At 42.4% G+C, this 230,134-nt stretch carries 217 protein-coding genes, 13 tRNA genes, 5 rRNA genes, 5 pseudogenes and 1 riboswitch (1 of these 241 only partly in view); of the genes and pseudogenes, 146 read left to right on the forward strand and 94 right to left on the reverse strand.

From position 1 onward, the window contains the following. Positions 1 to 248 precede the first annotated feature (248 nt). Positions 249 to 1,613 carry an oxygen-independent coproporphyrinogen III oxidase gene (gene hemN, locus AC5EUN_RS01095; protein ID WP_094148682.1) on the forward strand — a complete coding sequence of 455 codons (1,365 nt, stop codon included), beginning with the start codon at positions 249 to 251 and terminating at the stop codon, positions 1,611 to 1,613. Between the two features lie 60 nt (positions 1,614 to 1,673). Here the strand turns inward: hemN and ribA are convergent, their stop codons facing one another. Then, positions 1,674 to 2,276, reverse strand: coding sequence for a GTP cyclohydrolase II (gene ribA, locus AC5EUN_RS01100; protein WP_058870370.1), 603 nt, complete (start codon positions 2,274 to 2,276; stop codon positions 1,674 to 1,676). Positions 2,277 to 2,581: 305 nt separating this feature from the next. Here ribA and dxs point away from each other — a divergent pair, with 305 nt between their 5' ends. The 8 genes from dxs to AC5EUN_RS01140 all read left to right on the forward strand — a co-directional run bounded on the left by dxs (position 2,582) and on the right by AC5EUN_RS01140 (position 11,749). Beyond that, on the forward strand, positions 2,582 to 4,483 hold the full coding sequence (gene dxs / locus AC5EUN_RS01105) for a 1-deoxy-D-xylulose-5-phosphate synthase (protein WP_094148661.1): 1,902 nt from the start codon (positions 2,582 to 2,584) through the stop codon (positions 4,481 to 4,483). Between the two features lie 116 nt (positions 4,484 to 4,599). Next, the gene (locus AC5EUN_RS01110) at positions 4,600 to 5,430 is read left to right on the forward strand and encodes an inositol monophosphatase family protein (RefSeq protein WP_094148660.1); all 831 of its coding nucleotides are present in this window, start codon (positions 4,600 to 4,602) and stop codon (positions 5,428 to 5,430) included. A 741-nt stretch (positions 5,431 to 6,171) separates the two neighbouring features. Continuing rightward, the gene (locus AC5EUN_RS01115; RefSeq protein WP_493352155.1) at positions 6,172 to 8,124 is read left to right on the forward strand and encodes a DEAD/DEAH box helicase; all 1,953 of its coding nucleotides are present in this window, start codon (positions 6,172 to 6,174) and stop codon (positions 8,122 to 8,124) included. A 401-nt stretch (positions 8,125 to 8,525) separates the two neighbouring features. Then, positions 8,526 to 9,344: an ABC transporter ATP-binding protein gene (locus AC5EUN_RS01120; protein WP_004691369.1), complete on the forward strand. Its 819-nt coding sequence runs from the start codon at positions 8,526 to 8,528 to the stop codon at positions 9,342 to 9,344. Then, entirely contained in the window at positions 9,341 to 10,120 is a 780-nt protein-coding gene (gene mlaE, locus AC5EUN_RS01125) for a lipid asymmetry maintenance ABC transporter permease subunit MlaE (protein ID WP_004691368.1), read from the forward strand. Before AC5EUN_RS01120 ends, mlaE begins: the two co-directional genes overlap by 4 nt. Continuing rightward, positions 10,120 to 10,794 (forward strand): outer membrane lipid asymmetry maintenance protein MlaD, encoded by a 675-nt coding sequence (gene mlaD, locus AC5EUN_RS01130; RefSeq protein WP_004691366.1) that lies wholly within the window; start codon positions 10,120 to 10,122, stop codon positions 10,792 to 10,794. The genes mlaE and mlaD overlap by 1 nt, the downstream gene beginning before the upstream one ends. Positions 10,795 to 10,814: 20 nt before the next feature. Further along, on the forward strand, positions 10,815 to 11,450 hold the full coding sequence (locus AC5EUN_RS01135; protein ID WP_087527364.1) for an MlaC/ttg2D family ABC transporter substrate-binding protein: 636 nt from the start codon (positions 10,815 to 10,817) through the stop codon (positions 11,448 to 11,450). An 11-nt stretch (positions 11,451 to 11,461) separates the two neighbouring features. Beyond that, a complete protein-coding gene (locus tag AC5EUN_RS01140; protein ID WP_004691363.1) occupies positions 11,462 to 11,749 on the forward strand; it encodes an STAS domain-containing protein in 288 nt (95 codons plus the stop codon). 82 nt (positions 11,750 to 11,831) lie between these two features. On the opposite strand, the gene AC5EUN_RS01145 is transcribed toward AC5EUN_RS01140, so the two are convergent. Then, on the reverse strand, positions 11,832 to 12,845 hold the full coding sequence (locus tag AC5EUN_RS01145) for a CorA family divalent cation transporter (RefSeq protein ID WP_004691361.1): 1,014 nt from the start codon (positions 12,843 to 12,845) through the stop codon (positions 11,832 to 11,834). Between the two features lie 152 nt (positions 12,846 to 12,997). On the opposite strand from AC5EUN_RS01145, the gene AC5EUN_RS01150 reads away from it, so the two are divergent. Next, positions 12,998 to 13,597 carry an LOG family protein gene (locus AC5EUN_RS01150; protein ID WP_094148658.1) on the forward strand — a complete coding sequence of 200 codons (600 nt, stop codon included), beginning with the start codon at positions 12,998 to 13,000 and terminating at the stop codon, positions 13,595 to 13,597. Next, on the forward strand, positions 13,594 to 13,998 hold the full coding sequence (locus AC5EUN_RS01155; RefSeq protein WP_094148657.1) for an NUDIX hydrolase: 405 nt from the start codon (positions 13,594 to 13,596) through the stop codon (positions 13,996 to 13,998). The genes AC5EUN_RS01150 and AC5EUN_RS01155 overlap by 4 nt, the downstream gene beginning before the upstream one ends. Here the strand turns inward: AC5EUN_RS01155 and AC5EUN_RS01160 are convergent, their stop codons facing one another. Then, positions 13,999 to 14,646: a ComF family protein gene (locus AC5EUN_RS01160; RefSeq protein WP_094148656.1), complete on the reverse strand. Its 648-nt coding sequence runs from the start codon at positions 14,644 to 14,646 to the stop codon at positions 13,999 to 14,001. Continuing rightward, positions 14,633 to 16,678 (reverse strand): ATP-dependent DNA helicase RecG, encoded by a 2,046-nt coding sequence (gene recG, locus AC5EUN_RS01165; protein WP_131230677.1) that lies wholly within the window; start codon positions 16,676 to 16,678, stop codon positions 14,633 to 14,635. The genes AC5EUN_RS01160 and recG overlap by 14 nt, the downstream gene beginning before the upstream one ends. A gap of 33 nt (positions 16,679 to 16,711) precedes the next feature. Between recG and AC5EUN_RS01170 the strand changes: the two genes are divergently transcribed. The 3 genes from AC5EUN_RS01170 (at position 16,712) to AC5EUN_RS01180 (ending at position 18,514) form a co-directional block, all read left to right on the forward strand. Beyond that, the gene (locus AC5EUN_RS01170) at positions 16,712 to 17,527 is read left to right on the forward strand and encodes an NAD-dependent epimerase/dehydratase family protein (protein WP_094148654.1); all 816 of its coding nucleotides are present in this window, start codon (positions 16,712 to 16,714) and stop codon (positions 17,525 to 17,527) included. Positions 17,528 to 17,718: 191 nt separating this feature from the next. Further along, on the forward strand, positions 17,719 to 17,952 hold the full coding sequence (locus tag AC5EUN_RS01175) for a DUF6500 family protein (protein WP_029575124.1): 234 nt from the start codon (positions 17,719 to 17,721) through the stop codon (positions 17,950 to 17,952). 184 nt (positions 17,953 to 18,136) lie between these two features. After that, complete coding sequence (locus AC5EUN_RS01180; RefSeq protein ID WP_029575123.1) at positions 18,137 to 18,514, forward strand: hypothetical protein; 378 nt, start codon at positions 18,137 to 18,139, stop codon at positions 18,512 to 18,514. Between the two features lie 112 nt (positions 18,515 to 18,626). On the opposite strand, the gene plsB is transcribed toward AC5EUN_RS01180, so the two are convergent. Beyond that, positions 18,627 to 21,200 carry a glycerol-3-phosphate 1-O-acyltransferase PlsB gene (gene plsB, locus AC5EUN_RS01185; RefSeq protein WP_131230676.1) on the reverse strand — a complete coding sequence of 858 codons (2,574 nt, stop codon included), beginning with the start codon at positions 21,198 to 21,200 and terminating at the stop codon, positions 18,627 to 18,629. Positions 21,201 to 21,492: 292 nt separating this feature from the next. On the opposite strand from plsB, the gene AC5EUN_RS01190 reads away from it, so the two are divergent. Both AC5EUN_RS01190 and AC5EUN_RS01195 read left to right on the forward strand, forming a co-directional pair. Next, positions 21,493 to 22,365 (forward strand): acyl-CoA thioesterase, encoded by an 873-nt coding sequence (locus AC5EUN_RS01190; protein ID WP_131230674.1) that lies wholly within the window; start codon positions 21,493 to 21,495, stop codon positions 22,363 to 22,365. A gap of 230 nt (positions 22,366 to 22,595) precedes the next feature. After that, entirely contained in the window at positions 22,596 to 23,855 is a 1,260-nt protein-coding gene (locus AC5EUN_RS01195) for a dicarboxylate/amino acid:cation symporter (protein WP_131230672.1), read from the forward strand. A 55-nt stretch (positions 23,856 to 23,910) separates the two neighbouring features. Here AC5EUN_RS01195 and AC5EUN_RS01200 read toward each other — a convergent pair whose 3' ends face one another. The 6 genes from AC5EUN_RS01200 to AC5EUN_RS01225 form a co-directional block, all read right to left on the reverse strand. Beyond that, on the reverse strand, positions 23,911 to 24,855 hold the full coding sequence (locus AC5EUN_RS01200) for a metal-dependent hydrolase (protein ID WP_160362142.1): 945 nt from the start codon (positions 24,853 to 24,855) through the stop codon (positions 23,911 to 23,913). Positions 24,856 to 24,995: 140 nt separating this feature from the next. Continuing rightward, positions 24,996 to 25,856: a ribosome biogenesis GTP-binding protein YihA/YsxC gene (gene yihA, locus AC5EUN_RS01205; protein ID WP_010327597.1), complete on the reverse strand. Its 861-nt coding sequence runs from the start codon at positions 25,854 to 25,856 to the stop codon at positions 24,996 to 24,998. 103 nt (positions 25,857 to 25,959) lie between these two features. Then, positions 25,960 to 26,409 (reverse strand): RrF2 family transcriptional regulator, encoded by a 450-nt coding sequence (locus AC5EUN_RS01210; RefSeq protein ID WP_004977913.1) that lies wholly within the window; start codon positions 26,407 to 26,409, stop codon positions 25,960 to 25,962. Between the two features lie 89 nt (positions 26,410 to 26,498). Continuing rightward, positions 26,499 to 27,707: an NO-inducible flavohemoprotein gene (hmpA, locus tag AC5EUN_RS01215; RefSeq protein ID WP_131230668.1), complete on the reverse strand. Its 1,209-nt coding sequence runs from the start codon at positions 27,705 to 27,707 to the stop codon at positions 26,499 to 26,501. A 150-nt stretch (positions 27,708 to 27,857) separates the two neighbouring features. Beyond that, positions 27,858 to 29,441 carry a helicase HerA-like domain-containing protein gene (locus tag AC5EUN_RS01220; protein WP_131230666.1) on the reverse strand — a complete coding sequence of 528 codons (1,584 nt, stop codon included), beginning with the start codon at positions 29,439 to 29,441 and terminating at the stop codon, positions 27,858 to 27,860. A gap of 8 nt (positions 29,442 to 29,449) precedes the next feature. Beyond that, positions 29,450 to 30,658, reverse strand: a complete 1,209-nt coding sequence (locus AC5EUN_RS01225; RefSeq protein WP_159152627.1) for a PLP-dependent transferase — start codon at positions 30,656 to 30,658, stop codon at positions 29,450 to 29,452. A 161-nt stretch (positions 30,659 to 30,819) separates the two neighbouring features. Between AC5EUN_RS01225 and AC5EUN_RS01230 the strand changes: the two genes are divergently transcribed. From AC5EUN_RS01230 to AC5EUN_RS01380, 31 genes and pseudogenes are all read left to right on the forward strand, one after another. Continuing rightward, positions 30,820 to 31,557, forward strand: a complete 738-nt coding sequence (locus AC5EUN_RS01230; RefSeq protein WP_131230662.1) for a type 1 glutamine amidotransferase — start codon at positions 30,820 to 30,822, stop codon at positions 31,555 to 31,557. Between the two features lie 264 nt (positions 31,558 to 31,821). Beyond that, on the forward strand, positions 31,822 to 32,133 hold the full coding sequence (rpsJ, locus tag AC5EUN_RS01235; protein ID WP_000070912.1) for a 30S ribosomal protein S10: 312 nt from the start codon (positions 31,822 to 31,824) through the stop codon (positions 32,131 to 32,133). Between the two features lie 60 nt (positions 32,134 to 32,193). Then, positions 32,194 to 32,832 carry a 50S ribosomal protein L3 gene (gene rplC / locus AC5EUN_RS01240; RefSeq protein ID WP_004691328.1) on the forward strand — a complete coding sequence of 213 codons (639 nt, stop codon included), beginning with the start codon at positions 32,194 to 32,196 and terminating at the stop codon, positions 32,830 to 32,832. 11 nt (positions 32,833 to 32,843) lie between these two features. Then, positions 32,844 to 33,446, forward strand: a complete 603-nt coding sequence (gene rplD, locus AC5EUN_RS01245) for a 50S ribosomal protein L4 (protein WP_004691326.1) — start codon at positions 32,844 to 32,846, stop codon at positions 33,444 to 33,446. Further along, positions 33,443 to 33,763, forward strand: a complete 321-nt coding sequence (rplW, locus tag AC5EUN_RS01250) for a 50S ribosomal protein L23 (RefSeq protein ID WP_004691323.1) — start codon at positions 33,443 to 33,445, stop codon at positions 33,761 to 33,763. The genes rplD and rplW overlap by 4 nt, the downstream gene beginning before the upstream one ends. A gap of 11 nt (positions 33,764 to 33,774) precedes the next feature. Further along, a complete protein-coding gene (gene rplB / locus AC5EUN_RS01255; protein ID WP_004691322.1) occupies positions 33,775 to 34,599 on the forward strand; it encodes a 50S ribosomal protein L2 in 825 nt (274 codons plus the stop codon). Between the two features lie 19 nt (positions 34,600 to 34,618). Continuing rightward, entirely contained in the window at positions 34,619 to 34,894 is a 276-nt protein-coding gene (gene rpsS, locus AC5EUN_RS01260; RefSeq protein WP_004281508.1) for a 30S ribosomal protein S19, read from the forward strand. 9 nt (positions 34,895 to 34,903) lie between these two features. After that, positions 34,904 to 35,233 (forward strand): 50S ribosomal protein L22, encoded by a 330-nt coding sequence (gene rplV / locus AC5EUN_RS01265; protein ID WP_004691320.1) that lies wholly within the window; start codon positions 34,904 to 34,906, stop codon positions 35,231 to 35,233. A 1-nt stretch (position 35,234) separates the two neighbouring features. Further along, positions 35,235 to 36,051: pseudogene (gene rpsC, locus AC5EUN_RS01270) on the forward strand (30S ribosomal protein S3). Then, positions 35,991 to 36,404, forward strand: coding sequence for a 50S ribosomal protein L16 (gene rplP, locus AC5EUN_RS01275; protein ID WP_004691317.1), 414 nt, complete (start codon positions 35,991 to 35,993; stop codon positions 36,402 to 36,404). Before rpsC ends, rplP begins: the two are co-directional and overlap by 61 nt. After that, complete coding sequence (gene rpmC / locus AC5EUN_RS01280; RefSeq protein ID WP_004650482.1) at positions 36,404 to 36,601, forward strand: 50S ribosomal protein L29; 198 nt, start codon at positions 36,404 to 36,406, stop codon at positions 36,599 to 36,601. Before rplP ends, rpmC begins: the two co-directional genes overlap by 1 nt. After that, a complete protein-coding gene (rpsQ, locus tag AC5EUN_RS01285; protein ID WP_004691314.1) occupies positions 36,598 to 36,855 on the forward strand; it encodes a 30S ribosomal protein S17 in 258 nt (85 codons plus the stop codon). Before rpmC ends, rpsQ begins: the two co-directional genes overlap by 4 nt. Positions 36,856 to 36,947: 92 nt before the next feature. Continuing rightward, positions 36,948 to 37,316, forward strand: coding sequence for a 50S ribosomal protein L14 (rplN, locus tag AC5EUN_RS01290; protein ID WP_004657680.1), 369 nt, complete (start codon positions 36,948 to 36,950; stop codon positions 37,314 to 37,316). Positions 37,317 to 37,325: 9 nt separating this feature from the next. Further along, positions 37,326 to 37,643 (forward strand): 50S ribosomal protein L24, encoded by a 318-nt coding sequence (gene rplX, locus AC5EUN_RS01295; RefSeq protein WP_004691313.1) that lies wholly within the window; start codon positions 37,326 to 37,328, stop codon positions 37,641 to 37,643. Between the two features lie 15 nt (positions 37,644 to 37,658). Next, positions 37,659 to 38,195 carry a 50S ribosomal protein L5 gene (gene rplE, locus AC5EUN_RS01300; RefSeq protein ID WP_004691311.1) on the forward strand — a complete coding sequence of 179 codons (537 nt, stop codon included), beginning with the start codon at positions 37,659 to 37,661 and terminating at the stop codon, positions 38,193 to 38,195. Positions 38,196 to 38,204: 9 nt separating this feature from the next. Next, positions 38,205 to 38,510, forward strand: coding sequence for a 30S ribosomal protein S14 (gene rpsN, locus AC5EUN_RS01305; RefSeq protein WP_004691309.1), 306 nt, complete (start codon positions 38,205 to 38,207; stop codon positions 38,508 to 38,510). Positions 38,511 to 38,522: 12 nt separating this feature from the next. Continuing rightward, positions 38,523 to 38,918 (forward strand): 30S ribosomal protein S8, encoded by a 396-nt coding sequence (gene rpsH / locus AC5EUN_RS01310; RefSeq protein ID WP_004691308.1) that lies wholly within the window; start codon positions 38,523 to 38,525, stop codon positions 38,916 to 38,918. A 13-nt stretch (positions 38,919 to 38,931) separates the two neighbouring features. Continuing rightward, positions 38,932 to 39,465: a 50S ribosomal protein L6 gene (gene rplF / locus AC5EUN_RS01315; RefSeq protein WP_004691306.1), complete on the forward strand. Its 534-nt coding sequence runs from the start codon at positions 38,932 to 38,934 to the stop codon at positions 39,463 to 39,465. A gap of 14 nt (positions 39,466 to 39,479) precedes the next feature. Then, the gene (gene rplR / locus AC5EUN_RS01320; RefSeq protein ID WP_004650473.1) at positions 39,480 to 39,830 is read left to right on the forward strand and encodes a 50S ribosomal protein L18; all 351 of its coding nucleotides are present in this window, start codon (positions 39,480 to 39,482) and stop codon (positions 39,828 to 39,830) included. 2 nt (positions 39,831 to 39,832) lie between these two features. After that, positions 39,833 to 40,330, forward strand: a complete 498-nt coding sequence (gene rpsE, locus AC5EUN_RS01325) for a 30S ribosomal protein S5 (protein WP_004691304.1) — start codon at positions 39,833 to 39,835, stop codon at positions 40,328 to 40,330. 6 nt (positions 40,331 to 40,336) lie between these two features. Next, positions 40,337 to 40,513, forward strand: coding sequence for a 50S ribosomal protein L30 (gene rpmD, locus AC5EUN_RS01330; RefSeq protein ID WP_004691302.1), 177 nt, complete (start codon positions 40,337 to 40,339; stop codon positions 40,511 to 40,513). 3 nt (positions 40,514 to 40,516) lie between these two features. Continuing rightward, complete coding sequence (rplO, locus tag AC5EUN_RS01335; RefSeq protein ID WP_004691300.1) at positions 40,517 to 40,957, forward strand: 50S ribosomal protein L15; 441 nt, start codon at positions 40,517 to 40,519, stop codon at positions 40,955 to 40,957. A gap of 45 nt (positions 40,958 to 41,002) precedes the next feature. Further along, complete coding sequence (gene secY, locus AC5EUN_RS01340; protein WP_171054269.1) at positions 41,003 to 42,322, forward strand: preprotein translocase subunit SecY; 1,320 nt, start codon at positions 41,003 to 41,005, stop codon at positions 42,320 to 42,322. A 19-nt stretch (positions 42,323 to 42,341) separates the two neighbouring features. After that, complete coding sequence (gene rpmJ, locus AC5EUN_RS01345) at positions 42,342 to 42,458, forward strand: 50S ribosomal protein L36 (protein WP_000867907.1); 117 nt, start codon at positions 42,342 to 42,344, stop codon at positions 42,456 to 42,458. Between the two features lie 107 nt (positions 42,459 to 42,565). Beyond that, on the forward strand, positions 42,566 to 42,922 hold the full coding sequence (gene rpsM / locus AC5EUN_RS01350) for a 30S ribosomal protein S13 (protein WP_004691296.1): 357 nt from the start codon (positions 42,566 to 42,568) through the stop codon (positions 42,920 to 42,922). A gap of 19 nt (positions 42,923 to 42,941) precedes the next feature. After that, positions 42,942 to 43,328 carry a 30S ribosomal protein S11 gene (gene rpsK / locus AC5EUN_RS01355; RefSeq protein ID WP_001040166.1) on the forward strand — a complete coding sequence of 129 codons (387 nt, stop codon included), beginning with the start codon at positions 42,942 to 42,944 and terminating at the stop codon, positions 43,326 to 43,328. A 12-nt stretch (positions 43,329 to 43,340) separates the two neighbouring features. Then, positions 43,341 to 43,967 carry a 30S ribosomal protein S4 gene (rpsD, locus tag AC5EUN_RS01360; RefSeq protein ID WP_004691294.1) on the forward strand — a complete coding sequence of 209 codons (627 nt, stop codon included), beginning with the start codon at positions 43,341 to 43,343 and terminating at the stop codon, positions 43,965 to 43,967. Between the two features lie 16 nt (positions 43,968 to 43,983). Continuing rightward, positions 43,984 to 44,991: a DNA-directed RNA polymerase subunit alpha gene (locus AC5EUN_RS01365; protein WP_004691292.1), complete on the forward strand. Its 1,008-nt coding sequence runs from the start codon at positions 43,984 to 43,986 to the stop codon at positions 44,989 to 44,991. An 18-nt stretch (positions 44,992 to 45,009) separates the two neighbouring features. Beyond that, positions 45,010 to 45,375 carry a 50S ribosomal protein L17 gene (gene rplQ / locus AC5EUN_RS01370; RefSeq protein ID WP_004691290.1) on the forward strand — a complete coding sequence of 122 codons (366 nt, stop codon included), beginning with the start codon at positions 45,010 to 45,012 and terminating at the stop codon, positions 45,373 to 45,375. A gap of 195 nt (positions 45,376 to 45,570) precedes the next feature. Beyond that, the gene (locus AC5EUN_RS01375; RefSeq protein WP_159151613.1) at positions 45,571 to 47,061 is read left to right on the forward strand and encodes a flavin-containing monooxygenase; all 1,491 of its coding nucleotides are present in this window, start codon (positions 45,571 to 45,573) and stop codon (positions 47,059 to 47,061) included. A 138-nt stretch (positions 47,062 to 47,199) separates the two neighbouring features. Further along, entirely contained in the window at positions 47,200 to 47,991 is a 792-nt protein-coding gene (locus AC5EUN_RS01380) for an alpha/beta fold hydrolase (protein ID WP_078426171.1), read from the forward strand. A 35-nt stretch (positions 47,992 to 48,026) separates the two neighbouring features. Here the strand turns inward: AC5EUN_RS01380 and AC5EUN_RS01385 are convergent, their stop codons facing one another. Continuing rightward, complete coding sequence (locus AC5EUN_RS01385; protein WP_159151614.1) at positions 48,027 to 49,199, reverse strand: acyl-CoA dehydrogenase family protein; 1,173 nt, start codon at positions 49,197 to 49,199, stop codon at positions 48,027 to 48,029. 192 nt (positions 49,200 to 49,391) lie between these two features. Between AC5EUN_RS01385 and AC5EUN_RS01390 the strand changes: the two genes are divergently transcribed. The 6 genes and pseudogenes from AC5EUN_RS01390 to AC5EUN_RS01415 all read left to right on the forward strand — a co-directional run. Further along, a complete protein-coding gene (locus AC5EUN_RS01390) occupies positions 49,392 to 49,649 on the forward strand; it encodes an FAD assembly factor SdhE (protein WP_004977895.1) in 258 nt (85 codons plus the stop codon). Between the two features lie 5 nt (positions 49,650 to 49,654). Continuing rightward, positions 49,655 to 50,041: a protein YgfX gene (locus tag AC5EUN_RS01395; protein ID WP_114836536.1), complete on the forward strand. Its 387-nt coding sequence runs from the start codon at positions 49,655 to 49,657 to the stop codon at positions 50,039 to 50,041. Positions 50,042 to 50,561: 520 nt separating this feature from the next. Then, entirely contained in the window at positions 50,562 to 51,599 is a 1,038-nt protein-coding gene (locus AC5EUN_RS01400; protein ID WP_131230657.1) for a hypothetical protein, read from the forward strand. 71 nt (positions 51,600 to 51,670) lie between these two features. Next, positions 51,671 to 52,243 carry a rhombosortase gene (gene rrtA / locus AC5EUN_RS01405; protein ID WP_159151615.1) on the forward strand — a complete coding sequence of 191 codons (573 nt, stop codon included), beginning with the start codon at positions 51,671 to 51,673 and terminating at the stop codon, positions 52,241 to 52,243. Positions 52,244 to 52,425: 182 nt separating this feature from the next. After that, positions 52,426 to 54,028: pseudogene (locus AC5EUN_RS01410) on the forward strand (TRAP transporter large permease subunit); the annotation flags it as partial. Between the two features lie 140 nt (positions 54,029 to 54,168). Next, a pseudogene (locus tag AC5EUN_RS01415) lies at positions 54,169 to 54,708 on the forward strand (TRAP transporter large permease subunit); the annotation flags it as partial. Positions 54,709 to 55,114: 406 nt separating this feature from the next. Here the strand turns inward: AC5EUN_RS01415 and AC5EUN_RS01420 are convergent. Genes AC5EUN_RS01420 through rnr form a run of 5 tightly spaced genes read right to left on the reverse strand, consistent with a single transcriptional unit; the run spans position 55,115 to position 61,285 of the window. Then, positions 55,115 to 55,534: a hypothetical protein gene (locus tag AC5EUN_RS01420; RefSeq protein ID WP_131230652.1), complete on the reverse strand. Its 420-nt coding sequence runs from the start codon at positions 55,532 to 55,534 to the stop codon at positions 55,115 to 55,117. A gap of 12 nt (positions 55,535 to 55,546) precedes the next feature. Continuing rightward, positions 55,547 to 55,759, reverse strand: coding sequence for a YheV family putative zinc ribbon protein (locus tag AC5EUN_RS01425; RefSeq protein ID WP_171503108.1), 213 nt, complete (start codon positions 55,757 to 55,759; stop codon positions 55,547 to 55,549). A 52-nt stretch (positions 55,760 to 55,811) separates the two neighbouring features. Next, positions 55,812 to 57,854, reverse strand: coding sequence for a M3 family metallopeptidase (locus tag AC5EUN_RS01430; protein ID WP_171503109.1), 2,043 nt, complete (start codon positions 57,852 to 57,854; stop codon positions 55,812 to 55,814). 52 nt (positions 57,855 to 57,906) lie between these two features. Beyond that, a complete protein-coding gene (locus tag AC5EUN_RS01435) occupies positions 57,907 to 58,788 on the reverse strand; it encodes a VanW family protein (protein ID WP_159151617.1) in 882 nt (293 codons plus the stop codon). Positions 58,789 to 58,846: 58 nt separating this feature from the next. Next, positions 58,847 to 61,285 (reverse strand): ribonuclease R, encoded by a 2,439-nt coding sequence (rnr, locus tag AC5EUN_RS01440; RefSeq protein WP_216070741.1) that lies wholly within the window; start codon positions 61,283 to 61,285, stop codon positions 58,847 to 58,849. Positions 61,286 to 61,549: 264 nt separating this feature from the next. Here rnr and AC5EUN_RS01445 point away from each other — a divergent pair. The 6 genes from AC5EUN_RS01445 to AC5EUN_RS01470 all read left to right on the forward strand — a co-directional run bounded on the left by AC5EUN_RS01445 (position 61,550) and on the right by AC5EUN_RS01470 (position 63,661). Next, a tRNA-Ser gene (locus AC5EUN_RS01445) sits at positions 61,550 to 61,639 on the forward strand. 14 nt (positions 61,640 to 61,653) lie between these two features. Beyond that, positions 61,654 to 61,730, forward strand: a tRNA-Arg gene (locus tag AC5EUN_RS01450). A 48-nt stretch (positions 61,731 to 61,778) separates the two neighbouring features. Next, positions 61,779 to 61,855: transfer RNA gene (locus AC5EUN_RS01455), tRNA-Arg, on the forward strand. Between the two features lie 274 nt (positions 61,856 to 62,129). Then, positions 62,130 to 62,206 (forward strand) — tRNA-Arg (locus AC5EUN_RS01460). A 270-nt stretch (positions 62,207 to 62,476) separates the two neighbouring features. Continuing rightward, positions 62,477 to 62,974 (forward strand): YcxB family protein, encoded by a 498-nt coding sequence (locus AC5EUN_RS01465; protein WP_004691260.1) that lies wholly within the window; start codon positions 62,477 to 62,479, stop codon positions 62,972 to 62,974. 42 nt (positions 62,975 to 63,016) lie between these two features. Then, positions 63,017 to 63,661 (forward strand): fumarylacetoacetate hydrolase family protein, encoded by a 645-nt coding sequence (locus AC5EUN_RS01470; RefSeq protein ID WP_131230646.1) that lies wholly within the window; start codon positions 63,017 to 63,019, stop codon positions 63,659 to 63,661. A gap of 58 nt (positions 63,662 to 63,719) precedes the next feature. On the opposite strand, the gene AC5EUN_RS01475 is transcribed toward AC5EUN_RS01470, so the two are convergent. Beyond that, positions 63,720 to 64,526: an AraC family transcriptional regulator gene (locus AC5EUN_RS01475; protein WP_131230644.1), complete on the reverse strand. Its 807-nt coding sequence runs from the start codon at positions 64,524 to 64,526 to the stop codon at positions 63,720 to 63,722. A gap of 104 nt (positions 64,527 to 64,630) precedes the next feature. Here AC5EUN_RS01475 and AC5EUN_RS01480 point away from each other — a divergent pair, with 104 nt between their 5' ends. Further along, the gene (locus AC5EUN_RS01480; protein ID WP_493352156.1) at positions 64,631 to 65,566 is read left to right on the forward strand and encodes a DMT family transporter; all 936 of its coding nucleotides are present in this window, start codon (positions 64,631 to 64,633) and stop codon (positions 65,564 to 65,566) included. Positions 65,567 to 65,677: 111 nt separating this feature from the next. Here AC5EUN_RS01480 and AC5EUN_RS01485 read toward each other — a convergent pair whose 3' ends face one another. Beyond that, positions 65,678 to 66,928, reverse strand: coding sequence for a YihY family inner membrane protein (locus AC5EUN_RS01485; protein WP_131230640.1), 1,251 nt, complete (start codon positions 66,926 to 66,928; stop codon positions 65,678 to 65,680). 115 nt (positions 66,929 to 67,043) lie between these two features. Here AC5EUN_RS01485 and wrbA point away from each other — a divergent pair, with 115 nt between their 5' ends. Next, positions 67,044 to 67,637: an NAD(P)H:quinone oxidoreductase gene (gene wrbA, locus AC5EUN_RS01490; protein ID WP_125274120.1), complete on the forward strand. Its 594-nt coding sequence runs from the start codon at positions 67,044 to 67,046 to the stop codon at positions 67,635 to 67,637. Between the two features lie 43 nt (positions 67,638 to 67,680). Here the strand turns inward: wrbA and AC5EUN_RS01495 are convergent, their stop codons facing one another. From AC5EUN_RS01495 to AC5EUN_RS01520, 6 genes are all read right to left on the reverse strand, one after another. Continuing rightward, positions 67,681 to 68,055 carry a hypothetical protein gene (locus AC5EUN_RS01495; RefSeq protein ID WP_004691247.1) on the reverse strand — a complete coding sequence of 125 codons (375 nt, stop codon included), beginning with the start codon at positions 68,053 to 68,055 and terminating at the stop codon, positions 67,681 to 67,683. 211 nt (positions 68,056 to 68,266) lie between these two features. Further along, a complete protein-coding gene (locus AC5EUN_RS01500; protein ID WP_227518538.1) occupies positions 68,267 to 68,668 on the reverse strand; it encodes a GGDEF domain-containing protein in 402 nt (133 codons plus the stop codon). Positions 68,669 to 68,824: 156 nt separating this feature from the next. Beyond that, positions 68,825 to 69,319 (reverse strand): GAF domain-containing protein, encoded by a 495-nt coding sequence (locus AC5EUN_RS01505; RefSeq protein ID WP_227518665.1) that lies wholly within the window; start codon positions 69,317 to 69,319, stop codon positions 68,825 to 68,827. A 276-nt stretch (positions 69,320 to 69,595) separates the two neighbouring features. Beyond that, complete coding sequence (locus tag AC5EUN_RS01510; protein WP_004691243.1) at positions 69,596 to 70,171, reverse strand: xanthine phosphoribosyltransferase; 576 nt, start codon at positions 70,169 to 70,171, stop codon at positions 69,596 to 69,598. 90 nt (positions 70,172 to 70,261) lie between these two features. Beyond that, positions 70,262 to 70,972: a DUF3108 domain-containing protein gene (locus tag AC5EUN_RS01515; protein ID WP_078389870.1), complete on the reverse strand. Its 711-nt coding sequence runs from the start codon at positions 70,970 to 70,972 to the stop codon at positions 70,262 to 70,264. A gap of 155 nt (positions 70,973 to 71,127) precedes the next feature. Continuing rightward, on the reverse strand, positions 71,128 to 71,805 hold the full coding sequence (locus tag AC5EUN_RS01520) for a hypothetical protein (protein ID WP_125274119.1): 678 nt from the start codon (positions 71,803 to 71,805) through the stop codon (positions 71,128 to 71,130). 260 nt (positions 71,806 to 72,065) lie between these two features. On the opposite strand from AC5EUN_RS01520, the gene AC5EUN_RS01525 reads away from it, so the two are divergent. Continuing rightward, positions 72,066 to 72,923 (forward strand): energy transducer TonB, encoded by an 858-nt coding sequence (locus AC5EUN_RS01525; RefSeq protein ID WP_062032467.1) that lies wholly within the window; start codon positions 72,066 to 72,068, stop codon positions 72,921 to 72,923. 45 nt (positions 72,924 to 72,968) lie between these two features. Here AC5EUN_RS01525 and AC5EUN_RS01530 read toward each other — a convergent pair whose 3' ends face one another. From AC5EUN_RS01530 to miaB, 4 genes are all read right to left on the reverse strand, one after another. Then, positions 72,969 to 73,379, reverse strand: a complete 411-nt coding sequence (locus tag AC5EUN_RS01530) for a hypothetical protein (RefSeq protein WP_125274118.1) — start codon at positions 73,377 to 73,379, stop codon at positions 72,969 to 72,971. A 101-nt stretch (positions 73,380 to 73,480) separates the two neighbouring features. Then, positions 73,481 to 73,960 carry an rRNA maturation RNase YbeY gene (gene ybeY, locus AC5EUN_RS01535; RefSeq protein ID WP_078389867.1) on the reverse strand — a complete coding sequence of 160 codons (480 nt, stop codon included), beginning with the start codon at positions 73,958 to 73,960 and terminating at the stop codon, positions 73,481 to 73,483. Positions 73,961 to 74,017: 57 nt separating this feature from the next. Continuing rightward, positions 74,018 to 75,094 carry a PhoH family protein gene (locus AC5EUN_RS01540; protein WP_004977846.1) on the reverse strand — a complete coding sequence of 359 codons (1,077 nt, stop codon included), beginning with the start codon at positions 75,092 to 75,094 and terminating at the stop codon, positions 74,018 to 74,020. A gap of 38 nt (positions 75,095 to 75,132) precedes the next feature. Continuing rightward, complete coding sequence (gene miaB, locus AC5EUN_RS01545; protein ID WP_078389866.1) at positions 75,133 to 76,590, reverse strand: tRNA (N6-isopentenyl adenosine(37)-C2)-methylthiotransferase MiaB; 1,458 nt, start codon at positions 76,588 to 76,590, stop codon at positions 75,133 to 75,135. Positions 76,591 to 76,900: 310 nt separating this feature from the next. On the opposite strand from miaB, the gene AC5EUN_RS01550 reads away from it, so the two are divergent. The 5 genes from AC5EUN_RS01550 to AC5EUN_RS01570 all read left to right on the forward strand — a co-directional run bounded on the left by AC5EUN_RS01550 (position 76,901) and on the right by AC5EUN_RS01570 (position 81,503). Next, on the forward strand, positions 76,901 to 78,868 hold the full coding sequence (locus AC5EUN_RS01550; protein ID WP_131230638.1) for a lytic transglycosylase domain-containing protein: 1,968 nt from the start codon (positions 76,901 to 76,903) through the stop codon (positions 78,866 to 78,868). Positions 78,869 to 78,886: 18 nt separating this feature from the next. Then, entirely contained in the window at positions 78,887 to 79,549 is a 663-nt protein-coding gene (locus tag AC5EUN_RS01555; RefSeq protein WP_131230636.1) for a ribonuclease T2 family protein, read from the forward strand. Between the two features lie 169 nt (positions 79,550 to 79,718). Beyond that, positions 79,719 to 80,705: a malate dehydrogenase gene (locus AC5EUN_RS01560; RefSeq protein ID WP_004691225.1), complete on the forward strand. Its 987-nt coding sequence runs from the start codon at positions 79,719 to 79,721 to the stop codon at positions 80,703 to 80,705. A 174-nt stretch (positions 80,706 to 80,879) separates the two neighbouring features. Next, entirely contained in the window at positions 80,880 to 81,140 is a 261-nt protein-coding gene (locus AC5EUN_RS01565; protein ID WP_004691222.1) for a DUF2789 family protein, read from the forward strand. Between the two features lie 105 nt (positions 81,141 to 81,245). Next, positions 81,246 to 81,503 (forward strand): DUF2789 family protein, encoded by a 258-nt coding sequence (locus AC5EUN_RS01570; protein WP_004691219.1) that lies wholly within the window; start codon positions 81,246 to 81,248, stop codon positions 81,501 to 81,503. 85 nt (positions 81,504 to 81,588) lie between these two features. Here AC5EUN_RS01570 and AC5EUN_RS01575 read toward each other — a convergent pair whose 3' ends face one another. Together AC5EUN_RS01575 and AC5EUN_RS01580 are read right to left on the reverse strand one after the other, a co-directional pair. Next, entirely contained in the window at positions 81,589 to 82,116 is a 528-nt protein-coding gene (locus AC5EUN_RS01575) for a hypothetical protein (protein ID WP_131230633.1), read from the reverse strand. A gap of 72 nt (positions 82,117 to 82,188) precedes the next feature. Then, complete coding sequence (locus AC5EUN_RS01580) at positions 82,189 to 82,791, reverse strand: 2OG-Fe(II) oxygenase (RefSeq protein WP_131230631.1); 603 nt, start codon at positions 82,789 to 82,791, stop codon at positions 82,189 to 82,191. 115 nt (positions 82,792 to 82,906) lie between these two features. Here AC5EUN_RS01580 and AC5EUN_RS01585 point away from each other — a divergent pair, with 115 nt between their 5' ends. The 8 genes from AC5EUN_RS01585 to rrf all read left to right on the forward strand — a co-directional run bounded on the left by AC5EUN_RS01585 (position 82,907) and on the right by rrf (position 91,636). Beyond that, positions 82,907 to 83,764 (forward strand): 23S rRNA (adenine(2030)-N(6))-methyltransferase RlmJ, encoded by an 858-nt coding sequence (locus AC5EUN_RS01585; RefSeq protein ID WP_004691214.1) that lies wholly within the window; start codon positions 82,907 to 82,909, stop codon positions 83,762 to 83,764. Positions 83,765 to 83,807: 43 nt separating this feature from the next. Beyond that, positions 83,808 to 84,638 (forward strand): CDP-diacylglycerol--serine O-phosphatidyltransferase, encoded by an 831-nt coding sequence (pssA, locus tag AC5EUN_RS01590; protein ID WP_004977822.1) that lies wholly within the window; start codon positions 83,808 to 83,810, stop codon positions 84,636 to 84,638. Between the two features lie 27 nt (positions 84,639 to 84,665). Beyond that, on the forward strand, positions 84,666 to 85,739 hold the full coding sequence (locus AC5EUN_RS01595; RefSeq protein ID WP_131230629.1) for a DUF6670 family protein: 1,074 nt from the start codon (positions 84,666 to 84,668) through the stop codon (positions 85,737 to 85,739). A 436-nt stretch (positions 85,740 to 86,175) separates the two neighbouring features. Beyond that, positions 86,176 to 87,713, forward strand: a 16S ribosomal RNA gene (locus tag AC5EUN_RS01600). Positions 87,714 to 87,774: 61 nt separating this feature from the next. Beyond that, positions 87,775 to 87,851 (forward strand) — tRNA-Ile (locus AC5EUN_RS01605). 67 nt (positions 87,852 to 87,918) lie between these two features. Beyond that, positions 87,919 to 87,994 (forward strand) — tRNA-Ala (locus tag AC5EUN_RS01610). A 395-nt stretch (positions 87,995 to 88,389) separates the two neighbouring features. Then, positions 88,390 to 91,283: ribosomal RNA gene (locus tag AC5EUN_RS01615) — 23S ribosomal RNA — on the forward strand. 238 nt (positions 91,284 to 91,521) lie between these two features. Then, a 5S ribosomal RNA gene (gene rrf / locus AC5EUN_RS01620) occupies positions 91,522 to 91,636 on the forward strand. The 16S, 23S and 5S rRNA genes sit together here with 2 tRNA genes alongside, the layout of an rRNA operon. Positions 91,637 to 92,264: 628 nt before the next feature. Here rrf and AC5EUN_RS01625 read toward each other — a convergent pair. The 3 genes from AC5EUN_RS01625 to AC5EUN_RS01635 form a co-directional block, all read right to left on the reverse strand. Beyond that, positions 92,265 to 93,641 (reverse strand): dihydrolipoyl dehydrogenase, encoded by a 1,377-nt coding sequence (locus AC5EUN_RS01625; protein ID WP_171503115.1) that lies wholly within the window; start codon positions 93,639 to 93,641, stop codon positions 92,265 to 92,267. 208 nt (positions 93,642 to 93,849) lie between these two features. After that, a complete protein-coding gene (locus AC5EUN_RS01630) occupies positions 93,850 to 94,275 on the reverse strand; it encodes a protein tyrosine phosphatase family protein (protein WP_062031268.1) in 426 nt (141 codons plus the stop codon). Continuing rightward, entirely contained in the window at positions 94,268 to 94,603 is a 336-nt protein-coding gene (locus AC5EUN_RS01635) for a protein tyrosine phosphatase family protein (protein WP_131230625.1), read from the reverse strand. The genes AC5EUN_RS01630 and AC5EUN_RS01635 overlap by 8 nt, the downstream gene beginning before the upstream one ends. Before the next feature lie 124 nt (positions 94,604 to 94,727). Here AC5EUN_RS01635 and AC5EUN_RS01640 point away from each other — a divergent pair, with 124 nt between their 5' ends. The 3 genes from AC5EUN_RS01640 to AC5EUN_RS01650 are packed head-to-tail and all read left to right on the forward strand — an operon-like array spanning position 94,728 to position 96,499. Then, the gene (locus AC5EUN_RS01640; RefSeq protein ID WP_010327559.1) at positions 94,728 to 95,624 is read left to right on the forward strand and encodes an alpha/beta hydrolase; all 897 of its coding nucleotides are present in this window, start codon (positions 94,728 to 94,730) and stop codon (positions 95,622 to 95,624) included. After that, positions 95,625 to 96,059, forward strand: a complete 435-nt coding sequence (gene trxC / locus AC5EUN_RS01645; RefSeq protein WP_131230623.1) for a thioredoxin TrxC — start codon at positions 95,625 to 95,627, stop codon at positions 96,057 to 96,059. It abuts the gene before it with no gap. 17 nt (positions 96,060 to 96,076) lie between these two features. After that, positions 96,077 to 96,499 (forward strand): acyl-CoA thioesterase, encoded by a 423-nt coding sequence (locus tag AC5EUN_RS01650; RefSeq protein WP_004697616.1) that lies wholly within the window; start codon positions 96,077 to 96,079, stop codon positions 96,497 to 96,499. 74 nt (positions 96,500 to 96,573) lie between these two features. Here the strand turns inward: AC5EUN_RS01650 and AC5EUN_RS01655 are convergent, their stop codons facing one another. The 3 genes from AC5EUN_RS01655 to AC5EUN_RS01665 form a co-directional block, all read right to left on the reverse strand. After that, the gene (locus AC5EUN_RS01655; RefSeq protein ID WP_159151797.1) at positions 96,574 to 97,071 is read right to left on the reverse strand and encodes a nuclear transport factor 2 family protein; all 498 of its coding nucleotides are present in this window, start codon (positions 97,069 to 97,071) and stop codon (positions 96,574 to 96,576) included. A gap of 137 nt (positions 97,072 to 97,208) precedes the next feature. After that, positions 97,209 to 97,709 (reverse strand): DUF4442 domain-containing protein, encoded by a 501-nt coding sequence (locus AC5EUN_RS01660; protein WP_131230619.1) that lies wholly within the window; start codon positions 97,707 to 97,709, stop codon positions 97,209 to 97,211. 28 nt (positions 97,710 to 97,737) lie between these two features. Further along, entirely contained in the window at positions 97,738 to 98,226 is a 489-nt protein-coding gene (locus AC5EUN_RS01665) for a YajQ family cyclic di-GMP-binding protein (protein ID WP_004697619.1), read from the reverse strand. Between the two features lie 91 nt (positions 98,227 to 98,317). Between AC5EUN_RS01665 and AC5EUN_RS01670 the strand changes: the two genes are divergently transcribed. After that, complete coding sequence (locus tag AC5EUN_RS01670) at positions 98,318 to 98,632, forward strand: rhodanese-like domain-containing protein (protein WP_004983438.1); 315 nt, start codon at positions 98,318 to 98,320, stop codon at positions 98,630 to 98,632. Between the two features lie 101 nt (positions 98,633 to 98,733). On the opposite strand, the gene mnmC is transcribed toward AC5EUN_RS01670, so the two are convergent. The 4 genes from mnmC to AC5EUN_RS01690 are packed head-to-tail and all read right to left on the reverse strand — an operon-like array spanning position 98,734 to position 102,132. Further along, complete coding sequence (gene mnmC, locus AC5EUN_RS01675; RefSeq protein WP_394854089.1) at positions 98,734 to 100,647, reverse strand: bifunctional tRNA (5-methylaminomethyl-2-thiouridine)(34)-methyltransferase MnmC2/FAD-dependent 5-carboxymethylaminomethyl-2-thiouridine(34) oxidoreductase MnmC1; 1,914 nt, start codon at positions 100,645 to 100,647, stop codon at positions 98,734 to 98,736. 30 nt (positions 100,648 to 100,677) lie between these two features. After that, positions 100,678 to 101,181 (reverse strand): SH3 domain-containing protein, encoded by a 504-nt coding sequence (locus AC5EUN_RS01680; protein ID WP_131230615.1) that lies wholly within the window; start codon positions 101,179 to 101,181, stop codon positions 100,678 to 100,680. Between the two features lie 4 nt (positions 101,182 to 101,185). Next, positions 101,186 to 101,488, reverse strand: coding sequence for a YciI family protein (locus AC5EUN_RS01685; RefSeq protein WP_004697623.1), 303 nt, complete (start codon positions 101,486 to 101,488; stop codon positions 101,186 to 101,188). A 29-nt stretch (positions 101,489 to 101,517) separates the two neighbouring features. Next, complete coding sequence (locus AC5EUN_RS01690; protein WP_078390224.1) at positions 101,518 to 102,132, reverse strand: septation protein IspZ; 615 nt, start codon at positions 102,130 to 102,132, stop codon at positions 101,518 to 101,520. A gap of 44 nt (positions 102,133 to 102,176) precedes the next feature. On the opposite strand from AC5EUN_RS01690, the gene AC5EUN_RS01695 reads away from it, so the two are divergent. Further along, on the forward strand, positions 102,177 to 103,028 hold the full coding sequence (locus AC5EUN_RS01695) for a PHP domain-containing protein (RefSeq protein WP_131230613.1): 852 nt from the start codon (positions 102,177 to 102,179) through the stop codon (positions 103,026 to 103,028). A 67-nt stretch (positions 103,029 to 103,095) separates the two neighbouring features. Here AC5EUN_RS01695 and AC5EUN_RS01700 read toward each other — a convergent pair whose 3' ends face one another. Beyond that, complete coding sequence (locus tag AC5EUN_RS01700; protein ID WP_004697627.1) at positions 103,096 to 104,007, reverse strand: bestrophin family protein; 912 nt, start codon at positions 104,005 to 104,007, stop codon at positions 103,096 to 103,098. 75 nt (positions 104,008 to 104,082) lie between these two features. Continuing rightward, positions 104,083 to 104,775: a RadC family protein gene (radC, locus tag AC5EUN_RS01705; protein ID WP_004697628.1), complete on the reverse strand. Its 693-nt coding sequence runs from the start codon at positions 104,773 to 104,775 to the stop codon at positions 104,083 to 104,085. 111 nt (positions 104,776 to 104,886) lie between these two features. On the opposite strand from radC, the gene coaBC reads away from it, so the two are divergent. Together coaBC and AC5EUN_RS01715 are read left to right on the forward strand one after the other, a co-directional pair. Further along, complete coding sequence (coaBC, locus tag AC5EUN_RS01710) at positions 104,887 to 106,161, forward strand: bifunctional phosphopantothenoylcysteine decarboxylase/phosphopantothenate--cysteine ligase CoaBC (protein ID WP_094148278.1); 1,275 nt, start codon at positions 104,887 to 104,889, stop codon at positions 106,159 to 106,161. A gap of 77 nt (positions 106,162 to 106,238) precedes the next feature. Further along, a complete protein-coding gene (locus AC5EUN_RS01715; RefSeq protein ID WP_004983466.1) occupies positions 106,239 to 106,628 on the forward strand; it encodes a cytochrome b562 in 390 nt (129 codons plus the stop codon). A gap of 60 nt (positions 106,629 to 106,688) precedes the next feature. Here the strand turns inward: AC5EUN_RS01715 and secB are convergent, their stop codons facing one another. The 4 genes from secB to rsgA form a co-directional block, all read right to left on the reverse strand. Next, on the reverse strand, positions 106,689 to 107,138 hold the full coding sequence (secB, locus tag AC5EUN_RS01720) for a protein-export chaperone SecB (protein WP_004697631.1): 450 nt from the start codon (positions 107,136 to 107,138) through the stop codon (positions 106,689 to 106,691). A gap of 27 nt (positions 107,139 to 107,165) precedes the next feature. After that, positions 107,166 to 107,420 carry a glutaredoxin 3 gene (grxC, locus tag AC5EUN_RS01725; protein WP_004697632.1) on the reverse strand — a complete coding sequence of 85 codons (255 nt, stop codon included), beginning with the start codon at positions 107,418 to 107,420 and terminating at the stop codon, positions 107,166 to 107,168. 19 nt (positions 107,421 to 107,439) lie between these two features. Beyond that, positions 107,440 to 107,847, reverse strand: a complete 408-nt coding sequence (locus tag AC5EUN_RS01730; protein WP_004697633.1) for a rhodanese-like domain-containing protein — start codon at positions 107,845 to 107,847, stop codon at positions 107,440 to 107,442. A gap of 97 nt (positions 107,848 to 107,944) precedes the next feature. Next, positions 107,945 to 109,003, reverse strand: a complete 1,059-nt coding sequence (gene rsgA, locus AC5EUN_RS01735) for a ribosome small subunit-dependent GTPase A (protein WP_131230609.1) — start codon at positions 109,001 to 109,003, stop codon at positions 107,945 to 107,947. 124 nt (positions 109,004 to 109,127) lie between these two features. Between rsgA and orn the strand changes: the two genes are divergently transcribed. The 4 genes from orn (at position 109,128) to AC5EUN_RS01755 (ending at position 112,698) form a co-directional block, all read left to right on the forward strand. Beyond that, a complete protein-coding gene (gene orn / locus AC5EUN_RS01740) occupies positions 109,128 to 109,682 on the forward strand; it encodes an oligoribonuclease (RefSeq protein WP_125274032.1) in 555 nt (184 codons plus the stop codon). Between the two features lie 158 nt (positions 109,683 to 109,840). Continuing rightward, entirely contained in the window at positions 109,841 to 110,575 is a 735-nt protein-coding gene (locus tag AC5EUN_RS01745; protein ID WP_004697636.1) for a Bax inhibitor-1/YccA family protein, read from the forward strand. Between the two features lie 144 nt (positions 110,576 to 110,719). Then, on the forward strand, positions 110,720 to 111,523 hold the full coding sequence (locus tag AC5EUN_RS01750; RefSeq protein ID WP_004697637.1) for an enoyl-ACP reductase FabI: 804 nt from the start codon (positions 110,720 to 110,722) through the stop codon (positions 111,521 to 111,523). Positions 111,524 to 111,669: 146 nt separating this feature from the next. Further along, on the forward strand, positions 111,670 to 112,698 hold the full coding sequence (locus AC5EUN_RS01755) for an IS701 family transposase (protein WP_007116247.1): 1,029 nt from the start codon (positions 111,670 to 111,672) through the stop codon (positions 112,696 to 112,698). Positions 112,699 to 112,721: 23 nt separating this feature from the next. Here the strand turns inward: AC5EUN_RS01755 and AC5EUN_RS01760 are convergent, their stop codons facing one another. The 8 genes from AC5EUN_RS01760 to AC5EUN_RS01795 all read right to left on the reverse strand — a co-directional run bounded on the left by AC5EUN_RS01760 (position 112,722) and on the right by AC5EUN_RS01795 (position 123,293). After that, positions 112,722 to 112,985: a hypothetical protein gene (locus tag AC5EUN_RS01760; protein ID WP_078390218.1), complete on the reverse strand. Its 264-nt coding sequence runs from the start codon at positions 112,983 to 112,985 to the stop codon at positions 112,722 to 112,724. Between the two features lie 594 nt (positions 112,986 to 113,579). After that, entirely contained in the window at positions 113,580 to 114,995 is a 1,416-nt protein-coding gene (locus tag AC5EUN_RS01765; RefSeq protein ID WP_078388514.1) for an efflux transporter outer membrane subunit, read from the reverse strand. A gap of 9 nt (positions 114,996 to 115,004) precedes the next feature. Continuing rightward, the gene (locus tag AC5EUN_RS01770) at positions 115,005 to 116,996 is read right to left on the reverse strand and encodes a MacB family efflux pump subunit (protein WP_078388513.1); all 1,992 of its coding nucleotides are present in this window, start codon (positions 116,994 to 116,996) and stop codon (positions 115,005 to 115,007) included. Between the two features lie 2 nt (positions 116,997 to 116,998). Next, positions 116,999 to 118,333: a MacA family efflux pump subunit gene (locus tag AC5EUN_RS01775; RefSeq protein WP_130235267.1), complete on the reverse strand. Its 1,335-nt coding sequence runs from the start codon at positions 118,331 to 118,333 to the stop codon at positions 116,999 to 117,001. Positions 118,334 to 118,448: 115 nt separating this feature from the next. Continuing rightward, positions 118,449 to 119,438: a DNA polymerase III subunit delta gene (gene holA, locus AC5EUN_RS01780; protein ID WP_078388511.1), complete on the reverse strand. Its 990-nt coding sequence runs from the start codon at positions 119,436 to 119,438 to the stop codon at positions 118,449 to 118,451. 12 nt (positions 119,439 to 119,450) lie between these two features. Then, positions 119,451 to 119,960, reverse strand: coding sequence for an LPS-assembly lipoprotein LptE (locus AC5EUN_RS01785; RefSeq protein ID WP_130235268.1), 510 nt, complete (start codon positions 119,958 to 119,960; stop codon positions 119,451 to 119,453). Between the two features lie 178 nt (positions 119,961 to 120,138). Beyond that, positions 120,139 to 122,760, reverse strand: a complete 2,622-nt coding sequence (leuS, locus tag AC5EUN_RS01790) for a leucine--tRNA ligase (RefSeq protein ID WP_130235269.1) — start codon at positions 122,758 to 122,760, stop codon at positions 120,139 to 120,141. 149 nt (positions 122,761 to 122,909) lie between these two features. Further along, complete coding sequence (locus AC5EUN_RS01795) at positions 122,910 to 123,293, reverse strand: DUF4124 domain-containing protein (protein WP_130235270.1); 384 nt, start codon at positions 123,291 to 123,293, stop codon at positions 122,910 to 122,912. A gap of 769 nt (positions 123,294 to 124,062) precedes the next feature. Between AC5EUN_RS01795 and AC5EUN_RS01800 the strand changes: the two genes are divergently transcribed. The 21 genes from AC5EUN_RS01800 to der all read left to right on the forward strand — a co-directional run bounded on the left by AC5EUN_RS01800 (position 124,063) and on the right by der (position 145,190). Continuing rightward, complete coding sequence (locus tag AC5EUN_RS01800) at positions 124,063 to 125,790, forward strand: acetolactate synthase 3 large subunit (protein ID WP_010327538.1); 1,728 nt, start codon at positions 124,063 to 124,065, stop codon at positions 125,788 to 125,790. Continuing rightward, positions 125,787 to 126,278 (forward strand): acetolactate synthase small subunit, encoded by a 492-nt coding sequence (gene ilvN / locus AC5EUN_RS01805; RefSeq protein ID WP_004697653.1) that lies wholly within the window; start codon positions 125,787 to 125,789, stop codon positions 126,276 to 126,278. The genes AC5EUN_RS01800 and ilvN overlap by 4 nt, the downstream gene beginning before the upstream one ends. A 105-nt stretch (positions 126,279 to 126,383) precedes the next feature. Then, on the forward strand, positions 126,384 to 127,400 hold the full coding sequence (gene ilvC, locus AC5EUN_RS01810) for a ketol-acid reductoisomerase (RefSeq protein WP_004983494.1): 1,017 nt from the start codon (positions 126,384 to 126,386) through the stop codon (positions 127,398 to 127,400). A gap of 1,015 nt (positions 127,401 to 128,415) precedes the next feature. Next, on the forward strand, positions 128,416 to 128,928 hold the full coding sequence (locus AC5EUN_RS01815; protein WP_130235271.1) for a hypothetical protein: 513 nt from the start codon (positions 128,416 to 128,418) through the stop codon (positions 128,926 to 128,928). A 72-nt stretch (positions 128,929 to 129,000) separates the two neighbouring features. Continuing rightward, the gene (locus tag AC5EUN_RS01820) at positions 129,001 to 129,705 is read left to right on the forward strand and encodes a fimbrial biogenesis chaperone (RefSeq protein ID WP_130235272.1); all 705 of its coding nucleotides are present in this window, start codon (positions 129,001 to 129,003) and stop codon (positions 129,703 to 129,705) included. Between the two features lie 20 nt (positions 129,706 to 129,725). After that, entirely contained in the window at positions 129,726 to 132,029 is a 2,304-nt protein-coding gene (locus tag AC5EUN_RS01825; RefSeq protein ID WP_131230607.1) for a fimbria/pilus outer membrane usher protein, read from the forward strand. A 13-nt stretch (positions 132,030 to 132,042) separates the two neighbouring features. Continuing rightward, positions 132,043 to 132,459, forward strand: coding sequence for a hypothetical protein (locus AC5EUN_RS01830; protein ID WP_004983505.1), 417 nt, complete (start codon positions 132,043 to 132,045; stop codon positions 132,457 to 132,459). A 164-nt stretch (positions 132,460 to 132,623) separates the two neighbouring features. After that, complete coding sequence (locus AC5EUN_RS01835; RefSeq protein ID WP_039889777.1) at positions 132,624 to 133,019, forward strand: transposase family protein; 396 nt, start codon at positions 132,624 to 132,626, stop codon at positions 133,017 to 133,019. Next, positions 132,967 to 133,437: a transposase gene (locus AC5EUN_RS01840; RefSeq protein ID WP_213075192.1), complete on the forward strand. Its 471-nt coding sequence runs from the start codon at positions 132,967 to 132,969 to the stop codon at positions 133,435 to 133,437. The genes AC5EUN_RS01835 and AC5EUN_RS01840 overlap by 53 nt, the downstream gene beginning before the upstream one ends. Positions 133,438 to 133,518: 81 nt before the next feature. Beyond that, entirely contained in the window at positions 133,519 to 134,799 is a 1,281-nt protein-coding gene (locus AC5EUN_RS01845; RefSeq protein WP_130235011.1) for a glycosyltransferase family 4 protein, read from the forward strand. Between the two features lie 192 nt (positions 134,800 to 134,991). Then, entirely contained in the window at positions 134,992 to 135,543 is a 552-nt protein-coding gene (locus AC5EUN_RS01850) for a phosphatase PAP2 family protein (RefSeq protein ID WP_130235010.1), read from the forward strand. A gap of 90 nt (positions 135,544 to 135,633) precedes the next feature. Continuing rightward, the gene (iscX, locus tag AC5EUN_RS01855) at positions 135,634 to 135,834 is read left to right on the forward strand and encodes a Fe-S cluster assembly protein IscX (protein ID WP_004697668.1); all 201 of its coding nucleotides are present in this window, start codon (positions 135,634 to 135,636) and stop codon (positions 135,832 to 135,834) included. Positions 135,835 to 135,944: 110 nt separating this feature from the next. Then, complete coding sequence (gene ndk, locus AC5EUN_RS01860) at positions 135,945 to 136,376, forward strand: nucleoside-diphosphate kinase (RefSeq protein ID WP_004983508.1); 432 nt, start codon at positions 135,945 to 135,947, stop codon at positions 136,374 to 136,376. 122 nt (positions 136,377 to 136,498) lie between these two features. Beyond that, entirely contained in the window at positions 136,499 to 137,734 is a 1,236-nt protein-coding gene (gene rlmN / locus AC5EUN_RS01865; RefSeq protein ID WP_130235009.1) for a dual-specificity RNA methyltransferase RlmN, read from the forward strand. Between the two features lie 16 nt (positions 137,735 to 137,750). Continuing rightward, positions 137,751 to 138,551, forward strand: coding sequence for a type IV pilus biogenesis/stability protein PilW (gene pilW, locus AC5EUN_RS01870; RefSeq protein ID WP_004697674.1), 801 nt, complete (start codon positions 137,751 to 137,753; stop codon positions 138,549 to 138,551). Continuing rightward, complete coding sequence (locus AC5EUN_RS01875) at positions 138,542 to 139,318, forward strand: helix-turn-helix domain-containing protein (protein ID WP_130235008.1); 777 nt, start codon at positions 138,542 to 138,544, stop codon at positions 139,316 to 139,318. The genes pilW and AC5EUN_RS01875 overlap by 10 nt, the downstream gene beginning before the upstream one ends. A gap of 18 nt (positions 139,319 to 139,336) precedes the next feature. After that, entirely contained in the window at positions 139,337 to 140,452 is a 1,116-nt protein-coding gene (ispG, locus tag AC5EUN_RS01880) for a flavodoxin-dependent (E)-4-hydroxy-3-methylbut-2-enyl-diphosphate synthase (protein WP_130235007.1), read from the forward strand. Then, entirely contained in the window at positions 140,449 to 141,744 is a 1,296-nt protein-coding gene (hisS, locus tag AC5EUN_RS01885) for a histidine--tRNA ligase (protein WP_062031308.1), read from the forward strand. The genes ispG and hisS overlap by 4 nt, the downstream gene beginning before the upstream one ends. A 27-nt stretch (positions 141,745 to 141,771) precedes the next feature. Then, positions 141,772 to 142,470: a YfgM family protein gene (locus tag AC5EUN_RS01890; RefSeq protein ID WP_493352157.1), complete on the forward strand. Its 699-nt coding sequence runs from the start codon at positions 141,772 to 141,774 to the stop codon at positions 142,468 to 142,470. Further along, positions 142,467 to 143,612 carry an outer membrane protein assembly factor BamB gene (gene bamB, locus AC5EUN_RS01895; RefSeq protein WP_130235006.1) on the forward strand — a complete coding sequence of 382 codons (1,146 nt, stop codon included), beginning with the start codon at positions 142,467 to 142,469 and terminating at the stop codon, positions 143,610 to 143,612. The genes AC5EUN_RS01890 and bamB overlap by 4 nt, the downstream gene beginning before the upstream one ends. A 168-nt stretch (positions 143,613 to 143,780) precedes the next feature. Beyond that, complete coding sequence (gene der, locus AC5EUN_RS01900) at positions 143,781 to 145,190, forward strand: ribosome biogenesis GTPase Der (protein ID WP_004697684.1); 1,410 nt, start codon at positions 143,781 to 143,783, stop codon at positions 145,188 to 145,190. 57 nt (positions 145,191 to 145,247) lie between these two features. On the opposite strand, the gene AC5EUN_RS01905 is transcribed toward der, so the two are convergent. Beyond that, positions 145,248 to 146,528, reverse strand: a complete 1,281-nt coding sequence (locus tag AC5EUN_RS01905; RefSeq protein WP_130235004.1) for a transposase — start codon at positions 146,526 to 146,528, stop codon at positions 145,248 to 145,250. A 157-nt stretch (positions 146,529 to 146,685) separates the two neighbouring features. Beyond that, positions 146,686 to 147,099, reverse strand: coding sequence for an IS200/IS605 family transposase (gene tnpA / locus AC5EUN_RS01910; RefSeq protein WP_005402021.1), 414 nt, complete (start codon positions 147,097 to 147,099; stop codon positions 146,686 to 146,688). 20 nt (positions 147,100 to 147,119) lie between these two features. Between tnpA and AC5EUN_RS01915 the strand changes: the two genes are divergently transcribed. Both AC5EUN_RS01915 and AC5EUN_RS01920 read left to right on the forward strand, forming a co-directional pair. After that, a complete protein-coding gene (locus AC5EUN_RS01915; RefSeq protein WP_058951462.1) occupies positions 147,120 to 148,178 on the forward strand; it encodes an RNA-guided endonuclease InsQ/TnpB family protein in 1,059 nt (352 codons plus the stop codon). 46 nt (positions 148,179 to 148,224) lie between these two features. Next, positions 148,225 to 148,899, forward strand: a complete 675-nt coding sequence (locus AC5EUN_RS01920) for a 4'-phosphopantetheinyl transferase family protein (protein WP_201706775.1) — start codon at positions 148,225 to 148,227, stop codon at positions 148,897 to 148,899. Positions 148,900 to 148,931: 32 nt separating this feature from the next. Here the strand turns inward: AC5EUN_RS01920 and secF are convergent, their stop codons facing one another. From secF to queA, 7 genes are all read right to left on the reverse strand, one after another. After that, positions 148,932 to 149,906: a protein translocase subunit SecF gene (secF, locus tag AC5EUN_RS01925; RefSeq protein ID WP_005401700.1), complete on the reverse strand. Its 975-nt coding sequence runs from the start codon at positions 149,904 to 149,906 to the stop codon at positions 148,932 to 148,934. A gap of 8 nt (positions 149,907 to 149,914) precedes the next feature. Beyond that, the gene (gene secD, locus AC5EUN_RS01930; protein ID WP_201706774.1) at positions 149,915 to 151,816 is read right to left on the reverse strand and encodes a protein translocase subunit SecD; all 1,902 of its coding nucleotides are present in this window, start codon (positions 151,814 to 151,816) and stop codon (positions 149,915 to 149,917) included. A 55-nt stretch (positions 151,817 to 151,871) separates the two neighbouring features. After that, on the reverse strand, positions 151,872 to 152,201 hold the full coding sequence (gene yajC / locus AC5EUN_RS01935; protein WP_004697692.1) for a preprotein translocase subunit YajC: 330 nt from the start codon (positions 152,199 to 152,201) through the stop codon (positions 151,872 to 151,874). Between the two features lie 104 nt (positions 152,202 to 152,305). Further along, complete coding sequence (gene tgt, locus AC5EUN_RS01940) at positions 152,306 to 153,436, reverse strand: tRNA guanosine(34) transglycosylase Tgt (protein ID WP_004697695.1); 1,131 nt, start codon at positions 153,434 to 153,436, stop codon at positions 152,306 to 152,308. Between the two features lie 315 nt (positions 153,437 to 153,751). Further along, on the reverse strand, positions 153,752 to 154,321 hold the full coding sequence (locus tag AC5EUN_RS01945) for a LemA family protein (protein ID WP_130235002.1): 570 nt from the start codon (positions 154,319 to 154,321) through the stop codon (positions 153,752 to 153,754). Between the two features lie 25 nt (positions 154,322 to 154,346). Further along, positions 154,347 to 155,375, reverse strand: coding sequence for a hypothetical protein (locus AC5EUN_RS01950; protein WP_125280198.1), 1,029 nt, complete (start codon positions 155,373 to 155,375; stop codon positions 154,347 to 154,349). Between the two features lie 9 nt (positions 155,376 to 155,384). Next, positions 155,385 to 156,425, reverse strand: a complete 1,041-nt coding sequence (queA, locus tag AC5EUN_RS01955) for a tRNA preQ1(34) S-adenosylmethionine ribosyltransferase-isomerase QueA (protein ID WP_125280197.1) — start codon at positions 156,423 to 156,425, stop codon at positions 155,385 to 155,387. Between the two features lie 184 nt (positions 156,426 to 156,609). On the opposite strand from queA, the gene AC5EUN_RS01960 reads away from it, so the two are divergent. From AC5EUN_RS01960 to AC5EUN_RS01975, 4 genes are all read left to right on the forward strand, one after another. Further along, positions 156,610 to 156,696: transfer RNA gene (locus tag AC5EUN_RS01960), tRNA-Leu, on the forward strand. A gap of 358 nt (positions 156,697 to 157,054) precedes the next feature. Further along, the gene (locus AC5EUN_RS01965) at positions 157,055 to 158,323 is read left to right on the forward strand and encodes a sensor histidine kinase (protein WP_130235001.1); all 1,269 of its coding nucleotides are present in this window, start codon (positions 157,055 to 157,057) and stop codon (positions 158,321 to 158,323) included. An 81-nt stretch (positions 158,324 to 158,404) separates the two neighbouring features. Then, entirely contained in the window at positions 158,405 to 161,149 is a 2,745-nt protein-coding gene (gene glnE, locus AC5EUN_RS01970; RefSeq protein WP_130235000.1) for a bifunctional [glutamate--ammonia ligase]-adenylyl-L-tyrosine phosphorylase/[glutamate--ammonia-ligase] adenylyltransferase, read from the forward strand. Positions 161,150 to 161,182: 33 nt separating this feature from the next. Further along, positions 161,183 to 162,109 (forward strand): branched-chain amino acid transaminase, encoded by a 927-nt coding sequence (locus AC5EUN_RS01975; RefSeq protein ID WP_004983545.1) that lies wholly within the window; start codon positions 161,183 to 161,185, stop codon positions 162,107 to 162,109. Positions 162,110 to 162,160: 51 nt separating this feature from the next. Here AC5EUN_RS01975 and AC5EUN_RS01980 read toward each other — a convergent pair whose 3' ends face one another. Beyond that, positions 162,161 to 163,330 carry a nucleotide sugar dehydrogenase gene (locus tag AC5EUN_RS01980; RefSeq protein WP_130234999.1) on the reverse strand — a complete coding sequence of 390 codons (1,170 nt, stop codon included), beginning with the start codon at positions 163,328 to 163,330 and terminating at the stop codon, positions 162,161 to 162,163. A 174-nt stretch (positions 163,331 to 163,504) separates the two neighbouring features. On the opposite strand from AC5EUN_RS01980, the gene AC5EUN_RS01985 reads away from it, so the two are divergent. Genes AC5EUN_RS01985 through AC5EUN_RS02000 form a run of 4 tightly spaced genes read left to right on the forward strand, consistent with a single transcriptional unit; the run spans position 163,505 to position 167,033 of the window. After that, entirely contained in the window at positions 163,505 to 164,275 is a 771-nt protein-coding gene (locus AC5EUN_RS01985; protein ID WP_130234998.1) for a glycosyltransferase, read from the forward strand. Between the two features lie 35 nt (positions 164,276 to 164,310). Beyond that, entirely contained in the window at positions 164,311 to 165,294 is a 984-nt protein-coding gene (locus AC5EUN_RS01990) for a Stealth CR1 domain-containing protein (RefSeq protein ID WP_130234997.1), read from the forward strand. Positions 165,295 to 165,308: 14 nt separating this feature from the next. Beyond that, positions 165,309 to 166,067: a glycosyltransferase family 25 protein gene (locus tag AC5EUN_RS01995; protein ID WP_004697713.1), complete on the forward strand. Its 759-nt coding sequence runs from the start codon at positions 165,309 to 165,311 to the stop codon at positions 166,065 to 166,067. A 54-nt stretch (positions 166,068 to 166,121) separates the two neighbouring features. Beyond that, positions 166,122 to 167,033, forward strand: a complete 912-nt coding sequence (locus AC5EUN_RS02000) for a glycosyltransferase family 32 protein (RefSeq protein WP_131230602.1) — start codon at positions 166,122 to 166,124, stop codon at positions 167,031 to 167,033. Between the two features lie 3 nt (positions 167,034 to 167,036). On the opposite strand, the gene AC5EUN_RS02005 is transcribed toward AC5EUN_RS02000, so the two are convergent. The 3 genes from AC5EUN_RS02005 to AC5EUN_RS02015 all read right to left on the reverse strand — a co-directional run bounded on the left by AC5EUN_RS02005 (position 167,037) and on the right by AC5EUN_RS02015 (position 170,956). Then, complete coding sequence (locus AC5EUN_RS02005; protein WP_131230600.1) at positions 167,037 to 168,965, reverse strand: acyltransferase family protein; 1,929 nt, start codon at positions 168,963 to 168,965, stop codon at positions 167,037 to 167,039. A 74-nt stretch (positions 168,966 to 169,039) separates the two neighbouring features. Further along, the gene (locus AC5EUN_RS02010) at positions 169,040 to 169,987 is read right to left on the reverse strand and encodes a WaaZ-like lipopolysaccharide core biosynthesis protein (RefSeq protein WP_004697717.1); all 948 of its coding nucleotides are present in this window, start codon (positions 169,985 to 169,987) and stop codon (positions 169,040 to 169,042) included. A 60-nt stretch (positions 169,988 to 170,047) separates the two neighbouring features. After that, positions 170,048 to 170,956 (reverse strand): glycosyltransferase family protein, encoded by a 909-nt coding sequence (locus tag AC5EUN_RS02015; RefSeq protein WP_004697719.1) that lies wholly within the window; start codon positions 170,954 to 170,956, stop codon positions 170,048 to 170,050. A gap of 159 nt (positions 170,957 to 171,115) precedes the next feature. Here AC5EUN_RS02015 and AC5EUN_RS02020 point away from each other — a divergent pair, with 159 nt between their 5' ends. Next, on the forward strand, positions 171,116 to 171,931 hold the full coding sequence (locus AC5EUN_RS02020; protein ID WP_125280189.1) for a glycosyltransferase family 25 protein: 816 nt from the start codon (positions 171,116 to 171,118) through the stop codon (positions 171,929 to 171,931). A gap of 76 nt (positions 171,932 to 172,007) precedes the next feature. On the opposite strand, the pseudogene AC5EUN_RS02025 reads toward AC5EUN_RS02020, so the two are convergent. The 5 genes and pseudogenes from AC5EUN_RS02025 to AC5EUN_RS02045 all read right to left on the reverse strand — a co-directional run bounded on the left by AC5EUN_RS02025 (position 172,008) and on the right by AC5EUN_RS02045 (position 177,173). Beyond that, positions 172,008 to 172,889: pseudogene (locus AC5EUN_RS02025) on the reverse strand (lysophospholipid acyltransferase family protein). 5 nt (positions 172,890 to 172,894) lie between these two features. Beyond that, positions 172,895 to 173,116, reverse strand: coding sequence for a hypothetical protein (locus AC5EUN_RS02030; protein ID WP_125281242.1), 222 nt, complete (start codon positions 173,114 to 173,116; stop codon positions 172,895 to 172,897). Between the two features lie 152 nt (positions 173,117 to 173,268). Beyond that, positions 173,269 to 174,153, reverse strand: coding sequence for a lysophospholipid acyltransferase family protein (locus AC5EUN_RS02035; RefSeq protein WP_131230597.1), 885 nt, complete (start codon positions 174,151 to 174,153; stop codon positions 173,269 to 173,271). Positions 174,154 to 174,472: 319 nt separating this feature from the next. Continuing rightward, complete coding sequence (gene aspS, locus AC5EUN_RS02040; protein WP_131230595.1) at positions 174,473 to 176,257, reverse strand: aspartate--tRNA ligase; 1,785 nt, start codon at positions 176,255 to 176,257, stop codon at positions 174,473 to 174,475. Between the two features lie 151 nt (positions 176,258 to 176,408). Then, positions 176,409 to 177,173, reverse strand: a complete 765-nt coding sequence (locus AC5EUN_RS02045; RefSeq protein ID WP_131230593.1) for a DUF4184 family protein — start codon at positions 177,171 to 177,173, stop codon at positions 176,409 to 176,411. Positions 177,174 to 177,311: 138 nt separating this feature from the next. On the opposite strand from AC5EUN_RS02045, the gene znuD reads away from it, so the two are divergent. Both znuD and AC5EUN_RS02055 read left to right on the forward strand, forming a co-directional pair. Beyond that, positions 177,312 to 179,345, forward strand: a complete 2,034-nt coding sequence (znuD, locus tag AC5EUN_RS02050; RefSeq protein ID WP_130234992.1) for a zinc piracy TonB-dependent receptor ZnuD — start codon at positions 177,312 to 177,314, stop codon at positions 179,343 to 179,345. A 167-nt stretch (positions 179,346 to 179,512) separates the two neighbouring features. Next, a complete protein-coding gene (locus AC5EUN_RS02055; RefSeq protein ID WP_130234991.1) occupies positions 179,513 to 180,976 on the forward strand; it encodes a phospholipase D family protein in 1,464 nt (487 codons plus the stop codon). A gap of 118 nt (positions 180,977 to 181,094) precedes the next feature. Here AC5EUN_RS02055 and AC5EUN_RS02060 read toward each other — a convergent pair whose 3' ends face one another. After that, entirely contained in the window at positions 181,095 to 181,547 is a 453-nt protein-coding gene (locus AC5EUN_RS02060) for a hypothetical protein (protein WP_130234990.1), read from the reverse strand. Positions 181,548 to 181,743: 196 nt separating this feature from the next. Here AC5EUN_RS02060 and AC5EUN_RS02065 point away from each other — a divergent pair, with 196 nt between their 5' ends. Next, on the forward strand, positions 181,744 to 182,196 hold the full coding sequence (locus AC5EUN_RS02065; RefSeq protein WP_130235012.1) for an RcnB family protein: 453 nt from the start codon (positions 181,744 to 181,746) through the stop codon (positions 182,194 to 182,196). Positions 182,197 to 182,266: 70 nt separating this feature from the next. Here AC5EUN_RS02065 and AC5EUN_RS02070 read toward each other — a convergent pair whose 3' ends face one another. From AC5EUN_RS02070 to AC5EUN_RS02085, 4 genes are all read right to left on the reverse strand, one after another. Further along, the gene (locus AC5EUN_RS02070; RefSeq protein ID WP_130234989.1) at positions 182,267 to 182,764 is read right to left on the reverse strand and encodes a phosphate-starvation-inducible protein PsiE; all 498 of its coding nucleotides are present in this window, start codon (positions 182,762 to 182,764) and stop codon (positions 182,267 to 182,269) included. 139 nt (positions 182,765 to 182,903) lie between these two features. After that, positions 182,904 to 184,685 (reverse strand): acyl-CoA dehydrogenase C-terminal domain-containing protein, encoded by a 1,782-nt coding sequence (locus AC5EUN_RS02075; protein ID WP_130234988.1) that lies wholly within the window; start codon positions 184,683 to 184,685, stop codon positions 182,904 to 182,906. A 197-nt stretch (positions 184,686 to 184,882) separates the two neighbouring features. Beyond that, positions 184,883 to 186,685: an acyl-CoA dehydrogenase C-terminal domain-containing protein gene (locus AC5EUN_RS02080; RefSeq protein WP_130234987.1), complete on the reverse strand. Its 1,803-nt coding sequence runs from the start codon at positions 186,683 to 186,685 to the stop codon at positions 184,883 to 184,885. A gap of 304 nt (positions 186,686 to 186,989) precedes the next feature. Further along, a complete protein-coding gene (locus AC5EUN_RS02085) occupies positions 186,990 to 187,607 on the reverse strand; it encodes a hypothetical protein (RefSeq protein WP_130234986.1) in 618 nt (205 codons plus the stop codon). 137 nt (positions 187,608 to 187,744) lie between these two features. Between AC5EUN_RS02085 and baeS the strand changes: the two genes are divergently transcribed. From baeS to AC5EUN_RS02100, 3 genes are all read left to right on the forward strand, one after another. Further along, positions 187,745 to 189,397, forward strand: a complete 1,653-nt coding sequence (gene baeS, locus AC5EUN_RS02090) for a sensor histidine kinase efflux regulator BaeS (protein WP_004697753.1) — start codon at positions 187,745 to 187,747, stop codon at positions 189,395 to 189,397. Positions 189,398 to 189,416: 19 nt separating this feature from the next. After that, positions 189,417 to 190,103: a response regulator gene (locus AC5EUN_RS02095; protein WP_130234985.1), complete on the forward strand. Its 687-nt coding sequence runs from the start codon at positions 189,417 to 189,419 to the stop codon at positions 190,101 to 190,103. Positions 190,104 to 190,315: 212 nt separating this feature from the next. Further along, entirely contained in the window at positions 190,316 to 191,671 is a 1,356-nt protein-coding gene (locus AC5EUN_RS02100) for an amino acid permease (protein WP_130234984.1), read from the forward strand. An 898-nt stretch (positions 191,672 to 192,569) separates the two neighbouring features. Here AC5EUN_RS02100 and AC5EUN_RS02105 read toward each other — a convergent pair. The 7 genes and pseudogenes from AC5EUN_RS02105 to AC5EUN_RS02135 form a co-directional block, all read right to left on the reverse strand. Then, positions 192,570 to 192,941 carry an MmcQ/YjbR family DNA-binding protein gene (locus AC5EUN_RS02105; RefSeq protein ID WP_130235108.1) on the reverse strand — a complete coding sequence of 124 codons (372 nt, stop codon included), beginning with the start codon at positions 192,939 to 192,941 and terminating at the stop codon, positions 192,570 to 192,572. Positions 192,942 to 193,010: 69 nt separating this feature from the next. Then, the gene (locus tag AC5EUN_RS02110; RefSeq protein ID WP_130235109.1) at positions 193,011 to 194,456 is read right to left on the reverse strand and encodes a protein adenylyltransferase SelO; all 1,446 of its coding nucleotides are present in this window, start codon (positions 194,454 to 194,456) and stop codon (positions 193,011 to 193,013) included. A 78-nt stretch (positions 194,457 to 194,534) separates the two neighbouring features. Continuing rightward, positions 194,535 to 194,850: pseudogene (locus AC5EUN_RS02115) on the reverse strand (DHCW motif cupin fold protein). A 119-nt stretch (positions 194,851 to 194,969) separates the two neighbouring features. Further along, the gene (locus AC5EUN_RS02120; RefSeq protein WP_010327490.1) at positions 194,970 to 196,136 is read right to left on the reverse strand and encodes an acyl-CoA desaturase; all 1,167 of its coding nucleotides are present in this window, start codon (positions 196,134 to 196,136) and stop codon (positions 194,970 to 194,972) included. Positions 196,137 to 196,413: 277 nt separating this feature from the next. Continuing rightward, positions 196,414 to 197,136, reverse strand: coding sequence for a glycerophosphodiester phosphodiesterase (locus AC5EUN_RS02125; protein ID WP_010327489.1), 723 nt, complete (start codon positions 197,134 to 197,136; stop codon positions 196,414 to 196,416). A 306-nt stretch (positions 197,137 to 197,442) separates the two neighbouring features. Further along, positions 197,443 to 198,021, reverse strand: a complete 579-nt coding sequence (locus AC5EUN_RS02130; RefSeq protein ID WP_010327488.1) for a cob(I)yrinic acid a,c-diamide adenosyltransferase — start codon at positions 198,019 to 198,021, stop codon at positions 197,443 to 197,445. A 100-nt stretch (positions 198,022 to 198,121) separates the two neighbouring features. Then, complete coding sequence (locus AC5EUN_RS02135; protein ID WP_029575107.1) at positions 198,122 to 199,957, reverse strand: TonB-dependent receptor plug domain-containing protein; 1,836 nt, start codon at positions 199,955 to 199,957, stop codon at positions 198,122 to 198,124. 35 nt (positions 199,958 to 199,992) lie between these two features. Then, positions 199,993 to 200,199, reverse strand: a riboswitch (cobalamin riboswitch). Positions 200,200 to 200,342: 143 nt separating this feature from the next. Here AC5EUN_RS02135 and AC5EUN_RS02140 point away from each other — a divergent pair. The 4 genes from AC5EUN_RS02140 to AC5EUN_RS02155 all read left to right on the forward strand — a co-directional run bounded on the left by AC5EUN_RS02140 (position 200,343) and on the right by AC5EUN_RS02155 (position 204,379). Beyond that, complete coding sequence (locus tag AC5EUN_RS02140; RefSeq protein ID WP_010327486.1) at positions 200,343 to 200,984, forward strand: phosphoribosylanthranilate isomerase; 642 nt, start codon at positions 200,343 to 200,345, stop codon at positions 200,982 to 200,984. Next, positions 200,968 to 202,197, forward strand: a complete 1,230-nt coding sequence (gene trpB, locus AC5EUN_RS02145) for a tryptophan synthase subunit beta (RefSeq protein ID WP_010327485.1) — start codon at positions 200,968 to 200,970, stop codon at positions 202,195 to 202,197. Before AC5EUN_RS02140 ends, trpB begins: the two co-directional genes overlap by 17 nt. 514 nt (positions 202,198 to 202,711) lie before the next feature. Then, positions 202,712 to 203,224, forward strand: a complete 513-nt coding sequence (locus AC5EUN_RS02150; RefSeq protein WP_010327484.1) for a DUF1543 domain-containing protein — start codon at positions 202,712 to 202,714, stop codon at positions 203,222 to 203,224. A 162-nt stretch (positions 203,225 to 203,386) separates the two neighbouring features. After that, positions 203,387 to 204,379, forward strand: coding sequence for a DUF2804 domain-containing protein (locus AC5EUN_RS02155; RefSeq protein ID WP_010327483.1), 993 nt, complete (start codon positions 203,387 to 203,389; stop codon positions 204,377 to 204,379). Positions 204,380 to 204,427: 48 nt separating this feature from the next. On the opposite strand, the gene AC5EUN_RS02160 is transcribed toward AC5EUN_RS02155, so the two are convergent. Both AC5EUN_RS02160 and AC5EUN_RS02165 read right to left on the reverse strand, forming a co-directional pair. Continuing rightward, positions 204,428 to 206,260 (reverse strand): DUF3413 domain-containing protein, encoded by a 1,833-nt coding sequence (locus AC5EUN_RS02160; RefSeq protein ID WP_029575106.1) that lies wholly within the window; start codon positions 206,258 to 206,260, stop codon positions 204,428 to 204,430. Positions 206,261 to 206,373: 113 nt separating this feature from the next. Then, on the reverse strand, positions 206,374 to 207,249 hold the full coding sequence (locus tag AC5EUN_RS02165; RefSeq protein WP_010327481.1) for a metal-dependent hydrolase: 876 nt from the start codon (positions 207,247 to 207,249) through the stop codon (positions 206,374 to 206,376). Between the two features lie 135 nt (positions 207,250 to 207,384). Here AC5EUN_RS02165 and AC5EUN_RS02170 point away from each other — a divergent pair, with 135 nt between their 5' ends. Then, positions 207,385 to 208,407: an AraC family transcriptional regulator gene (locus tag AC5EUN_RS02170; RefSeq protein WP_010327480.1), complete on the forward strand. Its 1,023-nt coding sequence runs from the start codon at positions 207,385 to 207,387 to the stop codon at positions 208,405 to 208,407. A gap of 52 nt (positions 208,408 to 208,459) precedes the next feature. Here AC5EUN_RS02170 and AC5EUN_RS02175 read toward each other — a convergent pair whose 3' ends face one another. After that, positions 208,460 to 209,791: a Na+/H+ antiporter NhaC family protein gene (locus tag AC5EUN_RS02175; protein WP_010327479.1), complete on the reverse strand. Its 1,332-nt coding sequence runs from the start codon at positions 209,789 to 209,791 to the stop codon at positions 208,460 to 208,462. A 372-nt stretch (positions 209,792 to 210,163) separates the two neighbouring features. On the opposite strand from AC5EUN_RS02175, the gene trpA reads away from it, so the two are divergent. Genes trpA through AC5EUN_RS02195 form a run of 4 tightly spaced genes read left to right on the forward strand, consistent with a single transcriptional unit; the run spans position 210,164 to position 214,144 of the window. Next, positions 210,164 to 210,967 carry a tryptophan synthase subunit alpha gene (trpA, locus tag AC5EUN_RS02180; RefSeq protein WP_004983629.1) on the forward strand — a complete coding sequence of 268 codons (804 nt, stop codon included), beginning with the start codon at positions 210,164 to 210,166 and terminating at the stop codon, positions 210,965 to 210,967. After that, positions 210,964 to 211,860, forward strand: a complete 897-nt coding sequence (accD, locus tag AC5EUN_RS02185) for an acetyl-CoA carboxylase, carboxyltransferase subunit beta (protein WP_004697788.1) — start codon at positions 210,964 to 210,966, stop codon at positions 211,858 to 211,860. The genes trpA and accD overlap by 4 nt, the downstream gene beginning before the upstream one ends. Next, on the forward strand, positions 211,857 to 213,140 hold the full coding sequence (gene folC, locus AC5EUN_RS02190) for a bifunctional tetrahydrofolate synthase/dihydrofolate synthase (protein ID WP_010327478.1): 1,284 nt from the start codon (positions 211,857 to 211,859) through the stop codon (positions 213,138 to 213,140). Before accD ends, folC begins: the two co-directional genes overlap by 4 nt. Further along, a complete protein-coding gene (locus AC5EUN_RS02195) occupies positions 213,131 to 214,144 on the forward strand; it encodes an SPOR domain-containing protein (RefSeq protein ID WP_372239167.1) in 1,014 nt (337 codons plus the stop codon). The genes folC and AC5EUN_RS02195 overlap by 10 nt, the downstream gene beginning before the upstream one ends. A gap of 26 nt (positions 214,145 to 214,170) precedes the next feature. On the opposite strand, the gene AC5EUN_RS02200 is transcribed toward AC5EUN_RS02195, so the two are convergent. The 3 genes from AC5EUN_RS02200 to AC5EUN_RS02210 all read right to left on the reverse strand — a co-directional run bounded on the left by AC5EUN_RS02200 (position 214,171) and on the right by AC5EUN_RS02210 (position 216,518). Next, a complete protein-coding gene (locus tag AC5EUN_RS02200) occupies positions 214,171 to 214,746 on the reverse strand; it encodes a dual specificity protein phosphatase family protein (RefSeq protein WP_010327476.1) in 576 nt (191 codons plus the stop codon). Next, a complete protein-coding gene (locus AC5EUN_RS02205) occupies positions 214,743 to 215,567 on the reverse strand; it encodes an MBL fold metallo-hydrolase (protein WP_010327475.1) in 825 nt (274 codons plus the stop codon). The genes AC5EUN_RS02200 and AC5EUN_RS02205 overlap by 4 nt, the downstream gene beginning before the upstream one ends. A gap of 309 nt (positions 215,568 to 215,876) precedes the next feature. Beyond that, the gene (locus AC5EUN_RS02210) at positions 215,877 to 216,518 is read right to left on the reverse strand and encodes a peroxiredoxin (protein ID WP_010327474.1); all 642 of its coding nucleotides are present in this window, start codon (positions 216,516 to 216,518) and stop codon (positions 215,877 to 215,879) included. Between the two features lie 343 nt (positions 216,519 to 216,861). Here AC5EUN_RS02210 and AC5EUN_RS02215 point away from each other — a divergent pair, with 343 nt between their 5' ends. From AC5EUN_RS02215 to AC5EUN_RS02255, 9 genes are all read left to right on the forward strand, one after another. Continuing rightward, on the forward strand, positions 216,862 to 217,287 hold the full coding sequence (locus AC5EUN_RS02215; protein WP_010327473.1) for a hypothetical protein: 426 nt from the start codon (positions 216,862 to 216,864) through the stop codon (positions 217,285 to 217,287). A 214-nt stretch (positions 217,288 to 217,501) separates the two neighbouring features. After that, the gene (gene secA / locus AC5EUN_RS02220) at positions 217,502 to 220,225 is read left to right on the forward strand and encodes a preprotein translocase subunit SecA (protein WP_010327472.1); all 2,724 of its coding nucleotides are present in this window, start codon (positions 217,502 to 217,504) and stop codon (positions 220,223 to 220,225) included. A 192-nt stretch (positions 220,226 to 220,417) separates the two neighbouring features. Continuing rightward, on the forward strand, positions 220,418 to 220,765 hold the full coding sequence (locus AC5EUN_RS02225) for a hypothetical protein (protein WP_010327471.1): 348 nt from the start codon (positions 220,418 to 220,420) through the stop codon (positions 220,763 to 220,765). A 157-nt stretch (positions 220,766 to 220,922) separates the two neighbouring features. Continuing rightward, on the forward strand, positions 220,923 to 222,143 hold the full coding sequence (argJ, locus tag AC5EUN_RS02230; RefSeq protein ID WP_010327470.1) for a bifunctional glutamate N-acetyltransferase/amino-acid acetyltransferase ArgJ: 1,221 nt from the start codon (positions 220,923 to 220,925) through the stop codon (positions 222,141 to 222,143). A 143-nt stretch (positions 222,144 to 222,286) separates the two neighbouring features. After that, positions 222,287 to 223,354 (forward strand): quinolinate synthase NadA, encoded by a 1,068-nt coding sequence (gene nadA / locus AC5EUN_RS02235; protein WP_010327469.1) that lies wholly within the window; start codon positions 222,287 to 222,289, stop codon positions 223,352 to 223,354. Positions 223,355 to 223,507: 153 nt separating this feature from the next. Next, a tRNA-Pro gene (locus tag AC5EUN_RS02240) sits at positions 223,508 to 223,584 on the forward strand. Positions 223,585 to 223,630: 46 nt separating this feature from the next. Next, positions 223,631 to 223,707, forward strand: a tRNA-Arg gene (locus tag AC5EUN_RS02245). 35 nt (positions 223,708 to 223,742) lie between these two features. Then, a tRNA-His gene (locus AC5EUN_RS02250) sits at positions 223,743 to 223,818 on the forward strand. An 18-nt stretch (positions 223,819 to 223,836) separates the two neighbouring features. Then, positions 223,837 to 223,913: transfer RNA gene (locus AC5EUN_RS02255), tRNA-Pro, on the forward strand. Positions 223,914 to 224,028: 115 nt separating this feature from the next. Here AC5EUN_RS02255 and yfiB read toward each other — a convergent pair. The 3 genes from yfiB to yfiR are packed head-to-tail and all read right to left on the reverse strand — an operon-like array spanning position 224,029 to position 226,245. Beyond that, positions 224,029 to 224,508 (reverse strand): outer membrane lipoprotein YfiB, encoded by a 480-nt coding sequence (gene yfiB / locus AC5EUN_RS02260; RefSeq protein WP_010327468.1) that lies wholly within the window; start codon positions 224,506 to 224,508, stop codon positions 224,029 to 224,031. Further along, positions 224,502 to 225,740, reverse strand: coding sequence for a diguanylate cyclase DgcN/YfiN (dgcN, locus tag AC5EUN_RS02265; protein ID WP_063454543.1), 1,239 nt, complete (start codon positions 225,738 to 225,740; stop codon positions 224,502 to 224,504). Before dgcN ends, yfiB begins: the two co-directional genes overlap by 7 nt. A 4-nt stretch (positions 225,741 to 225,744) precedes the next feature. Then, the gene (gene yfiR / locus AC5EUN_RS02270; RefSeq protein ID WP_010327466.1) at positions 225,745 to 226,245 is read right to left on the reverse strand and encodes a regulatory sequestration protein YfiR; all 501 of its coding nucleotides are present in this window, start codon (positions 226,243 to 226,245) and stop codon (positions 225,745 to 225,747) included. Between the two features lie 506 nt (positions 226,246 to 226,751). Here yfiR and AC5EUN_RS02275 point away from each other — a divergent pair. The 4 genes from AC5EUN_RS02275 to AC5EUN_RS02290 all read left to right on the forward strand — a co-directional run. Further along, a 16S ribosomal RNA gene (locus AC5EUN_RS02275) occupies positions 226,752 to 228,289 on the forward strand. 61 nt (positions 228,290 to 228,350) lie between these two features. Then, positions 228,351 to 228,427 (forward strand) — tRNA-Ile (locus tag AC5EUN_RS02280). Between the two features lie 67 nt (positions 228,428 to 228,494). Next, positions 228,495 to 228,570 (forward strand) — tRNA-Ala (locus AC5EUN_RS02285). Between the two features lie 349 nt (positions 228,571 to 228,919). Next, positions 228,920 to 230,134: ribosomal RNA gene (locus tag AC5EUN_RS02290) — 23S ribosomal RNA — on the forward strand (it continues 1,679 nt past the right edge of the window).

Below are 230,134 nucleotides of genomic sequence, written 5' to 3' on the forward strand. Positions count from 1 at the left end.
GATGAAAACTGCCTACATCAAAACATAAAACAGCAAAAAGATTAAGAATATTTTCCGAAGAGTCCTACAGCAGCATTCGATGTTGTGAGACAATTCAAAAATGAAATGCTGCTATGTGCAAAATAACCTGACCAATTCGCTAGGTTGAATTCTGATCCTAAGCTCAGCAGAATAACCACAGTACAGACCCGAGTTTGGCGATGCAGAATAGGCTGCATTTTCTGAATGTGGAAGAGCTGATGGTAAATATGCGCGATTCATTGATTCAAAAATACAATGTTCCTGGTCCACGTTATACCAGTTACCCAACGGTGCCGTATTGGGAAGAGCCACAGTTTTCTTTAGAGCAATGGAAACAGACGCTGAAAACATCGTTTGCTGAATCGAATTCGACTGAAGGCATAAGTTTGTATATTCATCTGCCTTTTTGTGAAAGTCTCTGTACTTTTTGTGGCTGTCACAAACGCGTGACCAAAAAGCATGAGATGGAGCAGCCTTATATTCAGGCGGTTTTAAAAGAGTGGTCTCTTTATTGTGACTTGCTTGAAGAAAAACCCCGCATTAAAGAAATTCATTTGGGTGGCGGAACGCCGACTTTCTTTTCTCCAGCGCATTTAACTCAACTGATTGAAAGTATCCTTGCGCAAGCAGAGATTGCCGAGCAGTATGAGTTTAGCTTTGAAGGGCATCCGAACAATACCACACGGGAGCATTTGCAAGCCTTGTATGACTTGGGCTTTCGCCGTGTCAGTTATGGGGTGCAGGATTATAATGAAACCGTACAAAAAGCCATTCATCGGATACAGCCTTTTGAACATGTCGAGCAAGTGACGCAGTGGGCGCGTGAAATAGGCTATAGCTCAATTTCACATGATTTGGTCTTTGGTCTGCCTTTTCAAAACCTAGATGATGTGCTCAACACCATTGATCAAACCAATCGTTTACGTCCAGACCGTTTGGCATTTTATAGTTATGCGCATGTGCCATGGATCAAAGGCAATGGGCAACGTGGTTTTAAAGACCATGATGTGCCGAAAGATGAAGTAAAACGCCAGTGCTATGAAGAAGGGAAGAATAAATTACTGGCACAGGGTTATCATGAAATTGGTATGGATCATTTTGCTTTAGAAAATGATGCGATGTATCAATCATTTCAGGCAGGCACTTTGCATCGCAATTTTATGGGCTACACCGCATCAAAAACCCAAGTGATGATAGGTTTAGGTATTTCATCCATCAGCGACAGCTGGTATAGCTTTGCGCAAAATGAAAAGAAACTCGAAGATTATTATGCGCGACTCGAAAACAATGAACTTCCTGTCTATCGTGGGCATATTTTAAGTGCTGAAGATCTGATGATTCGTCGTCACATTTTAAATTTGATGTGTAGCTTTCAGACGTCGTGGGCAGAATCAGATATGCAATTTCCTGAATTGGCTGAGGTCTTGGGACAACTGGAAGAAATGCGGGACGATGGTTTATTAGAGATTGGGCCACAGAGTTTACGAGTGACTGAGCAGGGTAAAGCCTTTGTGCGCAATATTTGTATGGCGTTCGATTTACATTTAAAACGCCGTCGACCCGAGAGTCGTATTTTCTCAATGACCATCTAATGTCATTAAAGCGCTCTAAGCCGGCCTTTTTCAAGCAGGCTTAGAGTATGTTTTCAAATTTTAAAAATCATCTTTCTTGTACAAGTGTGCCATGCGTTCATGCTTGGTTTTTAAATATTCTTCATTGAAAGGATTTAAACCGACCGTCAAAGGCACACGATCTACCACATTGATCCCTTGCTCTTGCAATGCTGCAATCTTCAATGGATTGTTAGTAATCAAACGGACTTGTTGAATATTGAGATGATCCAACATAATGCTGACCATGTCATAACGACGTGCATCGGCAGGGAGATTGAGCATTAGGTTGGCATCAACTGTGTCATGCCCTTGATCTTGTAGCGCATAAGCACGAATTTTATTGGTCAGCCCAATGCCACGACCTTCCTGACGCAAATACAGAATCACGCCTTGCCCAGCTTCATTGATCAGTTTTTGTGTGGCTTGCAATTGTGGACCACAGTCACACTTCAGTGACGCAAAGGCATCGCCCGTGAGACATTCAGAATGAACACGGACTAAAACGGGTTCTGTGATCGGCTGATCCAAACCTTTTGAGAGTGCAACATGTTCTTCACCGGTCTTAGGATCTTGAAATACGGTGATGTTAAATTCACCAAAAGCAGTCGGTAAACGGGATGTGGCAACAAATTCAATAGGCACAGCTAAACCTGTAAATAGTTCAGAAATTGGCTAAAGTATAGCGTAATGCATCGACATTGGTAGAATTGCATCCATGAATTTATGCAGAAGATTTTCTTTTTTGTATAAAGCGAACGATAATAGTTGATAAATAGTAAGATTATTCAGGATAATCACCTGCACTAAACGAACACCCAGTGAGAGCACTGCTCAAAACTGCATCGCTAGAAATATGGCTGATTGAAGGTGATAGCATTCGACGATATGATCGAATTACCCATTTGACCTAGCTAGATTTGCCAGGCTTTAGAAGGCTTTGCCATATTATGTTGTATACAGAAATACCAGCTCATCGCCCTGTAACACCGTTGTTGGATACGATTGATCATCCTCAACAACTTCGCTTGCTTGAGCAAAGTCAATTAGCACAAGTGGCAGACGAGCTACGTCAATTTATTCTGTATGCCGCAGGACAAAGTGGGGGACACTTTGGTGCAAACCTCGGTGTAGTCGAGCTCACCGTGGCATTACATTATTGCTTCAACACGCCGAATGACCGCTTAATTTGGGATGTCGGTCATCAAGCTTATCCGCATAAAGCCTTGACGGGCCGCCGTGAACAGCTCACGACTATTCGTGCTAAAGATGGTTTGGCTGCCTTTCCTGCGCGTGATGAATCGGTATTTGATACCTTTGGAGTCGGACATTCTTCGACTGCGATTTCAGCAGGTCTAGGTATGGCGCTGGCACGTCGTTATCAAAACAATCCATGTGAAGTGGTCGCGATTATTGGTGATGGGGCGATGACAGCGGGTATGGCCTTTGAAGCTATGAACGATGCAGTCGCGCATGATGCGGACCTGATGGTGGTGCTGAATGACAACGATATGTCGATTTCATGCAGCACAGGTGGTTTTGCTAAACATTTGGCTTCGATTTGGGAAAGTGGTCAGTCCATTAATATTTCAGCGGATGGCGAAGCTTATGTGCAGCCACATCCTGAATGGACCTATAACTCACGCTTACACAGTGCAGCGACAGATGCGGCTGACAACGTATTCAAAGCGATTGGTTTTGATTACTTTGGGCCTTTTGATGGGCACGATGTTGAACAGCTGACACAAGTCTTTACCGCATTAAAAAAACGTAAAGGGCCACGTTTAATTCATGTCTATACCAAAAAAGGCAAAGGCTTTGCACCTGCTGAAGCTGACCAAATCAAATATCACGCGATTACAAAAATAAATGCCAAGTCTGCGCCACAAACAGCGCCCAAATATTCAGATGTCTTTGGTCAATGGTTATGTGATGAAGCCGCACAAGATGAGCGCTTACTGGCGATTACCCCTGCCATGTGCGAAGGCTCAGGTATGGTGGGTTTTGCCAAACAGTATCCACAACGCTTTTTTGATGTCGCGATTGCAGAACAGCATGCTGTAACTTTGGCGGCGGGTATGGCATGTGAAGGCTTAAAACCTGTGGTGGCCATTTACTCGACTTTCTTGCAACGTGGCTATGATCAATTGATTCATGATGTGGCCCTGCAAAACCTAGATGTTACCTTTGGTATCGACCGTGCAGGCTTAGTGGGTGAAGATGGCCCGACTCATGCTGGAGCCTATGACTATGCCTTTATGCGCACAGTACCGAATTTGGTGATTATGGCGCCAAAAGACGAAAATGAATGTCGTCAAATGTTGCATACTGCTTATTTATACAATGGCCCTGCCGCAGTGCGTTACCCGCGTGGCAATGGTTTGGGTGTTGAGATTCAACAACAGATGACCCCGATGGAAATTGGTCAGGCTGAAATTGTAGCGAGCTTTAATGATACCCAAGACGACGTTATTAGCATTCTTGCCTTTGGTAGTCGGGTTCAGGCCGCAGTAGAGGCAGCACAGAAATTGGCTGAGCAAGATTTAGCGGTTCGTGTGGTGAATATGCGCTTTGTTAAACCGCTTGATGAAAAGATGATAACGACTTTAGCACCATCAACGGCTTTATTTGTTACGGTTGAAGAACACGCGGTGATGGCGGGTGCGGGCAGTGCAGTCAATGAATATTTGGCACAGGCTCAAATCGTGAAACCGATGTTAAATCTTGGTTTAGCGGATACATTCATGCATCAAGCGACTCATGCGCAAATGTTGCATCAGGCAGGATTAGATGCAGAAGGCATTGAAAGCTCGGTGCGCCAAGCATGGTCAAAACTTGTACATATGGTTTAAGCACCGTTTTTAAATTTTAGAAACATTTTTTCCCTAAAAGCCCCGATCTTTGATAAGATGCGCGGGCTTTTATGCATTATTCTTTATCAATATCTTCAAATTGTAGTGGGTGTTCAATGGAACCTATGGTGGTGATGGCTGCGCGTGCGGCTCAATTAGTCGGTCAAGAGCTTTTAAAAGCGCATCAAAATCGTCATAAGCTCGATCTACAAGTCGAAGAAAAAGGAATTGATGGTCCTGTAACGCGTGTAGACCGTTATTTGGAACAATTGGCTATCGATACCCTACGTAAAAGCTATAAAAATCACAGCTTCCTTGGTGAAGAGTTTGGTTTTCAAGAAGGTAAAGGTCACGACGCAGATTGGTGTTGGATCATCGACCCACTTGATGGCACGCTAAACTTCATTAACGGTGTTCCTCACTTCTGTATCTCTATTGCAGTTCAACATAAAGGCATTACTCAACACGGCGTGATTTACGACCCTGTGAAAGATGAGTTGTTCTCTGCAAGTCGTGGTCGTGGTGCCATGATGAACCAACGCCGTATTCGTGTAAATGTGAAAGACAGCCTTGAAAATACATTCATGTCTGTGGGTCATGCTTACCGTGCAAAACGTAATGGTGAAATGATTTCTTATGCAAAAAATCATTTTGATTCATTGTTAAATGTGACTGAAGCTGGCGCGCAATACCGTCGTACAGGTTCTGCAGCATTAGATTTGGCATATGTTGCAGCAGGTCGTTTCGATGCGTACTTCGAACTTGGCTTAAAGCCTTGGGATATCGCAGCTGGTGAGTTGATCGTGAAAGAAGCGGGCGGTACAGTGGTTGATGCACGTGGTGGTAGCGAATCTATGGAAAATGGCCAAGTACTGGCATGTTCTATGAAAATGTTGAAACCTCTGATGAAAGCAGTTGTCCCTGCTTGGGGTGAAGCGGCTAAGTAATAGCATGCAGATCGTGTTTTAAGACATTGGAAAAGCCCTCAGAAGAGGGCTTTTCTTTGATATGGATGAAAAAATAAAGGCCTTTGTGGGGATTTACTTTATGGCTTTAACCACTATTAGATGACAAATCATGGGCAGTATCAGATTCTGATCAGCGTTTAATCAAGATTACGCTATAAATAAAGCAGCTTAGAATCAACCAACAGCACCTATTAAGTTTGCTCTTTAAGGCAGCATTACAGACCTGTGTTACCTTGCTGCATCGTGATAGTACTAGAATAAGCGTTCGCGCAATGAATTGCAGCTCATACGAGTCAAGTTGAGGAAAGAGCAAAGAATACTATTCAAAATTTTTCTAGATGGTCAAAAAAATTAAAGTGAAAACCTGCATTTATTCAATCTTTGAGGAAAATATTGTATCAATTTCACGAAAAGAGGTGACTTTTAAAAATATCCTGCTATACTCCGCCCACGCACTAAATTTCGTTCATTACCTGAACATTCTCTTCTATCATTGTGTATGCGCGTCCGGTCCAAAGAGAGGACATTATTTCGCGCCCCACCCAATCGCTTAAGCGATTCCTTCAGGTTGCGGCTGTAATCAAATGTGCGTTATACGCATCGTCGTTCTCGGATCGCCGCTGATTCTATATTTTCAGCGATTATTGCTGTGCCGCTTTTTGCCGATGTCCATCAGACCATATATTTAATGGAGCACCCATTTTTCGGGTGAAATACTCTATGAGCAAAACTTTTGCTGATTTTCCTTTACATGAATCGTTACAACAAGCTTTACAAAGCTTAGGTTTTACTTCTCCTACGCCTGTACAGGAACAATCGATTCCTGCAGCTTTGGAAGGTAAAGACCTTTTAGTATCTAGCCAAACAGGTTCAGGTAAAACTGCAGCGTTCTTACTTCCAACGTTAAACGCACTTGCAGCCCAAGAGACTTTCGTTCCGTTCAAAGAACGTATGAAAGCAATTACTCAACCAAATATTTTGGTTCTTTGCCCAACTCGTGAGTTAGCGCAGCAAGTAAGCCAAGACGCGATTGGTTTTGTCCGTCACATGAAAGGTGCACGTATTGCAGCGATCATGGGTGGTATGCCGTTTGGTAAGCAAATCCAACAGTTAAAAGGTGCGCAAGTTGTTGTTGCAACACCAGGTCGTTTACTTGACCTTGTAAACCGTCGTCAAATTAAATTAGACCAAGTTGATGCACTTATTGTTGACGAAGCAGACCGTATGCTAGATCTAGGTTTCTCTGAAGACTTAGAAGCAATTAGCGATCTTGCTGCAAACCGTAAGCAGACGTTAATGTTCTCTGCAACATTTGCTGGTCGTATCATTACTCTTGCTGAACGCATGATGAATGATCCACAACGTATTGCAATCGAAACTGGTCACTCTACGAATACTGACATCACTCAGACTTTACACTGGACTGATGGCTTTGAGCACAAGAAAAAATTACTAACGCATTGGTTAAGTGCTGAAGACTTAGATCAAGCTGTTGTATTTGCTTCTACTCAAGAAGACACCGATATGTTGGCTGAAGAACTTGCTGAAGCAGGTTTATCAGTTGTAGCACTTCACGGTGCTATGCCACAAACTGTGCGTAACCGTCGTTTACGTAGCATCCGTGAAGGTCGTGCAAAAATTTTAGTTGCAACTGACGTTGCTGCACGTGGTCTTGATGTACCAACTATTTCACACGTAATCAACTTCGGTCTTCCAATGAAGAACGAAGACTATGTACACCGTATTGGTCGTACAGGTCGTGCGGGTCGTACTGGTAAAGCAATCACTTTAGCAACTTACCGTGAACGCGGTAAAATCCGTGCTTTAGAAGATTTCTTAGACGCGCGTTTGAATGTATCTGAAATTGAAGGCCTTGAGCCATCTCCACCTCCTGCACGCGGTAGTCGTGATGGCGGCGGTCGTGGTCGTGATGGTCGTGGTCGTGATGGCGGCGGTCGTGGTCGCGGTGGTTTCGGTGGTCGCGATGGCGGCGGTCGTGCTCGTTTCGAAGGTGAGTCTAACTTTAAACGTCGTGAAGGTGGTGATGACCGTCCACGTCGTAGCTACGATGACAAACCTCGTGGTGATCGTCCATCATTTGGTGGTGAAGATCGTCCACGTCGTGAATTTAATAATGATCGTCCACGTCGTGAAGGCGGTTTCGGTGATCGTCCGCAACGTTCTTTTGATGACCGTCCAAAACGTGATTTTGGTGATCGTCCAGCGCCACGTCGTGAAGGCGGTTTCGGTGATCGTTCGCAACGTTCTTTTGATGATCGTCCAAAGCGTGAATTCAACTCTGATCGTCCACGTCGCGAAGGCAGTTTCAACGATAAGCCACGTTTTGACTCGAATGATGACAACCGCGGTAACCGTGTAGATTACAAACCACGTCGTGAAGGTTCTTTTGGTGACCGTCCAAAACGTGATTTTGGTGATCGTCCAGCGCCACGTCGTGAAAGTGGTTTTGGCGACCGTCCACAACGTTCTTTTGGTGATGACCGTCCAAAACGTACTTTCGGTGGTGAAGACCGTCCTAAGCGTACTTTTGGTGGCGAAGACCGTCCTAAGCGTACTTTTGGTGGCGAAGACCGTCCGAAGCGTGAATTTAATTCAGATCGTCCACGTACTGAAGGTGGTTTTGACCGCCCACGTCGTAAGTTTAACGACTAAGTCTGAATGAATAAAAAAACCAGTGGAAACACTGGTTTTTTTTGTCTGAGGCTGTAAAAAAATAAATTAAAATGTATACTGAGTCATATTTTAATTGTATTGATAATAATGATGCACAATAATGGGGTTGAATCAATCGCCACACTCTCTGACATGAAAGAGGTCAATATGGCACATTATCTCGGACTCTTTTTGCTGATTTGCAACATTCTTTTCTTTGTCTATAGTCGTTATGGATGAAGCAATTCATCTTATGTAGCTTGTTTTCGCAGTTCAAATAAATATAAATACAACCAACTGAAATCAATTCGTGCACAAAATTAGACACGGAATACGCTAACATATCGTTTTTTAATCCTTTATAGTATGCATGCTGAAAAAATGCAGGAAAACGCACAGCTATGAATAATCAAGCGCCTCTGACTGCTCAAGCCCTCATTGAGGTCAAAGACCTGAGCTTTAAGCGAGGGGAACGTGTCATTTATGATCAGGTCAATTTAAAAATTCGACAGGGTCAAATTACGGGCATTATGGGACCATCGGGTACAGGTAAAACCACTTTACTGCGTTTAATTGGCGGCCAATTGACCCCTGACCAAGGTGAAGTACTTTTTGATGGGCAAAATATTGCGAAAATGTCACGCAAAGAGTTATTCGCTGCGCGTGCGCGTATGGGCATGCTTTTTCAAAGTGGCGCATTGTTTACCGATATGTCGGTATATGAAAATGTGGCCTTTCCGATAAGAGCACATACCAAGTTGCCTGAGCATTTACTGTCAGAAATTATATCTTTAAAACTAGAGTCTGTCGGTTTACGTGGCGCAGAACAGATGATGCCTTCTGAGCTCTCAGGCGGGATGAACCGTCGTGTGGCTTTGGCACGTGCAATTGCACTGGATCCTGAGCTGATCATGTACGATGAGCCATTTGCAGGGCAAGATCCAATTGTGAAGGGTGTACTCACACGTCTGATTCGATCATTGCGAGAAGCTCTTGATTTAACAACAATTATTGTCTCGCATGACGTGGCTGAAACCTTATCGATCGCAGACTATATCTATGTTGTTGCTGAAGGTAAGGTGCAAGGTGAAGGCACGCCTGAACAGTTACAGGCGAATGCCTCTCCGTTTGTTAAACAGTTTTTAACAGGTGCGGTTGAAGGGCCTGTCGATTATCAATTTAGCCATAAGGCATATCTAAATACTGAGGTGCAAGCATGAATGCGATAGCACTCTTAGGTCGACGCGTGATTGAACGGGTTCGCGGCATTGGTGTTGCCAGCCTGATGTTATTACAAATTTTATTTTCGATGCCCACTGCTTTAGGTGTTCGGTTATTTGTTTATCAAATGTACCGTGTTGGGGTGTTATCACTGCTCATTATTGTGGTGTCAGGGCTATTTATTGGTGCGGTACTCGGGCTACAGATGTATAGCATCTTGGTGACCTTTGGTAGTGAAGCGATGCTAGGTACAGCGGTTGCTTTGACCTTACTTCGTGAGTTAGCACCTGTGGTTGCAGCATTGCTGTTTGCAGGTCGTGCGGGCTCTGCATTGACGGCTGAGATTGGCTTAATGAAAGCCACAGAGCAGCTGTCCAGTATGGAAATGATCGGTGTTGATCCACTTAAACGTGTAATTTCACCGCGACTTTGGGCCGGTATTTTTAGTTTGCCGATGTTGTCTGTCATCTTCGCTGCGGTGGGGATTATGGGCGGTAAAATGGTGGGTGTAGACTTCTTGGGTGCAGATGAAGGCTCTTACTGGAGTGGCATTCAAAGTAGCGTAGAGTTCTATAAAGATGTCCTGAATGGCACCATCATTAAAAGTTTTGTTTTTGCTTTAATTTGTACATGGATTGCGGTGTATCAAGGCTATGCCTGTGAACCGACATCTGAAGGTATTGCGACATCAACCACACGCACTGTGGTGTATTCATCGCTCTGTGTTTTAGGTTTTGATTTTGTGTTGACTGCGGTCATGTTTGGAGGTGTTTAATGAAATCACGTGCAAGTGAGCTGGCAGTCGGCATATTTGTCATTTTATTCGGTATCGCTTTGTTTTTTATTGCGATGCGAGTGAGTGGCTTGGTGGGATCAAATCTCAGTGATCGCTATGAAATGAGTGCAACTTTCGATAACGTAAATGGTTTAAAACCACGTGCGAAAGTGACGATGAGTGGGGTAAAAATTGGTCAAGTTGATCAAATAAGCTTAGACCCTGTGACACGTTTAGCGACCGTTTCTTTTTCTTTGGATGGTAAATTAACGACCTTTAATGCAGCACAACTCAAAGAAGTTGAAAAGAATGCACTTGAAGAGCTTCGTTACAGTAGCGACTATACCGCTGCGGATGCTGCGCAACAAAAAGAAATGGAAAAGCAACTTATTGCGAACATGAAGTCCATCACCAGCATTGATGAAGATGCTTATATTATGGTGGCAACCAATGGTCTGCTAGGGGAGAAGTACTTGAAAATTGTTCCAGGGGGTGGTTTGAACTACGTGAAACGTGGTGAAAGCATTGGCAATACCCAAGGCACAATGGACCTAGAAGACTTAATTACTAAATTTATTACGGGCGGTGCAGGTAAATCGAAAGATGCTTCAGCAACAACTGAGCAACCTGAAACTGCTGAAACAGCAGATGCCAACGTGTCATTTGTTGAATGATTTGAAGAGGACCAATTGTAGTGAATACTTTATTGAAACAAACACTGACAGCTAGCATTTTAACTACAATGTTTGCGGGTACTGCTTTTGCAGCACCAAGTGAAGCACCACCTGCTTTTGTTAAAAAAGTGGCAGATGGTTTGATTGCGCGTTTAAAAGCGGATCATGCCAAACTCCAAAACAACCCAGCTGCGGTGAAAACGATTGTTCGTCAAAACTTAGACCCATATGTGGATTCACAAGCATTTTCACGTATTGTGATGGGGACTTATGCAACCAATCAATACAGTACAGCTGCACAACGCGCGAAGTTTGAAAATAATTTCCGTGAAACACTGATTGAAAATTACGGTTCTGCATTCGCGAAATTCAGCAATCAGACATATACCATCCGTCCGTATAAAGAAACGAACAGCAAAAACCCTGTGGTGACGATCGACTTTAATAACAAAGGCGAAAAAATCCCAGTGTCTTTCCAGTTGGCGGATAAAGGCAACCAATGGAAAATCCGTAATATCAATGTGTCGGGTATCGACCTTGGTTTACAGTTCCGTAATCAGTTCGCGGCAACGGTTAAACGTAATGGTGGCGACCTAGATAAAGCGATTGCAAACTTCCAACCTGATGCAGAAGCAGCGGTTGAAAAGAAAAAATAAGTAGGTGAAAGGTGATTAACTTTAGCAATCAGGAAATGCAGCTTTCAGGTCAGATTACATATGACAATGCTGAAAGCTACTATCAACAAGGTCTGAAGGTGATTCAGTCACAGTCTTATCCTGTGGTGGTGAATTTGGCCCAGCTTGAACATGGTAGTACATTGGCACTGGCAGTTTTGGTGCGTTGGTTGCGTCAAACACCCGATGCACATAGTTTACATTTTAAAGCTGTACCTGAAAAAATGATGAAGGTGATTCAAGCCTGTCATTTACAGGATGACCTCAAGTTAATCCCTTAAATAAAAAAAGCACCTTAGGGTGCTTTTTTTTATATGTTGTGTTTCTTAAATCTATGAGGAAAAACAATGTTTTAACGTGTACTCAAATCCATTTTTTCCAGCGGAAGTAAATGAGCGGACCAATCAGGAACGCCATTAAGATCAGGCTCACCACAATAAAACTGGTGCCGCCTTTGGCAAAAGGCAACACATCGGTGTTCATGCCGTAAATACTGGCAATCAGCATTGGTGGAGCGAGCATACTGGGTAAGATAGAGAAGCGACGAATCGTGTCATTCTGCTCGGTGTTAATGAAGCCTGAGGTGGTATCCAGTAAGAATCGTACTTTTTGGAACAAGAAGGCATCGTGCTCAACTAGTGAGCGAACGTCTTCACTGAGCTCTCGAATGTCTGCATCATAAATATGACTGCCTAAAGCACGCGGGCGTGATAGAAAGGTCAGTACACGACGTAAGTCAATCAAACACAGCTGTGCTTTTCCAAGCATATCTTCCAAGTGGGCCAGACGGGTAATCATGTCATCTAAGTCGAGAATCATCTCGCGGTGACGGTTATTCAGCACTTCTGTGGAATACTTTTCCAAGTCCTTGTGGATATCTTCTAAGATATCCGCAAGCTCGTCCAGCTTAGCCTCGAGTAAACCGAGTAAGATCCACGTTGGATCTTTATAGTCGATTTCATAGTCATTGCGGCGCGCACGCGCACGAAAGGCACGGAACGCTACCAGTTTTTCCCCGCGAAGGGTAAAGAGACGTTCTTTATGTAAAATGAAAGCGACAGTTTGTACCGTGGCAAGGGCACCGCTGCTTTCTTCAGGCTCACCATCGACTTGATAGTTTTTATTTTTCGTTAAAAAATACGTACTGATATGCAAAATACCGTCGTCATCACGGTAGAATCGAGCTGAAGATGAAATGTCTTCGAGTGATTTTAGCGTAGGTAAATTTTGTTCATATGCATCTAAAATCCACTGTTGTTCTTCTTGGGAGGGAGCAATGAGGTCAAGCCAGACCAAATCGGGCTGAAGATCGAAATCGCCATTAATGGTGATGTCTTCTAAGCTACCGCGCTCTGTGGCGTAAAAGGCTTCAAGCATGCCGTCTTTCTCCTTTGCGCAGTAATGGTTGAAGTGGATGGGTGTATTTTAGACAAGGATTGCAATAAAAACACTGATCGAATGGTTAAATTGCTAAAAAATATCCATTCATTTTAGTGAAGTTGCATGACAATTAAATATCAGAGTAAAAAATGACAAATTCAATTGCGATCTTTTGTGGTTCCGCATTAGGTTCAGATCAAATCTTTTCCGAAACAGCACGTCAGGTTGGACACACCATTGCAGAACAAGGCAAAACCTTGGTCTATGGTGGTGGTCGTTCAGGCTTAATGGGTATTGTGGCAGACAGTGCTTTAGAGGCAGGCGGTCAAGTGATTGGCGTGATTCCACATGTGTTGGTGGATCGTGAGTTGGCGCATCAAGGCTTGACTGAGTTACATGTTGTCAAAGACATGCAAGAGCGTAAACTGAAAATGTCAGCCTTGTCGGATGGATTTATTGCAATGCCAGGCGGTGCAGGGACTTTAGAAGAAATCTTTGAACAATGGACGTGGGCGCAGCTCGGCATTCACCTTAAGCCGAATGCCTTTTTAAATGTAAATGGCTTTTATGATGATTTACTTAAATTTCTGAAGATGACCACCAACAAAGGCTTTACCCATGCGCGTTTTACCGACAGCCTGATTGTATCGGATTCGGTGAAAGCCATTTTAAAGCAGATGGATCAGTTCCAAGCGCCTGAACCGAAGTGGGGCATGGTTGATCCTGAGTTGTTGGATGTCAAAGCATGAAGGTGATTACGGTCGCTGCTGCTATTATTGTGAATGAACAGCAGCAGCTTTTATTGGTGCGTAAGCAGAACACCGCGTGTTTTATGCAAGTGGGCGGTAAGCTTGAGCCCAATGAAGCACCTGAGCAAACCATGCTGCGTGAGATTCGGGAGGAAATTGGAAGTGCTGCAACGATTGAACAGTTTGTTGGTCGTTTTGAAACAGCCACCGCCAATGAACCTGATTTTAAATTGGTGAGCTATGTTTACCATGTTCAGCTTCAGCAAGCGCCACAAATTGCGGCTGAAATTGCAGAAATGAAATGGGTCAGTTTGAATGATCAGCAGACTGCACTTGCACCGCTAACCACCGAAGTGGTCATGCCATGGGTACGTGAACATTTGCTGATTGACGTAGTCTAATTATTTTAGTGCATAGGCAATACACGCGGCGCTGACTTTATGACAACCCAATTGTTCAAGCTGTAAAGTCAGTGCCTGAATCGAGCTGCCTGTGGTCACGACATCATCTAATATCAAAACACGCCGGTAGAGTTTTGCGTACTGGCGCTGCTGAGGATCGATTTTAAACTGTTGTTGAATTTGATCTAAGCGTTCTAGTCGACTGAGTCCTTTTTGCGAATGTTGATGCAGTCGTATCACAGGTTGCCAAATGGGAACATTGAACTGCTTGGCTAAGTCTTTGGCGAGGATCATTGATTGGTTATAGCCACGTTCCGCTAAACGCTGGGTCGAAATCGGCATCGGAACAATTGCTTGTACTTTAGGTAAGCGAATTTGCTGAAGAATGCCTGACAGTAGAGGCTGCCAATGCAGTTGTTGTTCATATTTGAACTGCTGAATAAGATGATCTAAAGGATATTGATACTGTCCTGCGACATGAATGCTCAGCTCTTGTTTTTCAACGGTCTGTGGATGCAGTGGAAGTTGTTGCCAGCAGTCCAGACAGACCGAATGCAGATCTGCGCGTACAATGCCACACAACTGACAAGGCTGTGCTTTGTGTAGCAACTGTTTGGCAGTGTGCAGTAAATGACTAAACATAGGCATAGCGTGGTGCTTCAGGTAGCCAGCGTTTCAGTAAGGCTTCAGCGTTTTTAGGATAGTCCTTTAAAATCTGCGCTGCGACAAAATGTGCTTGATTGAGCAAATGATCATCGCGTTCCAGTTTCGCTACACGAAAGCCCATATCGCCTGTTTGTTTGGTACCGAGCAATTCACCGGGACCGCGGATTTCCAAATCTTTTTCGGCAATTAAAAAGCCATCATTGGTTTCACGCATGATGCGTAGGCGTTCTTGTCCATTTTGAGACAGCGGGCTTTTATATAGCAGGGCGCAAAAGCTGGCCTTGGCGCCTCGACCAACACGGCCACGTAATTGGTGTAATTGAGAGAGTCCTAAACGCTCCGCATTTTCAATCACCATGATCGAGGCATTTGGTACATCGACCCCCACTTCAATCACTGTGGTCGCAATCAAGAGCTGTAATTCATTGGCTTTAAACTGTTGCATCACTGCTTGTTTTTCGTCGGCTTTCATTTTGCCATGTACAAGGCCAATGTTGAGCTCTGGGAAGCGTTCTTTAATTTCTAAATAGGTCGCTTCAGCAGCTTGAGCATCTAAGGTTTCAGACTCTTCAACCAAGGTGCAGACCCAGTAAGCTTGTTTACCTTCTAGACAGTTGCTGGCAATACGTTGTAGGACTTCTTCTCGGCGGTCGAGTGGAATGGTCACGGTTTGAATCGGGGTTCGTCCGGGTGGAAGTTCATCGATCACGGACGTGTCCAAGTCTCCATAGGCGGACATGGCTAAAGTCCGTGGAATAGGGGTTGCAGTCATGACCAATTGATGTGGGGTCATATTCTGTGCGCCTTTATTGCGGAGGGCTAAGCGCTGATCGACCCCGAAGCGGTGCTGCTCATCGATAATCACTAACCCGAGTTTGGCAAAGTGGATATTGTCTTGAAACAGGGCGTGTGTACCCACCACCAGATGCGCTGTGCCATCGACAATGGCTTGTTCGGCTGCAGCACGGGCTTTGCCTTTTTGTTTACCTGAAAGCCAAGATACACTGAGTCCCAAAGGCTCAAACCATTTTTTAAAATTGAGATAGTGTTGTTCCGCCAATATTTCAGTCGGTGCCATTAACGCCACTTGCCAACCTTCTTCTAAAGCATGGCAGGCTGCGACTCCAGCGACCAAGGTTTTGCCTGCGCCGACATCGCCTTGAACCAAACGTAACATTGGTTTATTGAGTTTTAAGTCTTGTACTATTTCTTTGGAGACACGCTTTTGTGCATTGGTCATTTCAAAAGGTAGGCTGCTGAGCAGTTGTTTGGCAAACTGACGACTGGCAGAAATACGTGGCGCTTCAATTTGTTGGATATAGGCGCGACGGCTTAATAGACTGACCTGATGCGCAACCAACTCTTCAAAAATCAAACGTTGCTGGGCAGGGTGTGAGCCTTGGCTCAGTTGCAGCATATTGGCATCTACAGGAGGATGATGGATGTAATCCAACGCCTGTTTAAGTGCATAGCCATTGGTAAATTTTGCAGGTAGCAGTTCAGGTAAATCATCACTGTGCTTGGCTAAAGCCTGTTTGATGTATTCACGAAACTTAGGTTGCGTCAGACCTTCTGTGCTGGGGTAAATCGCAGTCAGTTGGGTTTGTGGAAGCGGCGTATGTTCTGTAATGAGCTGAATTTCGGGATGATACATTTCCAAGCCACGTGCACCCACACGGACTTCACCAAAAATACGCAGACGATTACCGATCTTTGCACGATCCGTTAAGCCTTTATAAATATGATAAAAGCGCAAAGTCACTTTGCCAAAGTCGTCTTGCAGTCCAATCGCCATCGATTTACGTTTACCCGGCGGAAAGTCCACGCCTTGAATCGTTCCTTCGAGTAGGTAGCTACGCCCAACCGTTAATTGGTTCATCGGTATGATCGTGCTACGATCTTCATAGTCTCGTGGCAGATGAAACAGCAGATCATCTGTAGTGAAGAGATTCAACTTTTCAAGTAGTGCAGCAGAGGCAGCTCCGACCCCCTGCAACTGATGGACTGCAGCCATGTCCCCTCAACTTTGTCTGTGATTTGGTGCTAAATGCATATTTTATTTATAGGTTATGGTAAAACATCTCAGCGTGTTGCTAAACAGTTATTTCAGCAAGGCCACCAAATTACCACAATTAGCCGAAGTCCGAAATCAGATGATTGGGCTGAGCATTTGATTCAAGATATTCATCAGCTGGATTTGTCTCAAGTCGCACCGATTGATGCGGTATATGTCTTACTCTCGCCTGAGAGCAGTACGGTGGAGGCGTATCAGCGAACTTTTGTAGACTCGATTGCACCCATGCTACATGCCTTAAAAAGTCATCCTTTAAAAAAAGTGATCGTAGTTTCTTCTACACGTGTCTATGGTGAAAGTGCAGGGGAGCGGGTTGATGATGACACTAGTCCCCAACCGAGCGATGTGCAAGGGCAGGTGCTATTGAACATGGAAACTTTGTGGCAACAGGCTTATCCATCTGAATGTGTGATTGTACGTCCAACAGGAATTTATGGGACTTCAGTTGCACGTATGATTAAACTTGCAGAAACCATAAAAACTTATCCCAAACTGCATTGGTCGAACCGAATTCATATTGATGATTTGGTTGCTTTTCTAGCACACTTGCTTCACGTGGAACATACTGAAAAGTCTTACATTTGCAGCAATAGCCAACCATTGCCCTTACATGAAATTATTCAATGGTTTCAACAGCAGTTAGGACTGCCAGTTTTGGTTCTGGAAAGTGCTGTGTCATCAGGCAAACAAATTCATGCTACGCGTATGCAACAGATGAATTTTGAATTACAGCATCCACATTGCTTTGATGATTATTTGGCGTTGTTAGCAGAGCGTGAGTCAAAATAATTTTTTATTTTTACTCATAAAAAATGTGAAGCATCGTTTGGAAAATGGCTGTGGAACGTGAAGAATCATGACAAATCCGTTCCAGTGCGCTTAACCCTAGAACGGCTTTTATTAAGATATTGATGCTTATAGGAAAATTTTAAGAATTTCGTATAAGGTGTATTATGTTAATTTTAGAGAAAGTTAAAAATATGAGAAAAGAGTTAAGAGAAATATTTATTCATGGATGTAATGAGAAAATTGAGAAAAAAGGAGATAGCGTAGGTTTATCTTTCTATGCTTTTTTCAAGAGTAAAAATGATAATCCTGAGCTTTTAATGGAGGCAGCCAATTGGTGGATCATGCAACATAAATTAGATCATTTCGAAAAAGCTGTAAAAATTAAAGCTCTTGTTTTAAGTGAGTCTTCGCCTAACTTAACATAATGGCTGTTATACGAACAGCAAGAAGCCTAGATCCAGATCGTAGTTTTAAAATTTGGATCTATTTTTTCTTCTACTCGTTGTACATACTTTTACTATCGTTATATTAGTAATCAATAAAATCCATTTAAGTACAATAAGTATATGTTTATAATAGGGATAATAAAATTAATATATTGTGATTGATATGTCATTAAGTTCAAAAAAAATAGTCGAGTTTTCTATACTTACTATATTAGGTTTTACACTTTATTTCGGGGTTACCACTTACCATAATTGGAAATACAAACAGGCGTTAAAATCTGGTAATCAAATTCGTGAGTGTGGTGAATTTATTGAAAAAACAGAAATCGTCAAAGAGCGCTTTGGACGATCGGATAGTATTGAACCGATCTATACCTTCAAGAACTCACAAGGCAATTTATTCAGTTTTAGTGGTAGTAAACAAGTCATCAAGCACTTACCTAGACTTAATACATTACAACCACAACAGTCTATTTGCTTCCAATATGCAACGATATCGAAAGATAAAAATGATTTCTTTCCTCTCACCAATCTTTACTAAAAATTAGCTTATTTAACATAAATCTCTTATTCTAAATAGATTTTAATTTTTATTCATAGACTTAAAGCATAGGCACCTACATTTTGTAGATACCTATGCTTTTAAAAAGAAATTACTTCTTCTTACGTTTCAAACGCTTCTTCGCTTGTTCAGCAGCGACTTTGTCTAGCGTGTCTTTCAGTTCTTCATCGCTGAAAGTGGTGATGTGTTGCAACATTTGTAGTGTGACATCATCCAACACCAAGTTGGCATATTGCGCAACGTTTTGGAAGTTCTCATCAAACACAATCGCGTTGTCTGAGTTGGTGCTGATATAACCCTGTTGCGTCAGCACTTTAATAAAGCTTTGGAACAGGGCTTTATCAAAGAATTCAGGTGAATTGAACTCATACAGGACAGATAGACGCTGACCGACCAAATGACTGAGTTCTTCAACCTGACGTGCTGAAATGTTCCCAGAGCCGCGCTGTGTAATCAGCGCAAGCGTCATATAGTAACGTTCGAGACTTTGCATTACTGGCGCTGCCAAGACCACCAATTGGTTATGATCTTCACTGTTTGGAGCAGGAGAAATCAAGTGGCCTTCGGCATCTTCAGAAATCAGTTTGGCTTGAATTAAACCATCTACATAGGCACAGATTTGATCTTTGAGTTCAGCATCTTCCCATTTTAAAAACAGTTCTGCTTTTAAGAATGGATATAGCGTGCGAATTACATTGATTAAATCACTACGACCAATGGTTCCATTATGTTCAACCAAAGCGGCAACAAGAGATGGCAATACAAAGGCATGCAAAATGTTATTACGGAAGTAGGTCAGCAGTACCGCTTGATTGTCCGCAATCGCAATAATGTCACCAAGAACGTGATTGACACGCTTGATCAGTTTTAGCTTTAAACCATAAGCAATGATTTCTTTACCTGATAATGGCGTGACCAAGAGGCGCTCATCATAAGGAAGTGTCGTCAAAAGCTTGCGATAGGTATCGAGCTGTTTAATACAGATTTCTTCATCAAGGGTATGCTTCTCAGTGGCCAACAGAACCAAAGACAAGAGTGAAACAGGATTCACCACAGCCGCACGGTTAATATTTTCTAAAATCGCATGCGCTGAACTGTTGACTGCATCAGAGACTTCTTGCGGAATTGGATCATCATTTTTAGCAATTTGTACATTCTCAGCGCCATGCTTTTTCAGCATGTCATCGAGGAAAACGGGCTCACCAAAGTTGAGATGGACTTTCCCGAAAATACGTTCAATTTTGCGTAAAGTTTGCAGAATCCCAAAGACAGACTCGGCTTCTTTGGGTTTACCGTTCATCTCGCCGACGTAGGTTGCACCTTCCATCAAGCGTTCATAGCCAATATAGGTCGGAACAAAGACTATCGGTTTGGCACGACCACGCAAGTGACTGTGTACCGTCATGGCTAACATACCTGTCTTCGGTGGTAGCAGACGACCTGTACGTGAACGACCACCTTCGATGAAGTATTCTAAAGGCGTGTTACGCGACAAAATGCTGTATAGGTATTCTTTAAAGACCGAAGTGTAGAGCGCGTTACCGCGGAAAGTACGGCGAATAAAGAATGCACCGCCACCACGTAAAATTTGCCCAACAAATGGCATATTCAGGTTATCGCCTGCAGCAATATAAGGCACCATCAAACCACGGTTATACACCACATAAGACAACAGTAAATAGTCGATATGACTACGGTGACATGGGGTATACACAATTTCGTAGTCTTTAGCCAGCTCACGAACCGTATTGAAGTTATGTACTTCAACTCCGTCATAGAGTTGCGTCCATAAACGTGCCAGCGCCATTTCCGCAAAACGGATGGTTGAATGTGAGTAATCCGATACGATTTCATTGACATAACCAATGGCACGACGTTCTGCGTCTAACATGCTAATTTTGCCGCGGATACTTTCACGGCGAATCGCATCTTGTACATCACTGGCTTTAATCAATGAATGCATCACGTTGCGGCGGTCCGAAAGATCGGGACCGAGTACCGCTTCACGGTGTGCATCGAGCTGATTATTTAAGGTGTTTAGAATGTAGGTCGCAGGGGATAAATTCGGATAGGTGGTTTTTGCAAAGTCAACCAAAGCACGTAAAGACTGACTTTCATGAAACTCTAAAAATGACTGACGACCATGTAAACCGATATTCATCAGCTGTTTCACCGTACTTGGAGTTGCCCAAGTGTCGGTAAATAACAATTTAAACCAAGAGTCTTCTTTATCTGGTGAACGTCCCCACAGTACCGTCACAGGTACCAACTCTACGTCTAAATCGGGTTGTTGTTCTAAAGCTTCAACGAGACGTAATAAGCGCGGTGGAAAGGTGTGTGGTGAAGGGTTAAGTAAATTATTTTCATCGTTATGCTGTAAAAAAACGATCGATGCTTTTTCTTGATGTGTCCCCACGACCAAAGGGTCGAGTGCAGGAGCAAGCTTTAAACGACGTGTTTCACCATCCACCAACAACGCATTACTGCGTGAGTGATTTTGAAGCACATAACAGACAATTTTTTTGGGATGGCCTGAAGCTGCTGGGTCAGCATCTGTTGCTGTCGGTTCTGTTGGAACCTCACCCAATACATGTGGGGTTACTATTAGGTCAAGAAGCTTACCTGAAAGCTTTCTATACATTTGACCAAAGCCACTTTTGGACATATACACTCCTGCTTAAATGACCAATCCCGCAGTTTGTCTGAAGGGGTATTTATTTTGCGTAATTGTAAACATAAACCGTATGTCATTTCCTGACAAATTTGTTTTATATGGTGAATTTTATCGTTAAAAATCGTATTTTTAGTCGGAAATAACGAAAAAAACTTATGACAACTCAGTCAAGCAATCTATAGGGTTTTAGTCTGAATTTATGGCAAAATAGAATTTATGCTCTATATATGATATCTGTCACTTTACATAAATATTGGGTATCTCACCATTAAGTAGGTTGTTTATGAATGCTTTAACCCAAGAGTTGGTTGAATTACTGAGCCTCGAAAAAATTGAGGAAAATATCTTTCGTGGACAAAGCCGTAATTTGGTTGGGAAGCGTGTTTTTGGCGGACAAGTCTTAGGTCAGGCCCTACGTGCGGCGTCATATACGACGGATCGTCCAGCTCATTCTTTACATGCATACTTTTTATTTGGTGGCGATGTGAACGCACCGATTATCTATGAAGTTGATCGAATTCGTGATGGTCGTAGTTTTGTCAGTCGCCAAGTGCGCGCTATTCAGCACGGTAAAACCATCTTTATGTGCATGGTGTCTTTTGCTGACAATGAAGAAGGGCTGAATTACCAAATCGGTGAGCCTGAGTATCCAGCACCAGAGTCTTTAAAGTCTGAGGCTGAACTGAAAAAAATGATGGTGGAATTTGTGCCTGAAAATGTGCGTGCAAGTTTCATGCGGGATCGTCATGTGGAAATTCGTCCCATCAATCCACAGAACCCGTATCAACCGCAGCCTGAAGCGCCTGTATATGCGCACTACATTCGCACACATGACCGCATTGCAATAGAAGTGGATGAGATTTCGTTGCATCAAGCAATTGCGGCATTCTATTCAGATTTCACTTTAATGACCACGGCACTGCGCCCGCATGGTTTAAGTTATCTTTCGCCAAGTTTGCAGTGTGCGAGTATCGACCATGCTATGTATTTCCATAAGCCCTTTCGCGTGGATGACTGGATGCTGTATGACATGGACGCCACAGTCAGTGCCAGTTCACGTGGTTTAAACTTTGGACGAATGTGGCAAAACGGTGAGTTGGTGTGTAGTACTACGCAAGAAGGTTTGATTCGGCTCCGTGAAATCGAAGCCCAATAAAGCCTAAGTACAGAAAAAGCTGAGTGATATGACTCAGCTTTTTTTATGACTGATTTTATGACTGAAAGGTGGTCAGAGCTGAGCTAGGCGTTGAGCTTGAATTGTAGTGGTCTCATCTTTTTGGGAGAGGTATATGGGGAAGTGTGCAGTACTTGTGACAAAAAAATGCTCGATTCTCACCTGTTCACATGGCATAGTTTCCCAAAGAAATCTTTGAAAAGCATGAAGCTATGAGCTTAAACACGCAAATTCTAATTGCAGCGATCTTTGGGGTCATCTTCGGATTTATTCTCAATCTTTTCCCGGGTACCGCTTTTTTAGACATGAGTTTGTATGGAATCGGGGTGGTCAGCAGTGTTTTTATTGGTCTGTTAAAAATGCTCTTGATTCCCCTCATTTTTAGCTCAATTGTGGTGGGGGTATCCAACTTACAAGCGGGCGGACAACTCTCCCGTGTTTGGAAAATTACGCTGGCATGTTGTGTCACCACCACGACTTTGGCCTTGATATTGGGTTTAAGCTGCGCGCATTTATTTGAAGTTGGCAAAGGTGTCGATATAGCTATGTTCCAAGACGCCATGGCCTCTCATCAAACTCCAGATACGCTCACGCCATCTTCGTTCTTCACCAACTTTATTCAAAATACGCTGATTAACCCGTTCAAAGCTTTTGCCGAAGGCAATGTTTTAGCGGTGGTGGTTTTTGCTCTGTTCATTGGAGTGGCACTGGTTAAAGGCGGAGAAAAATTCCGTACGGTACGTAAGCTGAGTCAACAGTTCTTTGACATCATGATGTTGATGATTGGTTGGGTGATGAAGCTAGCCCCGCTAGGAATTTTTGCCTTACTTGCTAAGTTGATTGCCACTGAAGACATTTCGGTATTGAGTCGTTTGGCTGAGTTTGCGGCTGTGGTAACGGGCACTACCATTTTTCATGGTCTGGTGGTCTTGCCGCTATTACTGTGGATTTTTGGCAAGATGAATCCGATGACCTTTTTTAAAGGTACACGTGTGGCGTTAATTACGGCTTTTGCCACCAGTTCAAGCTCAGCGACCATGCCTTTATCCCTCAAGTGTGCGCAAGAAAATCTTGGTGTACGTCCGCAAACGGCAGGCTTTGTGATTCCGTTGGGGACGCAGCTCAATATGGATGGTACTGCGCTGTATGAGGCAGCGGCGGCTTTGTTTATTGCCAACTTGATGGGACTAGATTTGACCTTGAGTCAGCAGCTGGTGGTGTGTCTGACGGCAATGATTGCCTCTTTAGGTGCTCCGGGGATTCCGAGTGCGGGCATGGTCACCATGATTATGGTATTGCAGTCTGTCGGGCTTCCTGCTGAAGCAATTGCGATTTTATTGCCGATTGATCGCTTGCTGGATACCGTGCGTACTGTGGTGAATGTACAAGGTGACATGATGATTAGTGTGGTGGTGGATCGACATACCAAGGATCTGGATGCACCTTTGCCCAATTTATCGAATCCGTCTTAAGTTTTGCTCTAAAATAAAAAAAGCAGCCGATTGAGCTGCTTTTTTATTTTAGGATTTAAGCGACTTTGAGCATGGCACGTTTAGCCGCTGGGGATTGGTCTAAGTAGGCAATAGCATCTTCTGTTTTGGCTTCGTGTACAGGGTCATACCATGGTACCAAATAGCCAAATTGCTGTGAGATTAACCAGAGTGGACTTGGTAAAACTTGATGATTCCGTTTAGAAATAGACAGCCACTCACGCCAAATCCAAGGTTTAAACAGACTGGGTTGAATCGACTTAAAACGGTCATCTTGTTTCATAATATGGGCTGCACCATCAACCCATAAACCCAGCACGGCAGCAATCACCACCAGACTCAAATAATAGCGCGCAATATAGCCTCCACCTAAATGTCGGTACAAATCAAATGCGACGGTACGGTGTTCAATTTCTTCTGCGCCGTGCCATTTGATTAAGTCTAGCATCGCAGGGTCAGCGCCCATTTTTTCCCATTCGGTGTTGTCCAGTGCATATTTGCCAAGGACACAGGTCATGTGTTCCACCGTGGCAATAATACCGAGTCGAAACAGATCCCACTGGTGCTCAAGTGCTTTGGGTACAGTGAGATCAAGTGGTTTATCGGCCAGTAATTTTCCAAATAAGAAATTCATCAACTCTAGATTACGGGAGACATCAATCTTTCTTTGGCTGAGATACTCTTTATTGGCTGAGTTGTGTGCCTGCGCATGCATGGCTTCTTGGCGGATAAAGGCTTGTACATCCTGTTTCAGCTTTTCATCGCTAATTTGCGGTAAGACTTTGTTATAGAGGCGGCAGAACCAGAACTCACCTGCGGGCAGAATCATATTAATTTCATTGATGAAATAGCTGGCAAAAGGGTGGTTGGGAATCCAATCAATCGGACTGTCTTGCCACTCAAATTTAACTTTGCGAGGCTTAATTGTGTAGGCAATAGAGGAACGAATTTTGTTTTTTTTCAATCGAGACCATAATTTCATATGCTGACCTATTTTTATATGTGTTGAACTTTTTCACGAGCTGAATAAAGTCAGTATAAAAAAAAGTCCCCGATTGCGATTAGCAATAGGGGACACAGATACAGCAATAGATGATGCTTTTATAGGTTGGCGTTTAAAACTTAAGCCTCAGACTGTGGTTTGGTTTCCACATCGTCTTCAGCGTCAAGATCTATCGCGGCTTCAGGATCTTCATCGAACTCGTCTGCATCCAGCTCATCGGCTGTTGCATCTGGAATACTGCTTAAGTCAAAGTGTTGGGCTTGGTCTAAAGTAAAATTGAGTCGTCCGCCCATCACACTTGCCAGTTCTTCTAGGCCTTGTTTGTTGAGAGAAGAGAACAATTGAATTGAGAAATCCAGTTTCATCTTTTTCAATTGGGCTTTCACTTCTTGCAATGCTTTAGAAGCAGGGCCACGGTTGAGTTTATCGGACTTGGTTAGCAGTACATGCACAAACAATTTACGTGAATACGCCCATTCCAACATCATCACGTCAAAGTGCTGTAGCGGATGACGAATATCCATCAACAAGACTAAGCCTTGTAAGCTTTTACGCTGAATCAGGTAATTTTCTAACTCTTTTTGCCACACGATTTTCATCGCTTCAGGCACGGCTGCATAACCATAACCGGGTAAGTCGACGAGACGTTGATCAGGATTACCCAGACTGAAAAAGTTAATCATCTGCGTACGACCCGGTCTTTTCGAGGCACGAGCCAATTGCTTTTGGTTGGTTAAGGCATTGATCGCACTGGACTTTCCTGCATTTGAACGACCCGCAAAGGCAATTTCATAGCCTGTATCTTCTACACACAGATTGAGCTTCGGGGCACTCATTAAAAACTCTGCTTTACGCAGCCAGTTGAGAGCGCGCACAGCATATTCAGTAACTGCAGAATCTACCTTTTTTTCATAGCTAATTTTTTGCTTTGGGGCAGCAGCAATTTTACTGTTTTTGGATTTTCCTCGGCTGTGGTGCATAACTCAACTTCAATTTATGATCTACAATCAGCCATTATAATGGAAGTCGAGCAGGCAATCGACCTTTGCAGCGTAAAGTCCGTAATCTTGTCTATAAAAGACCTTAATCGGCAAGATTGATCAGGTTAATCGGCGAGTGGGTTGTGAACTTATTTTGAGCTTCAGTGCCCAGTACATCTGCTAAGGTATATTGGTCTAAGCTGTGATAGAACTGATCCAGCGCTTGATCTAAGATCCCTTTCAGTCCGCAATTCGAGCGGAGTACGCAAGGCGGGGTGTTACATTCCACAATGTTCTGATCCGCTTGTAAGACCCGCACAATCTCGCCCAGTCTTAAATGTAGGGTTTCTGGATTGAGTCGAATCCCACCGCCACGACCGCGTGCAGTAATAATCCACTGCTGTTTCGCCATAAAGTGTACGATTTTCATCAAGTGGTTTTCAGACACTTGTAGTGCTTGTGCCAGTTCTGCAATGGTATGTGGTAGCGCTTTCGGCTGTGAAACATACATCAGAATTCGCAAAGCGTAATCGGTAAATTTATTGAGCTGCATGAGGTTACTGATCGTTGATAAGCAAAAAAACAAAGGGCTAGTCTAGCATAACCTGACTAACCCTCTCTATTTTATGCCGATGGCATGGGTTAGTGGTGAACACCACCTGTACCAAAAGCTTCACTGTGAATATTTTCGGCAGGAACACCACGGGCAATTAGGGCTTTTTGTTGTTCAGCCATAAATGGCATTGGGCCGCATAAGTAGTAGTCTGCTTGTACTGGTAGAATCGCGCTATCGATAGTATTCAAATCAAGGCGACCCTTCGCATCATAATCTTGACCCAAAACATCGCTTTGATGTGGGAACTCATATGCAGTAAAGGTGCTTAAGCGTGGGTATTTGGCTTTTAAGTCATGAATATGTTGTTTCATGGCATGCACTTGTTTGCTACGGCAGGCGTGCACAAAAGTCACAGGCTCTGGCATATCCAAAGTCACCAATTGATTCAGCATCGCCACCATTGGCGTGAGGCCTACACCACCACTAATAAAGACATTGCGTTTATTTGGGTCAATCAGGTAGAAGTTACCTGTTGGTGCAGACACTTCAATTTCAGCACCTTCGGCTAAACCATGCAGAGTATTTGACACCCAGCCTCCCGCCAAATCACCTTTTTCATCTTCGCGTTTAACCGAGATACGTAAATAGTCAGCTTGAGGGCTAGTTGAAAGGGTGTATTGGCGAGGTTGTTTTAGACCAAGTTCCTCAACAAATACACGTACTGAAATGTACTGACCTGCTTCATATTTTGGTAAATCACCACCGTCCACAGGGGCAAGATAGAAAGACGTGATTTCATCGCTTTCAACCACTTTCTTCGCGATTTTAAAGTTGCGCCAGCCTAACCAGCTCCCTTTGGTTTGTTGATGTTGCTCATAAATCGCTTTTTCAGTGCTAATGAATAAATCAGCCAATTGACCATACGCCGCAGCCCAAGCATCAATCAATGGATCCTCCATTGAAATACTTAAAACTTCACTAATCGAATGGAGGAGGTTTTCCCCAACAATATTGTAGTCGGGTGCTTGAATATTCAAGCTGACATGTTTGTGGGCAATCAGCTCAACCACAGGGAGTAATACTGAAGGATCTTCAATGTTTTCTGCATAGGCCAACACAGCACCCGCCAAAGCTTGGGCTTGAGCACCACTGCGTTGATGCCCCATATTAAAGGTTTCTTTTAAATTAGGATTGTTGCCTAACATGCGGTTATAAAAATAACCCGTGAGTGCGACACCATTTTCACGAAGGACAGGAACAGTTGCTTTTACAAGGTCAATTTGCTGCGGAGTCATGTTTGATCTCTCTTGGCTATCATTTATAAGATGTATTTAAAATATACCTTTAAAGATGTAATGTAAATACATCTTTTAAAGAAAAGCTTAATTTTTTTATGGAATATAATAATATCCCATAAATTTTGATTTTTAGATTTAAAAAGTAGATCACTTACGCCCAAACAAAGAGCCGAGTAAACCACGGACGATTTTTTGTCCTGTACTGCCCCCAAGGCTACGTGCGGCACTTTTAGCAAAGGTTCCGACCGTGTCTTGAATTAGCTTCTCACGCTGTTTCGCTTCACGTTCAGCTTCTTTCTGCTGTTCTTTTGCGATACGCTCTTGCTCACGTGCTTGTTGCTTAGCCAGTTTTTCAGCTTCTTTGGCCTGCTGTTTTGCGAGCAGCTCCTGTTCTTTGGCTTGTTGTTTCTCTTGCTCTATCTGTACCGCTTGTTGTTGGCGTTCAACCACTTTATTTTGTAGAAGTTCAAAAGCACTTTCACGGTCTAGGCGTTTTTCATAAATGCCTGCCACGATACTTTGTGAAATCAATGCTTGACGTTGCTCTGGGCTAATAGGACTGAAAGACGAGTAGGGTGGCATCACCCATGCACGCTCTACGACTTGCGGCGTGCCTTGTTCATCGAGGCAACTAATCAAAGCTTCACCCACAGCTAGCTCGGTGATGGCTTGCTCAACCTTAAATTCAGGGTTGGCACGGAAGGTGTCTGCAGCTGTTTTAACCGCTTTTTGATCTTTCGGGGTAAAAGCACGTAAGGCATGTTGTACGCGATTGCCGAGCTGTCCTAGGACGCTTTCAGGCAAATCCAGTGGGTTTTGCGTGACAAAGTAAATACCCACCCCTTTGGAGCGGATTAGGCGCACCACTTGTTCAATTTTTTCTTGCAGTGCTGCACTGGCATTATCAAACAGCAAATGTGCTTCATCAAAGAAGAACACCAGCTTGGGCTTGTCCATATCACCAACCTCAGGCAGCTGTTCAAATAACTCTGAAAGCATCCAGAGCAGAAAAGTGGCATAGAGCTTTGGGGTATTCATGAGCTTGTCTGCGGCTAGAATATTGATATAGCCATGACCATTACTGTCGGTCTGAATAAAGTCGAGAATATTTAAGCTGGGCTCCCCGAAAAATTGATCACCGCCTTGATCGGCCAGTGCCAATAAATTCCGTTGAATTGCGCCAAGGCTGGCAGGAGATAGGTTGCCATATTCGGCTTTAAACTCTGCGGCATGTTCACTGACATAACCAATCATGGCTTTTAAGTCTTTAAAGTCGATCAGTAACATGCCTTGATCATCTGCAATACGAAATACCGCAGAAAGTACCCCTTCTTGGGTATCATTCAAATTCAGCATACGTGCCAGCAACAGCGGGCCAATTTCAGTAATCGTGGTACGAATAGGATGACCTTGTTCAGCAAATAAATCCCAAAACATCACGGGTGATGCAGCAAAGGGAATGCTGTCGATGCCTAAACTTTTAATGCGTTCATCAAATTTGGGGTTGGATGCACCTGCCTGCGCTAAGCTGGAAACATCGCCTTTGGCATCGGCTAAAAATACGGGCACCCCGAGTCTGGAAAAACTTTCAGCCAACACCTTCAGGGTTACGGTTTTACCTGTCCCTGTTGCCCCTGCAATTAAGCCATGACGGTTGGCAAACTTCGAGTGTAGAACAACATCTTGTTGGGTATTCGTGGTTTTCTTGGCAATGATGATCGGGGTGCTCATACTTCTTCCTATTCAATTTTTTTGTGATGGTTATTCAGTCGTTTTAGTGCGTTTTCTATATCTTGAATTAAATCGGCAGGATGTTCTAGTCCTATACAAAAGCGAACCAATAAACCTTGTTGTAAATGTGTATGCTCAAGTGCACGCATGTCTTTGAGGTCATACAGCATCACCAAACTCACAGGACCGCCCCAACTAAAGCCGAGTTTGAAGAGCGACAGGGCATCACAAAACTGACGAATATCTTGCAGATCAAATTCGGGCTTGAAAATGACACTGACCAAACCTGCACTGTGTTGATCGACACAAATGTCTTTCCAATATGAATGACCTGCAGCACTCGAGTCAGCAGGGTGTAAGACCTGCACAAATGCCGGTTGTTGTTTTAGCCATGCTAGGAGTTGCAGCGCACTTTCAGACTGTGCGGCATAACGAATGCGCATTGATGCTAGACTGCGTTGGACTTGAGCAACATCATCCCCAGAGACGCTAATGCCTTGAATGGCATGCGTGCGAAAGAGTTGATGATGTAAAGCTCGCTCGCGTGTCACGACTGAGCCCATTAAAATGTCTCCGCCGCCACTTGGGTATTTGGTCAAAGCATGTACCGTCACATCTACACTTAAGTGCGCATCACTAAAATCAAAAGCATTAAAGGCAAGACCTGCGCCCCATGTGTTGTCTAAAGCAGTGAGCACATGATGCGTTTGTGCTTTTTTCACCAGTCCGACCAAATCTGGAAACTCCAGTGTGACTGACCCTGCGGCTTCTAGCCAAATCAGTTTTGATTTTCCCGTCGGTTGGAAAGAAGACACATCAATAGGGTTATAAACACGAACATCAATGCCATAGCGTTTTTCTAGATTACGAAGATGCTCCATGTTTGGCCCGTAAATATTATCTGCCACCCAAACTTCATCACCATGACTTAAAAAACATGAGTTCACTAGGTTGATGGCAGATAAACCACTCGGTGCCAATAAGCAGTAGGTTCCACCCTCAATTTGTGCAATGTTATCGCCCAGTGTAAATGTGCTGGGGGTGCCATGGGTGCCATAACTATAGTCATAGTCATCGGTCCAATGGCGATTAAACAGTGCATCTGTATCTTTAAAAATAATCGTCGATGCACGATACAGGGGAGGTTGGACCGTTGAGATGTACTGAGGAGCTTGTCTTGGTGCATGAACCAATGCGGTTTGCGGTTTTTTTTTCACGAATCGACTCATCATAAAGCGATAAATTGTTTTTAGCTTAAGAGAAAGTTTCTAAATAGGCGAGAAAATTGAACAAATGTGAATAAAGGTAAACAAAATACAAAGTTGGCTTCAATTTTGCTAAATCATCGATAAGGATAGTAAAAAGAAGGCATAAGCGCATGACGTCGCATTTAAAAGTACATTATTTTCAGCATATTGCTGGTGAAGGGTTCGGCAGTTGCTATACGTATTTAAAACAACAGGGTGCAGTAATCAGTGCAACTGAGTTTTTTGCTTTACCTGTGGATCAAGCCTTAGAGATAGAGGCCTTACCGAGTATTGAGGATGTTGACTTACTCATCATTATGGGGGGCACTATGAGTGTGAATGATGAAGTGAATTTTCCATGGTTAAAGATCGAGAAGCGTTGGTTAAGGCGTTACTTGGCCGCAGGAAAACCCGCGATTGGTTTATGCTTAGGTGGGCAATTGATTGCGAATGCTCTCGGTGCTGCGGTCAGTCGCAATGAACAACAGGAGTTGGGTTGGGCGACAGTACGCAAAATCCAGCACGTCCCAACAGAATGCTTTGAATTGCCTGAACAGTTTAATGTGATGCAATGGCATAGCGAGACCTTTGAAATTCCAAAAGGTGCTGTACATTTGGCTGAAAATACAGTCTGTCGCAATCAAATGTACCAAATTGGAAAGAATGTATTGGGTTTTCAATTTCACCCAGAGATCGTGCCAGAAACCTTAGCACTTTTTTTAGAAAATGATGACGAGCTGAATAAGTTTTCGGGGCAATACGTGGCAACTGAAACTGAATTGAAAAAATCGCCAAAATTAAATTTTATTGAGGGAAATCAAATCCTTAATAGCGCAATTGATTATGTGTTGCGGCAAACAGTCTATTGATGATTTTTTAAGCTACTGATAATCCAAACAAATTGAATATATTGTAAAAAATCAAAAATGGATTTGCTTATGCATTAAACAATGGCTATAATGAGCGACCCTTTAATGAAAGGGGGTTAACTGCGAATAAAGTAGTTAACATCGTGACAGTCGTGGCATCGATCATGACCTTAGTGATATTTCACTGCTCTTGACACTTACCTTTTAGTGGGGTGAGATGCGTCAGGAGTGATTCTTTATATATTTGGCTTGGAGTTTACTGGTATGTCTAACCAGAGAATTCGTATCCGTTTGAAGTCTTTTGATCACCGTTTAATTGATCAATCAGCTCAAGAAATCGTAGAAACAGCAAAACGTACTGGCGCACAAGTTTGTGGTCCAATTCCAATGCCTACACGCATTGAACGTTTTAACGTTTTAACATCACCACACGTTAACAAAGATGCGCGTGACCAATACGAGATCCGCACTTATAAACGTTTGATCGACATCGTTCAACCTACAGACAAAACTGTAGATGCATTGATGAAGTTAGATCTTGCAGCTGGTGTTGATGTTCAGATCGCATTGGGTTAAGGCTTTCGGGTTAATTAACGCTCTAAGTTAATTAGGCCGCTTTTTTAGAGGTTTATGCACATGGCTATTGGTTTAGTCGGTCGCAAGTGCGGTATGACACGTATCTTTACAGATGCTGGTGTTTCTGTGCCTGTTACAGTGATTGAGGTTGATCCTAACCGCATCACTCAAATCAAAACGCTTGAAACTGATGGTTATCAAGCGATTCAAATCACTACTGGTGAACGTCGCGAATCTCGCGTAACTAACGCTCAGAAAGGTCACTTCGCGAAAGCGGGTGTTGCTGCTGGTCGTCTAGTTCAAGAATTCCGTGCAACAGAAGCTGATCTTGAAGGTCGTGAAGTTGGTGGAACTATCGGTGTAGACATGTTCACAGTTGGTCAAGTTGTTGACGTAACTGGTCAGTCGAAAGGTAAAGGTTTCCAAGGTGGTGTTAAGCGTTGGAACTTCCGTACGCAAGATGCTACTCACGGTAACTCACTTTCTCACCGTGTTCTGGGTTCTACAGGTCAAAACCAGACTCCTGGTCGCGTATTCAAAGGCAAAAAAATGGCTGGCCATTTAGGTGCTGAACGCGTAACTGTACAGGGTCTAGAAATTGTATCTATCGACGCAGAACGTTCAGTTTTAGTAGTGAAAGGTGCAATTCCTGGCGCTACTGGTGGTGACGTAACTGTTCGTCCTACGATCAAGGCCTGAGGGGAAATAACGTGAATTTAAATACTGTTTCCGGCTCTGCTGTTGAATTATCAGAAGTTGCGTTCGGTCGTGAATTCAATGAAGCTCTTGTACACCAGGTTGTTACAGCTTATTTAGCTGGTGGCCGTCAAGGTTCAAAAGCTCAGAAATCACGTGCAGACGTTTCTGGCGGTGGCAAAAAGCCATTCCGTCAAAAAGGTACTGGTCGCGCTCGTGCTGGTTCTATTCGTAGCCCAATCTGGGTAGGTGGTGGTAAAACTTTTGCTGCTCGCCCACAAGATTGGTCTCAAAAAGTTAACCGCAAAATGTATCGCGGTGCAATGCAATGTATCTTAGCTGAACTTGTTCGCCAAGATCGTCTTGTATTGGTTGAAGAGTTTGCTGTTGCTGCTCCAAAAACTAAAGAGTTGCTTGCAAAACTTAACGACTTGAATGCTACTCGTGCATTGATCGTTACAGAATCTGTAGATGAGAATCTATACCTTGCAGCGCGCAACATTCCACACGTTGATGTGGTTGATGCTGCTGCTATCGATCCTGTTAGCTTGATTGCGTTCGATAAAGTTGTTATGTCTGTAGCTGCTGCTAAGAAAATTGAGGTAGAACTCGGATGAACAACGAACGTATCTATCAAGTCCTACAAGGACCTGTATTCTCAGAAAAAGCACAAGTTTTAGGCGAAACTGCTGGTGTTCAAGTTTTCAAAGTTGCACTTGATGCAAACAAACTTGAAATCAAAAAAGCTGTTGAGCAATTGTTTGGTGTTCAAGTTGTTAAAGTTAACACAACGATCACTAAAGGTAAGACTAAACGCTTTGGTAAAACATTAGGACGTCGTTCTGATGTTAAAAAAGCATACGTCACCCTGAAAGCTGGCCAAGATGTTGAAATGGCTGACTTGGGCGATACCGCTGAAAGCGCAGCGGAATAAGGACGAGAATTATGCCAATTCAAAAATGTAAGCCAACGTCTCCTGGACGTCGCTTTGTAGAGAAAGTCGTTCACGACCATCTTCACAAAGGTGCGCCTTATGCTCCGTTGGTTGAAGCTAAAAAACGTACTGGTGGTCGTAATAACAACGGTCACATCACGACTCGTCACGTTGGTGGCGGTCACAAGCAGCATTACCGTCTAGTTGACTTTAAACGTAACAAAGATGGTATTCCTGCAACTGTAGAGCGTATTGAATACGATCCTAACCGTACAGCACACATTGCACTAGTATTGTATGCTGATGGTGAGCGTCGCTACATCATCGCGCCTAAAGGCCTTCGCGCTGGCGATAAAGTTCAATCTGGTAACGATGCTCCAATTCGTCCAGGTAACTGTTTACCGCTTCGCAACATGCCTATCGGTTCTACTCTTCACAACATCGAACTTAAAATCGGTAAAGGCGCGCAATTAGCTCGTTCTGCTGGTACTTCAGTTCAGTTGTTGGGTCGTGACGGTTCTTACGCTATCGTTCGTTTACGTTCTGGTGAAATGCGTAAAATTCACGTTGAGTGCCGTGCAGTTCTTGGTGAAGTTTCTAACCAAGAAAGCAACCTTCGTTCACTTGGTAAAGCAGGTGCAGCACGCTGGCGTGGCGTTCGTCCTACCGTTCGTGGTATGGCGATGAACCCAGTAGATCACCCGCACGGTGGTGGTGAAGGTCGTAGCAAAGGTATTCAACCTGTAAGCCCATGGGGTCAAAAAGCTAAAGGGTACAAGACACGTACCAATAAGCGTACGACTAAGATGATTATTCGCGACCGTCGCGTTAAGTAACAAGTAAAGGAATCTGACAATGCCTCGTTCTCTGAAAAAAGGCCCATTCGTCGATGCGCACTTGTTCGCTAAGGTTGAAGCGGCTATCGCGGCTAATAACCGTAAGCCGATCAAAACTTGGTCGCGTCGTTCGATGATCCTCCCAGATTTTGTTGGTTTAACAATTTCTGTACATAATGGCCGTAACCATGTTCCAGTGATCGTATCTGAACATATGGTTGGTCACAAACTTGGTGAATTCGCGCCAACTCGTACCTATCGTGGTCACGGTGTTGACAAGAAATCTAAACGTTAAGGTGCTATGATGGAAGTTACTGCTAAATTACGCGGTGCCGCTATCTCGGCACAAAAAACTCGTTTGGTTGCAGACCTAATCCGTGGCAAATCTGTTGCTCACGCGCTTAATATTCTCAACTTCAGCAACAAAAAAGCTGCAGTTTTGGTTAAAAAAGCATTGGAATCTGCAATTGCAAACGCTGAACACAATAACAGTTTAGATGTAGACGACCTTAAGGTTACTACGATTTACGTTGATGAAGGCACTAGCCTTAAGCGTATTATGCCACGTGCTAAAGGCCGTGCAGATCGTATTACTAAGCGTACTTGTCACATTACCGTTAAGGTAGGGGTTTGATATGGGTCAGAAGGTTCATCCAATCGGTATCCGCCTTGGTGTTGTAAAACGTCATAACGCCAACTGGTATGCGAGTCCGAAACAATACGCTGAATACTTGCTTAAAGATCTTCAAGTTCGTGAGTTTTTAACTAAAAAACTTAAGAATGCAATGATCAGCAATATTCTTATCGAACGTCCTACGGGCGCTGCTAAAGTAACTATTAGCACTGCACGTCCTGGTATCGTTATCGGTAAAAAAGGCGAAGACATTGAGAAACTACAGCGTGAACTTACTCAAATTATGGGTATTCCAGCGCAAGTTAGCATCAATGAAATCGATCGCCCAGACTTAGACGCTCGTTTAGTTGCTGAAGCTATCGCTTCTCAATTAGAAAAACGTGTAATGTTCCGTCGTGCTATGAAGCGTGCGGTTCAAAACACAATGCGTGCTGGTGCTAAAGGTATCAAAGTTGAAGTATCAGGCCGTTTAGGTGGTGCTGAGATTGCTCGTACTGAGTGGTATCGTGAAGGTCGCGTACCTTTGCATACACTTCGTGCAGACATCGATTATTCAACTATGCGTGCTGAAACGACTTACGGTACGATTGGTGTTAAAGTTTGGATCTTCCGTGGTGAGATCTTGGGTGGCATGAAACAAGTCATGAACCCAGCTCCAGCTGAAGAACGTCCAGCTAAACGCGGTCGTGGTCGTGGTGAAGGTCAAGAGCGTCGTGGTCGTCGCAATGATCGTTCTGCTGAAAAAGGAGAATAATCCATGTTACAACCTAAACGTACTAAATTCCGTAAAGTGCAGAAAGGCCGTAACACTGGTCTAGCTCACCGCGGTAGCTCGGTATCTTTTGGTACAATCGCACTTAAATCTGTTGAGCGTGGTCAAATGACTGCTCGTCAAATTGAAGCAGCGCGTCGTACAATCAGCCGTCGTATTAAACGTGGTGGTAAGATCTTTATCCGTGTTTTCCCAGACAAGCCAATTACTTCTAAGCCTCTTGAAGTGCGTATGGGTAAAGGTAAAGGTTCTGTGGAATACTGGGTTTGTCAAATCAAACCAGGTAAAGTCTTGTACGAAATTGATGGTGTTAACGAAGAATTGGCTCGCGAAGCATTTACGCTTGCAGCTGCTAAACTTCCGTTTAAAACCACTATCGTGACTCGGACGGTAATGTAATGAAAACTAAAGATCTACGTGAAAAGTCGGTAGAAGAGTTGACAGCTTTGCTTGATGAGCAACAGCTTAACCAATTCCGTCTTCGTATGGCAAAAGCAACTGGTCAATTGGGTAAATCGCACGAAGTTGCACTTACTCGTAAGACAATTGCTCGTATTAAGACACTCCTTACCGAAAAACAGGGGAACGGACAATGAGTGAACAAACAGTTCGCACGTTAACCGGCAAAGTAGTAAGTGACAAAATGGACAAGTCTATTGTTGTACTTATCGAACGCCGCGTTCAACACCCGTTGTATGGCAAATCAATCCGCCGTTCAACTAAATTACATGCTCACGATGAGAACAACACAGCTAAAACTGGCGACGTTGTGACTATCAAAGAAAGCCGCCCAATTTCTAAAACTAAGTCTTGGACTCTAGTTGAAGTTGTTGAAGCTGCTGCTGAGTAATTAGACGTATCTGTTGCATCATCGGTTAATTTCGAGTACTCTTTGAGCCTTTCGAAATTGTGACCGGTGATGCTCGGTTTTGGAGTAGGGCAATGATTCAAACCGAAAGTATGCTAGACGTAGCAGACAATAGTGGTGCTCGCCGCGTACAATGTATTAAAGTACTTGGTGGTTCACACCGTCGTTATGCTTCTGTTGGCGACATTATTAAAGTTACTGTAAAAGAAGCTATTCCACGCGCACGTGTTAAAAAAGGTGACGTGATGAATGCTGTTGTAGTTCGTACAAAATTCGGTATCCGTCGTCCAGACGGTTCAGTGATTCGTTTCGACGATAACGCTGCTGTTATTTTGAACAACAACAAAGCGCCGATTGCAACTCGTATTTTCGGACCAGTGACTCGTGAACTTCGTACTGAACAGTTCATGAAAATTATTTCACTGGCTCCTGAAGTTCTATAAGAGGCAATCATGGCTAAGATTAAAAAAGGCGATCAAGTTATTGTGATCGCAGGTAAAGAAAAAGGCAAACAGGGTACTGTTCTGTCTGTTTCAAATGACCGTGTTATGGTTGAAGGCCTTAACTTGGTTAAGAAGCATCAAAAGCCGAACCGTGCAACAGGTGCTGAAGGCGCTGTAGTTACACAAGAAGCTTCGCTTCATATCTCTAACGTGGCAATTTTTAATGCTACAACCCAAAAGGCTGACCGTGTTGGTTACCAAGTGACTGAAGGCGTGAAAACTCGCGTTTACAAGTCAAATGGTGAATCAGTGGCGGTAGCGAAGTAATAGGTTGAAAAGGCAATGGCCAGACTTAAAACGCGTTACAACGACGAACTTAAGGCTCAATTACAAGAGACTTTAGCCGTTAAAAATGTGATGGATATTCCTCGCATTACTAAAATCACGATCAACATGGGTGTTGGCGCAGCTGCTGCTGACAAAAAACTCCTTGATGGTGCTCTTGCTGATATGCAAGCTATCGCTGGTCAAAAACCAGTTCTTACGTTAGCTCGCAAATCAATCGCTGGTTTCAAAATCCGTGATGGTTGGCCGATTGGTTGTAAAGTTACTTTACGCGGCGAACGTATGTACGAATTCTTAGACCGTCTAATCTCGATTGCGATCCCTCGTATCCGTGACTTCCGTGGTTTCTCTGCGAAATCATTTGACGGTCGCGGCAACTACTCAATGGGTCTTAAGGAACAAATTATGTTCCCTGAAATCGATTTTGATAAGATTGATCGTATTCGTGGTATGGATATTACCATCACTACGACTGCTCGCACCGATGACGAAGGCCGTGCGCTTATGCGTGCATTCGGCTTCCCGTTCAAATAAGAGGTCGATATGGCTAAGAAAAGTATGATTAATCGCGAATTGAAACGCGAAGCTACTGTTGCTAAATACGCTGCAAAACGTGCTGAATTAAAAGCTGTTATTGCAAACGTAAATGCTAGCGACGAAGAGCGTTTCGAAGCGATGATGAAATTCCAAGCATTACCACGTAATGCGTCTCCAGTACGTTTACGTAACCGTTGTGGTTTAACTGGTCGTCCTCATGGTTACTTCCGTAAGTTCGGTTTAAGCCGTAACAAATTACGCGATACAGTAATGCAAGGTGATGTACCGGGCGTTGTTAAGGCAAGCTGGTAAGGAGCACTATAGATGAGTATGCAAGATACCGTTGCCGACATGTTAACTCGTGTTCGTAACGCGCAAATGGCAAAGAAACAAACCGTTTCTATGCCAAACTCTAAGTTGAAGGTTGCTATTGCAAACGTTCTTCAACAAGAAGGTTACATTTCAAACGTAGAAGTTGCTGATGCTGAAGGCAAAGCAACTCTTACTTTGACTTTAAAGTATTTCGAAGGCAAGCCAGTTATCGAAACTGTGAAACGCGTAAGCCGTCCAGGTCTACGTCAGTATCGTGGTAAAGATGCACTTCCGAGCGTTAAGCAAGGTTTAGGTATTGCAATTGTTTCTACAAGCAAAGGCATCATGACTGATCGCGCTGCACGTGCTGCAGGTATCGGTGGTGAAGTTATTGCTTTTGTTTCTTAATAGGTGATTCCTCATGTCTCGTGTGGCTAAAGCCCCAGTAACTGTACCTAACGGTGTAACAGTTACTCAGAACGGCCGGCAGGTCGAAGTGAAAGGTAGCAAAGGTACTTTGTCTTTCACCCTGCATGCGCTGGTCGAGCTTAAACAGGAAGACGGTATTTTAGCGATTGCTCCAAAAGCTGAGTCGAAAGACGCTTGGATGCAAGCTGGTACTGCTCGCGCTGTGCTTAACAACCTTGTAAAAGGTGTGAGCGAAGGCTTCGAACGTAAGTTACAACTTATCGGTGTTGGTTATAAAGCTGCGGTTAAAGGTAACATTGTTAACCTTAACCTTGGTTTCTCTCACCCGATCGACTATACGCTTCCTGAAGGTGTAACTGCTGAAACTCCTACAGCAACTGAAATTGTTCTTAAATCTGCTGATAAAGCACGTTTAGGTCAGGTTGCTGCAGATATCCGTGGTTACCGTCCACCAGAGCCTTATAAAGGTAAAGGTGTTCGTTATTCTGACGAAGTTGTACTTCGTAAAGAAGCTAAGAAGAAATAAGGCGCGAGGTTCTTATGAACGAAAAGAAACAATCCCGTTTGCGTCGTGCGAAAAGCACACGCTTGCACATCCGTGCGTTGGGTGCGACTCGTTTGTGTGTAAACCGCACTCCGCGTCACATCTACGCTCAAGTTATTTCAGCAGATGGTGGCAAAGTTTTAGCGCAAGCTTCAACTTTAGATGCTACTTTACGTGCTGGTACAACTGGTAACGTTGAAGCAGCTACTAAAGTAGGTGCTTTAATCGCAGAACGCGCTAAAGCAGCTGGTGTTACTAAAGTTGCATTTGACCGTTCTGGTTTCAAATATCATGGTCGTATCAAAGCCTTGGCTGATGCTGCTCGTGAAAACGGCTTGGAGTTCTAATCATGGCTAAAGTTGAACAAAACGAAGGTCTTGTTGAAAAGCTGGTTGCCGTTGATCGTGTAGCCAAAGTTGTTAAGGGTGGTCGTATCTTCTCTTTCACAGCATTGACTGTGGTTGGTGATGGTAATGGTCGTGTAGGTTTTGGTCGTGGTAAAGCACGTGAAGTTCCAGCTGCTATTTCTAAAGCACTTGAAGCTGCTCGTCGCAACATGATTACTGTTGACCTTGTTAACGGTACTGTACAGCACCCTATTAACGCGCGTCACGGTGCAAGCCGTGTTTACATGCAGCCTGCTTCTGAAGGTACTGGTGTAATCGCTGGTGGTGCTATGCGTGCAGTTCTAGAAGCTGTAGGCGTACGTAACGTATTAACAAAATGTTATGGTTCTACTAACGCTGCAAACGTAGTAAACGCGACTTTTAACGGTCTGCGTGATATGACTTCTCCTGAGAAGGTTGCTGCGAAACGTGGTCTTACAGTAGAACAAATTCAAGGGTAATCAATCATGAAAACGATTAAAGTTACCCAGACTAAATCTTCTGCGCATCGCTTGAAAAATCACAAGCTTAGCCTACAAGGTTTAGGTCTGCGTCGTATTGGTCATACCGTAGAAGTGCAAGATACGCCTTCTAACCGTGGTATGATCAACCAAGTCTACTATATGGTTAGTGTAGAGGAATAAGCCATGACTCTGCGTTTAAATGAGCTTGCACCTGCTGAAGGTGCAAAACGTGAAAATCGTCGTCTAGGCCGTGGTATCGGTTCTGGCGTTGGTAAGACTGGTGGCCGTGGTGTCAAAGGTCAGAATTCACGTAAGAGCGGTGGTACTCGTCCAGGCTTTGAAGGTGGTCAAACTGCGTTATATCGTCGTTTACCTAAATTCGGTTTCACTAGCCAAATCGCTTTGAAAACTGCTGAAGTACGTTTATCTGAGCTTACTAAAGTGGAAGGCGACATCGTTAGCCTAGAAACTTTAAAAGCTGCAAACGTTGTACGTAAAGATATGTTACGTGCTCGTATCGTACTTTCTGGTGAAATTACTCGTGCATTCACTGTTCAAGGTGTTGCTGTGACTAAAGGCGCTAAAGCTGCTGTTGAAGCTGCTGGCGGTAAAGTCGAGGAGTAATCGCTAGTGTCTATGTCTCCTAGTTCTTCAGGTCATGTCAATATGATGAAAGGCCAGCCATTTCATGTGAAATACCGTGAAATTATTCGCCGCATGATGTTTCTCATCGGTGCATTATTGGTTTTTCGACTAGGAGCACATATTCCAGTACCAGGCATTAATAATGCCGCACTTGAAAATCTTTTTAATGCAAACCAAGGCACGATCCTTGGTTTGTTTAACATGTTTTCGGGTGGTGCATTAGAGCGTATGTCCATTCTTGCTCTTGGGATTATGCCGTACATTTCTGCATCGATTATCGTGCAGTTAATGTCTACAGTTATTCCTTCGCTGGAAGCTTTAAAGAAAGAAGGCGAACAAGGCAAGCGTAAGATTAATCAATATACGCGACAGGGTACATTGTTCCTTGCACTCGTGCAGGCAATTGGGATGTGTGCTGGTCTGATCAGTCAAGGGATTACCTTAACTGCAGGTCTGGCTTTCTACGTACCAGCTGTAACCTCTTTGGTTGCAGGTACAATGTTCTTGATGTGGTTAGGTGAGCAAATTACCGAACGTGGGGTAGGCAATGGTATTTCCATGATCATCTTCGCCGGTATCGTTGCAGGTTTGCCGAATTTAATTCTGCAATCAATATCATCAGTAGATAATGGTCAAACCAGTCTAATCGGCTTGGTAATTTTTGGCGTGTTGTCTCTGGCTGTATTAGCTGCAATTGTGTTTATTGAGAAGGCGCAACGTCGTATTCCAGTAAACTATGCTCAAAAACAACAAGGACGTCGTGTATTTACTGCACAACAGTCGCATTTGCCATTAAAAATTAATATGGCGGGTGTGATCCCAGCGATTTTCGCAAGTTCATTGCTTTTGTTCCCTGCGAGCTTAGGTCAATGGGTGGGTAGTGCAGATCCGAATGCGGGTATTATCAAACGTAGTTTGCAAGATTTGGCATTGGTGCTTTCGCCTGGTCAGCCGTTGTATTTGGTGCTCTTTGGTGCGTTAATTATCTTTTTCTGTTACTTTTATACAGCGCTTGTATTTAGCCCGAAAGAAGTATCGGAAAACTTGAAACGCAGCGGGGCTTATGTACCTGGTATTCGTCCAGGTGAGCAAACTGCTCGTTACTTAGATCATATTCTTAACCGTTTGACATTTATTGGCGCGATTTATATCACCATCATTTGCTTAATGCCGATGATTTTACAAAGCTCATTTGGTATTCCATTCTCTTTAGGTGGTACCTCTTTGCTTATTGTTGTGGTGGTAGTGATGGACTTTATGGCTCAGCTGCAAGCACATCTCACCTCGCATCAGTACGATAATCAAACGTTAATGAGAAAAACGACTGCTCATCCTAAGGGATAAGCGCACTTGAGGTTTCATCATGAAAGTACAAGCTTCTGTAAAGAAAATTTGTGGTAGCTGTAAAGTTATCCGTCGTAATGGGGTTATTCGCGTAATTTGTAGCGCAGAACCTCGTCATAAGCAGCGTCAAGGTTAATCTGATCAAGACCTGTTGATTTCAGTAGGCTAATTAGGTTATTATCCGCCCCTCAAGATTTTTGTGGGGCGGTTGATTGTCTTAACTGCCTTTTTGGAGAAAATTGAATGGCTCGTATTGCCGGTGTAAACATTCCGGATAACAAGCATGCTGTTATCTCTCTAACGTACATCTTTGGTGTAGGTCGCCACACTGCTAAGAATATCTTGGCTGCTGTTGGTATCGCGCCGACTACAAAGATCCGTGAATTAGATGACGCTCAGCTTGATGCGATTCGTGCAGAAGTTGCTAAGGTTCCGACCGAAGGTGATTTACGTCGCGAAATTTCCATGAACATTAAACGTTTAATGGATTTAGGCTGCTACCGCGGTCTTCGTCATCGTCGCAGCTTGCCTGTCCGTGGACAACGCACCAAAACTAACGCACGTACCCGTAAAGGTCCGCGCAAACCTATTAAGAAATAAGATTTCTGGAAGCTAAAAGATGGCTAAAGATACTCGCACACGCAAGAAGGTCACTCGTACCGTCTCTGAAGGTGTTGCACACATTCACGCTTCTTTTAATAACACCATTGTGACTATTACCGATCGTCAAGGTAATGCACTGGCTTGGGCTACCTCTGGTGGACAAGGCTTCCGTGGATCACGTAAATCAACTCCGTTTGCTGCTCAGGTAGCTGCTGAAGTTGCTGGTAAAGCTGCTTTAGACTACGGTTTGAAAAACTTGGACGTCCTTGTAAAAGGTCCTGGTCCTGGTCGTGAATCTGCGGTTCGTGCTTTAGGTGCAGTGGGTTATAAAATTAACAGCATTACCGATGTGACGCCAATCCCGCACAACGGTTGCCGTCCACCTAAAAAACGTCGCGTGTAAGGAGAAACATTCATGGCTCGTTATATTGGTCCAAAATGCAAACTCTCTCGCCGCGAAGGGACAGACCTGCAATTAAAATCTGGCGTTAAACCATTTGACGTCAAAACTAAAAAAGCTGCTAAAGCTCCTGGCCAACATGGCGGAGCGCGTGGTGGCAAACAATCTGAGTACTCACTACAATTACGTGAAAAACAAAAAGTACGTCGTATGTACGGTGTTTTAGAGCGTCAATTTAGTAATTACTATAAAGAAGCTGCTCGTGTGAAAGGCGCAACTGGTGAAAACTTGTTGAAACTGCTTGAAAGCCGTCTTGATAACGTCGTTTATCGCATGGGTTTTGGTTCTACACGTGCAGAAGCTCGTCAGCTTGTATCTCACCGCTCGATCACTTTGAATGGCCGTCGTGTTAACATCGCGTCTATCCAAGTTAAAGCTGGTGATGTAATTGCTGTGCATGAAGGTGCTAAACAACAATTGCGTATCAAAAACGCAGTTGAATTAGCTGCACAACGTGGTATTCCTTCTTGGATGGAAATTGACCATTCTAAGTTGGAAGGTACGTTTAAAGCTGCACCAGATCGTTCAGATTTACCTGCTGAAATCAACGAAAGCTTGATTGTAGAATTGTATTCTAAATAATCCTTGAGGTAGCAATATGACGCGTACTGCAAATGAGTTTCTAACTCCGCAAGCGATCAAGGTCGAAGCGGTTAGCGGGACCTCGGCAAAAGTTATTCTAGAACCCTTAGAGCGTGGCTTTGGTCATACTCTGGGCAATGCTTTACGTCGCATCCTTCTTTCTTCTTTGCCTGGCGCTGCTGTGGTTGAAGTTGAGATTGAAGGTGTCGAGCACGAGTACAGTACTTTGGAAGGCTTGCAGCAGGACATCGTCGAGCTCTTGCTGAACCTAAAAGGATTGTCTATTAAGCTGTTCGATCAAAATGAAGCTTATTTGACATTAGAGAAACAAGGTCCTGGCGACGTAACTGCCGCTGACCTTCGTTTACCTCATAATGTTGAAGTGGTTAACCCTGAACATTTGATCGGTACTTTAAGTGCTTCAGGCTCATTAAAAATGCGCTTGAAAGTTTCTCAAGGTCGTGGTTATGAAACTTCTGACTCGCGTTTCCCAGAAGGCGAAACTCGCCCTGTAGGTCGCTTACAGTTAGATGCTTCTTATAGCCCAATCAAACGTGTGTCTTACACAGTGGAAAACGCTCGTGTAGAACAACGTACAGACCTTGATAAATTGGTCATTGATCTTGAGACCAACGGTACAGTTGATCCTGAAGAAGCGATCCGCAAAGCGGCAACAATCTTGCAACAACAAATTGCAATTTTTGTTGACCTTCAGAAAGATCAAGCTCCTGTTGCTCAAGAACCTCGTGAAGAAGTTGATCCGATTTTGCTTCGTCCAGTAGATGATCTAGAGCTTACTGTTCGTTCTGCTAACTGTTTGAAAGCAGAAAACATTTACTACATTGGTGATCTTGTACAGCGCACTGAGGTTGAGTTACTCAAAACTCCTAACCTTGGTAAAAAATCGCTTACTGAGATCAAAGATGTTCTGGCTTCAAAAGGCTTACAACTCGGCATGCGTTTAGAGAACTGGCCACCAGCTAGTCTCCGTATGGACGATCGTTTCGCCTATCGTAGCCGTTAATTAAGTAGGACTATCACCATGCGTCATCGTAATAGTGGTGTGAAATTAGGCCGTACAAGCAGCCATCGTAAAGCGATGTTTCAAAACATGGCTAACTCTTTGTTTGAGCACGAGTTGATCAAAACAACTGTGCCTAAAGCAAAAGAGTTACGTCGTGTAGCTGAGCCTTTAATCACTTTAGCTAAAAACGATACTGTTGCAAACCGTCGCTTAGCGTTTGCTCGTACTCGTTCAGCAGCAACTGTTGGTAAATTATTTACCGTTCTTGGCCCTCGTTACAAAGAACGTAACGGCGGTTATCTACGTGTTCTTAAAGCGGGCTTCCGTGCAGGTGATGCTGCGCCGATGGCTTACGTTGAACTAGTAGATCGCGAAGTTAAATAATTTCGTAGAACTATTCAGTTGTTCTTAGAAAAAGACCAGTGTTTCACTGGTCTTTTTTTATGGGTTTTTGTTCGACAATCTTTGTATTTTGGCCTGTAGTGACATATTTTACGAAAGATCTGCTTAAACTTGACATTGTGTATTGTCAGTTTTATGGTTTAATAAGAACAGAATATAAGACAGGATAAAAACAACATGGATAAGCACGTCGATCTGCTCATTGTAGGTGCTGGTATTTCAGGCATTGGTCTTGCGGCACATTTAACCAAGCATTGTCCACAACGTTCGTTTGAAATTATTGAACGTCGTGACAGCGTTGGTGGAACATGGGATTTGTTTAAATACCCAGGTATTCGTTCTGATTCAGATATGTCGACCTTTGGTTTTAATTTTAAACCGTGGCAACAAGCCAGCGTTTTGGCAGATGGTTCTTCGATTAAGGGCTATTTGGCGGAAGTCATTGATGAACAGAAACTCAAAGAAAAAATTCATTTTAAGCATCGCGTACTCAGCGCCAATTATGATTCTGCTCAGAAAAAGTGGCAGGTAGTGATTGAGAATGCAAAAGGCAAAAAAGAAAACTGGATTGCAAATTTTGTGTTTGGCTGTACCGGCTATTATAACTACGACCAAGGCTACCAACCTGATTTTCCAAATAAAGAAGTATTTAAAGGCGAGTTTGTAAATCCACAGTTTTGGCCTGAAAAATTAGATTATACAGGTAAAAAAGTCGTCATTATTGGTAGTGGTGCGACAGCGATTACACTGGTGCCAGCAATGGCCAAAGGTGGGGCGGCGCATGTCACTATGCTACAACGCTCTCCAACTTATATTGCTTCGGTGCCATCGATCGATTTTGTATATGACAAAATGCGTAAAGTGTTGCCTGAAGATGTGGCGTATAAACTGACTCGCGCACGTAATATTGGGATGCAACGTGGGATTTATGCACTTGCGCAGAAGCAACCGAAATTACTCCGCCGACTGCTGCTCCAGTCGATTAAGATGCAGCTCAAAGGTAAAGTGGATATGAAACACTTCACCCCAGAATATAATCCTTGGGATCAACGTTTATGTGTGGTGCCAGACGGTGATTTATTTAAAATTCTTCGTTCAGGCCAAGCCAGTGTTGAAACAGATCAGATTGAACGCTTTACTGAAACGGGCCTTCAATTAAAGTCTGGCCAGTATTTAGAGGCCGATATTGTCGTCTCAGCCACAGGTCTAGAAATTCAAATCTTGGGTGGTATACAAGCAACGATTGATGGCAAACCGTTAGATACCTCTAAACATATGTTGTATCAGGGCGTGATGGTGAGTGATGTACCGAATATGGCGATGATTATTGGGTATATTAATGCGTCATGGACTTTGAAAGTGGATATTGCCGCTGAATATATATGTCGCTTACTCAACTATATGGATCAAAAGCAGTGGGCTGAAGTGATCCCGCAAGGGGATGCAACAGAGCTCATGGATGATACGGTCATGGGCAGTTTGAGTTCGGGTTATATTGCACGTGCTGCTAATGTAATGCCAAAACAGGGTAAACATGCACCATGGAAAGTCAGCAATAATTATCTTGCGGATCGTAAGACATTGAAAAGTGCTTCTTTTGAGGATGGAGTACTGAAATTTGCTAAACGTGATGCAGCATTGAACCAGAAACCTAAACTAGTTTCTTAAGCTGTGTAGTGGATTTAAAAGGAGCGTAATGCTCCTTTTTTTAAGGAAATGACTTTAGGGGGTTCTGTTTTTACTTTCTTAAACTGTTGGAGTGTTGGATGATTTTAAAAACTTAAAAGATAATGAATAGGGAATATTTTGAATATCTTAGAACAAAGTTACCAAGTCCCATTTGCATCAAATATGATTCATGCCAAAAAATGGCACACTGATGTAGTAGATCATGCATTAGCTCCGATTATTTTAATGCACGATTCATTAGGTTGTGTGGCTTTGTGGCGGGATTTTCCTGCTCAACTGGCACAAGCGACCGCGCGGGTGGTTTATGCCTATGATCGTTTAGGTTTTGGTTTATCCGATCCGAGTACGCAGCCCTTGGCACATAGTTTTGTCATCACTGAAGCAGAACAAACCTTTAAAGCTGTATTGGATTATTTTTCGATACAGAACTTTATCATCCTAGGGCATAGCGTGGGCGGGGGGATGTCTGTTGCGATTGCTGCGGCGTATCCAGAGCGTTGCCAAGGATTAATTTCAATCTCTGCACAGTATGCGGTTGAAGCACTGACACTAAAGGGGATAAGTGAAGCGAAAGTTGGCTTTCAACAAGCGGGACAAATGGAACGTTTGGAGAAATATCACCCTGAAAAGGCGCAGTGGGTACTTGATGCATGGACTGAAACATGGCTATCGCCCATTTTTCAAGATTGGAATTTGGCCAGAGTGATTGATGGTGTGTGTTGTCCAACGTTGGTTATTCATGGTGAACTGGATGAATATGGCAGTACGGCACAACCTCAGCAGATTTTTGAAGGGGTGTCTGGACAGGCTGAACTGCATATTTTAGAAGGTCTACATCATATGCCACATAAAGAGCAGCCAGAGTTGGTGGTTGCTTTGATTGCGGAGTTTCACCAAGCACATTGTTAAAACTAAAAGCCCATCGAAAGAGGGGCTTTTTGATCTTAGAGTGAACGGGAAATTAACTCTTTCATAATTTCATTGGTTCCTGCATAAATGCGATTGGCACGATTATCTAGATAAGCTCGTGCAATCGGGTATTCCAGCATATAACCATAGCCACCATGCAGTTGTAGACATTCATCGACAACTTTAGAAAACATCTCGGAAATTTTATATTTGGCTGCTGCAGCGGCATCAATCCCGAGACTCTCTTCCAGTTGCAATTGCATACAACGGTCAAGGTAAGCACGGCAAAAATCGATTTCTGTGCGTAACTCTGCCAGTTTAAAGCGAGTATTTTGAAAGCTTGAAATTGTTTTTCCAAAAGCTTTACGCTCTTTGGTGTATTGAACAGTATGCGCAAGTGCTGCTTCTGCACCTGCTTGACAGATAATGGCCACCAACATGCGCTCCCAAGCCAGTTCTTTCATCAGCATCATAAAGCCCATGCCTTCCATACCGAGCAAGTTTTCTTTGGGCACGCGTACATGATCAAAAAACAATTCGCAGGTGTCTTGTCCTTTCATTCCAATTTTATTGAGAGGTTTACCTTTACTGAAGCCTGCACGATCAGCTTCAACGATGATTAAAGAGAGATTGGCTGAACCTTTTTCGTTATTGCCTGTCTTACAGACCACAATCGCCATATCGCAGAGATAGCCATTGGTAATGAAGATTTTAGAGCCATTGATAATGTAGTCATCCCCGTCTAAAACAGCTGTTGTTCGTACCGCTTGCAAGTCTGAGCCTGTGCCAGGTTCAGTCATCGCAATGGCTGTTACGGTTTCACCCGAAGCCATCCGCGTTAACCAATAGTGTTTTTGTGCTTCACTACCAAAGTTATTGATATAGTTCGCGACAATGTCAGAGTGTAGTGAAAACCCTGTCGAGGAATCCATGGCATAGGCTTGTTCCTCAATCAAAATCATACTGTACAAGCGGTCTACACCCGAGCCACCATAAGCCTCAGGCATAGTGGCACACAGTAGTCCCATGGCACCTGCTTTATTCCATAGTTCACGATCGACATGTTGTTGTTGTTCATATTTTTCAATATTCGGAACGACTTCTTTGGCGTAAAACTTTCGAACAGTTTCTCGAAATGCCTCATGTTCAGCATTAAATAAGTTACGCGGCAGCATATTGTGTAACGGGCGAATTGCGCCTGATTGCATGGAAGCTCATCCTGATGTTGTTATTTTGCTAAGAGATTAGTGAAAAGCAGGACATGCGACAATGGACTGAATGCTCAAATCTATTTGATTTTTTGATGAGTTTTGCCAGTTGTTAAAATTACGACATTTAACTAGTGGCGAGGGCGGTGTGATCGGTTAAACTAAGCCGTTTCAATTAATTTGGGGAATGTAATGACTGAAGAAATGAGCCTAGAGGAACGTAAAGTAATCTACCGTGCACGTCGTGGTTTAAAAGAAATTGATGTGTACTTTGACCCTTATGTGAAAAATTATTATCTTCAGGCGGATCCTGCGGAAAAGGCCATGTTTGCGGCCTTGGTTGAACAGGAAGATCCAGATTTGCTGGATTGGTTTATGGAAGTCTCTGAGCCGCCACGCCCTGAAATGAAAACCTTGATTCAAAAATTAAAGCATTATGTACACGGATAAGTGCAATGGAACATCGTCATTTTCAACTTAAACCCAGTCGTTTGGCTTATGTGTTTCAGTTGTCGATTTATGCCGTTCTGATGCTGGTCTTGTATCAGCTACTTCCTTTAGGACTGTGGCTGATCGCTTTGGTAGCAGGCTTTGTGCTGTATTTGTTTTTTCTACGTGGGCCGCAACATTTGCAGCTTCAGCATTTAGACGGCCGTGATTGGTCTTTGTCACTTCAGAAACAAACCAATGTGCAACGAGTACAAATCAGCCATATTGTGGATCATCGTGCTTATATTGTGATTTATTTTCAACACTTTAGAGCAAAACCGATGTTGGTTTGGTGTGATCAGTTACCCATCACGCAGTGGAAAGCCCTGAAAATACTCACTAAAATGCAATAATTGTTGGACAATTTTAACTTTCACGATTTATTTAATTTATTGAAAAATAACAATTATAAATATATATCATCTTAGTTTGTCTGACATATCTGAAGAAACTGATATGCTTTTTAGGATTGTCAGACAACTTTCCTACAGATTTTTGATCTTAAAATGTACATTCAAATCACCAACAGCAAACAAGGAAAATCGTATGATGATCCCAACTTGGATGTTTCTAGTGGTAGCAATTGTGTTAGCGATTGTTATAGGACGATTAGGAACTGTGCTGAAGGAACGATTTGCACCAAACAAAGCCTAGCTAGGCTTCCCAGTTGATAAGTAGCATGTGCCGAACCGTCGCTATGCTACTTTTTTTTGCCTAAAAAAAAGTTGAGGCGTCATTTTAGTCAATTTTCCGCTTTTTATTTCATGGCAGAGTAGTGGTCTGATTTAGAGTAAATACTCTTTTCTTCGGAAAATGCTTCTGCTATGTTTGTCAGCATGGACACATACAATTATACAAATAGAGGACAGGAAAATGTCGCAAGTCCAAAAAATAGGCCAGGGTGTGGCTGTTGTAGCGCTTACGAGTTTATTATTTTCGGGTTGTTCACAAGTGGTTAAAACAGGTGCCAATGTTGCGCTTGGGTTTAGTGAAAAACATATAGTACCGCCTATTTTAGCCATGGAAGACGCTGAGATGGTGTGTAACTCAGGCAATGCTTTGACTCCAGCGATTATGTCGACCAAAGACATGGGGGCAGATCCAACCCGTGTGGCGGTTCTACTTTATTCAGCATCGGGTATTTGTGCGGAAAATCAGGCACTTGAGGCTGAGTTACGTTATTTGCGTGCCTCGAAAGCAGGCAATGTCTCTGAAGCACAGGATGCTCGAATTGAACAAAAGCGTTGGGCGGCGACTGCAGCACAACGCCAATATACTGGTTATCAACTTTTTCAAAACCGCTGGGAAAAGAAATATAAGAAACCATTGGGTGAAGGCTGTCCAAAAATGAACAGCGATTTGGATCAAACTGTGTATCTGCTGGGAATGTTGAGTGGGCTACAAGCCATGACCAATGATATTAACTCTGGTGGCGCAGTCAATGTTCCTAAAGACATTGCCGCTATTGTTGAACGTGGGATGGTATGTCTAGACAATGAAAAGTTTTGGGGTGCGCCGAATGCAACACGTGCGGTGATTTGGACCTTATTGCCAGGTGCGGGTGAAGGTAAACCTGATCCATATCAGACCTTGAAACAATCGATGCAAATTGGGGAGCAAAAAGGGGTTCGTTTATCTCATGCAATGTATGCTATAGCGGCTCAAGCCAGTGGTGACGATGCCAAGATTCGTGATGCATTGAAAAGTTATGCGGCTTCTTATAGTGATGAAAAACAGAGCAATCCACAATTTAAACTGATTGATAGTATGGCCTCGAGTATGGTTCAAGGGATTTCGGATCGTTATTGGACTGAACATACTGGGACACGAACTGGGGATGGTGGTATGGCGCATTTCTGGGATGAAAAAGAAGACCGTTCTGAGCTAGATGAGTTGTTTAGTGAAAGTTAACCAATTTTAAACTGAGCCGAAGGGCAGAAAAAATAACAATAAATAAATGAGCAACACGATAAGGACATGTGATGCATGATCAATTTCTGAATCGAAAAATCATTTTGATTGCGTTTGTCGTGTCGATCTCGGCATGCCTACAGATTTTTAAAGATCAATTTATTTATTGGCGAGTGGATATTTTTCCTGAAATTTGGCGCTTGTGGACAGCGCACTGGGTGCATGTGGGATGGATCCATTTTGCACTCAATATGCTGGCTTTTATGTGTTTGCCTTTTATTTTTCCACGGGCTCGTGTCTGGCATTTTGTGGCGTTATTGCTGATTTTACCGCCGTTGATTAGTCTCAGTTTTTATTATTTTCTGGCGGATATTGAAGCCTATGCAGGGCTGTCTGGTGTGTTGCATGGGATGTTTACTGCCATAGCCATTGTCCATTTGCTATACCGTAAAGAACGGATGTTTGCGAGTTTGGTGTTGTTTCTTATTTTAGGCAAATTGATTTGGGAAAATACCTTTGGCGAGAGTACTACGGCCGAACTGATCGGGAGTCCAGTTTTGGTCGAAGCACATTTATTGGGCGTGATCTGGGGAAGTGTGATTGCAGCTTTGTATTTAATCGGGGTAAATCTATTTGATGAATAGAGGATTGACCTAAATTCTAAAAAGAAAATCCAGATTGTCATATTCAAAAATATAAATTTGATGCAAAGATAAACAAAACAAAAATCTAAAGGCATAGAGAAAGGACAAGCTCGAGCCGACTAAAACGACAGGTTCTACGGTGTATTGCGCTGGACAGAACGGTAATAAAAATAGGAAACAACATGCAGAATCATGGACAGCGCAGATCAGGACTCGATCTGCTGAAGTATATATGGACCGAGTGGATTTCTACTTTTGTCATTCTGATTTTACTGTTACTTACGCTATTAATTGGTACAGGTGAAATGATCCATGGCCAATTGCTACGTATGGGCGAGCGCTTATATGGCAATCCAGCCACAGGTATGCAGTATTCTTTTTTAAGGGCAGAGCCAGCCAAGCCAGAGTGTAATCGTCAGCCGAATGTGGATGCTTTGGTCAAAACCCAAATGCAAGCCAACGCTGCAGATGAGTTCGCCGACTTCTTTGGTACGGCTTCGGAAGCGGATGTGCGTGCGTCCATCTTGGCGGGTGTGCAGCAGTGTGAAGAAAAGTATCAGTTTTATGATAAAGCCATGCAACATATGGAGGCACACCCAAGTATTCGTGCCTATCGTAATTTTGAAACCACTTTTTTTGGTATTTTTAAATTCGGAACAGAAAATCGCGCCATTCTATTAATTTTTATGGTGGTTTTAGCTGCGATTAGCGCGACCTTAAAAATCCATCATATTGGTTTGCGTGGCCCTGCAACCAAGCTGGATTATCGTGTTTATAGTCTCCTGATGACACTGGGTAATGGTTTATTAACTTACTCGAGCATTAGCCAATTTAACTCAGTGAAAGACTCGGGTGTGCCGATGAATGGCGAAACCCAGCTGATTTATTGGCTGTGGATGGTTTTATTTGGCGTACTGACATTGATAAGTGTGTGGCAGCTGTTTAGCCCACCGAAAGAGGCCAAAGCTGGCGGGCGTCTAGGCTTTGCTTTTCTGAGTGTTCCTCTGTATGCCTACATGGCGGTGATTACGGGTGTGGCATTTATCTTCTTCATGGACTATCCCATGGGGCAAGGGATTTACTTGGGACAGTTGGTTGAATTCTCCAGTATTTTCCTGAATTTAGCCCTATTTATTTGGGCGGGTATGTTGTTGAAACAAACCCGTGTCGTGGATCTGTTCTTAAATATTTTGCGTCCATGGAATTTGGCGCCTGAAACTTTAACTTGGTTGATTTTAATCGCTGCGGCTTTACCGACCGCATATACGGGTGCATCAGGGATCTTTGTGATTGCAGCAGGGGCGATTATTTATAAAGAAGTCTGGAATGCAGGTGGACGTCGTCAGTTTGCTTTGGCTGCAACGGCAATGTCAGGTTCGCTGGGTGTAGTTTTGCGTCCATGCTTATTGATTGTAGTAGTGGCATCCTTAAATAAAGAAGTCACGACGGATCTGCTTTATCAATATGGTGTTTATACTTTCCTACTGACATCAACACTGTTTTTAGTGGTTTCACTCTTCTTTGCAGAGAGTAAATTCCGCATCGCGGCACCGAGTTTGGCCGCACCGAAATCAGGGCGTGCTTTCTTAGCAGTTGTGCCTTATATCGTGATTTTTGTCCTCACGTGGATGTTCTATAAATTCTTATTAGACACTGACCTAAATGAATTTACTGCACCCGTGATGATGCCTGTGATTTTATTGATGATCGTGTTGTTTGATAAATTACGTCATCAGCCTGCGCCTTTGCCTGCTGTGGGGCATTGGGATGAGACACTCAGCGCAAATTATAGCTCGGGTGGTGAACCTGCATTGGCTGGGGCTCAAGTTGCCCATGCAGAATACCGTGAAGGGCTACATGGTAATGCCGCAGATGATGGACAAGTGGTGAATCATGGGGTGGTTCAATCTAGTTCCATGGACGTGTTACGCCAAGTCGGTTTTTGGAAGTCGATGCATATCTCGACCAGTGAAACCGTTGGGCACATTGGTGCTTTGGTCATTTTAATGGCACTGTCGGTGAGCGTGGGCGGATTGCTTGAACGTACGGAGGTAATGAGTTTCTTCCCGACTGATATTAGCAGTACGTTTTTGGTCATTACTCTGATTTTGGGATTGATGGTCTTTGTTGGGATGATTATGGATCCGTTTGGCGCCGTGATCTTGATTTCTGCGACGGTTGCACCTGTGGCCTATCAATATGGTATTCATCCTGTCCATTTTTGGATGATCACCTTGATTGGCTTTGAGTTGGGCTATGTGACACCACCTGTGGCCCTTAATCACCTTTTAGCAAGACAATCCATTGGTGATGCCGAGGTAAATGAGGCCGATGAGGAAGTGCGTCATTTATCTTTCTATTATCGTTATGAACGTTGGATTTTACCTTTGATCGTGTTGTTCCCAGCGATGCTGATCATTGCTTATGTTCCATACTTCTTTAAGTTATTTGGCTGGTATCACTAAGTTGTGAACTTGAGTTAGACCATAAATAAGCATCTTCGGATGCTTTTTTTAATGCTTTAGCTTTATTGACGATGCTGGTCAGGAAAATGGTTTCTTTGCAGCGACTACCACTCAAATCAAAACAAAGTACAAGGATATTGCTAAGCGTCCCATCTTAAAAAATCAGCCCGCACTTAAGCTCAATGAAAAGAATCAATCGATCCATAAAGTCCCTCTAAAAGAAACCCTTTGCATGTCTAGGAGGGGGCATAACGAATGCAATGTCATTCATGGAACTAGGTGGGCAAGAATGATGAGTTGTGTAATGGCTTTGCGCTGATTGAATAGGTGGGTGAAGCAGCAGGGCAAAAAAAGACGTTAGCGTATCAGTCGATAAGCTAACGTCTTTAAAAATAACAACCGTATTTTACCGAGCAGCCAATTGGGCTTCTAACAGTTTAATTTGTTCTTCTTTGAGTTTTACCAGCTCATCGGCATCTTTGTGCTGTGCTTGCAAGCTCTTTTCCTGTTCCTTCAACTGGCTTTGAATATCGTCCAGTTTCGCCACTTCTTCTTTGGCAAGTGAGGCATTTTCAGGTACAGGTGCTTTTAAAATATCTTCTTCGACCAATTTAATGGTGTTGTCAGCCATGGCGGTCGAAACTGCTTTTTCAGCTTCTGGAAGCGTCTTCACGGTCGGTTGGATCAACTCCGCTTGGTGCATCGGTGTTATAGGCTCTTGTGCAGCAAACAACCACTGATAAAGTGCGAAAATCGCAATGATTGCGACCAAACCTGCTGTAATACCCCAGAGTAATTTAGGGTTGTTGTGTTGTACGGACGACATTCGATTCAACCTTTATTCTTTGGATTGACGTGGTTTAAATTGAATGACCCCAACCTCGTCAGGGATAGCAGGGATCTGAGGCTTGTCTACATGAGTTGGACGATTCTCAGAATAACCACAGTCGATACATTCAATCCATTCATCGTCATTCGAGGTAAGCATAACAACTCGATCCATCGCCTGACATTTAGGACATTTTGCACCTGCAATGAAACGACGTTTAATAGTCATTAGACTTACCTTCTGAACAATTTAGGCGCCTAGTTTACTCACTTTTTTAGCGGTTCGTCCAACCTTGATGACGAAGTAAAGCATCTATTTTTGGCTCGCGTCCACGGAAATTGATAAATGCATCAAGCGCTGTATCTTTTCCGCCAACTGCTAGAATAAACTGACGAAATTCTTTTCCAGTGACAGTATTAAAAATCCCTTCATTTTCGAAACGATCGAAGGCATCACTGGCCAAAACTTCCGCCCATTTATAAGAATAATAACCTGCTGCATAGCCGCCTGCGAAAATATGACTGAAGCTATGTTGGAAGCGGTTATAAGATGTGGTTTCTAAAACAGCATATTGTGCACGGATCTCATTTAAGGTGGCTTGGATCTGATCTGCTTTCAAAGCAGGGGCTGCTTTATGAATGCTGAGATCGAATAGGGCAAACTCAATTTGACGTAAACTTTGCATGCCAGATTGGAAGAAACGCGCGTCCAGCAAGGCTTTGAGTAGACTTTCTGGTAAGGTTTCTTGGGTGTCAATATGTGCACTGAGCAGGTCTAAGCTTTCAGTATCCCATGCCCAAAATTCCATGAATTGACTTGGCAACTCCACCGCATCCCATGCCACGCCGTGTGTCCCCGCAACTGCAATATTGTCGACTTCTGTCAACATATGATGTAAACCATGTCCAAATTCATGGAACAAGGTGATCACTTCATCATGAGTCAGCAACGCTGCTTGATCCCCCACAGGTGGCGTAAAGTTACACACCATATAGCAAATCGGTTTTTGTAGGCCTTGCGTTGTTTTGGTGCGAGAGCGGAAACCACTCATCCATGCGCCACCACGTTTGCCCTGACGCGCATAGAGGTCAAAGTAGAATCCACCGACCACTGCACCTTGATCTTCTAGTTCAAAATAGCGTGCATCTGAGTGCCAAACTGGGGCTTCACGCTCCACAATTTGAATCCCATAAAGACGATTCACAATGCTAAATAAGCCCTGCAAAATCTTGGGTGCAGGGAAGTAGGGCTTGAGTGCTTCTTGAGATAAATTGAACTGCTGGACTTTCAATTTTTCCGAATAATACGTGCTGTCCCACGGTTTTAAATCCTCAATGCCATCTTCAGCAGCAATAGCTTTCAGCTCCGCCACTTCTTTGAGCGCAGGGGCACGTGAATGTTCAGCTAAATCACGTAAGAATTGATCCACCGTTGCTACATTTGGTGCCATTTTGCTGGCCAATGAAAGCTCGGCGTAGTTGTTGAAACCTAACAGTGCAGCCATTTCCTGACGCAGGCTTAAGATTTCTTCCATCGCCGCGGTGTTATCAAACTCAGCGTGTTCAGACTGATCAGATGCACGTGTGGTATAGGCACGATACAGTTCTTCGCGTAAAGGACGGTTTTCCGCGTAGGTCATAATTGCCAGATACGATGGGAAGTCTAAAGTGGCAACGGGTTGATCAAGTTCGCGCTGCTGACCATATTGTTTTAACAGCTCAATACTGCTTTGTGGTAAGCCTGCCAGTTCGTGTTCCGCTAAAGGTTTGAAATAGGCTTGGGTGGCATCCAGAACATGGTTGGAAAAGTCGGACGATAGTTGTGATAAACGTGCGGAGATTTCTGCATAACGTTTTTTGGCTTCACCTTCTAAAGCCACCCCAGACAGTTTGAAGTCGCGCAGTGCAAGTTTAATCGCACTTTGTTGGGCTTCAGGGAGGTGATCAAATTGCGCAGCATCATGAATGTGTTGATAGGTTTGATACAGCGCTGTGTGTTGACCTAACTCGGTATAGTATTCACTTAAGCTTGGTAATAGTGACTGGTACACCTCACGAGTTTCAGCATTGTTCATGACCGCATTGAGGTGGGACAGCACGCCCCATGCTTCACTCATATTATTTTCTAAATGATCGACTTGTTCTAAGACCGCAAGCTGTCCCTGAATTGATTCAGGGACTTCGCTCAGGTCTTTTAAAAAACTTTGGCCCTGTTGAATTGCCTGTTCGATCTGCTGTTGGAGTTGTACTAAGGTGATTTGATCAAACTGTGGAACAGGCAAGGTTGCTTTTTCTAATGTCATGCGTTTAAGCCAAATTAAATGTTCAGTTATCACTAGATGTAAGGGTGATGCCGTGGGAAATCAAGTTTTAATTGGTTTTGATGTTTTGCGCTGCTTGAAATTCAGCCCATGATGGGTAGTGCTGATCAATGCGTGAGGGCTGATAAAGCACTTTGGCAAAGTTACGGGTCATGCATTCAGTGGCTAAGATTTCACCGCTTTTATATTTTTCTTTGCGGTGTCGCCAAATTTCGTTTTGTCGGTAGTAGTCCGTCCCGATTTTTAGGAAGGCATGCTGTTGTTCAAATACATGGTAGACATAGCCTAAATCGGCGGAGCAACGCAGTTCACCTTCTAAACATTTCTCACTAAACCACAGCCGAATTTGAAAGCTATGCGGGGTGGGGTTGTAAATTTGATAATCAATATAGTTATAAAAAATTGCAGCGCCACTACCAAATGGAAGTACACGACCATGATCTGGAAAAGGGTCAAAGGAGTGCTGTGAACGCTGTACCACTTGCAATGGGCTATGCAAGACAAGCCAGTGAATGAGATTGGCAATTTGGCAAATACCGCCGCCAATACCACCGCGTGCTTGACCAAAGCTGAGTTCCATTCCCTCAACATAGCCTTTTTGAGCTGTTGGTTGTCCTACCAACTGACAAAAAGAAAAAGTCTGTTGTGGGTGGATTAAAATCCCAGAAATACACGGACTGGCAATTTTGAGATTGATGACTTTATTGTGTTGCCAGTGCTGATCGATGTCGCCTAATTTACGAAACAGAACGGACTGATGCTTTTTGACGCGAAAAGCCAAAGGAGCGTTAGAAAATGAATGTGCGTAGTCTTTCCCATCTGTTTTCCATTGCCAATAGCGCATCATACGTCGGCTACGCGTGGCCATGAAGTAAAGCAAGGGATGATATTGGCTGATGGGTTTGCTTAAAAATAAACGCAAAAAATTCATGTTGGCCCTATGAAAAAAGGTGCTAGGACACATTAAGCCCTAGCACCTTTTTCATCATTTACTCAGTTTTCGCTTTTGCGTTTGATTTTTTCTTTTTAAGTTTAGCCTTTTTCTTCACTTTATCTTTAACCTTTGTTTCAGACTTTGATGAAGATTTTTTACCAGGCTTTTTGCTGTAGGAGCTAGGTTGGGATTTATCTTTTTTGCGTCGTATGGGCTGGTCTCCGCTGTTACTGGGAGAGGCGTTTGTCGACTCGCTGAAGACTTCTTCTTTACTTTCGCTTCGTGCTGTTTTGGCTTTACCAACACGGGGTGCTCGACTACGTATGGGCCGACCACCATGTGAGAGTTGCTGCAATAATTCAAAATCAATTTTGCGGTCTTCTAAATTCACTGCTGCAACTTTGATTTTCACTTCATCGCCCAAGCTAAAGCTTTGACCACGTGCTTGCCCAATCAAGCTCTGACTTGGTTGGTCATAGACAAAGTAATCATCGCCCAGTTGGCTGACATGGATCATGCCGTCAACATATAAGTCTTTGAGTGTCACAAACAGACCAAATTCTGCTACTGCAGAAATGGTGCCGACAAACTCTTCACCCAAATGCTGCTGCATATAATGACATTTCAACCATGTGGTGACAGAGCGAGATGCTTCATCTGCACGACGTTCAGTCGCTGAGAAATGTTGACCAGCATCATCTAGCGCAGCCCCTGAAAGAGGTGCCGGTTTATGTTTTAACTTGGCTTTAATGGCACGGTGTAATAACAAGTCTGGGTAACGACGAATTGGAGAAGTGAAGTGCGTATAGGCTTCATATGCCAAACCAAAGTGACCTGCGTTATTCGCGCCGTAGTAGGCTTGCATCATCGAACGTAACAGCACGGCATGGATACTTGGGGCATCAATACGGTCTTTGGTTGCATCAATCACGGCTTGGTAGTCTTTCTGAGTCGGCTGTTCTGGGAACGGTAGACCGAGCAGTTTGACAAAGTCGCGTACTTTTTGAATACGTGAAAACTCAGGTGGTTCATGAATACGGTATAACATTGGCACATCATGTTGTAGCGCATATTCAGCCGCTGCCACGTTTGCCAACAACATACATTCTTCAATCAGTTTATGCGCATCATTACGCGTACGCGGTAAAATTTCCTTAATGCCGCCCAGCTCATCAAAGGTCATGTAAGTTTCAACAGTTTCAAATTCCATGGCATGACGTTCAGCACGTAAACCTTTGAGGACTTGATAGAGTTGGAACAGGGTGTTCAAGGATTTGCGAACATCACGGTCTTCAGGAATGGCACTGCTGTCGCCGTCAAAGTATTGGGCAACATTGGTATAGGTTAAACGTGCTTTTGAGTGCATCACAGATGGGTAGAACTCAAACTTGGTGACCCGACCTGCACGTGACAGGTTTAAATCACAGACCATACATAGACGGTCTACATGCGGATTGAGTGAACATAAGCCATTCGAAAGAGCTTCAGGCAACATCGGTAAAACAAAGTGCGGGAAATACACCGATGTACCCCGTTCTTGAGCTTCATCATCCAGTGGTTTGCCAGAACGGACATAGTGACTCACATCTGCAATCGCCACCACCACACGATAACCGCCACCTGGACGTTTTTCTGCATAGACCGCGTCATCGAAGTCGCGTGCATCTTCACCATCAATAGTGACTAAGGCTAAATCACGTAGGTCAATACGACCTTCACGGTCTTGCGCTGACGGCTCTTTAAAGCTCTCTGCTTCTTTTATGACTTCTTCTGGGAACTCATACGGCAAACCAAACTCTAAAATGGTTTGCGGAATAATAATTTCAGTATCGGCCTTGTCTGCCATCGATTGCACAATATGACCTGTCGCCAACTCATCTTTGGTTGGGTAGTCATCAATTGCGACACGAACCGAATCGCCCACTTTGACTTGTGCGTGTTCGATTAACTCTTTTTCTAAAGTAATCGGTTGGTGCGCATTCGGATTTGCTGGTTGAATAAAGTATTCACCATCATGTATTGATACTTTACCAATGATTTGCTTCACACGATGTTGCACTACCTCGGTAATAAAGCCCCAAGCTTTACCTTTGCGGTCTACTGAGGTTTGACGCACTTTAACACGGTCACCATTAAATACTTGGCGTAGTTCACGTTCAGGCAGAAGTAAGTCTTCATGACCTGCAATATTGGCCGTGCCAAAGCCTTTACTATTGATGTAAACCGTTGCTTCATGTTCAGGTTGCTCTTCGGCAATTTGAAATTTGAAGCCATCTTTCATCAGTTGACCATCACGAACCATCGCAATTAAGCGATGGCTGAGCGCTTCAATGCTTTTTTGGTCTGCAATTTCAAAAATTTCGACCAAGTCCGCATGCGATAAAGCCGTCTTTTTTTCTTCGATGGTTTCTAAAATGAGCGTGCGGCTCGGAATAGGGTTGTCATAACGTTCAGCTTCAGCTTTTGCTTCAGGATCGACCCAATTTTTCATAATGTCTTTGGCTGTATGTCAGTAGATAGGATTAGCATAAGTCATGCGAAGACAGACTGCACGCAAATGATTGCAATATTGTGTTTTATGTCGGCAATTTAGAATATCTGCTGTTTTATTCAACATGCAGATCTAGATAAAAGAATAAATTTAGCTGAATCCGCCCTAAATTGTTTAAAAAGTATTTAATTGAACAGAAATATGCAAAAAATTGAGTGTCTGTGCTTGCAGTGCTAGCATGAAGTTTGTATTATGGCCGCACGTTACGGTGAGATGGGTGAGTGGCTGAAACCACATCCCTGCTAAGGATGCGTACGGGTAACTGTACCGAGGGTTCGAATCCCTCTCTCACCGCCAACTTTACTTATGTCGCGCTCATAGCTCAGCTGGATAGAGCACTTGGCTACGAACTAAGGGGTCGGGAGTTCGAATCTCTCTGAGCGCACCAATAAGTAAACTGTATGTAACGTATCGCCTGAATTGGCACACAAGTAATGCGCTCATAGCTCAGCTGGATAGAGCACTTGGCTACGAACTAAGGGGTCGGGAGTTCGAATCTCTCTGAGCGCACCAACTTGAACAATTAACCGCACATGTTGCGGTTTTTTTGTGTCCGTAAAAATGAAGTGTTTCGCTTGAGAAAGTGATTTATCAAGAAAGATTCGATATAAATAAAGCGCTATTCTTGCGTGATTCCCCAGCTATTTTCATATGCAACGATCAATATGTTGGTTTATGCAGCGTTTTATACCCACTATGCTTAATAACTGGGCAGTTGATCGGCTTTTATGAAAATAAGACTTAACAAAAAATAAGATTCACGTATAATTCACCCCATCAAGACGTCGCGCTCATAGCTCAGCTGGATAGAGCACTTGGCTACGAACTAAGGGGTCGGGAGTTCGAATCTCTCTGAGCGCACCAATTTGATAAATATTGAAAAAACCGCACATGTTGCGGTTTTTTTTGTGCCTGCACTTTCTGTTCAGTAGAAATCCATAGCAGGGATGGATTTTTTGCCGTAGTTATTCAGTTGTTTCTTACATCTTAGTTTTATCATGCGGTTCTGATATCGGTATGGCCTCGGCTTGAGTGGATCGCCGCTAATCAACATCGATCTGCTAAAGTCCTAAAAAAATGACCGATTGTGTTGTAGTATTGAGCACAATATTTTTAGCTATTTGATATGACCCTATGTCAGAGAACAAGCCTGCATTATCGACACGTTATTTCCTCACTTTAGAAGAGTCCCAAGATGGTTTTGCCTTAGCGACCTTTGGTAAAAAGCAAATGACGCGTTTTATCACGCCGTTGATTAGTGTCGGGATTATTGTGTGGGGCTTTATGCTCGGCTTTTCAGGCGTCGGTCGCTACTATGTGGCATTGGGTATATTTTTCTTGGTTTTACAAATTCTCATGCGCTATTGGTTTCTGCCGATGATGTTTAAGCGCCAATTTGTGAAATATCAGTTTGGTAAAAGTGAGCAAGGCATCGATTTATACCAAGATTATGCGGAAATTTATGCCAATGGTCGCAAGCAAGTGGTCCATTATAATGAAGTGCAAAAGTTTGCCAGTGGCAAGTTGACCTATATGCTTGAGCTGAAAAACCGTACTGTGGTGATTGTGCCTAAGCGTGCGTTGGCCGATAGTGCGGATCAAGCAAAATTTGAAAATACTTTCAAAAAATAAACATTTTGCTCCATAACACCATCAACAAATCAGAGGAAGATCATGAGTACACGTCCATCTAAAATTGTCTGTGTCGGTCGTAGTTATGCAGACCATGCCAAAGAATTAGGCAATGCGATTCCTGATCGTCCGGTTTTATTTATTAAACCACCGAGCAGTTTGCTCAGTTTAGATGCGGGCATCTCTTGGAATCCTGCATGGGGCAGCTGCCACTATGAATGTGAACTGGTTTTACGCATTGACCATCGCCTAAGCAAAGCAACCGATCCAGCTCAAGCCCTGCAAGCAGTGGGGGCTGTGACTTTAGGTTTGGACTTAACCTTGCGTGACTTGCAAGATGACTTGAAAACCAAAGGCCAGCCTTGGGAACGTGCTAAAGCCTTTGATGGTTCGTGTGTACTGGCAGACTGGGTTGCTGTTTCCGATGTGGTACAGGACTGGGATGATGTGCATTACAGTTTTCATGTCAATGATGAGCTGCGCCAAGCGGGCAACACTGCACACTTAATTTTTGACATTGGTACCTTGTTGGCCGACATTAGCCAAGTCTTTACTTTGGAAGCAGGCGATGTGGTCATGACAGGCACACCTGCTGGGGTCGCTGCATTACAGGCGGGTGAGCAGTTGAAAATGACCCTAAAAGGCAAAAAACAAGACTATTCTTGGAATACCTTTGTTAAAGCTTAATTTACAGGCTTTCAAACCCCATCATTCAAAAAGATCACTTCGGTGATTTTTTTTAGCGTTATTGGTGGCTATGGTACAGTTTACGGAACTGATCGGGGATATATACCATCCAGCGTTTAAACATATTAATAAAGGCCGATGCATTGGCATAGCCCAAATCCAGCGCGATACTTTCGACCTTTTTTCCCTCTGTCAGCATGCTCATGGCTTTCATGACTTTTAAGCGCTGTCGCCATTCATTCAAGGACATGCCAAGTTCTTTTTGACTATAACGTGCGAGTGTGCGTTCAGTCATATTGTGCTGTACCGCCAGTTGTTGCAAAGAACTGTTGTCCGCAGGGTGCAGATGTAAAAAATCTAAAATACTTTTCAGGGTCGGGTGTTCAGAGTGCGGTAAATAGCTACTGACCAATTCTGCATGGTGTAATTGATCAAGCAAGACATAGAGTAAGCGCATGTGTTCAGGTGCATCATCTGGCAGGCTGTGTTGTCTCAAATGCTTAAATAGTGCCGTGACCAAAGGTGAGCTGAGCATAATACCGGCTTGTTGAGGCAGATGAGTGCATAAGCTTTCATGGATATACAAGGTACCATGCGAAACATCGGTACGATTTAAGCTACTATGGGCTACATTGGGTGGAAGCCAAATGCCATAAGGTGGCGGGGTAAGGTAGTCAATCTGGTTGATATTCACTTCCATCACACCATTAAAGGCGTATACAAATTCGCCCCATGCATGTCCATGCACGGGATAAACCGACTGCGCGGGATCTTCGCGAAAGCTGATCCATAATAATTTATCAATATGATCATTGGTCGGTAATTGTTTGAGTTGCGCGCTCTTTTTTTGTTGTCGTTGGGGCATGGCTGAAATTGCCTGAATAAGAAGATCTCTTGTCTGTTTTAAATTATATGTTTTATTTCAGACAAATCTATAGTGAGCTTTGATCTTTTTCAGTGGAGCAGGTCGTGAGTAGTCGTCAAGCGCTGGACAGTAAAGCTTCAGGGATTATGTTTGGGCTGTGTATTTTGTGGGGATTACAACAAGTGGTGTTAAAGCTTGCTGCCCCCGATATTTCTGCAGTGATGCAAATTGCACTTCGCTCAGGTCTCTCTGCGTTGATGGTTTACCCCATGATCAAGCTAGCAAAGGGCACATCTTTATGGGGGCGAGACTACTTACCCGCAGGAGTTTTAGTCGGGCTTTTATTTGCAGCTGAATTTTTTCTGGTCGCGCAAGCTTTACGTTTTACCTCCGCGGCGCATACCGTGGTTTTGCTGTATACCGCACCTATTTTTGTAGCATTGGGTCTGCACTGGAAATTACCCTCTGAACGTTTATCGCTCATTCAGTGGTTGGGCATTGCATGTGCATTTTTCGGGATTCTGATTGCATTTTTATTTCGTCCTGCATCTTCACAAGCGGCTGCAAGTTCTGCACTTTGGGGTGATGTTTTAGCACTCTTAGCAGGGGTGTTGTGGGCAGCCACGACCATTGCAGTTAGGCTGACGAAACTAGCAGAGGCACCTGCCACCCAAACTTTGTTTTATCAGCTCTTTATCGCATTTTTAGTGTTATTGCCTGTGGCTTTCTTCATGGGACAAGCGACGATTCACTGGTCTGTATTATCTCTTACAAGTTTGCTTTTCCATACCGTTGTCGTGTCATTTGCCAGTTATTTGATTTGGTTTTGGCTGTTGAAAAAATACTTGGCATCCCAGTTGGGGGTCTTTTCTTTTTTGACCCCAATCTTTGGGATGTGTTTTGGTGTGATATTACTCAATGAGCAGCTGGAACTCAACTTTTTGGTGGGAACATGTTTTGTGTTGATGGGGGTGATGGTGGTGAGTTTGCATCACAAAATTAAGCAGTATGTACAGGCCTTTAAAATGGCTTTGCAGTAAATACTGGGTAGGCTCGAATCTATCTCAATTCAGGGTGAAGGTTGAACTTAAATTGATTTGAGTTAGCGGATAAAAAAACGTGTCATAGACACGTTTTTTTTTATAGAAGGCTTAAGATTTATCATCAAAAATTGTAGACAGCGGAATGGCGAGTTTAGCCGCCAAGTAATCATCCGATTCTACTAACGCTGGGCCAATTTTCTGCATCCAGACATCATCAGGATGGACATTACCCAAATCTTTACGCTTTGGTAAAGGGTAAGGAAGTTTGCTGTAAAAACTCCAAAAATCGACTTGAGATAAATTACGTACCAGCACATATTGGTTGTCATCGGTACGTTTGACTAAGTTTTGCTGTTCAAGCATAAACACGTAACTCGGCCAACGCCCCAATTCATCTCGCCCTAATACATCTAAAGCTTCATCATCAGAGACACTGAGTCCTTGCTGTTGCTTTTTATAAAACAGCTCCAGCAAATCTAGTAGCATAATGACAGGGTGTCGTTTTTGCTCTTTATGGGAGGTAAATGCGGTCAGTGCATAACTAATTTCGACCCCAATCAGGACAATATTCCAAGACAGAAAAATCCATAACAGGAAAATTGGAATCGCGGCAAATGCACCATAGATAATTTCATAACTGGTAAAGTTCGACATAACGAAGCCGAATAAGTTTTTTAGGAGTTCAAACACGACGGCACTAAATAAACCTGCAATCAAAGCGGATTTCATTGGGACACTGCGGTTTGGAATGGTCCAATTCAGAATAAAAAAGCCGACGACAGTTAAGCAGAATGAAATTAGCCACAGGACAAATGCGCCATTAAGCTCATAGCCTGCAAAATTATTACTCAGAACGTTGAGGGAAGCCATTGTCGACGAAATAACAAAGGCACTACCAAGTAGAATGGGGCCTAAAGAAATAATGGTCCAATAGCGCATAAAGCCAATAATGCCGCCGCGGGTTTCACGAACGCGCCAAATTCGGTTAAAGACTGTTTCAATACTGGTTAGCATCATGACGGTGGTGACGAATAAAAATAAGATCCCAATAATGGTTAAATTACTGGATTTATCGGTAAACGCATTTAAGGCCTTATCAAAAGCAATCGTGGTTTTCGGTAAAAAATTACTATAGATCAGTTGTTGTAATTGCTGCCGTGCAGGTTCAAGTGCTTTGATTGAGGAAATGATCACCAAAAAAACGGTTAGCATCGGAACGACGGCAAATAAGGTGGTATAGGTCAGTGAACCTGCTTGTTCACGACATCGATCGGCCTCAAAGCGTCGCAGTACAAATAAAACGAACTGAAACCAAGTTTTCTCATAGAAAGGAAGTTTTCTTAAGTACTGTTCTAACATAGGCAAAGTATCTCTTTTGTTTTCTTCATCTTTTCTACATTTTTCACCCTAAGCTTAACCAAAAAATAGGAAAAATACCGTATAGTTTTATTTTTTCTGTTACCGAACTCTATTCATGCAAACCTATGTTTTAGTTTTATATTACAGCAAATACGGCAGTACCCGTGAAATGGCGCATCTGATTGCAAATGGAATTGAAGCCAGTGGTGTTGCAGTTAAAATTCGAACGGTGCCAAATATTGCGGCTGTGGTGAAGGAAGCAGAGCCGAGTATTCCTGCAGAAGGCGATATTTATTGTAGTTTAGCGGACTTGGAAAACTGTGCGGGTTTGGCGCTAGGCTCACCCACTCGCTTTGGTAACATGGCTTCTGAAATGAAATATTTCCTCGATCAAACCACCAGTCTTTGGCTCAATGGAGCTTTGCATGGCAAGCCGGCTTGTGTGTTTACCTCATCAGGTTCGATGCATGGTGGCCAAGAAAGTACTTTATTGACCATGCTGCCACCATTGTTTCATCATGGCATGATGATTTTAGGATTGAACAATGCCATTCCCGCATTGTCACATACTAAAACAGGTGGAACACCTTATGGCGCTAGCCATGTCAGCGGGCCTCGACATGATCAGCGCTTAAGCCAAGATGAAAAAGTGCTGTGCGAAGCTCAAGGTAAGCGTCTTGGGGAAGTTGTGAAGAAACTACAAGCCTAGAATATTTAGACATGAAAAAAGCCCATCAATGATGGGCTTCTTATTATTGGGCTGGCTTCAGATGCTGTTCTTTGAACTTTGTACCGCACTTGAGACATTTATAGTCAAGAAATACATTTTTATCGACAATCACACCCGCTTTTTTACCAAAACGATGTCCTAAAAAACCACCTGTCACACCAATACTGACTGCACCGACAAAAGTGCCAATGGTACCACCCATAATCACCCCAAGAGGTCCAGCCGCTGCACCGATCGCCGCACCAATAGAGGCTCCAGATGCTGCACCACCGACGGTACCAGCAGTTGCACCTGCCGAACTGAGCAATACGCCCCCAATTTTAGTCAGTTGTTGCTCGTGATTGCGTTTTTCAACATCACTAGAGCCACATTTTGGGCAGAGAATTGTATTTTCCATAGTCTATTGGCCTATTGGGATACCAGTGATTGAAGCTGGCAGCCGTTTTACGGTGTGGATGACACGTTGCGCAAAACAACCGTGTTTTGCGCTTGAATTTGAAAGATCTAAACAACTGAATCTAGAGTAAATCTTAGTTGAACTTGCAGCAATAATATTTATTAAACTTGTAATTTTCTTGAGTAGTTTATGCTGTGTTTTTAAATATGGTTTAGTTGGCAAAGTGAATTCGGTTTCTTCCTGCTTGCTTGGCACAGTACAAGGCTTTATCTGCACGTTTAAAGACATCCTCTGCATCTGCGTCATGTTTGCCGACTTCAGCAACCCCTATACTGACTGTGAAACACAGCACTTCTTGCTCATAATGCACTTCCATGGCTTCAATCGTTGAACAAATGCGTTTAAAGACCCGCATGGCTTCATCACCCAAGCAGGCGGGTAAAATAATCGCAAACTCCTCACCACCGATACGGGCTAAAAAGTCTTCGTCACGCAGTACGCTGCGGATTTTTTTGGTCATCTTTTTCAGCACATGGTCACCTGCGGTATGCCCATAACAGTCATTCAGCTGTTTAAAGTGATCAATATCTAAGATACCTATCGTAAATGGCACGCGAGTATGGCTGAAGTGCTACATGGTTTGATTACTTTCTTGCAGAAATACTCGACGATTAAAGGTTGCTGTGAGTTCATCTGTAGATGTTAAGACCGCCATTTCTTGCACTTGTAAATGCAGTTTAATATTTAAAGCTAACCATGTGGCGAGGCCCTATAAAAGAATCGCTTGTTGTAGGGTGTAGTGATATTTACGTTGATCTGCCACATTTAAGGTGCCAATACACACGCCATTGTGAATCATAGGCGCATCCATACAGGTGCCCATGCCATGCTCGGAAAGCATTTTACAATCCAGCTCATCCGACTGAGCGAGGTCATCGCAAATGATCAGTTGAGACTGAGCAAAGACTCGTCCGACAAAAGTCTGCTCAATCGGAATTTTAAAATCCATCAGAATCGCATGATTGCCTGAGATCGAATACAGCTTGAGATATTCTTCAGTATCTTGCAGGGTAATACTGGCCCGATCCGCATCAAACACGTGAGAAATCCAGTAAGCAATGGTATCTAAAACAGCTTGTAAGGAGTCTGCTTTACTCAAGTCGTGAATGAAGTCTACAGGGAGTTGAATGGAGTGTACGCCATCAAATCCAGATAATTGGCTTGGGGTAAATGATCGTTCAGTTAATTGTTTCTTATTTATCATTCAATACGGTATCTCTATAAAATAGTATCCAGTTTAGTCTTTATTGGTTTTGCTCTTAGAAAGTGGACATTACCTTTTAGATTTGATCATGCTATATAAATCGCGTTTCTCCAACTTCAGTGTGTAATTAAATTGAAAAAAAACGATATATTTTTACTTTAAATTAAAAATAACCTACAGCGCAAATGTGGCATTTACATGTGGATGACCCGCGGGTCATCTGAGTGACAAAAAAAGAGCACCTGAAGTGCTCTTTTTTGAAGTTAAACGCCGTGATTAGTCACGAACAAATTCAACAGTACCATTTGCCAAAGACTTTACGCGTGCCAAAGATTCAACGCGGTAGCCTTTTTCAAGCAAAATGTCACGACCAGGTTGGAATGATTTTTCAATCACAATACCGACACCGACAACTTCTGCTTTCGCTTGGTGAATTAGGTCAATCAGCCCCAATGCTGCTTGACCGTTAGCCAAGAAGTCATCAATCACGAGGGCTTTATCTGCTGAGCTGATGTGCTTATTTGAAATTGCAATCGTGCTTTCCGTTTGTTTGGTAAACGAAAAGACTTTTGAGCGGTAAAGGTCATCTTTTAAGGTTAAAGATTGGTATTTACGCGCAAAAATAACGGGCACGCCCAGTTCTAAACCTGCCATGATTGCAGGTGCGATACCTGATGCTTCAATCGTGATGATTTTAGTGATGCCTGCATCTTTAAAACGAGCAGCAAATTCTTTACCGATTAATTGCATCATAACCGGATCGATTTGGTGGTTTAAGAAAGCATCAACTTTCAGAACTTCATCAGATAGAACGATACCTTCGCTTAAGATTTTCTGTTCTAGTGCGTACACGGGAGAATCCTCTAGGGGCAGGTGCTTTTTCAAGCAAAAGCGTATTTTAGGAAGCACCTGAAAAAATGCAAGTAAAATTCGTCAAAATGACTAATTGCTTGCACCTTTATAACCCGTTAATAGCAATCCATAGGATGTTTTCTTATCAACATGGCTGACTTTGACTGGAAGGTAGTCCAATTTAGGTGCTAACCAGAAAATGGTTTCGCGGCCAGGTTTGTCATGTTTCATGACTACTTTAATCGTGTCAAAGGTGCCATAATCGGTTTTGATTGACTCAGAGCCTTGCTTCACAAATTTACGTGCTTCGACTTCTTTGGCATCGGCCAAATAATAAGTCGATTTTAAACCGCCATTTTTGATGTCTTCCCGAAGTTGTAATTCAGCATTCAGTTCATCCAGTACGCCAGCTTTCCAAGCGAAAGAACGCGCTTCTTTGTCTTTCTTGGTGTTGATGGTTTTTGCCGCTGGATTGAAGTTAATACTCATGGTGTTGTTATGCACCAAAATTTTACTGCTACGACTAAAACTGCTGGACTGAATTTGCTTACCGTTGAAACTAAAGCGACTGCTTTCGGTTGCAGAGGCGATACCACCAGCTTTGGCTGCAAAGACATAGTTCCAGTTGTTGCCCGATTTCGATAACGTACGTGACGCTGAGCCCATGTTTTTGCCATTATAGTTAAATTGATAACTGGCTTGGAATGGACTCATGGCAAAGGTTTGACTTGAGAAACCGACAAATAGCAAGGTGCTGACACCTGTTGCCATTGCGACTGTTTTCAACATTGATTTAGCCATAAGAAAAAGTTTCCTATTCAGTTGTAGGCACAAATTTTTTGCATAGAAATATTATGCACGTTGATTATGAAGAAAAAATTCGAAACATAGGGCAAACTGTAGTTTTATGTTTCTTTTACCCACCTTAAGTCACATTTTAGTCGCAGCATCCCGAGTTATTTTTGTCGAATTGGCGAGACCGTGCTTTCGTCTAGATTGGGTTCAATCAAGTCATGGATAGAGGTTTGCGAAAACTTATTAAATAACGCTGTTAAGTTGACATTACCGATCACCACCAATTCTGCTTCACGCAATACGGCATGATTGACATGGACTTTACCTAAAGTATCGATAATGGAACGGTTTTTCCCTAACCAGCGATTCAGATCCAAATGCAGCAGATCATCTTTGACTTTAATCACATTCAGTTTTTCTAAAATCATGCCTAAGGGGTCTTGATTCAGGACTTTTTGATAAAAGAATAGGGCACAGCGCACGCCAATTTTATGAAATACCGTTGGATATTCAGCATCCAGAACACTGGTGTCACTGATTTGCTCAAATACAATCAACTGCGTTTTTTTATTTAACTCCATTTGTGCCAGTTTCAAATCTACCGAAAGCGTGAGTTTGAGCCCGTTATAGTCGAGTGTGGCATATAAGCGTAACCAATCATCATGTAAGTCGGCATGCAGGTCTTTCAACATTCTCACGTTATCGGTCACAAAACGTTGAAAAGTGGCATTTAAAAAGACTTGAGACATTGGAAACTCGCGCTCATCCTCAATAAATCCTTCCGCCTTTTGATAAACTTGGCGTAAACGATTTGAAATGTTGGAAATAAGCGTTTGCATAAGAGGCGTCCTAGCTAATCAACGTGTTTGAGCGATCAGATCTCTGGTCGAAATGTTTAAAAAATACTGTTCATGAACCTTGCAGTTTAGCAAAATTAATTGCACCATTTTCATGATTTTACGAAACAGTGAATCTAAAGGGCACAAGGTCTCATTCTACGCAATAAAATGAAGACTGTGTCTATTTTATACTGCGCGCATGCGCTTTGGGGAACAAGACAAATTGTCGGTTTGGTGTGATGCTTAGAAAAATAAATGTAATGCCTTTGGCTCATGATTGGTGGAAAGACCCAATTTTTACAGCGACCGTCGTACTGGCGGTATTTTTGCATCTCGTGATTTTGACTTTGCAATTTGCGATGCCTCAAGAAAATGATGCGGCAGTGAAAGAAATTGCCGTTACCTTGCGTCCTTCTGATCAAAAAATTGAAAATGCAGATTTTTTAGCGCAAGCCGATCAACAAGGTTCAGGGACCTTTCGTGAATCACATCGCATGTCGAGTGACATGCCTGCACCGATGCTTGAGCAAAGTACAGGTGAGCAGCAGCGCGAGACTTTAGAGCAGATTCAACAAAAACGTGAGCTGAATTTTGAAGAAAAACTGTTGATGACGACTTTAAGCTGGCAAAAACAAGCTGAGGATAATCAGCGCAAAAAAGCCATGGAAGAAATGAACAGTCAGTTTCAAGCCAAAGCAGCAATGGTGGCCAGCCTTGAAGCGCAATATTTACAACGCCAACAAAACTTTAGCCGTCAGCAAAAAATTAAAACAGTCGATGGTATTCAAGCCAAGCAAGATATTTCGGCCGCCTATCTTGAAAAGTTCCGTCAGAAAGTTGAATTTTATGGCAACCGTTACTATCCAGAAGCAGCTAAACAGCAGCGGCTGGCGGGTGAAGTGCGTTTAATGGTGATTCTAAATGCATCAGGAGGCATCCGCGCTATTCGCCTGATTGATAGTTCAGGCCATGAGATGCTTGATGAGGCTGCAAAAGCGTCGGTGCGTAAGGCCGCACCATTCGGTGGATTTGATGCCAAAATGAAGGATATTTCTGAGTTACGCATTGTGCGTACATGGCGTTTTGACCCAGCAGAGGCGGAGTTTGAAGTGCACTGAGCTGTGCACTTTTAAGTATACTCTGATGATTTTGCTTACTTCGATTTATTGGGTTGCGCGGACATAGGCCCCGTCTTGACGTCCACCGATCCAAGTCACAGTTAAATGAGACTCTTCCACATCTAGGCGGCTAGGAAAGATTTCTAAATGCTTGCTATATTTCGGCAATGCCTTTAAACCAATGCAGTTGCCATTTTTCCACCATGTCCCCTCAGCATATTGATCTAAAGAGCCGACAGCTAAGTACCATTTAAATTTACCGTTGGTCTCTAGTAAAAGCTCGGAACCGACCTCCATAACACCCTGCAAATAATAATGTCCAGCCCACGCCTGAGCTGTGTCTTGAAACTTTACTTTCTGACAGGATGTTTGATTTTCATCATTGCTCTTGGCATAAAGTGGCGTGGTGCAGAATAGGGTAATAACGCAGAGTAGTTTTGAAATCGATGTATGCATTTTTATAATCTCTTCATTTATTTTTTCATCTTGCATTATTTTTAACATAAATAAACCCGACACATCGAGATGAATCAGGTGAGTTGTTTCAGATCTAATAGCTATTGTTCTAAATAAGGGTTTTCAAAACCGAGTTTAGCCAAAATTTCAATTTCGATACCTTCCATTTCTTCAGCATCTGCTTCTGACGTTTCATGGTCATAGCCCATGAGGTGCAAAGTGCCATGTACCAACATATGAGTGAAATGCGTCAGTGGCGCTTTGTTTTGTTCTTTCGCTTCCAACAGCACCACAGGAATGCAAATGACTAAATCGCCAATAGGAAATGAGTCAAGAATTTGCGCCATTTCATCGGGCAAGTCACTCGGGAAAGATAACACATTGGTTGATTTATCTTTGCCGCGATATTCCAAATTCAATTTATGACTTTCATCATGGTCGACACAAGCAATGCCAATTTCACAGTTACTCTGTGTGTCAATATGGCGTAAAACAGTTTCTACAACTTTTTTGATATAACCACGTTTCAAGACCAATTCAGGTGCTTGAAAGTCCTGTTGTAGAGAAAGACTCAGTTTCAAAATAGATCCTTAAATAATGACATCTGCGGGCATTTTAAAATGCCCGCAGGCTTTAACTTAATGCTGAGCATCGGCAGCGGCATCATTTTCAGCCACTAAGGCCTCTTGACGCGCTTTGCGTTCAGCACGCGCTTCAGCCGTTAAGCGATGTTGTTCTGCATCCCATCCCTCATAAGCTTCAACAATTTTTTGCACTAATTGGTGGCGTACCACATCACGAGAGTGGAAGCGGGTAATGTGAATTTCTTTGATTTTGTCGATGATGCGTAAAGCATGCGCCAGACCAGATTGCTGACCACGCGGTAAGTCGACCTGTGTGATATCGCCTGTAATCACTGCGCGCGAACCAAAGCCTAAGCGTGTGAGGAACATTTTCATTTGTTCAGGCGTTGTGTTTTGTGCTTCGTCTAAAATCACGAAAGAGTGGTTTAAAGTTCGACCACGCATATAAGCCAGTGGTGCGACTTCAATCACTTGACGTTCAATCAGTTTGGCTACTTTTTCAAAACCAAGCATTTCATACAAGGCATCGTAGAGTGGGCGCAAATAGGGGTCGATTTTTTGGCTTAAATCACCCGGCAGAAAACCAAGTTTTTCACCTGCTTCAACGGCAGGGCGAACCAATAAAATTCGTTGAATTTCATTACGTTCTAGCATGTCAACTGCGGCTGCAACTGCGAGATAGGTTTTACCTGTACCCGCAGGTCCAATACCAAAAGAAATATCGCTTTGTAGAATACGCTGCACATAACGCTTTTGGTTGGCACCGCGTGGATTGATACGACCTTTACGGGTTTGGAGCCACACTTCATCTAAACCAGTGTGCTCTTGTCCGTCGAGGTCTTCTTGCAATTCACGGTCAGTCTGACTGCCTTGAATCATGAGGTGTAAGGTATCGGCACTGATTTGTGCTGTATTTTCTGCTTCTTCATGCAGGCGATGGAGCAGACCTTCTGCTCTCTCAACTGCATCCATTTCACCATCGACATAAAATGCATCACCTCGATGGGAAATAGTGACATCTAAACGCTGTTCGATTTGTTTCAAATGACCGTTATAAGCACCGAGCATGCTCTTTAAACGTTCTATTGAAACCCCAGGAAAAGTTACTGTACGTCGAATCGCTGCAGTCAAGAGAATTCCTTTAAGTAGTCAGAATCTATTCCCTTACATTACGCCACGTCAGGCTCAAGATTCAAGAGTTCACCATAAACAAAATTCAAAGTTTTAATCTCGGTCACTTCGATTTCGGCGAAACGTCCGATCCATGCTGCATCACCAATAAAACTCACATAACGAGTGTTATCCGCCGTACCAATCAGTAAGTTTGAATCTTTGTCTGAAACTTTCTCGACCAAAACACGTTGAATGGTGCCGAGCATGGCATCGGTCTTGTCAATACTCGAGCGTTTGATCCATTTTTGAACTTTACTGAGACGCTCTTTTTTTACCTCTTCAGAGGTAGTGTCTTCAAGATCAGATGCAGGTGTACCTGGACGTTTTGAATAGACAAAACTGTAGGAATGGTCGAAGTCCATATCTTTGATGAATTGATAGGTTTCTTCAAAGTGAGCATCGGTTTCACCCGGGAAGCCAATGATGAAGTCACTGGATAAATGCATATCAGGACGGACTTTACGTAATTTGGCAATTTTGTCGATATACACATCAATGGTGTGGTTACGCTTCATGGCTTGCAATACATCGTTTGAGCCACTTTGTACAGGCAAATGCAGATGCGACACCATTTGCGGTAGGTCACGGTAACATTCAATCAAGTCATCATTAAATTCAAGCGGATGTGAAGTGGTGTAGCGTAAACGCCCAATCCCCGGGATTTCTGCAACAAGACGTAACAAGTCTGCAAAAGTACAGATATTGCCTTCGAACGTTTCACCGCGGTAACCATTCACGTTTTGACCCAATAAAGAAATCTCACGTACGCCTTTTTCGGCTAATGTCGCAATTTCTGCTAAAACATCATCCAATGGGCGAGAAACTTCTTCACCACGGGTGTAGGGCACTACACAGAATGAACAATATTTTGAACAACCTTCCATAATTGAAACAAAAGCCTTGTAACCTTCCACACGCGGTTCAGGTAAAAAGTCGAATTTTTCAATGTCAGGGAAAGAAATATCGACCAATTTGATTTTTTCTTTCTTGGGTTTTTCGATTTGATCAAAGTGCTGATCCAGCATTTGTGGCAAACGGTGCAAGGTTTGCGGGCCAAAAATCATGTCGACATAATTGGCACGTTTTTGAATGTTGTCGCCTTCTTGCGAGGCCACACAACCACCGACACCAATGATGAGATCCGGATTTTTGTCTTTCAGCTTGCGCCAGCGACCCAATTCAGAGAACACTTTTTCTTGGGCTTTTTCACGAATCGAGCAGGTATTCATGAGTAGAATATCGGCTTCTTTCGGGTCTTGGGTCAGCACATAACCGTGCGAGTCGCCAAGTAAGTCTGCCATACGGTGACTGTCATACTCATTCATCTGACACCCTTGCGTTTCGATATACAGTTTTTTAACTGATCCATCGATGGCTGGGGTGTGCTGTGGCTGGGTAACAGTGTTTTCTGAGGCAGCTTGGGCACCATTTGGAATGAAGGTTTGAACCGTCATGTAGGCTCCTAAGGGGGGATAAATCTAGGTTTTTGTGTCTGATCGGTATCTGTGGCGGCGAAAGCAGAGCTTGGCTGGCGACAAAAAAGGGCGATCAAACACCATGTGAAATCTACGAAAGGCGCATATTTTAGCAGGAAATCTGAATAAACTTATAGCTTTAAATCTGAAGCTAAAAAGATTGATTTGTGAAGTGAAAATGCAGGAAAATTAATATTGTCTAATCATAAGGTTACATAAGAGAACAATAGAGTCTGTTATGAGTTATTAAACTAATGAAAATGATGAGACGAGACTAGGCAATCCAAAGATGACTGAAGGCAAACCCATGTTAAAACGATTACAGAATAAATATTATCAAGTGTTTGCGTTGGGTGTGGCTGCCTTGGGTCTATCTGCAGCGACACATGCCGCAGATGAACAATTTAATGATGCCTTGCGTGCAACAAATACAGGTAATGTTGGTTTATTACAGCAATATCAAAGCAGTATGCAGGGTGATGTGCTGGGCTATTATCCTGAATACTGGGTGCTTAACAGTAATTTGGCGTTGCAACCTGCGGCGAATATTGTTGGATTTGCACAGCGCTATCCGCAATCTGCCATGGCTGAGAAGTTAGCAGCAGATTACATCGAAGAAAAAGTCAAAATGGCCGATTTTGCTTCCGCGCAGCCGGTATTGGCCTATGTGTCCAATGCAGATCGCGCAGAAAGCTGCGCCATGGCGCAAGTCCGTGCCAAGTCAGGCGATCCTTTGGTTTTTGCCGAATATAAAGATGTTTGGCTCACCACCAACTCACAACCTGAGTCTTGTACAGGGCTGGGGCGCATGATGTTGTCTAGTCCACTGATGACGGAACAAGACAAACAACAACGTTTATGGGCGCAGCTGCGTGCAGGGCAGTCAGGTCAAGCGGTTGCAACCGCACAAACCATTGGCATGAATCTGTCTTTGGCGCAGCTGAATAGTATTCAAGCCGATCCACTGAACTATCTCTGGTCCGCACCGAAAGCGTCGGCGGCAGATCAAGCATATTTAATTTATGCCATTGGCCGTTTAGCCGACAGTGATCTAAATACTGCACTGGCGTCGGTCAAGCGTGCTGCAGAGGGAACACCAGAGTCGGTGCAAAAAGCGTTGTACCGTGCTGTGGGGTATATCGGTGGCACAACCGTCATGAAAAATAATTTTAATGTCGAAGTGTTGCAAGCTTTCGATCGGAGCTATGGTTTAGCACTGAGTGAAGAAGAAGCTGAAATTTATGCACGCCAAGCCATTCGTTTCGGCGCATGGGAGAGTGTCATTCGTGCCATTGATGGCATGAGTGTGACGCAGAAACAAGAAGATCGCTGGCAGTATTGGTTAGCCCGTGCTTCAGAACAACGTGGTGATGCAAAATCAAAAGCACTGGCGCGCGAGATCTTCAAAAAATTGTCAGTAGGTGACGATTATCATAACTTATTGGCAAAAGATCGTATTGGTCAGCGTTATCAAACGATTCCAGCAAATACCCAACCGAGCAATGCGGATGCGCAGCGTTTGAGTCAAGATATTCACTTTAGCCGCGCTTTTGCACTGCGCAACGTCAATGCGCCAGACAATTATGTCAACCGTGAATGGAATTGGGCAGTTCGACAAGCGTATTTAAAACAAGATGATGGCTTAATTTTGGCTGCTGCCAAACGTGCAACCGAAATGGGATGGTATGACCGCGCGATCTATGCAGCCGATCGAACCGTCAAGCAACATAACTACAGTTATCGTTATGCCATGCCGCATCAAAGCTATGTGGTCAGCCATAGTCGCAATGCAGGCATAGATCCTGCATGGGCGTATGGATTAATGCGCCAAGAAAGCCGATTTGTTACCCATGCTCGCTCGCATGTGGGGGCAGGTGGTTTGATGCAAATCATGCCAGATACGGCAAAACTAGTCGCTAGACAAATGGGTGAAACCTATAATCCTGCTGCACTGAGTGATATGAATACCAATGTTCGTTATGGCACATTCTACTTGTCCATGATTCAAAGCCAATTAAGCAACAGTCCTGTACTTGCCACAGCAGGTTATAACGCAGGGCCAAATCGTGCGCGCCGTTGGCAGCCTGATAATCAGCCGATTGCGGCGGATCAATACACAGAAAGTATTCCTCTGACTGAAACTCGCGATTACGTTAAGCATGTCATGAGTAATGCGACACATTATGGTGTTCTGCTTGGACAGGGCCCACAGTCAATCACCCAGCGCATGCAAAATATTCCATTTAGAAGTCAATAATAAAGGCCTAGGCATTTTATGGTTTTGATGTCATCCCAATCAGTCTTAACGCAAAAGCTTCTGCTGTTGATCAGCAGCGGCATTGCTATGGGGTTTTTTGCGACATCAGCCCATGCAACACCGACCGTGTTTGGCTATGTGATGGAAGTTCAAATGACACCCGCCGTGTGTTTGTTCGATAACCAAGGCTCAAAGAAACGGAAATGTTTGGAAGGCTATTCACTCAATATTACAGGCTTGTACCCTGAAACCACGACACGAGAGTGTCAGACCAAGTCTTCAGCTGTATTGTCTCCGCTTCAAACTAAAGTGGTGGCTAGGGTCATGCCCGATGAGCATGCACGTCGTCAGTTGTGGGCAGAGATTGGGGGGTGTGTGCCGATGAGTGCCAGTCAATATTTCCGTAACGTGATTAATTATGCAGAACGTTTAAAAATCCCCGCAGATTTGACTTCATCTGAAAATAAAACCGCGCAACTGCATAGCTTACGTGGACAGTTCCAACGTTTGAATCCTGGACTGCCTGCAAGCGGGTTACGTTTTAGCTGCCGTACTCACCGTCAAACCAATATTTTGACCGAAGTCAAAGTTTGTTATAAACCCAATGGTCAGTACAAAGGTTGTGCAGAGAATATACAAGAAAACTGCCCAAATTCTTTTGCGATCAAGGGTTCTTACTAATCTCTTTCCCTAAATTAATTTATATTTCCTATCATACTTTTGTTGGAATTCATTCTCTTTTACATGCATCTGCCAAAGTATTGGAGTACAATCTTTGCCGTTTATGATTATTAAGATTAGATAGAACAGCTATTTAATCATATAACGTTCCTCAAATGGAGATAAGTACATGAAGCAACCTGTTCGCGTTGCCGTTACTGGCGCTGCTGGTCAAATCGGTTATAGCCTATTATTCCGTATCGCTAGTGGCGAAATGTTAGGTAAAGACCAACCAGTTATTCTGCAATTGTTAGAAGTTCCTTTTGAGAAAGCTCAAGCTGCGCTTAAAGGCGTAATGATGGAATTAGACGACTGTGCTTTCCCATTATTGGCTGGCATGATCGGTACTGATGATCCAAAAGTTGCATTTAAAGATGCTGACTACGCGTTATTGGTTGGTTCACGTCCACGTGGTCCTGGTATGGAACGTGCTGACTTATTGAAAGTGAACGGTGAAATCTTCATCGGTCAAGGTCAAGCACTAAACGAAGTTGCTAGCCGTGACGTTAAAGTACTTGTTGTAGGTAACCCTGCAAATACAAATGCTTACATCGCAATGAAATCTGCTCCAGATCTTCCAGCGAAAAACTTTACAGCAATGTTACGTCTTGACCACAACCGTGCGTTGACTCAAATTGCTCAAAAAGCGGGTGTTGCTGTAGCAGACATCAAAAACATGACTGTTTGGGGTAACCACTCTCCAACAATGTATGCTGACTACCGTTTTGCAACTGTAAACGGCGAAAGCTTAAAAGACAAAATCAACGATGCTGACTGGAACGCGAATGTATTCCTTCCAACTGTTGGTAAACGTGGTGCTGCGATTATCGAAGCGCGTGGTTTGTCTTCAGCAGCTTCAGCTGCGAACGCTGCGATCGACCATATGCGCGATTGGGCTCTTGGCACAAATGGCGAATGGGTAACGATGGGTATTCCTTCTGACGGTTCTTATGGTATTCCTGAAGGCGTAATGTACGGCGTTCCTGTAACTTGCGAAAATGGCGAATACACACGTGTTGAAGGCTTAGAAATCGATGCGTTCAGCCGTGAGCGTATGGACAAAACTCTTCAAGAACTTGAAGAAGAGCGCGCAGCAATTGCTGACATGCTTAAATAATTAAAAACCGATCGGTTCAAGATCTGTTTTGAAAAAGCACTCCATTTGGGGTGCTTTTTTTATATGGGGCCCGTATTGAACAAAAAATAACATGCTGTGATGTAGATACAACTGAGCATAGATGGGCAAAGGTTTATTCTAAAAGGGCATGATCAGGGCTTGAGGAGAACAATGATGTTTGACCAACAACCGACTTTAGAACTTTTATTTGAACAATTGGGGCTTGATGCGAGTGCAGAAGCAATCGATCAGTTTATTGAAACACACCAACTTACTTCAGACGTTCCATTGCATAAAGCACCCTTTTGGTCAAAAGCACAGCATGACTTCATTATCAGTAATTGGAAAAAAGATGATGAATGGGCAATGGTGGTCGACCTGTTAAATGAACAATTGCATACAGAACATACGCTTTCAGGATCGTGTCATTTATAATCACAAATTGAAACAACAAACCTAGTTTTATGACTAGGTTTTTTTAGAAAATACATATAAGTTAATTTAATAATAATTGACAGTAGTATTGATAAGGAGGCCGAGATGCTCAGTCAACATAAACCATCCTTAGAGCTTTTATTTTCGCAACTGGGACTCGCCAATAGTGCGGCTGCCATCGAATTATATATTCGTACGCATCAACTTCCTGCTCATCAGTCTTTACACGATGCACCGTTTTGGAATTCCGCTCAACGTGCGCTATTAATCAGTCATTTGGTTCAAGATGATGATTGGGCGATTATGGTTGATGAACTTAATCAACAGCTACATCTCGATGCTTATAAACTTCAAACTGCCTAAATTGATTTTATGCCGTTGTCATTTGAATAGTAGAATTGACCCATAAGAAAACGCCTGATTTCAGGCGTTTTTTTATTTGTACATTTTAGTGCAATTTACTTTGCATCAGCTTGATAAACCAATCTTCTTGATGAAGGTCAACAAAAGCGGCATGTTCACGTAGTAAAACGAAATCAAACTCGTTACTTTTCGTATATTTGCCAAGCCAGTGTCGTGCCAATGCCAACTCTTTTCGACTGACCGAGGCATAGGCCAAAAACAGGTAAATATCGCCCTGACCATAGCTGGTCAATGGTTTTAAAATTTGCTGTGTAATCAAAGCAAAGCGATCTTCTTTGGTGATTTCAAAGTACAGCATATAAGCCTTGGCAAGGTGCAAAGACAAATTGAGGTACAAAGACAGAGGCATTTCCTCAAACTCAATTCGACCTTGCTCAAGTAATACCACCGCTTCTTGTAAAAAGTGGACTTGCTCTTGGCGCAGCTGGCTTAGTGTGACTAACTGTAAGCGCAAATCAGCACGCTCAAGGGCTAATTCAGGGCTATTGCCTTGTAGGTAGAGTTGATCTGTTTCACCAATACGCTGAATAATTTGTTGACTGCTGGCACGCATCGGTTACATCCTCATCAATTGATGTTCAGTATATGAGGATACTTCTTACAATTTAAAGTCTTTTTGCTTGAATCACAGGATTGTACTGTCACTCCGTAACCATCCAGTAATCGATAAACGCTGATGTTTAGCTTCTAAGACCTCATGCAGTAAGTCACTTTGAAACAGCGCAATACGATTCGGTTTAGGCTGTAGTACATGCCAAATGTCATTTTTATCTTGCAGATGAAGTTCACCGCCCCAATCGTCTTGCCAATCTTCGTGTAAATAATAGACCGTAGAAATCATGCGGCCATTTTTGCCTTGAGGATTATCACGGTGTAGGGCATAAAACTCGCCAGCGTTATAGCAAGCAAAATGCGCTTCGACGTCTCGAATACCGAGATAAAAGGCACGATTTAGTTCCTGACCCAAACTATAAAGGGCTTGAACATGTTGATTGGAAATAACGAGCTCGGGATTGAGCCATAAAATGTGATCACTACGGATCTTGCTGATGACACCGTTTTGAATAGCGGCTTCACGAAAGCGGTTTAAGTTCGAAGTACATTCTTCAATGAGTTGATGTACATAGTCATTAGAATAGGCGTCATCAATGATGGCAAAACCATGTTGATCTAAATCATCTAGGATTTGATCAACATTCCAAGACTTTGGGAGAAGAACTGCTTCCATTACATTAACCTAAAAAAGACAAAGAAAAGCCACGGTTATTCTAGTGTATGAAAGCAATCTGAACGAAACTATTTTTCATGCTAAAATACTCATTGATTTTAGGAATGATAGAAACATGAATTACCGTCACCACTTCCATGCAGGTAACTTTGCAGATGTCATGAAGCATGTCCTTTTGCTTCAGATTTTGACTCGCCTCAATCAAAAAGATAAACCGTATCGTTATATTGATACGCATGGCGGTGCTGGTAAATATGATTTATCGACTTCAGAAGCACAAAAGTCGGGTGAGTTCTTAAATGGTATTCACCGTTTAGTAAAACTTGATGACTCGATTAAGCGTAATGCGCCTGAAGGTGTTCAGCAGTATTTAAAAATTGTTGAAAAAATGCGTGAAGGTTCAGGTAAGGGCGCTTATCCAGGTTCGCCGTGGTTTGCATTGGAAGGTATGCGCGAAATCGATAAAGCCACCATTTTTGAAATGCAGCGTGATGTATTCCAACAGTTGTATTACAACGTTCGTGACAAACGCGCGGGCTTACATGAGCGCGATGCGTATGAAGGGCTATTTGGCGTTATTCCACCCAAAGAAAAACGCGGTTTGGTGATGATTGATCCACCTTACGAAGTGGAGCGTAAAGATTTCCCTCAATTGGTTGATCTCATAGCGACTGCATATAAAAAATGGCCAACGGGTGTGTTTGCAATTTGGTATCCAATCAAAGACCGTGCCATGATTGATCGTTTTGAAAAGAAAATGATTAAAACCGGTATTCGCCGTCAGTTGATCTGTGAAGTATGTGTTTGGCCAGATGACACTCCAGTGGGCTTAAACGGTTGTGGTCTATTGGTGATTAACCCACCTTGGAAGTTTTCTGAAGATGCAGATGAAGCGCTACAATGGTTATTCCCACATTTGCGTATGAGTGAAAATGGTGGTCATGCTGCTGTTCGTTGGTTAGTTGGCGAATAAAGATAGACTATAAGAGAAAAGGCTACATTAGGATCGACAGAGAATGACAAATATAAATAAACCTGAAAGCGAATCTTCACCCCGCAGTACGCCTACTTTTGATGGGATTACTTTTGAGGTAGAAGAAGAAGAGCACACACAGGAAGGTCAAAAAGTAAAACGTCGAGGTATTTATTTGTGGCCGAACCTGATTACAACGGCAGCGTTGTTGTCAGGCTTTTATTCCATCATTGCCAGTATGAATGGCAACTTCCAGCAAGCGATTTATGCCATTTTCTTGGCAGCGTTGTTGGATGGCTTAGATGGCCGTGTTGCACGAGCCATTGGTGCGCAGAGTGCTTTTGGTGAACAGTATGATTCTTTATCTGATCTATTGGCGTTCGGTGTTGCACCCGCTATTTTGATGTATAGCTGGAGTTTGGATTCGCTCGGTCGCATAGGTTTGGCGTGTTGTTTTGTCTACACTGCCTGTGCTGCGTTCCGTCTAGCTCGTTTTAATGTGCAAATTGGTGTGGTCGATAAGCGTTACTTTATTGGTGTAGCTAGTCCACTTGCTGCCATTATTATTATTTCATTGGTTTGGGTCGGACTCGATTTCCCCGAAATTTTTGATATTCGTGAGCGGGGTATTCAAGCCATCAGTGCAGCAGTGATTGTGTCTGTGGGGCTCCTCATGATTTCGAATATTAAATATTATTCATTTAAAACGGTAGATCGTAAACGAGTACCATTTTTTGTCCTTCCTATCGCGGTCTTTATTTTTGCTGCAATAACTTACAATATTCCTGTCGGTATTTTGGTCATTTCCTTGATTTATGCATTATCTGGCTTTATTACTACGTTTTTAGCACGACGTCAGCACAGCCCATCATGAGTTAATGATATGTAGAAGGAGTATGATATGTGGTTGTTTCAAGATTTTCTCGATCAGTCTAAACAACTTAATCAGGCTCCTTCAGGGTCACTCCCTGCTTATCATCCGCCCAATAAAAAATATAAAATTATTCATCAAGCTTTAACCATTCCCAATCTTCCTGCACCACTGCATTATTTAAATTTTTTGAGCATGATTGGTCAGCCCAATACGCCTATGTTTCGCAATAATAGTGCAATCAGAACTACACCTTTAGATACTGCTACGGTATTGGCCAGCAGTAGCCCACATATGGCTGGGCAACTGAACCGCTATTCAATTTCTGTGGAATGTTCATTTCAAGAAAAAACATTTAAATTTGCCAACAAAGAACAACTCATGGGAGCGTTCCCAAAATTTCAAATTCAAAGAAAAGACACAGAATTGAGTTTTGAGATTGAAATTACAACAACGCCGCTGATTTCACATTTCACCAAATTGCGTTTTGGTCTTGCTGAGCATTGGTCTGTATTGTGTCGATGTCAGGGAGAAGTTAAATATAAAGAACAGTGCTTTGACATTGACCAGTTGGGAGCTTTTGAATACGCGCGCAGTATCGACTTTAGTTATTTACCCTTAGCGTTTTTCACATATCAAGTCATTAATCTAGTAGATCAGCGTCAGTTATTGTTAGAACAAATTCGAGATTCGTTTAATCGAATTGTACAGTCACGTATCTATATACGTGATTTACAAAAACAACAAACCCATATGTTTGATCGGATGGTGCGCTTTCAAGTTCATCGTGTTTATCCTGCTGTGAAAACTCCCAATGGGCAAAAAATGTATTTACCGCGAGAGTTTGAATGGCATTATCAAGATGAGCAGGGACATCACATTCATCTTTACGCTCAAAGTCGTGGTGATTTTAAATTTGGTTTGGCTGCGGGTTATGTAGGTAGCTTTAAATATCAACTCAAAATGGATAATTATGAGGAACAAGGCGAAAGTGGTTATTGTGAATATGTGGATTGTCGTGCATTAAAGTGGCAAGAAAAAAAATCACAAGAAAAAAATCGAAATGAAATTGGAGAAATTGTTCCCTTTTCACTCAAAAAATAAGAAAAAAGCGACATTTTGCCGAATAAGTAAACAGTTGGAGGTTTTTTTATAAATAATTGAGTAAAGGGGGTTGTGTTGGTTTGGAAATACTGTAGAATGCACATCCATCGGTGGTGATATTGATTAAAACTTGTTGAGAAACAAGGATTTAGCCCAAGCGGTAGAATCTGGAAGTCTTGAATAGGTTTAAAAATAATTAACAAAACCAGTTGACTTTCTCTGGAAAGAGAGTAGTATAGCCGACCTAGCTTGCTGATGACGAATCAGCAAGAAGATCATTAAGAGATTATGAAGAACAACTTGTGTGGATTTTTACTGATTGATCGATCGAAAATATTTCATTGATTGAAGGTAAAAATTACTCGAAGTTTATTTGAGAAATATTTGTCAGAAAATTGATGAGCCAAGATTTGTAGCCATAAGCTACTAATGATTTTAACTGAAGAGTTTGATCATGGCTCAGATTGAACGCTGGCGGCAGGCTTAACACATGCAAGTCGAGCGGGGAAGGGTAGCTTGCTACCTGACCTAGCGGCGGACGGGTGAGTAATGCTTAGGAATCTGCCTATTAGTGGGGGACAACATTCCGAAAGGAATGCTAATACCGCATACGCCCTACGGGGGAAAGCAGGGGATCTTCGGACCTTGCGCTAATAGATGAGCCTAAGTCAGATTAGCTAGTTGGTGGGGTAAAGGCCTACCAAGGCGACGATCTGTAGCGGGTCTGAGAGGATGATCCGCCACACTGGGACTGAGACACGGCCCAGACTCCTACGGGAGGCAGCAGTGGGGAATATTGGACAATGGGCGAAAGCCTGATCCAGCCATGCCGCGTGTGTGAAGAAGGCCTTTTGGTTGTAAAGCACTTTAAGCGAGGAGGAGGCTACTTGGATTAATACTCTAGGATAGTGGACGTTACTCGCAGAATAAGCACCGGCTAACTCTGTGCCAGCAGCCGCGGTAATACAGAGGGTGCGAGCGTTAATCGGATTTACTGGGCGTAAAGCGTGCGTAGGCGGCTTTTTAAGTCGGATGTGAAATCCCTGAGCTTAACTTAGGAATTGCATTCGATACTGGGAAGCTAGAGTATGGGAGAGGATGGTAGAATTCCAGGTGTAGCGGTGAAATGCGTAGAGATCTGGAGGAATACCGATGGCGAAGGCAGCCATCTGGCCTAATACTGACGCTGAGGTACGAAAGCATGGGGAGCAAACAGGATTAGATACCCTGGTAGTCCATGCCGTAAACGATGTCTACTAGCCGTTGGGGCCTTTGAGGCTTTAGTGGCGCAGCTAACGCGATAAGTAGACCGCCTGGGGAGTACGGTCGCAAGACTAAAACTCAAATGAATTGACGGGGGCCCGCACAAGCGGTGGAGCATGTGGTTTAATTCGATGCAACGCGAAGAACCTTACCTGGTCTTGACATAGTAAGAACTTTCCAGAGATGGATTGGTGCCTTCGGGAACTTACATACAGGTGCTGCATGGCTGTCGTCAGCTCGTGTCGTGAGATGTTGGGTTAAGTCCCGCAACGAGCGCAACCCTTTTCCTTATTTGCCAGCGGGTTAAGCCGGGAACTTTAAGGATACTGCCAGTGACAAACTGGAGGAAGGCGGGGACGACGTCAAGTCATCATGGCCCTTACGACCAGGGCTACACACGTGCTACAATGGTCGGTACAAAGGGTTGCTACCTAGCGATAGGATGCTAATCTCAAAAAGCCGATCGTAGTCCGGATTGGAGTCTGCAACTCGACTCCATGAAGTCGGAATCGCTAGTAATCGCGGATCAGAATGCCGCGGTGAATACGTTCCCGGGCCTTGTACACACCGCCCGTCACACCATGGGAATTTGTTGCACCAGAAGTAGGTAGTCTAACCGCAAGGAGGACGCTTACCACGGTGTGGCCGATGACTGGGGTGAAGTCGTAACAAGGTAGCCGTAGGGGAACCTGCGGCTGGATCACCTCCTTAACGAAAGATTGACGATTGGTAAGAATCCACAACAAGTTGTTCTTCATGACGATGTATCTGAGGGTCTGTAGCTCAGTTGGTTAGAGCACACGCTTGATAAGCGTGGGGTCACAAGTTCAAGTCTTGTCAGACCCACCAAATCTGACTAACAAGCATTGTTAAATGCTGAATACAGAAAACAGAAACATTGACTTATTGATAAGCTGGGGACTTAGCTTAGTTGGTAGAGCGCCTGCTTTGCACGCAGGAGGTCAGGAGTTCGACTCTCCTAGTCTCCACCATATATTGTTCATCAATATATAAGCTAAGTAGTTAGATTATAGAAATTAGTAAGAAGTAGACATTAGTTTGCATTTTATTAACTTCTGTGATTTATCACAGTTTCCTGACCTGACGAAGGCTGGAAAAATCATTAACAGAATATATTTGAGTTGAAATAATTTGTTCATACTCGTTTTTAAGATTGACATTAACAGTGATTTATTACTGATTGATGAAGATTGAAGAAATGAGTTACTAGCGAAATTAACTGAATCAAGCGTTTTGGTATGTGAATTGAATTGAAGCTGTACAGTGTTTAAGTACACAGAACAACAAACTGTAAGGAAGTGATGAGAAATCATCATAGACTGTCTTAATCCTACTTGTAGGGATTAACGACTGTTTGGGGTTGTATAGTCAAGTAATTAAGTGCATGTGGTGGATGCCTTGGCAGTCAGAGGCGATGAAAGACGTAATAGCCTGCGATAAGCTCCGGGGAGGCGGCAAATATCCTGTGATCCGGAGATTTCTGAATGGGGAAACCCACCTGTCATAAGGCAGGTATCGTATGATGAATACATAGTCATACGAGGCGAACGAGGGGAAGTGAAACATCTCAGTACCCTTAGGAAAAGAAATCAATTGAGATTCCCTCAGTAGCGGCGAGCGAACGGGGAAAAGCCCATTAAGTCATATAAGTTCTAGTGGAATGCTCTGGGAAGTGCAACCATAGTGGGTGATAGTCCTGTACACGAAAGGGCTTATATGATGATGTCGAGTAGGGCGGGGCACGTGAAACCTTGTCTGAATATGGGGGGACCATCCTCCAAGGCTAAATACTCCTGACTGACCGATAGTGAACCAGTACCGTGAGGGAAAGGCGAAAAGAACCCCTGTGAGGGGAGTGAAATAGATCCTGAAACCGCATGCATACAAGCAGTGGGAGCCGACTTGTTCGGTGACTGCGTACCTTTTGTATAATGGGTCAGCGACTTACATTCAGTAGCGAGGTTAACCGAATAGGGGAGCCGTAGAGAAATCGAGTCTTAATAGGGCGTTTAGTTGCTGGGTGTAGACCCGAAACCGGGTGATCTATCCATGAGCAGGTTGAAGGTTGGGTAACACTAACTGGAGGACCGAACCCACTGTCGTTGAAAAGCCAGGGGATGACTTGTGGATAGGGGTGAAAGGCTAATCAAACTCGGTGATAGCTGGTTCTCCCCGAAAGCTATTTAGGTAGCGCCTCGGACGAATACCATTGGGGGTAGAGCACTGTTTCGGCTAGGGGGTCATCCCGACTTACCAAACCGATGCAAACTCCGAATACCAATGAGTACTATCCGGGAGACAGACTGCGGGTGCTAACGTCCGTAGTCAAGAGGAAAACAATCCAGACCGCCAGCTAAGGCCCCAAAATTATAGTTAAGTGGGAAACGATGTGGGAAGGCATAGACAGCTAGGAGGTTGGCTTAGAAGCAGCCACCCTTTAAAGAAAGCGTAATAGCTCACTAGTCGAGTCGGCCTGCGCGGAAGATGTAACGGGGCTAAAACTATATGCCGAAGCTGCGGATTTGCAATTTATTGCAAGTGGTAGGGGAGCGTTCTGTAAGCCGATGAAGGTGTATTGAGAAGTATGCTGGAGGTATCAGAAGTGCGAATGCTGACGTGAGTAACGACAATGCGAGTGAAAAACTCGCACGCTGAAAGACCAAGGGTTCCAGTCCAACGTTAATCGGGGCTGGGTGAGTCGACCCCTAAGGCGAGGCCGAGAGGCGTAGTCGATGGGAAATTGGTTAATATTCCAATACTTCTATGTAATGCGATGAGAGGACGGAGAAGGTTAAGTCAGCCTGGCGTTGGTTGTCCAGGTGGAAGGTTGTAGGCATGTATCTTAGGCAAATCCGGGGTACTCTATGCTGAGAACTGATAGCAAGCTGTACTTGTACAGTGAAGTGGCTGATACCATGCTTCCAGGAAAAGTCTCTAAGCTTCAGTTACATAGGAATCGTACCCGAAACCGACACAGGTGGTCAGGTCGAGTAGACCAAAGCGCTTGAGAGAACTCTGCTGAAGGAACTAGGCAAAATGGTACCGTAACTTCGGGAGAAGGTACGCTGCCGACGGTGATAGGATTTACTCCTTGAGCTATTGGCAGCCACAGAAACCAGGCCCCTGCAACTGTTTATTAAAAACATAGCACTCTGCAAACACGAAAGTGGACGTATAGGGTGTGATGCCTGCCCGGTGCTGGAAGGTTAATTGATGGGGTTAGCGTAAGCGAAGCTCTTGATCGAAGCCCCAGTAAACGGCGGCCGTAACTATAACGGTCCTAAGGTAGCGAAATTCCTTGTCGGGTAAGTTCCGACCTGCACGAATGGCATAATGATGGGGGCGCTGTCTCCAGCAGAGACTCAGTGAAATCGAATTCGCCGTGAAGATGCGGTGTACCCGCGGCTAGACGGAAAGACCCCGTGAACCTTTACTGCAGCTTGACATTGAACTTTGATCTTACTTGTGTAGGATAGGTGGGAGGCTTTGAAACCGAGACGCTAGTTTCGGTGGAGCCAATCTTGAAATACCACCCTGGTAATATTGAGGTTCTAACTCTGCTCCATTATCTGGAGCGAGGACCATGTCTGGTGGGTAGTTTGACTGGGGCGGTCTCCTCCTAAAGAGTAACGGAGGAGTACGAAGGTGCGCTCAGCGTGGTCGGAAATCACGCGTAGAGTATAAAGGCAAAAGCGCGCTTAACTGCGAGACCCACAAGTCGAGCAGGTACGAAAGTAGGTCTTAGTGATCCGGTGGTTCTGTATGGAAGGGCCATCGCTCAACGGATAAAAGGTACTCTGGGGATAACAGGCTGATACCGCCCAAGAGTTCATATCGACGGCGGTGTTTGGCACCTCGATGTCGGCTCATCTCATCCTGGGGCTGAAGCAGGTCCCAAGGGTATGGCTGTTCGCCATTTAAAGAGGTACGCGAGCTGGGTTTAGAACGTCGTGAGACAGTTCGGTCCCTATCTACCGTGGGCGTTGGAAATTTGAGAGGATCTGCTCCTAGTACGAGAGGACCAGAGTGGACGAACCTCTGGTGTACCGGTTGTGACGCCAGTCGCATCGCCGGGTAGCTATGTTCGGAAGGGATAACCGCTGAAAGCATCTAAGCGGGAAGCCTACCTCAAGATAAGATTTCCCTAGGACTTTATGTCCTCTAAAGAGCCGTTGAAGACTACGACGTTGATAGGTTGGATGTGGAAGCATAGTGATATGTGAAGCTGACCAATACTAATTGCTCGTGAGGCTTGACTATACAACACCCAAACAGTTGGTGTTGTGGTTCAAATCACTGCAAACAACTTGATTTAGTTATAAAGCTAGATACATGAGCGAGGAATAAACAAACATTAATTATGTTTGTCCGAGCGCAAGACATAAAGCTATGCTTTATGTTAAAATCAACTCAAGTATACCTGTTAATAACTCATTTGATGAAAGTTAGGCATACACAATGTGTAAATAAGACCCAACGAATAGTCATAAACAGTTGTGCTGGCGACAATAGCAAGAGTGAACCACCTGATCCCTTCCCGAACTCAGAAGTGAAACCTCTTAGCGCTGATGGTAGTGTGGAGTTATCCATGTGAGAGTAAGTCATCGCCAGCTCATTAATTCTAAATCCCCCTAACTTAATAGTTAGGGGGATTTTTTTATGCTGAAATACTAGGGAAGAATAAGAAGACGCGGCTAAAACATAGCCTTTAAAATTTAATAGGGAAAAATAAGAAGAAGTAAACAGATGAAAAGAGCCGAAAATAAGCTATCTATAAGGGTCTAAATGCTAAAAAGCCAGTATTTGCTGGCTTTTATGTCTTATTTACAAGAGATTATAGAGCATCTTTTAAGTTTTCTTGATGTGCTTTAACTTGTTTTGTTGGCATGCTTTCTATAATCTTAATAAATTTATTCTCTAAACAAAAGCAAGAATATGATGGAATTATTTGCCAAGTAAACAATTATTTGAAGAGAATAGCCATTTATGAACCAAAATGGATCAGGAATGACTGACTTATGTATTACAACACATGGTTTATTACGGTTATTAATGTGTTTTAGATCAGTTAAGTTACGCACTAAAATAAGAACTTTACCGCTAATCTAATAAGGTGTGTGTCTTGTAATTAAATCAACGTATGCCGCGAATGATTTATAGTTCACTGCACAGTGTTGATGAAATCGTTTAATTGCACACAGCAAACCTTATTAAAAGAATATGAATCATAAATTTCGCAGCCTACGTATCCAACTGTCGGCGTGCATGCTTTAATGCTGTTCTTAAACCTTCTTCAAGGGTTGGGTGATAAAATGGTTTTTCCAAAATCTCATCGATGGTCAGTTGCTCTGAAATCATCCATGCCAGTAAATGGGCCAAATGTTCAGTAGAGTCTGTGAGTAATTCAGCACCCAGCAACTTTCGGCTGCTTTTATCCACATATACCTCGATGGCCCCATGGTTTTTACCCAGAACTAATGCACGTCCTTGTTTAGAATAAGAGACTTCGCCGATGACAAAATCGATAGGTACACTTTGTAGTTGCTTAAAGTTTTGTCCAACCATTGCCATTTCTGGGCTACTAAACACGATACCTAAAGGCGTTAGGGTTTTACATGATTCTATAGTGGGAAAGTTCAATGCATTTTTGACCGAAACTTTACCTTCGTGTGCGGCTTCATGTTGTAGTGGAGTATCAGTATATGCATCGCCAATGATAAAAATCGGGTAGTCTGCAAGTTGTTTGCTATCAGAATCAACAGGTAAATGTTTTAAGTCTGTGAATGAGGTGTTGATATTTTCGAGTTGAAGAGTATTTAAAAGGCTGCTTCGGCCAGTGGCAACCAGTAAATAATCGACATTGAGTGTTTTAGGTTGACTATTTTCAGTAAAACTAATTTCAACTTGATCATTTGTATAATTAACTTCAGTGGGTAAAACTTCGAATTTGATCTCAAGTTCAGCGCTAATCTCTGTTTGTGCCAACTGTTGCAATTTTGGACTAGTCAGAATCCCGACTTTACGACTACGTGCAAAGACTGTGGTATTGACGCCAAGTCGTTGCATGGCTTGCGCAAGTTCAATCGCGATGACGCCGCTTCCAATAACGGCTAAGGAGTTAGGCAAAGCATCAAGTTCAAAGATTTGATCGGAGGTGATGAGTCGATCACCGAGTTCATTCTTCCATGCTGGGTCAAAGCTAGGTGTGGAGCCTACAGCTAAAATAAAGCTTTTGGCTTGGTAGTGTTGCCCATTAACTTCGACCGTTTTTTCATCGACAAAGCGAGCACGGCCCTGTATTTTATGAGACTCAGGCCAGCTCTCTACGGTTTTAAGGGTACTATGAGTAAAGCGATCACGGAGTTTTTGTACGTGTTGCATTACCTGACTGCGGTCTATTTTTGACTCTACTTGCAATCCGACACGATCCGCATGTTGTATATCGTGCATGCGATTTGCTGTAGAAATCAGGACTTTTGATGGCATACAGCCAACACGTGCACAAGTGGTGTCCCATGGCCCATCATTAATGATTAATAGATTTTGTGTGGACTTCACGGCTTGCTGGTAGGCTGCGATACCCGCAGTTCCAGCCCCAATAATAATCAGATCATACATAAGCAAACGTTTATCTAAGCGAGACATACTCTATAGTTAACATATTCAGGGCTGTAGATGATTATATTTTGTAAAAAACGGCACTAGATGCCGTCTTCACTTTCATTTGACTTATAAGCCAGTGCCAACGCTTACCTCAACGGTAGGATGGACATTCATTGAGCTACATGCTGCCATTAAGGTACAGCAGAGTAAAAGCAGCAACAGTTTATTCATGGAGTAATCCTCGTTGTTTTGCCTGATTGAACAGCAGACTAGAGCGAGCACCACTCTTACAGACCATTAAAATAGGCTTGGGCAATTCATTATAATATTTAGCAAATTCGACCACGTCTGTTTCAGAAATTTTACTGCTGGTAACCGGTTGGTAAATTACGCTGACTTTGGACTGTTCCGCAATATTACGTAGTTGATCAACGCGAACGGTATTACCTTGTTCTTGATCTGGTCGGTTGACAATGACCGACTTAAAACCTTGTTTTATCAACTGTTGAAACTTGTCTTGGGTCATTTCCCCTGAAACGCTGAGCTGCGGGCTGAGTGCTTGACTCAGGTTATTCGTTGCCGCCCACAATGCACTGCTCGTTAAAATCAGAGCAGTGCAGATGACACTTTTAAACAACCGTTTAGTCATCTAACAGGTCCATTTGCTTCGCTAGTTGGTATAAGTTGTTTGAGCGATTGCCTGTACGACAGAACATTAAAACAGGTTTTGGTAGCTCATTGAAATGATTGGCAAAAGTGCGTACATCCATTTCTGTGATTTGCCCTGCAACGACAGGTTGATAGACATAATCGAGCCCTGCAACACGTGCTGCTTCTTCAATTTGAGCGCTGGTCGGTTGTTCTGGGCCACCTTCCATATCTGGGCGGTTATTGATCACAGATTTAAACCCTTTTTCAACCACTTGAACCAAATGTTCTGGGCCAATTTGACCTGTAAAGCCTACATTTTCGCTCATGCTGTCACTCCAAAATTAAACTAATCAAGATATGCTTTATGATAGCATTAAGCTGAAAGTTCAGCCTATGCTGTTGAAATATTTATAAGCGATTACAACCATAAAATAACGCAATGGAGCAGGTATGCACGCCTATACCGTTGAACCGCTATATGTCAAAAGTGGCCAAGAGGTCATTGCTGCGGATTTCTATCGTCCGAAAACCGAAGAAAAACCAGCAGTGATTGTGATGGCCCATGGCTTGGCTGGGCTGCGCCAATTCAAACTGATCCAATTTGCGCAGCGTTTTGCACAAGCGGGTTATGCAGTCGTGTTATTTGACTACCGTTATTGGGGCGGGAGTACGGGGCGCCCAAGAGAGCTGGTGTCGATTAAAAAGCAGCTCGAAGACTGGCGCACCATGATTAACCACCTCAAAGAACGTAAGTCGATCGATAGTCGACGGATCGTGCTGTGGGGGACGGCACTCAGCGGTGGATATGTACTCGATATTGCTGCAGAGTTCAAAAATGTTCAGGCGGTGATGGCGCAAGTGCCTTTTGTCGATGGTGCTGAAAGTGCCAAGCTTTACCCGTTACAGCAACTCCCGAAAGCGTTAAAGCTGTCCAGCCAAGATTATATGGGGGGGAAAGTGGGGATGTCCCCGACCACTTTACCTGTGGTTAATCCACGAGAGTTATGTTTTTTACCGACGCAAGATGCGTATTTGGGTTATCGTTCGATTATTAATCCTGATTATTATTGGAGTGGTGAGATACCTGCCCGATTATTTTTTAATTTAATTCGTTATCGTCCGATTCAAAATGTCAGACAAATTAATATTCCTGTACTTTTCATTGCCGCCAAGCATGATAGTTTAATTCCGATTGAATCCAGTCGTGAAGCAGCTACCAATATTGCCCCTTTTGTTCAATATCATGAATGGGAGATGCAGCATTTTGATATTTATCATGCCAGTTGGTTTGAAAAAGCCATTTCGACCCAATTAGAATTCTTACATCAACATATTGGAGTCAACTAAATGATTATCGTCTGTCCGACCTGTATGGCAAAAAATCGTGTCCCTGAAGAGAAGCTGAATGCTAATCCGAGTTGTGGTCAATGCCACGCAGCGCTTTTACCTGCGGCACCGATTGAATTGAATGAGCAGAATTTTAGCCAGTTCATTAGCCATAGCGATTTGCCTGTATTTATTGATTTATGGGCAGAGTGGTGTGGTCCATGTAAAATGATGGCTCCGCACTTTGCTGAAGTGGCTAAGCAAAATCCGCAGGTTATTTTTGCCAAAATTAATACCGAAGAATCTCCGCGCTTGAGCAGTGCGTTTAACGTACGCAGCATTCCGACCTTAGTTTTAATGAATAAAACCACCGAAATTGCTAGAATAAGCGGTGCGCTTCGTGCGCCACAATTGCAACAATGGTTAGATCAACAGTTGCAAGCCGCCCAGTCATAACGAAAATTGGAGTCAACGTGTCAGAGATTCATGTGAAACCAGAAGGGATGTTGTCTCTTCAGACAATTGCAATGCCAGCCGATACCAACTGGAGTGGAGATGTTTTTGGTGGTTGGATTGTGTCACAAATGGATTTGGCGGGTGCAATTCACGCGGAGCGTTTTAGTAAGGGACGCTGTGCAACGATTTCAATTAATCAGATGACGTTCTTAGTCCCAGTGAAAGTCGGAGATGTCATCAGTTGTTATACCAAACTGTTAAAAGTGGGCAATACGTCTATTCAGATGGAAATTGAAGTGTGGGATAGTCATGACAGTTCACGTCCACCTGTACGTGTGACTGAAGGTGTATTTACCTTTGTTGCGGTTGATGTCAAAGGCAATAAGCGTCAGATTCCAGCGGATGTTAAAGAAAAGTTTCTTGCGAGCCAATCCAACTAAGATTTGAGTCGGTCTGCTAAAAAAGCCAGTGTAATCACTGGCTTTTTTATTGCTATTCCATACAGTCCAGTGGATTAAAACATGGTATTGCGATTGGCGGATTCCGCGGGAATGCTTTGTATTACATCCCAATGTTCTACAATTTTGCCTTGTTCAACGCGGAAAATATCGACAACGGCCTCACCACGATCTTGTGCATTTTGAGTGGAATGTACATGGAGCACCACCAAATCACCTTCGACTACGACACGTTTGATGGTGTTTTTTGCATCTGGATGTTCTTTAAAGTACTGGGTGAAGTAGTTTACAAAAGGTGCTTTGCCGTCTGCCACATAGGGATTATGTTGAATGTATTGTGTACCAATATAGCGGTCAGAATAGGTTTGAACCTGATGTTTGCTAAAAACCCCTTCATAGAAGTCCACTACAATTTTTTTATTTTGTTCGGTCAGGGCAGGGGTCGAATAGTCATTCGGCGTTGTTGAAACCAATGTATTGGCGGGATTGTGCTGTTGGCAGGCCACCAGCCCTAAAGAAAATAAGGCAGTCGCTAAAATTAGTCTTTTTTTCATCAAGTCAGCTCAAATATTCATGTTATGTAGCATGATTTTGAGCTGAGTCGAAGTAAAGATATAGTAAATTTTAGTCGCAGCTTTAGCGTAATGTTGTAAATTTTATACTTACTAAACAGTAAGTTATATTTACATTTTTACTTTTTTAATGATGCTTTGTCGAGCCATGCCCATAACATTTCACATTGAACAGGTGCTTCACCCGATTCATCCATCACTGTCACAGAAACTAAAGTTTCACCTCTGGCGGTGGTTTGCATCAACTGCTGCTGTTCTGGTGTTAAGGTGGCTGTCGCTGTCATGGTACCTTTACTTGGACGTTTAAAGTCAACGTGCATGCTTTTAATCAGAACGATGCAATGATCAGGCACATTCATCCCTGTTACAAAACCTGTTGCCGTTTCAGCAATTAAGGCCATGGCACAGGCATGCAGCTGACCAATATGGTTTTGCATGGCACGGTGATTTTCGATTTTGACTACGACTTCGCTGTGACTGACTTGCAAATAACGAATATTGGCACTGCCGACCATGGGAACTATGCGACCAAAAGCTTGACTCCATAATCGCGTACACAACGCTTTCGGCAAGCGTGACGTGGTTTTTACAAGTTTTGATAAGCGATTGGCCTTTGGCATAGTTACCTCAAATGATCAAACAAGAGTATTAGTCTTTAAAGTTATTGAACTGTAAAGGCAGACCAAATTGTTGTTCTTTTAAAAAGGTCATTACTTGCTGTAATGTATCGCGCTTTTTATCAGTCACACGAATTTTGTCGCCTTGAATTGAAGATTGCACTTTAATGCCGCTTTCTTTAATGGCCTTGTTAATTTTTTTTGCGGTATCTGAGTCAAGTCCGTCTTTTAATTTCACCACTTGAAGTACATTTTTACCTGAAGCAGTCATTTTTTGTGGATCAAGCGCTTGAATATCGACTTTACGCTTAAAGAAATGGTTCTCTAACATGGTATAAACTTGTTCACACTGGAAATCACTTTCAGTTGAGATTTTGATTTCTTTGTTTTTTTCATTGAGTTCAATTGAAACGTCCTGACCACGGAAGTCGAAACGGGTTGCGATTTCCTTTTGGGTGTTCTGAACGGCATGATTTACTTCAAAAATTTCTAATTCTGAAACAATATCAAAAGATGGCATGGATTAAACCTTTACAAATGGAAAGAATATCTGAGATGCTAGGGATGTTTTCTTCATTTGCCAAGTGTTGTTTACATCAAAGGAGTGCGCAATGATCCGTAAACAAGAAATTACAACATTTGAGTTCCCAGAGGATGCGATCATCTGGGATGTACGCGATTCAAGTGCTTATGCTGAAGCACACGTGAAAGGGGCGATTAATCAGCCAATCACAGAACTTTCAGCACAGAGCCTTACTCAAGTGTCGACGGATCAACCGATTTACATTTTATGTGGTGGCGGTAGTAAAGCGCCACGTGCTGCAGAGTTACTCGAAGGTTTTGACAGTGCGCGTGAGTATGTGATTTTAATGGGTGGTACCCGTGCTGCTCGTGATGCTGGTTTAGCCTTAGAACAAAGTAATTAAGCAGAAGCAAAAAAAGCGCCGTCAGGCGCTTTTTTAATGTCTTAGAAATTTACATTTCTCTATTTATAGCTCTATATGCTGTACTTGAGTCATAAGCAGAACTAAGACTGCGCTTTAAAATAAGGCTTTTTGGCTTTGAGCTTTCTATGGAATCGGGTCGGACTGAGCTTTTGTAGCAGTGACTCAGGAACGGGGCAGGCCTCTTTCAGTATCTGCGCCGCTAAAATTTCACTACATAAAGGTGCAAACAAAAAGCCTTTAGAGCCCAAGCCCGCAAAGCTATAAATTTCAGTCTGTTCAGACATTTTTCCAAGGACTGGAAAATAGTCCAAACTTTGCGCACGAACGGATGCACGGCCTTGCCAAGTCCTCACATCAGGAAGCGATTGTGCATAATCTGGAAAGACACTGTGGATAAGCTCGTAGTTATGCACATGGTCTTCAAGCAAAACATCGTTGTCATCCCGATTGGGATAGAAGGATGCACCTAAAATGAACTGTTGAGCATCAAGCTGCATACAGTAGCCGCCATAGCTATAGGCTTGATCGAGGGCCAAAGGTTGTGCAGTATTCTCCACCCAACTGACTTGTCCGCGAATGGGCTTCAGCACAGGGTACTGCTCAAAGAAAGCAGCCGTGTGGCGTGCACAACAGACAATCACGTGATCAAACTGACCGAGAGATTGGGTTTGCTCATTGAAAAGTTCATTGTGCTCTGGATGGATTTGAGTAATGTTGGCTTGTACGAACTGAATGAGCGGATGCGCTAAGATTTGATCTTTGAGTTGATGTGGTGAGACAGCGCCAGCTTCAGTTAGATTCAGACTTGGATATTCAGTAATTAACGCAGAATCAGCAGCGGTTTCGGCTGTCATAAGACCTGCAGGATATTGTTGTTCGAGATCGAGTAAGTCTTCGGCTTTTTTCAGCGCCAGTTGATGTACTTGAATGGGGCGAAAAGCCTGAAACTTGGGATAGTGCTGTAAAGCATGTTGCCAAGCTAAAGTCATTAAATGTTCATGACTTTGTTCAATCGGACAAAGTTTTGGGTTGAGTAAGGCGAGCGGATTGCCTGAACCTCCTGCAAGTGGCTCAGATTGGTCGTAGAGCGTGACTTGGTGTCCGCGCTCAGCAAAGGCCCATGCGCTAGTTAAACCTGCAATCCCTGCGCCAATGATAGCAATTTGGCGTTGCTTAAAAGCGTGTAGTACTTGATCAGGTTGATTTTGATTCAAAATTGATTTGGTATCGACAGCGTTTGATATGTTTTTAGGCTCAGCAGCTAACCAGATGGCTTTGAGCATTTCGCGTTTATGCCTATAGCCGCGCGGACGTGAAATAGAAATACCATGCTGTGTTAAACCACGTTTGAGCACGCCTGCGACACTAAACGAAGAAAATGTCGTTCCAATACCAGATAAGCGAACGATGTGATTCAGCACTTGCTCTTCCCATATGTCTGGGTTACAGGCAGGCGCGAAACCATCGAGGAACCATGCGTTAACGCTATTGGTTTTTGCCATACTGGGGAAAACATCGTGGGCATCGCCTAACCAAAGGTCAAGGCTAAAACGTTCCTCAGGGAAGTTCAGGCGATGACAACCCGCAATTGGGTGCGGGTACTGTGCGATCAGTTGATCGGCGATCGGTTTGAGGTCAGGCCAGACATTGAGTGCACGTATCAGATCCGTTTTAGACAGCGGAAATTTTTCAACTGAAATGGCATGAAGGTGGCTGTGGTTATTTGGGCGAACCTGTTGCCAAAGTTGCCAAAGCGCCAAGATGTTGAGCCCTGTGCCAAAGCCTGTTTCACCAACACTAAAATATTCAAAGGGCTGAAGATTGGACAGACGCTCAGGTAAATCATTGCCATTTAAAAACACATGGCGAGTTTCGAGTAGACCATTGTCTTTGGAAAAATAGACATCGCCAAATTGTTTTGAGACTGGCACATCTATGCCATCAATCTGTTGCCACTCTAAATCGGCAGTTTGAATTGCACGCGACACAACCACAGCACCCTATTGTTTTCAATAGGGCTTAGCTTACCACTGACGACGACGTTTGGTATAAACGTAACTGGCAATTAAGAAACCTAGTAATACACCAACAGCGATGGTCGCTGCGCCGTAGAGGAACATTTGCGCACTGCGTTCGCTTTGTAAGACTTGCACTTGTACACCGAGGCTGTCATTTTTGAGTTGTAGCTCTTGGTTTTGCGCTAAAGCATCAAGATTAGCTTTTTCCAATTGTGCAAGACGTGAAGCTTGGTCTTTGACCAGTGCTTTGACTTTTGCATCTTGCAATGCTTTGTTCTTAGCAAGTTGTTCAGCGGTGAGTGGTTTGGCTTCTTGCGGTTGACCTGTTGGGCTAACTGTGGCCACTGCAGGAATGATTTTCGGTTGAGTCGTACTGCCTTGCACCAGAACAGGTGCGGCAGTCGTTGCTGGTACAGCAGAGGCTACACTCGGGACAGGAGCGGTTTCAACGGCCCACGCCATAGAAGAAAGAAGAGATAAGCCCAATAAGCTTGTGACAACAACGCGCATGACCTTATCCTTGAGGGAATGCTTTATTAAATGGTTTAACATCAATCTGACGATAAACCCCTGCTTTTAAGAATGGCTCTTCCTGTAACCAGACATCGAGTGCTTCACGTGAGTCAAAATCAACAATGATCGTACTACCGTAAAAGCCTGCTTGCGGATTACTTGGATCTTTCGGCATCGCTCCTGCAACAATTAAACGACCTTCATCATTGAGCTTTTGTAAACGAGCAAGATGTTCTGGACGTGTAGCAAGACGTTTTTCGACTGTACCTTCTTGATCGGTACATGTGACGACGAATAGCGGCATATGAGTTCTCGATGTATATTCTGGCTAAATTACTCTTCAGAAGATTTAAAGTATTTACGCAATACAATAAACTGAATAATGATAAAGGAAAACATCACGATCATGTCACCAAAAGCCGTGAATTCTCCCCAATATTTTCCGTCCATAAATAAAAATGCGAAAAATACGTGTAAAAAAGACATGAGGGCAAACATAGCAGCCCATGCAAAGTTTAAATTTATCCAACCCGAGTCGGATAAATTGAAGATTGGGCCGAACAAGCGTTTGATCAGCGGTTTGCGTTCTTTGCCAAAATAAGGAGAAAGTAAGAAAGCGCCTGAGAAAATAATATTCAGTAAGGCCGCTTTGAGTTTGATGTAAAAGTCATCCGACAGCATTAAGGTGACACCGCCGAAAATAACCGTCATAAACAACACAATCCACTGTTGTTTGTCTAAACGGAACTTTTGCATGAAGAACAGTGCGCCGTAAACTACTAGCATCGAAATAATCAAACCTGTGGTCGCTACAAGAATATTATTATTATCGACACCCCCAGCAGAACCAATCAATTGGAGCAATGGGTGATCAGTATTTTTAGGATCTACAGTTTTATATAAATAAAAGAAAATTATCAGCGGCACAAAGTCTAAAAGTGCTTTCATGTTAGAGTATCTAAATCTGTTCAAATAAATAGCTAGTATAAGTGATGGAAGGCGTAGATTTACATACTCACAGCAATATTTCTGATGGTACTTTCACACCGAAGCAATTGGTTGATGCTGCCGCGGAAAAAGGCATCCACACCTTGGCTTTGACAGACCATGACACCATGGATGGTCTTGCGTTGGCAGAGTCGGCTGCAAAGTCGCATGCGATGCGTATTATTTCGGGGGTAGAAATTTCGAGTCAGTGGTCGAGACCCTCAACCCAGAAAAACTATGGTGTACATGTGGTTGCATTGAATATGCAAGACTTAGAACCACTGCAAAAATGCCTTGAACAGCAAAAACAAATCCGTGCGCGACGGGCTAAGCAAATCTGTGATTTGTTGATTCCACTGATTGGTGAAGATATTTATCTCGATGTTTTGGCGAAAGTTGAACAGATGCCTGACCGTGTGACTCGAACCCATATTGCCAAGACCTTGGTTGAAAAAAAGTATGTGAGTCGTGCGCAACAAGCGTTTGATAAATATATTAAGGAAGGTAAGAAAGCCTACGTGAAATTTGATGGGCTGGGCTTAGAAGAAACCATTCAAGTGATTCATGCCAGTGGTGGTTTTGCCGTATTGGCGCATCCGACACGATATGACTTATCTGCGACTAACATTCGTTATCTGATTGAAATATTTGCGCAGTTTGGTGGGGATGCGGTTGAATTGCCGCCCAATGTTGAACCGACATCTACCCGTCAAATGGTGGACCGGATGATTGCCGAGAATGGTTTGAAAGTATCGGTCGGGAGTGACTTCCATGGTGATAATATGCCGTGGATTAAGTTGGGCAATATTCCCAGAGTCAAAGACGGGCAAGTGGGGATTTGGGAAAGTTTTGTCTAAAGAGCACTGGTCATTTCCACCTTCTCCATGAGCTATATAGCCTAAGAGAAGGTAAGCGTGCGCTCGATTAGAGTAGATTATTGTCTTGTGCTTGAATGGGAGGGGGAGTCGGTTTACCTAAAGTGCCAAGCAGTTCAATTTCGATGGTACGTACCATCGAGTCCAGCGGCAAGTCATTACTTTGCGTTCCGAAAGGTTCTTCAATTTCCGAGCTCAAAGCATCGAGTCCTAAGAAAGTATAGGCTAACACACCAACTAATAGTGGGGTGAAAATACCCAAAGTTGAACCCAAGCTAAACGGTAAAATGAGACAGAAAAAATACACCGTACGATTGAGTAATACCGAGTACGCAAAAGGTAGCGGCGTTGTCGCAATACGGTCACAACCAGTTTGCACCACACTCAAGTCAGCAACGTGCTGGTTCAACTGCGCATAGACAATGTCACTAATTTCACCTTCTTTTAATGCCTGCATCAACTCCCATTGAATCAAGCTGAGCGTATACTGCGGGGCATTGGCTTGTTGATACAGTTGAGTCAGCGCATTTTGACTTAAGCCACTGGTCTGCACCAATTCTGTTGGATTGGCTGTTTGATGGCGTAAACGGTCACGTAAGACATTGGCAAAGACAATCACATGTTGAATTACACGTTCACGACGACCTTGGGTCAAGATACGACAGTCACGGTCAAAGTGCCGCGAGTTAGCAATTAAAATGCCCCATAACTTTCGCGCTTCCCACCAACGGTCATAGCAGGCACTATTTTTAAAGCCGAGGAAAATAGAAAGTACCACCCCAATGAGGGTGAAGCCGACCAAGGGCAGTTCAGGGAAGTGGAAATAGCCGACATAGGACAAAATGCCAATAATGGCAGAGACCAACATGACCACACCCAAAGGGGGTAAAACTTTGGGAAGAATGGTGCCACGCCATGAAAAAAGCACCTTAAAAATACTTGGCTGATCACGCACAATCATGTGATTAGAATTCTTTTAAAATTTTGCTTGATCTTCATATTTGTCGCGGTATTTGTCAATCATTTGTCTGCATATTTAAACGGATTGGATCAGGCTGTGTTCAGCAAAAGAAAAAGCACCTTCGGGCGATAAAATGAAATGATCAATCAGTTGAATATCCACGAGCTGACTGGCTTGAAGAATGCGCTCGGTCAGTTCGATGTCCGCTGTGGAGGGCTGAGCTTTCCCAAGTGGATGATTATGGGCAATCACGATAAAGGTAGCATGTTGAGCAATACAATAACGTAGCAATTGATTGATCGAAATTTCACAAGAATTTACTGCACCAAAGAACAATTTTTTAAAGTTTATTTTTCTTAAATGTGCATCCAAGCAGAGCACCGCAAAGACTTCTTGGTTTTCGCCTGAAAACTCATACTGTAAAAATTTGAGCAGTTGAGCTGAATGATTGAGTTCCAACTTGTGTTGCTTGAGCTGCTGGCTACTGTAGCGTCGCCCCAATTCTTTGACGGCCATTAATTGTGAATACTTGGTCGGGCCAATGCCGTGAAATTGGCTGAGCTCGGGCAGTTCAGCATCAAAAACCGCATTCAGACTACCAAAATGTTGCAACAAAAGACGTGCCAATTCGACTGCAGAATGTTGTGTTGAACCCGAGCGGATGAAAATAGCCAGCAGTTCTGCATCGGAGAGGCTGGCTGGTCCTTGTTGTAATAAGCGTTCACGTGGCCGCTCTTGTTCGGGCCATTTTTTTATGGATAAGTGCATTATTTAATACTTTTTTATTCTTAATCTGAGAAACAGGGCCCAATCGATGATTGGGTACGAGACTATTTAATGCTATTGTGAGCGCCACTGCAACAGAAAGGTAGCCTGTTCGTGAGCTTTGATCTCAGTGTAATTCCAAATAAAAATATCCTTTTAGCTGTTACGGGTGGTATTGCTGCCTATAAAAGTGCCATTTTGGTTCGCCGTTTAAAAGATGCGGGTTTTCAAGTCCGTGTGGTGATGACCGAAGGTGCACAGGCTTTTATTACGCCGCTAACTTTTCAAGCTTTGTCGGGCAACCCCGTCCATACAGAACTTCTCAACCCTGAAGCCGAAGCGGGCATGGGGCATATTGAGCTAGCACGTTGGGCAGACTTACTCTTGGTTGCGCCTGCCAGTTGCAACACCATTGCAAAGTTTGCTGCGGGTTTAGCCGATGACCTGCTTTCTACTTTATATTTAGCCACCAAAGCCCCTGTATGGGTCGCACCAGCCATGAACCAACAAATGTGGGCAGCAAAAGCGACGCAGCGTAATTTAGCGACTTTGGTGGAGGATGGCGTGCATGTGATCATGCCAGATGCGGGTGCGCAAGCTTGTGGTGATGTCGGTTTAGGCCGTATGCCTGAGCCTGAGGATTTGGCCCATCAAGTGACAGAATACTTCCATAAAGCGCAGCGTGCCATGGCTGAAAAATTTGGGATGTTGGCGGGTAAAAAAGTCACCATTACTGCTGGGCCAACGCGTGAAGCGATTGATCCTGTGCGTTATATTTCCAACCACAGTACCGGAAAAATGGGTTTTGCCATTGCTGCTGCATGTTATGCGGCAGGAGCCAAAGTGACTTTAATTGCAGGTCCTGTCAGCTTAGACACACCGAACGGTGTACGCCGAATCAATGTTTCATCTGCCATGAAAATGCTGGATACCAGCATGCAAATGTTAGATGAAGGCTGTGATGTGTTTATCGCGACTGCCGCTGTCGCGGACTATCGTGTTGCAGAAGTCGCAGAGCATAAGATTAAGAAAGCAGGGGACGAGCTCAATGTTTCTTTAATCAAAAACCCTGATATTGTGGCGACTATTGCACAGCAAGATAAACGCCCGTTCATGGTGGGTTTCGCAGCAGAAACACGTAATGTCGAGGAATATGCCGCAGGTAAATTGGTCGCGAAAAAGCTCGATATGATTGCCTGTAATGATGTGTCACGTCCTGATATTGGTTTTGCTTCTGATGAAAATGCGATGACGGTCTTTTTTGCAGAAAGCTATAAAATGGAAAAGCGCGATTTGGAAAAAGCGTCGAAACAAGAAATTGCTTTACAGTTGGTTGAAGCGATTCACGATGCTTTACATCGAGACCCTGAAAGTGATGATGATTTTTAATTTACATCGGTCTTCATTTTTGCGATATTCAATGCAGCCTTAGGCTGCATTTTTTTTGCAAACTCATAGGAATAAGAATGAAAACATTATTAAAGGTTGTGCTGTTGAGCAGTGGTTTATGTTTGGCAGGACTTGCACAAGCGTCGGAAGTGCTAGAAAGTGCGATGAAATCTTTGGCGAAAAACTCAAAAGCTTTTGCTCAAGCCAAGACTGCCGCAGAGGCGAATACCGCATTAACTGAAATGCAAAAAGCTGCGGCAACTGCCAAGCAAAACAAACCTGACACTTTGGTGAAACAACCAAAAGACAGTGTTAAAGTGAAACAATATGAACAAAAGTTTGATGCATTAACCGAAGAAATTGAACATGCTCAGCATTTGGTACATGCTGGGAAACTTGCAGAAGCTAAACAAAGTTCAGCCAAGTTTGAGGCTATTAAGCAGCAAGGCCATAAAGCATTTAAATAATTCAGTACAATAAAAAAGACCGCAAAAGCGGTCTTTTTTATGTATGAAGAGCTTAAAGTTTTAAGCTTGACCTTCAACAGCGGCTGCTTGAGCACGCTGCATATTTGCTTCGAACTCAGCATCAAAGTTAATTGGTGTAAGTAACAATTGTGGGAAACTGCCTTTAGTCACCATATCATTCACCGCTTCACGAAGGAACGGGAACAAGATGTTTGGGCAATATGCACCTAAGATGTACGGAAGACGTTCTTCTTCAACACCATCTACAAGGAAAATACCCGCTTGAGTAACATCGACAATAAACGCCGTGTCGCCTGCATTGTTTGCTTGTACAACCACTTTAAGTGAAACTTCGTAGTGAGTTGGATCAACTTTTTCAGCAGAAGATGACAAGTTGATGTTCAACTCTGGTTGCCATTCTTTGGTAAAAACTTGCGCCCCAGGGACTTCAAAAGAAATATCTTTTGTGTAAATACGTTCTAAAGCAAGTTGTGGTTGAGCTTCACTCATTTTCTAATCCTTAATATGCTGAGCTAATTATGCCAATAGTTGGTCGAGTTTGCCTTCACGCTCTAAAGCATAAAGCTGATCAAAACCACCAATAAATTGGTCATCAATAAAAATTTGTGGAACCGTACGGTGATTGGTGCGTTGCATCAATTCAATGCGGACTTCTGGCGCTTCTTTAGATAAATTAATTTCTTTATATTCAACGCCTTTACGCTCAAGGAGCTGCTTTGCGCGAACGCAATATGGACATACAGTCGTTGAGTAAATAGTGACTTGAGCCATGAGTTTCTCCTTGTGCAAATTATTTAGCTTTAACCAGTGGTAAGCCTTGAGCCTTCCAGTTGCTAATCCCGCCATCTAAACGATAGCTGTCAGTATGTGCAACTTGTTGTAAAGCAGTACCTGCCACTTGGCCTAAATTACAGATGAAGACGAGTGGACGATCTGCAGCTTTTAACTCTTCAGCATGTTTTGTAATTTGGCTGTAGGGAATGTTGCGACTTCCACTGATATGACCTTCACGGAAATCTTTGGCATCACGTAAGTCAATCAACATGGCATTTTTAGCTTTCACTAAAATACCTAAAGATTGTGGTGAAATTTTGCGACCATTGCGTTGTCCTTCAAGTACGAAAAACAAAACAACCAATACCGCAAGTGTTCCAAATAAGAAGGGGTGATTCCCCATAAACTCGAACCAACGTTCCACAAGTCACCTAAATTACAATTCAAAAATTGCTAGAGAGTATAGCTTATAAAATATGGTGATCAAAATCACCGCTTCAAGGGCTAAGGTTGAATAAAAATTAATTTTTTTGCTGAGCTTCAGCAATTTCATCAATCAGACGTAAATAGCTGTCTAAACGGCGCGTTAAAATTTCACCATTTGCCGCAGCTAAGCGTAAAGCACATTGTTTTTCATGTTTATGGGTGCAGTTACGGAACTGACAGTAGCCCAACAAGTTTTCAATTTCAGGAAAGCCGCGTTGCACTTTGTCCGCATCTAAGTGCCATAAACCAAACTCACGAATTCCCGGTGAGTCAATCAGCGAGGCGCCTTCGCCAAAGCCAATCAAACGGGTAGAGGTCGTGGTGTGCTGCCCTAAGGCTGAATTTTCAGAAATCACATTGGTTTTCTGCGCAGCATCAGGCACGATGGCATTAATTAAAGTGCTTTTACCAACACCAGACTGGCCAACAAAAGCCACAGTTTCATTTTTTAAACGCTGAGTCAGTGCTGTTAAGTCACCATCGGCTTGGGTTTGCATCACTTCATAGCCTAAGGCTTGATATTCCGCAATCAACGCTAAAATCGGGTCATTGTCTTTGAGCAAATCGGTTTTATTCAGCACCAAAAGTGCTGGAATATTGGCATCGGCACAGGCCACCAAATAACGGTCAATTAGACCTGGTGCAGGCTCAGGCAGTGGCGCAAACACAATCACAATCAGGCTGATATTGGCCGCGACAGGTTTCACTTTATGGTAACGGTCTGGACGAGTCAGTAGTGACTGGCGTGGCTGTATGGCATTGATGATCCCCAGCCCCGTATTTGGGTCGGCTTGCCATTTGACACGATCACCTGTGACCAGTAGTTCGAGGTTGGTGCGTGTGTGACAGCGCCAAATGCTGCCCAGTTCAATCGGTTTCCAAAACGGTTCAGGTTCACCTTCTTGTACTGTCGGTTTGATGGGATGTGGATCTGGAGTCGTAAGGGCTTGCACTTCAAGCTGACGGCCGTAGTGTTGTACCACCAAGCCTTCTAAATCATTTGAAGTGTCGATATCATCTTGACGTGTTTGCTGTTGTTTCTGAATGCGACGTTGTTGCTGTTCAGTTAAACGACGTTTACGAATTAAAGCCATTCATATCCTAAAAAACCATGAATTCAAGATGGCAAAAATAGCACGAAGCAGGGTATCAGTTACAGCATCGAAGCAATTAATTTGCTACTATCATCGTTTTTAAGCCGAATAAGATTGCACATTTATGAGCAGCACCGCTGATACGCGTTTGATTTGGATTGACCTTGAAATGACAGGTCTCGATACTGATAATGACCAAATTATTGAAGTTGCTACAATTGTGACGGATGATAACTTAAATATTTTAGCTGAAGGGCCTGTGCTTGCTATACATCAGCCAGACCGTGTGCTGAATGCAATGGATGAGTGGAACACCCGCCAACATGGTCAATCAGGCTTAATTGAACGTGTACGTCGCAGTAAATTGACGGCGCAAGATGCGGAGCAGCAAACTTTAGAATTTCTAAAGAAATGGGTCAATCCAAAAAGCTCACCGATGTGTGGCAATTCAATCTGCCAAGACCGCCGTTTTTTACACCGTTTAATGCCTGAAATGGAACAATATTTCCACTACCGTAATTTAGACGTGTCTTCGGTAAAAGAGTTGGCTAAACGCTGGCGTCCAGAAATTATGAGTGGCTTGAAAAAGAATGCTTCACACTTAGCAATGGATGACATTCGTGATTCGATTGCGGAACTGAAGTATTATCGTGAATACTTTTTTATTATGAATAAATAAGTATTACAGAAAGAGGCGCTAGCCTCTTTTTTATTGAAATCGAATAGAATAGAGCTGAGGGTGTTTGTGTAGAAAAAAGAAACACTTTTTTGCTATACAAGTTTAAAACACGCTTTATGATAAAGTAAATTAATTAAATTATAACAAAGAGTTGAGTTATGCAAAGTAATAACCCTATTTTGAACCGCGTGGAAACACATGCGGACTATAGTCAACCAATGACTGTTCAAGGTGCTATTCAGAAGTCTGTATTACTTACAGTGATTGCGGCTGTGGTCGGTATGGCACTGTTTTTATACTGTTTTATGACCTTAAATATTTCGCTGGCCTATGCTGCAACCTTAGTCGGTGCGATTGGTGGTCTAATTTTAGGCCTGATTGCAACTTTTAAACCAAATACCGCACGTACCCTTGCCATTCCATATGCCTTGTTTGAAGGTGCTTTTTTAGGTGGGGTGTCGGTTATCTTCCAATTGAAATATCCGGGTGTCCCTTTACAAGCGCTGTTGGCAACTTTTGTCACCACTTTAGTGATGTTTGGTTTGTATCGTTTTCAAATTATTCGTGCCACTGAAAAATTCAAATCGGTAGTGATGTCGGCATCAATTGCCATCGCGATTGTGTTTGTAGTGCAGATGGTTATGCGTTTGGCTTTTGGTTCAAGCATTCCATTTTTATTTGAAAACAACTTATTAGGCCTAGGTTTTGCCGCTTTTGTTGCAGTGATTGCATCACTGAACTTAATTCTAGATTTTGATTTGATTGAAAGTGCTGCGGCACAACACGCTCCGAAAGCGATGGAGTGGCTGTGTGGTATTGCGCTACTAGCAACTTTGGTGTGGATGTACTATTCATTCCTACGTCTACTCAGTATGCTGCGTGGCGACGACTAATCTCGTTAGTTTTAACAAATACGCCCCTTCATCGGGGCGTATTTGTTATTGAATGTTGATGAATTGAAAAAAGGCGCATTATGCAATTTCGGTTTCAACTTAAACTTGGCATTATGCAGATAAATTATTTTGAGTGAGAGTCACATGGCACAAGGACTATTGGCTGGAAAGCGTTTTTTAGTAGCAGGTATTGCAAGTAAATTATCAATCGCATTTGGTATTGCTCAAGCACTTCACCGTGAAGGCGCGGAACTTGCGTTTACCTATCCAAATGAAAAACTGAAAAAACGTGTAGATGAATTTGCAGCACAATTTGGCTCAACGATTGTTCTACCATGTGATGTGGCTGTCGATGCTGAAATTGAACAAACTTTTGTTGAATTGGCAAAACATTGGGATGGTTTAGATGGTGTGGTGCATTCGATTGGTTTTGCGCCTGCGCATACATTGGATGGTGACTTTACCGATGTAACTGATCGTGATGGTTTTAAAGTGGCACATGACATCAGTGCATATAGCTTTATTGCTATGGCGCGTGCTGCGAAGCCATTACTTTTAGTTCGTCAAGGGTGCTTGTTGACCTTGACTTACCAAGGTTCTGAGCGTGTGATGCCAAACTACAACGTGATGGGTATGGCGAAGGCATCATTAGAAGCGGGTGTACGTTATTTGGCTTCAAGCTTAGGTGCAGAAGGGATTCGTGTGAATGCGATTTCAGCAGGCCCAATCCGTACTTTGGCGGCATCTGGTATTAAATCGTTCCGCAAAATGTTAGACGTAAACGAAAAAATTTCACCACTTAAACGTAATGTGACCATTGAAGATGTGGGTAATGCTGCATTATTCCTTTGCTCACCTTGGGCAAATGGTATTACGGGTGAAATCATGTATGTCGATGCAGGTTTCAATACTGTGGGGATGAGCCCAGACTTGATGCTCGATGACTAATTAGATTGATTCAAATTATTTGATAAAGCCGCTTTGATAGCGGCTTTGTTTTGACGTGAAATTTGACAAATGATAAGGGTACTTTATCTGTAGGACTTACGCATTGACGGATTCAAAAAAGTATTAAAATACTTTATAAAGTATCTGTGATCAGACGAATTAAACATGCTTCTACAGCAACTTGTACATTACCCATTTATATGGGCTTTCTCATGACAGAACCGAACTCTATTAGCTGCACACAACTTGCCGAGACTTATAACATCTCGCATGATAGTGTAAATCGCTTTCTAGAACGTGAAGACTACACACCTCACGACCTATATCAAGAAGCAATTCAACATATTGATAATAATAAACTTATAGTCAGTATTGATGATACTGTTTTAGATAAACCCTATAGTCAACATATGGACTTGGTTAGCTATTTTTGGTCAGGCAAACACCACCGATCCGTCAAGGGTATTAATCTCATTACCTTGTATGCGACAGATCAGAATGGTCAAAATATTCCAATTAATTTCCGAATTTATGACAAATCTGAAAGTAAAACCAAGAATGATTACTTTATGGATATGTTAAGTGAAGTACTCAGTTGGGGTGCAAAGATTCAATTTATTACAGGTGATAGTTGGTATTCATCGACTGGAAATCTAAAAACCATAAGAAAATATGGTATTCGATTTATGTTTGGTATCGACTGTAACCGTAAGGTTTCCCCAGAAAAAGGACAATGGTTTCAACTGCGTTTATTGCCAAATTTCCATCAGGGTCAAGTGGTCTGGCTCAAAGATTTTGGCTTTGTACAATTATTTAAGACTCAGTTAAAAGAACAGCAGAGGTTTTATATTGTGCATCAAGATGAAGATGATTTATTGTCCTTTGAGGGTTTTCATGAATTACATTCAAGTCATTGGAAAATAGAGCAATATCACCGGGTGATTAAACAGGTTTGTCATATTGAAAAGTTTCAAGTAAGACGATCTAAACTGATTTTGAATCATATTTTTTCAGCCTTGATGGCCTACGTCGAGATACAAAAGAACCAGTTTGAGCGGATCTTTGAAAATGTATATCGTTGGCAGAAGAAATTATTTAGACCAGTTATCAAAAACTTCATTGATGACTTTATTCTCGATAAAAATCATCTGCTACCACAGAGAATCTATAAATAATAGTGCGTAAGTCCTAATCTGTTTTAATTTTCTGGAACACTTAGATCAAGTTCACCTTCACGATAAAGTTGCCATTGCTCCCATGCCTCAGGAGCATAAAGATCATAGTAGCCACGGCTCTTCAATAGAGCAGGCATAGCTGACAACGGAGTCATAATAACTGTGGCATTATCTCGGATTCGTAATATTTCTTCTTTTGAAAGTGGCCTTTTAGCAATTTCTTCTGCCCTGACAAGCAATGTCACCAGCGCAGGAATAAAGACTTCTACCATTTTTTCCTCAGCCATTTAAAACCCCTTTTGCACAGAACTTTCATATAATAGGCCTAGGTTTGTGTTTCTTCTAATTAATGTGCTTACTAGGTTAATCTTGCTCTGGGTATTGATATTATAAGTTTAAGATCAAACCCATTAAACTTATGATCTTCCCAATTTTCTACAATTAACTCGATTGTTCTACCTGCTACTTTTTCAGAATATGGATAACAACCTAAAATAGCATTTTTCATTTCTTCAGATAAAGTTACACCTAGGCTAGATAAACACAAAATTTCTGCTATCGATCCCTTAAGTATGTAATTACTGTTATATAGTACATCACCATATAACCAATTGATCTTAAAATTATTTTTTATCAGTATATGAACCAGTAATATTTACGTCAAAACATAAAATATGTGAAATACAACAGTTTCTAATTTCAATCTGATACTCAGTTTCTTGATTAGTTATATTATTAGTTTATCTGAGATTTATTTTAATGGTCAGCAACTTTCGTATGAAGTTGTTTTTGATGATCAAGATAAGATTAAACGTATTCACCAGATCCAGAATAATCCAGATCTGGTGAAAGAATAAGAGAACAAAACAATAGCGCTAGGACTATTGTTTTGGTAGTTCTTTTACAGGACTTCCACCCAAGGCTTGCATCAACGTCACATAGGCGTTGTACTGACTCTGTTTGGTATTGACCAATGTTAAGCGTGCAGTACGCGTGGTTTCTTGTTGATCCAATAAGGTTTTTAAAGCTACGGCACCATAGCGATAACGCACTTGAGTCAGGCGTTCTACCTTTTCAGCAAGCTCCAAATTGCGTTGTTGCAATTGTACCTGTTGACTGAGTTCAGTACGTGCTGACAATCCATTTTCTACATCGGCAAAAGCTTGATACAAGGTCTGACGATATTGCACGATAGCTTTTTCATAGTCCAATTGACTAATCGCAAGGTCACGTTTCATGTCGTTATATTGTAAGAACGGCAGACTTAAACTTGCGCCTAAGGTGAGGGCTGGGTTCTTGAGCAGTTGCGTTAGCGAGGTACTGCTTGAACCAAGATTCCCAGTCAAACTGATCGAAGGATAATAGCTCGCCGTGGTGGCATCTTTGGTCGCTAAACTCTCTCGTAAACGTAGCTCAGCTGCTTTTAAGTCTGGACGGCGCGACAAAATGTCGGCAGGTAAGCCCGCTGCGATACTTGGCAAAGCTAAGCGTGGTAAACGTTGAGGTTCATCAATATTCAACTGCTGTACAGGCATATGCAGTAACACGGCAATTGCGGTACGGGTCTCGACCAAACTTTGCTGAATTTGACTCAGACTGGCTTTTTGACTTTGTACTGACTGTTCAGCTTGAGTTAAGTCCAGTCCTGATACAGCCCCAGCTTGATACTGAACTTTAACCAAGTCATACAGTTTTTGTGAGGTCGCAAGGCTTTGCTCGGCAGTTGTACAACTTTCATTATAATAGGCCAACTGCCAATATAACTTCGCCGTGGTGCCAATTAAGCTTTGAGCAGTGGCTTGCAAATCTTGCTCAGTTGCCAGTGCTTCCCATCGCTTTGCTTCAGTTTGACGGGCCAATTTACCAAATAAATCGACTTCATAACTGAGTCCTGTTTTGGCAGATAATCCGCTTGATGTGTCATTTCCATCATTTAAATTAAAACTATGTCCAGTAGATAAACCTGTACTTGAACTCACTCTAATTTTTTGCTGATTCTCAGCCAGTTCTGCTTGTAAGCGCGCTTGCTTTAAGGTTATCCCTGCAACGGCCAAATCGGCATTCTTTGCGAGCACAGCATCGACCAGTTGATTGAGTTGTGCATCGCCAAATAACGTCCACCATTGATCGGCATACAGGGCTTGTTGACGTTGTTGTGAGGTTGCTTTGTCGTATTGAAACTGAGTCGGCGTCTGTACTGCTGGTGCTTGATAAGGGGTTTTAACCACAGCTGCACAGCCAACCAAAGTGCTGCCAAGCAGCATCGCGGTACAAAGGCGCGTTAATAAAAAAGGCATATTTTTTCCTTATTCTCTGGCAAGTGCTGCAACAGGGTCGAGTTTGGCTGCATTTTTTGCAGGCAAGAAACCAAACACCACACCAATTAAAGTCGAGCATACAAATGCGGCGATAATAGACGTGGTTGAGTAGGCAACCCCAAAATTACCCCCAGCAAATTTTTGAATGATTTGTCCTAGACCCAGCGAGAGCAATACCCCTAACACCCCACCAATCAGGCAGACTAAAATGGCTTCAATCAGGAACTGCTGCAAAATATCACTTTGACGCGCACCAACCGCCATCCGAACCCCAATTTCTTGCGTGCGTTCGGTGACCGAGACCAACATAATATTCATTACCCCTATACCGCCCACCACCAAAGAAATAACGGCAATTGCAGAGACCAATAGGGTCATGGTACTGGTGGTCTTTTCAATGGTTTGGCGAATACTGTCACTGTTCATGGTGAACACATCTTGTTGACCATGACGCAAGGTGAGTAAGTTCACAATTGCGTTTTCAGCCGCGCTGGTGGAGTACTTATCATTGATTTGCACCACGATATTGCGCACATTACTCTGACCGAGCATACGACTCATGACAGTGGTGTAGGGCATATATACATTCAACGTATCATCGGAACCCATAGCACTGGTTTGCGGCTCAACGACACCAATAATTCGTGCAGGAACACTGCCCAAAAGTACGACTTGCCCAATTGGATTGCTACCATCACTAAAAAACTGTTTTTGTGTGTTGGTGTCAATGACTACGTCTTGGGTACGGTCGCGGACACTTCGCTGGTCAAAGGTTTGTCCATTTTTGAAGGTCAGGCCTTTCACTGTGAAATAATCGCCACCGACACCATTAATGGTGGCATTGGCTTCACTTTGTTGATAGCGAATCGTTTTGGATGAACTCACCATTGGACTAACCGCACTCACATACGGTTGGGTGGCGAGCGCTTCAGCATCGGCAGGAACAAGGGTTTTAAAGTTGGCGGTTTTGGAGTTATCACCAAAACCGCGCCCTTGGAACACCGTAATGGTGTTAGTTCCTAAACTACTGATGTTACTTAAAATCTGTTGTTGTGATCCATTTCCTAAAGCCACCACTGTCACGACGGAGGCAATCCCGATAATAATGCCAAGCATGGTCAAAAAGGTTCGCATGCGGTGCGCATTCATCGACAAAAGTGCCATACGAAAGGCTTCACCTAAACGGTCGAGTAGGGAACGCCATGCGGAGACACTTTTATTTTTTTCTTGTTGGGCAGAAATCGCAGTTTCTGCATCAGGATCGCTATGCAGTTCAGTGTCGTGCTCAGGTTGATTGACACGGTCTGCAATGATTTGCCCATCACTGATCTCGATAATCCGCGAGGCATTTTTCGCCACTTGCATATCGTGGGTGACCAAAATAATAGTATGGCCTGCGGCATTTAACTCACGCAAAATCCTCATCACTTCCACGCCGCTATGCGAGTCTAGGGCACCTGTCGGTTCATCGGCGAGAATGACATCACCGCCATTCATCAAGGCACGTGCAATCGAGACACGTTGTTGCTGCCCCCCAGAAAGTTGACTCGGACGGTTTTGAGTTTTATTACCCAGTCCTAATTCTGTCAGTAAAGCAGTGGCACGTTGTTTACGCGCATACGGTGTTGCACCTGCATAAACGGCAGGTACTTCAACATTACCTTCTGCGGTTAAGTCGCCAAGAAGATGGTAACGCTGGAAAATAAAACCAAAATACTCACGACGTAATTCAGCCAATTGGTCCGGTTCGAGTTTACCTGTTTCGCGGCCATTGACCTGATAACTTCCTGAGGTTGGACGGTCGAGACAGCCCAAAATATTCATCAGGGTCGATTTACCTGAACCCGACTGGCCGACAATGGCAACCAATTCACCTTCGTAAATGGTCAGATCAATGCCTTTGAGAATTTGGACAGTACTTTCGCCAGCTGGAAACTCTCGCACCAAATTGCTGACTTCAAGCAAGGCTTTTTTGGTCATGCTTACATTCCCATCGGTGGACTGTTACGACGGCGGTTGCTGCTATTGGCAGAAGCCGCAGAGTTCTCTGAACTGTCTGCAATCACCACTTGATCACCTTCTTTTAAGCCTGCAAGCACCTGTGCATTGACACGGTTATTGATCCCCACCAAAATTTGTTTGGGTTGAGCTGAGCCGTCCGCTTGTAAGACACGAACTACGCTCAGCGTAGCTTTACCTTCTTTAACCAATTGTTGTTGTGCTGCATTTAAATTTAGACGTTCAAGACGTGGACCTTGTGGACGGTCTGAGTCCGATTTGGTTTGTGTAGATGACGCTGCTTGCGTATTTGAACCACTGTTACGTTTTGCATTTGCAGGACGATTGGAAATTGCAGAAGAAGGGACTAATAACGCATTTTTTGCAGAATCGAGCACGATGTAGACTTGTGCAGTCATATCAATACGTAGCTTGCCATCATGGTTGGGTACATCAAATAGAGCATTGTAGTAAATTGCGGTGCTGGTTGATGTGCTGGTGGTACTTTCATCGGTAATCGAGTCTGGCGCGGGCTCAACTTGACGTAGGCTAGCATAACGCTTGCTGTCATCACCTAAAGTGGTGAAATACACCGGTTGGCCTTTTTCAACTTTCATGATGTCCGCTTCACTGACCTGCGCCTTAATGGTCATGTTTTGCAATTTTGCAATTTTAACAATAGTTGGCGCACTTTGATTGGCATTTACAGTTTGACCTTCCTCAGTCACGATCGCCACCACGGTACCGTCAGTCGGTGCCACAATGCGGGTATAACCGATATTGGTTTGTGCAGTCGACTTGGTTACTTTTGCAGATTCAATCTGTGCATCAATGGCTTTAATTTGTGCTTGTGCTGTTTTATAGCTGGCCTCAGCCGATTCTAATTCTGCTTTTGATGTAGCATCTTGTGCATACATTTGTTGTTGACGTTTATATGCCAGTTGCGCCTCATTAAGACTGGCTTCTTGTTGTAGACGCTGCGCTTGCAAATTTTTAATATTGGCTTCTGCTGTTTTGAAGCTGTTTTCTTGAGTGGTTGAATCAATCTGCGCAATCAATTGACCTTGTTTAACTTCATCACCCAGTTGCACATACATTTTCTGTACTTGACCTGAGACCTGTGCGCCTACACTCACCAGTTTGGTTGCATCTAAAGTACCTGTCGCCAATACCGTATTTTCAAGATCACCACGAGTGACAGATTCGCTAATATATTGTGGTTGTTCTTGTTTTGGTTTGAAATATGTCCACGCGACATAAGCAAGTACGGCAACACACAGTACCGCGATAACCATTTTGACAGCTTTTATTTTTTGCATTGGAATCAGGGAGTAAACAGAATTGCAGATAGTATAAAAGCGAAATACGGATAAATCGTGAATTTTTTGAACAAATAGAAATGATTATTATTTTTAAAAGACTCGTTGCGGTAATTTAAGCGGGAAAGAGTGATTTTCCACACAGCGTTGCAATGGCTTGCATCACGACATGTTCAGCATTTTCATGCCCCAAACCTTTGATCGAAGCATCAATGCGAAGCAGGAGACTGGGCCACGTTAAAAAGCACTGCGGATTCAGTCGACGTAATGCTTGTTGATAGACGCTGACTTTATTCTTCCAAATCCCTAGTTGTAGTGCATTTTGCGGTTGCTCAAACAGTTGCATGAGTAAACGCATTTCTTTGCTTATGCTCCACAAAATCAGACTGAGGGGTTCACCTGAGGCAATCAGGTATTGGTAAATTTTAATCGATTGCGCCAGATTGCCTTCGAGCAGAGCATCACTCAAATCGAAAGTACTATAGCGGGACTGATCTTGTAAGCAGGCATGTAAATGATCAATCTGAATCAGCTCGACCTCGGCAAAGGTGTCGCTGACACGCATTAAGCTATTTTTAGCTGCAAGTAAGTTGTGTTCATGGTGTTGTTCTAGCCACTGCCATGCATCCTGACTCAGTTTAACCCCAAGCTTATCTGCTTCAATGCTTAAAATCTGCTGACGATCACGCGGATAATTCGCGGTCAGGGCAACATGCACTCCATTGGCTTCAACCGTTTGGAAAAAGCCCGTTTTTAGGCTGGCGCTGTCCTGTTTTGGCATCACCACCAAAAGCAAGTTCTGTTCATTGCTTTGGATATAGCTTTTTAGCAACTTTAAAGCGTTAGCATCGGGTTTAATATTGCCATGAACTTCAATGGCAAGCTGGCTTGAAAACAAGGACAAGCTGTTGAGCGCATTAAAGACATTTTTCCAGTCATTGACATTACTGATGTCATGCCGTTGTCGTTCAATCTCTTGCTTTTGCCAACTTGCTCGAAATGCATCCAGTAAGTTTTGTTCAAGCAATGGCTCTTGACCTTGCATAATCCACGCGCCACGAGCTTCATCGACACGTTTTAAGGCTTGCAAATAGTCAAGTTTCATTGTTAATAAACCTTACTGCTGTGCAGGTGGTAGACGGTTCGATGAAATTTGACGCACAATTTGCTGCGCGACATCATCCACGATGACTTGATTCAGATAGTTTTTCTCTTGGTCATCGGTATTGACCGTTTCAACGTTGTATTGATAACTACGTGATGCGACTACGGTGCGTGGTTCAGTGATTGGACGGCCTTGTGCATCTTCAATACGGAAGGTGACATTGAGGCGTAGTAATACTTCAATCAGTTTACCGTTCAGCTCTAAACGCTGCGGTTTATAGTCTAGCACGCGAAGCACATAGGCATCTGAACCACTGCTCAGCTGTACACCAGACGCACCCAAATAAATGGCCAATTTTTCATGTAATTCATCGGTGTTCTTCGGAAGCACCAAATTCATTTTTGAATAAGCAATCGGCGTTGCGCTTGGATTGGTGCCTTTTAAATGAAAGCCACACCCGACCAAGCCAGCACTTAGGCCACAAGTTAAAACAATAGCTGCCAAACGTTTGCCTAAATGCATGTGTTGTCCTCTGTTTGCTCTTTTTGATAAAAGAAAAATAATATGTCGTGATTGTATGTGCAAAGCCCGTTGACTGGCAACGGGCTTTGTTTGGGTTTTGTTTAGAAATCCCTCCCGACCTCCCTTTGAAAAGGGAGGAGTTCCCCTCTTTAATAAAGAGGGAGTCAGGGAGATTAAGTTAAACCACCAAATTCACTAATTTATTTGGCACAACAATTTCTTTCTTGGTTGGACCTGTCAAGAATTGTTGAACTTCTGGCAATGCTTTAGCCAGTGCAAGCAATTCATCTTTCGATGTATCTACAGACACTTCTAGTTTGCCACGTAGTTTACCATTCACTTGAACCACAATCGTTTGCGTATTACGTGTGAGTGCAGATTCGTCTACAGTCGGGAACAACACGCTGGTTAAGTCCAGTCCAAATTCAGCCAATAAAGTTTGGCTTAAATGTGGTGCAAATGGCGCAAGTAAAGTTAAAAGCGTCGTAATCGATTCACGAGCAACCGCAATATCGTTATCATTTTTCGCTTCAAACTTGTTGTTCGCATTTAACAGTTCCATCATCGCTGCAATAGCCGTGTTAAAGGCATGGCGGCGTTCGATGTCATCACCCACTTTTTGAATGGTTTCATGCGTTTTACGACGTAAGTCTTGTGCTTCTGTAGACAATTGAGCGGTATCAATAACAGAGGCTGCATTACCTTTTTCAAGGAAACTTGCAACCAAACGCCATACACGTTTCAAGAAACGGTTTGCGCCTTCCACACCCGCATCAGACCATTCAAGAGATTGATCTGGTGGAGCAGCAAACATCATGAATACACGTGCTGTATCTGCACCGTACTGATCAATAATGGCTTGTGGGTCGATACCGTTATTTTTCGACTTCGACATTTTCTCTTGGCCGCCAACAATCACGTCCTGACCATCACCTTGGTATTTCGCAGACAGAATACGACCTTTTTCATCACGTTCGAGGTCGATATCCGCAGGGTTAAACCAAGTTTTCTTGCCTGATTCAGCTTCACGGTAATAAGTGTCTGCCAAAACCATACCTTGAGTTAACAGGTTGGTAAATGGTTCATTGCCTTGTACTACACCTTCATCACGCATTAACTTGTGGAAGAAGCGTGCATAAAGTAAGTGCAGAATCGCATGTTCAACACCACCGATGTATTGGTTTACAGGAAGCCATGTTTGAGCAGCTTCAGGCTTAACTAAACCATCAGTAAAATCAGGAGATGCATAACGTGCATAGTACCAAGATGATTCTACAAAGGTGTCCAAGGTATCGGTTTCACGACGTGCATCGCCACCACAACTTGGGCATTTGGTTTCGTAGAATTCAGGCATCTTGTTCAATGGGTTACCCGAGCCATCAGGTACGACATCAGTTGGTAAGACCACTGGAAGTTGCTCTTCAGGTACAGGAACCTGACCACATTTTTCACAGTTGATCATTGGAATTGGGCAACCCCAATAACGTTGACGCGATACACCCCAGTCACGTAAACGGAACTGAACTTTGGTGCTTGCAAGAGTTGTTGGTTCTAATTTTGCAAGGAACGCATCATAAGCAGCTTGAAAGTCTAAACCGTCAAATTCAGCAGAATTGACCAATTTACCCTCTTTAGAGCCGTACCATTCTTGCCATTGTGCAGCATCAAAGTCTGCATCGTCTGCACCTTGAGCATCAATCACTTGTTTGATGGTTAAGCCGTATTTATTGGCAAATTCAAAATCACGTTCGTCGTGTGCAGGTACAGCCATCACTGCGCCAGAGCCATAAGACATCAACACGTAGTTGGCAATCCAAACAGGAACTGCTTCGCCAGTGACAGGATGCTTTACAGACAGACCTGTTGCCATGCCTTTCTTTTCAGCAGTGGCAAGGTCAGCTTCAGCCACAGAACCCATACGGCATTCTTCAATAAATGCTTTAAGTTCAGCATTATTTTCCGCAGCTTTCAGCGCCATTGGATGTTCTGCTGCAACAGCAACATAAGTCACACCCATTAAGGTGTCAGCACGTGTTGTAAATACTGTTAAGCCATCTGCATATACGTCAGGATTTGCAGAAGGGAAGGTAATATCCATCCCTTGTGAACGACCAATCCAGTTGCGTTGCATGGTCAAGACTTGCTGTGGCCAACCGTCTTTTAAGGTATCTAAATCGTCTAATAATTCTTGTGCATAGTCGGTGATGCGGAAGTAGTACATTGGAATATCACGTTTTTCAACCAATGCACCTGAACGCCAGCCACGACCATTTTCAACTTGTTCATTGGCAAGTACAGTCTGATCCACAGGATCCCAATTTACGGTAGATAACTTACGGTAAATAAGGCCTTTTTTATAAAGTTGCACGAACAACCACTGTTCCCAGCGGTAGTATTCAGGGGTACACGTTGCAAATTCACGATCCCAATCAACTGATAGACCTAATTTTTTTAATTGGTCACGCATATATGCGATGTTTTCAAAGGTCCATTTTGCAGGTGCAACTTGGTGTGCAATCGCAGCGTTTTCAGCAGGTAAACCAAAAGCATCCCAACCCATCGGTTGCAGAACGGTTTCCCCTTTGAGACGGTGGAAACGGCTGATGACATCACCAATGGTGTAGTTACGCACATGACCCATATGCAGTTTGCCACTTGGATAAGGGAACATCGAGAGAATATAACGACGTGGACCTTCTACAGAGTCGGCAACTTTAAAGGCTTTACGAGCTTCCCAGTCTTGTTGGACGGTAGGTTCAATCGCGCTCGCTTGATATTCAGGGTCAATGTGAGTAGTCATATACGTATGTAGAACAATGGTTAAAAAGTTTGTTGCACAGCATAGCGCAAAATGCACCTAAAAGTGAATTTTGCGCCTGAGATAAATTATAAAATGCAGCAGTCTCAAGATAATGAGAATTACTTCATGAGCTGGTGTAGAGAAAGTTGTTATCTATCAGATTGTACTTCAGCAGGGCGAGCTTGTTGTCCACGTTCAAGTGCTTCATTCGCTTCACGTCGTTGATTTTCTAACTCAATCGCTGGTGCTGCTGGGGCAGTACTCGGTACAGCATTGGGGGGAGCTGGTATGTTATTCGGCATATTGGCAGGTGGTGGTGCTTCCGATGACGCAGCTTGTGGCGAATTTTTCCAACCATAGGTATCGACTTTGCCTTTTTTCTTTGCTGTTTTAGGTGGAGGCGTCGTAGTGTAATGTGTCGAGCCTTGATTATCGACCCACTTATAATAAGTTTTAGCAAAGCTTTGTGTGCTGCTCATTGCAAGCCCCATCCCCACCAAACATGCTGCTATTCTTGCAAACTGAATACTCATCTACCATTGTCCTTTTTATATCCGTAGTCATTGGATTTTATCGGGTTTATCGTTGTCGTTATTTTATGCCAATTTTAGAGCAATAAGCAGTGTTTGATGCGTTTTTCATCTGAGTTTTTTGAAATATTTTGCAGGTCAAATCCTCAGTTTAAAGTGTGAAATATGCGTTATGGCACAGTATGAAAATAAGAAGGTTATGCTAAAACCTGATGTATAAATGCTGATCTATATTTAAAACTGAAAAAATCTGAGATAGATGTTGGATTTAAATTTGGGTGAATATCTTATTAAACTTATTTATGGGTTTTATTATGTTTTTTTATTAATAAATTCAGTGAAATAGAAATCTATTTGTTTTTGCACTAAAAAACTAAGAAAAAGCAGCTCAGTTTTCTTTGTCCGTGATGAATAAAAAACAAACGCTCTGTAAATAAACAAAAAAAAGCTAATTTTTAAACTTGACATTAGTCACGAAACTCCTAAAAATGCTGTCTTTAGTTTTATATGCCTTTACTCGATCACCCTTCGATAAAGTGTCATTTCATGCAATGGACACGCTTTCTAGCCGAGACCGTGAACAAAGTAAAAAAATGTGTTTATCCCAACATGTTTTAGATCTCATATTGCTCAAACAGCATACAGATCAGAATTTTTTCCTATTGCTATGAAAACTAAGAAATATGTGTGCTATAACAGTGCAGACAATCAATGAATGAAACACTGCTGGTGCCTTCCACCATTGCAGTGATAAAGATTAGGGTGAATCACGTTGGAACTTTTATCTGGTGGTGAAATGCTCGTTCGCGCATTGGCGGACGAAGGCGTTGAACATGTATTTGGATATCCAGGCGGCGCAGTTTTACATATCTACGACGCGTTCTTTCAACAAGACAAAATCAATCATTACCTCGTGCGCCATGAACAAGCTGCTGGTCATATGGCAGATGCTTACTCACGCGTAACAGGTAAGACGGGTGTGGTCCTCGTGACTTCAGGTCCGGGTGCAACCAATACTGTGACTCCAATTGCAACGGCTTATATGGACTCAATCCCAATGGTGATTTTGTCAGGTCAGGTTGCGTCACATTTAATTGGTGAAGATGCATTCCAAGAAACAGATATGGTCGGTATTTCTCGTCCGATCGTAAAACATAGTTTCCAAGTGCGCCATGCCAGCGAAATTCCTTCGATTATTAAGAAGGCATTTTATATTGCAGCTTCTGGTCGTCCGGGTCCAGTTGTGGTCGATATTCCAAAAGATGCAACCAATCCTGCTGAGAAATTTGCTTACGAATACCCAGAAAAAGTGAAGATGCGTTCGTATCAACCGCCGCATCGTGGTCACTCAGGTCAAATTCGTAAAGCGATTGAAGAGCTGATTCACGCTAAACGTCCTGTGATTTATACTGGCGGTGGCGTGGTTCAAGGTAATGCTTCTGCTCAGTTAACTGAACTGGCACATATTTTGGGCTTCCCAGTCACCAATACCTTGATGGGGCTTGGTGCCTTTCCTGGCAATGATCCGCAGTTTATTGGCATGTTGGGTATGCATGGTACCTATGAAGCCAATATGACTATGCACAATGCTGATGTTATTTTGTGTATCGGTGCGCGTTTCGATGACCGTGTAACCAATAATCCAGCAAAATTCTGTCCAAATGCCAAAGTGATTCATATTGATATCGACCCTGCGACGATTTCAAAAACCATCATGGCGCATATCCCGATCGTGGGTGCGGTAGAGCCTGTCCTTCAAGAAATGTTGACACAGTTGAAACAAATGAATGTGTCTAAACCAAATCCTGAAGACATGGCTGCTTGGTGGGCGCAAATCAATGAATGGCGTAAAGTTCATGGCATGCGTTATGAGTCAGGTGCAAATGGGGTAATGAAACCACAACAAGTGGTGGAAGCGTTGGATAAAATCACCAATGGTGATGCGATCATTACTTCTGACGTAGGTCAGCATCAAATGTTTGGTGCGAACTATTATAAGTATAAACGTCCACGCCAATGGATTAACTCAGGTGGCCTAGGTACCATGGGTGTTGGTTTACCCTATGCGATGGCGGCGAAATTGGCTTTCCCTGACCAACAAGTAGTGTGTATCACAGGTGAAGCATCGATTCAGATGTGTATCCAAGAGCTTTCGACGTGTAAGCAATATGGTCTAAACGTAAAAATCCTCTGCTTGAATAACCAAGCTTTAGGGATGGTGAAGCAGTGGCAAGATATGAACTATGAAGGACGTCACTCAAGTTCTTATATCGATTCATTGCCTGACTTCCCTAAATTAATGGAAGCATATGGTCATGTTGGCATCCAAATTGACCATGCGGATGAGCTAGAGTCGAAGCTTGCTGAAGCAATGGCGATCAATGATAAATGTGTATTTATTAATGTGATGGTTGACCGTACAGAGCATGTTTATCCAATGCTTATCGCAGGTCAGTCAATGCAAGATATGTGGTTAGGTAAAGGGGAGCGCACGTCATGAGACACATTATCTCTGTACTTGTAGAAAACGAAGCTGGTGCGCTTTCTCGTTTGGTGGGTTTATTCTCTCAACGTGGTTATAACATTGAGACTTTAAACGTTGCGCCAACCGAAGATCCGACTTTATCTCGTTTGACATTAACGACTTATGGCGATGACCATAAAATTGAACAAATCACCAAACAGCTCAACAAATTGGTTGAAGTGGTGAAAGTGGTTGATTTGTCTGAAGGTGCGCACATTGAACGTGAGTTGATGTTGATTAAAGTCAAATCACTTGGCTCGGCACGTGCTGAAATCAAACGAACTGCGGACATTTTCCGTGCGCAAATTGTTGATGTCACTCCAACGACCTATACCATTCAAATCGCAGGTACGACTGAAAAAATTGATGGTTTTATTGATGCATTAGCAGAGAACACCATTCTTGAAGTTGTACGCTCTGGTGTTTCAGGCATCGCGCGCGGCGAAAAAGTTTTAACCATTTAATTATTTAACACGATTCAACCTCCTTTTGAGTAAGAGGGGGATTTCATCAAACAATAAATCCCTTGATGGAATTACAGAATACCAAGCATTTTAGCGGAGACAGCAATGCAAATTTTTTACGATAAAGACTGCGACTTATCTATCATCCAATCTAAGAAAGTAGCGATCATTGGTTACGGTTCACAAGGCCACGCACACGCGCTTAACCTTAAAGATTCTGGTGTAGACGTAACTGTAGGTTTACGCGCTGGTTCTACTTCTTGGAAAAAAGCTGAAAATTCAGGTCTTAAAGTTGCTGAAGTTCCTGCTGCTGTAGCACAAGCTGACGTAGTCATGATCTTGACTCCAGATGAATTTCAATCACAACTTTACCGTGACGTGATTGAGCCAAACATCAAAGAAGGCGCGACTTTAGCATTTGCTCATGGTTTCTCTGTTCTTTACAACCAAGTAGTTCCACGTGCTGATCTTGACGTAATCATGGTTGCACCAAAAGCACCAGGCCATACTGTACGTTCTGAATACCAACGTGGTTCAGGCGTTCCTGACTTAATCGCGATTCATCAAGATGCGTCTGGTAATGCACGTAACCTAGCACTTTCTTATGCTTCAGGCGTAGGTGGTGGTCGTACAGGTATTATCGAGACTTCTTTCCGTGAAGAAACTGAAACTGACTTATTTGGTGAGCAAGCAGTTCTTTGTGGTGGTGCGGTAGAACTTGTGAAAATGGGCTTCGAAACTTTGGTAGAAGCAGGTTATGCACCTGAAATGGCTTACTTCGAATGCTTACACGAACTTAAGTTAATCGTTGACTTGATGTTTGAAGGTGGTATCGCGGACATGAACTATTCAGTGTCAAACAACGCTGAATATGGTGAGTACGTAACTGGCGTTGAAGTAATCAACGAACAGTCTCGTGAAGCGATGCGCAATGCACTTAAACGTATTCAATCTGGTGAATACGCGAAGATGTTTATTAACGAAGGTGCGTTGAACTACCCATCAATGACTGCGCGTCGTCGTCAAAACGCAGCGCATGGTATTGAGGTAACAGGTGGTAAGTTACGCGCGATGATGCCTTGGATTCAGGCAAACAAGATCGTCGATAAAGAAAAGAACTAAGGTTACGTTACGTGCCTTTAAAAAAGGGAAAGCAATGCTTTCCCTTTTTTTTCGTACCTTAGATTTAAGCAAACAAAATTGTAGATAAAGAAAAGAACTAAGTTTCTGATCTAGCTGATTTTAAGTACTAAAACCCTGCCTCGGCAGGGTTTTTTATTGATCTACTATTATATTTTATGTAGGGCAAAGCTATTAATTAAAAAGATGTGAGTATAAATAGGGCCATGATATGGCTATAGGTACACAGCTATAAGTTGATCTTACCCGTGTTCAAAATCGTTATATGGAGTCAACGAGAATTCCATTTCAGTGCTAGATATATGGGCAGCATATATTGTCAAAAAACTATTGGATTAATAACGTATCCATGGGCTTTATTGCAATAAATGAAACTCTCAAAAAAGTGTACCTATCATTACGTTTGGGTTTTTAGTGTGAGTTTTTGATTTCTAAAATAGTAGGTCATGTAAATTTAAGGCTTGATTATGTGATTTTAGTCATATTGTTCAATCACTGAAATTGGGTAAATAGCATGTGAATAAACTTTGAATTTTAGCGAGATGATCGACCTAAATTGAATAATTAGTAGAAATGTAAAGTAAAAAAAAGATGGAAAATGGATTTTTTAGCGGGTTAAGAAATTATTCACCCAAATATGTAATTAAATGTAAATTTGAAATATTGAAAATTTCTAAGATAAAACAGAGATCTATTTAAAATATAAAAAAGCACTAAAATTGTGCATCACTGAAAGTAGTGTAACTATTTTTAGGGATTTACAAAGTTAATGAATAAATAAAATATAAATAAAAACATTATTTTAATTTTACTTTTTTGAGGTTTTAAAGTTGGGTCTCTATTTGAGTGAAAAAGGCTGCATAGATGGTTTTTTATACAGAACAACTAGAATAAAAACACACTTAAGAAAAGCTTGGTAGCCAAACAAGGTCCAGTTTAATTAAGGGTAACCATAACAATTGATCAGGTTTTAAAAGAAAAATCTCGGAGAGTAGCTATGAATAAATTACTACAAGCATCGCTAGTTGCAACGCTAATGAGTGCAGGTTCTACAGCCCTTTATGCAGAGGATGATACAGCATCACGCCCTAGTTATAACTGGGGGAACTGTACTTCTCTAGGTTGTGAAAAAGATATTCCTATTAAATTAGAAATCCCTAAAAAATGTGAAGTGCTTGGCGGTAGTGCCATTACGCTGAATAAAAATGGTGGAACACAAAGTTCAAATTATACTGTACGTAGTAATACGCACTATACACTTAACATTCAAACAGCGAACACAGGTACAAGTGCAAGTACTTATGTTAAACATGAGGACGATGGCAGTGTTCGTGTACCAACAACAATTGTTACAAATAAAACAGGTGGCGGTGTAATTCCATTTGGTAATTCAAATCATAATGGTCTAGCTGACGATCAATATTCTGTTTCGGTAACTAATGCAGCAGTTGGTGCATTCCAACGTGCGGGTACATACAACGATACTTATAAAATTAAAGTTTACTACTAATTTAGTTAAACTAAGCCTAACTTGATTACAGTATCAGGTTAGGTTTTTTAAAATTATAATAAGGGGTGTAATATGAAAAGAATAATATCAATTTTGGTGTCTTCGATGTTTTATATGTCGGTATCAAATGCTGGTGTTTCAGTTGATCCAGTCCAAATGTATATTCAAAATCCAATAAAACAAAGAACCACAACACTTACCTTAGAATCTAAAGATGAAACTGAGAAGAGAATTTTTGAAGTAAAAGCATTTAAGTGGACGCAAAAAGAAAATGGCGAAAACGTACTGGAGCCTGATAACTCCTTAATTATTAATCCTAAAAACTTTATTTTGCAGCCGAATGGTAAACAGACTATTCGTGTGGGCTTTAACCGTCCCATTGAGTCTATTTTAAGTGGACAGCAAGAAGGTACATGGCGTGTGATGGTTGATGAGATTCCGCAGGCAGTGAAAGAGTCATCTGTGAATTTTCTTGTAAGTTTTAACTTACCACTCTTTGTTGGAAAGCAAGAAGATGTTAAGCTCAAATTTAATGTAGAAAATAATAAACTCGTTGTTAAAAATAACGCGAATTCCCATATTCAAATTGCAAATTTGAAGATTGTCGATGCTAATAAAAAAGAAGTTTTTAAAACGGAGACTATGAGTTATTTGCTTGCAAATAAAAGCACGTCTTATGATTTAAACAATACACGAATATCAAATCCTAAAAATTATTATGTTCAATTGTTTACTGATAAGAACGATAAAATGGTGGAACTCAAATTCTCGGATTAGTCTGAGGTGGGGAGTTTACGATGAATACGAAAATAAGAATACTTATCGTTATTCATATTTTTTTTGCACTAAATGTGAATGCCAGTGAAGCTGTGCTGGAAGAAAATATTGCAAATTTATGGATTAATGATTTAGATCATCATACGGATGTTGCCTTATTAAAAGAAGGCGATCAATACTATATTGAATGTAATATACTGGCAGAACGTCAAATTACAACAAGCCAATTAAAAACGCTCTCCTCTCGGCCAGAGTTTTGTTCAGTGTCATCAGGAGTAATTCAGTCAGCGTTTGATGACACATCACAATCCATTAAATTGACTATTCCTACAGACTCTTTTGAATCTGATTTTAATAACTTAAATGGAAGTGTTATTCCAGAAAAAGCCAGTTTTGGTGGTTTCATAAATTATGATTTTCTTTATGCAACTAGTAATTCTAATAACTCATATAGTGGACTTATGGAGCTAGGGGTTTTCAAAGATTATTGGATCATGAAAAACTCTATGTTGTATCAGAATACCCCCACTGATGAGCGGGTGGTTCGCCTGAGTAGTAGTGTCGATTTTGAATTTCCTAAACATATGACCCGCTTAACGATAGGGGATACTACAACTACATATAACCCTTTGATTAATTCTTTACGTTTTGCAGGTTTAAATTGGGGGACGAATTACACTGAAAGACCAAATTTTGTGTACTGGAATATGCCAAGTTTACAAGGGAGTGCACGCGTTCCTTCTACTGTTGATTTATATATAAATGGCGTAAATATTTATAATCAAAAGGTGAGCCCTGGTGATTATAACTTACTGATGGGGGCACAAATCCAACAAGCAGGTAATGCGCAAATTGTAGTTGAGGATGTACTCGGGAATCGAAGTGTACAAAGCTTTCCTATTATGGTGACCAATAGACTATTACGATCTGGTTTGAATGAATATAGTGTTGCAGCAGGTAAACTTCGTTATAACTATAATTTGGATAGCAGTGATTATAGGGACTTCTTTGTGAATACTTATTTTCGCAGAGGTATGTCAAACTCAACTACGTTAGGAAGCAATTTATCTTACAGTAAAGATATACAAAATATAGGGTTCATGTGGACACAAGCGATTAGTAATATTTTTGTTCTCGATAGTGTTGTTCTTGCTTCTCATGATGATGAAAACCAATTTAATTATTCCTATGGGTTATCCGCAAGTAAAGACTTTGGTCGATTTTCAATGGGGGCGAGTTCAAAATATACAGAAAAAGATTTTAAATTTTTAGGAGATGAGTTAGGTGCCAATTCTAACTATCCAAAATTTGAAAATCTTGCATATTTTGGTATGAGTAATGTGCCCTATTTACATAATCTAAATATTAACTATGCAGAACAAAAATATTATGAATATCCTGAGTTTCCTAATAGTAACCAAAAGGTAATAAATGTTGGGTTTAATCGGAATTTTGGTCGTCGAATTTCATTTGGTTTAAGCTATTTCAACTCTTTTGGTGACAGGAAAGACTCAGGCGGCATTCTTTCACTTAGCTACAGTTTTGATAATAAGTCCGTTTACTTTAGTCAATCAGCTGACCAAAATACAAATCTCCAGTTGGTGAAATATGATTCCAATCAAGTCGGTTTCGATTATTCTCTTGGAGTAAACCGTCGTAGTGAAGACACGATGTTTAACTTTAATGGTGTTGTTAAAACAGATGTAGGAGATTTAGATTTCTATCATGTGCAAGGTCGTGAAGATCGTGAATCACAGTTAAATTATCGAGGAGCAGTTGTTTGGTTGGGTAATAAAATCAGTTTTACTAAAATGGTTGATAATGCATTTACTCTAGTCAAAGTAGGGGATTACCAAGATATTGATATTTTAAGATCGCTGACCTATGTTGATAAAACCAATAAAAAGGGGTATGCCTTTATTCATGATGTTATTCCTTATGTTAAATACGACATTGCATTTGATCAAAATCAACTACCTATCGAAGATAAAATACAGTATTCAAGCAAACAATTAACAGCTTTAAATCAACGCGGCTATATAATCAATTTCCCAGTATTCCATGCGAAACAAGTCACTGTTAAGCCAGTAGATAGTAACAATCGGTCTTTTGCTGCTGGTTCAGAGCTTTATATTGATAATAATGGTGAAGGAGAGGTTTATCCGATTTCTACCGATGGTAGCGTAACGCTTTATGGTTTGATTCCGGGAACATATAAGATACAAATTAAAACTAAAGAAGCACGCAGTTGTTCGGCAGAACTTACAATTACAGATACTAAGAATGATGACAACTCATCAGTACTGGATCTTCAGTGTAAATAAATGGAGTAGAGCCATGAAACTGAACATTATTATACTGCTGTTTTGTGTAGCGGCCACCCCAATAGCTTATGCAAAACAGTGTCAAATTGAGCGTTTAACTTCAAGCCAGTTGAATCTAAGTTCATCGTATCTTAGTCAAGCTGCAACTTCTTTCTCAGTGGCTTGCGATAGTAATTACGCGATTAAATTCAATTCGCGTAATTTAACTAATGCAACAGGGAGTAGTTATTTAGTCAATGAGAAAAACTATAAATTGAGAACTCAAATGAATATTTCAGGAGCAAGTGCATCACGTTGGAATAGCCCTATTGCTCAACCAGCAACTGAGCAAAATAAGTTTGTAGTCTTGGTGCAATTGATGGAACGCCCAACTGCCTTAACCCCAGCAGGTGTGTATAAGGATAGCTTGTATATTAATTTGATGTTTTAAATTTTAGGCATTTAAACTATTAATATGTAAAAAGATACCTACTAATCATAGGTGTCTTTTTATTTTATTGCATTCATTAGATCTCTTTCATAAATCAAAAAACGACCTATCTATTGCTGATTATTTGTACCGAAGAATCTTAAACATTCAGGCATAATCTTTGAATGAAATACATCTATTCAAAGAAGCTTTCTGAAACACAGTTTAAGCGATATACCGGCATCTCATGGTCAACCTTTAATTTAATGGTTGAGCAATTGAAAATGCATGTTCCTGCCAAAGGTAGACCATCTAAATTAAGCCTAGAAGATCAGATTCTCTTATGCTTAAGCTATTGGCGTGAATACCGAACATTATTCCATGTCGCAACAAGTTATGGCGTGTCAGAGCCCACTGCTTCAAGAATCGTACACCATGTAGAGGACTGCCTCATCAAGTCCAATTTATTTAATTTACCAAAGCATTTGCCTGAAGGCGAAGGTATTGACTGGAATGTGGTGATCGTAGATGCCACAGAAATTCCAATACAAAGGCCTAAAAAAACAGAAGAAAAGCTATAGTGGTAAGAAGAAGGCACATACTTTCAAAGTTCAAGCCATTGCTCATTATAAAACTCAGCAAATTCTGAGTTTATGCACAAGTCGTGGTGCTGTACATGATTTCGAACTTTTCAAACGCAATTTGAATCAGATTCCTGCAAGTGCCTTTATACTTGCAGATAAGGGTTATCAAGGGATTTACACAGTGTATCGAAATAGCCTATTGCCATTAAAAGCAAAAAAACGCTGCAAACTAGATCCTGAGTTAAAGCTTTACAATCGAGAAATTAACAAAAGAAGAATTGGCATTGAGCATGTATTTGGCAGTTTGAAAACCTTCAAAATCCTTGCTGAGCGATATCGCAATCGAGGAAAAAGATTGGGATTGAGGTTCAATCTAATTGCTGGGATCTATAATTTGGAACTGAGTAAAAAATGATTTATGAAAGAGGTCTATTATCATCAAACTGTCAAATAGTTTAATTAAACTTGGAGGAAAATAAGAAAAGTTTGGAATAACATGATCGGTTCAATGACAACAAAATTATTCAAACAGCACAATTTCCCAGAACCTCAGCGGTTTTATCTCAAGCAACAACATCAGCATAATATTCAGCAAGAACTCTCTATCCTTGAAGAAACCCTCAAACCCAAGTTAAAAATAACCATCGTGACGGAAACATGGTCACCAGAAATCAATGGTGTTGCGAACTCTTTATTACAACTGTGTAAAGGTTTGCAGAAACTGGGGCATCGCATTCAGCTCATCCGCCCAATCCAAAAAACCATATGTACCGACTTTCAGGCAGAGCAGGAGTGTTTGGTCTGGGCAAAGAGCATTCCTAAATATGCCGACATGCAATTTGGTATGCCACAGTATGTGAAAGTCAGCAAAGCGATTGAACGCTTCGCACCAGATGTGGTCCATATTGTGACGGAAGGACCGTTGGGGTTGACGGCACTGTATGCTGCTCAAGCACATCAAATTCCAGTGTCGAGTGGCTTTCATTCAACTTTTCATGACTTTAGTCGCTTCTTTGATTTGGCTTTACTGGTCAAACCGATTGAAAGTTATCTTCGCTGGTTTCATAACCATACGGTACTCACCTGTGTGCCGAGTGAAACCACGTTAAATCAACTCCAGGCCTTTGGGGTGACTTGTCCTTTGGTTGAGGTTGGGCGAGGGGTCGATACAACTCGCTTCCATCCAGAGCACCGCTCAGAACAATTGCGTCAGCATTGGCAAGCAGATGCAAATACTACGGTGCTGTTATATGTGGGGCGTTTATCTCCAGAAAAAGAAGTCGATGTGCTCATTCAAAGCTATTTGAATATCAAGAAGCAGCAATCACGCAAGTTGAAAATGGTGATTGTGGGAGATGGGCCAGATCGCAAGCGCTTAACTGAGATGGCAAATGGCTCAGATGTTATTTTTACGGGAAGCTTAACAGGGCAGTCACTCGCTCAAGTCTACGCCAGTGCAGATGCTTTTGTTTTTGCTAGTCAAATAGAGACTTTTGGTAATGTGGTACTCGAAGCCATGGCCAGTGGCTTACCTGTGGTGGCCTATAACTATGCCAGTCCGCAGCGTTATATCAAGCAAGGTATAACAGGGTGGTTGAGTCCTTTTGGACAAGTGGCACACTTTATGCAAACTATTATTCAGTTGCCAGAGCAAAAGGTGCTTAGATGTATGGGAACTCAAGCGCGTCAGGACATTGAAAGTGTGGGCTGGCAGTATCCTGTAAAACAGTTTGAGCAAGCCTTATATCACGCGGCAAATATTAAGGCAGCACCTTAACCAATAGCTGTTTTAAAAGTGTCAGTGATAAAGATGAGTTGGGTAATTTTGATGGGTTTTAATTTAAATCATCAAACTGTCAAAAACACCCTTTAATATGAGCTTAACGAGAAGCGATTTTGATGAATTAAATCGTCATATAACAATGATTTTCCAGCTGAACTTTCAACATTGTTGTTAAGGAGAAGTGGTATGAATCTTAAAACTGCAAAAATAAGAATATTAGATTTAGATTTAAAAGGCTGTGTCTATCTCAATCATTTCTCCCATTCGCATGCTGTAGCTAATTTTTTTAAGCGGATCAGTCGATTGGGAGATGGCATCTTTTGGTACACGATGTTGGCTTTAACTTGGTTGTTGCAAGGATTGGTCTACAGTTTGCAAATCCTGTATTTGGTTCTCGGTTCATTGTGCGGGACTTTAATTTATAAAGTCTTAAAAATCAAAACTATTCGCCCAAGACCCTATCAAGTACATCAAGTGATTCGAATGGGTGAGCGACCTCTCGATCACTTTAGTTTTCCTTCGGGTCATACTTTACATGCAGTGATGGTCAGTACGTTATTAGGCTTTGTACAGCCAATTTTATTGGTGCTCATGTTGCCTTTTACTGTTTTGGTTGCCGCGTCACGCATGATTTTAGGGCTACATTATCCAAGTGATGTGTTGGTCGGAGCGGCTATAGGTGCGGTTGTAGCCGTCGCTTTAATTTGTAGTGCACCATTTTTAAATATCGTGTTGTAAAAAAGCCCAATTTTATCCCAAACAAACTAGCGCTTAAATTTCAGAGTTTGCTACAGTACAGCATCTTCTACATTGTGATGAGACTCCACCATGGGCTTACGTTGGTCAGACACTATTGATATTGCTATTGAGTTGTATGAAGCTCATCCAGATGTCGATCCGCAGTGGATTCGCTTTACAGACTTACATGCTTGGGTGTGTGCCTTACCAGACTTTAGTGATGATCCGACCAAGTCGACTGAAGGTTTGCTTGAAGCAATTCAAATGGCATGGATTGACGAAGCGCGATAATCCTTGTATCGAAAAAAGCAACTTTTTACAGAGTAAAAGCAGAAAATTGTGCATTATGTCGGTATAATGCGCCAAAATTTTCATGTCTACATTGACTTAAGGAGCCAATCATGGCTATTGAACGTACTTTATCTATCGTAAAACCAGACGCAGTTGCTAAAAACCACATCGGTGACATTTTTGCTCGTTTTGAAAAAGCTGGTCTTCAAATCGTTGCAACTAAAATGAAACACTTGACTCAAACTGAAGCTGAAGGTTTCTACGCAGAGCACAAAGAACGTGGTTTCTTTGCTGACCTAGTTGCGTTCATGACTTCTGGTCCAGTTGTTGTTTCAGTTCTTGAAGGCGAAAACGCAGTTCTTGCTCACCGCGAAATTCTTGGCGCAACTAACCCTAAAGAAGCTGCTCCAGGCACTATCCGCGCTGACTTCGCTGTAAGCATCGACGAAAATGCTGCTCACGGTTCTGACTCTGTAGCATCTGCTGATCGTGAAGTTAACTACTTCTTCGCTCAAACTGAGATTGCTCCACGTACTCGTTAATTCGAAGTATTCAAACCAGATAAGTGTTATTATACTTATCTGGTTTTTTTATTCCCTGAATAAATTTCTGCTCGTTTATTGAGCTTCTCCTTTCATCGTTAGACATGGTTTAGGTAATACACATGAGTACTGAAGTGGTCGCTGTCTCTACAGTTTCGGCTGAACAGCAACAATCTCCATCCGCTCCTGCACAGCAAAATTCTGTTGCGAAAGTGAACTTACTTGGCATGTCACGTCCGCAGCTTGAAAAATTCTTCGAAGATATGGGAGAAAAAAAGTTTCGCGCAGGACAGGTGATGAAATGGATTCACCAGTTTTTTGTGACTGATTTTGCAGAGATGACCAATATCTCAGGCAAGTTACGTGAAAAACTTGAAAAACTTTGTGAAATTAAAGCGCCAGAAGTGGTGCATAAAAATTATTCTAAAGATGGTACGCGTAAGTGGGTGTTTCGTGTCGGTGAGGGCGAAGGCTCTTTGGTTGAAACCGTATTGATTCCTGCTGAGCATCGCAGTGGTTTGCGCCGTACTTTATGTATTTCATCTCAAGTAGGCTGTGCACTGGATTGTTCATTCTGTTCAACCGGTAAACAAGGCTTTCAGCGCGACTTAAACCCAGATGAAATTATTGGCCAGTTGTGGGTCGCAAACTATTCTTATATGGAAGATGTGCCTGTAGCTGAGCGTGAGCGCTCGGTGACCAACGTCGTGATGATGGGGATGGGCGAGCCATTACTCAACTATGATGCCGTATTGAGCTCAATGCGCATTATGCTAGACGATTTTGCTTATGGCATGTCTAAGCGCCGTGTGACTTTATCGACTTCAGGTGTAGTGCCGAAAATTGATCAATTGGCACAAGATATTGATGTTGCATTGGCAATCTCCCTACACGCGCCAAATGATGAATTGCGGAATGAATTGGTTCCAATCAATAAAAAATATCCATTGGTACAGCTGATTGCAGCATGTCAACGTTATATCGCCAAAGATGGTAATGAAAGTGCACGTAAGCATGTCACCATTGAATATGTGATGTTGGATGGGGTGAATGATCATCCTGAGCATGCGCAGCAGATGATTAAACTGTTGAAGAACTTACCAAGTAAAATTAATTTAATTCCATTTAATCCATTTCCACACGCGCCTTATGGTCGTTCAAGTCGCAACCGCATTATTTCTTTCCAAAAAACTTTGTCTGATGCAGGATTTGTGTGTACGATTCGTCAAACGCGTGGTGATGATATTGATGCTGCCTGCGGACAATTGGTTGGTCAAGTGGCCGATCGAACACGTCGTGCTGAGCAGTGGAAAAAGAAAGTAGCAGAGAAAAACGAGATTCTACGTTCACAAGGATAATATAAGGGGATGCCAATTGAAAAAACCCGTTTCTAAACTTTACCTTGCGCTGACACTGGGAGTGTCAGTGTGGTACTTGGTGGGTTGCCAAACCGTGAATACGAAAGGTGATCCAAGTAAAGCAGTACAAGTTAGAACGCAGTTGGCGGCTGAATATATTAAGTCGAATGATTACGATGCTGCGAAACGTACATTGGATCAGGCATTAGACATCGACTCTCGTGATGCATCTGCAAATATGATGATGGGCGTATTGTTACAGCGTGAAGGCAGTCCACAAAATGTGGAAAAGGCAGAGCGTTATTTTAAGCATGCAATTGCGGCTGAGCCAAAAAATGCACAGGCTCGTAACAACTACGGTACGTATTTATATCAAATTGGGCGTTATAATGACGCGATTGATCAACTTCAAGTTGCAGGTTCAACTTTAGGGTATGATCAACGTTATCGAGCATTGGAAAATTTAGGTCGTGCGTATCTACAAGTAGGTCGAGTGGCGGAAGCAGAAGCAGCTTTTAAACAAGCCCTACAGGTAAACTCAGGTGCCTATCTTGCCATGATCGAAATGGCGGAAATTTCATATTTACGTCAGCAAAATGCTGAAGCTACGCAGTACTATGAACAGTTTGTGCGAGCAGTTGGCGAGAAAAACTTAGATGCGCGTGCGCTTTGGATTGGGATCCGAATTGCGCGAGCAAATCATGACACGATGGGTTCGCAAGTACTGGTCAACCAGTTACGTGCATTGTATCCAGACAGTCAAGAATACAAACGTTATTTGCAATTACAGTACACTACTGAGGCCGTATGGAAGTAAATCCTAATTCACCACAATCGAATGGTTCTAGCAATGCTTTAGGAAATATCCAACGTCCGGGTGATTATCTTCGTCAAATTCGTATTACACAAAAACGTGAATTAAGCGACGTTGCCAAAGAGTTGAATATTCCACTCAAGACTTTAACTGCACTTGAGCAGGACGAATATACAGCGCTTCCAGAAGCAACCTTCATTAAAGGTTACTATCGTACTTATGCGAAGTTCCTAAAAGTGGATGCTACTACGATTATTCAGCGTTTTGATGACATTTATGCCAATGATACGGGGCTATTGCCAAATCATGCATTGAATAATTCACCGATTAAAATCATGGGTAAATTACCCGGTTCTAACCGTGACCGTAACCGTAAATGGTTGAAACGTGGACTGATTGCGATTGTTGTAATTGCGATTTTGGCAGCGTTGTTCGGCATGATTCAGAATTGGTCAGGCAGTACAGATGAGGCTGCGACTCCGCAGATGGAATCTGATGTACAAATCATCAATATGAATGGTGCTGCTGCAACCACAGGGGATCAGTTGAAACTTGAGTTCAATCGTCCTACGTCTGTACATATTGTCGATTCAACTGGGAAAGTACTGGCAACAGGGCGTCAAGCCTCTACACTTGAGCTTGCTGGCGAGACACCTTTTCAAATTCGTATTGATGATGCTGCTGCTGTGTCACTCAGCTTAAATAATGAAAGTATTTCATTGTCACCATATACCGTCGGTGGAAAAGCAGATTTCCGCTTGTCACGTTAATGGGATCAAGGAAAAGCAATGATTGTAAATCCAATTAAACGCAAGCCTACTCGTAAGATTCGTGTAGGTTCAGTCTATGTCGGTGGCGATGCACCCATCAGCATTCAAAGTATGACCAATACTGAAACTTGTGATGTGGAAGCAACGCTGGCGCAAATTCAGCGCTGTGCAGATGTAGGTGCGGACATCATGCGCGTTTCTGTACCAACGATGGAAGCGGCAGAGGCTTTTGGTGAAATTCGTAAGCGTTCATCGGTGCCGTTGGTTGCAGATATTCATTTTGACTACAAGATTGCACTGCGTGTTGCGGACTTGGGTGCGGATTGTTTACGAATTAACCCTGGAAATATTGGCTCTGAAGCTAAAATCCGTGAAGTAGTGGCTGCAGCGCGCCATAACGATATTTCTATGCGTATTGGGGTGAATGCAGGTTCACTGGAAAAAGATATTCAAAAGAAATATGGTGAGCCAACCGGTCAGGCATTGCTTGAGTCGGCGATGCGTCATATTGATATTTTAGATCGTCTGAACTTTCATGAGTTTAAGGTTTCTGTAAAAGCATCCAATGTGTTTTTAACCATGGATGCTTACCGCCTACTTTCACAGCAAATTGATAATCCGTTACATCTGGGTGTAACAGAAGCTGGGATTTACCGTACAGGTTCAGTGAAATCTGCGATTGCATTGGGCGGTTTGTTGTTGGATGGCATTGGTGACACCATGCGTATTTCCTTGGCAGCGGAACCTGAAGAAGAGATTAAGATTGGTTTTGATATTTTAAAATCACTCAGTCTTCGCTCAAATGGAATCAACTTCATTGCTTGTCCAAGCTGTTCACGTCAAGAGTTTAACGTGATTTCAGTGATGCAAGCCTTAGAAGAGCGTTTAGAAGATATTCGCACCCCAATGGATGTGTCGGTGATTGGGTGTAAAGTGAATGGTCCAGGTGAAGCCAAAGAAGCCGATATTGGTGTAGTTGGTGCAAGTCCACGTTCACTGGTGTATCGTAATGGTGAAAAGAGCCATTTAATTGACACAAATCAGTTGGTTGACGAAATCGAAACGATGGTTCGTCAGCGTGTTTCAGAGCTTGAAGAAGCTAAATCTAAAGAGATCATCCGTAGTTCATCATGAGTTCAATTGTCGCAATCAAAGGTTTTAATGACATTCTTCCTACGCAAACACCAGCGTGGAGACGTCTTGAACAGCATCTCGCATCATTGATGGATGCGTATGGCTACCAGCAAATTCGTTTGCCTATTGTTGAACAAACCAATTTGTTCAAACGTTCGATTGGTGATGCAACGGATATCGTTGAAAAAGAAATGTACACCTTCTTGGACAAAGGTAATCCGCCTGAGTCTTTGACTTTGCGTCCTGAAGGAACAGCAGGCTGTGTACGTGCCATGCTGGAGCATAACTTGCTTCGCGGTGCAACGCCTCGTGTTTGGTATATCGGGCCGATGTTCCGTTATGAAAAGCCGCAAAAGGGTCGTTACCGTCAGTTCCACCAGTTCGGCGTGGAAACCTTTGGTGTGGCAACCCCAGATATGGATGCTGAGCTGATTTTGATGACGGCACGTCTGTGGAAACGCATGGGTGTGGCAGATAAAGTTCAACTTGAGTTGAATACTTTGGGTGAGTCTGATGAGCGTGCAGCTTATCGTGCGGCATTGGTGGAGTTCTTAGAATCACATAAAAATGATTTGGATGAAGATTCACAGCGTCGTTTAACCACCAACCCACTACGTATCCTTGACTCTAAAGATGCCAAAACTCAAGCCATTTTAGAAAATGCACCGAAGTTGCATGACTTTATGGGGGAAGAGACACTACAGCACTTTGCCACTTTGCAGCAGTATTTAACCGATGCAGGTGTGAGCTTCGTGATTAACCAAAAACTGGTGCGTGGCTTAGATTATTACAATAAAACTGTATTTGAATGGACCACCACGCATTTGGGTTCACAAGGCACAGTCTGTGCGGGCGGTCGTTATGATGGCTTAGTGGGTCAGCTTAAAGGCAAGGCCGATCAGTCTGTACCTGCAGTTGGCTTTGCGATGGGCATGGAACGTCTGTTGTTGTTGCTTGAGCAAGTCGAAGACGCTACACCTGTACGTGACTGCGAAATGTTTTTGTTGGCAGATCCCGCTTCTCAAGGCAAAGCTTTGGTGCTTGCAGAACAAATTCGTAACCAGTTAGATGCTGCATCAAGCACGCTTCGTTTGAAAGTTGGATCACATGGTTCAATGAAGTCGCAAATGAAAAAAGCGGATCAGTCTGGCGCATTGTTTGCCCTCATTTTGGGTGAGCGCGAGGTGGAAGCTGCACAGTTTGCCGTAAAAGAGTTGGCAACAGCTGAACAAACTTTGGTTGCGGTGGATGACATCGTGCCATTTATGATTGAAAAATTTTCTTCAAAATAAGCCAAAATATAAGGAAAGGGTAGTCACATGAGCGCATTAAGTGATGATGAGCAACTTGATAGTTTAAAGTCTTTCACTAAGAAATATGGTTCAGCCATTATTAGTGGGATTTTAATTGCGCTGATTGCCTTTTTTGGATGGCAATACTGGCAGAAGAAGGCTTTAGCCGAGAACCAAATGAACACGGCTAAAGTTCAGCAATTGATGGATGAAGCACGTGCAACGCAAGGTGATGCATTTACAGCCTTGTCTGCAACTGCGGACAAAATTGTGAAAGAGGCACCAGATTCGGCGCAGGCCATTCAAACGCAATTGTTGATGGCAAAATTGGCCTATGACAAGGCGGATTATGCTAGTGCTGAAAAAGCGTTGAAGAAAGTTGAAAACTCGAAAGTGGATGACGACGGCTTAGTGCAAATTGTGAAATTGCGTTTAGCGTATGCACAATTGGCGCAAAAGAAGTTTGATGATGCGATTAAAAACCTTGCATTGGTAAAAGATCCTGCTTTTAAAGCGACAGCCGATGAAGCTTTAGGCGATGTCTATGTGGCTAAAAACGACATCGAAAATGCGAAGAAAGCCTACCAAAGTGCATGGGATCAGTTGGTTGAACGTAAACAAGAACGCCAAATTTTACAAATTAAACTCGAAAGTGTTGGTATTTTAGTTGATGATCCTGAAATCGAACGTCCACTTATAGAAACAGCAGCGGAAGAAACTGAATGAATAGAAAATACAAAATTTCGTGCGCATTAACCGTATTAACTTTAGCACTTGCGGGTTGTGCAAGTAGCGGAAAAGTAGAAGAAGTTAAGCCGAATCCACTTCCAAAACTGACGCAGGCGAAAACCCTGACTCCTGTATTTTCTCAAAGTGTGTCTTCAACTTCGACTGCTGATCCTTTACGTTTACGCCTTGATGCCGACAACGGTGTAGTTTTTGCACTTGACCCTAAAGGTCTAGTGACGGCATATCAAGGCAAACAAAAACTATGGCAGAAAGAAGTATCTAAAGCCGGTTTGAGTTCAGGCGTTGAAGCTGCCGATGGTCATGTCATTGTAGGTAACGCCAAAGGTCAATTGTTTGCTTTAGATCAGGCAACTGGCGAGCAAAAATGGACAGCACAATTAACAGGTGCACTTCTTGCGCCATCGTTGATTCAAGCTAGTCGTGTAATTTCTGTAAGTAATGATGGCACTGTTTTTGCGCATGATTTGGCAACAGGTCAGCAAGTGTGGACTTATAACTTACCAAATGTACAACTTAGCTTACGTGGTAATGCAGCGCCTGTTCCTGTTGATGCGCGCACAGTGCTGATTTCTTCAGCTAATGCCTATGTTTATGCTTTAGATGTGCTTACAGGTGTGCCACGTATGCAGCGCCGTGTAGCTGTGTCGGATGGTCGTTCGGACATTCAACGTTTGAATGATGTCGATGGTGATCCTGTAGTAGCAGGTCAGTACTTGATTACGACCAGCTATCAAGGTCAAGTGACCATGACAGATTTGGCTTCACAGCAAGTAGTGTGGAGTGAAGACTCAAGCAGTACGCAGCGCCCTGAAGTGGTGGGTAATGGTGTATTTGTGGCGCAAACTGACGGCAAGTTAGTGGCTTATGAAATTAGCACGGGTCAAAAGCTTTGGGAAAATGACAGCCTGCTGAACCGCCAATTGAGTAATCCTGTGATGTTAGGCCAAGACCTAATCGTCGGTGATCTAGATGGCGTATTGCACATGCTGAACCCTGCGACAGGTGAATTGATCGGTCGTGCGAAGACGTCTGGTGAAGTGCGTACTTTACGTGTGATTGATGATCAACTCTATGTTGCAACACGAAAGGGTGCATTAAGCATTTGGCAGAATCGTTAATTCTGTTCGACTTATGTTAAACTAGTCGAAATTCGTATTTTTTTAAATTCCTCGGGGTGTTTGCTTAGTCAAAACCCCGAGTTTTTATTCAGGTTTTTCACCTAATTTTCTTCCAGTTTCTGATGTTCAGACCAGTCTCACTGGCTGATCTTGAATAAAGGTTAATCTATGAAACCCGTAATTGCGCTCATTGGTCGTCCGAACGTCGGAAAATCAACGCTATTTAACCAGATCACCAAAAGCCGAGACGCGCTTGTTGCTGACTTTGCCGGTCTGACTCGTGACCGTAAATATGGTGATGCTGTATTTCAAAATAAGTCTTTCATTGTGGTTGATACTGGTGGTATTGGCGAAAATGAAGGTGGTATCGACTCTTACATGGCAGAACAGTCTAAAACTGCCATCAATGAAGCCGATATTATTGTATTCGTAGTTGATGCACGCGCAGGCCTGCTCGCATCGGATGAGCAAATTGCGCGTGAGCTACGTACACTCGGTAAGAAAGTTTACCTTGTGGCGAATAAAGTTGATGGTGTACATGCCGAAGCTGCACTTGTTGAATTTTACAAGTTGGGTATGGGCGAACCTATGCAAGTGGCTGCGAGCCATGGTCGCGGTGTACAGCAAATGCTTGAAGATGTGCTTTCAAGTGTGCCTGAAGATGAAGATGCAGATGAGCACGATAAGAACACAGGCTTACGTTTAGCGATTATTGGTCGTCCAAACGTCGGTAAATCGACGCTAGTGAACCGTTTATTGGGTGAAGAGCGTGTAGTTGCATTTGACCAACCGGGTACAACCCGCGACTCGATCTATATCCCGTATGAACGTGATGGCCGTCAGTACACCTTAATCGATACTGCAGGTGTGCGTCGTAAAGGTAAAGTCGATGAAATGATTGAGAAGTTCTCAATTGTGAAAACGCTACAGGCCATTAAAGATGCCCATGTCATTGTGGTTGTACTTGATGCACGTGAAGGTGTGGTTGAGCAAGATTTACATTTGATTGGTTACGCGCTTGAAGCGGGCCGTGCGATGGTGATTGCAATTAACAAATGGGACAACATGTCTGAGTATGATCGTAAACAATGTAAGTTGGATGTCGATCGTCGCTTTGACTTTATTCCTTGGGCGAAAGTGCATTTGATTTCTGCATTGCATGGTACGGGTGTGGGGGATCTATATCCATCGATTCACCGTGCTTATGATTCGTCACATTTGAAAGTTTCTCCTGCAAAAATCACACAAATTTTAAGTGATGCTACGGATGCGCACCAACCACCAATGGTCGGTGGTCGCCGTATTAAAATGCGTTATGCCCATATGGGCGGACAAAATCCACCTACGATTGTGGTGCATGGTAACAAAGTTGATAAAACCCCTGCGGATTATCGTCGTTATTTAGAAAACGTATTTCGTAAAGTGTACAAACTTGAAGGTACGCCAGTGCGTATTGAGTTTAAAACCTCTGAAAACCCATTTGAAGGACGTAAGTCACAGGTGGATGAACGTACAGCAGCGCGTAAGCGTCGTTATGTTCAGAAATTTAAGAAAGCTGAGAAGAAATTCAAACGCTAATCAGGCATTAAGTTTTTGATGCTGAAAAGCCCAAAGTGATCTTTGGGCTTTTTTATTTTATCCATTGGAGCGTAAAACCTCGGGGTTTAGCCCATAGGTATCTACACATCTTGATGTACCTAATGCAATTGTTGCGATTTCATTCAGTTCATCTATTGAATATTCTGAGAGCAGTTGAAGAGTGTTCAGTAAAATCGAAAGTCCTGCCAATATTGCAGGTGCACTTTCCAACTTACCTCTCTTCTGCTGTCGGCCTGAAAGACGGGCCAGAAATATACGAATTTTCTGATTTTGTTCATCTTCAGAACGCTGTATTCGCCAAGTCAGTACACACGCCATACTGCTGATCAGGAGCCGTCTTAAAATCGCTGCAGGTGTGGTCTGAAGCCATGATTCAACGTTATGGCCTGCCTGCTTCAGAAGCTTGAAATAGCACTCAATTGTCCAGCGCCAGTAATACCAGGTGGTTAATTCTACCGCATCAATCTCTGAAGAAACATTGCTGATCAGCGACCATCTCGCGACTGTTTTACCTTGAGCATCTTTCACCACAGCAACAATTAATCTGGCTGTAACTGCCTTGCCTGGCTGGGGAGCAACCCGTTGGCCTAAATCATCTTTTCTCTTCGGTTTTGCTGCACGCGTTATCCGAATATCGGTTTCTCCAACATGCAGCATATGCCTGTTTCCTTTATAAGCAATCGGCTTAACTTGCTGAGTTACTACTTTTTCTGCGACTTCTGCAACTTTGTAGGTTTCCCCTTGATGCTCAATCCGATGGCTTTCTTTGGCCCGAATCAACCATTTGAAACCATGGCTGCTGATTTCCCTCAAGTGGGCAATCGAGTCTCCTTCACGGTCAATGATATGGACTTTTGTTTTCTCAATCGGATACTGTTCAATCGTTTTGATTTGTTCTGCGAGTGAGTCCAAATGGGACTTGCGCTCGCTGTATTGTTCACTGAATGTGGAATAACAGCCGGATGCATCTGTTAGCGTCTGAGCTAATGGCGCAATTGGGAGCCCTGATGACGCATCGACAAGTAAACTGCTTTGCAATTCATAGCCTGAATTCGCCTCTGTTCTTTGAAGACGCTGAACCTTATGACTGTGCTTCACATACTGCAGTTGAGACCAGTCATGAACGATTAATGCATACTGATGCGGTGATGTCTTGATCTGTTCGCATGCAAGAAGCTTAATCGGCTGGTTTAATTGACTAAAAGAGATTTTATTATTATTCAGGAATCGCCAAACAGCCTGTGTAGTTGAGAAACTCGACTTTTGGGTAGAGGCCAGGTCTTTGATTGCGGGAGCAAGTGAAGCAAGAGGATTCATATAGAGTTTTACAAGGCTGTTATAACGTTTGACAAGACGCTGATCCAGACCAGAGATGTTAAATTGAAGAGCATGCTCTTCAATTTAACGCAAAGCTCGGAAATTGTGTAGATACCTATGGGTTTAGCCCGAGGATATAAGCGAGTGGCGTAAGCCATTAATGCGGTGTTTGCTGTTGTTGAATATATTGTTTAACAATTCCAATTGGCGCACCGCCACATGAAGCAGCGAAGTAACTAGGCGACCACAAAGCACTGCCCCATAGCTTGTTTTTAATTTCAGGGTGTTTGGTTCTTACAATGCGACTTGAAGCACCCTTTAAACTATTCACTAAGCTAGAAATTGCTATTTTAGGTGGATAATTCACAAGCAAATGAACATGATCGTGTTCACCATCAAACTCTACCAACTCGGCTTCAAAGTCTAAGCAGATACGCTCAAACACTTCACGCATTGTTTCAAGCATTGCTTTGGTAAAAACATCTCTACGGTATTTAGCCACAAAGACTAAATGTACATGCATATTAAAAACACAGTGGCGACCTGTTCTAATCTCTTGACTATTGCTCATAGACCAAATATATTTTAATCATGAAAACACTTAAATTACGCATAAAAGACAAACATTACAAGGTACTAGACCAACTCGCATTGGAAGTAAATTTTGTTTGGAATTATGTGAATGATTTAGGATTTAAACATCTAAAAAGAAAAGGTGAATTTCTTTCAGCTTACGATATTGCTAAATACACGAAAGGCACATCTAAAGAATGCAATCTGCATAGTCAAACTGTTCAAGCGATAACAGAAGAATTGGTTACTCGAAGAAAGCAGTTTAAAAAAGCAAAGCTAAAATGGCGGGTGAGTAATAAGAAGTCTGCAAGACGTTCTTTGGGTTGGATACCGTTCAAAAAGGTTGCAATCAAATATGCTGATGGCTACGTGCAGTATGGCAAGCATCAATTCAAGCTATGGGATAGCTATGGACTATCAAAATACAACGTCAAAACAGGCTCATTTGTAGAAGACAGTCGTGGACGTTGGTATGTTTGTTTAGTTGTTGATAAGACAAAACAAGTTAAATCAAAGGGTAATACCTCAATCGGTATAGATTTGGGCTTAAAAGACCTTGCAACCTGTTCAGATGGCGTAAAGCTCAAAGCCCCTCAAATCTATCGGCAATACGAACAAAAACTTGGCATTGCTCAACGTGCTAGAAATAAAAAGCGTGTTAAAGCGATTCATGCCAAGATTAGAAACATACGTCAAAATACGCTACATCAATTCAGTCATAAATTGGTGAATAAACATGCAGCCATCTTCGTTGGTAATGTGAATGCAAAGGCATTAGCACGGACTAAACTAGCGAAGTCTGTATTAGATGCAAGTTGGACAACACTTAGAACCATGCTCAAGTATAAATGCGAGAACGCAAGTGTATGGTATAAAGAAGTCAATGAAGCCTATACCACCCAAACTTGTTCGAGCTGTGGCTCACGCTGTAGTAGTCCGAAAGGTAGAACGGGACTTGGAATAAGAGAATGGCAGTGCATGGAATGCGGTACATTCCATGATAGGGATATAAATTCCGCACTGAATATTCTTGCGCTCGGACATGAGCGTCTAGCAGTAGGAATCCCCGTCCTTTAGGTCGCGGAGGATGTCAAGATGCATGAAACCATGATAGGAACGAAAAGTGGCAAGGACAATACGTGTTGAGCTGAAAAAGATTGGTGACATTGTGCAGGTGGATCACAGCCTGTCACGTGTCGAGCAAATTGCACAGCGAAAACAAGCCATTTATCAATATCGCAATCAATGCTTATCCAAACAACGGCAGATGGTTGTAGATGATCACTCCATTGCACTGAGTGAGATAGGTAAACCCTATTGGGTTGATCAGCCTTCTTTTCATTTCAATCATAGCCACAGCCAAAATTACTATGCTTTAGCTACGAGTGAGCGGATGCAGGATCTAGGCGTGGACGTGGAGGAGTTAAACCGAAAAGTTCGCTTTGAGGCTTTGGCTAAACATGCTTTTCACGTAGAGGAACTTCGCGTGTGGCAACAGTATGATCAGGACAAAGCATACTGGTTTAAGGTCTGGACAACCAAAGAAGCGGTGCTTAAAGCATCAGGTTTAGGCATTCGTTTAAACTTAAATGAACTGAACACCCAAGCACATCCAACGCATAATGGTGGCATGTGTAGTCATCCGCTGATTGGGAGTTTTGCCTATCAAAATTTTGAGTTAGGAGATGTGATGTTGACCGTGGCTTGGCGGGCAGAGCAGTCCTGCCGTGGCTATGCGTTGCCTCAGATAGAGCTGGTACAACATCTTCAGAGCGACATAAAAAAGCCTCTCAATTGAGAGGCTTTCTTTTTTCACACTATGGTGTGCATTTATGGAATTTCATTTTCTTCTTCAAACTCAGGCTTCACTTGAACAATGAAGTCTTGACGGTTTAAGCCACGCCATAAAGCAAAAGCTGTACCGATGTAGATTGAGGAGTAGGTACCCACAAAAACGCCCACAAACATTGCAACAGAGAACCATTTAAGGCCATCACCACCGAGGATCATCATCGAGATCACCACCAACAATAAAGTCATTGAGGTGTGAATGGTACGACGTAGGGTCTCAGTTAAAGCGATGTTAACGATCTCTAAAGGTGAAGCGCCACGAATCTTACGGAAGTTTTCACGAATACGATCCGAAACAACAATGTTGTCATTCAGTGAGAAACCAATCAGAGCCAGAATTGCAGCCAATACAGTTAAGTCAAATGGCCACTGCATCATGGCAAAAATACCGATGGTGACCACCACGTCATGGAACAACGACAGTACCGCACCCATTGCCAGTTTGAACTCAAAGCGAATTGTTACGTAGACCAACATCAGCAGTAATGCTAAAGCCACAGCACCCGCTGAGCGAATGTAGAGTTCATTGCCGACTTGTCCACCCACCACATCAACTTTGTTAACTGAGGCTGAGTTACCCGGTAGCTGTACAGCTTGGGTAATGGTTTTGGTTAAGTCTTCTGCCGCTGTGTCTTCTTGTACAGGCATACGTACAATCAAATCACGATCTGAACCAATAGTTTGTACCACAGGGTCATGAAAACCTGCTTTGGTCAGTGCAGCAGAGACATCGGCTGATTTCACGGGTTTGCTATAGTTTAGTTCGGCAGAAATACCACCAGTAAAGTCCAAACCTAAGTTAAGACCCTTGGTGAAAATAAAGAATAGGCTGCCGATGGTTAAGACAATAGAAAGAATGGCTGCAGGCAGCGCAATCTTCATAAAATCAATCACACGCTCATCATCTGGACGGCCGTATTTTTTTGAATCTTGTTGAGTCACATCAGTCATCATCGATCTCCTTATATGCTCAACTTTTTCAAGTTACGTTTTTTGCCATAAATGAGCTGTACAATCGCACGTGTTACTGTAATAGCAGTAAACATAGAGCAGATAATACCGATCATTAAGGTCACAGCGAAGCCTTTAATTGGGCCTGTACCGATAGCAAATAGGATAAACGCAACCAAGAATGTGGTTAAGTTTGAGTCGAAAATGGTGTTATAAGCACGGTCATAACCCGCCACAATGGCTTGTTTGGGTGATGCTCCCCACTTCATTTCTTCACGTATTCGCTCACAGATCAAGACGTTGGCATCGACCGCCATACCAATGGTAATCACGATACCCGCAATACCCGGCAGGGTAAGGGAAGCACCAATCCAAGACATGACCGTTAGAATCATGGCTAAGTTGAAGACCAAGGCAAAGTTAGCAATTAAACCAAAGAGACGGAAGAAGACTACCATCCAGATTGCGACCAGTAAGAAACCGATTTGAGTTGATAGCACACCTTTATCAATGTTTTCTTGACCGAGGCTTGGACCCACTACACGTTCTTCAACAAAGTACATTGGCGCAGCAAGTGCACCAGCACGTAGCATTAGTGCAAGTTCAGACGCTTCTTGAGGTGAATCTAGACCCGTAATACGGAATTGAGAGCCGAGGACTGCTTGAATAGTTGCAGCGTTAATCACGACAGACTCTGCATAAGGTGTACGGACTTCGGTTTGTGCACCAGTCGCAGGATCGGTGATATAGCTAATACGTTGTTTATTTTCAATGAACAACACAGCCATACGCTTACCCACCGCATTCCGGGTTGCATCGGCCATCAGTTTGCCACCTGCTGTGTCTAAGGTAATGTTTACCTCAGCACCGCCAGTGTCTTGGCTAAAGCCACTTGATGCGTTTTGAACACGTTCACCCGTTAAAATACGGTTACGGTTTAAAAGTAATTCACGTCCGCTGTCTAAAGACTGATATGCAAAAAGCTCGGTTCCTGGTGGAAGCGGTTGACCATTGCTCTTGCCCGTATAAGGGTCAATCACTTGGTCATTTTGGTCAGAGACCAAACGGAACTCTAGGTTTGCTGTACGACCCAAGACACGTTTTGCTTCAGCAGTGTCTTGAACACCTGGAAGCTCAACCACGATACGGTTACTACCCTGTGTTTGTACCAAGGCTTCTGCCACACCTAACTCGTTAATACGGTTACGTAAAGTGGTTAAGTTTTGGTTCACGGCATAAGATTGAATTTCTTGGCGGCGAACATCGGTATAGGTTAAGCGTAAGGTTGAACCTGTCGCAGTTGCGACCGCTTGCTGATTAAACTCATTACCATTGCTACGTAAGTAGTCTTGAGCCGCAGTACGATCATCATTGTTGGCGAACTGAACGGTAATGGTGTTGTTGTTTAATGCAAGGCTGTTAAATTTAATTTTGTTGTCACGGAACTGACGACGTAAATCTGTCGCAGAGGTTTCCATGCGCTGAGCAATCGCTTTATCCATATCCACTTCTAATAAGAAGTGAACACCACCACGTAAGTCCAGACCGAGCTTCATTGGTTTTGCACCAATTTTTTGTAGCCACTCTGGCGTGGTTGGCGCCAAGTTCAACGCGACAACATAGTCATCACCAAGGCCACGACGTAACGCTTCTTTGGCTTTTAATTGTGCTTCGCTAGAGTCAAGACGTAACAGTGCAGCATTATTGCTAAAACTGTTGTCATGGCTTGAGATACTTTCAGATTTTAAAATCTGCTCTGCTTTTTGTACGATGCTTTGGTCAATTTGGGTACCAGCTTTGGCACCAGAAATTTGAACCGCAGGCTCATCCGGATACAAACTAGGCAGGGCATATAATGTACTGATCACCAAAACCACGAGAATCAGTAGATATTTCCATGCTGGGTAACGCATTTGTTTTCTTCTTAAAATGAAAAAAGTCGTGCGGATGCACGACTAATTTTTTTGATTAAAGGTTATTTAATGTGCCTTCAGGAAGAACTGAAATCACACTTGCGCGTTGAATTTTTACGTCTACACCGCGGCTCAGTTCAACCACTGCAAAGTCACCTTCGAGTTTAGTGATTTTACCCATTAAGCCACCAGCAAATACCACTTCACTGCCTACGCCAAGACTTTCAACCAAAGAGCGGTGCTCTTTGGCACGTTTTGCTTGAGGGCGCCAAATTAAGAAATAGAAGATTGCAATAAAAACAGCAATCATCAATAAGTTTGCGACCATACTTGGTTGTTGTGCAGCTTCACCCGCTGCGTGAGCTGTAGAAATAAAAAGGCTCATTTCAAATTCCTAAACTAAAAAAACGGTGACCAACGAATTGATCATAAATAGACTTGTTCTGCAATTTACCTTGTCTTTTTACCAAGCGCAAATGCTCACAACAATTAATCTTGGGGGCAAGGTGGAACTTCTAAACCACGACGTGCATAAAAATCTTCAACAAAGGCATCAAAGCGATCATTATCCAATGCATCACGAATGTCTTGAGTGAAACGTTGGTAGTAACGTAAGTTGTGAATAGTACCTAGCATTGAACCCAGCATCTCGCCACATTTTTCCAAATGGAATAAGTACGCGCGAGTAAAGTTGGTACAGGTATAACAGTCACAGTGTGGATCAAGCGGACTTTGATCATGACGGTATTTACTGTTACGGATACGCACTAAACCGTCGGTCACAAAATAATGTCCATTTCGGGCATTACGTGTAGGCATGACACAGTCAAACATATCGACGCCACGGCGGATGCCTTCCACGATGTCTTCAGGTTTACCCACGCCCATCAGGTAGCGCGGTTTGTCTGCCGGCATTTTTTCTGGAAGGTAATCCAGCACTTTGATCATTTCTTCTTTCGGTTCACCGACGGACAGACCACCAATGGCATAACCGTCAAAACCAACTTCAAGCAAGCCTTTTAAAGACTCATCACGTAAGTCTTCATACATACCGCCTTGAATAATGCCGAATAGCGCATTTTTATTTTCAAGCACATCATGGTGCTGAGTCTTACAACGCTTTGCCCAACGCAATGACAATTGTAGCGACTTTTGCGCTTCTTCATGCGTTGCAGGATAAGGCGTACATTCGTCAAAAATCATCACGATGTCTGAGTTCAATGTATGTTGGATGTCCATTGAGATTTCAGGAGACAAAAATACTTTAGAGCCATCAATTGGAGAGCGGAACGTTACGCCATCTTCTTTAATTTTACGCATCGCGCCCAAACTGAAGACTTGGAAGCCGCCTGAATCGGTTAGAATGGGCTTATCCCACTTCATGAATTTATGCAGACCGCCGTGCTCTTTAATCACTTCAAGGCCAGGGCGTAGGTAAAGATGGAAGGTGTTACCTAAAATAATTTGCGCTTTGATGTCTTCAATATCACGCGGGAGCATGCCTTTCACCGTACCATAAGTACCGACAGGCATGAACACAGGGGTTTCAACCACACCATGCTCTAAAGTTAAACGACCACGACGGGCGCGACCCGACTGACCTAATTTTTCAAACTTCATAAAATATCCTGAACAAGAGCAAAGCACTGCTCTGCTTGCAGTGCAAGAGCGAAAAAACAGTTCGCCGCTAAAAGGAGGCTATTTTCCTTGATTATGCAAATAAACACCAGTGTTGTAACACTTTTAACGCAAAGCATTTCGGAGCAGGGTGGTGTGCTATAAGGGCTGTTCCGGTTTGAATTTATGTCAGGGTGGCGAGTGAGTCGTGATTAGGATGAAAAGAGTTGATGGCGTATAAGAGGTTGTGAACGTAGAAGTTAAAAAGGCACTCATTTTGAGTGCCTTGGATTTGTTATTTGTGTTAAAGCGATCTTTTTAGTTGAAATTGGGGCGGTAATCAAAATTTTGTAGCGCAGCAGCGTCACGGAATGGACGCACAGCTTTTTTACCGACGGTCATGGTGTTTACAATGTTGTTCGGAAAAATTTGAATGTGGTTGTTAAACAGTTCGACATTGCGGTTAAAGATGCTGATCGCAGCCCCGACATTTTCGTTTTGCTCTTCAATTTCATTCATCATTTTTAGATAAATATCATTGGCTTTGAGTTCAGGGTAGTTTTCGACCACGACATTGAGGCTACGCATTAGCTCTTGGTTTAATGCTTCAATGCGCTGTAATTGGTTGACATCAGTATTATTTAAGTTCAGGTTGAGAATGTTTTGGCGGAGCTCAGTAACTTTTTCCAAGGTGCCTTTTTCAAAGCTGGAGTATTGTTCGACCAGAGGCTCTAAACCATCTAGAATTTTTATTTTCTGGCGCTCATAGGTTGCTACATCCGACCATGCGCGAATGGTTGCATTGTGGTGTCTGACAATATTATTGCGAATGACGATTATGCCAAACACGATTGCAATAATAATCAAGAAGAAAATCAATAGCCCCATACAGTCCTCAAACGGCAAAATGTCATTATTTTAAAAATTGCGTTAGATCAGATTCTAAGCGATCTAGATAAGGTAATTTAAAAGTGCGTAAGTGTCCACGCAATGTCGAAATGTCATTGATTTTTTTTGCTTTTCTGGATATTTCAAACAGGTTTTGTGGGCTGATATAGCACAAGATATTTTTTTCAGGATGAAAAAGTAAATCGCCTTCACGAGAACGGAAAAAATCGGCAGTACGCAGCACAAATGCAGGGGAGAGTAGTTTGGCCATCTGCAGCTGGTCAGTACCAAAAAACTTGAGCTTTTGGTTAATCTGAATATCACTGCTATGCCATGGAAAACTATAAGGATAATAGAATTTTTTATTGTATGCGGTAATCGCGAGTCCTTGCGTGGGTACTTCAAAGACAAAACATCCCCATAAGTCTTTATGCACTTCTTTCACTTTTAACTCATTGCCATCTTTATCACGTACGCGAATTTCATCAACAAAATGATATTGAAACAGCAAAACCTGATGTTGTTGTCCTGCTTCATCCTGCCAAGTGGTACTGGCGTAGTAAGGAATATCGTTGCTGATGGTGCCTTGGTTAAAAATTGGAAACAGCTGCTTTAAATGGGCAATAAAAAATGTAGGTTGTAGGACCACGCCAATATGCTGTGGAGGGGTAAACTCGTTGAGCTGGTATTTTTTATGAATAATTTGTTTTTCGAGATAGTCGGTGATCTCTTCAAGCGGATCATCTTGCTCATAACTTAAATAGGCCCAAAGCAGACAGCCTAAGCCGAATAAAAAGCTGAATAAGGTCCAAATGTGCTCTCCGGCAAAGAACACTGGCACAATAAAAAAAATGCCGACTATTCCAAGTAGAATAGGCAGCACATTTTCAAATTTCAAAGTAATCGGGGCGTTCCAAGGGTGCAGTCGGTCAAGAATATCTTGTACGGAATCTGCCCCTCGGCCGATGTCCCAAAGCCTGTCGATATTATCAAACACAATTTTATTCTTTTTACGTCGAATATGAATGGAATGTTTGATTGTATCGATAGGCATGTGAGGTTCTTATTTGGGTTGAAGTTGGTCAACTAACATGGCATCGCCATAACTAAAGAAGCGATACTGGTTGGCTACCGCATGTTGATAAGCTGCCAAAATATTATCACGATTTGACAGCGCTGAAACCAACATCAAGAGGGTCGATTCAGGCAGATGGAAGTTGGTGATAAGACGATCCACCACTTTGAACTCATAACCTGGGTAGATAAAAATTTGGGTATCTCCAGTCCAAGCTTTGAGTTCACCATCATGTGCCTGCGCTGCACTTTCAACCGCACGTGTCGCTGTTGTTCCGACAGAAATGACTTTATTACCACGCGCTTTGGTTTGACGAATCAGCTCCACTGAATGCTCAGGAACATCACACCATTCACTATGCATAATGTGATTGGCAATGTCATCGGTACGTACAGGCAGAAAGGTACCAGCACCCACGTGTAAAGTGACAAAAGTTTTCTGAATACCTTTGGCTTCAAGTTGATCCAACAGCTTTTGGTCGAAGTGTAAGCTTGCGGTAGGTGCAGCGACACTGGCTAACTTGGTTGGATCATTAAATACTGTTTGATAACGCTCGGTATCAATGGCTTCAGCTTCACGGTTGAAGTAGGGAGGGATCGGAAGTTGTCCGTATAAATCCAGCACCGTTAAAATTGGCTGGGAAAACTCCACAATAAATAAATTTTCATGACGACCTAGTACCGTGACTTTAACGGCATCTGGGCCAATAAAGAGCTCAGCGCCTGCTTTGGGTGTGTTACTAGCTTTGATGTGGCAGTGTGCAATAAATGCATCTTGCATGCGTTCTACCAGAACCTCGACAGCTCCACCGCTGGCACGTTTGCCTTTGAGGCGTGCTTTCATCACTTTGGTGTCATTTAAGACCAGTAAATCACCTGCATCGAGCAAATCTAAAATGTCGGTGAATTGAAAGTCATGATGCTGACCTTGAGCATCGAGGTGTAACAGTCGAGAAGCACTACGCGTGTCTAAAGGATAACGGGCAATGAGTTCATCGGGGAGGTCGAAATTAAAATCAGAAAGTTGCATGATGGGAAAGCAGCGTCAAAATAAGGGAGGTCAAAATTGCGCTTAGTATATGCGTTTTTGTTGAAAAACGCTGAAATTGCACAAATATAAAGCTAAAAAAACAAATGTGACTTAAAAATAGCCAATCACTATCAACTTGCGTTGACAAGTTTTTCAAAAAGTTTAATATACGCATCAACACCTTCCCGAGGTGGTGAAATTGGTAGACGCGGCGGACTCAAAATCCGCTGTCAGAGATGACGTGTCGGTTCGAGTCCGACCCTCGGGACCAAGATATTAAAAAACCCAAGCATATTCAGTCTTGGGTTTTTTATTGCCTGAAATTTAAGATTTGAATCAAATCGCCATAAAACATTACAGATGGCTTAAAGCAATTGAATGTTTGGTGCGGGTTTGCTTAATTATGTCCTCATATGATGGACTCACAATTTTGTTTTAATCCTTCTGATAAATAACGAGTTTTCAAAAAGAGAAAGTAGTCACAAGATAAAATTCTGAAATAATTAATTTTTTTGTTAAATGCCACGCTTGTATTGTTGTATTTTTATATTGTTTTAATGTTGAAAATTTGCTAATAAATACAAGTAAATAATAGGTTTGTGCCGAAAATCACAAAAGATGAGGCAGAAATGGGTATTCAATTGCTAGATATCGGGTCTGATACAGAACAGTTAAGTGCTTGTCACTTATCTTTATTGTTGGGCGTGAACAGTAATGACAATAAAATTAAGAGCTTTCTCAAATTTGCGCGAAAAATTTTAGGTGCACATGCCGCAATTCTAACGTTTAGCAATGAACCTTATAGTTGGTATGCGGGCAAACACGCATTCAATGCTTTTCAGTTACCCGCTGAAGCCAATTTTGCTACTCATTTTGAAGGGGAGATTGCGATTGATAGCCTGCATTGCCATTATCATCATCTTTCTCAGCAGGTGAGTGCTTTAGGGTTTAAACATCAGCGGATCATCGCATTGGATTTAAAGGTATCGGATAAATCTGTAGGGCAAGTGATTTTCTTTGATGAGCAGTTGGAGGCTTTTACGCAAGATGCTGTAGAAAATGTCTATGAACTGGCCTCTGGTTTTCTCAATTTGCTGCATTTGCGCATGGAAAATGCGGAGCTCAAAGAGTTGTATGAACAACAGGTGGCCATGAATGTCAGTAAAACCAAATTTTTCCAAATTATTGCACATGATTTAAGGGCGCCTTTTCATGGCTTAATTGGATTCTCAGAAGTGTTGGCTGAAGAGCGCAAAAGTTTGGATGAGTCTGGTGTGCAAAGCATTGCAGATTATCTGCATGATACAGCACAATCGACTTATAGCTTATTAGAAAGTTTACTGAATTGGGCGATGGCAGAAGGCGGGCGCTTTGTTTATCACCCCATCCATTACAAGCTTAAGCAGTCCTCTCAAATTGTTTTTGATGTGTTGCATGCGTTGGCCATCAATAAAAATATTCAACTGATTGACCGTGTCCCCGATGATTTAAAAATTTTTGCAGATATCAATATGGTGACCTCGGTGATCCAAAACTTGGTCTCAAATGCGCTGAAATTTACCCATATGCATGGCGAAGGTGTTGTGACGATTGATGCCAAAAAACGTGATGATTTTATCGATATCTACATTCAAGATACGGGTCTAGGTATGAACTTGGGGCAAATCGAATCTTTGTTTGAACCGAAACTAACCGTTAGTTTTAAGGGGACAGCTGGGGAGAATGGGACTGGTCTAGGTCTGGTGTTGTGTAAGCGTTTTGTTGATTTGAATAAAGGTGAAATTTCAGTCACATCGAAAGAAGGTGTAGGTTCAACTTTTATCGTCAGCCTGCCACGTTCGAACAGCGCACATCAAGCATTGTCACTCGAGACATCCCAGCAAGAATTTAGTGAATAATCATATTTTTCTTATAAAATAATTCCCCTAATCTCATGATCTGCTGTTATAAATAACCAAAACAATGCGAAAGGGTCGATCATGAATGCTGAGCAATTGCAAAAGACATTGCGCGCAAGTCAATATGCGGAACAAGTCCTATCTATACATCAGGTTTATCTTGAACAAGATTATGCAATTGATCAATTTTCTCAGCCATTGACCACCGAACAAATTTTCAATGTCGTTCAAAACAGCTTAAAAGAGATCAGTGATGAAAGCACATGGATGCGCACCATCCGAATTTTACGTGCGCGTTTAATGTTTCGCTGGATTTGGCAGGATGCCAATCAACTGATCGATGTGATGACGCTAACGCGAGAGTTATCGGATTTTGCCGATGCAGCCATTTGTGTGGCAAAAGCGTTTGCCTTAGCGCCATTGGTGACTAAACATGGTCAGCCTGTGGGTTATAACCATAAAATTCAAGATTTAATTGTGGTCGCGATGGGGAAGCTCGGTGCACAAGAGTTGAATCTCTCCAGTGATATCGACTTGATTTTTGCTTTTGATGAGCAAGGTGAAACTGATGGTCGTAAATGCATAGACGTACAACAGTTTTGCATTTTGTGGGGTCAGAAACTCATTTACTTGTTGGACCATATCACGGCTGATGGTTTTGTCTTCCGTGTGGATATGCGCTTACGTCCTTGGGGTGATGGTTCTGCATTGGCGATTAGTCATGCGGCGCTGGAGAAGTATTTAAGCCAGCATGGTCGCGAGTGGGAGCGCTATGCGTGGATTAAGGCGCGGATTGTGACAGGGGGCAAAGAGGGGAATGAGTTGTTGGACATGACTCGTCCTTTCGTGTTCCGTAAGTATGTCGATTACACCGCTTTTGAAGCCATGCGCGAAATGAAAGCCATGATTGAGCGTGAAGTATTACGCCGCAATATCGAAGATGATATTAAGTTGGGTGCAGGTGGTATTCGTGAAGTCGAATTTATTGTGCAGGTTTTTCAGCTAATTTATGGTGGGGCAAAATTAGAATTACAAGACCGTCAATGTTTAGTGAGCTTGCATCATTTGGGTGAAGTGGGTTTGCTGGATGGGCAAGCGGTCAGTGAGCTGGAAGATGCCTACTTATTTCTGCGCCGTGTAGAACATGCCATTCAAGCTCTGAATGATCAACAAACCCAGTCTTTACCAACAGAACCAGAACTCAGACAAAGGATGATTGACACCTTGGGTTTTGTAATTTGGGATGCATTTATTGAGCACTTAAACCAAAAGCGCGCCAAAGTTATTTACCAGTTTGAGCATTTAATTAAAGAAAAAGAACATGATCCTTTCGTTGAAAGCTTTAGTCAGTTAGAAGCGCGTTTAAATGAGGTCTTAGATGCGAATGCAAAAAACCTCATTCATGAATTTTGGAATGGTCATGCGCTGAAAAAACTGCCTGCAAAAGCGGTGCAGCGTTTAAAAATGTTTTGGCCGCATTTGATTGAAGCGATTTTACAGTCAGATAAGCCGCAAGCCGCGTTGCTACGCCTCATGCCCTTGGTCGAGTCGGTAATGCGACGCACCGTATATTTGGTCATGTTGATTGAGAGTAAAGGGGCGTTACAGCGCTTGGTGAAAATGGCAACCGTAAGTCCATGGATTTGTGAAGAATTGACCCATTATCCAGTGCTATTGGATGAATTTTTGTCCATGGACTTTGAGCTGCCGCGCCGTCAAGATTTGGAAGATTCGTTGCGTCAACAGTTGCTTCGTATTGAGCTTGATGACGTTGAGGATTTGATGCGTGTGCTGCGCCTATTTAAAAAATCCAATGTTTTGGCAGTTGCAGCCAGTGATGTTTTGGCTGAAAGTCCGTTGATGAAAGTATCCGATGCTTTGACCGATATTGCAGAAGTTTCGGTCAGTACAACTTTAAATTTAGCTTACCAAATGACGGCAAAGAAACATGGTTATCCGCTCGATGTTGAAGGACAGCGCTGTTCGATCGATCATTTGGCATTTGCTGTTGTGGGTTATGGCAAGGTTGGTGGGATTGAGCTGGGTTATGGCTCGGACTTAGATCTGGTCTTTATTCATTATATGGATGAGCAAGCCGATACCGATGGGCTGAAGTCGATCAGTGGATTCGAGTTTGCAATGCGTGTTGCGCAGAAATTTATGTCATTGATGACCACGCAGACCCTCGATGGTCGGGTTTATGAAATCGATACGCGCTTACGCCCATCGGGTGAAGCGGGGGTCTTGGTCACCAGTTTAAAAGCCTTTGAGCAATATCAGTTGAAAAATGCATGGGTCTGGGAGCATCAAGCATTGGTACGTGCTCGCTCGATTGCAGGTGAGCCAAGTTTGCGTGATAAATTTGAAGCATTGCGCTGTCGGATTTTGACACAGCCACGAGATGAGGAAAATGTACGCGCAGAAGTGCTGAAGATGCGTCAAAAAATGAAAGACCATTTGGGTTCTTCTAAAGAACAACAAAAAGATGGAATTTTTCATTTAAAACAAGACGCAGGTGGTATCGTCGATATCGAATTTATGGCACAGTATGCTGTGTTGGCATGGAGCGGATCTCATCCAGATCTTGCCCATTATTCCGACAATGTACGAATCCTTGAAGACGCCGCAAAAGCCAGTTGCTTATCCAGTGACGATGCGACTGCATTGATTCAAGCTTATCTCAGTGAACGAGCCGAGAGCCACCGTTTAGCCCTTGCGAATCAATCCATGCAAGTAAATGCTGCGGACTGGCGCGATACCCGAGTGATCGTTTGCAAATTATGGCAAAGATTAATTGATCCAAGCTCAATCGTGAGCATTGGGTAACATGACTGTGTATATAAATTTGGAGTGTGTGTCATGAATTTGGCTGATCGTGATGGTTTTATTTGGCAAGATGGACAATTGGTTGACTGGCGTGAGGCAAAAACTCACGTATTAACACATACCTTGCACTACAGCATGGGTGTGTTTGAAGGTGTCCGTGCCTATGAAACACCGAATGGCACGGCTATTTTCCGTCTAAAAGAACACACTAAGCGTTTATTGAACTCTGCAAAAATTTATCAAATGAAAGTCCCATTTGATCAAGCAACACTAGAGCAAGCTCAAATTGATGTGGTTCGTGAAAATAAATTAGCGTCTTGCTACTTGCGTCCAATTATTTTTATTGGATCGGAAAAATTAGGTATTGCTGCAACAGACAATACGATTCATGCAGTAGTAGCGGCATGGAGCTGGGGTGCGTACCTCGGTGATGAAGCAATGGCGAAAGGTATTCGTGTGAAAACCTCATCGTTTACCCATCACCATCCAAACGTGACGATGTGTAAAGCGAAAGCGTCAGGTAACTATACCTTGTCGATTTTGGCTCACCAAGAAGTAGCGCACTCAGGTTATGACGAAGCAATGTTGCTCGACCCTCAAGGTTATGTATGCCAAGGTTCTGGCGAAAACGTATTCTTGGTGAAAGATGGTGTTTTACATACGCCAGATATCGCAGGTGGTGCACTTGATGGTATTACGCGTCAAACTATTATTACCATCGCAAAAGACTTGGGATATGACGTGGTTGAGCGTCGTATTACACGTGATGAATTCTACATTGCAGATGAAGCATTCTTTACGGGTACTGCTGCTGAAGTTACGCCTATTCGTGAATATGATGACCGTGAAATCGGTTCAGGTACGCGTGGTCCAATCACTGAACAAATTCAAACCACATTCTTTAATGCGGTTAAGGGGAAAGACCCGAAATACGCACACTGGTTAACTTATGTAAAATAAGTAATTAGGTGGAAAAGGGCTCTTCGGAGCTCTTTTTTGTTGGTCTTCAGTTTAGTCATCGATACCGAAAATATCTCGAGTGTAGAGTTTATTTTGGACGTCATTTAGTTCTGATGTTTGACGATTGCTAATAATTAAGTCAGCTAGTTGCTTAAATTTTTTTAGATCGCGAATAACTTTACTATTGGCAAATTTTTTTTCTGAAATATTTGGCTCATAAATAATCACCTTAATGCCTTGCGCCTTAATTCGGCGCATAATCCCTAAAATTGCGGATGAGCGGAAATTATCAGATCCTGATTTCATGACTAAACGGTAGATGCCAACCACTTTGGGATTTTTATGAATAATTGTTTCAGCAATGAAATCCTTGCGGGTTCTATTTGCATCTACAACTGCTTGAATTAAGTTACTTGGGACTTGCTCATAATTTGCTAAAAGTTGTTTAGTGTCTTTAGGGAGACAATATCCTCCATAGCCAAAAGAAGGGTTGTTGTAAAACTTTCCAATACGCGGATCAAGACACACGCCATCAATAATTTGACGAGTATTTAAATCAAAAACTTGAGCATAGGTGTCAAGTTCATTGAAATAAGCGACACGCATGGCAAGATAAGTATTGGCAAATAATTTGATAGCCTCTGCTTCAGTGGAGTCAGTAAATAGTACAGGGCAGTCTTTTTTAATGGCACTATTAAGAAAGAGTTGTGCCAATGTTTCAGCACGTTCCGATTGCTCACCTATAATAATTCGAGAAGGGTAAAGATTATCCTGAAGTGCTTTGCCTTCACGTAAGAATTCAGGTGAAAAAATAATATTGTTTGTGTTAAATCGCTGTCGCATTCTTTGTGTAAAGCCGACAGGTACAGTCGATTTAATTATTATGGTCGCAATCGGGTTAGTGAGTTGGATGTCGTGAATGACTTGCTCCACACTTGAAGTATCAAATTGATTGGTGATGGGGTCGTAATTGGTGGACGTTGCAATCAGAATAACCTCAGCATTGATGTAACTGTCTATTTTATTTGACGTTGCTTTAAAATGAAGCTTGTCATTTTCTAGGAATAATGAGATGTCTTTATCTTGAATTGGGGAGATTTTTTGATTTAACTGGTGAATACGATTTTCATCGATATCAAATGCAGTGACACAGTGCTGCTGCGCTAAAATCAAAGCATTAGAGAGTCCAACATAGCCTAAACCGACCACTGTAATTTTCATTCTGTTGATTCTGAATTATTTTTTATTACGGTGCAGGAACAAGATGTCATGTAAATGAACAATACATTTCAGTTTAATTACCGTGTAATTACTTGGGATTTTATGGCTCTAATCTTCAATCAAACCTAGACTATGTTATGATGCAAAATACTATGTAGATCGGTAGTTTCAAAGATGTCTGTACATGAAAATGATGACGTTTTAAATACGACAGAGCAACAAAATCAGAATATTGTGCTGTGTATGAAGTGGGGAACCAAATATGGTTCGGACTACGTTAATCGTTTGTATAACATGGTAAAACGCCACACTACTATTGACTTTAAAATGGTGTGTTTAACGGACCGTACCGATGGCATTGATCCTGCTGTACAGTGTTTTCCTATTCCTCCATTAGCACTTCCAGAGGGAAGCCCTGAACGTGGCTGGAATAAATTGTCCACTTTTGAGCCTGATCTGTATGGTTTGGAAGGCAATGCACTCTTCCTCGATCTTGACGTGGTGATTGTCGATAATATCGATGAGTTCTTTACCTATCCGGGCGACTTTCTGATTATTCATGACTGGAAACGGCCGTGGCGTATTACCGGTAACAGTTCGGTTTACCGTTTTAAGCTGGGTGCTTTCCCGGGGCTTTTGCCTTATTTCCGTGAAAACTTTGATGAAATCCGTAAAAAATTCCGTAATGAGCAAGCCTATTTGTCTTGGTATGTCGATCAAGAGAAAAAGCTCTCTTACTGGCCTGACAGTTGGTGTAAAAGTTATAAGTATCATTGCTTGCAAAAAATACCTTTGGCGTACTTTAAAGCACCAGTAAAACCCGAAGGTGCAAAAATTATTGTTTTCCATGGGGAAATTAATCCACCTGATGCAGTAAATGGTGGTGGTGGTAAATGGTATCGCTATGTGTTGCCATCAGATTGGATTAAAGAGGCTTGGCATTAAAAACCCAATGTTGGTTTACTTTTGATTAGAAAATTATGAAAAAACTAGATTTTGTTATTGCTTGGGTTGATGGAAGTGATGAAAATCATCGATTGAAACGTCAACAATTTCAACCTGAAAATGTTGTAAAAGGTGCAGCGGAAGACACTCGATTTGCCCATAATGATGAAATCTATTTTTCGATTGCTTCAATTCTGAAATATGTTCCGTATTGTGGAACGATTTACATTATAACTGATCACCAACAGCCGAGTTTTGTTGGGGAGTTTGAAGCGCAGGGGCTATGTCGCTCTGGTCAAATTCAAGTGGTTGATCATCAAGAAATATTTAGAAATTACCAACAGTATTTACCTACTTTCAATTCATTAAGTATTGAAAGTATGTTGTGGAATATTAAAGGGATTTCAAATCATTTTATTTATCTGAATGATGATTTCTTTCTCAATCAACAGTCTGATTTAAGTGATTTTCTTATTGATGGTCAGATGGTGATATATGGACATTGGCAAGCAACACTCATCAAGAAAATGAAATATATTTTCCGAAAATTCTTACAGCAGAATTTTGGAATGGTAGCTGAAGCGAAATATTCAACGGCTCAAATGCTGAGTGCAGATCGTGTGGGAATGACTAGATATTACGAAATTCATCATCGCCCTCATATTCTCAGTCGTGATTTGCTCAGTACTTACTTTAAGAATAATAAAGAGCTTTTAGAGCAGCAAATTCAGTTCAAATTTAGGAACATTGATCAACTGTTACCAGTGGGATTGTCTAATCATTTAGCAATTCAATCTGATCAAGCCATTTTAAAAGATGATATTGATATTGCTTATTTAAAAGATGGTCGTGATTTGGAAAAATTTATATTAGCTTTATCTAATTCTGAGATTAAATTTGGCTGTATACAAAGTCTAGATCAATTGGAATCATTAGCTGAAGGACGCATCCGAGCCGCACTGATTCAAAAATTTACAGGGTTTTTACCCAGCCAAATTCAACCGACTACTGTGGTCTAAACGAAGGAAAGCAAATGAAAGTTGTGACTTATCTTATTAATTTAGACGGCAGTGATCAACGTTTAGCAAGTGCGACAGCTCAGCTCAATCAAGCGGGATGGGATTTTAGCCGATTCTCTGCTTATGATGGGCGAGGTAAAGCCTTATCTGAATTTGAAAACTACGATGATCTTGCTGCTCAGAAAATATTAGGGCGTAGTTTAATGAATTCTGAGTTGGGTTGTTATCTAAGTCACTACGGTTGTGCTGAAAAATTTCTAGAAACGGATGCCGATTATTTAGTTGTCTTAGAAGATGACATTGAAGTGTTGCCTAACTTTAAACAGAAGCTTGAATCTTTATTAAGTTATTTAGATCAACATAAAGAGTTGGATTGGTATACCGTCAATATTGCTGCTAAAAAGAAAAAATTAGCAAAAGACATTGTTGAGTTTGATCATTATACCTTGTGGCATGCATATTATTTCCCAATACGTGGTGTAGGCTTGGTTTGGTCTCGAAAAGGAGCTGAACAGTTTGTACAACTGGGTAAAATCATGACCGTTCCAGTCGATATTTTCTTCCAAAGTTGGTTAAGTAAAACAGGAAAAGGGCTTGGCGTTTGGCAGCCATTTGTGCAGCCAGCAGGTCTGGATAGTGATATTTTAGGTACTGTTGCTGCTCAAGGTATCAAACGGAAGCAACTTGAGAATCGAAGTGCTTCTCATGGATTTAAGAAACAGAAGCGTATGTGGCGTGATCGCTTTTATGCAATTAAACATTTAATGTCTTGAGTCCTAGTTATAGACTGTAATAAATAATTTTCTTTATTTTGTTGAGTACATTTTATGAAGTTTTTTAAGAAGCTCTTCTATCTTTTGAAATTTTATACAATGTATTCAAACCAAAAAAGAGAAATCAATGAGTCAATAGATAACTACGCGGACCTGATCGTTCTCAATCCTGGTCAGAAAAATGCAGTTATTCCCAAAATTATCTGGATGTATTGGGAAGGCTCACTCCCTGAGTTTGTGCAGAAGTGCGTTGATAATATAAAAAAGAACAATCCAAACTATGTTGTAAACTTTCTAACACCTAATAATGTCAAAGAGTTTTGTGATATTGATTATGGTCGTTTAAAGCATGCGACACCACAACAGAAAGCTGATCTCATTCGATTTGAATTAATTTATCAACACGGTGGGATATGGTTAGATGCCAGTACAATTGTTTATGAAAATCTAGATTGGATTGAAAGGTTAGTTACTCAACATCAAACTAACAGTTTTGCCTATTATCGAAAGAAAAATACGACTTGCCCAGACTTTCCTGTTTTAGAGAATTGGTTATTGGCAAGTTCTGCCAAAAATATGTTTTTTAAGTCTTGGTTTGAGGAGTTAATAAAAGCTATAGAATTAACACCAAAGGTTTATATTCAGCAGATTAAAGAAAATAACGAAAATTATCAGGACTATTTTCAAGAGATAGGCCGTTTAGAATATTTGGTTGCTTATGTTGCCTGCCAAAAAATTATGCGTACAACTTTACCGAGTATGACCTTGATTAACTGTGATCGGAATGCTTTTTTCTATCAAGTAAAAAATAAATGGATGAAAGAAAAAGTGTTGATTGATCTTGCCCTCAATTATCCGCCAGTTGAAAAGCCTAAGCTGATCAAACTGGCAGGAAAAGAAAGGGGAATATTAAGTCGTTATTACAGTAAAAAAATGTATTTTAACGACTCGTTTATTGATATCTAATCACTACTTTTTAGCAATAAAGTTTTCTAATACTTTAAATTTTGGTCGTGTTTCAAAGTATTGTTCAGATGCTAATGACCCAACAATTGAGATATGACGTCCATCAAATGAATACGGTGTGTTTTTGGTTGCCATATGATCTGATTTAAATAGATCTGCTTGGCTTAACAAGAGTGTATTCGGATGTTCTGAAACGATTTTATTAATCACACTCGTTGCATATTTTTGCTTTGTAGCGAGTGGATTGTTCATATACTCATTTAGATTAAAGTCTCGCTCTAACCATATTGCACGTTTGAAAATTGAGCTGATGTTTTGATCAAAAGTATATGGTTCAGACATTACAATCACTTTCTTATTATTCATTTGTGCAACTTTGAGTAGCTCACTAAATGAATTCTGCTGATTTTGACGAACAATATCAGTCCAACGACCAGCAAAAATAAGAACGTCATACTGAGCTATATGATTCTTCAGATAGTTTCGGTTGATTAAGCACTGCTGATAAGCGGTAGATGACTTGTCACCTGTAAATTCTTTATCAAGACTTGGATAGCACCAATTCGTACTGATCGTATGGATGTTCAAGTTTAGCTTTTTGCCTAGATGATCCCAAAATGGAATATTGTGACCTGCAAATGAATCTCCAAACAAAAGAGCTGATTTAGCATTTGTTGAGTTAGATGCTATATGACATTTTAATCCATTTTCTCCAACAGTCAGACTATGATCATCTTTAATGTTATAGAAACACCAACCATTCGAGACCATAGGCATCTGTATTTTCTCAATACGCTTTAGGTATTCTGCATCGGCTCGATTTTCTAACCCATCCTTACCTAGAAACTTATAAAATGGATAGAGAATCGCAATACTTAAGATAAAAAGTAGATAAACATACTTTTTATTGATTTTATTCAGATGAATACGACAGGGTTCAATATGTTTGTAACTCAACCATCCTAAAATAAAAGATAATAAAAGAGCAAAACTGATATTGATAATATTTTTTTGAATTAGGAAATAGCTCAATAAAAATGAGATCGGCCAATGCCACAAATAAATAGAATATGAAGCACTGCCTAAACTCTGTATAAACTTGGGTTTCGTTAGTATAGAGTTTTGACGGTTGGCGATTAGAATTAAAACTGTACCCAAAACAGGAAGGGATGCAGCATAACCAGGCCAAGGCGTATCTTTGGTTAAAAAAATCAAGCTTAGCGCTAAAAGTCCAAAACCTGTATATTCAATAATTTTTTGCTTAATCGATGATAAAGAATATTGGTTAAAATAAAAGTACACCAGTCCACCTGCAATTAACTCCCATGCACGTGTTGAGAGTTTAAAGAAAGCATATATCGGATTTTCTGGTGTAAGTTTTACAGACAACAAAAATGAGCAAGAAAATAATATTAGAAGTAATATGCCTATATATTTAGTTTGTTTTGTAAGCTTTTTAAATGTGTACAAAATGATGGGAAAAAGGATGTAGAACTGCCATTCAACAGCTAAAGACCAGGTATGCAGTAATGCTTTATCATGTGAACTAGTTGCAAAATAGTCTCCTGATTGTTCATAGAAGAGATTATTTGATAAGAAAGTGAGACTGTATCTCGCATCTTTAGCAAAGTTTTTTAGATCTTCTGGGATAAACACAAATAGCCCCAAAGCCGTTAAAACTAAGACTAAGAATAATAGTGCGGGATATATACGAATAATTCGAGATAAGTAAAAATCAACAAAAGAAAAATTATTGTGTTCAAGCTTTTCCACAATGATTTTTGTCATCAGATAGCCTGATATCACGAAGAAAACATCAACGCCCAAGTACCCAGCAGAGAAACCGAATACATTGAAATGGAAAAGAACAACAAAAACTACAGCATATGCTCGAAGTCCATTAATATCAGTTCTAAATTGATGATTATTCATATATTTGGGATGACTACAGAAAGAATTGAGCGTTCACATAAGGATGGAAGGAAATTACAGGTGAATTGTAAGTTCTACTCACCACTTTGTGTCAATAGAGTATTTTGTAATTGTTCAGGAGGTATTTTTTCAAAAGCTTTTACTGCACTGTTCTGAGATAAATTATAGACATTTATTTGCTGAGATTTTAGAAAGCGGGCAGCGGCATCGAATGCAGGCAATGTTACATCTAAATACTGATTCAACATAGTGGGTTGTTTATTTTCTTTATTTTCATAGAATCTGGGTTGGGAAAAATTATTCATATCCAAACCTGCAATATAAATGTCTTTATATTTCAAATGATAAGTGATTTGAAGTGCAACATAAGCCACTGTAAAATAGTCAAAAACAGCATTAAAAATGTGACTAGAAAACCCTAAGCGGTCATAGATATGAAAATAATTTGGAGTTTCAGTCACGCGTATCCGCTCACCTAAAAATCGCTCAATTTCACCTTCAGTTATAGGCTCAACAACTTTAATGTCGCAAAGAATATTTTCTAATTTTATTTTTCTTAAAATCAGGTCTAAACAACGTGGTGTTGTAAATAGTGTACAAAAGGAAGTTTTAAGTACATTTTCAATTAGATCAAAACGATTGTTGGTGAAATTGTGATCAATGATCACATAATATTTAAATTTGACACCACTTAAGGCAATTGCACCATTTACACCAATATAATCAATATCCGATCGCTGTAAATATGACGTTTCTAGTTGATGCACAGATGGACCTGTTGCAATTAGCATACATTTTCGATTGGGACTAAAATTTAATTGGGAATTATCGACAATAAGTTGTTTTTTAAAATAAATTTTTTGCAAATCACCATCGGGACTACGTTCTACTTGATAGTATGGCCAATAGCGACGATTGTGTTTATATGATTTTGGATGACTATACTTGTAAATAAATTTATACAGATTTCTAAGGATATAATTTGAAAAAAAACGTTGGGCTGAGATTATTGGTTGAGACATAAAGATCAAATTCTATGTAAGAAAATATGAAACAGGATACAACGTAGCCTGCTACCAATTTTAGTCATCTAAAGTAAAATTAGGTTTTTTACTAAACTTTGATTTTATGGCTTTGATGCTAGCTGTAAGCCAAGTTGTCCCTTTGACAGGGCGTGTAACTTTATTGCCTTGATAATTGATTTGAGTCGCTTTTTGAAATGGACCATAAGCTTTTACTAAATAGTCTTCAGGTTTATAACCATTATCCAATGCTTCTTGATAATATTGATCAAATAACTCAACTAAGTCTTGTCTTGGATGAGGCATGATTTTTCCATCAAACCAATGTTTTTGATTGTTTTTTTCTAGGCGCGGTAACGAGTATTTATGGCTAAACTGAGTACCCATGTCGGAGTAATGTAGAATTTTGATGTCTTCTATTTTTAAGCCTTCACCATCAATACAGTTATATGAATTATTGTAGTTTTGGACTAAATGAGGTTGGTCTTTGATTAGTTGCATTAACTTCTTGTGACCATCTGGATCCGATTGCAACGTTTTAAGTGAAGGTAAATATTGTTTAGCTTTTTTACAATCCCAAACACAAGTACATAAACGAGCTGAACTTTTGCCACCTTTGGCGATGACGATTGCATCATCTTTCATCGGATGCGACCATAACTCTGCGATATCACATAAAACGATGACATCAGCATCCATATAGATCGAACGCCCTTCAAAGTTGGATGATTCAGGAATTGCCCAACGGAAACCAGAAAATGGGGTTGCCCATTTCTCAGTATGCCATCCTTCATGCGTTTCTTGATTGCTATACCACGGACTAGTAGGATCATGGCTCAACTGCATCCATGTAATTTCAATTGGGTGCTGTGTATTTTTACGGATGCTATAATCAAGCACCATCATTTGTTCTAAATCACAGTTATTTGGATCACAGCCAACAAAAATTTTAATTGTTTCTTTGGGCATTCTGATTCTCGTCACGCAGAAGATAGCAAGCAGTTTGATAAGTATAATCTGAAAGCAAATAATACAAAACCCTTTGTTAAAATGAATTCAAATAATGTCTAGTTTAATTTTATAGAAAATTGTTATTATTGAATTTAAGAATAAATTTAGCCTTAGTTTATGAGAAATTTTGTTATTAGTTTGTCTAGCGCGACTCTTCGACGAGCGCATATAAGTTCGGAGTTTGCTAAAGAAAAGGTCGATTTCGAGTTTTTTGATGCAATTACCCCTGTGACATTACAAGCAACTTCATCTGCAATAGGCTTAGTAACTAAGCAAACTGATTTACATCAGAATGAAGTTGCTTGTCTATTGAGTCATGTGGTGTTGTGGAAAAAAGCAGTAGATGAACAGTTAGACTATATTGCTATTTTTGAAGATGATATTTATTTGGGTAAACAGGCTGTTTCGTTTCTTACCAATGTTGCGTGGATACCATCTTTCTGCGGCATCATTAAATTAGAAACCTTAAATAAAAAGATTCAACTTCCTAAGATGCAATCAATTATTCCTTTGCATTTGAATAGAAAACTCATGTTATTGGGCGAGCCACATATGGGTGCAGGTGGTTATATACTTTCATTAAATGTCGCGAAGGAATTATTGGAGTATGTATTGCGAAGTCCAAAACTAATACCAATTGATCATATTCTTTTTAGAGAATTCCCTGAGTCCTCAGGCGAAAAGATTTTTCAATTGTCCCCAGCAATATGTATTCAAGATGTGATTTTAACCAAAGGCAAGACAAACTTTCCAAGTTCACTTGAAAACGTGAGAAATGCGCGAAAGGGTGAGGATAAAAGTAAGAAGAAATTAACTTTATTGGGCAAAATGAAACGTGAAATGAGTCGTTTAATCTTGCAAGTTCATGTATTTTTCCAAGAAAGAATTCAATCTATCAAGGGTAAGGCTTTGATTAAAATAAAATTTAAGTAATACGGCGGCGGTTATGAGTGATGAACAGACTTCTGAGTCGATTATTTGCTTAGTTAAATTTAGGAAGGAATGATTATTATTGAGATGATGGTTGGTAGTAATTTTCAAAATTAGGATTTCCCTTAAACCGCTTATATCCCCACATATATTCAGCAGGAAAGCGGTTGATCATTTGCTCTACCGCTTTATTTAATGCAGTTGTCGCAACTTCTATAACTCGATCATAAAGTTCAGGATCATTGAGATCATCACAGTAGACCTCAAAACCTTCACCATCCTCTCTACGGAAACAACTTAATCCCACTAAGCGGCATTGAGTTTTTTGTACCATTTTGCTGGCTAAAGTACTGGTTAAGCAAGGAATTCAAAAAAAAGGAACCACGACACCACCAGAGGGTTGAGGGACATGATCTGGCAGAATTACACTGAAACCACCTTGTTTGAGGTTTTTGAATAATGCTTTAACACCGTTGGCATCAGTTGGAACTAATGTCGCGTTTAACCGTTGGCGAGCATGTAAAGCAAAAGCATTAAATCCTGAGTCTTTCATGGGTTTATACATAATGGTAGGAATACCATATTGGTGTACCCACGCATTCATCATTTCCCATGTACCGAGGTGAGGGGTAATAATTAAAGCACCGCGGTGATCATTTAATGCATTTGTTAGTACATCTAAGTTATGAACCGTCTTTATTTGCTGGATACTCCATTCGGGAGGCATTGCCCAGCATTTCCCAGATTCGATATAACTTAGACATTGCTTCGTTACGCTTTCTTTAGCAAGCTTTTCACGCTCACTCTCAGGAATATCTGGATAAGTAAGACTTAGATTTACCCGTGTTTTCCAAAGCATACTTTTATCTGAGTTTTGATTAATAAAGTAAGCCGCCACTTTTGCAATACTGCGCAAAAATGCTAAAGGTAGGATACGGAGTAAAGTGGTATAAAACGACATTGCGATTAATCTTGTTTATTCGCGTTGCCTTTCAGCACCATATAAATCAAACCGACAAAAATGACAAAAGCACCTGCCAAGCTACTTACACAGAAAAAGACAATACGGTCATAGGTGGTTAAATTAAATAATTGATTGTCTAAAATATAGCGCATGAAAAACCATTGTACGATTGCAAACACAATTAGCACAATACCGCGACGACGGACTTCAGGACGCATAGCCATTTGGTTGCTCACAACTTATCTAAAACAGTGCGCTATTATGCCACTGCTGAGAATTGATCTCAAATGAATAAAAGTATTCTATTCAGGCCTCTAGGAAATAACATACATTATTGTTTTCGAATTACTTGAGATCACGTGTTGGTTTGTGGAGCCTACATTGGTGGCTGTATCCGATAAGCATTGATATTGCCATAACAATTTCTAAAACGTTTATAGGACCAAATATACTGTTCAGGTGCTTGGTTAATTATGTCTTGCATGGCAAGATTTAAACTGTCTACAGATAGCTGTAGATCTTTCGATAAAATATCTTGAGATAGCTCAGTACAGTACACATCAAAACCTGCTGCGTCAGTATTACGAATACAACTTAATCCGATCACATTGCATTGTGTTTTTGCCGCCATTTTAGAGACCAGTGTCGTGGACAAAGTATTCTGCTGGAAAAAATATGAATAAATACCGCCACTCGGTTTTGGCAGATGATCTGGTAAAACAACAGTTAACCCACCTTGCTTGAGGTGTTTAAAAATCTGACGAATCCCTGTTTCATCAGTAGGAACAAGGGTTGCATTAAACTTTTGCCGTGCAGCTAGAATATAGCGGTTAATCCCTTTAATTTTATAGGGTTTATACATAATCATGGGTTGCGTATAGACATTTAACCATGCATTTAACAGCTCCCAACAACCAAAATGCGGAATGACCACAATCACGCCTTTTTTATTGGCTAAAGCCTCGGTTAGAACAGATTCACCATGAATGTTTTTCAATAAATCTAGGTTGTATTGTGGAGGCATTCCCCAACATTTTAAAAATTCAATATAGGTTTGGCATTGGCTTTGAATGCTGAGATGAACGCGTTTCTGGAGTGCTATTGGGTCGAGCTCAGGGTAGGCCAATTGCAGATTAATAGTGGTGATACGCTTGATTGAAGAGTCACTATAGTGAAGCAGGTGCGCAATTCCGCGTGCGATGTATTGTAAAAAGGACAAGGGAAAAAGTGAGATGATTTTAAGTAGATAATAAATAGCCATATTTTGACTCAGAAATCTTTTTAAAAGATGAGATGAGAGAAAATTTTGCAAAGAGACTTAAAAATCTAAGATAGATAAAATCAAAAAAAGATGAGCGTCTTAAGAACAAAATAAATGAATAAATCAATAGAGTGATTCAGTGCAAGAACTGCTGCAATAAAATATAGACTATCGTGAATCACTGTAAGGGGGATAGATTAAAAGTTCAAAAGAAATTTTGGAAAATTTGAAGCGAAAATAATATCTATGAAATGGATGGTGTTGCCGTGAATGAAAAAACCCTGCGCATGGCAGGGTTTCTTTAATCAAAATCTAAAGATTATTTGGTTTCTTCAGCTTTTGGTTTTTCGCGTAAGCGAATACCTAAATCACGTAGTTGATTTGATTCAACTGGTGCAGGTGCTTGCGTTAATGGACATTCAGCAGTTTTGGTTTTCGGGAATGCAATCACATCACGAATAGACGCACCACCCGTCATGAGCATGACTAAACGGTCTAGACCGAATGCTAAACCACCATGCGGAGGAGCACCGTAACGTAATGCGTTGAGTAAGAAGCTGAATTTCTCTTCAGCTTCTTCTTCACCAATACCTAATGCTTCAAAAATTGCTTTTTGCATTTCTAGGTTATGAATACGCAGTGAACCACCACCAATTTCGGTACCGTTTAACACCATGTCATAAGCCACAGAAAGCGCAGCACCTGGGTTATTTTTCACATCTTCAACGCTTGATTTAGGCAGTGTGAATGGATGGTGAACAGAAGTCCATTTGCCATCATCTGTTTCTTCAAACATTGGGAAGTCAACCACCCAAAGCGGTGCCCACTCGCAAGTCGACATTTTTAAGTCATGACCGACTTTAATACGTAAAGCACCCATGGCATCGTTCACAACTTTAGCTTTGTCTGCACCGAAGAACACGATATCCCCATTTTCTGCGCCAACACGTTTCAATAGATCAAGCACGATCGGCTCGATGAATTTCACGATTGGAGATTGTAAGCCTTCGATGCCTTTTTCAAGCTCGTTTACTTTAATGTACGCTAAACCTTTTGCACCGTAGATGCCGACAAATTTCGTGTACTCATCAATTTGGCTACGTGGTAAAGAGCCTGCACCTGGAACACGTAATGCAACGATACGGCCTTTAGGATCTTTCGCTGGACCTGCGAATACTTTGAATTCAACTTCTTGCATTAGGTCTGCGACGTCAACCAATTTTAAAGGAATACGTAAGTCTGGTTTGTCCGATGCATAGTCACGCATTGCATCGTTGTATGTCATGCGTGGGAATTTATCAAACTCAACATTTAGAAGTTCTTTGAACATCTTCACGGTTAAAGTTTCCATCAAATCCATGATGTCATCGTCACTCATGAACGATGTTTCAACGTCGATTTGGGTGAATTCAGGCTGACGATCTGCACGTAAGTCTTCATCACGGAAACATTTTGCGATTTGGTAGTAACGATCGATACCACCCACCATCAACAATTGTTTGAATAATTGTGGTGATTGTGGAAGTGCGTAGAAGCTACCATTTGAAACACGGCTTGGCACTAAGTAGTCACGTGCACCTTCAGGCGTTGCACGGGTTAAAATCGGAGTTTCGACGTCTAAGAAACCATTGTCTTCGAAATAGTTACGAATTAGGTTGGTTAGTTTAGAACGGAAACGTAAACGATCTAACATTTCAGGACGACGGATGTCCAAGAAACGGTATTTCAAACGGATTTCTTCAGAAATATTAGTGTTGTCGTCATTCAATGGGAACGGCGGAGTTTCTGATGCAGCAAGAACTTCGATTTCTTTACCTAAAACTTCGATTTGACCGCTCACCATATTGGCATTTTCTGTGCCTGCATAGCGGCGACGTACACGACCTGTAATTTTTAATACGAATTCTGAACGTACTTTGTCTGCAGTTGCGAATGCTTCAGGAGTGTCTGGGTCAATAACCACTTGCACAAGACCATCACGGTCACGCATATCAAGGAAGATGACACCACCGTGGTCACGGCGACGGTGTACCCAACCGCAGAGGGTTACTGTTTCATCAATTTGAGCTTCGGTTAAAGAACCGCAGTAATGAGTTCGCATCATGGCGTTAAAAATCCAACTATATGGCTAAAGGTAGCGAATACGTAAACAGCGTACCGCCAGAAATAAAGGTAGGATTATGCCTCTTTGGGCATTGACTCTCAAGGTATAGCTTAAAAAAGGCATGAAATAGCATTTAAGCGTTGGTCTAAATTCAGCCTAAACGATAGTCACGATCTAAAAATAAAAACAGAATGCAGCCAAAGATTAAAATCAGCAAAGCGACTTGGCTAAACTCATTAATACTTCGCCCCGTAAAATAATACAGGTCTGACTGCCACACTTGCGTGGGGATATAACGTGCATAGTCCCAAACACTGACTAAACCGCCCAAAAGGCTCAGTATGAACAGTCCCATCGCAAAGCGTTTGATTTTTAGACTGACAGGAAAATGTTGCTGATGTGTTTGGTAATAACACCAACTCATCCACGCCAACAAGGGGAGGGCCAGTGCCGATGTGCCAATTTGTAAAATGCGGTGTAGCGGATAGCCGTGCCCTAACAAAGAGAACCTCTGGCTTAAAAATTCATGTCCGAACAAGGTGCGGAAGTCAGCATGGGTGAGTCCATCCCATAACAGATGCGTAGCTGTGCCGAGCAGTATTGCTAGAATAACGGCCACAGAAAATTTAAAAAAACGTAGCATACTGCTCAGCCTTAATTCATGCTGAATACCTAAAAAACGATAAAAACAGGGCCGCAATAGCGCGTACCACAAAACACAAAAACTGAGTCCAATCCAAAGATCAGGGTGAATCAGTGAAGTCCAATAGTGGGTGGTATTTGAATTGGCTTGTGTAAACAGTCGATAAAGATCGGGGGTCATACAACCAATGGCAATGGCAGCAATCGGTAGACGGTCACCACTGAGTTTGGCTAAAGGAGGCGCGAGAACGGCATGTGAAATGGTAAAGGGCATTGATCTGTTGGCGTTGGCATCGACTTAGATGGATAGGGCAGTTTATCTTTTTTCTACGATTGGAATGTTTTTTATTGCAATGAATTTGAAATGTTATATTATAACAATATTCAAAAATTGTACGCTTGAGTGAGTTCCATGTCTTTCCATAAAAATTTGATAACGCTCTCTATTTTGGCGGTGGTCGCACCTGCCGTTTTTGCAGATGACACAACAACACAACAACTTGAAACGTTGATCAGCCAAGCACATCCACTCGTTCAGACCGCTGCTGATTTTGCAGTCGCTGATCAGGTGATTGATCAAAAAAGCTTAAAAGAACGTGCACCGACCATTGGGGATGCTTTGGCCGATGAGCTAGGCGTATATTCAAATCAATATGGTTCAGGTTCAAGCCGACCTGTGATTCGTGGTCAAGATGGCCCTCGCGTGAAAGTCTTACAACATGCTTCAGAAACTGCTGATGTCTCGACTTTATCGCCAGACCATGCCGTGACTGTTGATCCGATTTTGGCCAAGCAAATTGAAATCATCCGTGGCCCTTCAACCCTGTTATATAGTGCAGGTGCCGTGGGCGGTTTGGTGAATGTCACCGATCAAAAAATTCCAACCAGCATGCCTGAAAAAGGTTTAGAAGGTACGGCTGGATTACGCTACAACTCTGGTAGTGATGAAAAATTGGCCAGTGCTGGGGCGACGGTTGCTTTGGGGAGTCAGTTTGCTCTTCGAGTTGAAGGTTCAAAGCGTGAAGCAAATGACTATATTGCGCCGAACTATTTCCATGAGCATGAAGGTGAACTCGAAAAAGAACGTCGTGTTGGAAATACCTTTGCCAAAGGTGAAACAGTCAGTGTTGGCGGTTCATGGATTGGTGAGCGTGGTTTTGCGGGTATTGCCTATACCAACCGTCAAGATCAGTACGGTTTACCTGGGCACAGCCATGAATATGAAAGTTGCACTGTATCAGGTAATTTATTAATTGGATGTGGTGAGAAAGATTATGGAGACGAACATGAGACAGGGCCTTGGGTTGACTTGAAGTCGGAACGTTATGATTTCCGTGCAGAAATCTTAAATCCGCTTGCAGGGTTTGAGAAGTTACGAGCACATGCCAGTTATACCGACTACCAACATGATGAAATTGAAGGCGATAGTGTTGCAACTACCTTTAAAAGTAAGAGTTATGATGCGCGTCTAGAAATGGTGCATCAGCCGATTGCGGATTGGGAAGGTGTGGTTGGCGTACAGTACAATCAACAAAAATTAGATATCACGGGTGAAGAGTCTATTTTAGAACCGACCAAGACGCAAAAGTGGAGCGTATTTGGTTTAGAACACAAGCAGTGGAATGACTTCCATTTTGAGTTAGGGGCACGTGTCGATCAGCAGACCATTGATATTGAGTCAGATCGAAAAGACTATGATGATTATGCCGTGTCTTATTCGGGTGCTGTGAATTGGATGTTTGCACCGAACTATAAACTATCTTTGGTCGGGTCACATCAAGAGCGTTTACCTTTGGCACAAGAGCTTTATGCTGATGGTAAGCATCTTGCAACCAATACTTATGAACGTGGCAATGAAAATCTCGATGTCGAAAAGTCAAATAACCTAGAGTTAGGTTTCCATTACGATACGGATAAAATTGATTATCACGTTCATGTTTACCACAACTGGTATGATAACTACATTTATGCTCAAACCGCAGACCGTTACGAAAACTTCCGCCTAGTAGACTACACTCAAGACAAAGCGCGTTTTTATGGGACTGAAGCAGAAGCCTCTTATGCCATCAATGATGTTTATAAAATGAGTGTCTTTGGTGACTATGTACGTGGCAAAATTGACAATGAAAATGCACCACGGGTGCCTACTGGCCGTTTAGGAACAAAAGTGAATGCGAACTTTAGTGACACGTGGTCAGGAACAGCAGAGTACTACCATGTGTTTGAGCAAGATCGAATTGCAAGCTATGAGACCGAAACCGAGGGCTATAACATGGTGAATCTGGGCTTGGCGTATAATGGTCAGTATATGCAGGGCAATGATTATCGCGTGTATTTCAAAGCCAATAACCTCTTAGATGAGACAATTTATTCGCATACCTCTTTCTTATCGACCATTCCACAAGTGGGGCGTAACTTCACGGTCGGACTGGACTTTAGTTTCTAAGGTGCTATTTCAAGCTTCAACCCAACCTTTTCCATAAAGAGGAGATGCTCGCTCTCTCCTCAAAGGAGAGTGTTAGGGAGAGGTTGCCAAAACATTGACAACAGAAATCCTCTTGAAAAATCAAACAATAAGACCTAGTCTGAGTATATTGGATTAGGTTTTTTGTTATGCGTATCTTTCGAAAATTACATCAAAAGCTCAACTGGACATCGACCCGTTATGTCGGTGTCGTGGTGGGGTTATTGGCTCTGACTTATTTAACCTCCGCAGTTTACCATAGCGTTAAACCACTGCCTGATGGCCTGGACTATACGGGCAAGTTACGTCATGCCGATGTCAAATTTATTGCAGATCAAACCTACATCGACGCACAAGGCAAACAGCAACAAGATCATCATATTTTCGACACAGTGTTTAAACTAATTGAAGATGCACAAACCACGATTGTGTTGGATATGTTCTTGTTTAACGATGAAGTGGGAACATCTCAAGCATCACAACGTGCTTTGACTCGTCAGCTGACCGATGCGTTGATTGTCAAGCGAAGCTTGCATCCGAATATTGAAATCAAAGTCATTACTGACCCGATTAACTCGGTATATGGTGGGCTATTACCTGAGCATTACCATAAGTTACGTCAGGCAGGCGTGGATGTAATTGAAACCGATTTACGTCCGCTCCGCGCATCGAATCCCATTTGGTCTGGTTTTTGGTATATCTGTTGTCAAAACGCAGGCAATAATCCCGACGGCGGTTGGTTAAGAAACCCGTTTGGGGATGAAAAAATTACTTTACGTAGTTATTTAAACTTATTTAACTTTAAAGCCAATCACCGCAAAACTTTGGTGGTCGATACCGCCGAAGGTTGGAAAACCTTGGTCACATCGGCGAATCCACATGATGGCAGTTCGCGACATTCCAATGTAGCCCTGTTGGTGACAGGCAATACAGCAATTGATGTATTGAAAACCGAGCAAACTGTGGCACATATGTCTCAGGGCGATGTGCCGATGGTGATTTTGGGCGAAATTGCAGGAATTCCATCGCAGCCGCAGGTACAGGTGCTGACGGAAAAAGCAATCCTAGATGCAACCCTCAACTTGTTGAATACTGCAAAAGCCAATGACCAGATTGATTTGGCGATGTTCTATTTGTCTGAGCGTCAAATTATCAATGCTTTAAAAGATGCGCAGAATCGTGGAGTTAAACTTCGGATTTTACTCGACCCAAATAAAGATGCATTTGGTCGTCAAAAGAATGGAATTCCGAACCGTCAAGTTGCGTCTGAGCTTAACGATGGCGGTATTACAGTGCGGTGGTGTAATACTCAAGGAGAGCAGTGTCATAGCAAAATGATTTTAAAACGCCATGCACAAGAAGCAGAGCTCATTTTAGGTTCAGCGAATTTTACCGCACGGAATTTGAAGAATTATAACTTAGAGACCAATTTACGTGTGATTGGCCAGTCTAACGCATCGGTGTTTACAGATGCACAGCAATATTTTGATGGGGCATGGTCGAACTTAAATGGTCGTCAAATGAGTGTGGGCTATGAGCAATATAAAGATGAGTCAAAACTCAAATATGGGCTATACCGCTTTATGGAGTGGAGTGGTTTATCGACGTTTTAATTTCGAATTCCTTTTTCCATTTCTTGCTGTTTCATGAAAAGCGGTACTTCCTACGTTGTACAAGATGAAAAGTCCCTCTTTTTAAAGAGGGACTTAGGGAGATTTAATTTTTAAGATTTTACTGCTCAGGATTTGGCGGGATGATTTGATCCAAATCTTTATCGGTCATCTTATCGAGTTCATGCAGATCAGTTTTGATTTTCCATTTTTCAATATCTTCTACAGGGCTTGGTAGGCGTGCTTCTAACCAGTCACAAATGACATCAGGTGAAAAATCAGGATGGTTACACTGAATGACCCATGCCAAGAATTGCTTGGCTTCACCATTCATATACGGCGGCGGTGACACAGGTAAAAACTGCGTCGGTAGGCGCTCATTTTTAGAAATATAGTTCAGTACATGTCCCAACTCTTGTACCGTTTGCCATGCCAACGGGTGATCTACATCAATTTGAAACTTAAACCACCATGCACTTTTTCCATCTGTGCCATAAGCATCAATCAGATTTTTTTGAATACTGGGCACTTTTGCAAAATATTCATAGAGTCGATCAAAACTTAATTCAGCCACGATTGTTCATCCAATACATTTATAAACAAAGATTAAGTATAAACTGAAAACTCATGCATTTTTTGCTTTTCAAAGAAATCCAGCTTTAAACCTTATTGCTGTTATAACGACCAGTGATCTAAAATTGATGGTTTGTACATTTTTTATCCATAAAATAGGTTTAAAATAATAATATTCACCTCAGTGGAGGAAGATGATGAAATATTTAAAAATAATCTATGGAATAAGTTTACTCAGCTTATTTCCTGCACTGAGTTTTGCTCAACCAGCGACGCGTAATTATGGAAAACCGCTGACTTCGCAAACCCAGCGTTTCCCAACCTATGCTGGGCCGTATCAAGGAGCAATGCCCAGACCTACATCACCGCCTCAAATTGAGCCCCCTCATCACAGACCACCTCCGCACCATCCACCACATGGCGGATATCCAATGCGACCAGGTGTGAGTATTATTTACCGAGCACCCAGCTATTCAACCTATAGTCAGGAAACCAATAGCTATGTGTATGGGGATGGCGACTCCAGTATTGAAAGCCGTGATTATGTGTTGATTACCGATTGGCGACGTTTGGGACTGCCAGACCCACCTGAAGGCATGCACTGGATCTATGAAAATGGACGCTACGCTTTAGAAGCGGATTCAAAATAAATGAATCTTTGACTGATACAGAAAACCCTCCGTTGTTTAGACGGAGGGTTTTTTAGTGGTCAATAAAGAATTAAGCGAGTTCATCATCTTGTGGGCGTGGTGTTTTCCCTTCGGGTAAAGGCTTGTCGGCATGTTTATCCCGAATTACTGAAGGATAATTCCACGATGCATAACGCACCACCAAAATTGCAATCGCCATAATTAAAATTGAACCCGTAATAATCACCAAATCCATATCCGCTTTGTGGTCATGCTGGATATCGGAAATTAAAAGACGGGTGAGGGCGGTGATGGCGATATAAATTAAAAAGCGGACAGGCATGTGGTTGGTTTTAAAATAGATACCAACCATTGCACCCAGTTCTAAGTAGATGAATAACAGTAAAATATCATCAATCGAGGCATATTGTTTAATGGTCAGGATCTCATAAACGGTATGTCCTGCCGACCAAATCACCATACAGCCAATAATAAATAAAGCCACATAGTGAAAACTTTCTACTGCAGTATTGCCCAGTTTATCGATGAGGGTTTCTATTTTCTCTATTTTAGGGTCACGGTTGGTCATGGCTGCCTCCTGATATGTTGATGGTGGTTTATTGCATCATAAGCAAATTTCATGCACATGACGTATAAAAGCAAAAATAAAGCTGAGCCATAAAAAAACGCCTGACGAAGCAGGCGTTTTTTATTTAGTCTTTAGGCGATTAAGCTTGGCTGGTGAAGTAGTCTTCAGAGAAGTTCGTGATGACTTCTGCACCTGCTTTTACTTTTACAATACGTAAGTCGATTTCAGGCAAAATACGTTGTGTAAAGTAAGCTGCAAGCGCCAGTTTGTTTTGATAGAAGTCACCATCTTTGGCTTTTGCAGCATTGGCAATTCTTGCAAACATATAGGCAAAGCTGAGTAGGCCGACTGCATGTAAGTAATCCACTGCTGCTGCATTCGGGAACTCTGCACTTTCAGCAGCACGTTCAAGGATATACTTAGTCACTTCTTCCACTTCAGTTGCCGCATCGAGTGTTGCATCTTTAATGAAGTTTAGGTCAGCGTCTAAGCTGTTAGCAAAGTCACGGATTTCAGTAATGTAGTCTGCAATGAATGCACCACTACATTTAATGGTTTTACGACCGATTAAATCTTGAGACTGAACGCCGTTGGTGCCTTCATAGATTTGTGCAATACGTAAGTCACGTACACATTGCTCCATGCCCCATTCACGAATATAACCATGACCACCGAAGACCATTTGTGCATCTAAAGTTGCTTGGAATGCTGTGTCAGTTAAATACGCTTTTGCAATTGGGGTTAATAAGGCAACACGGTCATTGGCTGCTTTCACCGCTTCAGGGTCTGTTGAGAATTTAGTGATATCCAGTTGCTGACCGACATATACTGCAAATGCGCGAGATGCTTCATTATTGGCACGTGCATTCAGCAACATACGACGTACATCACCATGAACTAAAATGCTGTCTGCAGGTTTAGCAGGCGATTGAACACCAGAAGCGCTACGACCTTGTAGACGGTCTGTCGCGTACTGTGCAGCATTTTGGTAAGCAAATTCAGATGCACCTAAACCTTGAATACCCATCGATAAACGTTCGTAGTTCATCATCACGAACATAGCCGCAAGGCCTTCATTTTCTTTACCGACCAAGTAACCTTTGGCACCGTCAAAGTTCATTACACAAGTTGCAGACGCTTTGATCCCCATTTTGTGTTCAATTGAACCTGGACCTGCTGCATTACGCTCGCCCACAGAACCATCTGCATTCACTAAGAATTTAGGTACGATGAAGAGTGAAATACCACGTGAACCCGCAGGTGCATCTGGTGTTTTCGCTAGAACCAAGTGAATGATATTTTCAGCTAAGTCGTGGTCACCACCAGTAATAAAGATTTTGGTCCCTGTAATGTTATAGGTGCCGTCTTCGTTACGTTCAGCTTTAGTTTTGATAATGCCTAAATCTGTACCTGCATGTGGCTCAGTTAGACACATGGTCCCAGACCATTCGCCTGAGTAAATTTTAGGTAAATAGGTTTCTTTTTGTTCTTGCGATGCGTAGCTGTTCAGTGCCATACCTGCACCGACAGAAAGAAGCGGGTAGAGCATGAATGATGGGTTGGTTGCGAACAGCATTTCATCTGCAAGAACCGTCAGCATTTTTGGCATGCCTTGACCGCCCCATTCTTCATCAGCCGCTAAGCCAATCCAACCGCCTTCAGCATATTGCTTAAATGCTTCTTTAAAACCAGCAGGTGTAGTCACTGCGCCATTGCTAAATGTTGCACCTTCTTCATCACCTGTACGGTTTAAAGGCAGGGTTACGTTTTGCGCAAATTTAGCCATTTCCTCGAGGATCGCTTCAGCCGTCGCACTGTCTACATGAGCTAGATTTTCATTAGACTGCCAGAACTGATCTGCGTTGAAAACGTCATTGAGGATAAATTTCATATCCGCAAGTGGGGCATTATAAATTGGCATGTTCGTTCACCTGTTTATTGTTTGAATCTCTGTAGACTTAGGACAGCTTAATTAACAACGGAGAGTGTTGTCAGATGACCCAAGCGAAATAACGCTCTATTTATAAAGAAAAAGGACCGCCAAAGCTATGACTGTCCTTTTTCATTTCTGTACTCAAGAGTACAACTATTTCAAATATCGAATTAGTTATTAATTACTTAGAATGAAAAGTGCTCTGCATCTAATGCAAGTAACGGTTCTACGCCACCAGCAATCACGTCAACGTGTGAGCGAACACGTGGAAGAATCTTCTTGAAGTAGAAACGAGCTGTCGTGACTTTCGCATTATAGAAGTCAACGTCAGTTGTACCTGCAGCCAATGTTTCTTGAGCCACAAGTGCCATACGTGCCCATAGGTAAGCAAGCGTTACATAACCAGAGAAGTAGAGGTAATCGACCGCAGCAGCACCCACTTCATCTGGGTTTTGCATTGCTTTCATACCAATTTGCATGGTTAAGTCGCCCCACTCTTTGTTTAGAGCAGCAAGAGGTTCAACAAACTCTTTCATTGCAGCATTGTCTTTGTTTGCTTCAACAAATTTGTGAATAATCTTAGTGAAGTCTTTCAACATTGCACCTTGAGTACCCAAAACTTTACGACCTAACAAGTCAAGTGCTTGGATTTCAGTTGTCCCTTCGTATAAACACGCAATACGTGTATCACGAACGATTTGTTCCATACCATGCTCTGAAATAAAGCCGTGACCACCAAACACTTGAACGCCGTGTTTTGCAGATTCAGAACCCGTTTCAGTCAAGAATGCTTTTGCAATTGGAGTAAGCAGTGACAAGATGTTGTCAGAAGATTTACGCTCTTCTTCCGTTGCACCTTGCTCAACCACGTCCGCATGTAGAGACAATAAGTAAACCAGTGCACGACCACCTTCAGCAAATGCTTTTTGAGTTAACAGCATGTTACGAACAGCAGGGTGAACAATAATTGGATCGGCTTCTTTTTCTGGTGCTTTAGGACCTGTTAAAGAACGCATTGCCAAGCGGTCTTTCGCATAGGTTAATGCACCTTGGAATGCACCTTCAGATGCAGCAAGACCTTGAACAGCAGTACCAATACGTGCGGTGTTCATGAAAGTGAACATGCAGTTTAAGCCACGGTTTTCAGGGCCAATCAAGAAACCTTTTGCATTGTCAAAGTTGATGACGCAAGTTGCGTTACCATGAATCCCCATTTTGTGTTCGATTGAACCACAACGAACTGCGTTACGCTCGCCTAAAGAGCCATCTGCATTTACATTGAACTTTGGTACGATAAATAGTGAAATACCTTTAGTGCCTTTAGGTGCGCCAGGAAGACGAGCAAGAACAATATGGACAATGTTCTCAGCCATGTCATGTTCACCTGCTGAGATAAAGATTTTCTCGCCTGTGATGGCATAGCTACCGTCAGCTTGTGGTTCAGCTTTAGTACGGATAATACCCAAGTCAGAACCAGCGTGTGATTCTGTTAAGCACATCGTACCTGTCCAAACACCTGAAACAAGGTTTGGTAAGTAAACATCTTTTTGTTCAGCTGAACCGTGATGTTCTAAAGTACGAACTGCACCATGAGAAAGACCTGGGTACATGCCCCATGCCCAGTTTGCAGTACCGACCATTTCTGAAATCACGTTACCCAAAGAAACAGGTAATGCTTGACCGCCGTATTGTTCTTCAGCAGAAAGAGACGGGAAGCCAAGTTCGATATATTTTTGATACGCTTCTTTAAAGCCAGTTGGAGTTGTAACAACGCCATCATTCCAAGTACAACCTTCGCGGTCGCCGCTTTGGTTGATTGGAGACAATTCGTTTTCACAGAAATCTGCAGCAGCTTCTAAATATTGGTCAACCAATTCACGGCTTACGGTTTCCTGAAATGCAGGCAATTTAGAATAGTGTTCTTCTGCATTCAATAGCTCATGCAGTACGAATTGCATATCACGTAAGGGCGCTTTGTATTGTGGCATATCGGTTTCCTCAATACTGGTTTAACCAGCTTATAATCCTAATAAACATAAAAACGTGTCTTCTTTGACACGGATTGGAATAACTTAATCGTGCAACATCTTCTAATTTGGTACAAGCGGTTCAGGTGCTTTTCTTGGTGACTGTAAAGTCAAATAAATATTATTCAAAATCGCTAAGTGCACTGAGTGTAAACAGTTTTGCTGCTTTTGGCATGACATAAATAGTCAAAAAGCGTAAAAAGTTATGTCCAATAAAAAAGGCGCAATTTGCGCCTTTTTATATATTTATGCTTTTTAAAGTGGCTTAAGCAGCCTTATTCGGTGCTGAAACAGGGGCTTTAGGCTGGAAGTGAACGATACATTTGCCATCTACTGTTTGTGTGCCAACTTTTAACTGCACGACTTTACCATCGGTTTGACCTTGGCAGGCTTTGGTCGCAGCTTGTTGGCGCGCTTGACGTTCAGCTAAACGTTGATCGTATTGCTGAGTTAACTCAGCACGTTTCGCATCGGTTAGTGGTTCGCCACGCTGCATATGCATGCCACGGAATTCACCACGATCGGCTTGATCACCACGCATTGGGCGGTGTTCACCACGTTTCATTTCATCACGGTTCGGTTTAAATGAAATCGCACATGTGCCTTCTAGTGTTTGTTCACCTGCTTTAACTTGGACTGCTGAACCCACTGCTTTGCCATCGCAGGCTTTTTTAATGTCTTGCATGACCTGCTTGCGTTCAGTACGCATTTTTTCAAACTGTTCGCGTTGTTCAGGTGTCATATGACGGTCTTTTTGATAATGACTATGCATATGTTGCGACTGCTCCATATCTTTTGGTGCTTGGGTGGATTGACAGGCAGTCAACGCACCTACAGATAAAACGCTGGCAGTGGCTAAAGCAATTTTTGTCATCTTATTCATTCTACAACTCCCCCATACAAGAGCATGTGATTTTGGATGATTAAAGATTAAATAATAAAGATGTAGAAACAATGGAGAGTTTTTTGATGCAGTGTTCTATACAATAACAAGGCAAAAGAATGACCGAGAGATTGCTTTTGAAGATTCGCCGCGTACCGATTGCTTTACGCTTATTCCTCACTGTATTGCTGACCACTTTGGTGATTACCACGGTGAGTTTAGGTGTGCTGCATTGGACGATGCAAAAGAATTTTGCCAAATATGTGGCGGACGTGGAAATGCAAAAGCTCGATCATCTGATTGATAACTTGGCTGGCGTTTATAGCACTTATCATGACTGGGGCAATGCCATTCAAGCGCAAATTTTGCAGATTGAAGGACATGCTGCGCCAGATGATTATGACCGTCTCTCTCGTTGGTGGTTACGTCGTCAGTACGACATTGCTTTGCAACAGCGTTATTTTAAAGAAAATACCAAAACCTTACTCAGTGATGTTTCTACCACTGAAGTCAAACATGAAAAACAGATTTTAACCGAACAAGAACTGCAAGCTTTGGAGGAAAACTTACCTTCGGAGTTTCAACCCTTCGAAGGTTTAAAGTTCCCGCTCAGCGCCAATCAAAATGTTTTCCGCCCAGATCGTAAAAAAGAAGAGATTGAACAAGAGAGCAAACAAAACACAGGTAAAAAACAGTTTATTTCCACGCCTGACCGTTTAGGTCTTAGCTCGCGTTTGTCTTTATACGATACGCAGCGTCAGTTCGTGGTCGGTGAACCTTCGGATGATCAAGTTTCTTTCCGTCCTATTGTGGTGAATAACCAAGTGGTGGGGTACTTGGGGCTGAAACCAGTCCTCGATCAAGATGATGCATTGAGTATCAATTTCTTTAGTAATCAAAAACGTTATTTATTACTGGTCTATGGTTTAACCGTTTTTGCCAGTTTAATTGCTGCGTTGTTACTTGCGACTTATTTTAAGACACCGATTCAACGCTTGTTGAATGGTACGCGTGAATTAACCAAGGGTAATTTTCAGCATCAAGTTAAAGTGAATCGAAACGATGAGCTGGGTGATTTATCCAATGAACTGAACCAACTGGCGGTGATTTTAGATCAGCATGAAATTTCACGTCGTCAGTGGGTGTCAGATACTTCACACGAGTTGAAAACACCGCTGGCAGTGTTACAAGCGCAGATCGAAGCGATGCAAGACGGTATTCGAAAGCCAACGCCTGAGCATTTTGAATCGATGTTACGCCAAGTCACCAGCTTGAAAAAACTCACGCATGACTTGGCCGATTTGGCACAAGCGGAAGCACAGCAATTAAACTGTTACTTTGCAACCGTAAACCCGTGGGCGGTGATTGAGCAAGAAGTGGAAAACTTTAAGCCTAAATTTGAACAGGCCCATTTAAGCATTAGTGTCGAAGGTGAGGGCGCCGAGTTACAACTTGATATTGACCGCTTTAAGCAAATCATGGTCAATTTGTTGGGTAATAGCATTCGTTATACCGAAGCGGGTGGTCAGGTTCGAGTCCATACGGAACAGTCCGCAACAGATTGGACGGTCTATGTCGATGACAGTCCATATGGTTTAACTGATGAGCAACTGGCACGACTCGGTGAGCGTTTCTATCGAGTCGATGACTCGCGTACACGGAGCACAGGTGGTACAGGTTTAGGTTTGGCTTTATCGGCTAAACTGGCACAGGCTTTGGGCGGCGAATTGAGTTTTGATCATTCGCCTTTGGGTGGTTTACGTTGCAAGTTAACGTTCCCAAAAAAATGAAACACAAAAGGAAGTATGTATGAAACATATTATGCTGGTTGAAGATGAAGTAGAACTTGCACAATTAGTCCGCGATTATCTTGAAGCAGCGGGCTTTGAAGTCAGTATGTTTCACGATGGTCAGGAAGCCTATGATAGCTTTACGCAGCGTAAACCGAGTCTGATGATTTTAGACTTGATGGTGCCGCGTATGGATGGCTCGACCATTTGTCGTAAAGTCCGTGAACAGTCGGATTTGCCGATCATTATGGTCACCGCGCGTACGGAAGAAATCGACCGCGTGCTTGGCTTGAACATGGGGGCAGACGACTATGTGTGTAAACCCTTTAGCCCGAAAGAATTGGTGGCGCGTGTTCAAGCCGTGTTACGTCGTTTAGAGCGTAAGGCTGAGCCTGAAGATCAGTCTTTGTTCCGTATGGATAAAGCGCAACAACGCATTTGGTATCAACAAAAGCCTTTAAACTTAACGCCGACCGAGTTTCGTTTACTGGAGTTGTTTTTAGAGCATGTGGGTCAAGTCTATTCACGTGCACAGTTGCTGGATCATATCAACCCAGACAGCTTTGAAGTGGCTGACCGTGTGATTGATAGTCATATTAAGAACTTACGTCGTAAGATCTCTGATGCGGCTGAAACAGGTAACCGTCATGAATGGGTTCAGGCGGTATATGGGGTAGGCTACCGTTTTGAATATCCTGAAGATTAATTCAGTTTTCTGAACGATAAAAAAAGCGGATAAGCTGAGGTTTATCCGCTTTTTTTATGGGGTTCAAGCAAATGCGGCAATCAAAATCAGCAGTTTGCTTAAATCTCCAACTGGTGAAATGAAACCGAGCAATCTGCAATTTAAAAGGACAAGACTGGTTGATCGTCTGTGCAAGCGGTACAATTCATTTTTTTATCAGATGAGCATGTGTTTTGAGCAGCGAGACGCCTAAACTTCAGCGCCGTTTAAAGAACCGCCATATTCAATTGATCGCCATGGGGGGTGCAATTGGCACAGGGCTGTTCTTAGGTTCAGCACATATTATTGAATCTGCTGGCCCATCTATTATTTTGGGTTATATGATTGGCGGTTTGATTGCATTTTTAATTATGCGTCAGCTCGGTGAAATGATTGTACATGAGCCAGTGACGGGTTCATTCAGCTACTTTGCCTTTAAATATTGGGGGCGGTTTTCAGGCTTTTTAACGGGCTGGAACTACTGGGTACTGTATATCTTGGTGGTGATGACTGAACTGACCGCGATTGGTAAGTATGTGAATTACTGGTGGCCACATATTCCTGCGTGGGTCTCGGTGCTGGTATTTTTTGTGGTGATCACACTGGCCAATCTTGCCAATGTCAAACTGTATGCGGAGTCTGAGTTTTGGCTGTCGATGATTAAAGTTGTGGCGATTATCGCCATGATCATTTTCGGGGTTTACCTGTTGTTGACGGCTGATGTCGCTTCAACCGCATCTGTCACGAACTTATGGGCACATGGCGGGTTTTTCCCACATGGCTTTGAAGGCTTGTTTTATATGCTGGCCTTTATGATGTTTGCCTTTGGTGGCATTGAGCTGATCAGTATGGCGGCTGCGGAAACCGAAGATCCTGAAAAGAACATTCCAAAAGCCGTCAATCAAACGGTGATTCGGGTTTTCCTATTCTATATTTGCTCGCTGGCGATTCTTTTGTCTCTGGTGCCTTGGAATCAATTGGATTTGGGGGGCTTAGATAAAAGCCCATTCGTACTGATTTTTAAGCAAATAGGCATTGATTGGGCAGCGCATTTACTCAATTTTATTATTCTGACGGCATCGGTTTCTGTTTGTAATAGTGGGATGTATGCCAATAGTCGCATGCTATTAGGTCTGGCCGAACAGGGTAATGCCCCGCAAGTTTTTAAGCAGGTTAATCGACAAGGGACACCGATTGCGGCTGTTTTATTTTCAGCATTACTGATTTTTGGTTGCGTGCTGTTGAATTACTTTTTGCCTGAAAAAGCGCTCAGTTATCTGATTTATATTGTGGTCAGTGCTGCGGTGTTGAATTGGATGATGATCAGTTTGATCCATCTTAAATTTAGACAGAGTATCAAAAAGCAGGGCATTCAAACTAAGTTTCCAGCGTTATTTGCACCGTTTAGCAATTATTTTGTTTTAGTGTTTATGCTGATGATTTTATATATCATGTGGAATCAAGGTTTTATGCTTTCCGTGTTGATGCTTCCTGTGTGGATCCTCGTGTTATTTGTGTTATTTAAAACATTGAAGGCGAAGAAGAGCTAAAGCGCAAGTGATGATGTTGAAAAGGACTCATATTGAGTCCTTTTTTTATTGGGTTTTTGATCATTTAGGGTTCTGGTTCATGGGTGAATTATAAGTATCTAAAATAATGTTTTAATTTGTCTTTTTACTTTTACGTTTGTTTTAGACAAAGTCGATGAGTCGATATTCAAATCAGCAACTGAATATGAAAATGAACAAGATTTTACTGATTCTCAATGGGTCTTTATCTGAGGTTTGGCATGACCTGCTGATTAACTTGGGTGGAGAGTGAGCTACTCTCATACTTCAACTTTTCGGATTGATATGTATAGATAATTAAATAGGCAAAATTGAGAAAAGAGTGCTTGTATTTCCGACAGATTGAAGCAGTGGGCTATAAAGTTGCTTTTAAAGTACTCAAAAATTAACTTTAAGGAGTCAGGTTTAGCTTCGGTTATCCTGAAAACTATCCACAATTTCTGCGGATAATTTTGGGGGTAAGTCTAATTAAGCTTATTTTTCCATGTACGTTTTGGCTTACAACTATTCAAGTCGATTGCGTCTAGGTCAGTCCCAAGATTTTTTATATGATGCAGTCATAGAGAACAGGAAGTTCCAAAACATAAAACAAAAATGATAAGTTCAATACTAGGATGTGAGGTACGACAGGAGTTATACCTAGCTAACCAATACGAAAAAGCTCGACAGGATGTCGGGCTTTTTTTATGATCTATGAATGCCTCATTTCACTTTTCGTTTCAAAATTTGGGTTCAAATGGGCAATACGTAGAAAACGTCGAAAAACTGTTTAGCCGAGACAATATGCGTTCAAACCGATGATCTGTTTGATACAGTGATAGGGTTGTGCTTTAGAACATGTAATAGGAATAATTAACAATCTTTTTCACTCAATACATATTTAGGTGATGGCTTGAAGCGCAGCGATTCGCTGTCTTTGTCGTTTATTCAGCTTGGATACCACGAGCTCATAAGAGCTATGTACCAGATCAATGACTAAATCAGGATCTAAGTTTTCATCCTCATAAATTGAAATCCAATGCTTTTTATTCATATGCCATCCTGCATGAATATACGAATAAATATCACGTAGCATCGTGCCGTGGTCAGGCATAACTTTTAAGTTACTTAAAGCTGCCCCACTTAATGATGAATTGAGTAAAAACATTTTATCCATGACTTTATATACATCACAGCCTTCACCAAAGGGCTGACTACACGTCACTTCTGGCAGGGCAAGTGCAGCTTTTGCAGCAATAAGGTGTAAGGACATGGTGATCATCACTCAGTGGGCGAAGCCCTGTGGATATTGTTTAATTTATCCACAGTTTAAGCCAAACGCTTAAGATGAACAACTCACCATTACCTCAGGAACATCCGTTGGCAAAGGTGCTAAATCTTCCGCTTTCTCTAGTGCGACATTCCGCTCAAACGGTTGGCTAAGCAGGTCAAATAAGCGTTCGACTTCTGAGAAATCATTCCGCTCAGCCAGCTCAATCGCTTTTTGCGCCATGTGATTGCGTAGGATATAAACAGGGTTGGCTTGTTGCATGGCTGCATTGAGTTCTGCCGTGTCTTGATTTGCACGAATTTGTTCATACTGAGCGAGGAAACTTTCAAACTGACGACGGTCAAGGCAGTCATCTTTAATCATTTCATATTGCTGCTCTTGCAAACGCGTAAAGCTTTGTGTGTAGTCGAGCTGTTCAGTTTGTAGAATCCGTAAGAAAGTCATGGCACAGTCAAAACTGTCCGTGTGGAAATGAGGTAAGCCCATTTTCTGACTTAAACCTAGTTTGTAGTGCTCCAAGAACGTGGGTTCATAGTGCTCTAGGCAATCGGCAAGATCTTGCTTCCATTGTTCTTTGTCATAGTCTTGCGGACAAAGCGGAATGAGGTTATTCAACCATGTCCATAAGTTCCAGTGTCCAATGCTCGGCTGCTGCTGATAGGTATAGCGGCCTTGATAGTCAGAGTGATTGTTAATCCAATTCGGACGGAAGCGTTCCATAAAGCCATAAGGGCCAAAATCGAGGGTTGAACCTGTAATGTTTAAATTATCGGTATTCATTACTCCATGTGCGAAGCCGACCAGTTGCCATTTGGCAATCATTACCGCAGTCCGTTGAATCACTTGGGTTGCAAATGCCAAAACAGGTTGTTCCGCATCTAAACACTCGGGGTAATGCCATTCGATGCATTTCTGGCTAAATTCGTCAAGTAAGTCAGGTTGATACTGATTAATCCACTCAAAATGCCCCAAGCGAATATGACAGTCCGATGTACGTAACATCATTGCACCGAGTTCCAATTTCTCCCGTTGCACGCCTTGAGCCGACGAGGTAAAGCCTACGGCATTACTCGATGCGACGCCTAAATTATTCAGCGCATGTCCAGCCAAATACTCACGAATGACGGAGCGAAGTACCGCACGACCATCTCCCATACGCGAATAAGGAGTAGAACCTGCGCCCTTTAAATGCAGGTCAACGGTTTGCCCATGTTGATCGAGAATTTGCACAATCAATAAACCTCGACCATCACCGAGCTGTCCTGCCCACTGACCAAATTGATGCCCAGCATAGACCATTGCCAATGGTTCAAATTCACTAAAGGTTTTTTGTCCGCTACAAATCTCTATCCAAGACTGTTTGTCGGCTTCAGACCATTGCAACTGTTCTGCTAAAGCGGCATTGAAATGACCTGCTTTTGCCCCTTTTAGTGGCAAGGGCTGTTGATGGTGATAAAGTTTTGAAGGAAGGAGGGAGTAGCGTGAATTGAACTGCATAGTGAAGGATCACAAGGGATAAGCCATGACCCCATCAATATAGCAAAGTTTTAGTGTTAAGACATATATCCAACTGTTTTAGTCAACTATAAACAGCTTGGCACGCTTTGAGGTGGACGAGCGATGAGCTTTAGCTTGATCTGCAACTTGGTAACTCATGCCAGCCGTGAGGGTAAAAGTTCGACCATCATCTAGTTCCGTGTGTAGTTCGCCTTCTAAGAACGACAGGATATGTCCTTTAGAACACCATGAGGATAAATCAAGCACTGCTTTATTTATACACAAGGGCCATATAGTTCTCAGAATACTCCACCATACGCACGCGAATCGCGTCAAATTGCTGAGTACGCCATAGGGCAGAACCCTGATCACCTGTATGGCGGGTGGTTGGTATCTCGGCCTAGTTGGTGAGACCGAAAGGAATATTCTTAATATCCATGTTGTTATCCTTTATGAACTGCTAAAAAAAGCCCCTTGCGGAGCTTTTTTTGGAATGGTGAATCAGATAATTAATTACTGAGAAACAGGGGCTTTTTTAATGCTGCGCATCAGTGTGGTCAAGGTTTGACGATGATGACCTAAGCGCTGTTCGACTAACTGAAACTCAATTTTGAGCTTCTCATCCATTTGATGGATTTTTTCAGCCACTGCTGTTTTCTTGGCTTGAATTTCTTGTTCTTTCAATTTTGCCCAGTCATTCAAGGTTTGGGTGAATGCATCATACTCTTGTGCAATACGAGCTTTCGCGGAACTAATGTCATCACTGACATTTAGACCATGAACTTCTAAGTCTTGTTCAGCGTATTTAAACTTCATCGCAAGTTCAGCTTTTTTAATATTAAAGCTCGGAATACGACGTAAGTTTTTAGCTAAACCCAGTTTTGAGCATGACCAAATCAACCATTTGGTTGGATCATATTGCCACCATTTCACACCGTTACGATAGTCGTATTGGAAAATGTGGTGGTAGTTATGATAACCCTCACCCCAAGTGGCAATGGCTAACCAGAAGTTGTCACGTGCGGTATTTTCGTCTGTATATGGACGTTTGCCCCACATGTGGCATAAAGAGTTAATGAAGAACGTGACGTGGTGGCTGAGGATTAAACGCATTAATCCGCCCAACAATAACACGCCCCATAAGTCGCCTACAGCCCAACCAATCGGTAATAAAATACCCATGTGGACGATGATCACTAAAGGAACATAGTATTTGTGTTGGAACATCACCAATTTGTCATTGAGCAAATCGGGTGCATTTTTAAAATCAGGTTCTGCTGATGGATAGTCACGAAGCATCCACCCCATGTGCGCATACCAAAAACCATTGTTAATCGAGTACGGATCTTTCTCGATATCATCGACATGGCGGTGATGGGTACGGTGACCTGAACCCCAGTATAAAATACTGTTTTGCACGGCAAAGGTACCCATAATCATCAAAATGATTTTTAAAGGTAAGCTTGCTTCATAAGCACGGTGTGCCCATAAGCGGTGATAGCCAGCGGTAATACCTAAGCTACTAACACCCAGTAATACAAACATACTGATCCAAGCGGCTAAGCTGAAATCATGCTGAAAGGCATATAAGGGAATTGCAATCACAGCCACAATGGGAAGAAAAACCAATGCAAAAATTGCAACCCAGTTAAATGGGGCTTTGGGTAGGGGAGCATTCATCTCCAACAGCACTCCTGAAACCTTGGGAGGTATAAATGGAAGGTCAATCCATTACTTTTTGCATGGATTAAGCTACAGCATATTAGCATGAGCGAACCTTGGTTCACTAGCATTATTGTACAGATGTATTGTACTAAACAGTAACAGAATACGAATGTTTAGATATCGAAATTATCGAAGCATTTCTAAGCTTTATCGTAGCAGAGCGATCAATATGGAAAATCAATATTTTCAGTGCCACTGCTCATGTAAAACTCAAGTCAATCTTTGGCATTGTTCAATGCTCATCTGCCAAATGTTGTAGCATCATTTTAGGAAAATCGGTAATTAATCCATCAATGCCAAAGTCACGTAAATGTTTAGCTCGCTCGATGTCATTCACTGTCCAAACACTAATGGCTAAATTCGCTTGTTGTGTGGCTTTTAACAAGTCATCGGTTGCCAGTTGGTTCATCCAGCCGATTTGGCAACAGTCGTATTTGAGCGCTTGTTCAATCGCAAGATGTTGAATATCGTCTTCAATCAATAAGCCACGTTTAAATGTTGAGTGTTGATCTTGGAGTGCTTGTAGGATTTTAAGATCAAAACTAGTAATGACCGCACTGTGTTCAAAGCCTCTAAGTTGCTGTGTGAGATGTTGTGTTAGTCGTTCCGCTTCAGCGTGTGTTTCTACAGCTTTGACTTCAACTTCAAGATGTTCAAAGTCCTGCATAATCTGGAGTGCTTGTCGTAGTGTTGGGGTACTTTGCTTTTCCCAGTCTAGCCAAATATGTGCTTGGTTATAGCTATCGAGTTGTGTGCTGCTTAATGGGTAGAGCGCTTGGTCGATACCGGTGGTCCGAAGCATGTTGTCATCATGCATAATGATCAGCTCATGGTCTTTGAGCTGACGAACATCAAACTCAACCGCACGTATGCCCAGATCATGAATATATTGAAAACCGCCGAGTGTATTTTCTGGGGCTTCGCCACGTGCACCACGATGTCCGATGATTCTCATATTGAACCTGAGCTATATACGTCTTTTGAGTGATTGTAGCGCTAAAAATATTTGATTGGGATAGATTCTAAGGTGGAAATATCAGATATGAGTAAATGCGATTCGTAATGGTTTGAGGCAGAACTGAATTTGAATGAAAGGCTTCTGTGATATTCAAGATAAGAAAAGGCATTTGACGAGTTTTACGATTGGAAAAATGGTTTTGATTGCTTTGCCCAAAAGAAAAGTAACATCAAAAAGTCTTGCAGTGAATTGATCACTGCAAGACTCCGAAAAGATCTATTTCGTTCTAAAACTTAGAAACGTTTAAATAGTTTCATTGATATTTTTTTGCCAAAGCACTTCTGAGCCACCTTCAGCGCGTTGTAAAGCACGCGATGCAACAAAAAGCCAATCCGATAAGCGGTTGAGTAACTGTAGTGCGGTGTTTTGAATATTTTGATCACGCGTGTGTACTGACATTAAGCTACGTTCAGCTCGGCGACATACCGCTCGTGCTTGATGTGCATAGCTACATGCTAAAGAACCCGAAGGTAAGATAAATTCTTTCAGCATGGGTAAGTCTTCATTCATGCGGTCAATTTCTTGTTCAAGAAACTCAATACAAACAGGTTGGAGCAAATGATAGTTGGGAATGCACACTTCACCACCTAAATCGAACAGCCAATGTTGAATGAGGCTTAAGCTTTTATCCCATGTGGCTTTGTCCGTGATTTGACTTGCGGTAATTTGAGCACGAAGTACGCCAATTGTTGAATTAAGTTCATCCACATCACCAAGTGCGGTAATTCTTAGATCATCTTTAGTGACACGTGATCCATCACCCAGACCTGTGGTGCCTGAGTCGCCAGTACGGGTATAAATTTTACTTAAACGGTGGCCCATAATTTGTCCTGCCTAAAGAATGAAAAAAAGGATAATGCCGGTCAAAACATTATCCATAAACTGCGCTGTTTTAAATTGTTTTTTGAGTCTTTAGATTAAATTAATAACGGAAAGTGACTCCTGCGGTAGCTAGACGGCCGCTTGCAAGGTAGTAAGAACTAACTTCGTTATTCCATGCTGCTTTATAAGTTGTATCACCGAGGTTATGAATGTTTGAGAAAACTTTGACGTGTGGATTAATTTGCCAATAAGCATTCATATCAATCGTTGCATATCCAGGAATCTCTTGAACATCTTTAGATGGACCTTTAGCAACTAAAGAAGTTGTAAAGCCATAAACGCCATTATCCCAACCAGCAGATAATGTAAAGTTTTGACGTGGACGGTTTGGGGCATCTTCGTCAGTATCATCATTTTTTGGTTGTACATAAGCATATTCTGCATTTGCAAATAAGCTATCCTGTTTCCACTTTAAACCAAGCTCGGATCCAGTGAACGTTGCTTTCTTCAGATTATAAAACTTAAATCCTGTAGAGGCATCAGATACCATGAGGTTATCGACTTTGGTTTGATAAACAGAACCATACAGTTGAATACCGTAATTAAGGGAATGATCAAAACCTAGTTCATAAGAAATACTTTCTTCTGGTTTTAAGTCTGGGTTACCGCCCCACCATGATGGTTCAGAAATAATTTGGCCTACAACAGGTGCTCTAAACGCTGTACCTACGTTGGTATAAAAACTTGTCTTTGGTGTGGCAAAGTAGCGAGCAGCGAGTTGACCAACTGTGTGTGTTCCAAACTGCTGATTATCTTCTACACGAACACCTGCTTGGGTTGAGAATAAGTCATTTTTAAACTGGTGTTGTATGTAATAGCCAATAGTTTCATTGTCTGATTTAAAGCCTTCATCACCTACATAAGCTGCAACTTTCTCTGCTTCAGTTTTATTGTATTCAACACCAACGAGTATGTTTTGGTGTTGGGTGAATTGCCATTTTAAGTTGGAATCAATTTCTTGCTGCTCAGTATTTACAATAGACGGATATGAGCCTTTTACTACTTCATATTGGTCTTCAAATTGAGAAAGACGCGTATTCCAAGTTAGGCTATCGCTAAAGTTTAAGTGGCCTTGGACATTGTATAGGCGGTTAAGAAAATCATAAGCTTTAGGAGCGCCGAAGGAAAAATAATCGCCCGTTCCTTTATTTTCTTTAACTTCAGCAGAAAGACCATAAGCTTCTTTTTCTACGCCAACTTTCGCGCTATAGCCTTTTTGGTCAAAGCCTGCTTTACGGTCATCATTGGCAATAATTTGATCACCATCAGTTTCAAAACGTTGACCGCGGAGCTGAGCATAAAAACCGTCTTCTGCAACATCAACACCTAAAATAGTTTTATAGGTACTACGTTCACCCGCTTCAACCGTTGTGAATATTGAGTTTTCTGTTGGAATCTTAGAAATGAGTTGAATCACGCCCCCAATTGCATCAGTACCGTATTGGACTGATGCTGGGCCTTTAAGGATTTCAATTTGTTTAACATCCGAAAGATCAAAAAGGGGAATGTTAGTCCCAGCTACAGTTGCAATATTTGAGCGCATCCCATCTTGTAGAAATAAAGTATGTGATGCATTGGTTCCGCGTAAATATACTGATGCTGTTTGTCCGTAGCCGCCGACTTGCTTAACAGTTAGCCCTGCTTCTTTAGTAAGTAAAGTTGGAAGATCTGTAATTGGAGACTGTTCAATGGTTTTTTCATCAATTACAGAAATACGCGCTGGTACGTCTTTAACCTTTTCTTCAGAACGTGTTGCAGTGACAACTAGTGTATCTAAAGATGCATTAATGCTGTCTTGTGCAGATGCAGAAACGGAGAAACCCATCGCAATAGCGATTGCGCCCACTAAAGCTGTAGGCTGAAATAAATTTGGCATGCTGGCTCCATACATTCACCCCCCGTGAATGATTGAGTTAAATGGCGCAATAAGCAGGTCTCCGGACTTAAATATAAATATTGCGAACAATATTGGTATATCCATCTTCCCACACGAGTGCAGTGATGTAAGTGCAAACACTTATAAAGATATACGTTTCGTTTTACCGTTGCGGGGGCAGTGTTGGACTCTCACCAACTTCCCTAAAGCATAGTGCTTAGACTTATTGCATTTGGGCGAAGTATAAGGTTTGTATGTGAATTAAACAATCTATGTAAAGATTTTTCAGGATGAACTTTACGCAAGGTGAAAAAATTGCATTACAATGATTCGCCCTGTTATTTATAGATCAGCTATAAATAGGGTTGAGCCAGAGTCATAACCTATGCGAACCCGTGCCAAAATTTGTGGAATTACCCGTAGCCAAGATATTCAAGCTGTGGTCAATGCCGGGGCAGATGCAATTGGTTTTGTATTTTTCCCGCCTAGTCCACGCCATGTCAGTGCCGCTCAAGCTAAAGAATTGATTCGACATGTGCCTGCCTATGTGCAAACTGTTGGGCTTTTTGTGAATGCCACTGCGGATGACATTGCAGATGTGTTAAAACAAGTGGCGCTCGATATCATTCAGTTTCATGGTGATGAAACACCAGAAGACTGTCAGGCAATTGCGGCACAAGTGGGACGTCGTTGGTATAAAGCCATTCAAGTGAGACCTGAACTGGATGTAGTAGCAGAAGTTCAACGCTTTCAACAGGCAGGGGCAAGCGCAGTGCTCTTAGATGCATGGCATCCTGAACTGAAAGGGGGAACAGGACACAGTTTTGACTGGTCTCAATTCCCCAAACTGGATATTCCTTTAATTTTAGCTGGTGGTTTAACCCCAACTAATGTTGAAGACGCTATAAAGACGACTGGGGCTTATGCTGTAGATGTCAGCGGAGGCGTCGAATCCGCTAAAGGTATAAAAGACCAACAACTTATAGAAAACTTCATGCAAGGAGTCCATCGTGGATCAGCAAAGTAATGTGATTGACTATACCCAATACCCAGATGAACGTGGGCATTTTGGTATCCATGGCGGACGTTTTGTGTCAGAAACTCTAATGGCAGCATTAGAAGACTTAGAAAAGCTCTATTTCCGTATGAAAGATGATGAGCAGTTTCTGGCAGAATTCGACCGTGACCTCGCCTATTATGTAGGTCGTCCTAGTCCTTTATATTATGCTGAGCGATGGTCGAAAGAATTGGGTGGTGCGCAAATTTACTTAAAACGTGAAGACCTCAATCATACAGGTTCACATAAAGTGAACAACACGATTGGTCAGGCTTTATTGGCAAAATTGTCGGGTAAAAAACGAATTATTGCTGAAACTGGCGCAGGTCAGCACGGTGTTGCAACGGCTACGATTGCAGCGCGTTTAGGGCTTGAATGTGTGGTATTCATGGGTGCAGAAGACGTGAAACGTCAAGCCATGAATGTCTATCGTATGCGTTTACTCGGTGCGACCGTTGTGCCTGTGGAAAGTGGCTCTAAAACATTGAAAGATGCCATGAACGAAGCAATGCGTGATTGGGTGACCAATGTTGATTCAACTTACTATGTGATTGGTACAGTTGCAGGCCCGCACCCATATCCTCAATTGGTTCGTGATTTCCAATCGATTATTGGTCGTGAAGCTCGCAAACAAATTCAGGAACAAGCAGGGCGTTTACCTGATGCCTTGGTAGCATGTGTAGGTGGTGGTTCAAATGCAATGGGCTTGTTCTACCCATTCTTAAACGATGCTGATGTGAAAATGTACGGTGTTGAAGCTGCAGGTTATGGCATTGAAACGGGCAAACATTCTGCACCGTTAAATGCTGGTCATGTTGGTGTATTGCATGGTAACCGTACATATTTGATGTCTGATGAACAAGGTCAGATCATTGAAACCCATTCGATTTCAGCAGGTTTAGATTATCCAGGTGTAGGCCCTGAGCATAGTTTCTTAAAAGATATGCACCGCGTGGATTATGTGCCAATCAATGACAATGAGGCTTTACAAGGTTTCCGTGATTTAACCCATATTGAAGGGATTATTCCAGCACTGGAAAGCTCTCATGCCATGGCCTATGTGACTAAACTTGCGCCAACCATGTCTAAGGATCAAATTATTATTGCGACTGTTTCAGGCCGTGGTGATAAGGACTTAATGACTGTGGCACGTATTGATGGCGTAGAAATGGTTGAGATGTAATTTTTCCTTTGGTGTGAAGCTTCTCTCTGTGGAGAAGATTATACAATATGAAAATCGTGCTGAAGTAATTCAGCACGATTTTTTTGAAATAGACGTTTATCAAAAACATGAATAAGTGAAGGCGACATGGATGTTGCCCGTTGAGTAGCTTTACAGGGATGTAATGTCCGCTCAACAAGATGGTTTTGTTACTTTTGCTGAAACAAAAGTAAGATATTTCCTCCCAATGAAAGCTCTGGTCAAATCTATCTTACTGGTCATGTAGCGTTATCTGCATTTTGACGGAGTCTTGCTGCTTACACCTCAAATGTAAGGAGTTCATAATGTTACTTTGGATAAGCCCAAAGTAACCAAAGGCATTGTCATTCGCAAAACTCGTCCTATACTTTCATGTGATTAATGGAGTTGCAAAAACATGTCTCTCGAAGGGTAGTTTACCTCGAACAATTATGAATGATGCTTACGTGCAACGCCTGTTAGCTATAAAAAAATATCTCAAAAGAAAGGAAATAGAATGCCCAACCTATTTATGGTTATGCTCGGTGGTCGCCATGCCCGCGCCAATACCGAAGTCCATGATGTGGTATTTGCAGTCGCTGACAGTTTAGAAGACAGTTACCCACAACTTAAAAATGCATGGTTTGGTGAACAAAAAGGCTTACATATTGATGCTTGGACGCAAGTGAATGGTATTGAATGTCGAGGGAAAAAATACCAAATACAGTTTAGTGATGCCCAGCCTCAAGTCACAGATGCAAAACTGTGGCTCATCAATTTAGGTGGTTATGACGCACGTGAATTTGGGGAGTTACATCGTTATGTACTCGTCGTTGCTCCGCATACCGCGGAAGCTAAACAACTTGGCAAACAATATTTTGATCAAAAATGGCAAAAGCAACATACTGACCGTGTTTTAGACGTTGATGACTGTATTGCGATTGATTGTGTATATGGGCGTTATGTGGTTTTGGTTGAAGCTGAGTTTGATGCAAACATCTGGGAAAATACATATCTGATGTTAAATTAAGGTTGGATCATTCTTAATTTTTAAGTGGTGTCTTCAAATGAAAGAGAGTAGGTTTAGCGAACAATTTGATGAAAAAACAAACTAAAGACTTTTCACCTTTAAAATTATAGGCATAATAGGCTTAGGGATATTAATTAACTTTTGCTTAAGGATAAAGCATCAATGGATTTGATTCAGTCCAACGGACAACCCCATTATGGTCGGTTTAGCGAACTTCCAAAAACCATTGATTTAAATAAGTATCAGTATAAAACCCCATATGGTGAAGTACTTACGGGATGGCGGAAAAAGCTGAAATATAAGAAATTTAAGTTTTGTAGCATTCAACATGAACACTACACCATTGGTTTAGCGATTGCTGATATTGCTTGGGCTGGGCATGGTTTCGTTTATATTTACGATCATCTCAAAAATGAAGTACTTGAATGGAACGCCGTGAATTTTCTGGCGCGTAAAACCGTTTTAGATGAACAGCCTTTGTATAACCAAAGTGTGTTTGCAAATTCACCGTTTCAAATTGAAATTCAGCATGCTAATGGGGTGCGCTATGTTCAAGTCACCAAGTATGGTGAAATTAAGCTGAGTGCCCGTATTTTCTGCGCAGGCACTGATCCATTGAGTATGTGTAGTCCAACAGGGATTAATGGCTGGACTTATACCCAGAAATTGACCACCTTAGCTTGTGAGGGTTTTTTTACCAATAAAGCAGGGCAGATGATTCAGTTTAACGAGCGGACTTTGGCTGCGTTAGATGATACCTGTGGCTTCCTCCGGCCAGAAACAGCTTGGTTTTGGCTCTCTTGTAGTTTTTGGGATGCTGAGGGCAGACGTATTGGTCTGAACTTAGCCTCTGGTGTGAATGAAAGTTTTGGTAATGAAAACTGTCTGTGGGTGAATGGAAAGCTCTACAACGTGAGTGATGTTCTGTTCCAAATGAAAGAAGAAGGGCGTTGGAGCATTCGTTCTCTAGATGAACGCTTAAATTTAACCGTGACCACAGGTTGGCGCCGTTTTGAAAACCTAAATTTGCGTCTCGTGGGCAGTCAGTTTAGTCAGTGGCAAGCCAAGATTAGCGGTACAATTCAGCAGGGTGATCAAGAGATTGTATTGCTGAATGAATATGGGCTGCTCGAACAGCACTATGCAAAGTGGTAAAAAGACCTGTGATAAAAAACCGACATCATGCCGGTTTTTCTTTTGCCTTTATTTATTAAAACGACTAATTTGCTCCAATGCTGCTTGAACATGAGCATAGTTTGGCTCTTGATCTGACATTGGCTGATTCTTTTTATCTAAGATTTCGAACTGCCCAACAGCCCCCACTTCTAAGATGTTTTTAGGGGTAACAATGCCATATTTACTATAGCTTGAGGTTAAAATCCAATCACGTTGAATTTGTGGTCCCAACAAATCTTCACCCACTGAATAGTCGTGAATTTTTGTGGTCACACCCAAATAGTTCTTCATGAGAGTTGGAACAATATCTTGATGGCTAGTTAAAACTTGGTTATTCCATAGTTTATCAGCTTGAATCTTCGGACCAATGATTGCAAAAGGAACTTTGACTTGAGGGTCGGTAAAGTTACCATTATGTCCCCAGAAGTTTTGAAGATTATCATTCACCTCTTGTCCGTGGTCGCCAGTAATGATGACCAATGTGTTTTCTGCATCACCCGTTTCTTTTAGTTTATCTAAAACCTGTTTCACAATGCTGTCGACGTAGTGCACACTGGTTTTATAACGATTCATCATTAATGAACGATCAGAATCATTACTTAACTTGAGATAATTAACCTCATCCAGCATAGGTTTGTACTGGTGTGGATAGTCTTTAGGGAAGCTGTATCCGTGTGGGGAGTCGTAAAATAAAAATGAAAAGGTCGGTTTGTTTCGATCTCTTTTTTCATACCACTTTAACCAATCCTGCGTTAGTTCTTCATCTATACCCCCCGCCACTTTGCCAGAAGAACCAATACGTAAATTTGGCACTTTTGAAAACGCGGTTTCGTGGAATTCAGGGTTGGTTAATTTGGCAGCAGCAAATAAACCGAGTTGATAATTCAGTGCTTGCAAACGGTCAATAAATACTGGACTTTGGCGGTTCACAATCATGCCATGCCAGTAAGTACCAGGAATACCATAAAACATGCCGAAAATACCTGTGCGTGTGGCATTTCCTGTTGAATAGTGTTGATTAAAAATCTTTCCGTTCTGCGCATAACTCCACAAGTTTGGTGAGTTATCTGCATTAAATGTATCTGCACGCCAAGAATCAATCACGATAAACATAATATTGGTGGGTTGCTTTGGAGCTTCTCCAACAATCGGCGTCAGCGGATAATTCAGGTCACTTTTACGTTCTAAAGACATAGCCTTTTGTTTTTCTAAAGCTTCTTCATCAATCCAGCCGTATTTTTTCATGGTTTTATTCGAGGTCATCGGATAAAACATTGGTAAATAGCGTTGTGTCATGGTCACAGGCTGATACACATGTGCCGCTGCCCAAACATGGATACCATTACTTAAAAGTAACGTGACAAACACTAAGCCTGTAAACTTTTTACCAATGCTCCATGAAAACGTGGGTAATTTTTTCTCTAAGAATCGAATGAAGTAAAATTGTGCCGCAAAAATACAGGTAATCGCAGCAATGACCATCAGCCATGTTGAGAGTGAGAAACTCACAACCTGACCTGACATCACCAGTTCCAACATGACAGTATTGATGTGGAAACGGTACTGTGCATAAACAAAGGTATCTATGATCAGTGCAATGAGTGCCAAGCTAGCAATACTTGCTTGCGTAATATGACGTAGCGTATTGGGTAGAAATAAGCTCGGAATCAAGATCAAGCCAATCAGGGACGCAAGCACAGTCATGTGCGAGAATGTTCCAGTAAATAAGAAACTGAATCCCAGTAAATCTGTTGGAAACTCAGATAAATACAGGAAATATCTGCAAGCAATGAGCATCGAAATCACTGCATTGACCATGATCAGATAACCAAGAACGCGGAGTTTGAATTTAAACGACATTTTTAACTTCGGATGTAATTGGACATACAAATTCAACTTCATATGCCCATGTTTTAAGATGGGCGTATGATACCTAAACTCATCCAAAGTGTATATTTGTTGCGCTTACTGAATTATTTCCCAGCTTGCCAAAAAGCTTCACCTGCTAAAATTGGGTCATGACTTTCTGCTAGGGTGTCCATCCAAACATCGTACTGTGCAATCACAGGATGTTGATTGGGATGAAAGTCTTTCTTAAACCAATCGAGATATTGACCACGCATCCGAGACAGTATCCCTTTTTTCCCAAAGAACCAGGGCAGTCCTTTACGCATCATTTGCAAGCGTTGAATACGGCTAAAGCCATCATGCTTGAGCATGACATCTGCACGATAGGTAGTGAAACCAAACATCATCACCGTGGTAAAGGCCAATGCAAATAGACGCGTTGTTTCGGGTACATGTCCGACTTGTTTCATCACATCAAACGCCACATCACGGTGTTCCATTTCTTCAATGGCATGCCATGCAAATAAAGCACGCACATAAGGATGAGCCTCAGCCAACGTGGCTTTATGGCTATAAAAAGTCTCGGCCATCAGTGCAGTTAAATGCTCTGCCGCAGCCGTCATGGCAATGTTGTACTGAGGTGAGCGTTTACTCAGTTCAAATTTAAAAATTTTATTTAAACGCTGAATAAACTGATCGACTGGCATGCCTTGTTCTCGCATGACTTGATTCATTTTGTCATGGGCAATGCCATGCTGTGCTTCCTGCTTAATAAAATCGCTTACACGTGCAGCTAAGCTTGGGTCTGTAATTTGGTCCCGAAACAAACGCACGCTTTGAATAAAATAGCGTTCTCCATCGGGGAAAGTGAGGCTGAGTGCATCAAACATACGCGTCCGAAATGGGTCACCGCCAAACCAAAAACGGGGCACTTCATCAAGCTTAAAATTGAGTTGAGTTCGCACAATTGGTTCAATAGGGGCTGTAACAATGGCATTCATTTTGTTTTACTTCATTTGCCTTGGATGATTGCAGTATGTCGGAGAAAATGCAGTTTGTTTTGACAGATATTGCCATTTTTTATACATTTTACGCCAATGTGAAAATATCGCATGTCAAATAGTGGGTGGGCTATCATGCAAGAATTACAAATCCCCAATGGTTATTTTCAGCTCTGGAACATGTACCTCTTAGAGCAAGGAATTGATTTTCATCAACTCGGTTTTTTAGCGCAATATCAGTATGATCTGGAGCATGTATTACAACTGCCAATCGATACCCAATCGCCATTTTCGTTCTTTCAAACGATTTTACAACTGACGCGAGAACAATTGGATTGTCCTCAGTTGATTATGGAGATGGCAAAATTTATTCAACCTGAGCATTTTGGTGTTTTAGGTTATATGGCCACACGCAGTAATAGCGTGGCTGAAGCACTGAGTTATGTGATGCGTTTTAGTCGTTTGGTGATTGATGGTGCTGAAGTTAGTCCCATGCAGATGCAGCAAAGGGGCAGTGAGATTTGGCTGACTTGGCCTTTTCTCAATGAGAAATATGCTTCACTGAATGAAATGACCATGGCATCCATTGTGCATTTGGCCAAGAAAATTTTTCCCGATCAATTACAGTTCTTAAAAGTCCAAATGGCGCATCCAGCCCAAATGGCAAAGTATCATTATCAAAAATTTTATGGCTGTGAAGTGAGCTTTAATCAAGCCTGCTATGCCTATGTGATGAATGTGGACAGTTTGACTTTAAAATCGGGTTTTGCTGATCCTTCTTTAACGCAGCTTTTACTGAAACAAGCAGAGGTTGCAATTGCCCTCAAGCCTCGTTATGAAAGCGTATTGCAACAGATTCATAGCGCCGTGGCTGATTATCTTAAAGCGCATGCAGAAGCCCCTAAAATTGAACAGATTGCTAATGAATTACACTTGTCAACGCGGACCTTACAACGCCAGTTACAAGACTGGGATAGTTCATTTAAGCGAGTACTTGAGTCAGAGCGCATGAAGCGATGTGAATATCTCTTACAACAAGGTTTGAGTTTAACTGAAATCGCCTTACAACTCGGCTATTCGGGACAGTCTGCTTTAGCGCGTGCCTATAAACAGCACAGTGGACAGACCTTATTACAGTTGAAACGACAACTGAAATAACAGCAGGCATAAAAAAAGCGCCTTTTGGAAGGCGCTGAAATGTATGAAATGATCAGGCTGATTTCAGTCGTGGAAAACGGAATGCAATTGCAAGGATGGCAAAGATTGCCAGTATCCAACAGTAGTAAATGCTGCCGATGAGTTCAACTGGTGAAAGCTTTGCAATTGAGCAGGCCAATAGAAGTTGTGCACCATAGGGAATAAGCCCTTGTACAACACATGAAAAGATGTCGAGCAAAGCGGCTGCACGTTTTGGGTCTACGCCATATTCTTTCGCGACTTCACGCGCCATATCGCCCGATAAAATAATCGCTACAGTGTTGTTGGCCACAAAAATGTTGGAAAACACCACTAAAAAGCTCAATCCGATTTCCCCTGCGCGCTCACGACCAACTTTAAATAAACGGGTGAGGCTGTAAATACGTTGAATAAGCCAGTCGAGACCACCTTCTTTTTGCATAATGGTCGAAAGACCGCCCAAGAACATCGACAGTAAAGCGACTTCAAACATACCAACAAAACCATCATAGATGGCTGTGTTGAGTTGAATGACGGTAAATTCTGGCTGTGTAATCAGTCCCATCACCCCAGAGAGCACTACACCGACTGTAAGTACCGCAAGCACGTGTAAACGACTGAAGGCGAGGAAAAATACCACGACATAGGGCAACACCAGCCAAGGATTAAAGTCTTTGGATTGAATGGTTTCGGTTTGGTGAATGCTAAAGAAATAAATCGCGATCGTGACTAAAGCTGCAGGTACTGCAATCCAGACATTAACGCGAAACTTGTCTCGAAGCTGAACGTTTTGACTAGTGGTGGCTGCAATGGTGGTATCCGAAATCATTGAAAGATTGTCACCAAACATCGCACCGCCCACGACCGCACCTATGGCATAGACTGCAGCAATATCAGTGGCTTGAGAGAAACCAAAGGCAATGGGTGCACAGGCCGCAATGGTGCCCATTGAGGTACCCATTGCTGTTGCAATGAACGCTGAAATAATAAATAGCATCGGTAACACAAAGGCGGGTGGAATTGCAGACAAGCCCATTTGTACTGTGGCATCTACACTGCCAATGGCATTGGTGGTACTGGCAAATGCACCTGCCAGCATGAATACCATGAACATTAAGATAAGGTTCGGGTGACTTGCACCGCGCAGAAAGGTTTCGATGCCTTGATTCAGTTCACCGCGATAAATCAATACCGCCAAAATAATGGCAGGAATGGCCGCAACAGGTGCTTTCATTTGATAGAACGCAAACTCGGTTCCAATCACAGAATGGTAAATACCACTGCCTAAGAAAATGGCTAAAAAAACAATAAGCGGTAACAGCGCAAGCGCACGTGCTTGCACGAAACCTGAGTTATCGGTGGTCATAGGAGATAGGGAAATGAAAGAATGTGCGTAGTATAATGCAGGTTTTGCTATTTCATAAAACTTTAAATGTAAAAGCTAAGCCACCTATTTTTATCATTTTTTTGCAAATAAAAATAAGTTTATCTAAAACTTAGACATTTTGGTATTTCCTAAAATTAGGCATCTTTGATCATTGAGAAAAAAAGCGAAATATCAGTAAATGGTGCTTTACGGTTGTTCTGAAAATATTTGACGAAAAATGAATTGGAACGCGAACGCGATGTGCTCTATTCAATGAGTAAAAAATAGCGTTACAATGCAGCGTCTTGTATTTTTACAAAGCCAACTCCTCAGTAGTTTTAATTTTAAACAAGTTAAGGAAAGCACAACCCTATGTCACGTTTAGCCACTCGTTTTGGACAGCTTAAATCTCAACAGCGTAAAGCTTTGGTTTCTTATGTTATGGCTGGTGACCCTCATCCACAGGTAACAGTTCCTTTGTTACATCAGATGGTTGAGGCGGGTGTAGATGTGATTGAACTCGGTCTTCCATTTTCAGACCCTATGGCAGATGGTCCTGTGATTGCCCTTGCTGCAGAACGCGCATTGGCAGGTGGCACCAATACCTTAGACGCTTTGAATATGGTCAAAGAGTTCCGTCAAAAGGATCAAGAGACCCCAGTCGTATTGATGGGTTATCTGAATCCAGTTGAAGTCATTGGTTATGAAAAGTTTGTATCGACTGCGCATGCATGTGGTGTCGATGGCATTCTACTGGTGGACTTACCACCAGAAGAAGCAGCAGAGCTTGATGTTGTATTGAAGCAATTTGATATGGATCAAATCTTTTTACTAGCGCCAACCTCAACGGACGAACGCATTAAACATGTGGTGAAACAGGCGAGTGGTTTCATCTATTACGTGTCTTTAAAAGGGGTCACAGGTGCAGCAACTTTAGACGTTGCTGAAGCTGCAAACCGAATTGCGAAAATTAAAGCAGAAACAGATATTCCTGTCGGTGTTGGTTTTGGGATCAGTGATGCGACATCTGCCAAAGCAATGGGCGGAGTGGCTGATGCTGTGATTGTTGGTAGTGCTTTTGTTAAGCAATTTGCAAGCTTAGCACCAGAACAAGCCGTGGTTGAAACGGTTAATAAAGTCAAGGAGCTTCGAGCAGCGCTCGATGAGTTAGTATGAGTCAAGATGTTAAATCAGGGAAAATCCTAAGCCCATCGACGCCATGGACTGAACGTGGTGTACCCGGTATTCAAGTACCTGATGAGCAAACCTCACTCAAGGCGACGTTTACAGAACCAACGATTGAATGCCCTGAGTGCCATGCACTTGTTACACGTACTGCAATGTCATTTAACGCGTATGTTTGCCCTCAGTGTGATGAACATTTGCGTATGAAAGCCCGTGATCGTTTGAATTGGTTCTTTGACCAAGTGCAAACAGAGTTGGGACAAGAATTTAAAGCCAAAGATCCGTTGAAATTTGTCGACTCAAAGCCATATCCAGCGCGTATGAGTGAAGCACAGACCAAAACAGGTGAAACTGAAGCCTTGGTGGTGATGCAAGGTTTACTTAAAGGTATTCCTTTGGTTGCCTGTGCCTTTGAATTTGACTTCATGGGTGGTTCAATGGGTACGGTTGTTGGTGACCGTTTTGTGCAAGCGGCTGAAAAAGCCATTGCGGACAAACAACCTCTGATTTGCTTTGCTGCTTCGGGCGGTGCACGTATGCAAGAAGGCATGTTGTCTTTGATGCAAATGGCGCGTACATCAGCAGCCATCCAAAAAATGAAAGACGCGGGTCTGCCATATTTGGTGGTGTTGACGCATCCTGTTTATGGTGGTGTAACGGCATCTTTAGCGATGCTCGGTGATGTACATATTGCAGAGCCGAAAGCGATGATTGGTTTTGCTGGTAAACGCGTGATTGAACAAACGGTACGTGAAAAGCTAGAAGAGCCGTTCCAGCGTGCGGAATACTTGCTTGATCATGGTGTAATCGATCAAATTGTTCACCGTCACGCATTACGTGATACAGTTTATCGTATTGTCGCGAAACTGATGAATTTGTCTTGAACACAGCACCACTTGCAACAGACTCTTTAGAAACATGGCTCGATTATTGGGGCCATGTTCACGTTACGGGGATTGATTTAGGATTGGAACGGGTCATTCCTGTAGCTGAAAAGCTCGGTGTGACGCGTCCCGATGCTAAAGTTTTAACCGTAGCGGGAACCAATGGAAAAGGTTCGACCACCACCACACTGGCTGCCATTTTAAATGCGCAAGGCTATAAGGTGGGACTGTATCAGTCACCACATATTTACCGTTTTAATGAACGGGTTAAATTGCGTGGTGTAGAGGTCGATAACCAAAGCTTGGTCAATGCTTTTGTACAAGTGGATCAAGCGCGCCGTGATTGTGATTTAAGCCTCTCGTTTTTTGAGGCGACTACACTCGCGGCTTTTGTCATTTTTAAAGACCAAGCATGTGATGTTTGGGTGCTTGAAGTGGGTCTAGGTGGTCGCTTAGATGTGGTCAATGTAATTGAACCCGATGTTGCGGTGATTACCAATATTGGTTTAGACCATACCGACTGGTTGGGCGATACCATTGAAAAGATTGCTTTTGAAAAGGCAGGTATTATCCGTCCCAATATTCCTGTGGTGTTTGGCGGCTTACAACAAATCCCTCAAGCGATTATCGATAAAGCGGATGCTTGTGCTGCAAAACTTTATGCAGTGAATCGTGACTATTTTTATCAACGCAGTGAGCATGGTCAGTCGTGGATGTTTGCATCCTCTGGTACAACCTTAAAATTACCGCAGGGTGCACTCGCTGTTGAAAATATTTCAACAGCCGTTGCTGCTGTTTTATTGAGTGGTTTAACGGTTACTCAAGTGGCTATTTCTGAAGGAATTCAAAACGCAAAATTGCAAGGTCGTTTTGAAATTCGCCAAATACAGAACAAAACAGTGATTTTTGATGCAGGGCATAACCCGCATGGTGTTGCTTTTTTATTAAATCAATTGCGAAATTTCCTAAAATACAATAAACAGTACACTGAAGTAGTCAGTGTTTTCTCGATGTTGGCAGATAAAGATGTGAAATCTGTCACAGAGTTATTGAAAGACTCCATACAAACGTGGAAAATTGCGGCATTAACGGTCCCGCGTGCAGCTCCAATTGAACAATTGGATCAAGCGCTGCAAGGGCAACATGTGCAGCACTTTGACAGTGTGAAATTGGCTTTTAAATCAGCGCTCGACGAAACAAAGAATAATCAGCTGATTTTGGTATGTGGTTCATTTCATACCTTAGAAGCGGTATGGGAGTATTTGGAAGAATGTCAATGAATAGCAAACAACGTTGGATGGGTGGCGTTGTTTTATTAGGTGGTGGTGTCCTTTTGGCGGCATTACTGCTTAAAGGCAAAGAAGAAATACATCAAAATAATATTAAAACACCAGAGCTAGTCACACAAAATGTGCAACGTAATGCCGAAGGTGAGTTGGTTCAACTTCAGCCGTTAACGGTTGATGTCGAAACAGAAAAGCGTTTGCTGGAACAACAACGTGTAGCACGTGAAAAATCGGTTGCTGAACAAGAAGCTCGTGCGGCCGAATTTTTAGCAATGCAACAGCAAGCCGAAGCAGATGCTGCACGTAAAGCAGCGGAAGAATATGCCGCGTTGAATGCGCACCGTAATGCTGCACAGCAAAGCTCGGACAACATTCCACCAGAATTGGTTGAAGATGAAAAAGCCAAGCAACAGCGAATTGCTACGGACAAAGCGGCTGAAGTAAAGAAGTTGGAACAGCAAAAGCTGCAAGCGCGTACTGAAGCTGAAAAAGCAGCGGCTGCAAAAAAACTGGCTGAGCAAAAAGCCTTAGCAGAAAAGCAAGCACTTGAAGATAAAGCTAAGCGAGAAGCAGAGGCTAAACGTAAAGCAGAAGATGAGCGTAAGGCTGAAGCGAAAAAAGAAGCTGAACGTAAAGCAGATGCTGATAAAAAAGCGGAAGACAAACGTAAGGCAGATGAAAAGCGTAAAGCTGATGAAGCCAAGAAAAAGGCGGAAGCTGAGAAAGCGCGTGATTTGCTTGAACATGGCGATAAGCAATGGATGGTACAGGTGGCATTGGCTGCCAATGAAGCCAATGCGGATGCACTGGCTGCTAAGCTTCGTGCCAAGGGTTATAAGGTCACTAAAAGTCCAACCTCTAAAGGCGTACGGATTATGGTGGGGCCATCCAAAGACCGTGATACTGCCGATGCAGCCCGCAAGAAGATTACTTCAGATGCGAGCCTCGGCATGAAGTCCGCATGGGTGATTGACTGGGTGCCACTCGACAAACGCTAAGATCGGATTCAACCTAATTGCCTTCACTAAGATGGATTCAACAGTTGCTGTTGAATCCATTTTATATTTTCGGGACTAAATAACGGTTCGATATTTTGCCAAATCGGATGAAAACCATAACCGCCATATTTCATCTCAGCCAAGGCATCAGCGGTAGGCCAGTTTTGAAAGATAATGCGGTACATAGCTACACTCGCACCTGTACGGTCTGAGCCATGGTAGCAATGCAGTAAAACTTTTTGCTGGTTTTGCTCCGCATGTTGAATTTGCTGCATCACCTTTAACAAGTCTTCTCGGTCAATCGCCCATGTATGAATCGGGATATGTACCAGTTCAAACCCTTGGTTGGACAGTTTTTTAAGGTCTTGATTGCGTGAGCGTAAATTAATAATCACATCAATTTCTTGCGCCTTTAAACTCTGAACTAAATCTTGATCGGGTTGCTCACTACGAAAAACAGTTTCACTGATTTGATAGAAATTATGCGCAGGTTGGATAGACTGTCCCCAGTGTTGTGGACGCTCTGTCTCGGGCAGCGCAGGCGTAGTCATACAGCCAGAAACACTGATACACAGAGAAAGAATAACAAGATATTTGGTCATAGGATCAGGCTCTGATGGTGTGAAAGTTCAACCGGATCATGCGCGCAAAAGATTTCGATACGTGGTTCCGACTGTGCCAATTGTTGAATTTTATGCAGGTTGCTTAAACGCTGTGCATTATCTTCGGCAAAAAATACTTCCAAGGCATTTAAGCTGCGAAGTCTGTTTTGGGGATTGAGTTCTAGGTGGGAGTAGTAGGCATCCCCGCAGAAGAGTGTCCAACCCTGTTGGGTTTTAATGGCAATGCCACAGTGACCTTCAGTATGCCCAAACAGTGGAATCAAAAGAATCTCATTATGAAATAAGTCAAACCCTTGCACTTGAGTCAAATTAAACCATGCGTCACCGTGGATCGGCTCAATAAAGTGCCAATGGCGATGCTGCTGAAATTGTTGTGTTTTATAACGGGCTTTATTTTTAAATGATTTCAGGTTTTGTGCTGCATTATATTCGTTAGACAGAATATGTACGGTTGCATTGGGAAAGTCAGAAATACCCCCCGCATGGTCAAAATCCAGATGTGAAACCAAAATATGTTTGACATCCTTTGGGCTAAAGCCAAGTTTTTGGATTTGTGCAATTGCGGTTAATTCTAAGTTTTGTTCAATTTTTCCAATTCGAGCCACCAACTGCCCCAAACGCTGCTTGGTGTGTAGATAGTCCTGTATGCCTAAGCCCGTATCAATCAGCACCAGCCCTTGATCTGTTTCAACCAAAAGACAATGGCACACAACCTTAGCTTGAAAACCTTTTTGACCAAAGAGAGGGGCACACACTGGACACATGGTGCCGCAATGTAAATGGTGAATGTTATAAATCATAAAGTCGTTTTTATCGTATTGTTTTGATTGTTATAGCGGAAGATGTGAGTTTTAACAGTTTGATTTTGTTAAAGAGTCATGTGTATCTGCTTTAAGCGGAAAAAAGCCTGTCGATTGACAGGCTTTCAAAAGTTCAAACTCGGCTCGTCATTGGAGTTTGAAACGATCATACAAGGTGACTCTGAACGTATTTTTATGGGTTAGTTTCCTCTTTGGATTGCTTGGAGCTCAGTGTCCCATTTTTGTTTTCAATAGGGCTGCTCGGTTAAAACTTCGGGCTTCGCTTGTCTAGTGCAAGAGTAGAGTATTTTATCCTTGCTCAGGCTGTGGAGTCAGGCGTAAATACGGGGTGACTGCTTTATAACCTTTCGGAAAGCGCTGTGCGATTTCAGCTTCATCTTTGAGTGATGGCACAATCACCACATCTTCGCCTTGTTGCCAGTTCGCAGGAGTTGCAACTTTGTAGTGATCGGTCAGTTGCAGTGAGTCAATCACGCGTAAGATTTCATGGAAATTACGACCAGTTGATGCAGGGTAGGTAATAATCAAACGGACTTTTTTGTTTGGGTCGATAATCACTAAAGAGCGAACCGTTAATGTTTCACTGGCATTGGGATGGATAAAACCATATAACTCAGACACTTTACGGTCTTGGTCGGCAATGATCGGGAAGTTCACCGTGGTGTTTTGGGTTGCATTGATGTCTTTAATCCAACCCTGATGTGACTCGACATCATCGACTGAGAGGGCAATGGCTTTTACGCCACGTTTTTCAAATTCATCTTTGAGTTTTGCGGTAAAGCCAAGCTCGGTGGTACATACTGGCGTGTAGTCAGCAGGATGTGAAAATAGTACTCCCCAGCTATCGCCTAAAAATTGATAAAAATCGATTTCGCCTTCGCTCGAAGCCTGTTGAAAGTTGGGTGCGATGTCGCCTAAACGTAAACTCATGTTGAACCTCAAATTATCTTTATGTCTATGGAATGAACATCACTATGGCGCAATTTCTTTTGCATGAAAAATAGTGTTTTATTATTTATTTATACAAAATATTCATAATTAGTCGGATAGGTGTTCTGTATTTGGGTATACCAAAGATGACCTCATTGTTGCTCTAGAGACCGCTTATTTGCATATTTGGTAACGGTGTTTAGACGAGATTATTTCTGCTTCTGAAGTGTATCGCTCTATAGAATTGATCGCGTATATGATTGGCTACAATTCTTTTCATTATTGATTTATATTTGTTTTTTAAAGCAATTTCACAAAGTATAAAAACTTGAGTATTAGAACAATGAAAAAAATAGGTATCGCCCTGACTTTAGTGTTATGGGGACTGGAAGTAACCCATGCGCAGAATGGTGGGCAATTGAAACAAGCCCAAGTCAGTACTGCTTGCCAAACGCCACAACAAATTACAGATCAATATCTAGCGTCTCAAAAAAGCCTTACACAGCGGAAAGTGGCACTGTCTCAGGCTCTCGAGCGTGAGTTGGCTCAAGGTCAGAATACGAATGCGAGTAATGTCTATAATATTACCTGCGTACAGCTTGTTCCGATTCTTACCGCAATGCGGGTCAATGATGAACAACTCTTGGGTTTCCTACAGAGCATGAATCCAAGTCAGTCCAATAATGGGGTGAAAGCCTTGCTGCGGCAAAATCAAGCACTTGAAAGCAAAACCTTGAATAACTGCGAACAATTAAAGTCACTACTTTAAAAAAGACCTTGAATCCTGATGAGTTCGGATGAAATCTCTATGTCGGCTGTTTAAAATTTGTTACATTAGTTTGCCTTAGATTCGACGGGCTAGAAACAATGAATAGATTTTTTAAATGGTTTTGTGTAAAGCCCTTGTACTTCAAATTTCTAGCACCATAATAACGACTAAGAAAACATATTCATTTGACAAGCAAGATTTAGAGAGTCTATTCATGTTGGCAAGTCTGATCGGAGGAATCTTCGGTACCAAAAATGAGCGCGAACTCAAACGCATGCGTAAAATCGTAGACAAGATTAATGCGCTCGAGCCGACGATATCCGCTCTTGGCGATGCAGACTTATCTGCAAAAACTGAAGAATTTAAACAACGTTATAACAAGGGCGAAAGCCTCGATAAATTACTCCCGGAAGCATTTGCCGTCTGCCGTGAAGCAGCTAAGCGTGTAATGGGCATGCGTCATTATGATGTACAGTTGATCGGTGGTATTACCTTACACGAAGGTAAAATTGCAGAGATGCGTACAGGTGAAGGTAAAACCCTGATGGGTACCTTGGCGTGTTATTTAAACGCGATTAGTGCTCAAGGTGTTCACGTCATTACTGTGAATGACTACTTGGCACAGCGTGATGCTGAATTAAACCGTCCGCTGTTTGAATTCTTGGGTTTAAGCATCGGGATTATCTATTCCATGCAAGATCCAACAGAGAAAGCTGAAGCCTATCGTGCTGATATTACCTACGGTACCAACAACGAATTTGGCTTTGACTATCTACGTGACAACATGGTGTTCTCGCTTGCTGAGAAAAAACAACGTGGTTTGATCTATGCCATCATCGATGAAGTTGATTCGATCTTAATTGATGAAGCGCGTACGCCTTTGATTATTTCAGGTCAAAGTGATGACTCTTCACAGTTGTATGCTGCAATCAATAGCATTCCACCCAAACTGCATGCGCAGAAAGAAGAAAAAGTGGCGGATGGTGGTCATTTCTGGATTGATGAAAAACAACGTTCTGTTGAAATGACAGAAATTGGTTTTGAAACGGTTGAAAATGAACTGATTGAAATGGGCTTGTTGGCTGAAGGTGAAAGCCTGTATTCATCGACTAACCTAAACCTAGTTCATCATGTTACTGCTGCCATTCGTGCGCATTACTTGTATCAACGCAATGTGCATTACATCATCAATGATGGTGAAGTGATCATTGTCGATGAAAACACAGGACGTACCATGCCAGGTCGTCGCTGGTCAGAAGGTTTACACCAAGCAGTTGAAGCAAAAGAAGGCTTAGAAATCCAGCCTGAAAACCAAACGCTTGCAACTACGACCTTCCAGAACTATTTCCGTCTATACAAAAAGCTTTCGGGTATGACTGGTACTGCCGATACTGAAGCTGCGGAAATGAAAGAAATTTATGGTCTAGACGTGGTGATCATTCCAACGCACCGTCCAATGATTCGTCTCGACCAAAACGATTTAATCTATTTAAATCGTAATGGTAAATACAATGCAATTATTCAAGAAATTCAACGCGTACATGAGTCTGGTGTAGCCCCAATTTTGATTGGTACAGCAACCATTGAAGCTTCTGAGATTCTTTCTGATAAATTACGTGATGCTGGTATTCAGCACGAAGTGTTGAACGCGAAACAACACGAACGTGAAGCGGATATTATTGCGCAAGCGGGTGCACCGCGAGCAGTAACTATTGCAACCAACATGGCAGGTCGTGGTACAGACATTCTGCTCGGTGGTAACTGGAAAGCTTTACTGGCAAAAATTGAAAACCCAACCCCTGAAGATGAAGCGCGCTTAAAAGCCGAATGGGAACAAAACCATGAAATGGTATTGAGTTCTGGTGGCTTACACATCATTGGTTCTGAGCGTCACGAATCACGTCGTATTGATAACCAGCTCCGTGGTCGTGCAGGTCGTCAGGGTGACCCTGGTGTATCACGTTTCTACTTATCACTTGAAGATGACTTAATGCGTATCTTTGCGGGTGATCGTGTTGTGGGCATGATGCGCGCGATGGGCTTACAAGAAGATGAAGCCATTGAGCATAAAATGGTGTCACGTTCGATTGAAAATGCGCAGCGTAAAGTTGAAGCACGTAACTTCGATATTCGTAAGAACTTATTGAAATACGATGACGTCAACAACGAACAGCGTAAAATTATTTACTCGCAACGTGATGAGGTTTTGGCGGAAAGCACATTGCAAGATTACATCGAAGAGATGCAACGTGATGTGATGAAAGGCGTGATTTCTAACTATATCCCACCTGAGTCAATTCATGACCAATGGGATATTGATGGGCTTGAAAAAGCGTTACGTGAAGACCTTGCGATTGATTTGCCAATCAACCAATGGTTGGAAGATGACCGTCGTTTAGATGAAGAGTCTTTGGTTGAGCGTATTACTGATGAAGTGGTACAGCGCTACCGTAGCCGCCGTGAGCAAATGGGGGATGAAACAGCAGTTATGCTGGAGCGTCACTTCATGTTGAACTCGCTGGATCGCCACTGGAAAGATCACTTGGCGGCGATGGATTATTTACGTCAAGGCATTCACTTGCGTGGCTATGCACAGAAAAATCCTGAGCAAGAATACAAAAAAGAAGCGTATAACTTATTTGTAAATATGTTGGCGATTATTAAATCAGATGTTGTGACCGATTTATCTCGCGTACATGTACCAACGGCTGAAGAGCTGGCTGAAATGGAAGCTCAAAAGCAAGCTCAAGCTGAAGCGATGCAATTGAACTTGTCGCATGCAGACTTTGATGGTTTGTTGGCCGATGATCAAAGCCAATTCGCAGAAGTAGATGCACAGTACGAGCCTGTAGAAGAGTTTGCGGCACCTGCGAGTCGTAACGCGCCTTGCCCATGTGGTTCAGGCTTAAAATACAAACAGTGTCACGGTAAAATCTAAACTGTGAACGAGTGAAAAAGCAGAACTTCGGTTCTGCTTTTTATTGGCATGGCTGAAAAATTGACATTAAGATCAATCCAAATACGATTCTGATTACAGCTAAAGCGTTGCATAATGTGAATAGCATTTGCAGTGTTAGGCATTAAATGCTATTTAGTTGCTCATCATCTAAACCTCTAAAGTGGAAAGACAATGAAAAAAGTATTAAAACCAATCATGATTGTAGCTTTAGCGCTTCCAACTTTTGCATTTGCAGATACCACTACCGCAGCTAAAGTTCAACAAGCACGCGGTGCAACCACAGCACCTGCGGCACAAGCCAATGGTAATATTACGGTACAAAGTCCGCGTACAGGGATTCGCTATACCTTTGCCAACCCAAATCAACGTCCAGTAGTTCTGCAAACGGCTGCTATTGCTCCTGCAAATGCAGCAACGGTGAACCGTATTGTGGCTTCAAACCCAGCACTTTCTCCTGTAAGTCAAGAAAATGCTAAACAAGTGCTTTTGTCTAGCTCAGCACAGCTTGCTTCAAATTAATCAAATGCTGCTACATAAAACCAATCTTCGGATTGGTTTTTTTATGTCAAAAATGAGTGTGCATTGAAAAGTTAAAGCAAACAAAGTCTTCTGCTCGATTTTTTCTGAAAATTCTAATAAGCTGTGTTTTTTCTAACAAATGAATTGGACGTTTAAAATGCCAGTAGGTGACGTGTCAATGCCACAAATGCACGTGGTGAAAGGGGTGAGAATCGGAACGGCTGAAGCTTATGTGCGCTATCAGAACCGACGTGATCTTGTCATTTTCGAATTTGCTGAAGGAACGAATGTTGCAGGTGTTTTCACTCAAAATGCGTTCTGTGCAGCGCCCGTGCATGTGTCTAAAGCGCACTTACAAGTGGCGAATCCGCGCTACCTCATTATTAACACCGGTAATGCCAATGCTGGTACAGGCAAGATGGGCATGCTGAATGCTGAGCGTACTTGTGCAAAATTGGCTGAGCTTGCTGGTGTGAAAGCAACGGAAGTGTTACCGTTTTCAACAGGGGTGATTGGTGAACAATTGCCGTTGGAGCGTTTGTTAAATGGTTTACAGCCTGCATTAAATAGTTTGAGTGCTGATGCTTGGGATGCTGCTGCTACTGGGATTATGACCACAGACACCACACCGAAAGGAGCATCTGAGCAATTCGAATTGGATGGCGTCACGTATACCATGACGGGTATTTCTAAGGGTGCAGGCATGATTCGTCCAAATATGGCGACCATGTTGGGCTATGTTGCAACCGATGCACCGATCAGTCGTGAATTGGTTCAGCAACTGTTGAGTGAAACGGTGAATGTATCATTTAACCGGATTACCATTGATGGTGATACATCAACCAATGACTCTTGTATCTTTGCTGCAACAGGTCAAGCGGGTGGTACTGAAATTAGTTCAGCAGACGATGCGCGTTATGCTGTAGTGTTAGATGTATTGACGCGTATGATGAAGCGCCTTGCACAACTGATTGTGCGTGATGGTGAAGGTGCAACTAAGTTTATTACCGTTGCTGTTGAAGGCGGTTATGATACGCAAGAGTGCTGTGATATTGCCTATAGTATTGCCCATTCACCGTTAGTGAAAACGGCTATTTTCGCATCAGATCCAAACTGGGGACGTATCCTAGCTGCGATTGGTTATGCTGGGGTTAAAAATTTAGATGTTGAAAAAATTCAAGTTTGGTTAGATGATGTGCAAATCTGTAAGGATGGCGGAGCTGCTGCTGATTACACTGAAGCCGAAGGTGCTCGTGTGATGTCACAGGCTGAAATGACCATTCGTGTAGATCTAGGACGTGGGGCAGCGAAAGACACAGTGTATACCTGTGACTTATCTTATGACTATGTGAAGATTAATGCGGATTATCGCTCTTAATCTTAACGAGTTTAAAAAAGCCTCCTTTGGAGGCTTTTTTACCATAAGAACTTTTGAATGATTGGTCAAAAGCCGAGAAGCCATTTGGCCAATAAATTAAGTGCGGGACTTGCTTGCCGACAAGCAGAAGGGATGAATGAATGATGAACAATGCGACCAATTTAATTGCCAATGACGCAAAATCAATTGTGCAGGCGCATTTGGACCGTTTGGGTGAAACCAAAGACTCAAAGCTCAGTGAAGAAGTGAAGCAAGAAAAATTTGCTTTAATCTTGGCCGAGTTGAAAAAGCGCGATGCGGTATTGGTAGCGCACTACTATTGCGATCCTGAAGTGCAGGAATTGGCCGAGTTAAGTGGTGGCTGTGTATCCGATTCATTGGAAATGGCCCGCTTTGGTCGTGATCATCCAGCATCGACCTTGGTGGTGGCGGGCGTTAAATTTATGGGTGAAACCTCAAAAATTTTATCACCGAATAAAACCATTCTGATGCCAACTTTAGAGGCTACATGTTCTTTAGATTTGGGTTGTCCTGTTGAAGAATTTAGTCAGTTTTGTGATGCCCATCCAGACCATACAGTAGTGGTCTATGCCAACACTTCAGCAGCCGTTAAAGCCCGTGCTGATTGGGTGGTGACCTCAAGTTGTGCGGTCGAAATTATTGAGCATCTAGACAGTTTGGGTGAAAAAATTATTTGGGCGCCCGATCAGCATTTAGGCCGTTATATCCAAAAGAAAACGGGCGCAGAGATGTTGCTTTGGGATGGTGCATGTATTGTGCATGAAGAATTTCGTGCACGTGGCATTGCACAAATGAAGGAGCTTTATCCTGATGCTGCGGTGCTGGTACATCCTGAGTCACCTGAGTCGGTGGTGGATGTTGCTGATGCTGTTGGAAGTACGTCACAACTAATCAAAGCTGCGCAAACTTTACCCAATGAGCGACTGATTGTGGCAACTGATCGGGGTATTTTCTACAAAATGCAACAAGCGGTGCCCAACAAAATTTTGGTTGAAGCACCAACAGCCGGAGAGGGTGCAACCTGTCGTTCTTGTGCACATTGTCCGTGGATGGCAATGAATGAGCTGGATGGTATTTTAGAGGTATTACAGCGTGGCGATCAGGAAATATTTGTAGAGCCAGTACTTGCTGAGCGTGCGAAATTACCTTTAGATCGCATGTTGGATTTCAGTGCATCGCTAAAACGTTAAAATTTGTATAAAAAATGCCTGAAACGCTTGATTAATATACATTTGACGTGATTTTTTTATTTTTTTTAAATATAGGTGTTGACGTTATCAAGCGTCGCGCCTAGAATGCACACCGTACCGAACGAGATGTTCGATACAAAAGCTGAGATGAATCGGAGCATAGCACAGCCTGGTAGTGCACCTGGTTTGGGACCAGGGGGTCGTAGGTTCGAATCCTACTGCTCCGACCAATTCTTCAAGGCAAGGTTATCCATAATACCTCGTATTATTGGTCATGCGCCTGTAGCTCAGTTGGATAGAGCATCCGCCTTCTAAGCGGATGGTCACAGGTTCGAATCCTGTCAGGCGCGCCATTAGGTAGCTTGGTATTAAGAACCGAAACGTTATGGTGGATGTAGCTCAGTTGGTAGAGCCCTGGATTGTGATTCCAGTTGTCGCGGGTTCGAATCCCGTCATTCACCCCAACTTTAAAAAGTTGAAATCGGAGCATAGCACAGCCTGGTAGTGCACCTGGTTTGGGACCAGGGGGTCGTAGGTTCGAATCCTACTGCTCCGACCATTTATTGAAATGGTCGAGATAAAGATACCGCGTTAAGCGGTTTTTTTATGCCTGAAATTTAGTAAAGTACATAAAAAAGCCTTCGTAACGAAGGCTAAAGATAAAACATAAATGCTTAAGGAATAATAATAATATTTACACGACGATTCAGCGCTCGATTTTCCTCGCTGCTATTTTCTACCAGAGGTTGTGATGCACCGCGACCCATGCTCTGAATATTTTGAGTTTTAAACCCTGTTTCGATAAAAATCTGACTAACTGTTGATGCGCGTTTCTCCGAGAGTGTTTGGTTGTAGCTTGGGTCACCAATATTGTCTGTATGTCCAACCACTTTAATTTTATTTAAATTGTATTGCTGTAGCTGTTTAGAAAGCGCTTCGAGTGCGGGTTTTTGAGAGGCTTGAATATCTGATTGGTCAAAGCCGAACAATAATTTTTCAGGCAGTCTCAGCGTCCAGCCTTCTTCGGTCAAGGTAAAGCCTTGTTTCTTCAGCATGCGCGCTTGTTTATAGTTGAGGTGCCCTAAACTGAGACAGCCAGATAAAGCAGTGATAAGACCTGTGATAAGCATAAATTTGCAAACATGTTTTAACATGAGGGTTCATGATTAGGATTTATGCAAGGTGTGATATACCACCCTTGAGCTAAGTTTTTGGCTTTATACATGGCATTGTCTGCTTCAGCAATCAAATCTTCAGGTGTTGTTGCACATTTTGAGAAAGTAACGCCAATACTGAAACTAAAATGAATCTGATGTTGATCAAAATATAATGGTGCTTTACTGCATTCGATTAAATGCTCACAAATCAGTTCTAGGTGATCATAGTGTTTGATATTACGGAGCAGAATTGCAAACTCATCACCACCTAATCGTGCTACCACATCGTGGCTTCTGACATTCTTTTTTAAGCGTTGAGCCATTTCTTTGAGCACGGCATCACCTGCTAAGTGCCCATAAACATCATTAATGTTTTTAAAGTTATTGTTGTCAATAAAAAAGAGAGCTGTCTGGTTTTTCTCAGGGTGCTCAAATTGATTGAACAAAATATTGTAAAAATAATGACGATTCGGGAGTTCGGTTAACTGATCATGCAACGCTTGATGTGATAACTGAGAATTTTCGCTTTGTAGTTTTTCATTGGTACGCTGCACTTTATCTAATAAATTATTAAATGCACCACTGATGACGCGAAACTCATAAATGGGGGATGATGGAAGACGTGCTTGATATTGAGGATCAAGATTAAGGCTTTCAACGGTATTGACCATGGGTTGAATCGAGTGCATCAGTTTTTGATAGGTTGAATGTACCAACCACAACATAATCAACAGGATGATAAAAATCCCAGCGGAGAGACAAATCAAGAGCTGAAAGAAAAAGCTCATGAGTTGAGTGGCACTACCGTAAATGATCAATGTCCCGTACTGGTTATTTTGATGTTTGATGGTGCGTGTCACAGGGTGTTTAAAGAAGACCTTATCAAACAGATTTTCCATCCATGCAAACTCAGGTGTGGGTTTGTATGCTTCGGCCAGTGGTTTCCCTTGTAGGTTGATGACTTGAATAGCGCGAATTGGATATTGCTGAATATGATTGTTCAGTGTTTGCTGTAGTGTAATAGGATCATTGAAAATGACAGCAGGTTGAATTTGCTCACTTAAGGTTGCGCTAAAAATATTAAGGCTTTGCTTGGCGTAGGTATTCATGGTGTAGATGGAAATCACCACGAAAATTAAACTACAAATTCCAAGAGTAAGAGCAAAAATCAGCAATTGAGACTGACTAAAAATTTTTTGTAGAGAAGTATTAGAGCTTTTACGAAACATTGACTTAAGGCTCCGTAGATTTTGCTAATAATAAAACACGTGGATCTACACGTGCTTGGGACTGGGACAGGCTGGCCAAGTTTACCTTAAAGGAAGTTCGCGTTTTGTTTTGATATAAGCAAAATGCGCTACCTAATTTGCATTCAGTATTGTTAGAGCTAAAAGTCAGTGGAGCATCTTTTAGGTTATTTATAATATTTTGCTCTTCACGTGGTGTGTAGGTTGAGAAAAAAACAGCATTGCACATAATCTTATTTAATTCAGACAAACTGACCGCTTGAATTTGATACGCACTCTTGAGTTGCTGATTGACTTGAATGAACTGATTGGATAATTGGCTGTTATTTAAAATGCATAAAGAAATAGGATTGGGAGTATTCCAACGTACATAGCTCAAAATCGTCAACGTGGTTGCAGGGAGATTTAGTTGTGGCTGTGCCTGTACCTGAGAAATCATTAAACAGGACAAGAGAGTTAAATAAATTTTGTATTTAAAAGCTGTCATTATTCATTTTGCTTGGCAGCGAAAGTGAGCCTATTTTAACGAAAAATAAACAGTGATGGTTAAAATTGCTTTAATAATCGACAAAAATCACATTTTTGACCAAAAAATATGCGCTTGAAATGAAATAATCGAAAAAGGTGTTGCAAGGGATTAGAAATACTGTAGAATGCACATCCATCGGCGGTGATGTTGATTAAAACTTGTTGAGAAACAAGGATTTAGCCCAAGCGGTAGAATCTGGAGGTCTTGAATGAGTTTGAAAATAATTAACAAAACCAGTTGACTTCTTCTTGAAAGAGAGTAGTATAGCCGACCTAGCTTGCTGATGACGAATCAGCAAGAAGATCATTAAGAGATTATGAAGAACAACTTGTGTGGATTTTTACTGATTGATCGATCGAAAATATTTCATTGATTGAAGGTAAAAATTACTCGAAGTTTATTTGAGAAATATTTGTCAGAAAATTGATGAGCCAAGATTTGTAGCCATAAGCTACTAATGATTTTAACTGAAGAGTTTGATCATGGCTCAGATTGAACGCTGGCGGCAGGCTTAACACATGCAAGTCGAGCGGGGAAGGGTAGCTTGCTACCTGACCTAGCGGCGGACGGGTGAGTAATGCTTAGGAATCTGCCTATTAGTGGGGGACAACATTCCGAAAGGAATGCTAATACCGCATACGCCCTACGGGGGAAAGCAGGGGATCTTCGGACCTTGCGCTAATAGATGAGCCTAAGTCAGATTAGCTAGTTGGTGGGGTAAAGGCCTACCAAGGCGACGATCTGTAGCGGGTCTGAGAGGATGATCCGCCACACTGGGACTGAGACACGGCCCAGACTCCTACGGGAGGCAGCAGTGGGGAATATTGGACAATGGGCGAAAGCCTGATCCAGCCATGCCGCGTGTGTGAAGAAGGCCTTTTGGTTGTAAAGCACTTTAAGCGAGGAGGAGGCTACTTGGATTAATACTCTAGGATAGTGGACGTTACTCGCAGAATAAGCACCGGCTAACTCTGTGCCAGCAGCCGCGGTAATACAGAGGGTGCGAGCGTTAATCGGATTTACTGGGCGTAAAGCGTGCGTAGGCGGCTTTTTAAGTCGGATGTGAAATCCCTGAGCTTAACTTAGGAATTGCATTCGATACTGGGAAGCTAGAGTATGGGAGAGGATGGTAGAATTCCAGGTGTAGCGGTGAAATGCGTAGAGATCTGGAGGAATACCGATGGCGAAGGCAGCCATCTGGCCTAATACTGACGCTGAGGTACGAAAGCATGGGGAGCAAACAGGATTAGATACCCTGGTAGTCCATGCCGTAAACGATGTCTACTAGCCGTTGGGGCCTTTGAGGCTTTAGTGGCGCAGCTAACGCGATAAGTAGACCGCCTGGGGAGTACGGTCGCAAGACTAAAACTCAAATGAATTGACGGGGGCCCGCACAAGCGGTGGAGCATGTGGTTTAATTCGATGCAACGCGAAGAACCTTACCTGGTCTTGACATAGTAAGAACTTTCCAGAGATGGATTGGTGCCTTCGGGAACTTACATACAGGTGCTGCATGGCTGTCGTCAGCTCGTGTCGTGAGATGTTGGGTTAAGTCCCGCAACGAGCGCAACCCTTTTCCTTATTTGCCAGCGGGTTAAGCCGGGAACTTTAAGGATACTGCCAGTGACAAACTGGAGGAAGGCGGGGACGACGTCAAGTCATCATGGCCCTTACGACCAGGGCTACACACGTGCTACAATGGTCGGTACAAAGGGTTGCTACCTAGCGATAGGATGCTAATCTCAAAAAGCCGATCGTAGTCCGGATTGGAGTCTGCAACTCGACTCCATGAAGTCGGAATCGCTAGTAATCGCGGATCAGAATGCCGCGGTGAATACGTTCCCGGGCCTTGTACACACCGCCCGTCACACCATGGGAATTTGTTGCACCAGAAGTAGGTAGTCTAACCGCAAGGAGGACGCTTACCACGGTGTGGCCGATGACTGGGGTGAAGTCGTAACAAGGTAGCCGTAGGGGAACCTGCGGCTGGATCACCTCCTTAACGAAAGATTGACGATTGGTAAGAATCCACAACAAGTTGTTCTTCATGACGATGTATCTGAGGGTCTGTAGCTCAGTTGGTTAGAGCACACGCTTGATAAGCGTGGGGTCACAAGTTCAAGTCTTGTCAGACCCACCAAATCTGACTAACAAGCATTGTTAAATGCTGAATACAGAAAACAGAAACATTGACTTATTGATAAGCTGGGGACTTAGCTTAGTTGGTAGAGCGCCTGCTTTGCACGCAGGAGGTCAGGAGTTCGACTCTCCTAGTCTCCACCATAGATTATAGAACTTAGTAAGTTAAAGCTTATTAACTTCTGTGATTTATCACAGTTTCCTGACCTGACGAAGGCTGGAAAAATCATTAACAGAATATATTTGAGTTGAAATAATTTGTTCATACTCGTTTTTAAGATCGACATTAACAGTGATTTATTACTGGATGATGAAGATTAAAGAAATGAGTTACTAGCGAAATTAACTGAATCAAGCGTTTTGGTATGTGAATTGAATTGAAGCTGTACAGTGTTTAAGTACACAGAACAACAAACTGTAAGGAAGTGATGAGAAATCATCATAGACTGTCTTAATCCTACTTGTAGGGATTAACGACTGTTTGGGGTTGTATAGTCAAGTAATTAAGTGCATGTGGTGGATGCCTTGGCAGTCAGAGGCGATGAAAGACGTAATAGCCTGCGATAAGCTCCGGGGAGGCGGCAAATATCCTGTGATCCGGAGATTTCTGAATGGGGAAACCCACCTGTCATAAGGCAGGTATCGTATGATGAATACATAGTCATACGAGGCGAACGAGGGGAAGTGAAACATCTCAGTACCCTTAGGAAAAGAAATCAATTGAGATTCCCTCAGTAGCGGCGAGCGAACGGGGAAAAGCCCATTAAGTCATATAAGTTCTAGTGGAATGCTCTGGGAAGTGCAACCATAGTGGGTGATAGTCCTGTACACGAAAGGGCTTATATGATGATGTCGAGTAGGGCGGGGCACGTGAAACCTTGTCTGAATATGGGGGGACCATCCTCCAAGGCTAAATACTCCTGACTGACCGATAGTGAACCAGTACCGTGAGGGAAAGGCGAAAAGAACCCCTGTGAGGGGAGTGAAATAGATCCTGAAACCGCATGCATACAAGCAGTGGGAGCCGACTTGTTCGGTGACTGCGTACCTTTTGTATAATGGGTCAGCGACTTACATTCAGTAGCGAGGTTAACCGAATAGGGGAGCCGTAGAGAAATCGAGTCTTAATAGGGCGTTTAGTTGCTGGGTGTAGACCCGAAACCGGGTGATCTATCCATGAGCAGGTTGAAGGTTGGGTAACACTAACTGGAGGACCGAACCCACTGTCGTTGAAAAGCCAGGGGATGACTTGTGGATAGGGGTGAAAGGCTAATCAAACTCGGTGATAGCTGGTTCTCCCCGAAAGCTATTTAGGTAGCGCCTCGGACGAATACCATTGGGGGTAGAGCACTGTTTCGGCTAGGGGGTCATCCCGACTTACCAAACCGATGCAAACTCCGAATACCAATGAGTACTATCCGGGAGACAGACTGCGGGTGCTAACGTCCGTAGTCAAGAGGAAAACAATCCAGACCGCCAGCTAAGGCCCCAAAATTATAGTTAAGTGGGAAACGATGTGGGAAGGCATAGACAGCTAGGAGGTTGGCTTAGAAGCAGCCACCCTTTAAAGAAAGCGTAATAGCTCACTAGTCGAGTCGGCCTGCGCGGAAGATGTAACGGGGCTAAAACTATATGCCGAAGCTGCGGATTTACACGTAAGTGTAAGTGGTAGGGGAGCGTTCTGTAAGCCGATGAAGGTGTATTGAGA

The sequence above is a fragment of the Acinetobacter sp. CAU_H_S170_2 genome (assembly GCF_058890445.1).

What these genes read in the sequence shown, in the direction of transcription:
- hemN (WP_094148682.1), top strand. Translation starts at nt 249, where the DNA reads ATGCGCGATTCATTGATTCAAAAATACAATGTTCCTGGTCCACGTTAT.
- dxs (WP_094148661.1), top strand. Translation starts at nt 2,582, where the DNA reads ATGTTGTATACAGAAATACCAGCTCATCGCCCTGTAACACCGTTGTTG.
- AC5EUN_RS01110 (WP_094148660.1), top strand. Translation starts at nt 4,600, where the DNA reads ATGGAACCTATGGTGGTGATGGCTGCGCGTGCGGCTCAATTAGTCGGT.
- AC5EUN_RS01115 (WP_493352155.1), top strand. Translation starts at nt 6,172, where the DNA reads ATGAGCAAAACTTTTGCTGATTTTCCTTTACATGAATCGTTACAACAA.
- AC5EUN_RS01120 (WP_004691369.1), top strand. Translation starts at nt 8,526, where the DNA reads ATGAATAATCAAGCGCCTCTGACTGCTCAAGCCCTCATTGAGGTCAAA.
- mlaE (WP_004691368.1), top strand. Translation starts at nt 9,341, where the DNA reads ATGAATGCGATAGCACTCTTAGGTCGACGCGTGATTGAACGGGTTCGC.
- mlaD (WP_004691366.1), top strand. Translation starts at nt 10,120, where the DNA reads ATGAAATCACGTGCAAGTGAGCTGGCAGTCGGCATATTTGTCATTTTA.
- AC5EUN_RS01145 (WP_004691361.1), bottom strand. Translation starts at nt 12,845, where the DNA reads ATGCTTGAAGCCTTTTACGCCACAGAGCGCGGTAGCTTAGAAGACATC.
- AC5EUN_RS01150 (WP_094148658.1), top strand. Translation starts at nt 12,998, where the DNA reads ATGACAAATTCAATTGCGATCTTTTGTGGTTCCGCATTAGGTTCAGAT.
- AC5EUN_RS01155 (WP_094148657.1), top strand. Translation starts at nt 13,594, where the DNA reads ATGAAGGTGATTACGGTCGCTGCTGCTATTATTGTGAATGAACAGCAG.
- AC5EUN_RS01160 (WP_094148656.1), bottom strand. Translation starts at nt 14,646, where the DNA reads ATGCCTATGTTTAGTCATTTACTGCACACTGCCAAACAGTTGCTACAC.
- recG (WP_131230677.1), bottom strand. Translation starts at nt 16,678, where the DNA reads ATGGCTGCAGTCCATCAGTTGCAGGGGGTCGGAGCTGCCTCTGCTGCA.
- AC5EUN_RS01170 (WP_094148654.1), top strand. Translation starts at nt 16,712, where the DNA reads ATGCATATTTTATTTATAGGTTATGGTAAAACATCTCAGCGTGTTGCT.
- AC5EUN_RS01175 (WP_029575124.1), top strand. Translation starts at nt 17,719, where the DNA reads ATGAGAAAAGAGTTAAGAGAAATATTTATTCATGGATGTAATGAGAAA.
- AC5EUN_RS01180 (WP_029575123.1), top strand. Translation starts at nt 18,137, where the DNA reads ATGTCATTAAGTTCAAAAAAAATAGTCGAGTTTTCTATACTTACTATA.
- plsB (WP_131230676.1), bottom strand. Translation starts at nt 21,200, where the DNA reads ATGTCCAAAAGTGGCTTTGGTCAAATGTATAGAAAGCTTTCAGGTAAG.
- AC5EUN_RS01190 (WP_131230674.1), top strand. Translation starts at nt 21,493, where the DNA reads ATGAATGCTTTAACCCAAGAGTTGGTTGAATTACTGAGCCTCGAAAAA.
- AC5EUN_RS01195 (WP_131230672.1), top strand. Translation starts at nt 22,596, where the DNA reads ATGAGCTTAAACACGCAAATTCTAATTGCAGCGATCTTTGGGGTCATC.
- AC5EUN_RS01200 (WP_160362142.1), bottom strand. Translation starts at nt 24,855, where the DNA reads ATGAAATTATGGTCTCGATTGAAAAAAAACAAAATTCGTTCCTCTATT.
- yihA (WP_010327597.1), bottom strand. Translation starts at nt 25,856, where the DNA reads ATGCACCACAGCCGAGGAAAATCCAAAAACAGTAAAATTGCTGCTGCC.
- AC5EUN_RS01210 (WP_004977913.1), bottom strand. Translation starts at nt 26,409, where the DNA reads ATGCAGCTCAATAAATTTACCGATTACGCTTTGCGAATTCTGATGTAT.
- hmpA (WP_131230668.1), bottom strand. Translation starts at nt 27,707, where the DNA reads ATGACTCCGCAGCAAATTGACCTTGTAAAAGCAACTGTTCCTGTCCTT.
- AC5EUN_RS01220 (WP_131230666.1), bottom strand. Translation starts at nt 29,441, where the DNA reads ATGAGCACCCCGATCATCATTGCCAAGAAAACCACGAATACCCAACAA.
- AC5EUN_RS01230 (WP_131230662.1), top strand. Translation starts at nt 30,820, where the DNA reads ATGACGTCGCATTTAAAAGTACATTATTTTCAGCATATTGCTGGTGAA.
- rpsJ (WP_000070912.1), top strand. Translation starts at nt 31,822, where the DNA reads ATGTCTAACCAGAGAATTCGTATCCGTTTGAAGTCTTTTGATCACCGT.
- rplC (WP_004691328.1), top strand. Translation starts at nt 32,194, where the DNA reads ATGGCTATTGGTTTAGTCGGTCGCAAGTGCGGTATGACACGTATCTTT.
- rplW (WP_004691323.1), top strand. Translation starts at nt 33,443, where the DNA reads ATGAACAACGAACGTATCTATCAAGTCCTACAAGGACCTGTATTCTCA.
- rplB (WP_004691322.1), top strand. Translation starts at nt 33,775, where the DNA reads ATGCCAATTCAAAAATGTAAGCCAACGTCTCCTGGACGTCGCTTTGTA.
- rpsS (WP_004281508.1), top strand. Translation starts at nt 34,619, where the DNA reads ATGCCTCGTTCTCTGAAAAAAGGCCCATTCGTCGATGCGCACTTGTTC.
- rplV (WP_004691320.1), top strand. Translation starts at nt 34,904, where the DNA reads ATGGAAGTTACTGCTAAATTACGCGGTGCCGCTATCTCGGCACAAAAA.
- rplP (WP_004691317.1), top strand. Translation starts at nt 35,991, where the DNA reads ATGTTACAACCTAAACGTACTAAATTCCGTAAAGTGCAGAAAGGCCGT.
- rpmC (WP_004650482.1), top strand. Translation starts at nt 36,404, where the DNA reads ATGAAAACTAAAGATCTACGTGAAAAGTCGGTAGAAGAGTTGACAGCT.
- rpsQ (WP_004691314.1), top strand. Translation starts at nt 36,598, where the DNA reads ATGAGTGAACAAACAGTTCGCACGTTAACCGGCAAAGTAGTAAGTGAC.
- rplN (WP_004657680.1), top strand. Translation starts at nt 36,948, where the DNA reads ATGATTCAAACCGAAAGTATGCTAGACGTAGCAGACAATAGTGGTGCT.
- rplX (WP_004691313.1), top strand. Translation starts at nt 37,326, where the DNA reads ATGGCTAAGATTAAAAAAGGCGATCAAGTTATTGTGATCGCAGGTAAA.
- rplE (WP_004691311.1), top strand. Translation starts at nt 37,659, where the DNA reads ATGGCCAGACTTAAAACGCGTTACAACGACGAACTTAAGGCTCAATTA.
- rpsN (WP_004691309.1), top strand. Translation starts at nt 38,205, where the DNA reads ATGGCTAAGAAAAGTATGATTAATCGCGAATTGAAACGCGAAGCTACT.
- rpsH (WP_004691308.1), top strand. Translation starts at nt 38,523, where the DNA reads ATGAGTATGCAAGATACCGTTGCCGACATGTTAACTCGTGTTCGTAAC.
- rplF (WP_004691306.1), top strand. Translation starts at nt 38,932, where the DNA reads ATGTCTCGTGTGGCTAAAGCCCCAGTAACTGTACCTAACGGTGTAACA.
- rplR (WP_004650473.1), top strand. Translation starts at nt 39,480, where the DNA reads ATGAACGAAAAGAAACAATCCCGTTTGCGTCGTGCGAAAAGCACACGC.
- rpsE (WP_004691304.1), top strand. Translation starts at nt 39,833, where the DNA reads ATGGCTAAAGTTGAACAAAACGAAGGTCTTGTTGAAAAGCTGGTTGCC.
- rpmD (WP_004691302.1), top strand. Translation starts at nt 40,337, where the DNA reads ATGAAAACGATTAAAGTTACCCAGACTAAATCTTCTGCGCATCGCTTG.
- rplO (WP_004691300.1), top strand. Translation starts at nt 40,517, where the DNA reads ATGACTCTGCGTTTAAATGAGCTTGCACCTGCTGAAGGTGCAAAACGT.
- secY (WP_171054269.1), top strand. Translation starts at nt 41,003, where the DNA reads ATGAAAGGCCAGCCATTTCATGTGAAATACCGTGAAATTATTCGCCGC.
- rpmJ (WP_000867907.1), top strand. Translation starts at nt 42,342, where the DNA reads ATGAAAGTACAAGCTTCTGTAAAGAAAATTTGTGGTAGCTGTAAAGTT.
- rpsM (WP_004691296.1), top strand. Translation starts at nt 42,566, where the DNA reads ATGGCTCGTATTGCCGGTGTAAACATTCCGGATAACAAGCATGCTGTT.
- rpsK (WP_001040166.1), top strand. Translation starts at nt 42,942, where the DNA reads ATGGCTAAAGATACTCGCACACGCAAGAAGGTCACTCGTACCGTCTCT.
- rpsD (WP_004691294.1), top strand. Translation starts at nt 43,341, where the DNA reads ATGGCTCGTTATATTGGTCCAAAATGCAAACTCTCTCGCCGCGAAGGG.
- AC5EUN_RS01365 (WP_004691292.1), top strand. Translation starts at nt 43,984, where the DNA reads ATGACGCGTACTGCAAATGAGTTTCTAACTCCGCAAGCGATCAAGGTC.
- rplQ (WP_004691290.1), top strand. Translation starts at nt 45,010, where the DNA reads ATGCGTCATCGTAATAGTGGTGTGAAATTAGGCCGTACAAGCAGCCAT.
- AC5EUN_RS01375 (WP_159151613.1), top strand. Translation starts at nt 45,571, where the DNA reads ATGGATAAGCACGTCGATCTGCTCATTGTAGGTGCTGGTATTTCAGGC.
- AC5EUN_RS01385 (WP_159151614.1), bottom strand. Translation starts at nt 49,199, where the DNA reads ATGCAATCAGGCGCAATTCGCCCGTTACACAATATGCTGCCGCGTAAC.
- AC5EUN_RS01390 (WP_004977895.1), top strand. Translation starts at nt 49,392, where the DNA reads ATGACTGAAGAAATGAGCCTAGAGGAACGTAAAGTAATCTACCGTGCA.
- AC5EUN_RS01395 (WP_114836536.1), top strand. Translation starts at nt 49,655, where the DNA reads ATGGAACATCGTCATTTTCAACTTAAACCCAGTCGTTTGGCTTATGTG.
- AC5EUN_RS01400 (WP_131230657.1), top strand. Translation starts at nt 50,562, where the DNA reads ATGTCGCAAGTCCAAAAAATAGGCCAGGGTGTGGCTGTTGTAGCGCTT.
- rrtA (WP_159151615.1), top strand. Translation starts at nt 51,671, where the DNA reads ATGCATGATCAATTTCTGAATCGAAAAATCATTTTGATTGCGTTTGTC.
- AC5EUN_RS01420 (WP_131230652.1), bottom strand. Translation starts at nt 55,534, where the DNA reads ATGTCGTCCGTACAACACAACAACCCTAAATTACTCTGGGGTATTACA.
- AC5EUN_RS01435 (WP_159151617.1), bottom strand. Translation starts at nt 58,788, where the DNA reads ATGAATTTTTTGCGTTTATTTTTAAGCAAACCCATCAGCCAATATCAT.
- AC5EUN_RS01465 (WP_004691260.1), top strand. Translation starts at nt 62,477, where the DNA reads ATGTCAGAGAACAAGCCTGCATTATCGACACGTTATTTCCTCACTTTA.
- AC5EUN_RS01470 (WP_131230646.1), top strand. Translation starts at nt 63,017, where the DNA reads ATGAGTACACGTCCATCTAAAATTGTCTGTGTCGGTCGTAGTTATGCA.
- AC5EUN_RS01475 (WP_131230644.1), bottom strand. Translation starts at nt 64,526, where the DNA reads ATGCCCCAACGACAACAAAAAAAGAGCGCGCAACTCAAACAATTACCG.
- AC5EUN_RS01485 (WP_131230640.1), bottom strand. Translation starts at nt 66,928, where the DNA reads ATGTTAGAACAGTACTTAAGAAAACTTCCTTTCTATGAGAAAACTTGG.
- wrbA (WP_125274120.1), top strand. Translation starts at nt 67,044, where the DNA reads ATGCAAACCTATGTTTTAGTTTTATATTACAGCAAATACGGCAGTACC.
- AC5EUN_RS01495 (WP_004691247.1), bottom strand. Translation starts at nt 68,055, where the DNA reads ATGGAAAATACAATTCTCTGCCCAAAATGTGGCTCTAGTGATGTTGAA.
- AC5EUN_RS01505 (WP_227518665.1), bottom strand. Translation starts at nt 69,319, where the DNA reads ATGATAAATAAGAAACAATTAACTGAACGATCATTTACCCCAAGCCAA.
- AC5EUN_RS01515 (WP_078389870.1), bottom strand. Translation starts at nt 70,972, where the DNA reads ATGGCTAAATCAATGTTGAAAACAGTCGCAATGGCAACAGGTGTCAGC.
- AC5EUN_RS01520 (WP_125274119.1), bottom strand. Translation starts at nt 71,805, where the DNA reads ATGCAAACGCTTATTTCCAACATTTCAAATCGTTTACGCCAAGTTTAT.
- AC5EUN_RS01525 (WP_062032467.1), top strand. Translation starts at nt 72,066, where the DNA reads ATGCCTTTGGCTCATGATTGGTGGAAAGACCCAATTTTTACAGCGACC.
- AC5EUN_RS01530 (WP_125274118.1), bottom strand. Translation starts at nt 73,379, where the DNA reads ATGCATACATCGATTTCAAAACTACTCTGCGTTATTACCCTATTCTGC.
- miaB (WP_078389866.1), bottom strand. Translation starts at nt 76,590, where the DNA reads ATGACGGTTCAAACCTTCATTCCAAATGGTGCCCAAGCTGCCTCAGAA.
- AC5EUN_RS01550 (WP_131230638.1), top strand. Translation starts at nt 76,901, where the DNA reads ATGACTGAAGGCAAACCCATGTTAAAACGATTACAGAATAAATATTAT.
- AC5EUN_RS01555 (WP_131230636.1), top strand. Translation starts at nt 78,887, where the DNA reads ATGGTTTTGATGTCATCCCAATCAGTCTTAACGCAAAAGCTTCTGCTG.
- AC5EUN_RS01560 (WP_004691225.1), top strand. Translation starts at nt 79,719, where the DNA reads ATGAAGCAACCTGTTCGCGTTGCCGTTACTGGCGCTGCTGGTCAAATC.
- AC5EUN_RS01565 (WP_004691222.1), top strand. Translation starts at nt 80,880, where the DNA reads ATGTTTGACCAACAACCGACTTTAGAACTTTTATTTGAACAATTGGGG.
- AC5EUN_RS01570 (WP_004691219.1), top strand. Translation starts at nt 81,246, where the DNA reads ATGCTCAGTCAACATAAACCATCCTTAGAGCTTTTATTTTCGCAACTG.
- AC5EUN_RS01575 (WP_131230633.1), bottom strand. Translation starts at nt 82,116, where the DNA reads ATGCGTGCCAGCAGTCAACAAATTATTCAGCGTATTGGTGAAACAGAT.
- AC5EUN_RS01580 (WP_131230631.1), bottom strand. Translation starts at nt 82,791, where the DNA reads ATGGAAGCAGTTCTTCTCCCAAAGTCTTGGAATGTTGATCAAATCCTA.
- AC5EUN_RS01585 (WP_004691214.1), top strand. Translation starts at nt 82,907, where the DNA reads ATGAATTACCGTCACCACTTCCATGCAGGTAACTTTGCAGATGTCATG.
- pssA (WP_004977822.1), top strand. Translation starts at nt 83,808, where the DNA reads ATGACAAATATAAATAAACCTGAAAGCGAATCTTCACCCCGCAGTACG.
- AC5EUN_RS01595 (WP_131230629.1), top strand. Translation starts at nt 84,666, where the DNA reads ATGTGGTTGTTTCAAGATTTTCTCGATCAGTCTAAACAACTTAATCAG.
- AC5EUN_RS01625 (WP_171503115.1), bottom strand. Translation starts at nt 93,641, where the DNA reads ATGTATGATCTGATTATTATTGGGGCTGGAACTGCGGGTATCGCAGCC.
- AC5EUN_RS01630 (WP_062031268.1), bottom strand. Translation starts at nt 94,275, where the DNA reads ATGACTAAACGGTTGTTTAAAAGTGTCATCTGCACTGCTCTGATTTTA.
- AC5EUN_RS01635 (WP_131230625.1), bottom strand. Translation starts at nt 94,603, where the DNA reads ATGAGCGAAAATGTAGGCTTTACAGGTCAAATTGGCCCAGAACATTTG.
- AC5EUN_RS01640 (WP_010327559.1), top strand. Translation starts at nt 94,728, where the DNA reads ATGCACGCCTATACCGTTGAACCGCTATATGTCAAAAGTGGCCAAGAG.
- trxC (WP_131230623.1), top strand. Translation starts at nt 95,625, where the DNA reads ATGATTATCGTCTGTCCGACCTGTATGGCAAAAAATCGTGTCCCTGAA.
- AC5EUN_RS01655 (WP_159151797.1), bottom strand. Translation starts at nt 97,071, where the DNA reads ATGAAAAAAAGACTAATTTTAGCGACTGCCTTATTTTCTTTAGGGCTG.
- AC5EUN_RS01660 (WP_131230619.1), bottom strand. Translation starts at nt 97,709, where the DNA reads ATGCCAAAGGCCAATCGCTTATCAAAACTTGTAAAAACCACGTCACGC.
- AC5EUN_RS01665 (WP_004697619.1), bottom strand. Translation starts at nt 98,226, where the DNA reads ATGCCATCTTTTGATATTGTTTCAGAATTAGAAATTTTTGAAGTAAAT.
- AC5EUN_RS01670 (WP_004983438.1), top strand. Translation starts at nt 98,318, where the DNA reads ATGATCCGTAAACAAGAAATTACAACATTTGAGTTCCCAGAGGATGCG.
- AC5EUN_RS01680 (WP_131230615.1), bottom strand. Translation starts at nt 101,181, where the DNA reads ATGCGCGTTGTTGTCACAAGCTTATTGGGCTTATCTCTTCTTTCTTCT.
- AC5EUN_RS01685 (WP_004697623.1), bottom strand. Translation starts at nt 101,488, where the DNA reads ATGCCGCTATTCGTCGTCACATGTACCGATCAAGAAGGTACAGTCGAA.
- AC5EUN_RS01690 (WP_078390224.1), bottom strand. Translation starts at nt 102,132, where the DNA reads ATGAAAGCACTTTTAGACTTTGTGCCGCTGATAATTTTCTTTTATTTA.
- AC5EUN_RS01695 (WP_131230613.1), top strand. Translation starts at nt 102,177, where the DNA reads ATGGAAGGCGTAGATTTACATACTCACAGCAATATTTCTGATGGTACT.
- AC5EUN_RS01700 (WP_004697627.1), bottom strand. Translation starts at nt 104,007, where the DNA reads ATGATTGTGCGTGATCAGCCAAGTATTTTTAAGGTGCTTTTTTCATGG.
- radC (WP_004697628.1), bottom strand. Translation starts at nt 104,775, where the DNA reads ATGCACTTATCCATAAAAAAATGGCCCGAACAAGAGCGGCCACGTGAA.
- AC5EUN_RS01715 (WP_004983466.1), top strand. Translation starts at nt 106,239, where the DNA reads ATGAAAACATTATTAAAGGTTGTGCTGTTGAGCAGTGGTTTATGTTTG.
- secB (WP_004697631.1), bottom strand. Translation starts at nt 107,138, where the DNA reads ATGAGTGAAGCTCAACCACAACTTGCTTTAGAACGTATTTACACAAAA.
- grxC (WP_004697632.1), bottom strand. Translation starts at nt 107,420, where the DNA reads ATGGCTCAAGTCACTATTTACTCAACGACTGTATGTCCATATTGCGTT.
- rsgA (WP_131230609.1), bottom strand. Translation starts at nt 109,003, where the DNA reads ATGGCTTTAATTCGTAAACGTCGTTTAACTGAACAGCAACAACGTCGC.
- orn (WP_125274032.1), top strand. Translation starts at nt 109,128, where the DNA reads ATGAGCAGCACCGCTGATACGCGTTTGATTTGGATTGACCTTGAAATG.
- AC5EUN_RS01745 (WP_004697636.1), top strand. Translation starts at nt 109,841, where the DNA reads ATGCAAAGTAATAACCCTATTTTGAACCGCGTGGAAACACATGCGGAC.
- AC5EUN_RS01750 (WP_004697637.1), top strand. Translation starts at nt 110,720, where the DNA reads ATGGCACAAGGACTATTGGCTGGAAAGCGTTTTTTAGTAGCAGGTATT.
- AC5EUN_RS01760 (WP_078390218.1), bottom strand. Translation starts at nt 112,985, where the DNA reads ATGGCTGAGGAAAAAATGGTAGAAGTCTTTATTCCTGCGCTGGTGACA.
- AC5EUN_RS01765 (WP_078388514.1), bottom strand. Translation starts at nt 114,995, where the DNA reads ATGCCTTTTTTATTAACGCGCCTTTGTACCGCGATGCTGCTTGGCAGC.
- AC5EUN_RS01770 (WP_078388513.1), bottom strand. Translation starts at nt 116,996, where the DNA reads ATGACCAAAAAAGCCTTGCTTGAAGTCAGCAATTTGGTGCGAGAGTTT.
- AC5EUN_RS01775 (WP_130235267.1), bottom strand. Translation starts at nt 118,333, where the DNA reads ATGCAAAAAATAAAAGCTGTCAAAATGGTTATCGCGGTACTGTGTGTT.
- holA (WP_078388511.1), bottom strand. Translation starts at nt 119,438, where the DNA reads ATGAAACTTGACTATTTGCAAGCCTTAAAACGTGTCGATGAAGCTCGT.
- AC5EUN_RS01785 (WP_130235268.1), bottom strand. Translation starts at nt 119,960, where the DNA reads ATGCATTTAGGCAAACGTTTGGCAGCTATTGTTTTAACTTGTGGCCTA.
- leuS (WP_130235269.1), bottom strand. Translation starts at nt 122,760, where the DNA reads ATGACTACTCACATTGACCCTGAATATCAAGCGAGCGCGATTGAACCT.
- AC5EUN_RS01795 (WP_130235270.1), bottom strand. Translation starts at nt 123,293, where the DNA reads ATGAGTATTCAGTTTGCAAGAATAGCAGCATGTTTGGTGGGGATGGGG.
- ilvN (WP_004697653.1), top strand. Translation starts at nt 125,787, where the DNA reads ATGAGACACATTATCTCTGTACTTGTAGAAAACGAAGCTGGTGCGCTT.
- ilvC (WP_004983494.1), top strand. Translation starts at nt 126,384, where the DNA reads ATGCAAATTTTTTACGATAAAGACTGCGACTTATCTATCATCCAATCT.
- AC5EUN_RS01815 (WP_130235271.1), top strand. Translation starts at nt 128,416, where the DNA reads ATGAATAAATTACTACAAGCATCGCTAGTTGCAACGCTAATGAGTGCA.
- AC5EUN_RS01820 (WP_130235272.1), top strand. Translation starts at nt 129,001, where the DNA reads ATGAAAAGAATAATATCAATTTTGGTGTCTTCGATGTTTTATATGTCG.
- AC5EUN_RS01825 (WP_131230607.1), top strand. Translation starts at nt 129,726, where the DNA reads ATGAATACGAAAATAAGAATACTTATCGTTATTCATATTTTTTTTGCA.
- AC5EUN_RS01830 (WP_004983505.1), top strand. Translation starts at nt 132,043, where the DNA reads ATGAAACTGAACATTATTATACTGCTGTTTTGTGTAGCGGCCACCCCA.
- AC5EUN_RS01835 (WP_039889777.1), top strand. Translation starts at nt 132,624, where the DNA reads ATGAAATACATCTATTCAAAGAAGCTTTCTGAAACACAGTTTAAGCGA.
- AC5EUN_RS01840 (WP_213075192.1), top strand. Translation starts at nt 132,967, where the DNA reads ATGCCACAGAAATTCCAATACAAAGGCCTAAAAAAACAGAAGAAAAGC.
- AC5EUN_RS01845 (WP_130235011.1), top strand. Translation starts at nt 133,519, where the DNA reads ATGATCGGTTCAATGACAACAAAATTATTCAAACAGCACAATTTCCCA.
- AC5EUN_RS01850 (WP_130235010.1), top strand. Translation starts at nt 134,992, where the DNA reads ATGAATCTTAAAACTGCAAAAATAAGAATATTAGATTTAGATTTAAAA.
- iscX (WP_004697668.1), top strand. Translation starts at nt 135,634, where the DNA reads ATGGGCTTACGTTGGTCAGACACTATTGATATTGCTATTGAGTTGTAT.
- ndk (WP_004983508.1), top strand. Translation starts at nt 135,945, where the DNA reads ATGGCTATTGAACGTACTTTATCTATCGTAAAACCAGACGCAGTTGCT.
- rlmN (WP_130235009.1), top strand. Translation starts at nt 136,499, where the DNA reads ATGAGTACTGAAGTGGTCGCTGTCTCTACAGTTTCGGCTGAACAGCAA.
- AC5EUN_RS01875 (WP_130235008.1), top strand. Translation starts at nt 138,542, where the DNA reads ATGGAAGTAAATCCTAATTCACCACAATCGAATGGTTCTAGCAATGCT.
- ispG (WP_130235007.1), top strand. Translation starts at nt 139,337, where the DNA reads ATGATTGTAAATCCAATTAAACGCAAGCCTACTCGTAAGATTCGTGTA.
- hisS (WP_062031308.1), top strand. Translation starts at nt 140,449, where the DNA reads ATGAGTTCAATTGTCGCAATCAAAGGTTTTAATGACATTCTTCCTACG.
- AC5EUN_RS01890 (WP_493352157.1), top strand. Translation starts at nt 141,772, where the DNA reads ATGAGCGCATTAAGTGATGATGAGCAACTTGATAGTTTAAAGTCTTTC.
- bamB (WP_130235006.1), top strand. Translation starts at nt 142,467, where the DNA reads ATGAATAGAAAATACAAAATTTCGTGCGCATTAACCGTATTAACTTTA.
- der (WP_004697684.1), top strand. Translation starts at nt 143,781, where the DNA reads ATGAAACCCGTAATTGCGCTCATTGGTCGTCCGAACGTCGGAAAATCA.
- AC5EUN_RS01905 (WP_130235004.1), bottom strand. Translation starts at nt 146,528, where the DNA reads ATGAATCCTCTTGCTTCACTTGCTCCCGCAATCAAAGACCTGGCCTCT.
- tnpA (WP_005402021.1), bottom strand. Translation starts at nt 147,099, where the DNA reads ATGAGCAATAGTCAAGAGATTAGAACAGGTCGCCACTGTGTTTTTAAT.
- AC5EUN_RS01915 (WP_058951462.1), top strand. Translation starts at nt 147,120, where the DNA reads ATGAAAACACTTAAATTACGCATAAAAGACAAACATTACAAGGTACTA.
- secF (WP_005401700.1), bottom strand. Translation starts at nt 149,906, where the DNA reads ATGATGACTGATGTGACTCAACAAGATTCAAAAAAATACGGCCGTCCA.
- secD (WP_201706774.1), bottom strand. Translation starts at nt 151,816, where the DNA reads ATGCGTTACCCAGCATGGAAATATCTACTGATTCTCGTGGTTTTGGTG.
- yajC (WP_004697692.1), bottom strand. Translation starts at nt 152,201, where the DNA reads ATGAGCCTTTTTATTTCTACAGCTCACGCAGCGGGTGAAGCTGCACAA.
- tgt (WP_004697695.1), bottom strand. Translation starts at nt 153,436, where the DNA reads ATGAAGTTTGAAAAATTAGGTCAGTCGGGTCGCGCCCGTCGTGGTCGT.
- AC5EUN_RS01945 (WP_130235002.1), bottom strand. Translation starts at nt 154,321, where the DNA reads ATGGGGCTATTGATTTTCTTCTTGATTATTATTGCAATCGTGTTTGGC.
- AC5EUN_RS01950 (WP_125280198.1), bottom strand. Translation starts at nt 155,375, where the DNA reads ATGCCTATCGATACAATCAAACATTCCATTCATATTCGACGTAAAAAG.
- queA (WP_125280197.1), bottom strand. Translation starts at nt 156,425, where the DNA reads ATGCAACTTTCTGATTTTAATTTCGACCTCCCCGATGAACTCATTGCC.
- AC5EUN_RS01965 (WP_130235001.1), top strand. Translation starts at nt 157,055, where the DNA reads ATGGGTATTCAATTGCTAGATATCGGGTCTGATACAGAACAGTTAAGT.
- glnE (WP_130235000.1), top strand. Translation starts at nt 158,405, where the DNA reads ATGAATGCTGAGCAATTGCAAAAGACATTGCGCGCAAGTCAATATGCG.
- AC5EUN_RS01975 (WP_004983545.1), top strand. Translation starts at nt 161,183, where the DNA reads ATGAATTTGGCTGATCGTGATGGTTTTATTTGGCAAGATGGACAATTG.
- AC5EUN_RS01980 (WP_130234999.1), bottom strand. Translation starts at nt 163,330, where the DNA reads ATGAAAATTACAGTGGTCGGTTTAGGCTATGTTGGACTCTCTAATGCT.
- AC5EUN_RS01985 (WP_130234998.1), top strand. Translation starts at nt 163,505, where the DNA reads ATGTCTGTACATGAAAATGATGACGTTTTAAATACGACAGAGCAACAA.
- AC5EUN_RS01990 (WP_130234997.1), top strand. Translation starts at nt 164,311, where the DNA reads ATGAAAAAACTAGATTTTGTTATTGCTTGGGTTGATGGAAGTGATGAA.
- AC5EUN_RS01995 (WP_004697713.1), top strand. Translation starts at nt 165,309, where the DNA reads ATGAAAGTTGTGACTTATCTTATTAATTTAGACGGCAGTGATCAACGT.
- AC5EUN_RS02000 (WP_131230602.1), top strand. Translation starts at nt 166,122, where the DNA reads ATGAAGTTTTTTAAGAAGCTCTTCTATCTTTTGAAATTTTATACAATG.
- AC5EUN_RS02005 (WP_131230600.1), bottom strand. Translation starts at nt 168,965, where the DNA reads ATGAATAATCATCAATTTAGAACTGATATTAATGGACTTCGAGCATAT.
- AC5EUN_RS02010 (WP_004697717.1), bottom strand. Translation starts at nt 169,987, where the DNA reads ATGTCTCAACCAATAATCTCAGCCCAACGTTTTTTTTCAAATTATATC.
- AC5EUN_RS02015 (WP_004697719.1), bottom strand. Translation starts at nt 170,956, where the DNA reads ATGCCCAAAGAAACAATTAAAATTTTTGTTGGCTGTGATCCAAATAAC.
- AC5EUN_RS02020 (WP_125280189.1), top strand. Translation starts at nt 171,116, where the DNA reads ATGAGAAATTTTGTTATTAGTTTGTCTAGCGCGACTCTTCGACGAGCG.
- AC5EUN_RS02030 (WP_125281242.1), bottom strand. Translation starts at nt 173,116, where the DNA reads ATGGCTATGCGTCCTGAAGTCCGTCGTCGCGGTATTGTGCTAATTGTG.
- AC5EUN_RS02035 (WP_131230597.1), bottom strand. Translation starts at nt 174,153, where the DNA reads ATGGCTATTTATTATCTACTTAAAATCATCTCACTTTTTCCCTTGTCC.
- aspS (WP_131230595.1), bottom strand. Translation starts at nt 176,257, where the DNA reads ATGATGCGAACTCATTACTGCGGTTCTTTAACCGAAGCTCAAATTGAT.
- AC5EUN_RS02045 (WP_131230593.1), bottom strand. Translation starts at nt 177,173, where the DNA reads ATGCCCTTTACCATTTCACATGCCGTTCTCGCGCCTCCTTTAGCCAAA.
- znuD (WP_130234992.1), top strand. Translation starts at nt 177,312, where the DNA reads ATGTCTTTCCATAAAAATTTGATAACGCTCTCTATTTTGGCGGTGGTC.
- AC5EUN_RS02055 (WP_130234991.1), top strand. Translation starts at nt 179,513, where the DNA reads ATGCGTATCTTTCGAAAATTACATCAAAAGCTCAACTGGACATCGACC.
- AC5EUN_RS02065 (WP_130235012.1), top strand. Translation starts at nt 181,744, where the DNA reads ATGAAATATTTAAAAATAATCTATGGAATAAGTTTACTCAGCTTATTT.
- AC5EUN_RS02070 (WP_130234989.1), bottom strand. Translation starts at nt 182,764, where the DNA reads ATGACCAACCGTGACCCTAAAATAGAGAAAATAGAAACCCTCATCGAT.
- AC5EUN_RS02075 (WP_130234988.1), bottom strand. Translation starts at nt 184,685, where the DNA reads ATGCCAATTTATAATGCCCCACTTGCGGATATGAAATTTATCCTCAAT.
- AC5EUN_RS02080 (WP_130234987.1), bottom strand. Translation starts at nt 186,685, where the DNA reads ATGCCACAATACAAAGCGCCCTTACGTGATATGCAATTCGTACTGCAT.
- AC5EUN_RS02085 (WP_130234986.1), bottom strand. Translation starts at nt 187,607, where the DNA reads ATGAATAAGATGACAAAAATTGCTTTAGCCACTGCCAGCGTTTTATCT.
- AC5EUN_RS02095 (WP_130234985.1), top strand. Translation starts at nt 189,417, where the DNA reads ATGAAACATATTATGCTGGTTGAAGATGAAGTAGAACTTGCACAATTA.
- AC5EUN_RS02105 (WP_130235108.1), bottom strand. Translation starts at nt 192,941, where the DNA reads ATGTCCTTACACCTTATTGCTGCAAAAGCTGCACTTGCCCTGCCAGAA.
- AC5EUN_RS02110 (WP_130235109.1), bottom strand. Translation starts at nt 194,456, where the DNA reads ATGCAGTTCAATTCACGCTACTCCCTCCTTCCTTCAAAACTTTATCAC.
- AC5EUN_RS02120 (WP_010327490.1), bottom strand. Translation starts at nt 196,136, where the DNA reads ATGAATGCTCCCCTACCCAAAGCCCCATTTAACTGGGTTGCAATTTTT.
- AC5EUN_RS02125 (WP_010327489.1), bottom strand. Translation starts at nt 197,136, where the DNA reads ATGAGAATCATCGGACATCGTGGTGCACGTGGCGAAGCCCCAGAAAAT.
- AC5EUN_RS02130 (WP_010327488.1), bottom strand. Translation starts at nt 198,021, where the DNA reads ATGGGCCACCGTTTAAGTAAAATTTATACCCGTACTGGCGACTCAGGC.
- AC5EUN_RS02135 (WP_029575107.1), bottom strand. Translation starts at nt 199,957, where the DNA reads ATGCCAAATTTATTTCAGCCTACAGCTTTAGTGGGCGCAATCGCTATT.
- AC5EUN_RS02140 (WP_010327486.1), top strand. Translation starts at nt 200,343, where the DNA reads ATGCGAACCCGTGCCAAAATTTGTGGAATTACCCGTAGCCAAGATATT.
- AC5EUN_RS02150 (WP_010327484.1), top strand. Translation starts at nt 202,712, where the DNA reads ATGCCCAACCTATTTATGGTTATGCTCGGTGGTCGCCATGCCCGCGCC.
- AC5EUN_RS02155 (WP_010327483.1), top strand. Translation starts at nt 203,387, where the DNA reads ATGGATTTGATTCAGTCCAACGGACAACCCCATTATGGTCGGTTTAGC.
- AC5EUN_RS02160 (WP_029575106.1), bottom strand. Translation starts at nt 206,260, where the DNA reads ATGTCGTTTAAATTCAAACTCCGCGTTCTTGGTTATCTGATCATGGTC.
- AC5EUN_RS02165 (WP_010327481.1), bottom strand. Translation starts at nt 207,249, where the DNA reads ATGAATGCCATTGTTACAGCCCCTATTGAACCAATTGTGCGAACTCAA.
- AC5EUN_RS02170 (WP_010327480.1), top strand. Translation starts at nt 207,385, where the DNA reads ATGCAAGAATTACAAATCCCCAATGGTTATTTTCAGCTCTGGAACATG.
- AC5EUN_RS02175 (WP_010327479.1), bottom strand. Translation starts at nt 209,791, where the DNA reads ATGACCACCGATAACTCAGGTTTCGTGCAAGCACGTGCGCTTGCGCTG.
- trpA (WP_004983629.1), top strand. Translation starts at nt 210,164, where the DNA reads ATGTCACGTTTAGCCACTCGTTTTGGACAGCTTAAATCTCAACAGCGT.
- accD (WP_004697788.1), top strand. Translation starts at nt 210,964, where the DNA reads ATGAGTCAAGATGTTAAATCAGGGAAAATCCTAAGCCCATCGACGCCA.
- AC5EUN_RS02195 (WP_372239167.1), top strand. Translation starts at nt 213,131, where the DNA reads ATGTCAATGAATAGCAAACAACGTTGGATGGGTGGCGTTGTTTTATTA.
- AC5EUN_RS02200 (WP_010327476.1), bottom strand. Translation starts at nt 214,746, where the DNA reads ATGACCAAATATCTTGTTATTCTTTCTCTGTGTATCAGTGTTTCTGGC.
- AC5EUN_RS02205 (WP_010327475.1), bottom strand. Translation starts at nt 215,567, where the DNA reads ATGATTTATAACATTCACCATTTACATTGCGGCACCATGTGTCCAGTG.
- AC5EUN_RS02210 (WP_010327474.1), bottom strand. Translation starts at nt 216,518, where the DNA reads ATGAGTTTACGTTTAGGCGACATCGCACCCAACTTTCAACAGGCTTCG.
- AC5EUN_RS02215 (WP_010327473.1), top strand. Translation starts at nt 216,862, where the DNA reads ATGAAAAAAATAGGTATCGCCCTGACTTTAGTGTTATGGGGACTGGAA.
- secA (WP_010327472.1), top strand. Translation starts at nt 217,502, where the DNA reads ATGTTGGCAAGTCTGATCGGAGGAATCTTCGGTACCAAAAATGAGCGC.
- AC5EUN_RS02225 (WP_010327471.1), top strand. Translation starts at nt 220,418, where the DNA reads ATGAAAAAAGTATTAAAACCAATCATGATTGTAGCTTTAGCGCTTCCA.
- argJ (WP_010327470.1), top strand. Translation starts at nt 220,923, where the DNA reads ATGCCAGTAGGTGACGTGTCAATGCCACAAATGCACGTGGTGAAAGGG.
- nadA (WP_010327469.1), top strand. Translation starts at nt 222,287, where the DNA reads ATGAACAATGCGACCAATTTAATTGCCAATGACGCAAAATCAATTGTG.
- yfiB (WP_010327468.1), bottom strand. Translation starts at nt 224,508, where the DNA reads ATGTTAAAACATGTTTGCAAATTTATGCTTATCACAGGTCTTATCACT.
- dgcN (WP_063454543.1), bottom strand. Translation starts at nt 225,740, where the DNA reads ATGTTTCGTAAAAGCTCTAATACTTCTCTACAAAAAATTTTTAGTCAG.
- yfiR (WP_010327466.1), bottom strand. Translation starts at nt 226,245, where the DNA reads ATGACAGCTTTTAAATACAAAATTTATTTAACTCTCTTGTCCTGTTTA.